Source organism: Brevundimonas sp. GW821-FHT12C05 (assembly GCF_058807475.1).
Window position 1 is genome coordinate 1 of sequence record NZ_JBXAQS010000005.1, and the last position, 195,386, is coordinate 195,386.

The window sequence follows — 195,386 nt, forward strand, 5'->3', positions numbered from 1 at the left end:
CCCCCCGCCCCCCCCCACGACATGATCTCCATCCTGTGCCGTAACGAGCGGCGCGACGTGGCTGCGCCGATCCCGACGCCGCTGGCACCATACGGATCCCATTCGTTTCGCGAGTTGAACCTTGACCGAATCCAACAACACCGCCGCCGTCCGAGAACTGATCGCGTTCCGCATCGGCGAGCAGGAGTTCTGCGTCGACATCATGTCCGTGCGCGAGATCCGCGGATGGACGGCCGCGACGCCGGTGCCCCGTTCCCCGAGCTATATGAGAGGGGTCGTCAACCTGCGCGGCGCGGTGCTTCCGATCATTGATCTGGGCGCGCGGCTCGGGTTGCGGAGCTCCGAACCCACGGCCCGTCACGCGATCATGGTCGCCTACGTCGGAGGGCGGGTCATGGGTCTGTTGGTCGATGCCGTCTCCGACATCCTCCAGCTGACGGACAGCGCCATTCAACCGACGCCCGATGTCGGCGGTGGCGACGGCCGGGGTTTCGTGAGCGGCATCTTTGCTTTGGACGGTCGCATGCTCAGCTTGATCGAACTCGACATGGTCCTGCCCAGCGTGGAAGCCGAAGCCGCTTAACGCCGATCCGGATGCTGTCCCACCGATGGCGCACGCTTGGTGGCGAACGACAGATTAAGAGCGATCGTGTCGAGCCTGTCTATGAACCGCAGGACTCTCGAACGATCAGCTCGGTGGGCAGTACGCCTCGGCCTCTGAACAGCTTGGGATCCAGGAGGCTGGCGACCAGCAGTCTGCCGGCCTCGGCCGTATCCTGTCGGATCGTGGTCAGGGTGGGGGTGCTCAACCGCGCCAGCAGCATGTCGTCATAACCGACGACCGACACATCCTCGGGCACGGAAAGCCCGGCCCGCCTGATGGCCTTGATCGCTCCGAGCGCCATCAGATCGCTCGCGGCGAAGACCCCGTCGAACGTCACGCCGCGTTCAATCAGCTGCGCGACGGCCGTCTCGGCCGACTCGAGTTCAAACTCGACCTGCACCATCAGCCGGTCGTCGACGCTAAGGTCGGACGCCGCGAGCGCTTCGAGATATCCGCGACGACGCTGGGCGGCCTCCGGATCGGAACCGCCGAGGAAGAGGATGCGCTTCCGGCCGCCTCGCGCGATGTGCAGGGTCGCGCGCCGTCCGCCCAGGACGTTGTCGGACCCCACCGAGCGGTACCGTTGTCCCGGCAGGTGGGCGCCCCAGACGACAAACCGGGCCTTGGTGTCGACCAGTTCGTTGAACGCGTTGTGCAGGGCCGCCTGGCCCAGGAAGATCACGCCGCTCGCCGTGCCGGTGTTGGTCGCGTGCTTGAGGTCTTCCAGGGTCGCCGCGGCGATGTGGCTGACGGTGAAGTCGCAGTCGCGCGCCCGCGCGGCCTCGCCGATGCTGGCGAGCAGCTCCAGAAAGAAAGGGTGCGAGAGCGGCAGGGGGCGGCCGCGGTTGTAGGGCGTGACGATCGAAATCGAACCCCCGGACCCGATCGGGGACCGCGGCATCGTCGATTTGAAGGGATAGTTGTGTTCGCGAGCCAGCGCCCAGACGCGCTGCTTGGTCTCGATGCTGATGAGCTTGTGGTCGTTCAGCGCCCGGGACACGGTGGAGGCGGAAACCCCTGCAAGGCGTGCGAGATCGTCTAGGGTTGTTTTGCCGTTGCCACCGCTTGCCATCGCACCCAACCTACACGGCCCGGCCGGATGAGGACAGCCCGCCCGGAGAGGGGTCGGGGGATTCGGACGAGGTGGAGGCGCTGGAAAAAGACCGATCCGGACCCGGTTCCCTCGCCCTGGCGCGCATGGTGAACGCCAGCGCGGGGCTGTTCGGGGTGCAAATCGTTTGGGGTCTTCAGAGCGTCGCGACGAGCCGGGTGTTTCAATCCCTGGGCGCCGAGATGGCGGATCTGCCGTTGCTCTGGATCGCGGCGCCGGTGACGGGGCTTTTGGTGCACCCGCTCATCGGCTGGCTGAGCGACAGGACGCGGAGCCCTTTCGGACGTCGCCGCCCCTATATCGCCGCCGGCGCCGTTCTGACGGCGGCGGCGATGGTCCTGATGGGCTGTGCGAACAGCCTGTCCACCGCGGTGGTCGCGCTGTGGCTGCTGACGTTGTCGGTCAATGTCGCGATGCAGCCGATGCGATCCCTCGTCGCCGATATCCTTCCCAAGGAAGAGTTGACCCGGGCCTATGCGGTGCAGGTGGTTTTCATCGGAGCGGGAGCCATCTTCGCCTCCTGCTTGCCTTGGCTGCTCGCCCACCTGCCGGCCGCCGACATCCGCCCGTCCGGCGGGATACAGAGTTGGAGGCTGGCCTTCTTTGTCGGGGCCGCGGCCTTCCTCGTCACTGTTGGCTGGACCCTGATCAGGACGAAGGAGTCCGGGACCACCGATGTCCATTCGGTCGGGGCGGCGCCGATCGCCGCCCATCCGCTGCGGCCCGCGCTGTGGCTGGCGATCGGCGTCGCGGTCGCAATCGGCGCGGCCGCCCTGGATGTTCGACGCGAGGTCTACCTCCTGGCGGCCGTCCTCATCCTGTACGGCGTGCTGGAGATCATCGTCCTGGTCCTGAGGCTCCGCAGTCCTTCGCGTCCGATGAGGGGCGTCCTCGAGATCGTCCTGTGCATCGCCGCCATGCCGCCCGTCATGCGTCGTCTGGCGGTGGTTCAGTTCTTCACCTGGTTCGCCCTTTTCACCCTCTGGGTCTATGCGGTCCCGACCGTCGCCGCGCTCCAGTATGGAAACCCGGCGCCCGGATCGCCGGCCTATGAGGCCGCGGCGAACTGGGTCGGCGTCCTGTTCGGCGTCCAGGATGCGGTCGCGGTGATGGCGGCCCTGTTCCTGCCGCGCATCGCACGGGCGGTCGGCGTCGCGCGAAGCCATGCGGTCTGCCTGGCGATCGGCGCCGCCAGCTTCATCTCTATGGGCCTGGCGCCGGGGTGGGGTTTGTCGGCGCTGCCCTGGGCGGGCGTCGGAATCGCCTGGGCGTCCATTCTTTCGGCTCCCTACACGATCGTCGCGACCGCGGGACCCTGCGACCGGATCGGCATCAACCTGGGCGTTCACAACATCTTTCTCGTCCTGCCGCAGCTCGTCGGCGCCAGCGTCCTGGGTCTGGTCGTTCAACGTTTGTTTCAAGGTCAGCTGACCTTGATCCTGCCGCTCGCGGCCCTGTCGTTCCTCATCGCGGCGGTATTGTCCCTGCGGCTGCAGGGTCCGGAGCGTTCCGAGTCGGATCAATGCAAGATTTTGCATAACGGCTGACCGGCCGGAAGGCCCGTTCTGAGGGGGTTTGCCGGGAAATCGCCGCAAAATGGTCTCGCTCCGCTTGCATTCTGCATCACAGTTACGCAAGACTATGCAAGAACCGCGCAATAAAGCGTGGGCAGGGAGGGTGAACACATGTCTTGCATCGCGATTCGACGCGCCTTGTTCGTGGGGGCTTCGGGAGCCGCCCTGCTTGTGAGTCTTGCCGCTACGCCGGCGGCCGCTCAGTCGGGGCCCGGCTCCGCCTCCGATCCGGCGCTGATCCTGGCGGCTCCGCAGGACGCGACCGCCGCGGGCCAGGAGCCGACCGTCATCGACGACGTCATCGTCACCGGCGTGCGCCAGGCGCTCGCGACGTCGCAGGAGATCAAGAAGAACGCCGACACCTTCGTCGATTCCATCACCGCCACGGATATCGGGGCGTTCCCGGACAAGTCAGCGGCGGAGGCGCTGGCGCGCGTTCCCGGCATCACGGTGAACCGTCTTCAGTCGGCCGACGACTCCACCCACCCGTCCGGGGAGCCCACCGGCGTCCTGATCCGGGGACTGACGCAGGTCAGAACCGAGTTCAACGGCCGCGACACCTTCTCCGCCGATTCCGCGCGCGGACTGCAGTTCAACGACGTTTCGCCCGAGTTGCTGGCCGGCGTCGATTCCTACAAGAACCAGACGGCCGAGATGATCGAAGGCGGCCTGGCGGGAACGGTGAACCTGAGAACGCGGGTTCCGTTCGACCAGCGCGGACTGCTCGTCACGGGCAACTTCAGACAGAACTACGGCGATCGCTCCAGCGAATGGACGCCTGAATACTCCGCCCTGATCAGCAATACCTGGGATACCGAGCACGGACGATTCGGCGCGCTGGCGAGCTTCGCCCGCAGTGACGTGATCACGCGCACCGAGAGCGTGATCATGGACAAGATCGACACCTACTGTTCCGCGGGCTTCGGAACCGCGGATCGCGCCACCCTCGATGCGAACGGCGCGGTGACCTGCTCCGCCAACCCGTTCGGCGGCTCCGGCTTCGTCTATGCGCCGGATGGCGTCCGCTTCTCCCAGGTCGACTACGACCGGCAGCGGCGCGGCGTGGCCGGGGCGCTTCAGTACGAGAACAACGCGGGCAATCTGCGGGCCACGGTTCAGTACATCGAGTCCAGCTACACCAACGCCTGGCTGGAGCGCGCGAGCCACGTGAAGCTGGACGGCAACTACTATGGGACCCGCGCCTTCAATCCGCGGAGCGGATCGTCCTTCGTCCGCAGTTCGGGCCTGACCTTCGGCCCGGACGGAATGCTTCAGTCCGGACTGCTGACGCAAACGCACGGAAGCTTCAGCGGCACCTGGGAGAGCGTCCAGGCCGCGATCAACGCCGGGTCGGCGGTTCCCGGCCTGCCGTTCGTCAACTACTGCGGCGCCGGCGTTTGCGGACCCGATCCGCGCAACGGCATGTATTTCGAGAACGAGGCCCGCAACTTCGATCACTCTGAGAAGACGCGCGACCTGTCCGGAAACGTCGTCTGGGATCCGACCGACAGGCTGCACCTGAGCGCCGACATCCAGTACGTCGATGCGTCAGTGAGCAACAACGACATCCTGGTGGCCGCCGGTTCGATGGCGAACGTCCAGTACAGCGTCAACGGCGACGGCACGCCCCAGGTCCAGCTGCTGCCGGGCACGAACGTCAACTATGCGGCCGGCGGACTCGCCAACGCCCACAACTACTGGATCCCGTTCATCCAGGGGCACATGGAGGATAACGACGGAAACGAGCTGGCCCTGCGCGCCGACGCCACCTACGCGTTCGACGAGGACAGCTGGCTTGATAGATTGTCCGTCGGCGTCAGATACGCCGACCGCGAGCAGACCGTGCGGTACTCGACGTTCAACTGGACGCCGATCGCGCAGCCCTGGTTCTGCAACGGGCCGGGCTTCAACGCCGACAACACCACGCCGGGCGCCTATCCCAGCGGCACCGGAAACTGCGGCGGCAACGCCGGACGCCCGGCGTTCCAGGGCTATGGTGCGGGCATCTGGGAAGCGACGACGCTCGGGGATTTCTACAACGGAAGCGTCTACGACAACGGCCCGCTGGTCTATCTGAGCCGCGACACCCTGCGGGACTTCCCGCGCCTGGTCGACGCGCTCGGGCCGCGCACCAACTCGCCCGTGAGCAGCTACACGCCGATCTGTGACCGCGCCGACGCGACGGTCGACGGCTGCTTCACGCCGGGCGAGTTGCTCCAGGTCAATGAGAAGACCACCGCAGTGTATGGGATGCTCCGCTTCGGCGGGGACGACCATACGATCTTCGGCGGCGTCTCCGTCGTCGGCAACGTGGGCCTCCGCGTCGTGCTGACGGAAGAGAACAGCGACGGCAGCGTGGCCTTCCCGGCCACCAACGTCTTCGACAACCTCGTGCCGTGCGGCACGCCGCTGTCGGGGAACAACATCGTCAATCCGTCCTGCTACCTGACGCCGGCGATCCGCGCCTTCGCGAACGGCGCCGTCGCCACGAACAGCTTCAGCACGGACTCGGTCAACTGGCTGCCGAGCCTGAACGTGCGGTTCGGCCTCGACGACGAGAACTTCATCCGCTTCGCCTATTCGCGCGCCATGTCGCGTCCGGACATCGGCCTGTTGCGCAACACCCTTGCGATCAACGCTCCGGTCTTCGGGACGACCGCGGACTCGCCGTACATCGTCTACAACTCCCCGACCGCCGCCCACACGGCGGCCAATGTGGTCGGCTACAATTTCGTGTTCCTGGCCAACTCCGGGAACGCCGCACTCAAGCCGTTGACCTCGGATCAGTTCGATCTGTCCTACGAACACTATGCTGGCCGCAACACGTCCTTCGGCGTGGGCCTGTTCTACAAGCGGCTGTACGACGCGATCTCCTTCGGCCAGTTCACCCGCGAGATTCCCAACGGGTCGTCGACCCAGACGGTCCAGATCAACGGCCCGAGCAACATCGACGGCGACAGCGGCGAACTGACGGGCGCCGAGCTGTCCTACCAGAGCTTCTTCGACTTCCTGCCGGGCTGGTGGAGCGGTCTCGGGGCCCAGGTGAACTACACCTACGTCCACCAGTCGGGGATCAATAACTCCAACCTGTTCACGGCGTCGTCGAGCGGGGACGTGGGGGCCTTCGGCGCCGGCCAGCAGTCGCTCGGCGGCACGGGCAACGTGATCGATTCTCACCGGCTCGCGGGGGTGTCGACGCATACGTTCAACGTCGTGGGCCTCTATGAAAAGGGACCCCTGGGCTTCCGGCTCGCCTACAACTGGCGCTCGCGGTACCTGACCCAGAACCTGGACTGCTGCATCGGGTTGCCGGTGTTCCAGAAGGCGGCCGGCTTCCTGGACGCCTCCGTGCGGTTCTCGATCAATGACAATATCGAACTGTCATTCGACGCGACGAACCTGCTCGATACGACGACCCGGTACGAGCAGCAGATCTTCGGCGACTCGCCGCAGACGCCGGGCGCCGCCCCGATGTTCCGCGACTCGGCGTGGAGCAGGGTCGATCGACGCTACCAGATCGGCATTCGCGCCAAATTCTAGGATACCGGCCCCATCGTCGCGACACGTCGCGGCGATGGGGCGGCTTAGCGGACTCCCGGGTTCGTTCGTCGCGCCCGACCGAAATCGCTCGCGTTCACAAGTGATTGTAAACAGGACTTCTCAGGCATGTTTGTACGCGCCCTCATCCTCGCCGCCCTCGTCCTGTCGGCCACCGCACAGGGCGCTGCCGCGCAGGAAGCCGCACGGGAGTGCTCGCTGTCGCCCGGCCGGGTGATTGAACTGTGCATCTCGGTCGATGGAGGCCGAGCCACCTATGAGGTTTCGCGCCACGGCAGACCGGTCATCGCGCCTTCGGCGGTGGGCCTGTCCTTCGCCGGAGAGCCCGCCGTGCGTTGGACGACCCTGACCGATGCACGGCGATCGGCAACCGACACGACCTGGGAGCAGCCCTGGGGCGAGCAGCGCGTCATCGCGGACAAACACACCGAAATGACGGTCACGCTCGGCGGAAATACGCCGCTCAACCGCCAGGTCGTCATGACCGCCCGGCTCTTCGACGACGGCGTCGGCTTTCGATACGCCTATGCGGGGATCCCCGCGGGCCAGGTGGTCGAGGTCGTCGCGGACAACACCCAGTTTCGCACCCTCGGCGCCAACCGGGCGTGGTGGTACCCGGCCTGGGGTCAGGAGCGCGACGAGTATCTCTATTCGGAAACGGACGCGCGCCGGATCACGACGGCCGAAACGCCACTCACGCTGAAACGCGACGACGGCCTGTATCTGTCCTTCCATGAGGCCGCGCTCATCGATTTCCCCAGCATGCTTCTGGCGGGAGACGGCGCCGGAACCCTGAGCGCCCGGCTGATGCCCTGGCAGGACGGCGTGTTGGCCAAGAAGACCGGTCCCTTCACCACCCCCTGGCGAACGATCCTGATCGGGGAGACGCCCGGGGCTTTGGCCGACAGCCGGATCGAGTTGAATCTGAACGCGCCGAACCGGCTGGGCGACGTGTCGTGGTTCAAGCCCGGGAAATACGTCGGCGTCTGGTGGGAGATGCACCTGAACCGGACCACCTGGGGGAGCGGCGAGCGTCATGGCGCGACCACCGCCAATGTGCGGCGCTACATCGACTTCGCCGCGGCGAACGGCTTCGACAGCGTGCTGGTGGAGGGGTGGAACCAGGGCTGGGACGGCGACTGGATCGCGCACGGCGAGGACTTCCAGTTCACGACGCCTTATCCCGACTTCGATATCGCGGCGATCACCGAATACGGCCGGCGGCGCGGCGTCAGCCTGATCGGGCACAACGAAACGGCGGGCGCGGTTCCCAACTACGAGGCCCAGCTCGAGGACGCGATGGCCTTCTACGAGCGCCATGGCGTCGGCGTCGTGAAGACGGGCTACGTCCGCCATAGCGGCGACATCCGGGACGAGGACGGCGGACTGCAGTGGTTCGCCGGCCAATACATGGTCCGTCACCATCTCAGGGTCGCCGAGGTCGCCGCCCGCCATCGGATCGCCATCGACGCGCACGAGCCGGTGAAGGACACTGGGCTGCGGCGGACCTGGCCCAACATGGTCAGCCGGGAAGGCGCGCGGGGGCAGGAGTTCAACGCCTGGGGCAATCCCACGAACCCGCCCGAGCACATGACGATCCTGCCGTTCACCCGGATGCTCGCCGGCCCGATGGACTTCACGCCGGGCATCTTCGACATCCCCCGCGGCGGGATCGAGCTGACCCGCAGGGTTCAGTCGACGCTGGCGACCCAGCTGGCCGAATATGTCGTCATCTACAGCCCGGTGCAGATGGCGGCCGACCTACCCGAGAACTATCTGGCGCATCCCGACGCCTTCCAGTTCATCAAGGACGTTCCGACCGACTGGGAAACGACCCGGACGCTGCGATCGGAAATCGGCGACTACGTTGTCGTCGCGCGGCAGGAACGCGGAACGGAGGACTGGTATCTGGGCGCGATCTCGGACGAGGAGGGGCGCACCTTGAGCCAGCCGCTCAGCTTCCTGGCGCCCGGCAAGCGATATGAGGCGCAGATCTACGCGGACGGCCCCGACGCCGACTATCGCACCAACCCGGTGAGTTACGTCATATCCAGCCGGGTTGTGACGAGCGCCGATACGCTTCCAATCGTCATGGCGCCCGGCGGAGGGTTGGCGGTGCGGTTCAGGGCGCTTCCGTGACGGGCAGGACCTGGCGGCGCGCAGGCTTTCTGGGCTCCGTCGCGCCCCGGCCGGCTAGAACCGGGCGGCCAGGGTCACCCGGAAGCTCTGGAACGCGAGCTCGTCCGACATGCGTCTCTGGTCGGTCCCCTGTGGATTGACGATCAGGAACGGATTGGTCGCGGGCGCCGTGCCGGGGCCGGTCCGGACCGTCAGGCCGTCGCCGGCGTCCAGGTTGGTGTAGAGGTACTCGACGCCAAGGGTGAGCCGGTCCGTCAGCCAGGTCTCGACGCCGGCGCCGAGCTGATAACCGGTGGCGTCGTCCTCCGACGTCAGGGGCGTGAAGCTGTTGGCGGTGTTGGTGGTGAAGTAGCTGTCGGTCACCTTGGCCGTCGCGACGCCGCCGGTGGCGTAGATCAGCGCCCGACCCCAGGTGCGACCGCCGCGAAGCCGGGCGGCGTAAAGCGCGTCGCCGAGTTCACGTTTGAACTGATAGGCCGCGGGGGTGATGGAGAAGGCGGTCGCGAAGTCCTCGACGTTCACCGAAGCGGCCTCGACGACGACGCCATAGACCCAGGGGCCGGTCTGGAAGTCCCACCCGGCGCGCAGGGCGAAATCACCGACCACATCATCGTCGTCGAGGCAGCCGCTCGCGAAATTATTGCCGCGCGCCTTGCCGCCGCAGAACCCGCCCGGATTGGCCGTCGTGGGGCCGAAGGCGTCAACCATGGCGGCGTTGCGAACCGTGTCGTTGAAGCCTCCGTCCAGGTTGGTGTCGAAGACGACCCGTTCGTCCTTGTCGTCGTCGGCCACGGCGCCGCCGACCGAGAGGCCGATGTAGGGACCGCGCCAGTCCTGGGCGGCGGCGGGGGTGGCGATGACCAGGATCGTTCCGACCACGGCGGCGATGTCAAAGGTTCGCATGGCTGTCCTCCGTCAGCCCCCGGCGGGCTGCTCCGAAGGGAGGTACGGAGCGAACTCGATCCCGGATGCAGACCCTTGTGCGGCGTCGTTCGTCAGCGTTCGGAAGGCGTGAGCGCGGCGGTCGGCAGACCCAAGGCCTGCATCCTGCCTTTCAACCTTCCAATCTCGCCGGCCGGCATCGTGGGACTTCGGGACAACAGCGCCGGAAACTCCCCGTCCGCCGTGGTGGCGATCATCCAGCTGTAGTCGTCGGCATGGTCGATCACCCAATAGCGCTGGCGGATCAGGCCGCCGAAGAAGCTGGCTTCGAACTTGGTGTTCTGGGGCGCGTTCAGCACCCGGGCCGTGGTGTCGAAGGTCTGGAGCCGCCCGGTGCGGGACCCGCGATGGCAGGTCTGGCGGATGGTGAAGCGGCCGTCGTCGCGACGGGACCAGACCTGGCTGGCCGCCCAGCAGTCGCGTTGATGATTGTTGGGCGTGCGCAGGATTTCGTACCAGCGTCCCATGAAGCGCTCGAGGTCGACCGGACGCACGGGTTCGGGCGCCGCCCATGCCGAGGTCGGGAGCAGGATGAGGGCGGCGGCGATGAAGGCGAGGACTCTAGGCGACACGGGCGGGATCTCCATGAACGGGGCAGCCAGTCGAACGGCGCGCGACGGTGACGGCTTGATCGGGCGGCGGCGGCCGTGACCGAAGGCGCATGCCCTTCAGGAACAGCTTCAGCGCCTCCCAATGGATGCCGGCGACCACCTTCACGGTGAGCAGGGGGTGTGAGGCCCAGGCGGCGAAAAGACGGGCGTCGGTCAGCGGCGCCCAGCGCCCGACGAAGACCGCCGTCAGCATCGATCCTTCGTTGTCGTCGACATCGATCACCAACCGCGTCGTTTCACCCGGAGGCTGGACCCGGAAGCGATAGGTCAGGTCCATGTCCATGAAGGGCGACACGTAGAACCGCTTGTCGATCGTCTGGCGCACGAGGGCGTTGTCCGGATCGTCGACGGGGATCAGATAGCCGTGCCTTTCGCCGAAGGTGTTCGAGACCTCATACAGGGTGGCGGCCAGGCCGCCGTCCGCGCGATGGCAGAAGTAGACACTGATTGGATTGAAGGCGTGGCCCAGCACGCGCGGCATGGTCAGCAGGCGGATCGGCCCGTCGGCGGGCAGGCCGGCGTCTCGCAGACGTTCCCGAACCTGCACCTGCAGGGGACGACCGCTCCCGTCGCCGTGGTCCGCCTCCCGGAAACCCGCCAACCCGAACCGGCCGCCGGATAGCCAGCGCCGCGTGGCCAGGAGCGCCGGCGCCTGGTCCAGGTCGATCAGCAGCATGAAGATGCGGTAGCGCAGGGCATGCCGAACCGGTCGATGGCGGGCATGGGTGACCACGCCGCTGTACAGGCCGAAAGCGGGATATTCGGCCGCGCCTTCCATCAGGCCGCTTCCGCCAGGTTGGGGCGCGGATGCAGGACGATGCGGCCGCTTTCGTCGGCGACCGTCCAGGGCCGCCGCACGCCGCCCAACTGCTCGGCGACGGCCAGACCGGCCTGAAGGCCGTCTTCATGGAAGCCGGAGCCGAACCAGGCGCCGCAGAACCAGACGTTCCCGCCGCCCTGCAGCGACCAGAGCTCCTGTTGCGCCGTCAGGCCCGCGGCGTTGAACACGGGATGCTCATAGTCGAACTCGGCCAGGGTCAGATCCGACCGGGGCTCATGCATCGGGTTCAGCGTCACCATCAACGGCGCGCCCGGCAACGACTGCAACTGGTTCATCCAGTAGGTGACGCCGCCCGCCGAGCGGTCGTCGCCCCGACGGCTGACATGGTTCCAGGCCGCCCAGGCGGCGCGGCGCTTGGGCATCTGACGGACATCCCGGTGCAGGACCGCGCGGTTGCGCTGATAGGGGAGGGCGCCCAGCAGCCGACGTTCGTCGGCCGAGGGCTGGGCGAGGAGGCGCAAGGCCTGATCGGCATGGACCGCCAGGATCACGGCGTCGAAACGGTCGGGGCCGTCCGCGGTGAAGACGGTTGCGCCCGTCGCGTCGCGGAGCACGCCCTGCACGGGACGGTTCGCACGGACCTGTCCGCGGAACGCCTGCCTCAGGCGGGAAACGTAGGCCCGGCTGCCGCCGTCGACGGTGCGCCAGTTGGGCCGCATGTCCACCTCCAGAAGCCTGTGGTTGCGGTAGAACCGGACGAAGGCCGCCGCCGGATAGTCCGCCATCTGCCCGGACGAGGCCGACCAGATCGCCGCCGCCTGGGGCAGGAGGTGGTGGTCCATGAACATCCGGCCGTAGCCGCCCTGGTTCAGGTACTCGCCCAGGGAGATGCCCGACGTCTCCATCACCGGCAGGTCCAGGGGCGCGCGCCGATGGAAGCGCTTCAGATCGGCCAGCATCGACCAGAACCGGGGGCTGGTCAGGTTGCTCTTCTGCGCGAACAGGCCCGCCGCGCCGTGGCTGGAGTATTCGAAGGCGCCGTCGTCGACCGAGACGGCGAACGACATATGCGCCGGCTTGGTGGGCGCCTCGAGGTGCGCGAGCAGGGCGGTCAGGTTGGGATAGTTGGGCTCATTGTAGACGATGAAGCCCGTGTCGACGGCGATCTCGCCGGCCTCACCGGGCACGAGCACGGTGTTGGAATGGCCGCCCAGCCGCCCATCGGCTTCATAGAGCGTGACGTCGTGGGCCTGGGACAACAGCCAGGCGCAGGACAGGCCGGATATCCCCGCGCCGACGACGGCGATCCGGCGCGGCGGCTGTTGTCTGGACGGCATGGAGGCGGCTCCGCTGGAGGTCATCGCCGGGAGTTACGGACCTCCTGAGGATCTGGATGCGCATCCGTGATTGCAGGTCGCGCGTAGCTGCCTGCGAACAGCCGTCGGAGAGCCGAGTTCATGATCTTGCTGGCCATCGCCGCCGCCGCCGGGCTGATGACCCTGGCTTGGGCCGTGGTGCGCGCGACCGGAAACGGCGGATGGACGGATGTCTTCTGGGCGGGGTCGGTCGGGCTGTTGGCGGCCTGGGCGGCGCTGCAGCCGTCGGAGAGCGCCTCGTTGGCGAGACAGGCGCTCGTCGCCGCCCTGGTTGCGATCTGGGCGGTTCGTCTCGGGGGCTACATCCTGGCGCGGACCTGGCGAAGCGGGCACGTCGATCCGCGCTATGAGACGCTGAAGCGCGCGTGGGGCGGCTGGGGGGTGAAGGCCTGGGGCTTCCTGATGATTCAGGCCGCCGTGATCGTCGTTCTCGTGATCGCCGTTCGCGCCGCCGCCGCGCGCCCGGACCCGGCCATCGGTTGGCGCGAGGGGCTGGCGGTCGCCGTCCTTCTGGTCGCGGTGGCCGGGGAGGGGATCGCCGATCGACAGATGGCCGCGTTCCGCCGGAATCCGGCCAATGCGAACAAGGTGGCCGACGTCGGCCTGTGGGCCTGGTCGCGCCATCCGAACTACTTCTTCGAATGGCTGGCCTGGCTGGCCTATCCCGTCATGGCCCTGCAGCCCGGCTACCAGGCCGGTTGGCTGTCGCTGCTGGCTCCTGTGCTGATGTGGTGGCTGCTCAACCACGTCAGCGGCGTGCCGCCGCTGGAAGCGCAAATGCTCAAGACCCGTCCCGACGCCTACCGCGCCTACCAGGCCCGGGTGTCGCGGTTCTTCCCCCGTCCCCCGCGTCCCATCGCCTGAAAGCGAGACCGCCATGTCCCTGTCCGCCCTGATCCGCTCGCTCCAGGACGCTCCGGCGCCGGACTTCGTCACCCGCCCCGCCATAGCGGGCATGGTCGCCGGCGCACGTCGACGCCTGGCGACGGATACGACCTCTGACCAGGGTTTCGCCCGCGAGATGGCGGCGCGGGCGATCGCCGAGCACACGGACGCCGCCAACAGCCAGCACTACGAGCTGCCGCCGGAGTTCTTCCGCATCTGCCTGGGCCCGCGCCTGAAATACTCCTGCTGCCTGTATCCCACGGGCGACGAGACCCTGGCCGAGGCCGAGGACGCCGCCCTGGCCGAAACCTGCGCCCATGCCGACCTCAGTGACGGCCAGTCGATCCTGGAGCTGGGCTGCGGCTGGGGCTCGCTGTCGCTCTGGATGGCCGAGCGCTATCCAGGGTCGTCGATCACCGCCGTTTCGAACTCCAACGGCCAGCGCCTGTTCATCGAAGAGCAGGCCCGGGCGCGCGGCTTGAAGAACCTGGTCGTGCTGACCCAGGACATGAACGCCTTCGAGATCGCCGAACGGTTCGACCGCATCGTTTCGGTCGAGATGTTCGAACACATGGCCAACTGGCGCGCCTTGCTGACTCGGGCTCGAACCTGGCTGAAGCCGGACGGCGAGTTGTTCGTCCATGTCTTCAGCCATCGGGCCACGCCCTATCGGTTCGAGGTGGAAGACGCCTCGGACTTCATCGCCCAGCATTTCTTCACCGGCGGCGTCATGCCCAGCCACGGCCTCATGCGGCAGTTCACCGACCTGTTCGAGATCCGGCAGGAATGGCGCTGGAACGGCCTGCACTATCGCCGGACCGCGCTTGACTGGCTGGCCAACATGGACGCCGAGCCGCAGGCGGTGGATCGCATCATGCGCGCCACCTACGGCCGGGACGCGCGGTTGTGGACCCGGCGCTGGCGTCGCTTCTACCTCGCGACGGCCGGGCTGTTCGGAGACAACGGCGGCGAGGAATGGGGCGTCAGTCACTACCGGTTGAAGCCGGTCCAGGGAGACTGAGATGCGCTATGTGATGGCTTACCTCGGGGCCGGCCTGACGATGGGCGTGCTCGATGGTCTCTGGCTGACGATCATGGGCGGCCGCCTGTATCGTCCGGTGATCGGCTCGATCATGGCGGACAAGCCTGATCCGGTCGCGGCCGGCGCCTTCTATCTGCTCTATGTCTTCGGGGTCGTCTTCCTGGCGGTGCTCCCGGGCCTGCGGGAGAACTCGCTCGGCCGGACCCTGACGGCGGGCGCCGTTCTGGGCCTGGTCGCCTATGCGACCTACGACCTGACCAATCAGGCGACGCTCAGGGTCTGGGCCACCCATCTGACCCTGATCGACCTGGCGTGGGGAACCTTTGTGACGACGGCGGCGGCGTTGGGCGGTCATCTGCTGGCCCGCCGGTTCGGCTGACGTCATCGATCAGCGCGTTGCGCCGGTGGAGGACCTATGCCAGCGTCGCGGCGTGCCCGCATCCGCCCCGCCTTCGATCGCCGACCAGAGGCGCGCAGAACTGGCGTCCGCCCTCAAGCGGACGGCGTCCGGCGACCGCGCGGCGCTGGAGGAGATCTACCGGTCGACCTCCGGGAAACTATTGGGCGTGGTGCTCCGTATCTTGCCCGACCGGCAAGAGGCCGAGGACGTACTGCAGGACGTGTATCTCACCGTGTGGCGCAAGGCCGACATGTTCGACGCCGAGCGAGCCAGCCCGATCACCTGGCTGGCGGCTCTGGCGCGCAACCGCGCCATCGACCGCATCCGGTCGCGCGGCGGGCGCAGCTTCGTGTCGGACGAGGTCGTGGCGAAGCAGCCTGACACCTCGCCTTCGGCCAGCGAACAGCTCGAAGCGGGGGAAGAGGCCGCGCAGCTGAGAGCCTGTCTCGAACAGCTGGAGAAGGATCGGGCCGAGGTCGTCCGCCAGGCGTTCTTCGGCGGGCTGACCTATGAAGCGCTCGCCCAGCGCGCCGGCGTGCCCCTGGGGACGATGAAGAGCTGGATGCGCCGGTCGCTGTTGCGCCTGCGCGCCTGCCTGGGTGACGCCCATGTCTGACCTGCCGCTGGATCTCACGCCGGGCGACGAAGCGGACCTGGTGGCCGCCGAGTTCGTCATCGGCCTGCTGGACGGCGATGCTCATGCGGTCGCCGCGGCCCGCGTCGATGGCGATCCGTCGTTCGCGGCCGCCGTCGTCGCGTGGGAGAACAGGCTGACCCCTCTGATCGATAGCGTCGCGCCCGTCACGCCGTCCCCGGCGGTCTGGACCGGCATAGCGCGACGGTTGCCGCGCAATCGCGCCGAACAGGGGCCGTGGTGGGACAGCCTTGTCCTTTGGCGCGCCGCCACCGCCGTAGCCGCCGCGATGGCGGCCGCCCTCGCCGTGGTGGTGTTGACGCCGGATCGCTCTGTCCCGCCGCCGTCCCAGCAGCCGGACGCGCTCCGGCCCATCCTGGCCAGTACGCGAATGCAGAGCGAGACCGGCCGGGTCCTGTTCGTGATCACCCTGGACCAGGAGCGCAACCGCGTGATCGTCACGCCGGTCGATCCGGACGGCCAGCCCGGCCATTCGCACGAGCTGTGGGTGCTGCCCAAGGAGGGCGCGCCGGTTTCGCTGGGCGTGATGCCTGACGACGCGAGCGCGGCCATGTCGGTCACCCTGCCTCTGAGCGCCGATGCGTCTCTGGCGATTTCGGTGGAGCCGGAGGGCGGGTCGCCGACCGGACTTCCGACGGGTCCGGTCGTTGCGCAAGGACGTCTGACCCCGCTCTGACGGCGCAATGCCCTCTAGCCAGGCCCATGTCCGTCGAGGGCGGCGCGGCCGTGGGCGCTCGTGAAGTCGGGGTCTGCCTAGAGGCAGTCTTCGTTGAACCGGCTGACACCGGCCCACGCGCAGGCGCCGTCGATGCAATCGATGAGATTGCTGGAGAAGGCCTCGGTGTCGTGGTCGTAGACCTGAAACCAGCCGCCGTCGTCCCAGACGGCGGTGGGCATGCCCGCGGCCTTGGCGTGAACCGCGTCGAAGCGGGCGTACCAAAGCCGGATGTTGTTGCAGTTCATGGTCGGGAGCCGGGTTTTCCAGCCGACGCCCCATTCGCCGATGAAGACCGGCATGCCGCCGCCGGTCGTTGAGGCCCAGTCCGCCATCACCCGCATCGGGCCGGCCATGTCCTCCTCGGTCCAGGGGTCGGCGTAGTCGCCCTGATTGTCGCCGGCGAAGGTCCAGGGATTGTAATGGTGGAAGGTCGCCATGACGTAGGGGTCGCGGCCGCCGCCCACGGCGTCCAGGTTCGGCCAGGTCGCGGCCATTTCCCGCGCCCCGAACCACTGGTTGCCGCCGATGACCACGATGCGCCGGGGATCGATCCGACGAATGCGCTCATAGGCCTGTCCGGTCATGGCCCGCAGGGTTTCGGGCGGCATGGGGTCGTGATTGCTCAGGTGGGGCTCGTTGAGGATCTCGAAGATCAGTCGTCCGTCCCGGTCCCGGAAGGTCGTGCCGATGTCGGTCCACAACTGCGCCAGAACATCCGCGCGCCCGTGATCCTTCAGCTCGCTTTCGTGGTGGGCGTTGATCACCACATAGAGGCCCGGCTGGGCGAGGGCGTAGTCGATCACCGCTTCCAGCTGCGCGAGGCGGGGCGACGCGCGGTTCAGTCGGCCAGTCGCGGGATCGGCCAGGGTCGCGCCGTCGATCGCCTCGGTCCAGGTGACCGGGATACGGACCACGCGAAAGCCGCGCGCGTAATAGGCGTCGATCTTGGGGCGCGCGGCCTCCAGCGTGGCCGGATGCTGGCTGTTGTCAAACATCTGGCCCAGGTTGAAACCCTTGCCCATGGCCTCCGCCGCCTGGCGCGCGGTGGGTCGATCGGCGGCGGTCGCCGGGCGCGGCGCGGCGGCGCACAGCAGAAGGACCGCCGACAGGAGCAGCAGGGCGCGCGGCCGGACAGAACGGTGAAACATCGCAGCCCCTTAGAGATGACGGGGGAGGGCAACAGCGCGATCCCGCCGTCGTCAAGGCTGCTCGGCCCGGTCGGCGGACAACTCTCGTATCAGCGCACCCGCCGCACCCCCAACACGGCGGCGCCGCCGAGAAGGGCGATCAGGGCGACGAGGCTCATCAGTTGCGGCCACGACTGACGGTCCGCGCCGAGGGCGACGAGGACCAGCCCGGGCGCCAGAACGGTGGGGAGGGTGTTGGTCAGGTTCATGATGCCGAGGTCGCGGGCCGCGTCCCGGCGGGACGGCAGGACTTGCGCCACCAGGGCGGCGTCGACCGTCGTATAGAGGCCGAACCCGACGCCGTAGAGGCTGTAGCCGATGAGCGGGCCGGGCCATGTGGGCCAGCCGGCGAACACGGCCAGGCCCGCGGCCATCAGACCGGCGGCGAGCAGAATGAAGCCCTTGCGCTGGTTGCACCGGTCTGACGCCAGGCCGCCCAGGAAGCCGGACACCACCACCAGGACCGTCGACAGGGCGATCAGTCTGGCCAGACCGCTCTCGACGGTCGATCCCGGAAACTGTTCGGCGTAGCGGGCGTGGTCGGCGAGATAGAACAGCATGTAGGCGTTCACGACACTGGCGGCGATCTGCAGGCAGAAGCGCGAGGTCCAGGCGAAGCCGAAATCACGCGAAAGCCTGGGGAAAGACCAGGGCCGCCGCTCCGGAACCGCGGCCGCCGGGCCTTCGCGATAGGTCAGCAGGAAGGGCAGGAGGCAGGCCGTCACCAGCAGGCCGAGCAGGGCCACCCGCGCTCCGACGTCGGCCAAGAACGGCGCGGTGATCAGCACGCCGCTGGCTGCCCCCAATGGCGCGCCAAGGCCCAGGAAGGCGGCGACGCGACCCTTCTGCCGGTCCGGCACGCGGTCCGCCAGGACAGCGGTCAACGGCGCGAACAACATGTTGAAGGCCAGTTGGAACAGCATGACGCCGGAGAGCAGCACGAACGGGCTCCGCGCCGCGGCGATGAGCCCATAGGCGAGGAGCACGCCCGCCAGCCCGGCCATGATCCACGGACGGCGTTTTCCGAAACGGTGCCGGGTTCGATCGCTGGCCCAGCCCACGGTCATGTTGGCGACGCTGGCGACGAGCGCGCCCCAAAGGGTGACGAGACTGAGCAGGCCGATCTTGTCGGTCGGAGCCAGGCTCTGGGCCTGCAGCGGCACCAGAAGGGACAGCAGGGGGACAAAGGCGATGAAGGCGCCGACATAGGCCAGCGTCAGGACGGCGATGAAGCCGGCTCCGACGGGGGCTGCGGGACCGCCCTCAAGGTCTTGGACGGCCTTCATGGTGCGCGGACAGTGGCCAATGTCGATTTGTGGAGCGAGCGAAATCTTGCGTGATACGCGGCGAAGATCGCATATCAGTCTCGCTGACGGACCACTGGACCCCGTCACCGGGGAGACTGCCGCCACGATGACCGCGACGATCTACGATGTCGCCGCCCTTGCGGGCGTCTCCATAAAATCGGTGTCTCGCGTCCTGAACCGTGGACCGAACGTCAGCGCCAAGCTGGAGGCCAAGGTGCTCGCCGCCGTCGAGACCCTCGACTACCGGCCCAATCTGTCGGCTCGCGCTTTGGCGGGCGCGTCCTCCTATCTGATCGCCGCCTTCGTGGACGCGGAACTGACCCTGGAGCACTGGCGCAGCGGGCGCGGCAACGACTACCTCAGCCGGCTGGAGTACGGCGCGCTCGTCGAATGCCGCAAGGCCGGCTACCACCTGATGGTCGAGCTGGTGGACTATGGATCGCCGAGCTTGGAGTCCTGGCTTCTGGCCCTGTTGCGCTCGTTGAAGCCGGACGGCGTGCTGCTGACGCCGCCGAACTCGGACGATCCCCGGGTGCTCGAGATTCTCGAACGAAACGGCACGCCCTTCGTGCGGCTGGGCGCCGAGGTCGACCTGGACCGCGGCATGCGGGTGTTCATGGACGACCGGCAGGCGGCTGAGGATATGACCGCCCATCTGATCGCGCTGGGGCACCGCCGGATCGGCTTCATCACCGGACCGGGCAGCTACGCCGCGAGCCGCAAGCGCCGGGAAGGCTTCGAGGCGGCGATGGAACGGCATGGTCTGAAGATCGACCCCGGCCTCATCGTCGAAGGCGACTTCACCTTCGATTCGGGGCGCCGGGCGGGAACCGCCATTCTCAGCCAGACGGAGCGCCCGACCGCCATCTTCGCCAGCAATGACGACATGGCCCTCGGGGTGCTCAACGCCGCGGCCGCGCTCGGCGTCGCGACGCCCGCCGCCCTGGCGGTTTGCGGGTTCGACGACACCCCCAGCGCCATGCTGAGCACGCCGCCCCTGACCACCATCCGTCAGCCCGTGGCCGAGATGGCCGCCGCCGCCACCCGGCTGCTGCTTCCGTCGTCGGCCGGGCGGCCGGGGCATGCGGAACGGGTGGACTATACCCTTGTCGACCGGTTCTCGACGCATCCGGCTGTCTGATGGACGGTTCTGTGACAGCGCTGTCAAATTAGATTGACAGCGCTGTCAAATCTGAACAGTTTGACGTGAGGAAACGGGCGGGCCTGTGAGCGCGTCGGTATGATGGAATCCTGGTGAACAGGGTCCACGGGGAGGGAAGACCATGACTACGTTCAAACGTTCGCTTCTGCTCGGCTGCGCGTCTCTGGCCGTCACCGCCGGCGCGGCCCAGGCGCAGACCGCTCCCGCGCCCGCCGAAAGACAGGACGAGGCCACCGAAATCGGGGAAGTCGTGGTCACCGCTGAACGGCGCGAGCAAACCCTGCAGAACTACGCCGGGGTCGCCCAGGTCATCACCGGCGAGGACCTGCGCGCGGTCGGCATCGACCAGATCGAGGACCTTCAGTCCGCCATTCCCGGCCTGTCCATCTCCAACCAGGAAGGCAACGTCCAGATCTACATCCGGGGCGTGGGGACGGCCAACAACACCGAACTGGGCGATCCCTCGGCGGCGACCCATCTGAACGGCGTCTATCTTCCGCGTCCTCGGGGTCTCGGCGGGCTGTTCTTCGATCTCGCGCGGGTGGAGGTGGCCAAGGGGCCGCAAGGTACGCTGCGCGGTCGCAACGCCGTCGCCGGCACGCTGAACATCATTCCGAACATGCCCCGACTGGGCGTCTTCGAAGGCTTCGCCCAAGGTGAAGTCGGTACGCTGGAAACGACCGGATACGAAGCCGCCGTCAACATGCCGATCGGCGAGGATCAGGCCCTGCGTCTGGCGGTGTACGGCGTGGATCGCGGCACGGCCTATGAAAACGTGGGCAACGACCAGAACCTGGACCCGACCGGTGAACAGCAGCTGTTTTCGGCGCGCGCCACCTACCTCTATCAGCCCACGGACCGCTTCCGCCTGACCTTCATGGGCGACTTCGAATCCGAGCGCGGCACGGGCTATCCCGCGACCAACATCCGCAATGGCCTGGTCAACGGCGGCACGCCCGATCAGCTGGAACTGCGCGAGGTCCTCTATCGCGGCCCGCAAGGCCTGGTCGAGAATGACAACTGGGGCCTGGCGCTGAACGCGTCCTACGACTTCGGTCCCGCGGTGCTGGAATACACCGGCAGCCGCCGCAGCGTGGACTACTACCAGGTCAACGCATCCAACGAGGGCGTGGTGCGTCCGGGCTATGGGGCGGCCAACGTCGACTACGACAATTTCGGCACGCAGTACTGGCTGACCCTGTCGGAATCCGACGTCCACGAACTGCGCCTGTCGTCCGCGCCCGGCGCCGAGACGGTCTGGTCGACCGGGCTGTTTTACTTCAAGGAAAGCCAGCAGGTCGGCTTCCTGTCCCTGGTCGACAAGGGCCAGTTCTATTCGGGCACGGAGTTCACCTTCCCGGACGTTCAGTCCGACTCCTTCGCGGCCTATGTCGACATCACCTATCCGGTCACCGATCAGCTGCGATTGAAGGCCGGCTATCGCTACACCGAGGAGAACAAGTCCCGGCGCGGCGTCGGGGGCAACTGGGTGCTCGGTCTCGGATCGGACGGCTTCGGCTGCTGTTTCACGACGCGTATCGGCACCGAGGGCTTCCGTCCCAACTTCACCGGCCGATCGACCTATGCGCCGCCGACGCCGGGCGACAACCAGGCCGCGGCCCGGTATTTCCTGGAGGCGTTCACCCCCGGCGCGCGCGACACCTTCCTGGACCAGATCGCCGGCGTGGCCGACGGCTCCCGGCCGAATGGAACCTGCGTCAATCGTCCGGACACCCAGCCGTCCTACGGCGGCCAGGTTTGCCCGCCCAATGGCCAGCATAGCTTCTTCCAGATTTCGGCGCCGGGCGAGCAGGTCGGTTCGTACGAGGACTCGTTCAGCGACTATCGCGTCGGCTTCGAATACGACCTGACGAACGACAATCTGTTCTACGGAGCCATTTCGACGGGCCACAAGTCCGGCGGCTTCAACGACACCATCGTCATCAACGGCGTGTCGACGGCGCCGACGTTCGCCCCGGAATCGGTGACGCTCTTCGAACTGGGAACCAAGAACACCTTCCGCCCCGCGAGCGGCCGGATCGACGTCAACGCCAACATCTTCCTCTACGACTACGCCGACCAGGTGTTCCAGACGCTGGTGTCCCTCGGCACCGGCCCCGGCGGCGCCAGCGCCGGCTTCTCGCAGCAGAATATCAACGTCGCCCAATCGACGATCCAGGGCTTCGAGATCGAAACCCGGTTCGACCTGCCGTTCGGCATGCGTCTGGACCTCATCGGCGCCTACATCGACGCCAAGGCGGACGAGGGCGCGCTGACAGACACCCGGGGCACCGACTACGGCGACGGCACGCCGAACTTCAACGTCGATATCGGCGGCAATGAGCTGCCGAACGTGTCCAAGGTGAACCTGAACGCCCACCTGCAGCAGACGGTCGATCTGTTCGGAGGGCGGGCGGACTTCCACCTGCTGGCCAACTATCGCTCGTCCTACTACCTCAACATCTACAACGAGCTGCCGGTGATCCAGTTCACCGCGCGGCCGACGGATGCGGCGGGGCAGGCGGCCTACGACGCCTTCAAGGCATCTGTCGCGGGAACCACCATCAACCCGACCGCGCCCCTGGCGAGCCCGTATCTGCGTAGCACCGACGCCCGCACGGGCGGCTTCTGGGCGCGTCAGGAGGGCTATGTCACAGTCAACATCGGCGCCGGTTGGGAACCTTCCAGCGGCCGCTATCGGATCGAGGGCTATGTGAACAACCTGTTCGATGAGACCGTCGTCGAAAAGCAACTGGTGTCCGATCAGGTCGTCAACGTCCTGTTCCTGAACCAGCCGCGGACCGCCGGCCTGCGCCTGCGCGCCAACTTCTGATCTCCTGAACTGGGGCGGCGCGTCCATCGGGGCGCGTCGTCGCTTTTTTCAGTATCGCGTCGTCTTGAGGTTCCGCATGTCCGTCTCCCGCCGAACGCTTCTGTGCGCCGCCGCCCTGGCGGCCGTTCTTTCGGGTTGTGCGCCTGTGGCGGCCCGAGCCCAGGATGTCCGGAGCGCCGTGGCCGATCCCGCTGTATGGCCCGTGGCGGCCAGCCCGGCGGCGATCACGGACGCGCGCACGGAGGCCATGATCGACGGCCTGCTGGCCCGCATGACGATCGAGGAGAAAGTCGGCCAGCTGATCCAGGCCGACATCGGCTCCATCACGCCGGCCGACCTTGCGACCTATCCAATCGGATCGATCCTGGCGGGCGGAAACTCGGCTCCGGGGGCCAACGAACGGGCGCCCCTGGCGGCCTGGGTGGCCCTGTCCCGAGCCTTCCGCCAAGCCGCGGCGAACCGTTCGGGCGCGGCCATTCCGTTGATGTTCGGGATCGACGCTGTTCACGGCCACAACAACATCGTCGGCGCGACCCTGTTTCCCCACAATATCGGCCTGGGGGCCACGCGCGATCCGGACCTGATCGAACGGATCGGCGCCGCCACCGCCCAGGAGGTCGCCGCCTCGGGCGCGGACTGGACGTTCGGCCCGACACTGGCCGTGCCGCGCAATGATCGCTGGGGCAGGGCGTACGAAGGCTACGGCGAGAACCCGGAGATCGTCTCCAGCTACGCGGGACCCATGACGCGCGGTCTGCAGGGCGAGCTGGCGGCGGGCCGTCCTCTCGCGCCAGATCACATCGCGGGATCGGCCAAGCATTTCCTCGCGGACGGGGGCACGACGGACGGCGTCGACCAGGGCGACGCAGCGATCCCGGAATCCGAACTCGTCGCCATCCACGCCCAAGGCTATGTGCCGGCCATCGACGCCGGCGTCCTGACGGTCATGGCGTCCTTCTCAAGCTGGAACGGCGTGAAGATCACGGGCAATCGCTCGCTGCTGACGGATGTCCTGAAGGGGCGGATGGGTTTCGAGGGCTTCGTCGTCGGGGACTGGAACGCCCACGGCCAGATCCCGGGCTGCAGCAACGAAAGCTGCCCCGAAGCCATCAACGCCGGGCTGGACATGTTCATGGCGCCGGACAGTTGGCGGAACCTCTACGTCAACACCCTGGCGCAGGCGCGGGCGGGGGAGATCCCGACCGCCCGTATCGATGACGCCGTGCGGCGCATCCTGAGGGTCAAGATCAAGCTCGGGGTCTTCGATCGGGATCGGTCGCTCGAGGGACGCGCCGATATCTTCGGTTCGGCCGAGCATCGCGCCCTGGCGCGCGAGGCGGTCCGGAAGTCCCTCGTTCTGCTCAAGAATGAGGGCGTGTTGCCGATCCGGCCGGGCGCGCGGGTCCTCGTCGCGGGCGACGCCGCCGATTCCATCGGCCAGGCGTCCGGCGGCTGGACGGTGACCTGGCAGGGCGCCGACACGACCAACGCCGACTTCCCTGGCGGCGTCTCGATCTGGGCGGGGCTCGAGGCCGCGGTGAAGGCGAGCGGCGGCGTCGCCGAACTGAGCGCGGACGGATCGTGGGACGCCCGGCCGGATGTCGCCATCGTCGTGTTCGGCGAAACGCCCTACGCCGAATTCCAGGGCGATATCGAAACCCTGGACTTCGAACCCGAGGGGCCGCTGGCCTTGCTGCGCCGCTACAAGGCGGCGGGCATTCCGACGGTCTCGATCTTCCTGAGTGGGCGCCCGCTGTGGACCAACCCGGAGATCAACGCTTCGGACGCCTTCGTCGCGGCCTGGCTGCCCGGCACGGAAGGGGCCGGCGTGGCCGATGTCCTGGTTGCGGGCCCCGACGGTCGCGCGCCGTTCGACTTCAAGGGCCGCCTGTCCTTCTCCTGGCCGCGCGATGCGGGTCAGGACGTCCTGAACGTGGGCGAGCCGGGCTATGCGCCGCAGTTCGTCTATGGCTACGGCCTCGGCTATGCGGCGCCGGTCCACACCGGCGCGCTTTCCGAGGACCCTGGCGTGACCGTCAGCCGGAACAATGTCGATCGCTACTTCACCGACGGCCGCGTCCAGTCGCCCTGGTCGTTGATGCTGCGGGACGAGGGCGGCGACAGCCGGGTGGGCGCCATTCTGGCGGCGACCAGCCCCCGGGGCGCCGTGCAGGTCCGGCCGACGGACGGCGCGGCGCAGGAAAGCGCGATCAGCCTGACGTTCAGCGGACCGGCGGAAGCTCTGATCACGGGCCCGCCCGTCGATCTGTCGCGCCAGCGTAACGGCGACATGGTTCTGGCGTTCTCGATCCGTCTTGATGCGCCGCTCTCCGGACCGTTGGAGCTCGGTTTCGGCGGGCAGCGCGCCAGCATCGCGCCGCTTCTGAACGATGCGCGGCCGGGCGTCTGGCGCTCGATCCGGATTCCGCTGTCCTGTTTCGACGGGGACGGTTCGGGTGTCGCGGCTTTGGAAACCCCGTTCTCGCTTCGATCGGCGGGGCCCCAGCGGGTGTCGGTCGCGGAAGTCGGCTTGATCAGCAACGAGGGCGGCCTGGGTTGCCCGGCGACCGTCAATGTCGGGAGCGCGGGGCCGCGTTAGCGGCCGGCCCAGCCGACCGGGGCGTCGGGTCCGAGTTGAACAGGGTAGGCAGCATGAGAGGCCCGAAGAACTGTGCTCGGGCTTGGTAGGGACCCGCGTGGGGTGGGGGCCAGTTAAACCGGCTTTATGACCTTGGGTGGCTCCGGACCGTGTCGCAGGCCGGTGTCCGTCGTCGAGCGCGATGATGTCTCTGGCGTCCGAGCAAGAAAAAGGGGCGGCGGGAAGAAATACCCGCCGCCCTGTCTCAGTCGCGCTTCTCTAGTTCACCCGGCCATGGCCCCGTATCTCAGCTGCAGGTTGGAGTCCTGCCGGGGTCGCCAGGGTTTCGGCCTGCCATGATCGCAGCGCTCAGGCGGTGTGATCAGGTTGGGCCAGTCTTTCCAGGAGCCGAATGACAGATGACGGTCCATCTATCTGGCCGAGAGGGATGACCGCCCATTTCTTTCCATTTGAAAAGACGGACACTCGTTCGGGGTTCTGTTTCACTTGGTAGTCAAACGGGGTGGCGGCTTCAATTCGCAGAGAATGGGTGTCCCACCCCCTTACCAGGAGCCTTTGGCCGTCAAACTCCACTGCCGGTATTCTCAATACTGCCCGTACTAAAGTGGGGGTTTTCTGAATTAGTGCAACCACGAGGGCTGCCCCAATGATGTAGACCAAAACCAAACCTGGCGGAGTTTTCAGGGCGTTGAAATAGGTCGTTGGCAGTGATTTGTATGAAAATAGAACATACATCATTGCCAATAATATTGCGTAATTTTTCGCAATAACAGTTCGCCTGTAGTAAAAAGATTCAGATTCAATCACTGCATTGTTGTCCTCTGAATGCTTCAAATCTATCGGCTCCCTTTGTGCCTGCATATTCTCCGGCAAATCCTCCTGCGAGCGCTCCGAGAGGAGTGCCAAAGATGGTTTCGGCCGTTGCCGCGCCTCCGATCGCTCCACCCAATGCAGATCCCAGTACTGGGAGTCCGGCGTTCACAAGCGATACATCCATGCTTTGTCCTCGCTCTCGGCTCGTCTGATAGGTTGCGATAGTATTTACGCCAGTAAATAGCAGAGATAGAGGAACAAAGGCGCTGCTAGGATAGTCTGCTGTTTCGATAAATGCGATAGCCGTGCTTTGAGCCCAGCCGCCGACTTGTGTTGCAGTTGCGATTTTTCCAGCGCGATTTCCGGCCGAGCAATCGACGGATGACGCATCTCCGCCCCCAGACGGATCAAGAAACATGTTGGAAAATATGCTGCTCCAGCTACCAAAGTAACCGGAAGAATAACTGCCCATTCTCTCGCAAATCTCCAAGTTTGACGCCTTGTCGAAGTTGCCTAGCAGCCATCCCCCCCTTCTAAAGCATTCACCCTGGGAAATTATTTCGCCGGCCGCCTTGTCTTGTAACCCCATCGGATCGATGCGATTCACCGGATCCCCGCCCACGTAGGCATACAGGTTGGCCCCGGCCTCATACCCGATCGGATCCGTCTGCAGGAACCGCCCGACCTGCGGCAGGTAGGCTCGCGCGCGATAGTGATAAACGCCTGCCTCCGGCAGCCATTGCTGGCCGGTATACTGGAAACGGCCCGTGTTGCCCGAAGCCGGGACTCCGTATTCGTCGTAGGTGTTGATCGCCGACACGGCGCCGGTCGCGCCCGACTGGGCGATCACCGAGCCCCGCTCATCGGCCAGCTGCCAGCTGCGGTTCGACACGCCCGACCCGTCATAGGCCGCCGCCACGTCGTCCAGACCGAGACCCGGAATGTAGCGCCGCGTCAGGGCGCCCGTGCCGACATTGTACTCGGCCGCAAGCTGATCGCCGGCATACTGCCGCCGGGTCGAGGCGCCGCCGACCGTCGAGGTCGCCAGACGGTTCATCGGATCGAAGGTGAAGGTCGCCGCGCCCGCGCCCGCGCTGGCCGAGGTCAGGCGGTTGACGTCGTCATAGCCCCAGGTCTTCCCTAGGGCGCCGGTGACATTGCCCCGGCTGTCGTGGGTGACCGCGGTGCCGTCGATAGTGTCCAGCTGGTTCTGGCCGTCGACGGTGTAGGCGGTCGTGCCGGTCGCCGAGGCACCATAGATGTAGGCGTCGTTCGACACGGTCCGGCCGACGATCTGACCCGCCGGATTATAGCTGAAGCCGAAGGTCACATCGTTGGACGAGCCGGTGGCGTCGTGGGCCAGGCTGGTCATCCGGCCCCAGGCGTCATAGCTGCGGGTCGTGGCCGCGCCCGCGCCGCCCGCCCGGCTGACGCCGGTCGGCTGGCCCAGATCGTTCCAGGTGTAAGCCGCGATCTGGCTGGCGCTGCCGCCCGCCGGTTGCTGCTCGATCGCCGTGGTCGCGCCGTAGACGTCGTGGCTGTAGTTCGCCGCGAAACCGTCAGGCCATTCGATCCGCGTCAGCCGGTCCGCGGCGTCATACTGGTACGCCATGGCGCCGATGACGCTGGAGGCCTCGCTGACGGGGCGGGACAGGGCGTCCCAGGTCGTGTTGACCGTGATCGCGGCGTCGCCCGTGCTGATCACCCGGCCCAGGTTGTCGTAGCCGGAGGTGACGTCCGGCGTGCCGGACGGCAGGTTCAGGGTGACCAACCGGTTCAGGGCGTCATAACCGAAATAGGTCACGTCGCCCGCCCGGTTCCGGGCGCTGTAAGGACGGCCCGTCGCGTCGTAGACCGTCTGCTCATAGTCGGTCGTCGAGGTCCCGCCGCCGACGGCGTTGGGGTAGCGAAGCTTCGCCATGCGGTCGAAGCCGTCGTACTCCATGACCGAGACATTGCCCTGGCCGTCGGTCAGGGAGGCGGTCTGGCCGTTGGCGGTATAGGTGACGCTCTCGGTTGCGGCCTCGCTCGTGCCGTAGGCCGAGGTGGCCGTGATAGGTCGGCCCGCCGCATCGTACGTCGTCCGCACGATGCGATCGGAGCCATACGCGCCGTCCGCCGCGGCGGTGCACGCCGACGAGGGCAGGTCGCCGTAGGTCGCCGGGTTCATCCGGATCGCCACGCACGACGGTCGCCCGGCGGCGTCATAGGTGGTCTGCTGCACGCCGGAGACCACGTTCGCATCCGACATCTGGCGCACCTCCACCGGACGCTCGAAGGCGTCATAGGCGGCGGTGGTCTTCAGGGTCGGATCGAAATTGGCCCAATCCGTATCACTGTAGCCTGCGGTCGTGCCGACCTCGGTCGACAGGATCTGGCCATGCTCGCCGTAGGTGATGCGCTGAGCCCGGTTCAGACCGGCGCCGCCGCCGTCCGGATCGGGGCCGACCATGCCGACCCTCCGCCGCTGGTCGTCATAGCGGTAACGGGTGGTGTCGGCGGTTCCGGACAGGGGACCGTCGACCGTCTGAACGTCGCCGTCAGCCGTGTAGGTCATCGCCGTGACGGCCATCGCCGGATTGGTCCCCGAACCCCGACTGATCGACGAGACCTGCAGGTTGTTGGCCACGCCGGCGGAGCCGTAGGCGAGGGTGGTCAGCACCTCATTGGCCGCGCCATCACAGCTGGTCCCCGTCGCGCAGGCCGAGATCTCGACCGGCAGGGTGACCGAGGTCGGCGCCGCCACGATGACGCCGGCGTTGTTCTTGTACTGGGCCGTCTGCGCCGCATAGGCGATGCGGGTCTGCGGACGGGCCGCGCCGGTCGAGGGCGCGGGCGCCGTCACCGACAGCAGGCCGCCGTGGGTGCCGTCCCAGCTGTAGTCCGTCACCCCGCCGTTGGCGTCGGTGCTCGAGGTCGGTCGGTTGCAAGTCACCGGGTTGGCGCAAGTCGAGGGGTAGGCCGTGCTGGTCACGATGTCGGCCAGGCCCGAGCCGGGCTTGGCGTTGCGGGTCACCTGGGTGACGTTGCCGCGACCGTCGTAGGCGAGGTCGACGGAATCGCCCTCGGGATTGGTCATCGATTGCAGACGCAGGCCGGCGTTGTAGGCATAGGTCCAGGCGCGGTTCGTCGAAGGACCGGTGGCCTGGGTGACCGAAGTCGCCCGGCCGATGGTCAGGTCGGACACGACGGTCGTTTTCTGATCCAGAGGGCCTTCCACGATGGTGGTGCGGATCGCGCCCGCGGTGGAGAAGCCGTAGTCCCAGGTCCCGCTGGCGTCAGTGACGGAGGTCACCAGGCCGTCGAGATTTTCGTTGACCGAAATCAGCGGATCCGGGTCGGAACCGTACAGCAACTCAAACAGGGAGCCGTCTTCCTTGCCGGTCTTGCGGTAGCGCGTCTGCACGCCGTTTTGATCGGTGAAGACCTGGTCTGTGACGCCGGGCGCGGGATTGGCCGTCGAAAAGGCCACGCTGGGCCAGGGTCGGGTCAGTCCGGAACAGGTGTCCGCGGTGGGCGCGCAATAGTCGACGGCCAGATTGATGGCGGTGACCTTCTGGACGGTGCTCCATTCGGGAAGGCTGGCGTCGGCGTTTTCAGCGTAGTCGTAGTGAATCTGATATCCGGTATTGGTCTCGTAAGATTGGAGACGCTGAACATCGAGAGTGAGTGAGCACTGCTCGTATACGTTCCACTCGGCGCAGTAGTACTGGGTCTTGTAGTTATAGGTCGTCACCATCCCGTTCGGAGCGATCCGTCGCTTGACCACGCCTTCGAATTCGGCGTTCGGGATCCGGGTCAGCCCCATCTCATAGACCGTGCCGTCACTGCGCGTGTAGGTGTAGGCGCCGGCCGTGCCATGGTAGACGAGGGTCGAACCGGTGTTCTCCTTCGGCGCGAACTGCATGACGCCGACCGACGTGAAGACTTCGCTGACGCCCTCCACGGTGACGATTGGGTCGACGCCAATCCCGCTGTTGCGGACGCCCCCGTAGCTCCGGTCCCACCAGCCGCCATTCTCCAGCCGCACATGGCCCGAGCTCAGACCCGTATCCGCCGGGCCGATGGACAAGGGGGCGGCGCCGGGATGCCATTCCCCGCTGACCAGATCCACGCCGCGGGGATCGAGGGTATAGTGCTCAGGAGGGAGCGGTCCCGATTGCGCATTCACCGCTCCAGCCGCGGCCAGGGCGAGCGCCGATGTGGCTGCGAACAGCCATGTCTTGTGTCTCATTTTCATGGGTTTGCGCCTTTCAGTGGCAGCAGGTGTTGGATTGCCAGACGACCGACCCGCCGCTGGTCTTGAGGACCAGGTTGCCGTCGTTCTGGAGGGTGAGGGTGGCGTTGGCGCCGGCCGCTGGCGTGGCCCAGAGCCCGGCGTCCGCGAAATCCCGCAGAGTGGCCACGCCGTTGGATTCCAGCCTGAAGTACAGGGACCTGCCGGTCGCCGTTCCGTTGGACCAGAGCAGGGTCGAACCGAACCAGAGGGCGAGGTCGCCGGTCTGCTGGACCTTCAGGGCGAAGCGGCCATCCGCCGAGATCAGTTGCTGACCGGGAAGCAGGAACTCGCCGCTGGATAGACGGTAGGCCGTCACCGGCGCTGTGATGGTGTAGTTGGCGCGCGAGTTCCGGTTGTCTGCGTCATCGAGGGCGTAGTTCGAGAACGACGACGTCGGTCCGGCGTTGATCGCCGCGGTCAGCCGCCCGTTGGCGTCATACCGATAGGTCTGTGTGGTCTGGGCCGCCGCCGCCGATCCCGTGAGCAGGATCGCCGCACAGGCGAGGATGTGAATGGGTGTTCGCAAGTGTCCCTCCGTCGATAGACCTGCCCAGAACGGACAGGAAATAAATCCTATCATGGGGGTGCGTCAGAAACGGACGTATGCAGGAATATATTCTTGTGCAGCGCTCAAACTGATCTATCGGGCGGATGGGTGCGCTCAACCTGTGATTGACAGGGCGTCCGGCCGATGAGGGGCTGCACCGCTTCTGCACGCCGTTTGCGCCGAAGCTCCCCGGGCCGCCCCGCACGGCTGAACCGCGCCGCGCGACAAAGGCCGCCTCATCGAGGGGAGGCCCATGCTCAGCATTCATCCATTCACGCGGTCGTCGTTCTGGCTGAAGGTCGGGGTCGCCGCCGGCCTGGCCGTTCTGGCGGACGCCCTGTTCTTCCAGTCCTTTCCGTGGGGCGCGGTCGTCGGCGGGTTCGCGGCGGCGTGGATCGGCGGCGTTCTGCTGGTCCGGAAGGGGATGATGCGGGACCGCCGGGCTCTGTCCGCCGTGGTCGCGGCGGGAATCATGGCGGCGGTGATGATCGAGCGGCCAGATGCCCTGTCATGGCTGCTGTTCGGCCTGATGCTGACCATCGCGGTCCTGTCGGCGCGGGTGCGTGAGGGCGAAACCGTCTGGCAGTGGGCCCAGCGTCTGTTCATTCACGGCGTCGTGTCGCTGGTCGGGCCGGTCCTTGATCTGGTCCGGCTGGGGCGGTTGCGGCGGCGCAGGCCCGCCCGGGTGTCGCCGGCGGCCGTGCTGAAGGTGCTGGCTCTACCGCTGGCCGGGGGAGTGATCTTTCTGCTGCTGTTCGCGCGCGCCAATCCCCTGATCGCGGACGTTCTGGACACGGTGCGGGTTCCGGCGCCGTCAGGGTCGACGGTGCTGCGCCTGATCGGCTGCGGGATCGTGGCGGTGATGGTCGGCACGACCCTGCGGCCGCGCTGGTATCGCAAGCTGGTCGCCCTGCCGTCCCTGGGCGAGCGCCGGATCCCGGGCGTGAACCTGGCCTCGGTGACTCTGTCCCTGCTGGTCTTCAACGTCCTGTTCGCGCTTCAGAACGGACTGGACATCGCCTTCCTATGGAGCGGCGCGCCGCTGCCGGGGGAGATGACCCTGGCGGACTACGCCCATCGCGGCGCCTATCCGCTGATCGCGACGGCGCTGCTGGCCGGCCTGTTCGTGCTGGTGGCCCTGCGGCCCGGATCGGAGACGGCGCGGCGCCCGCTGGTGCGCGGACTGGTGGTCCTGTGGGTCGCGCAGAACATGGTGCTGGTCGCCTCGTCCCTGCTGCGCACCGCGGACTATATCGAGGGTTACGCCCTGACCCGTTTCCGCCTCGTGGCCATGATCTGGATGGTCATGGTCGGCCTCGGCCTGCTGCTGATCTGCTGGCGGTTGCTGAGGAACAAGGACGGGGACTGGCTCATCGGCGCCAATGTGAAGCTGGCTCTGGTGGTTCTGGCCGTCGTCAGCACGGTCGACCTGGGCGCCGTCGCCGCGGCCTGGAACGTCAGGCATGCCCGCGAGATCGACGGGACCGGCGCCCAGCTGGACCTCGGCTACCTGCGGGAGCTCGGCGCCCCGGCGCTGGTGTCGCTGGTCGAGCTGGAACAGACGACCGACGATCCGGAGCTGCGCGACCGCGCCGCCTCGGTGCGTCGTGACCTGATTGAGCGCCTGCGGGAGGATCAGTCGGGATGGCGCGGCTGGACCTGGCGCAACGCGCGGCGGCTGCAGCGCATCGACGCCCTGACCGCCCATCGGCCTCTGCTGGTTCCCAAGCCTGGCGAACGCGAGTGGGACGGGCGGCTGAGCCCGCCGCCGCCGCCCGCATCCGCGTCCGATGCGGCGCCTCCCCCGACCGTGGCCGTTTCGGCCCCGTTGACCTCAGCCCCTGGAGTCTGAACATGGCGATCATGCAGCGCACCGTCCTGGTGGTCGATGACGACCCCCACATCCGCGATCTCCTGACCTTCGCCCTGCGCAAGGCCGGCCTCGCCACGCGCGAGGCGGCGGACGGGGAGGCGGCCCTGAGCGATCTCGAGGCCCATCCGTCCGATCTGGTGGTGCTGGACATCAACATGCCCCGCATGGACGGGATCGAGACCTGCCGCCGTCTGCGCGCCAAGGGCGATGTGCCGGTGCTGTTCCTGTCCTCGCGCGACGATGAGTTCGACCGCGTGCTGGGGATTGAGCTGGGCGCGGACGACTATGTCACCAAGCCCTTCAGCCCGCGCGAGGTGGTGGCCCGCGTCGCCGCTATCCTGCGGCGCACGGCCCGCACCCCGGCCCCCCTGCCGTCGGGCGCGGTGAGCCACGGCCGGCTCACGCTGGACGCTGAGGGCTGGCGCGCGGCGTGGGGCGCGTCCGAAGTGCCCCTGACGGTGACCGAGTTCGCCATCGTGCGGGTGCTGGCGGCTCAGCCGCGCATGGTCTTCACCCGTGACGCCATCATCGACCGGGTGCACGGCCCCGGCTTCGCGATGACCGACCGGACCATCGACAGCCATGTCCGCAACCTGCGCGGCAAGTTCGCGGCGGTGGGCGGCGGCGACGTGGTCGAGACCCGGCCGGGCCTCGGCTACCAGCTCGGGCCCTGCCTCGGCGCGGCGGCGTGAGTGACAAGCCGCCCGGGCGCTTCCGGCTGTTCGTGCGGCGGCACTGGCCGGCCCTGAGGCTGCGGACCATCCTGCTGTCGGTGCTGCTGTTCGCGGCCCTTCTGCCCGGCTTTACGGCAATCTTCCTGCGGGTCTACGAGAACACCCTGGTGCGCCAGACCGAGGCGGAACTGGTGGCGCAGACCGCCGCCCTGTCGGCCACGGCGGAGGCTCTGTGGCCAGGCTCGCGGCTGACCGCGCCGACCGAGGCGCAGCGGCTGACCCCCGGCTGGTATCAACCCGAGGCGGCGACCATCGACCTGGGCTCGACCCCGATACTGCCTGCCCGTCCGCCCGTTCGCCCTTCCGGCCCGCCGGTCCCGGACGCCGTCGTCGTCGGCCGCCGTCTGGACGCGGTGATGCAGGAAACCAGTCGCACCACCCTGGCCTCGATCATCTTCCTGGACCGCAACGGGGTGGTGGTCCGCGGCTTCGGCGAAGGTGGAAGCTGGAAGGATATCCCGGAGGTCCGCGCGGCCCTGTCCGGGCGCCCCGCGACGGTGCTGCGCCGGAACGCCGCCTATCATCCGCGCTATTCGTGGGAGTGGCTCAGCCGCGCCTCGGCCCTGCGCATCCACCACGCCCGCCCGGTGGTGGTGAACGGCCAGGTCGAAGGCGCCATCCTGGTCTCGCGGTCGCCGCGCGCCTTGTTCCGGGGCATCTATCAGGACCGCATCAAGATCGCGCTCGGCATCGTCGGGGTGCTGGGCTTCATCGCCTTCCTGGCGGTGCTGGTGTCGCGGGGCATCGCCCGGCCGATCGAGGTGCTCAGCCGGGTCACGCGAGAGGTCGCCAGCGGGGGCGGAACGGTGCCGCCGCCGCCCAGCACCGCCGCGATCGAGATCCGCACCCTGTACGAGGATTTCGGCATCATGGCCGAGGCCGTGGAGCGCCGCTCCCGCTATCTGCGCGACTTCGCCGCCGCCGTCAGCCACGAGTTCAAGACGCCCCTGGCCGGCATTCAGGGCGCGGTCGAGCTGTTGCAGGATCACGAGGACATGGAGCCTGCGCGACGGCGCAAATTCCTGGACAACATCGCCGCGGACGGGCGTCGGCTGTCGGGACTGGTGACCCGGCTGATGGATCTGGCCCGCGCCGACATGGCCCGGCCCGAGGCGGGGCTGTCGGTCGACCTGAGGCCGCCCCTGCTGAAGACTATCGACGCCTGCTCGCCGGGGCTGAGCATCACCCTCGATCTGCCGGAGGACCTGCCGCCAGTGGCCGCGCCCGCCGCGACGCTGGAGGTGGTGGTCTCGACCATGCTGGAGAACAGCCGTCAGGCGGGCGCGCTCGCCGTGCGGATCGCGGCGCGGGTCGCGGGCGATGCGGTCATCCTGTCGGTGTCGGACGATGGTCCCGGCGTGGCGCCCGCGGATGAGCGACGCATCTTCGAGCCCTTCTTCACCACCCGGCGCAGCGAGGGCGGGGCCGGGCTGGGCCTGTCGATCGCGCGCGCTCTTCTGGCCGCCAATCAGGCGACGCTGGACCTCGTGCCGTCAGAGGGCGGGGCGGTGTTCGAGATCGGATTGCCGGTGGCGGAGCGTTAGGGCCTCAGCGCCACTTCGACCCGTCGCCGTGCTTGCCGATGCTCTCCCACTCGGGCGGGGCCGCCTTGTGGATGTACTGTTCCGACACCAGCCAGCCCTTGAGCGGACGCAGGACGGCGAGGCAAGCGAGGACCAGCAGCGGCATGGTGACCGCGAAATGCACCCACACCGGCGGGTGGACGGTGAACTCGAACCACATGAACAGCGCCATGCCGATGACGCCGACCAGGCTCATGCCGAAGAAGGCCGGGCCATCGGCGGGATCGGCGAAGCTGTAGTCGAGGCCGCAGTTCGGGCAGTTGTCGCGGATCTTGAGGAAACCGCGCAGCAGGGGGCCCTCGCCGCAGCGCGGGCAGCGGCAACGCAGGCCGGTCTTCAGGGTGCTCAGCGGTGGATAGACAGGGTCGCTCATGGCGTTCCGGTTCCTCGATGGCCTGCATGTCGGCCTGTTGAAGGACGGGTGCAACCGGGGCCGTTTGTCGCGGCGTGGAAACCGGTGGCGCGGCGGGTTCCGGTCACCATCCGTTAACCGCGTTTAAAGAGCCGTCGCGCGAGGGTGCGCGCGCATGTCCGGGGCCCATTCCAGCAAGCGCATCCTGAAGTCGACCGTGGCGGCCGCCGCGGCCGGCGCGGTCGTGCTCGCTCCGCTGGCGCCGCTCTACGCCCAGGAAGCCGGCGCGGCCCTGGATCCGGTCACCATCCGCATCGGCGCCAACGAGGCCTTCACCCGGGTAGAGTTCGCAGGCGTCATCGGCGCCCGATCGCAGATCCGGCGCGAGGGGCGAACGGTCATCGTGCGCATCGGCGCCACCGCCGCTCCTGACGTTTCACGCCTGCGGGTCGATCCGCCGCGCGGGGTGGAGAAGGTCGAGACCCGCGCCGTGCGCGGCGGCACCGAACTGATCCTGACCCTGGCCGAAGGCGCTGATGTGCGCACCGGATCGGCCGATGGCGCGGTCTTCGTCAACCTGTACGCCACGGCTCCCGAAGCGCCGGCCGCGCCGGTGGCGTCCGCCCAGGCCGCCGTCGTGCCGGTGGTCTCGCACGTCAGCCCCGAGAAGGTCAGCCTCGACTTCAAGTGGGAACAGCCGGTCGGCGCCGCGGTCTTCCGCCGGGGCGACGCGGTGTGGGTGGTGTTCGACACCCCCGCCCGTCTCGACATGGGTGGAGCCAAGGCGCTGGGCCCCGCCACCGGCGCCCACTGGACCGCCGGTCCCGACCACGTCGCCGTCCGCATCGCCGCGCCGCGCGCCCTGCGGGTGTCGGCGACCTCGAACGGTTCGACCTGGACGGTCAGCATCGGCGGTCCCGCGGCGTCCGCCGGCGGCGTCACCGTCGATCGCGACGACACGGGCGAGCCCGCGCTCGTCGCGCGCATGGCCGGGGCGACCAAGGCCATCTGGCTGACCGATCCGATGGCCGGCGATCGCTTCGCCGCCGTCACGGCGCTGGCGCCCGGCAAGGGCTTCGCCGACAGCCGGCAAAGCCTCGACATGACTCTGCTGCCGACCGCGCACGGTCTGGCGGTCGAGACCCTGGTGTCCGACCTGGCCATCCGCGCGGACGGCGACCTGGTCACCCTGAGCCGGCCGGGCGGCCTCACCCTGTCGGCGCCCTCGGCCGCGTTGGAGGCCGCCGAGGACGAGCCCGGCGCGCCGCGCAAGGCCAAGTATCCCGGCCTCATCGTCGAGGGCTGGGAGAGCACCGGCCACGCCACCTTCTCCGCTCGCTATCGCGAACTTCAGGACGCGGCGGGCGCCGAGTCCGCCGTCGCCGGAGAGAATCCCCGCGCCCCGATCGAGGCGCGCATGGCCTTCGCCCGCTTTCTGGTCGGTTCTGGCCTCTCCTATGAGGGCATCGGCGTGCTGAACGCCATCGTGGCCCAGGCGCCGAACATGGCCGGCGAGCCCGAGGTGCGCGGTCTGCGCGGCGCGGCCCGCGCCTCCATCGGCCGTCTGGAAGAGGCCCAGGGCGATTTCGCCTCGGCCGCCGTCGCCGGTGACCCGGCCTCGGCCGTCTGGCGTGGCTATATCGCTTCGAAGCAGGGCGACTGGGCGGCCGCGCGTCAGGCCTTCAGCGCCGGCGCTGGAGCCGTCGACGATTTCCCGCCGATCTGGCGCGCCCGCTTCGGTGCAGCCCATGCCGAGGCCGCGCTGGAAAGCGGCGACCCGGAAGCCGCGCGCGCGCTGCTGAACTACGCCTTCAGCCAGAACGCGCCCGCCGCCGATCAGTTGGCCGCCCGCAATGTGCAGGCCCGGCTGTTCGAGCAGGACGGCATGGGCGACCGCGCGCTGGCCGTCTATCGCGCCGTCGGCCGCGCGCCGTTGGATAATGTCGCCGTTCCCGCCAAGCTGGGCCTGATCCGCCTGTCGCTCGAGCGCGGAACGATGAAGCCGGACGAGGCGGCCAAGGAGCTGGAGGCCCTGCGCTGGCGCTGGCGCGGCGACGCCACCGAGCTGGCCGTCATCCGCCAGCTGGGCAAGCTGTACCTGTCGCAGGGGCTGTATCGCGAGGCGCTGACGGCCCTGAAGGGCGCCGGCGGCCGCATGAACCGCCTGCCGGGCGCGGCGGACCTGTCGACCGACCTGAACAACGCCTTCCGCATGCTGTTCCTCGAAGGCGGCGCCGACGGCCTGCAGCCGGTGCAGGCGCTGGGCCTGTTCTACGACTTCCGCGAACTGACCCCCATCGGCGCCGACGGCGACGAGATGGTTCGCCGCCTGGCTCGCCGCCTGATCGACGTGGACCTGCTGGATCAGGCCGCCGAACTGCTGAAGCACCAGGTCGACAGCCGTCTGGAAGGTGTCGCCAAGGCTCAGGTCGCAACCGATCTGGCCACCGTCTATCTGATGGATCGCCAGCCCGAGCAGGCGCTGCAGGCGATCTGGAGCTCGCGCTCGACCCTGCTGCCGACGCCCTTGAACGCTGAGCGCCGGGCGCTGGAGGCGCGGGCCCTGATGAGCCTGGGTCGTTACGATCATGCGCTGGAAGTGCTGGGCGCGGACGCCTCGTCCGACGCCAAGGCCGTGAAGGCCGAGATTTTCTGGAAGCAGGAGAACTGGGGCGGCGCGGCGGCCCTGTACGAGGCGGCGATGGGGGAGCGGTATCGCAACCCGGCGGCCCTGACCCAGGACGAGGAAGCCCGGCTGATCCGGGCCGGGGTCGGTTATTCGCTGGCTCATGACACGGCCGCGTTGGGCCGGCTGTCGCGCAACTATCGCCCGTACGTGGCCGGAGCCCGGTCCAAGGTCGCCCTGTCGATCGCGCTGGACGGCCCGGACGGCATGGCCTCGGTGGGCGACTTCGCCGCGCTCAGCGCCTCGGCCGACACCTTCGCCGGCTGGGTCAATGAGATGAAGGCCGAGCTCAGACAGAAAACGGGCGGGAATCGCCCTGCGACACCCGCCCGTCCCTGAATAGCCCTGGCGACGGAGCCGTCAGGCTCCATCACCGAATGGCTTAGCCGTTGACGGCGTCCTTCAGCGGCTTCGAGACGCGGAAGCGGACGGCCTTCGAGGCGGCGATCTTGATGGTCGCGCCGGTGGCGGGGTTGCGGCCTTCGCGCGCGGCGCGGGCAGCGGTGTCGAACACGCCGAGGTTCGAGATGCGGACGTCGCCGCCCGAGGTCAGCGACTTGTGAATGTTCTTCACGATCGCTTCCAGGACGCGGCCGGCGTCGGCTTGGCTGACGCCCGCGTCTTTGGCGACGGCGGCGATGAGTTCGGCTTGAGTGGTCATTGTGGGTCGTTTCCCGATTGAAGCTCGCCCCCCAATTCAAGGGCGATGACGGACGGATCAACGCCGCTTTTTCTCGGGATGGCAAGCGGGATCGCCGCTGTAACCCCCACGGGCTGGGGATTTACCCTGTGCCGGATCCCCGTTGGAAGCTCTCCACGAGGCTGCCGGCGACCAGTCTCCAGCCGTCCACGAGCACGAAAAAGATCAGCTTGAAGGGCAGCGAAATCACCACCGGCGGGAGCATCATCATACCCATGGACATGAGCACGCTGGCGACTACCAAATCGATCACAAGGAACGGAACGAAAAGGAGAAATCCGATTTCGAAGGCCCGCTTCAACTCGCTGATCATGAAGGCCGGAGTGACCACCCGGAGAGGCAGGTCCACGGCCTGCGCCGGGGCCTCGATGTTGGACAGTCGGGTGAACAGGGCGAGGTCGTCCTGATCGACCTGTCCGAGCATGAAAGTCTTCACAGGTTCTGACGCCGCATCGAAGGCCTGAGGCAGCTCCATCTGCTGATCCAGCAGGGGGCGGATGCCCGAATCATAGGCGTCCTGCCACGTCGGAGCCATGACGATGGCGCTCAGAAACAGGGCCAGAGAGACCAGCACGGCGTTCGGCGGCGACTGCTGCATGCCCAGCGCGGTCCGCAGCAGGGACAGCACCACGACGATTCGCACGAAGCTGGTGGTCATGATCACGATCGACGGCGCCAGCGACAGGACGGTCATCAGACCGACCAGTTGCACGACCCGTTCGGTCAGGCCGGCGCCGGTGCCCAGGTCGACGTTGATCGCCGCGCCGGCGCCGCCGGCGGCCCCGGCGGCGAGGTCCTGCGCCAGGGCCGCGAGCGGCCAGCACAGGCAGAGCAGGGTGGTCAGCAGGGACAGCAGGGCCGCGCGCTTCAGCTCGTCGCGCGTCGGCATGACGAAGACGGACTTCAGGCTCGCCGGCCGTCTCACTGGGCCGACTCCGGACCGCGCGGCTCGATCAGTTCACGGCCTTCGCCGAGCAGCAGCAGCCGTTCCTCGTTGTCGACCTTGACCAGCACCAGGCGGCGAGCAGGGTCCAGCACCAGGGTTTCCATGACCTGCATGCGGCGTTCGCCACGCTCGGCGCTGAGTTTGGCCAGCAGCTGGGGCGCGTACCGCCGGGCCGCCCAGGCCGCCAGGCCGATGATGCCGAGGGTGAAAGCCAGGGCGAACACGGCCCTGAGCAGATCGAGGAAGTTCATGCGACGGGCCCCGCCGGAGACTGATTCCGGCGCGTCAGACTTCTGCGATCATGGTTAACGTCTCGTTGAGATAACGTCTCATTAACCATGGAGGCGGCATTTTCTGCCCATCGAACCGTGGGCGATCCGCGCCCGGAGACTTTGACGCCCGTGGGCTTCACCGACCTTCCGCTGCTGGGCCAGATCAAGGGCCGCCTCTCGTGGCTGGACCAGCGCCAGCGCGTCATCGCCGAAAACGTGGCCAATGCGGACACGCCCGGCTACGTCGGCCGCGATCTCAACGCGCCGAAGGACTTCGCCGCCGCTCTGCGCAACGGCGGCGGTCTGCAGATGACCCGAACCAGCGCCATGCATATCGCCCCGGCGGGACAGCGGGCGCGCTTCGACGCTGTCGCCGCGCCGGACTCCGAGACCACGCTCGACGGCAACGCCGTCGTGGTCGAGGAGCAGATGCTGAAGATGGCCGAGAGCCGCATGTCCTACGACGCCGCCATCGGCTTCTATCAGAAGTCGATGCAGATGCTCCGCATGGCCGCCCGCGCGCCCGGCCGTTGATAGACAGGGAATAGCCGATGCCCGATCCCGTCCCCCCCAGAAACAGCGCCATGGCCGTCGCGGCCAGCGCGCTGAAGGCGCAGCAGTCGCGCATGCGCATCATCGCCGAGAACATCGCCAACGCGCAGTCGACGGCCCAGACCGCCGGCGGCGAGCCCTACCGCCGCCAGATTCCCGTCTTTCAGGCGCGCGAGATCGACGGCGCGACCGGCGTGACCCTGGCCGAGGTCCGGCCCGACCAGGGCGATTTCCGCTCCGAGTACGACCCTTCGCACCCGGCGGCCAACGCCGAGGGCTATGTCCTGCGGCCCAACGTCGACACCTTGGTCGAGGCCATGGACATGCGCGAGGCCCAGCGGGCCTACGAGGCCAACCTGAACGTCATCGAGACGGCGCGGTCGATGGATGCGCGCACCCTCGACATCATCAAGAAGTAGGGCTGACCCATGAATCCCATGATGGCGGCCAAGGCCTATTCCGCGATCCAGGGCGGGGCGATGCCGACCGCGCCGGCCGCCGCGCCGCAGGACTCCGGCTTCGCCGAGATGCTGACCAACGTCATGGGCGACATGACCCAGACCTCGCGCGCCGCCGAGGGCCAGATGGCCTCCGCCGTGCAAGGGCAGGGCAGCCTGATCGACGTGGTCACCGCCGTCAGCTCGGCTGAGGCCTCGCTGGAAACGGTCATGGCCGTCCGCGATCAGGTGATCGCCGCCTATCAGGAAATCATGCGGATGCCGATCTGACGGCGGCGGCCTGTTCGAGCTGATCCGGGAACCGTACCCGCGGCCCGGACGCTGCCTCTCCCATATCGAAAGGGAGATCGTCATGCTGAAGGATCGCAACGCGTCCGCCATCGTCGCCGTCAGCGACCTCGCCCGCGCCCGGGCGTTCTACGAGGACATCCTGGGCCTGACCCGCGACAGCGGGAGCGAGGACCAGGGCGTGCTGGGGTTTCGCACCGGGACGACGCATCTGACCGTCTACAGGTCCGACTTCGCCGGGACGAACAAGGCCAACGCCGTCACCTGGGACATGAAGGGCGACCTCCTCGCGGTGGTGGATGACCTGAAGGCGAAGGGTGTGACCTTTGAGCGCTATCCCGACATGGGCTTGACCCTGAACGGAGACATCCACGAGGCTGGCCCCATGAAGCTGGTCTGGTTCAAGGATCCGGACGGCAACATTCTCCATCTGATCGAGGGCATGGAATGATCCAGACGCGGCGCGGCAGCTGCCATTGCGGAGCGGTGAAGTTCGAATGCGAGATCGACCTGGCTCCCGAGGGTCAGCGTTCGCCGCAGGTTCGGCCTGGTCCCTGGTACGCGACCACGCTGCGCTGCAACTGCTCGATCTGCCGCAAGACACGGATGTGGAAGAACCACGTGCCGTCCGAGGCCTTCCGGCTGCTGCAGGGGGCGGACAACCTGACCCACTACCGGTTCGGCGAGGGCGGGATTGATCACACCTTCTGCAAGACGTGCGGGATCTACGCCTTCGTCTTCGCCAGCGAGCCGGTCATGGGCGGGGACTTCGTCTGCGTGAACGTCGCCGCGCTGGATGACGTCAGCCCGGGGGAACTGACCGAGGCGCCGATCCGCTATGAGGACGGCGCCGACGACGAATGGGGCGGGGCACCGGCGATCACGAGCTACATGTAGCCGGGGCTCAGCCCTCCAGCGACACCACCGGTTGCCCGACGACCGGCGCCGACCGGCGGCGGGACTTCAGCCAACCGCGGATGCGGTCCTGGATTGGAGTGTCGATGATCTGGTGGAACAGGAAGGCGAAGACGAAGGCCGCCGCCACGCCCGCGAACCACAGCGCCCACTGCACCGGCGAGGACAGGGCGAATTTGGCGATCAGGACATTGGCGACCCCGAACCAGGCGATGCGCACCACCTCATTGGTGATGAACATCGAGAACGAGACCTGGGCGGCCTTCTCGACGAACTTTGAGGGGCGCGGCGTCGGCGTGGCGCCGGCGGCTAGGATGATGGTCGAGATGCAGGTCAGCGAGATCAGGGCGTGCTTGTCGAAATACTGGACGAAGGCCAGCAACAGGGCGGCGCCGATCCCGGCCCAACCCGCCAGCTTGGGCGCGATCCAGACCTTCTGGGCGAACCAGGCCAGCGACATGCCCAGCACGAACAGCGGCAGGGCGCGGAAGAAGCCGAAGCCCATGGGCATCTGGTAGACGGGGTAGCCGAGCAGCGTCCAGGTGATCTGGTTGGCCAGCAGATAGAGGCCGACGCCCAGGCCCAGCACGCTCCACGGCCCCAGCTTGATCAGCTGGCGCAGGATCCATGGGAAGGCCAGGTAGCAGCCGACCAGGGCCGAGATCGACCAACTGGGCGCATTCCAGCCGTAGCCGCCGGGAACGCCGTAGGCCTGGGTCAGCGTCAGCTGGGCCCACAGCTGGTCCCAACGGAACCACTCAGGGGCCCGGGGCGCGAAGCCCAGGGCGCCGCCGACCACGACCAGCGCCACCAGAGACAGGCCCATGATCAGGTGGGCGGGCAGGACGCGCAGATAGCGCTTCAGGAAGAAGTCGCCCGCGGACATCGAGCCCTTGGCGACCGAGGCGCCGTAGACCCGCATCAGCACATAGCCGCTGTCGATCAGGAAGAAGTTGGTCAGCAGGAAACCGCCCCGCTCGAACACCGGATGCAGGCCCTCGGCCAGCGGCACGGGGGCCGACATCTGGAAGTGGTGCAGGATGATCAGGCTGGCCACAATGAAACGCAACGCGTCGAGCCAGCCGCCCCGAACGATGGGGGGTGTTTCATTTCGGGTCGAAATCGCGGTCCAGGCCATGGGAAGGGCCTCCTTCGAGGCGAATTCCGCAAGGACCGGGCCGCGTCGGCCTCTTAGAGTTTGCCGAAGGCGACGCCGCGCCAGCCCCAGCCGGCTTCAAGGACGGCGTCCCGCACCGGGTCTTTGATTTCGGTGGTGTCGAACACGTAGTCGTAGACCTCGCCGAACGATCCGTCCTCGCGGAAGGCGTAGACGGTCTCGAAGCTCTTCTCGAATGTCTGGCCGCGCGAGGCGCTGCCTTTGGCGCTCAGCGTCGGCACGCCGGCCCGCCATTCGACTTCCCACAGCTCATCGACGGACCGGACCTCGCCCTTGGCCTCATCGAACCTCATCAGGACCTTGAACACCTTCTTGATGCCGGCCTTGGCGAAGAACTCGTACCATTTGGCGTCGACGATCCGCCACTCGGCGACCATGTCGACGCCTTCCTTCTCGCCGTCACGGATGACGAAGGGCGCCGTCGCGCGGTTGACGGCCATCAGGCGCTTGCGCAGTGCGGCCGTGGATTGACGCTTCGCGCCGGCCGGCGGCGCGCGGGTGCCCGTCAAAAAGTCGAAAAGTCCCATCCTCAGCCCCCTGTGATGTCGCAGGACAGTGGTCGATGAGCGGATCGAAAGCCAGCGCCGTCAGCCGTCCGTCGTCTCCGGAGCCCTAACGCGGTCGATCACAACCGGGGGAGCGAGTTCCCATTCACGTTACCTTGGGTTGAGTGTCCGCGCGCGTGCTCGCACTCTCTTCAACTCAAAGGGAGGAACAACCTATGCTGAGACAAGTCATGATCGCGGGTGCGGCCCTTCTCGGCGCCGCCGTCCTCGGCGCCGCCAGCTCGACGCCGAGCCAGGCGTGCGCCGGCGGAGAATGCAGCCCGACCTACTGCGAGTGCGAGCGGGAATGCAGCCTTCAGTACGACCGGTTCAGCCCGGAATGGCAGGCGTGCGCCTCGAGCTGTCCGGACCAACCGCCTGTGGCCTGCCTCTGCCCCGAGGGCTGAGGGCGGCCTGCGTCACCCGCGGACGAGCCTGAGGAATTCCTCGCGCGTCCGCGGGTCGTCGCGCATCACACCGCTGAGGTGGCTGGTGGTCAGGCTGGCGCCGGGGGCGTTGACGCCGCGCAGGGTCATGCAGCTGTGCTCGGCCTCGATAACCACGCCGACGCCCTGCGGGCGCAGCACCTCCTCGATGGCCAGGGCGATCTCGGAGGTCATCTTCTCCTGGATCTGCAGTCGCCGCGCATAGCCGCGAACGACACGCGCCAGCTTGGAGATGCCGACGACGCGATCGGTCGGCAGGTAGCCGACGTGGGCCACGCCGACGACCGGCAGCATGTGGTGCTCGCAGAAGCTGACGAAGCGAATGTCCTTGAGCACCACCATCTGATTGTAGCCGCCGACCTCCTCGAAGGTCCGCTCCAGATAGGCGCGCGGTTCGATCTCATAACCCTCGAACAGCTCCTTGTAGCTGCGGGCCACCCGCGCCGGGGTGTCCAGCAAGCCCTCGCGGTCGGGATTGTCTCCGGCCCACTCGATCAGGGTGCGGACGGCGGCTTCGGCTTCGGACTGGGTGATGGTCGGCTTGGTCATAGCCTCCCTTAGCCCGCGCATCCGAAAAGGGGGAGAGGACTTGCAGGAGTTGCAATCAATCGTGGCGCTAAGCACAATCCAGAGATGAAGTCAGATTGCGAACTATGGGCCAACAAACAGTGGCATCCGATCACCATTGAGGACGCCATCGGCATGTATGCCGAGCGCGATCTGCGTTGCCCGGAGTGCCTTGGAGCCGTAAGGCCGCATCGCGCCAGTGCTGATGGAAAAAGCCCCGCGCATTTTGAGCACCGCATTCGGCATGACGGCTGCTCGTGGGGCCACAAATTTTCCGGTGTTCAATCACCCCATCCGACGCCGCTGCTCCGCCGTTAGGTTTGTTTCACTAACGCCCTGTTAACCACACTCCCGGCATTTCTTGCCCAGTTCGGCCGCGCGTCTCGCGGCCTGTGGAGCGTGGAATGAACGGCGCGGAAGTTCTGGATGTGGGCCGCGACGCCTTGTGGCTGACGATCCAGCTGTGCGCGCCGATCCTGCTGGTGGGTCTGGTCGTCGGCGTGGTCATCGGCCTGTTCCAGGCCCTGACGCAGATCCAGGAGCAGACCCTGATCTATGCGCCCAAGATCATCGCCATCTTCATCTCCCTGCTGCTGTTTCTGCCGCTGATGGGCGCCCTGCTGGGCGGTTTCATGCGCACGATCGCCGCCCGCATCGCCGGCATGTGATCGACCGGTGGAGCCCTGGGCCACTTCTGATCAGGTCTGGCAAGGCGCGCTGATCTTCGCCCGGATCGGCGCGGTGCTGCTGATGCTGCCCGGCGTCGGCGAAAGCTATGTGCCGCCCCGCATCCGCCTGGCCTTCGCCCTCGTCGTGACCCTGGCGCTGTGGCCGGTGGTGGCGGGCGCGCTTCCAGCCCTGCCGCAGACCCTGGGCGGCATGGCCGGCTGGATCATCCGCGAGGTCATCGTGGGCCTGATGATCGGCGCCCTGCTGCGCAGCTTCCTGACCGCTCTGGCGACGGCGGGCGAGATCGTCTCGCTGCAGACCACCCTCAGCTTCGCCCAGACGGCCAACCCGCTGCAGGCTCAGCCGGGCTCGACCATCTCGGCCTTCCTGATGCTGCTGGGCACGACGCTGATCTTCGCGACCAACACCCATCACCTGTTCATCGCCGGCCTGGTCGGCTCCTACGAGTTGATCGCGCCGGCCAAGCCATTGGTCACCGGTGACTTCGCCACCCTGGCGATCCGCACGCTGGGCGACAGCTTCGCGCTGGGCGTCCAGCTGTCCGCGCCGCTGCTGGTCTTCGCCCTGATCTTCAACCTCGCTTCGGGACTGGTTGGGCGGGTCATGCCCCAGTTCCAGGTCTTCTTCGCCGCGGCTCCGCTCAGCGTCATCCTGGGCCTGTCGATCTTCGCCCTAAGCCTCGGCGTGCTCGGCACGGTCTTCATCGACCGCTACCGGGCGCTGGCCCAGATCTTCGCGGGAGGCGCCGGTGGCTGAAGGCGCCGATCCCGACTCGAAGACAGAAGAGGCGACACCGCGAAAGCTAGCGGACGCGCGAAAGAAGGGTGATGTCGCCAAGTCCATGGACGTGGGCTCGGCCGCGTCCCTGCTCGGCGCCTCGGCGGTCCTGTTGGGGATGGGCGGCTATTTCGCCACCTCGATGGCCGAACAGCTGCTGCCCTTCATCGCCTCGCCCCACACGATGCTGGGTGGGCTGGAGACCGGGGCGGGCCTCGAGATCGGCGGCCAGGCCCTGTGGGCCATCGCGCCCTTCCTCGGCGCGGTCATGCTGGCGACCATCATCGGCGGGGCGGGCGGCAACCTGGCGCAATCGGGCATCATGTTCACCGCCGATAAATTGAAGCCGCAGTGGGAGCGCGTCAGCCCCATGGCGGGCTTCAAGCGCATCTTCGGCCCGGACGGCCTGGTGCAGTTCATCAAGACCTTCCTCAAGCTGCTGGCCGTCAGCGCCATCTGCTGGATGGTGATGAAGCCGCACATCCGCGAGTTCGAGAATCTGGCGGCCATGCCGCCCGCCGCCATCCTGCCGCTGGCTCGCGATCTGGCCATCGCCTTGATGAGCGCGGCCCTGATCTTCCTCAGCTTCACCGCCGGCGCCGACTATTTGTGGCAGCGCTACCGCTTCAACGAGCGGATGAAGATGTCCAAGGAAGAGCTGAAGGAGGACTACAAGCAGTCCGAGGGCGATCCGCACGTCAAGGCCAAGCTGAAACAGATCCGCGCCCAGCGCAGCCGCCAGCGGATGATGCAGAACGTGCCCAAGGCCACGGTCATCGTCACCAACCCGACCCACTATTCGGTCGCCCTGCGCTACGAGCCCAGTGAGGGCGACGCCGCGCCGGTCTGCGTGGCCAAGGGTGTCGACGCCCTGGCCATGCGCATCCGGGAGATGGCGCGCGAGCACAATGTGCCGATCATCGAGAACGTGCCGCTGGCTCGCGCCCTCTATGCGGCGGTCGATGTGGACGAGACCATCCCGCGCGAACATTTCGAAGCCGCCGCAAAGATCATCGGTTTCGTCATGGGGCAGCGCAAGAAACGCTGATTGGTCAACGTCCTTAACGCGGCGTTTACCACGCGCCCGGCATTTTCTGCCCAGCGGGTCGTTCGAGAGTCGCGTGAGTATCGGGGCTAGAGCGCGTGGGCGGCTTCACGGCGGCGTTGCAGAGATTCGGGATCGGTCGATTGACCGTGGTGCTGGGCGTCGCCGCCGGCGTCGCGGCCATGCTGGTCTTCGTCATGCTGCGGATCGGCCAGGCGCCGGATGCGCTGCTGTATTCCAACCTCGATCTGCGCGAAGCCTCGGAAGTCACCACCGCGCTGGACGGCGCCGGCATCAAATACAGCTCCAAGGGCGACGGCTCGACCATCTTCGTCAGCCGTGACCAGGTGGGCGAGGCCCGCATGCTGGTGGCGGGCAAGGGGCTCGTGACCTCCGGCAGCGTCGGCTACGAAATCTTCGACAACCAGTCGGTGCTGGGCCAGACCGAGTTCCAGCAGAACCTCAACGAAAAGCGCGCCCTTGAGGGCGAACTGGCCCGCACGATCCAGACCATGCGCGGCATCCAGTCGGCGCGGGTCATGATCGCCCTGCCGCGCCGTGAACTGTTCCAATCCCAGGCCGCCGAGCCCACCGCCGCGGTGGTCGTCGGCGTGACGGGCGGCCAGCTGACCGGCGCCCAGGTTCAGGCCATTCGCAATGTCGTCGCCTCCTCGGTGCCGAACATGAAGCCCGAGAAGGTCACCCTGACCGACACCTCGAACCGCACCCTCGCGGCCGGGAACGCCGGCGAGGGCTTCAGCTCCGCCTCGGCGGAAGAGGCGCGCGGCCAGACCGAGGCTCAGCTGCAGTCCCGGATCAAGGACATCGTCGAGGGCGTCGTCGGCGTCGGCGGCGCGCGGGTGCAGGTCACCGCCGAGATCGATCACGCCCGCTCGACCACCCAGGAACAGCGCTACGATCCGGACGGCCAGGTCGTCCGCTCGACCTCGACCAACGGCTCGGAGAGCCAGGACACGACCGGCGCGACCGACGGCGGCGCGACGGCGACCAACAACATTCCGGGCGGCCAGGCTCCGGGCCTGACGCCGCAGGGCTCGCGCGACACCCAGAACACCGAGACCACCAACTACGAGATCTCCAACACCACCACGACCACGGTGAAGGAGCCGGGCGAGGTGAAGAAGCTGGCCGTGTCGGTCGCGGTGGACGGCAAGTGGACCCCGGCCGCCGACGGCAAGGGTGAGCCGACCTATGCGCCGCGCACCGCCGAGGAGATCGCCCAGATCAAGTCGCTGGTCGCCGCCGCCGTCGGCATTGACGAGACCCGGGGCGACAAGATCGAGGTGCTGAACGTCCGCTTCAACCGCGATGTCGCGGCTGCGGGCGGCGAGGAGGGCGGTTCGCCCCTGCTCAACTTCACCAAGAACGATCTGATGCGCGGCGTGGAGCTGCTGGTGCTGCTGATCACCGGCCTGCTGCTGATCTTCTTCGTCCTGCGTCCGCTGCTGAAGACCGCCACGGGCGGCGCCGGCGCCGGCGCGGGCGGCCAGCCGCAACTGGCCGGACCGGGCGGCCAGCCGGTCACCTCGCTGCAGACCACGATCGTGGGCGGCGCGGGCTCCGCCCTGCCTCAGCTGGGCGGTCCGTCCGATATGGACCAGCGGCTCGACATCGCGCGTATCGAGGGTCAGGTGAAGGCGTCCTCGGTCAAGAAGGTCGCCGACTTCGTCGATCAGCACCCGGAGGAATCGACCTCGATCCTCCGCAGCTGGGTGCATGAAGGCTGATGTCCGGCGCCCGCATGGTCACCAAGAAGCCTGCTGTCGATGACATCAGGAAGCTGACCGGCCCCGAAAAGGCGGCCGTCATCCTGCTGTCGCTGGGCGAGGACCATACCAAGCTGTGGCAGGGGCTGGACGAGGAGGAGATCAAGGAGATCTCCCAGGCCATGGCCTCGCTGGGCACGGTCAGCGCGAGCGTCGTCGAGGAACTGCTGGTCGAGTTCGTCTCGGGCATGAGCGGCTCGGGCGCGGTCATGGGCAGCTATGAGCAGACCCAGAAACTGCTGGCTTCCTTTATGCCGGGCGACCGCGTCGACGCCCTGATGGAGGAGATCCGCGGGCCCGCCGGCCGGACAATGTGGGACAAGCTCGGCAATGTGAACGAGGCCGTCCTCGCCAACTATCTGAAGAACGAATACCCGCAGACGGTCGCGGTGATCCTGTCCAAGATCAAACCGGACCACGCCGCGCGCGTGCTGACCAGCCTGCCCGAGGACTTCGCCCTGGAATGCGTGCAGCGGATGCTGCGCATGGAGCCGGTGCAGCGCGACATCCTGGACAAGATCGAACAGACCCTGCGCACCGAGTTCATGTCGAACCTGGCCCGCACCTCCAAGCGCGACAGCCACGAACTGATGGCTGACATCTTCAACAGCTTCGACCGTCAGACCGAGGCCCGCTTCATCGGGGCCCTGGAAGAACGCAACCGCGAGGCGGCCGAGCGTATCCGCGCCCTGATGTTCGTGTTCGAGGACCTGGCCAAGCTGGACCCGGGCGGCATCCAGACCTTGCTGCGCGCGGTCGAGAAGGACTCGCTGGGGCTGGCCCTGAAGGGCGCCTCCGAGACCCTGCGCGAACTGTTCTTCTCCAACATGTCCGAGCGCGCGGCCAAGATCATGCGCGAAGACATGGAGTCGATGGGCCCGGTCCGTCTGAAGGACGTCGATCAAGCCCAGATGGCCATGGTTCAGGTCGCCAAGGATCTCGCCGCCAAGGGCGAGATCATGCTGGTCGGCCAGGGCGGCGACGACGAGTTGATTTACTGACATGAGCGCGCAACCCGAAACCAAAGCCTTCTTCTTCGACACCGAGTTCGACGCCGGCGGCGAGGTCGTGCGCGGCTCGAGCTGGCGTCCGGTCAAGCGCGCCTGGACCCAGGGCGAGGTCGAGGCGCTGGTGGCGCAGGCGTCGCTGGAGGCGCGCGAAGCGGCGCTGGCCGAGGTCGCCAGCATCCAGGCCATGGCCCTGTCGAGCATCGGCCAGGCGCTGGAAGCCGCGGCGCCGGCGCTGACCCAGATCGCCCAGGCCCACCGCGAGCAGTCGGCTGAACTGGCCATGGCCGCGGCCCGGGTCGTCGCCGCCGCCGCCCTGGACCGGTTTCCCGAGGCGCCGCTGCAGGCCGCGCTGGAAGCCCTGGGGCAGGAGATCGACGCCTCGCCGCGCCTGGTCATCCGCACCGGCGACCTGAACGACGAGACCCGCGCCCGCCTGCAGCAGTTGGGCGCCGACGCGGGCTTCTCGGGCATCGTCGCCTTCCGTGACGAGCCGGGCCTGCCCCCCGCGGCCTTCCGCCTGGAATGGGCCGACGGGCGCGCCGACTTCGATCCCGCCGACGCCTTCGCCCGTATGGCCGAGGCCCTGAATTCCGCCCTGGCCGCCGAAGCCGGGCACGCTGAAACCCTGAACGGGAGGTCCTGATGGCGACCGACACCATGGCGTTGGAAGAGTTCCCCGACTCGACCAGCCTCGCGCCGCACGAAGAACACACCGACAAGACCGCGCACGATCTCGCGCCGGTCTTCGATGTGCCCGTCAACATCTCCGCCGTGCTGGGCAAGGCCCACATGTCCGTGGCCCAGCTGCTGAAGCTGCAGAGCGGCAGCGTGCTGGAACTGGACCGCAAGGTGGGCGAGGCGATCGACATCTTCGTCAACAACCGCCTCGTCGCCCGGGGCGAGGTGGTGGTCGTGGAGGACCGTCTGGGCGTGACCATGACGGAAATCATCAAGATCGAGGACAGCAACGCCTGACGGCGTTGCACCCGGGCCCGCGGAGCGGACCGGTGCGTAGGATTTGAAGGAGAAGACCCATGCGGCTTCTGGTGGTTGGCAGGCTCAGCGGACAGCTGGCGACGGCGGTGAAGATGGCCATGGCGCACGGCGCCAAGGTCCAGCACGTCGAGCGCGGCGATCAGGCGACGGAGCAACTGCGTCGTGGGCAGGGGGCCGACCTGCTGATGGTCGACTACCGCGTCGACATCGCCGCCCTGATCGCGGCCAACGAGAACGAGCGGATCCATGTGCCGGTGGTGGCCTGCGGCGTCGACGCCGACGCCACGGACGCGGCCAACGCCATCCGCGCCGGAGCCAAGGAGTTCATCCCGCTGCCGCCGGAAGCCGACCTGATCGCGGCGGTGCTGTCGGCGGTGGCCGATGACGACCGCCCGATGATTTCGGCCGATCCGTCGATGAAGCACGTGATCCAGTTGGCCGACCAGGTCGCGCGCTCGGAAGCCTCGATCCTGATCACCGGCGAAAGCGGCGTCGGCAAGGAAGTCATGGCCCGCTACCTCCACTCGGGGTCCAAGCGCGCCGACAGGCCCTTCATCAGCGTCAACTGCGCCGCCATTCCGGACAACCTGCTGGAATCCGAGCTGTTCGGACACGAGAAGGGCGCTTTCACCGGCGCCCTGGCCCGTCGCATCGGCAAGTTCGAGGAGGCCGACGGCGGCACCCTGCTGCTGGACGAAATCTCCGAGATGGACGTGCGCCTGCAGGCCAAGCTGCTGCGCGCCATCCAGGAGCGGATCATCGACCGTGTCGGCGGCACCAAGCCCGTGCCGGTCAACATCCGCATCATCGCCACGTCCAACCGCGATCTGGCCAAGTCGGTGGCCGAGGGCAGCTTCCGCGAGGACCTGCTGTACCGCCTGAACGTCGTGAACCTGCGCCTGCCGGCGCTGCGTGAGCGTCCGGGCGATATCGCGGCCCTGGCCGACCACTTCGTCAAGAAATACGCCGCCGCCAACGGCGTGCCGGTGCGCCCCATCTCGGCTGAAGCGAAGCGCGCCCTGACGACCCACCGCTGGAACGGCAACGTCCGCGAGCTGGAAAACGCCATGCACCGCGCGGTGCTGCTGGCGGTCGGGCCCGAGATCGACGTCGAGGCCATCCGCCTGCCGGACGGCCAGCCGTTGACCGCCGGAGCCTATGGCGCGGCGGCTGCCGACGCCGGCCCCGCCGCCCGCGCGGCCCACGCCGCCGACGTCGTCACCCGCTCGCATGTCGGCCAGACCGTCGCGCAGATGGAAAAGACCCTGATCCTCGACACCCTGTCGCACTGCCTGGGCAACCGCACGCACGCGGCCAACATCCTGGGCATCTCGATCCGGACCCTGCGCAACAAGCTGAACGAGTACGCCGACGAGGGCACGTCGATCCCGGCGCCCCAATCGGGCGTCGCCTCCAGCGGCTACGCGGCCGCCTGATCCATGACCACAGGAACGGACCGCAGAAGCGTCCTGACCGGCCTTGGCGCGCTGGGTGTCATGGGCTGTTCGCAAGCCGCGCCTGAAGCGGCGCAGTCCGGCCAACCGGAGCGGCCCGCGGTCGCCATGCAGGCCATCGATCTTTCGGCGCTGGAGGCCCGTAACGGTGGTCGCCTCGGCCTTGTGGCCCTGGAGACGGGCACGGGACACAGCGTCGGCGCCCGGGCCGGCGAGCGCTTCGTCTACTGCTCGACCTTCAAGATGTACCTGGCGGCGGCGACCCTGCTGCGGGTGCAGGCGGGGCAGGAGCGGCTGGACCGGGCGATCCCGATCACCCGCGCCGACATGCTCAACCATGCTCCGACGACGCAGCCTGCGGTCGGTTCGACCCTAACCGTGCAACAACTCATGCAGGGCACGGTCGAACTCAGCGACAACCCCGCCGCCAATATTCTGATCCGCGAGATGGGCGGGTTGGACGCCTTGCGCGCCTTCTACCGGGGCATCGGCGACGACGACACCCGCGTCGATCGGCTCGAGCCGGAAATGAACCGTCTCGACGGCGACAAGGACACGATCACGCCGGCCCAGTCCGTGCGCAACATCCAGCGCCTGCTGGTTTCGGCCGAGACCCCGTTGAGCCCGGCCTCGAAGGCGCTTCTGACTCGCTGGATGCTCGACACCCCGACCGGTCCAGGCCGGATCAAGGCCGGCGTGCCGACCGGCTGGCGCGTGGCGCACAAGACCGGCACCGGCGGTTACGGCCCGACCAATGACATCGGCGTGCTCACGCCCCCGTCCGGCGCGCCGATCGTGCTGGCGATCTATTATCACGCCGACCGTTCTTCATCGTCGGACCAGAACGAAGCGGTCATCGCAGAGGCGACCCGTATCGCCCTGAAGGCGCTCGGCCATGACTGACGCGCCGATCATGATGAAGGACGGCTACGCCCGTCCGACGGCGATGGACATGCGCAGCTGGTTCATGCGCGGCGAAGTGCTGATGGCGGTCGGCGTGATCGGTGTGATCATGCTGCTGATCCTGCCGGTCCCGAAATTCCTGCTGGACCTTCTGCTGGCCTTCTCGCTGGTGTCATCGGTGCTGATCCTGATGACGGCCGTGATGATGAAGCGGCCGCTCGACTTCGCCATCTTCCCGACGGTGCTGCTGGTCTCGACCCTGTTCCGCCTGGGCCTCAACCTGGCCTCGACCCGCCTGATCCTGACCCACGGTCAGGAAGGTCACGAGTCCGCCGGTCAGGTCATCGCGGCCTTCGGCGAACTGATGATGGGCGGCAATTTCATCATCGGGGTGATCATCTTCGCGATCATCCTGGTCGTGAACTTCGTCGTCATCACCAAGGGTTCGACCCGGATCGCGGAAGTGTCCGCCCGCTTCACCCTGGACTCCATGCCGGGCAAGCAGATGGCCATCGACGCCGATCTGTCGTCCGGCCTGATCACCGAGGACCAGGCCAAGCTGCGCCGCAAGGAACTGGAGCAGGAATCGACCTTCTTCGGTGCGATGGACGGTGCGTCCAAGTTTGTGCGCGGCGACGCCGTGGCCGGCCTGATCATCACCTTCATCAACGCCATCGGCGGCATCCTGATCGGTGTCATCTCGCACGGCATGCCGATCGGCGATGCGGCCAACACCTATGTCCAACTGACCATTGGCGACGGCCTGGTGACCCAGGTCCCGGCCATTATCATCTCGATCGCCGCCGGCTTCCTGGTGTCGAAGGCGGGCGTTGAGGGCACGGCGGACAAAGCCTTCGTCGCCCAGTTGGCCACCAACCCCGTCAGCCTGGGCGTTGTCGCGGCCGCCTCGGCCCTGATCGGCGTTATCCCGGGCATGCCGATCATTCCCTTCATGGCCCTGGCGGCCGGGGCTGGCTTCATGTCCTGGAAGCTGGGTCGCGAGCGGCTCAAGCCTCAGCCGACAGAGGCCGAGATCGCCCAGGCCGCGGCCGGCCCCAAGGAGGATGTCGAGGAGCCGATCGGCACCGCTCTGACCATCGACGAGGTCAAGATCGAGCTGGGTTACTCCCTGCTGTCGCTGATCAACGATCTGGAGGGCCGCCGCCTGACCGATCAGGTTCGCGCCCTGCGTCGTTCGCTGGCCCAGGAGTACGGCTTCGTCATGCCGTCGGTGCGCATCCTCGACAACATGCGGCTGGGCACCCAGGGCTATGCGATCCGCATCAAGGAGATGGAGGCCGGGACCGGAGAGGTGCGCCTCGGCTCCCTGATGGCCATGGATCCCGCCGGCCGCCAGGTCGAACTGCCGGGCGAGCATACGCGCGAGCCCGCCTTCGGCCTGCCCGCGACCTGGATCGACGAAAGCCTGCGCGAGGAAGCGACCTTCCGCGGCTACACCATCGTCGACCCGTCGACGGTGCTGACCACTCACCTGACCGAGATCCTCAAGGAGAACATGGCCGACCTGCTCTCCTATGCCGAGGTGCAGAAGCTGCTGAAGGAACTGGGGACCGAAGAGAAGAAGCTGGTCGACGAACTGATCCCCACCGTCGTCACCGTCACCACGCTGCAGCGCGTCCTCCAGTCCCTGCTGCGTGAGAAGGTCTCGATCCGCGACCTGGCCGCCATTCTGGAAGGCTTGGCCGAGGCCGCGCCGCACACCAGTTCGGTCACCACCCTGGTGGAGCACGTGCGCGCCCGTTTGGCCCGTCAGCTGTGCTGGCAGCACAAGGGCGACGACGGCGCCTTGCCGATCGTCACCCTGTCGCCCGAGTGGGAACAGGCCTTCGCGGAAAGCCTGATCGGCCCCGGCGAGGACAAGCAGCTGGCCATGGCGCCTTCGCGTCTGCAGGACTTCATCCGCGCCGTCCGCGACGTGTTCGAGCGCGCGGCCATGGCGGGCGAGACGGCGGTGCTGCTGACCGGGCCGCAGGTGCGCCCCTATGTCCGCTCCATCATCGAACGCTTCCGCGGCCAGACCGTGGTCATGAGCCAGAACGAGGTGCATCCTAAGGCGCGCCTGCGGACGATCGGCTCGGTCTGAGCGAGATCCCCATGACGCGTGACCTGCTCTTCATCGGTCTGCGATAAGCGAGGGGGCGGATGACGTATCGGATGCGCGGAGCCGAGATCAGCAGGCCGTTCAGGGCGGTTTTCGCCGCCAGCGCCGTCGCCTATTTCAGCTATGGGGCCTGCCTCGGCGTCGTCCTTCAGACGCCCATGAGCCGCGATATCGGCGACATCATCCTGATGCGCGTGAGCGGTTTGGCGAGCGGCCTGGCGATGGCGTTGCTCGGGCTGGTTCTCGTCGTGGGAGTGTTCTTGTGGGCGGTCACGGCGGTCGTCGCCGGGTTGGCGCTGTTCGGGCTCCTCGCGATCGGGGTTCACCAGCGACGCACGTTCGTGCTCGTCGGCGGATGTATCGGCCTGCTCGTCGGCGTTCTGTTCGCCGTCGGATTTGCGGATGAAAGGCAGATCACCAGTGTCGCGGCGCAGGCCTGGATAGCCTCGGCCGGCCTTCCGCCGGGCGTCCTGGCGGGATTGATGCTGCATTGGGCGGGCGGTGTCCGTCCTCGTTCGGAAGAGCCGCTCAGCGAACGCTGACCCAGCCTCCGGCCGAGGCGTTGCGGGCGATGTCGTTGGCGGGCCGGGCGACCAGGCCCGACTGGGTGATCCACACCTCATAGCGCGCGCCGTCGGCCATCGGCATATAGGCCGCTCCGCCGTACAGGGTGTCCACGGCGTCGACGTACTTGCGATACTTCCGCGCCGCGTCCCAGGCGCTGATCCGCCATGGCAGGCCGCTGTCCTCGGCCGGAATGGTCAACGGATGCACGCTGCGCTCGGCGTTGATCTCCTGCTGGATGGACTGATAGCGGCCGGACAACCGGTCAAGGCGGTACTGGGTGTTCAGGCCCAGCACATTGGCCCAGGGCTTCCATTTCAGCACCTGCGCCTCGATCCGCCATTCATCGCCATGCAAGGGATAGAGATTGGTCGCCGTGGGCATGTCGTCGGCGTCGTTATCGGGCGCCTGGATCACCGTGGCCTCGAAATACTGGGGACCCAGCTGGCGGGTGGTGATGGTCGCCACCGGCTGCTCATAGGTCAGACGTGAATAGGTCTGGACGTCCAACGCCAGTAGCGCGGCGACGGCCGCCAGGGCCATGAAGCCGGCCCCGCCGACGCCGCCCACCAGGCCGGAGACGAATTTGCCTCGGAACAGGGCCCCCAGGCCCTTGAACAGAAGCACCAGGCCGACCAGTCCCACGACCGCCGGCACGATCCACCACCACCAGACCATTTACGTCCCTTCCCCCGAACAAGACCGGATGATCTTTACCCTAAATCCTCAGCACCGCGAGGGTTTCTCCCTGAAGGCGACTGGACAGGGCAGGGCGTGGCGCTAATGCTCGTTTCCGATGAGTTCGGCGTTGCGCGACACGCTTGAGGCCTTGGGCCAATTTCTGCGGACGCCGACCCTGGGTCGCCGGGTCGCGGGTCTGCTCGCGCTCGCCATTGTTCTGCTGCTGGCCAGCAACGTCGCCACCTTCGTGATGATCCGGCGCACGGCGGCCTTCAACGACGAGGTCGAGAACGCGCAACTGCTTCGCCGCCAGACCCGGACGGTGCTGATCCGGCTGATCGACGCCGAGACCGGGCAACGCGGCTTCCTGCTGACAGGGAACACCGAATACCTCGAGATCAATGACGAGGCCTCCCGGGACTTGCCCAATATACTGGCCGAGCTGACCGAGCTGTCGCGAGGCGATTTGGACATCGAGCCGCGCGTCGACCATCTGCGCCAACTGGCGGAGACCAAGGACGCCGAGCTGGAGCGGACCATCGTCATGGCGCGCACCGGGCGTCTGGGGCAGGCCCTCGGGGTGGTGCGCAGCAATGAGGGCAAGGCGACGATGGACGCCTTCCGCAGCGAGGCGTCCAGCATCGACGAGATTCTGGAGACCCGGATGCAGTTCCGAACCCGCCAGTCGGAGTGGGCCGGCGGCATCACGGTCCTGGTCAACGCCATCGGCGGCCTGCTGATCATTATCCTCGCCGGCGTCAGCGCCTGGTTGATCCGCCGCTATGTGGCCGAAATCCAGGAGGCCCGGGACGCGGTGCATCGCATGAACACCGGCCTGGAGACCAAGGTCCGCGAACGGACCGCGGACCTGACCCGCGCCAATGAGGAAATCCAGCGCTTCGCCTATATCGTCAGCCATGACCTGCGCGCGCCGCTGGTCAACGTCATGGGCTACACCTCCGAGCTGGAGCAGGCCGGCAAGGTTATCGACAAGGCGATCGTCGAAGCCGAGAGCCGCCGGAAAGTGGACCCCGAGGTCGTCACGGCTGTTCGCGAGGATATGCCCGAGGCCATCGGTTTCATCCGCGCCTCGACTGAGAAGATGGACCGGCTGATCAACGCCATTCTGAAGCTGTCGCGCGAAGGCCGCCGGACTCTGGTGCCCGAACTGCTGGACATGACGAAGATGGTGCAGGGCATCGCCGACAGCGTTCGCCACCAGACCGAGTCCGCGCACGCCGAGGTCGTCGTGGAGCCCTTGCCCCGGCTGGACAGCGACCGCCTGTCGGTTGAGCAGGTGTTCGGCAACCTGATCGACAACGCCGTCAAATACCTCGACCAGGGCCGTCCGGGCCGCATCGTGGTGTCCGGGGAGATGCAGGGCGACCGGATTGTCTACCGTATCGAGGACAACGGCCGGGGCATCGCGCCCAAGGATCATGAGCGCATCTTCGAGCTGTTCCGCCGGTCAGGCCGCCAGGATCGGGCCGGCGAAGGCTTGGGACTGGCGTTCGTGCGCAACAGTGTTCGCCGCCTCGGCGGCGATATCACGGTGGATTCAGAGCTCGGAAAGGGCTCGACATTCATCCTCAAATTCCCCACACGCCTGACCCCTGTCGGCGCCGGAGAGTATTGATGAGCAGTTCCGTCAAGATCGTCATGATCGAGGATGATCTCGGTCACGCCAAACTGATCGAAAAGAACATCCGGCGCGCCAATATCGCCAACGATATCGCGCACTTCGCTGACGGCAGCTCCGCGCTGGACTATCTGTTCAGCGATCCGGTCAAGGCCAATGGGCCGCTGCTGATCCTGCTGGACCTGAATCTGCCGGATATGTCGGGGACGGACATTCTGGAGCGGGTCAAGGGCGACGAGCGCCTGCGCCGCGCGCCGGTGGTCGTCCTGACCACCACGGACGACAAGGTCGAAATCCAGCGCTGTTACGATCTGGGCTGCAACGTCTACATCACCAAGCCGGTCGATTACGAAAGCTTTGCGGGAGCGATCCGCCAACTCGGGCTTTTCCTGTCCGTCATGCAGGCGCCGGAGATCGAGTGAAGACCAACGGGGAGGTCATCCGCCTGCTCTATATCGACGATGACCGCGGCCTGTCGCGGTTGGTCGAGAAGGAGCTCGGGCGTCACGGCTACGCCGTTTCCTGCGCCCCCGACGGGGATGCGGGGCTGAATCTTCTCATCACACGTCCGGGCGATTTCGACGCCGTCGCCCTGGACCACTACATGCCGGGCCGCGACGGGCTGGATGTGCTGCCGGACATCGTCGCCCTGATCGACCCACCGCCTGTGGTCTATGTGACCGGGGCCCAGGAGGGCCGCATCGCCGTCGCCGCCCTGCGCGCCGGCGCCGCCGACTACGTCATCAAGGACGTTTCCGAGGATTTCACCGCCCTGTTGCGCAACGCCGTCGAAGAGGCGGTGCAGCGCCGTCGTCTGCAGCGCGAGCATGACGAGGCGCAGGAGGAGATCCGCATCGCCCGTGACCGCGCGGAGGCCATGCTGCGCGAGGTCAACCATCGCGTCGGCAATTCATTGCAGCTGGTGTCCAGCTTCATGTCGCTGCAACTGCGCCATCTCGCCGACGAGGGCGCTCGGGCGGCGCTCAAGGAATCCCAGGCCCGCATCGAGGCCGTCGCGCACGTCCACCGCCGTCTCTACACCTCGGGCGACATGACCTCGGTGGACATGGACGAATACCTGAAGGGACTGATCGACGAGCTGGGCAAGTCGGTGGGACCCGGCGCGGGTTCGCCGGCGATCAAGCTGGAGGTCGATGCCCTGCGCGTCTCGACCGATCAGGCAGTCTCGCTGGGCGTGGTGGTCACCGAACTGGTCACCAATGCGGTCAAATACGCCTACGCGCCCGGCCAGGGCGGGGAAATCCGCGTCATCCTGCGCAACGGCGTCGATGGCCGCGCCCTGCTGACCGTCGAGGATGACGGCCCCGGCATGGGCGACGGCGCGCCCAAGGGCACGGGTCTGGGCGGCAAGATCATCTCGGCCATGGCCTCGGGCCTGCGATCGACGGTCGAGTTCGACCGGGCGCACAAGGGCGTCCGCGCCCGCCTGGCCTTCGATCTCTGATATGACGGCCGTCCTGCAATTCGGCGTCGCGGAGCCGCGACTGGACTACGTCCTGCGCCCCACCGCCTTCGGCCTGGTCTTCCATGACGGCAAGCTGGCCTGCGTTCGCGTCGATCGCGGCGAGGGCAGCTATTACGATCTGCCCGGCGGCGCGGTGGATGGGGACGAGACCGAGGAACAGGCGCTGGTCCGTGAGTTCGTGGAGGAGACGGGCATGACCGTCCGCCCCTTCGCCCGCATCGCCGAGGCCTCGCAATTCTTCCGCAAATCGACCGGCGAGCCCTTCAACAACACCGGTGGTTACTGGATCGCCGAACAGATCTCGCTGGATCCTTCGACCAAGGTCGAGGCGGATCACGAGCTGGTCTGGCTGCATCCTCACACCGCTCTGAACGAACTGCGCCATGACGCCCATGCCTGGGCGGTGGCGGCGTGGCTGAGGCGCAAGGGCTGATCCCGGTACGTTAGCGAACACATCGACGGGGCATGGAACATCGCGCCCTCGCCGCCCGTTCTCCCATTGGAAGCGCCGTCCTCCCCGCGGCGCTCTTCGAAGGAGACTCCCATGCCCGATCACGACCGTATTGAAGGCGCCGCCAAGAACATCGGCGGCAAGGCCAAGGAACTCGCCGGCAAGATCACCGGCGATGAAAAGCTGAAAGCCGAAGGCAAGGCCGATCAGGTATCAGGCAAGATCCAGAACGCCGTCGGCGGCCTCAAGGACAGCCTGCGCGATGACAGGCGCAGTTAGGCTCGCCCGACCATAGACTTCGAAGCGCCGCGTTCCCTCTGGGAGCGCGGCGTTCGCGTATCCGCCTCAGTCGCGGCGGCCCAGGTTGATCTTCAGGCCCTCTTCGCGAACCTCCCGGCCGCCGAGCGTGCATTCCTCGCGGAAGGCGACCGCGCCCTGACCCGTGACGCTGGGCCGGGTGGTGCAGTTGCGGTCTTGAAGGTCTGGACCCGCGGGCACGCTGCGGCTCGGCGCGTCGCACTGCATGGCGTAGCGGTCGCCGGTCGCTTCCTGTCGGCAGTTGTCCGGTGATCCGGTCGGACGCAGGCCTGCGGGCAGGGAGTCGCCGAGATTGGCGGCCAGGGCGATGCGCACCCGGCTCTGGCACGCCTCCATCGGCTCGGTGGCCGCGCGGATCAGGGGGCTGCATTCCGAACGCTCATAGCCGAACGGATCGGCGCGGGCCCAATCGGGGATCGGCGGGGCCGCGACGGCCGCAGCGGCGGCGGGGGCGGGCTCCGCGGGCGCGGTCCAGGTGACCGGACCGGGCGCGGCCTGTTGCAGCATGAGGGCGGAAAGCACGGCGGCGGTCAGCATGGGGGGAAGCCTCCGGAATGTACCAACCGACGCTAACCTATTTGGCGAGCGCCCGCATCGCCTTCTCCAGCCCGTCCAGCGTCAGCGGATACATGCGTTCGTCGATGACATCTCGGATCAGGCCCACGGACGCCGAATAGTTCCAGTAGCGCTCGGGCGAGGGATTCAGCCACGCCACCTTGTCCCACTGCTGCGTGGCGCGCTTCAGCCAGACCGCGCCGGCCTCCTCGTTCCAGTGCTCGACCGAACCGCCGGGCATGGTCACCTCATAGGGGCTCATGGTGGCGTCGCCGACGAAGATGGCGCGCCAGTCGCCGGGATATTTGTTCAGCACCTCCCACGTCGGGATCTTCTCGTTGTGCCGACGCCGGTTGTCCTTCCAGACGCCTTCGTAGAGGCAGTTGTGGAAGTAGAAGAATTCCAGGTGCTTGAACTCGGTCTTCGCGGCCGAGAACAGCTCCTCGCACATCTTCACATGGGCATCCATCGAGCCGCCGATGTCGAGGAACAGCAGGACCTTGATGGTGTTGCGCCGCTCGGGTCGCATGTGGATGTCCAGCCAGCCCTGGCGCGCCGTGCCGTCGATGGTGGCGTCCATGTCCAGTTCGTCCGCCGCGCCCTGCCGCGCGAAGCGGCGCAGGCGGCGCAGGGCCACCTTGATGTTGCGGGTGCCCAGTTCGACCTGGTCGTCCAGATTCTTGTACTCGCGCTTCTCCCAGACCTTTACGGCCCGGCCCTGCTTGCCGGGGCCGCCGATGCGTACCCCCTCGGGATTGTAGCCGCCGTGGCCGAACGGGCTGGTCCCGCCGGTGCCCACCCATTTGCTGCCGCCCTCGTGCCGGCCCTTCTGCTCTTCCAGACGCTCTTTCAGCGTTTCCATCAGCTTGTCGAAGCCGCCCATGGCCTCGATCTGGGCCTTCTCCTCGTCGGAGAGGAATTTCTCGTTCAACAGCCGCAGCCAGTCCTCGGGCAGGTCGGTGGTCAGGTCCTCGCCCGCGCCGACGGTCTCGATCCCCGCGAACACCTTGCCGAACACCTGGTCGAAGCGGTCGTAGTGCTTCTCGTCCTTGACCAGCACGGCGCGCGACAGGTGGTAGAAGTCGTCCACCTTTCCGCCGGCCACGCCCTTGTCCATGGCCTCCATCAGATGGAGCCATTCCTTCATCGACACGGGCACTTTCGCGTCGCGCAGGGCGGTGAAGAAGGGCAGGAGCATGGGGAGAGACTAGCAGGCTCGGGGGGTGGACCCAATCACCCCGCCGACTTAAGGGGGACGATCCCCATTTCGCCATGCGTCGGCGGGATGGGCGACGTAAATCCGGAAGCGCCGCCATGTCCGATTCCCCCGTCTCCGCCCTCGATCCAGCCCTCGGTCGGGCCGCCTTCGGGCGGGGTGACTGGCGCGTGGCGCGCGATGTCGTGGAGCCCTCGGCGCAGGCGGGAACGGCCGACGCCGCCTCCCTCGCCATGCTGGCCTGGAGCTGTCACCAGCTCGGCGACGCGACGGCCGCGGAGGCCTACAGCGAGCAGGCCCTCAAGCGCGACGGCGCCGACCTGCGCGCGCTGCTCGTCCGGGCCGACCTCCTGATCGCTCGCGACGCCAAGCGCGAGGCCAACATCTACTACCGCGCCGTTGTCGCGCGGGGCGCTTCGCCCGACCTGCCGCCCGACCTCGCCGAAGGCGTCGCGCGAGCCCAGGCCATCCAGTCCCGTCTGGCCGCAGGCATGCTCGACCACTTGCGCGAAGAACTGCGGCAGGCGGGTTATGTCGAGGGTCGCTCGAGCGCCCGCTTCACTCACGCCCTCGACCTCGCGACCGGACGGCGTCAGCCGTACTTCCAGCAGCCGCAGGCCTTCTTCTTCCCCGAGCTGCCCCATACCCAATTCTATCCGCGAGAGATGTTCCCTTGGCTGGACCGGGTCGAGGCCGCCACCGACGACATGACCGCCGAGCTGGAGGCGGTGCTGCACCAGGACGCGGGCTTCGCGCCCTATCTTCAGACCGTCTCCAATCTGCAGACCCGCACCGACTATCCGCTGGTCGATAGCATGGACTGGAGCGCCTGCTTCCTGTGGAAGGACGGCGAGGCGACGGCGAACGCCGAGCGCTGCCCGCGCACCATGGCGGCCCTGTCTGACGCCCCCATCTGCCGCACCGCGGGCCGGTCGCCGCAGATCATGTTCTCCCAGCTGAAGGCGGGCGCGCACATCCTGCCGCACACCGGCTTCGTGAATACGCGCCTGATCTGCCACGTGCCGCTGATCGTGCCCGAGGGCTGCAAATTCCGTGTCGGCAACGAGGTCCGTCAGTGGGAGCGGGGCAAGGCCTGGGTCTTCGACGACACCATCGAACACGAGGCGATGAACAGCGGCGACCGCACCCGGGTGGTCCTGATCTTCGACATCTGGCGGCCCGAGCTGACCGAGGAGGAGCGTGCCCTGGTCACTACCCTGCTTGAAGCCATGGACGCCTATTCTCCGACGGTCCGGACCTGGGAATAGGGCCCGTCAATCGTCCTTCAGACTATCCGCGCCGCAGGATGAACTCGTCGTCCAGCCATGATCCGACCGGATAGCGGTACTCGCCGGCCTTCTCGAAGCCGTAGGCGGCGTACAGCTTTTGCGCCTTCAGATTGCCGCTCCAGACGCCGATCCACATGGGGCCGTCGGTGTTCGCTTCCATCCACTCCAGCGAGACGGCCAGCAACCTGGTGCCCAGCCCCAGGCCTTGCGCCGCCGTCGACACATAGAGTCGGCGCAACTCGGCGTGGCTGGCCGCGCCGTCGGGGTGGGGCAGGGTATTCGGCCCGGTATTGGCGAAGGCCAGCAGGGCGCCGTCGCGTTCGGCCACCCACCATGCCGCGCCCGGTTCGGCCAGTTTGGCGCGGATGGTCTCGGCGTTGAAACTGGCGTCGAGGAAGGCGGTCAGGTCGGCTTCCGGATAGGGAATGCCGAACCCGGTCACGAAGGTGTCGACGAAGGTCTCCTGGCCGAGATCGGCCAGGGCTTGGGCGTCTTCGGTTCGGGCGGGGCGGATCAGGGCGTCGGTCATACCCCGCCTTAGCGGGGGAAGCCGTTCAGCGCGAGCTTGCCGATGGTCGAACCGCTCTCCAGCCGGCGATGCCCCTCCAGAAGCGTCTCCACCGACAGCGACCCCAGGGTCTCCGTCAGGGTCGTGCGGATCTTTCCGGCGTCGACCAGGGTGGAGACCTCGGCCAGCAGGTCGTGCTGGGCCTGCATGTCCGGCGTCTGGTGCATCGGGCGGGCGAACATGAACTCCCAGACGAAGCCCGCGCTCTTGCCCTTCAGCAGCTCGATCGGCAGGCCTTTCAGATCGTCGATGCAGCCGATCATCCCCTGTGGGGCGATGGCCCGGGCCAGGGCTTCGAAATGGCGCGGCGTCTGGGTCAGGGCGGCGATGTACTTCGGCGCGCGCTCGCCCGCCGCCGTCAGCGCCTCGTCGATGGCGGCGGTGTGGTCGATGACGGCGTCGGCGCCGAGGTCCAGGCACCATTGGCGCGTTTCAGGGCGCGAGGCGGTGGCCACCACCCGCAGCCTGGTGACCGCCTTGGCGATCTGGATCAGGGCCGAGCCGACCCCGCCGGCGCCGCCCACGATCAGCAGGGTCTCGTCCTCGTTCCGCCCGGCCTTCATGCGATCGAACAGCAGCTCCCAGGCGGTGATCATGGTCAGGGGCAGGGCGGCCGCTTCGGCGAAGCCCAGCGACCGGGGCTTCGGCCCCGTGATCCGCTCATCGACCGCCTGCCGTTCGGCGTTCGAGCCGGGACGTTCGATCTGCCCGGCGTAGAAGACCTCGTCGCCGACCTTGAACAGGCTGACGTCCGATCCGATCGCCATCACCACGCCCGCGGCGTCATATCCGAGGATCGAGGGCTGGCCGTCCTGCGGCGTCCGGCTGGCGCGCACCTTGGCGTCCACGGGATTCAGGGCGACGGCGCGGACGTCGACCAGCAGGTCATGGGGGCGAAGGAGGGGCTCAGGCGCCCCGAAAGCGATCAGGGCGGCAGGGTCGTCGGCGGGGCGCGGGCCGGTGGTTCCGATGGCTTTCATGGTCTGGTCTCCGTTGCAGCAGGCCCCCCACCTGATGCACCCTGCCACCATCGACAAGTACGGTCATTTTCTGGATGTAGTACCCGAATGGATACCGCCTCTCACCTCTATCACCGCCCCGTCGAGCGTCGCGTGCGCGATGGGGAATGCGTCGTGGACGCCTCGCTCGACCTGATCGGCGGCAAGTGGAAGGGCATGATCGTCTACCAGTTGCTGGCGCAGGAGAGCTTGCGGTTCAACGCCCTGCGGCGGGTGGTCGGCGACGTCACCCAGCGCATGTTGACCAAGCAGCTTCGCGAGATGGAGGAGGACGGCCTGATCTCCCGCACCGTCTACGCCGAGGTTCCGCCGCGTGTGGAGTATCGGTTGACCGAGGCCGGGCGGGACCTGACGCCGGTGGTCCTCGCACTGAAAACCTGGGGCGAAAGCCACCTGCGCGTCACCGGCCAGGGCTGCGCCGCGTGAGCGCGGTTCTCTTCACCCATCCGGACATGTTGGCCCATCAGCCGGGGCTGGGGCATCCGGAAAGCCCGGAGCGGTTGAAGGCGGTGCTGGACGCGCTGGACGACGCCGGTCAGGGCCGTGACCGCCGCGTCGCCGTCGAGGCCTCGGTCGCCGATCTCGAGCGGCTGCACCCGGCGGCCTATGTCGCCCGCCTGCTGGACGCCTCGCCCGCAGAGGGCCTGAGCCAGCTCGACGCCGACACCGTCCTGTCGCCCGGCAGCGTCCGCGCCGCCCGCCTGGCCGCCGGGGCGGTGGTCGACGCGGTGCGCGCCGTGGCCCGGGGCGAGCTGACCCGCGCCTTCGCCGCCGTCCGCCCGCCCGGTCACCACGCCGAGCCTGATCGCGCCATGGGCTTCTGCCTGTTCTCCAATGTCGCTGTCGCCGCTCGGGTGGCCCAGGCGGAGGGCATGGCCCGGGTCGCCGTGATCGATTTCGACGTCCACCACGGCAACGGCACCCAGGCGGCGTTCGAGGTCGACGACAGCCTGTTCCTCGGCTCCATCCACCAGATGCCGCTGTATCCGGGCACCGGCGCCGCGTCCGAGACCGGGGTCGGCAACATCGTCAATGCGCCCGTCGCGCCCCACGCGGCGCGCGAGGCCTGGCGCGCCACCTTCTCCGGCGGGCTGATGCCCGCCCTGCAGGACTTCCGGCCCGACCTGATTCTGATCTCCTCCGGATTCGACGCCCACCGCCGCGATCCGCTGGCCCACCAGAGCCTGGAAGCCGAGGATTTCGCCTGGGCCACCCGCGCCGTTATCGAGGTCGCGCGTTCGTGCTGTGGCGGGAAGGTTGTCTCATCGCTCGAGGGCGGTTACGACCTAGAAGGGCTGGGCCGTTCGTCGGTCGCCCATGTACAGGCCTTGGGGGAGGAATAAGGACGGTCTGCCAAAGGTTTGGCCCTCCAACGTTATGCCCCTCGCCGCTAGAGACTCATCCTTGGTCGACACCCCCGCGTCCGCGCCGTCAGAGCCTGTTCCGCCCCAAGATCGCGTCAGGGCGGCGCTGGTCGCGGTGCGTCCGGGCGCCATTATCCTGGCCCGTCACGGCGAACCGGCCCTGTCGCGCAAATGCATGCTGACCTCGGACCAGTACCGCGACTGGTGGGCGAAGTATGAGATCGGCGGCCTGCGCGCCGGCCAGACCCCTCCGCCTGAACTGGTCGCCGCCGCCGAGGGCGCGGGCGCCATCTACGCCTCGACCCGCCCCCGCGCGCAGGAGACGGCCGCCGCCGCCGCCGCGGGCAAGGAGGTTATGACCGACGCCCTGTTCATCGAGGCGCCGCTGCCGCCGCCGCACTTCCCCGCCTGGTTCAAGCTGCCGCCGAAATACTGGGGCGCCGTCGCCCGCTTCTGGTGGCACGCCTTCAATCATCACGAGGGTCAGGAGACCCGGCACGAGGCCGAGGCCCGCGCCGGACAGGCCGCCCAGGTCCTCATCGGCCGCGCCGAAAGCGGTCAGGACGTGCTGGTGCTGGCGCACGGCTACTTCAATCACATGGTCGGCCGTCGCCTGAAGGCCGATGGCTGGAAGCTGGTTCACAACCAGGGCTTCCGCTACTGGTCCCAGCGCCGCTACGAGAAGCGCTGAAGCGAAACGGAGGCGTCATGATCCGGCGATCCCTGCTCTCCGGCCTCCTCGGCCTCATTCTCCTGCTCGGCGCTGGTCCGGCCTTGGCCCAAGAGGCTGCAACGCCTCCGCCCGCCGGAGTTCGCGTGGCTCTGGTCACCGATCTGGGAACCATCCTGGTCGAGACCGATCCGCGCGCGCCGCTGACCTCGGCCAACTTCCTCCGCTACGTGGATCAGCGTCGTTTCGACGGCCTGACCTTCTATCGCGGCATGCAACTGGGACCCGACGCGGGCCTGATCCAGGGCGGCGCGAGCGGCGCCCGGGACCGCATCCTGCCCCCCGTCGCCCATGAGCCCACCAGCCAGACGGGGCTCAGCCACACCGACGGCGCATTGTCGATGGCGCAGAACGCGCCGGGCACGGCGACCGCCGATTTTTTCATCATCGTGGGCAGCCTGACCTCGTTGGACGCCGGCAAGACCACGCCGGACGATCCGGGCTACGCGGTCTTCGGCCATGTGGTCGAGGGGATGGACGTGGTCCGCACGATCCTGGCGGCGCCCAAGTCCCCGACGGAAGGCGAAGGCATCATGCGTGGCCAGATGCTGGAGCCGCGCGTTCGCATCATCTCCGCCCGTCGGGTCGAGACACCGACGCCCTGATCTAACGGATCAGGCGTCCTCCGGCGCCTTCTTCGCCTTGTCGACCAGCGCCTTGATGTTGTCCGACAAGTCCGCGAAGGCGGTCAGTCGGGCGACGATCTCGACGTCATTCTCCCGCGCATCGTCCACCGCCCTCTTGGCCGCCGTCGCCGCGTCAAAGGCGTCTTCCACCGCTGCGCCGGTCGCGCCCAGCCAGGCGTTGGCGGCGCGCAGCATCTCGGTATGCAAGGCCCTGAGGTTGGCGTTCACCTTCCTCATGTTGGCGCCGCTGCCCGCGCAGGCGTCCAGGTCCGCATCCCAGCTGTTGAACGCGTTCTCATAGGCCTGCCGCGTGAGCGCGAACCGGTCTTCATGGGTGCTCATCGGGCGGCCTCCTGCGGCGCGGGGATCAGGGCGGTGACCTCGTCGATGGCGCGGGTCAGGTCCGCGATGTCGGGGCTGTCGGCCAGCTCGAAGTCCTTGTGGGCCTGTTCCAGCTTGTTCAGGGCGTTGTTGATCGCGAGATAACGGGCCTCCTGGAGATACTGCCGGTCGTCCGCCTGCCCCCGCATATAGGCCAGGGTGGCGGTGCGAACGCTGACGTCGCCGGCCAGCAGCTGTTCGGCGTCGGGAACCAGGGTGACGCCCAGGTCGGCCGCCATTGGGGCCAGCATCGGAGCCCGCGCGATCAGACCCGCCGTGTACAGGTTCTCGACCGCCTTGTTCTCCTGCAGCGCTAGTGTGCCAGCCAGTCCGATGTAGAGGTCTTTCTCCAGCGCCAAGGCCTCGCGCATCTTCACCACGGCCAACCGGATGTGGGCGCTGCCGGATTGCAGCCGCGCCCGTTGGCGGTCCCGCGCCAGAAGCCCGGCGCCGTGGGTGATGATCGCGCCGACGGGTTCGCTGATCAGTGAACCGGCGCCCAACAGGGTGGCGTAGGCGTTCACGCTGCTCGTCAGCCGTCCGACCACCGTCTCCATCGCGCCCTCGGCGTCGTACTCCGCCTCCACCCCCAGCGCGCGATAGGCGTCGCCCAGCGCCGTCAGGGCCTGGGCGCGAAGATTGATCGCCCGGATCAGCTTGCGCGCCTCTCCGGTGTTGTCGCGATCGACCTGTTCGGCCTTGCAGTCGTCGGGCGCCCGGACGCAGGCCATATAGGTGCCGTTGAAGGCCATCAGCTCGGCCTGTTGATCCACCCGGGTCGACAACTCGCGCACGTCGAGGGCCGCCGCGTCCGACGCCTCGGCCCCGCTTTTGGCCAGCTGCGCCGCCTGCTCCTTCGGCACGGAGGCGCAGGCGGTCAGGCCCACGCACAGTCCGACAATCAGAACCGCCGATCTCATGAGTGTTTCCCCGATTTCCCTCTAACCACAGCGTGTACGCCGTAACGACGGTATGTGGAACGCCCTTTCAACGCATTGCCGCCACGGGGTCCACTGACTAAGGAAGGTGTTCGTCCGTGGAAGCCCGATGACCGACACTCCCATCCCCGCCGAACTGAGTTTTGAAGACGCGCTGCAGCGTCTGGAGCAGATCGTCCAGAAGCTGGAATCCGGCCAGGCGCCGCTCGAGGAATCGATCGCCCTGTACGAGGAGGGCGCGCGTCTGAAGGCGCATTGCGAGGCGCGGCTGAAGGCCGCCCAATTGCGGGTCGAGAAGATCGTCGTCGGTCCTGACGGCCAGCCGCGCGGCGCCGAGCCGGCGGCGTTCGACTGATGTCCGCACCGGCCGAAACCATCGGCTTCGACGACTTCATGAAGGTCGATGTTCGCGTCGGCCGTGTGCTGAAGGCCGAGCCGTTCCCGGAGGCCCGCAAGCCCGCCTACAAGCTGACCATCGACTTCGGCCCGGATATCGGGATCAAGAAGTCCTCGGCCCAGATCACCGTCCACTACACGCTCGAGGAGCTGGAGGGTCGCAAGGTCGCCGCCGTGGTCAACTTCCCGCCGCGCCAGATCGGCCCGGTCCGATCCGAGGTCCTGACCCTGGGTTTCCCCGATGAAAACGGCGCCGTGGTGCTGGTCGGGGTCGATCGCGACGTTCCCGTGGGCGGGAGGCTGTTCTGAACAAGCCTCACGCCGCCAACTCGCCGGAGCAGGGCGTCATCGACCGGGTGGCCGAGGTCGCCGACCTGGTCACCGTGGCGCTGGATGAACTGCTGCCGCGCGCCGAGGGACCGGAATCGCGCCTGACCGAGGCCATGCGCTACGCCGCGCTCGGTCCTGGCAAGCGGCTGCGGCCCTTCTTCGCCCTCGAGGCGGCCCAGCTGTTCGATATCGAGGAACGCCCGGTCTTGCGCGCGGCCTGCGCCCTGGAATGCGTCCACGCCTACAGCCTGGTCCATGACGACCTGCCCTGCATGGACGACGACGACGTCCGGCGCGGCCGTCCGACCGTGCACATCGCGTATGACGAAGCGACCGCGGTCCTCGCCGGCGACGCGCTGCAGACCGCCGCCTTCGACATCATCCTGCACGAGGACACCCACGAGGATCCCGGCATCCGCTGCGAACTGGCGGCCCGGCTGTCGATGGCGTCCGGCGCGCGGGGCATGGCCGGCGGCCAGATGATCGACCTGCTGGGCGTCCGCGACGACCTGGGCGGCGTGGCACGCATGCAGCGGCTCAAGACCGGCGCCCTGTTCACCTTCGCCTTCGAGATCCCGCTGATCATCGCCCAGGCCCGCGAGGTGCACCGCCAGGCGCTGACCAGCTTCGCCCACGACATCGGCCTCGCCTACCAGATCGTCGACGACCTGCTGGACGTCGAGGGCGACGAGGACATTCTCGGCAAGGCGGCCCGCAAGGACCACGCCCAGGGCAAGACCAATTTCGTCACCCTGCTGGGCGTCGATCAGGCGCGGCACAGGGTCGCGCACTTGGCCGACCAGGCCCGCGCCCATCTGGATGTGTTCGGCCCGGACGCGGATATCCTTAAGGCCAGCGTGGACTTTGTGCTTCAGCGCAGGTCCTGATACGGAGCGGATCCCTGCATTGGTCCTGCACGGATTTTTCAGATCGCATCGACCTCGACCGCAGCGAAATGCTCTACTGCGTGTTGGAAGACCAAAGGCCTAGGTACGAACCGCCCGCATGCCCGATACCCCGATCCTCGACCAGGTGAAGTTCCCCGCCGACATGCGGGACTTCGACATCGCCCAGCTGAAGCAGTTGGCTGACGACGTGCGGACCGAGACCATCGACGCCGTATCGGTGACCGGCGGCCACCTCGGCGCGGGTCTGGGCGTGGTCGAACTGACGGTCGCCCTGCACCATGTGTTCGAGACGCCCAAGGACATCCTGATCTGGGACGTCGGTCACCAGTGCTATCCGCACAAGATCCTGACCGGACGCCGCGACCGCATCCGCACCCTGCGTCAGGGCGGCGGCCTGTCGGGTTTCACCAAGCGGTCCGAGAGCGAATACGACCCCTTCGGCGCGGCCCACGCCTCGACCTCGATCAGCGCCGCCCTCGGTTTCGCCGCCGCCCGCGACCAGAAGGGCGAGAGCAACCGCGTCGTGGCGGTCATCGGCGACGGTTCGATCTCCGCCGGCATGGCCTATGAGGCCATGAACAACGCCGCCGAGGCGACCAATGGCCAGCTCATGGTCATCCTCAACGACAACGACATGTCGATCGCCCCGCCGGTCGGCGGCATGAGCGCCTATCTGGCCCGTCAGGTCTCGGGCGGCGCCTATCGCCAGGTCCGCAACATCGGCAAGAAGTTCGTCGAGCACCTGCCGCGCCCGTTCAAGAACGCCGCCCGCAAGGCCGAGGAATACGCCCGCGGCATGATCGTCGGCGGCACCTTCTTCGAGGAGCTGGGCTTCTACTATGTCGGTCCCATCGACGGGCACGACATGGACAACCTGGTCCCCATCCTGAAGAACGCCGCCGCCATCACCGACCGCCCGGTGCTGGTCCATGTCGTGACGCAGAAGGGCAAGGGCTACGCCCCGGCCGAAAGCAGCGCCGACAAGCTGCACGCGGTGGTCAAGTTCGACGTCGTCTCGGGCAAGCAGTCCAAGCCCGTCTCCAACGCCCCCAGCTACACCAAGGTGTTCGGGACCGAGCTGATCAAGCGGGCCCAGATCGACCCCACGGTGGTCGCCATCACCGCCGCCATGCCCTCGGGCACGGGCCTGGACCTGTTCGGCGCCGCCTTCCCGGACCGGACCTATGACGTCGGCATCGCCGAACAGCACGCCGTCACCTTCGCCGCCGGCCTGGCCGCCGACGGGATGAAGCCGGTCTGCGCCATCTATTCGACCTTCCTTCAGCGCGGCTACGACCAGGTCGTCCACGACGTGGCGATCCAGTCCCTGCCGGTGCGCTTCGCCATGGATCGCGCCGGCCTGGTCGGCGCCGACGGCTCGACCCACGCGGGCAGTTTCGACATCGGCTACATGGGCGCCCTTCCGGGCATGGTCCTGATGGCCGCCTCGGATGAGGCAGAGCTGGCGGCCATGATCGCCACCAGCCTGGAGATCGACGACCGTCCTTCGGCCTTCCGCTATCCGCGCGGCGACGGCGTCGGGGTCGAGATCCCGGAACTGGCCGCCCCCCTGCCGATCGGCAAGGGCCGTATCGTCCGCGAGGGCACGACCGTCGCCATCCTGTCGCTGGGCACCCGCCTGCAGGAAGCGCTCAAGGCCGCCGACGCCCTGGCCGCGCGCGGCGTCTCGGCCACCGTCGCAGACGCCCGTTTCGCCAAACCGCTGGATGAGGACCTGATCTTGCGCCTCGCCCGCGAGCATGAATGCCTGATCACGGTGGAGGAGGGCGCCATGGGCGGCTTCGGCGCCTTCGTGCTCCAGATGCTGGCCGAGAAGGGCGCGCTGGACGGCGGTCTGAAGATCCGCACCCTGCATCTGCCCGATATCTTCCAGGACCAGGACAGCCCGGCGATCCAGTACGCCCAGGCCGGCCTGAACGCCGAGCAGATCGCCGCCACCGCGCTTCAGGCCCTGGGCGTCGAGGCGACCCGCGCCGTCCGCGCCTGAGGCAACCTCAAGGCCGACATGTCGTTTCGAACCGGGGCGGTTCGGAGCGTCGTCATGAAGACCATCATCGTGTCCCTCGCCCTGGCGCTCGCCGCCGGGCCCGTGATCGCACAGGAGGCGCCGGCGGAAGCGCCGCCGCCCGAGCAGCTGCAGATCTTCCGCACCGGCGACGCGGCCCTGACCTGCCGGCAGATTTCCGACGAGGCCGCTGACCTCAGCGCGCAGATGGGGGGCGGGCAGGGCGGCGGGGTATTCAGCTCCGTGGTCGGCGTCGGCCGCGCGGGCGCCTCCATGCTGATCCCCGGCGCGGGCCTGGCCCTGGCCGGCGCGGACGCCCTGACCCGACCCGAGCGCGAGCGCCGCGAGGCCCGGGCGCGGTCCATCGAACAGCGCTGGTACTACCTCAACGGCCTCTACACCGGCCTGCGCTGCGGCGAGGAGCCGGCGATCACGGTGCAGACGCCCGGCGGATAGACCCGGTCGCGCCGTTGGCGCCGCAAGTTTTCCGGCCCGGCTCGACGGCCCGTGCGCGAATCCTCGCGTGGTACAGCGACCGTTCGCCACGCCCGCTCAAACGGCGAAATAATCGTGCGCGTTTTCAATGATCTAAAGCAACCTCACGCCGCCTTGACCTGCGGGGGTCTCGCCTATAGGTTCCGCGCCGAATTCAGACCCCCTCGGACCCGCGCCTCCCGGCGTATGCGTCGAGGCGCTGAGGGTGCCATGCCCCCGATCGAGGAAACCCGCGCAGAGACGATCAAACGTCTCAACGCCCAGGCCGACTCGCTCAAGGCGCGGGCGACGCCCGAGCCGCCACCCTATGGCGGTACGGCTGTCGGCTACGGCTACCGCATCATGGCCGAGATGATCGGCGGGGTGTTCGTGGGTCTGGGACTGGGGTGGGGCTTCGATCTTCTGGTCGGGACCATGCCCTGGGGAATCATCGTCGGAACCCTGGTGGGTTTCGCCGTATCGATCTGGTTGGCGGTGCATTCCGCCAAAAAGCTGAGCGCCCGCGCGCTGAAGGAATACGGTCCCGCACAGGACCTTCCGGACGACGCGGACGAGGACGAACAGGACCGTTGATCGGGTCGCCTTACGGCGATCCGGTGTTTTGACTTTGGGAGACCCGGCGGCATGGCCGATCCGATGCATCAGTTCGAGGTCCAGCCGGTGCTGGCGATCCCGCCCATCTCGGTGCCGGGCCTTGGGCTGATCGACCTTTCGATCACCAACTCGACCGTGGCCATGTTCGTGGCCGCGACCCTGGTGGTGTTGTTCTTCGCCGTCGTGACGGCCAAGCCGAAGGTCGTTCCCGGTCGCCTGCAGGTCGTCGGCGAGGGCATGTTCAGCTTCATCGACGATCTGGCGGTGGGCATCATCGGTCCGCAGGGCCGCGCCTTCTTCCCGTTCGTCTTCACCCTCTTCATCTTCATCTTGGCGATGAACATGCTGGGCATGTTCACGGTCTTCACCGCCACGGCCCAACTGGCCGTCGGCCTGACCTTCGCCCTGATGAGCTTCCTGCTCGTGATCGTGGTGGGTCTGGCCAAGAACGGCCTGGGCTTCTTCAAGCTGTTCCTGCCGTCGGGCGTGCCGTGGTATCTCTGGTGGCTGGTCGTGCCGATCGAGGTGATCTCGTTCCTGCTGCGCCCGGTGACCCTGTCGCTTCGTCTCTTCGGCAACATGCTGGGCGGCCACGTCGCCATGAAGGTGTTCGCCGGCTTCATCGTTTCGCTGAGCGCGCTCGCCGCCAGCGGCGGCGTCGCCTACCTGGCCTATGTGGCCGCGGGTCTGGCGTTCGGCGGTGTTCTGGCCCTGACGGCGCTGGAGTTCCTGGTGGCCTTCCTGCAGGCCTTCGTGTTCGCGGTGCTGACTTGCGTGTATCTGAACGACGCGGTTCACGCCGGGGATCACTGATCGTTTTCCACCTCTACCTTCAACCCAAGACTACTCTCTAAGGACGACTAAAATGGACGCTGAAGCAGCAAAATACATCGGTGCTGGCCTCGCCACCCTGGGCATGATCGGCGCCGGCATCGGCGTGGGCACGATCTTCTCGGGCTTCCTGCAAGGCGCGCTGCGCAACCCCTCGGCCGCCGGCGGCCAGTTCACCAACCTGGTTCTGGGCTTCGCCCTGACCGAAGCGCTGGGCATTCTGGCCTTCGTGCTCGGCCTGCTGATCCTCTTCAGCTAAACCTGAACGACCCATGCGGGCGGCGTCGGTCCCTTGCGGGCCGGGCGCCGCCCGTCGCCTTTTCTGACGAACCGGACAGACCATGGCCGCGCACCCCAGCGACGCTCCCCCCATTCAGGACATCTCGAACGCCGCTCACGGCGCAGAGACGGTCGCCGCCGGACATGGCGAGGCCCACACGACCGGAACCGAAGCCGAGCACGGCTCGGGCGGCGGGCTGCCCCAGTTTGAATTCCAGTGGTGGGCCGGCCAGATCTTCTGGCTGCTGATCACCTTCGCCGTTCTCTATCTCCTGCTGTCCAAGGTCTTCCTGCCGCGCCTGCGCGGTGTGAAGGACGAGCGCGCCGCCACCATCGCCTCGGCTGTCGAAGCCGCCCGGCAGGTTCAGGCCGAAGCCGCCACGCAGGCCCAGATCGCCCAGGCCGAAGTGGCCCAGGCCCGCGCCTCCTCGCGCGCCACCGCCGCCGCGGCCAAGGCTCGGGTGACCGAGGAAGCCGGCAAGCGCGCCGCCGCCGAGGAAGCCGTCGTCAACGCCCGGATCGCCGAGGCTGAAGCCGCCATCGGCAAGACCCGCGACGCCGCCATGACCAATGTTTCCGCCATCGCCTCCGACACGGCTCGCGCCATCGTCGAGAAGCTGACCGGCAAGGCGGCGACCGCCGCCGAGGCCGACGCCGCCGTCAAGGGAGCCGCCTGATGCCCGCCTTCTTCCATGGCGAATTCTGGGATCTCGCCAACGCCGAGTTCTGGGTCGGCGCCGGCCTGGTCGTCTTCTTCGCCATCCTGGTCTACGTGAAGGTCCCCAAGGCCATCGCCGCCCAGCTGGACGGGGCCGCCGCCAAGATTCAGGCTGAACTCGACGAGGCCGCCCGTCTGCGCGCCGAAGCCGAGGCCCTGCTGACCCAGATTCGCGCCGAGAAGGCCGAGGCTGAAGCCCAGGCCGCCGAAATGCTGAAGGCCGCCGAAAGCGACGCCCGCCGCATGGAAGACGAAGCGAAGATCAAGCTGGAAGAGACCCTGGCGCGTCGTCAGGCTCTGGCCGAGCGTCGCATCGCCCAGGCCGAGGCTCAGGCCGCCGCTGAAGTGAAAGCCGCCGCCGCCGATCTGGCCGCCAAGGCCGCCGAACAGATCCTGACCGCCCGCGTGGCCGGCCAGAAGAGCGATCCGCTCCTCGACGCCGCTATCGCGCAACTGGGCACGCGGCTGAACTGATCAGGCCGTCAGGTCAGAACAATCAGGCCCCGCCGGTTCGTCGGCGGGGCCTTTTTCTTGCTCAGTGGGCCGGAGCCGCATGGATCGGCGGATGCAGCTTTTCGCGCCGCACCAGCCGTCCGTAGACGTTGCCCAGGACGATCCCGAAGATCGCGTGGCTCACGATCATCCAGGCCAGGGTGCCGAAGCCGCCGCGCATGAAGAACATGCCCATGCCGGCGATCGGCGCCACCGTCAGGCCCATCAGGATGAAAGCCCCCACGGCGAACAGGATGCCCTTGGATTCAGGCGTGTCCGTCGGCAGCCGGGGACAGAGAATGGCGAACAGCGGTCCCAGCACCAGGGTGCCGACCACGATGTGCGCGATCCACCCGACGGCCGGAATATCCGGTGTCCTCAGCATGACGGAGAGCAGTTGCGGGAAGCTGACCGCCCAATGCCCGACCGTCATGTTCACGGCCTCGATGATCGAGACCGCCACGGTGGCCGCAAAACCCGCGACCAGACCCTTTTGTACGCGTGACATCATGACCTGCAGCGCCTCCAACGCCTGTTTCCGGTTCTGATAACGCACGCCAAGCATACGCCTCTGACGGGAGAGGACGTTCACTTTGGCGTGCTTCGCAGGTGCGGGAGGAAGCGGGCGCGCGCGTCAGGGGAAGGCGACGCCGGTCAGTTGCTCCGATGCGGCCCAGAGTTTCGCCGCGACGGCTGCGTCCAGCGCCTGGGATTCGATCTTGCCGCGCCCGGGCGGGCCCTTCATCTCTTGCCAGCCTTGGGGTCCGAAATACTGGCCTCCGGCGACGCCGGGCGCCGTGGCGGCCATCAGGGTCGGCAGGGCGCCCTGCGCCGCCGAATGGCTAAGGAACGGCGTGATCAGGCTCGTAGCCCATGCGAACAGGCCGCTGCCGTCCACCGACGGTCCGTTGGTGATCAGGTCTGTTCGCGCGAAGCCGGGATGGGCGGCGACGCTGGTTAGGCCCCAGCCGTTCGCCCGGTTGCGACGATCCAGCTCGAGGGCGAACATCAGCATGGCCAACTTGGACTGCTGGTAGACCGGCCAGGGTCGATAACCCTGTTCGTAGTTGAGGTCGTCCAGTCGGATCCGGCCTCCGCGGTGCGCCATGCTGGACAATTGCACCACCCGGGCTTTCGCCGCCATCAGCAGGGGCAGCAGGCGCGCCGTCAGGGCGAAATGGGAGAGGTAGTTCGTGCCGAACTGCATCTCGAACCCGTCGGCCGTGCTCTGCCGCTTCGGCAGGGCCATGACACCCGCATTGTTGATCAGAATGTCGATCGGCCGGCCGGCGGCCAGGTAGCGGTCGGCGAAGGCCGTGACCGAGGCCAGATCGCCCAGGTCCAACAGGTCGAAGCGCACATTCGCCGAGGGATGGCGCGCGCGGATCAGCTGTTCGGCCTCGGCGCCCTTCCGGGGGTTTCGGGCCGCCAGCACCACCTCGGCGCCCGCGCCCGCAAGAGCGATAGCCGTTTCCAGCCCCAGCCCGCCGGTCGCGCCGGTCACCACGGCCAGCCTGCCGCTCTGATCGGGAATATCCTTTGTAGTCCACGTCGCCATCGGCTTTATCCTGTCGCTGAAACCAGTCGCCTTGAAGGGCGCCGGCTTGCATATCTGCATCCGGTGCAAATATGCAAGAAGTGCAAGATAACAATTCCTCCAATGAACCCGGCCTGCGCGAGCGCAAGCGCGCGGAGACGCACGCCCGCATTCAGACGGAAGGCGTCCGGCTGTTTCTCGACAAGGGGTTCGAGGCCACGACCCTGGACGAGGTGGCGGCGGCGGCCGACGTCTCGCGGCGGACCCTGCTGAACTATTTCGGCAGCAAGGAGGAGATCATCCTCTCGACCAAGGCGGAATTCCCGCAAGTGATCGCCGACGCGGTGGCTGCGCGGCCGGCGGACGAGCCGTTGCTGGACATGGTGGAGAACGCCTTCGTCGATCTGTCGCAGCGTTATCGGTCCGAGGAAATGCGCGCCGTGGCCGCCCTGATCGGTTGCACGCCGTCCCTGCAGCCCGGGGACCAGGCCAAGTACGAGCGGATCGAGCGGCTGCTGGCGCAGACCCTGGCGGCGCGCAAGGGACTGCCTGAGGACGACATCGACTGCCGAGTCGTCGCGGGCGCCGCCGTCAGCATCCTGAAGCTGTCCTCCGACGCCTGGCTGAAAGACCCGTCAGGGGATCCGGAGGTCTTTGGTCGTGCGGCCTTCGCGGCGCTCAGGCGCATCGGGGCATGACGGCCTCCCCCCGCGCGGCGGGGGAGGCTATCGGGGATCAGGCCGCCTGGTTGGAGCCTTCCGGAGCGGTCCAGCGCAGCACCGGCGAGCGGGCGGCGCGGGTCTCGTCCAGGCGCCGCAGGGGGGCGTGGAACGGCGCGCCCTTGAAGCGATCGACGTCGCCGGCCTTGGCGGCTTCCGCCAGCAGGCGCATGGCGTGGATGAAGCGGTCCAGCTCGGCCTTCGATTCCGTCTCGGTCGGCTCGATCAGCATGGCCCCGTGGACGACCAGCGGGAAATACATGGTCATCGGGTGGAAGCCCTCGTCGATCATCGCCTTGGCGAAGTCGAGCGTGGTGATGTCCGTGCCCTTCAGCCACTCGTCGTCGAACAGGGCCTCGTGCATGCACGGACCCTCCGGGAACGCCGGGCTCATCAGGTCCTGCAGGCGGGCCTTGATGTAGTTGGCGTTCAGGACGGCGTCCTCAGCCACTTGGCGCAGGCCGTCCGAACCGTGGCTCAGCATGTAGCTGAGGGCGCGGACGTACATGCCCATCTGGCCCTGGAAGGCGCACAGGCGGCCGAAGGCCTGGGCGGCCTCGTCTTCCTCGCGCTCGACCAGGCGGTAGCCGTCGGCGTCGTGGACGACCCAGGGGGCCGGGGCGAAGGGGGCCAGGGCCTCGGACAGCACCACCGGACCCGCGCCCGGACCGCCGCCGCCGTGCGGCGTCGAGAAGGTCTTGTGCAGGTTGATGTGCATGGCGTCGACGCCCAGGTCGCCCGGGCGCACCCGACCGACGATGGCGTTGAAGTTGGCCCCGTCGCAGTAGAAGTAGGCGCCCGCTTCGTGGGTCAGGCGGCTGATCTCCAGGATGTCGCGCTCGAACAGGCCGCAGGTGTTGGGGTTGGTCACCATGATGGCGGCGACGTCGTCACCCAGCTTGGCGGCCAGGTCGGCCACATCGACGCGGCCGTCGTCGGTCTGGGCCACTTCGACCACAGAATAGCCGACGAAGGCGGCCGTGGCCGGGTTGGTGCCGTGGGCCGAGGTCGGCACCAGCACCTTGCGGCGCTTCTCATGCTGGCCGGAGGCCTCGTGGGCGGCGCGAATGGCCATCAGGCCGCACAGTTCGCCGTGAGCGCCGGCCTTGGGCGACAGGGCGACGGCGGGCATGCCGGTCAGCGTCTTCAGCCAGTGGGCCAGGGTGTCCATCAGCTCCAGAGCGCCCTGCACCGTCGAGATCGGCTGCAGCGGGTGGATGTCCGAGAAGCCGGGCAGGCGGGCCATCTTCTCGTTGAGGCGCGGGTTGTGCTTCATCGTGCACGAGCCCAGCGGATAGATGGCCAGGTCGATGGCGTGGTTCTTCTGGCTCAGGCGCACATAGTGACGCATGGCCTCGGGCTCGGACAGGCCCGGCAGGCCGATCGGATCCTTGCGGACCAGGTCGCCGAGGTCCGAACCTGTGGTCTTGGGTTCCGGCAGGTCGACGCCGGTCTTGCCCCAGCCTTCGCCCTCGAAGATCAGGGCTTCATTCTGCAGCAGGCCGCGGCCGCCGGTCAGGGTGGCGGGCTTGGACTGGACTTGATTGGGGGCGGTCGGGCGGCCGACGGTGTTCATGGTGCTCATTGTTCCGTCTCCGCTCAGGCCGCCAGAACCGTGGCGAGAGCTTTCGCCAGGAATCTGATGTCGTGATCCAGGGTGGTTTCGGTCGCCGCGACCAGCAGGACGTCGTCCATGCCGGCGTCTGGCGCCAGGCGGCTGTAGGGCACGCCCGCCAGCACATGGTGCCCGGCGAGGGTGTCCACCACCTCGGCGGCGTTCTTGGGCAGGCGAACCGCGAACTCGTTGAAGAAGCGCGGGGTCAGGATCTCGACGCCCGGGATCGCCGCCAGGGCGTCGCGGGTGGCGACGGCCTTCTCGTGGTTCAGCAGGGCCAGTTTGCGCAGCCCCGTCTCGCCCAGCAGGCTCATGTGGATGGTGAAGGCCAGGGTGCACAGGCCCGAGTTGGTGCAGATGTTCGACGTGGCCTTGTCGCGCCGGATGTGCTGCTCGCGCGTCGACAGGGTCAGGACGAAGCCGCGCTCGCCGTCGGCGTCGACGGTCTCGCCGGTCAGGCGACCGGGCATCTGGCGGATCAGCTTCTCGCGCGTGGCGAACAGGCCGACGTAGGGGCCGCCGAAGTTCAGGGCGTTGCCGATCGACTGGCCCTCGGCCGCGACGATGTCGGCGCCCATTTCGCCGGGCGACTTCAGAAGGCCCATCGACACGGCCTCGGTAACCACGACGATCAGCAGGGCGCCGGCGGCGTGGGCGGCTTCGGCGATCTTCGTCACGTCAGTGGCGGTGCCGAAGACGTTCGGGGTCTGGACGACCACGCAGGCGGTGTCGGGGCCGATCTGGGCGATGACGTCGGCCTCGGCGTCCACGGCGGCCGGCAGGGCCAGGGTCTCGACACCGACGGCGTGGACCACGGTCTCGGTGGCCCGGATGTAGTGCGGGTGCACCCCGCCCGAGATGACCGCCTTGTTGCGGCGGGTCACGCGGGTGGCCATCAGCACGCCCTCGGCCATGGCGGTCGAGCCGTCATAGAGGCTGGCGTTGGCCACCGGCATGCCGGTCAGGTTCGCGACCTGGGTCTGGAATTCGTACAGATACTGCAGCGTGCCCTGCGCGATTTCCGGCTGGTAGGGCGTGTAGCTGGTCAGGAATTCGGACCGCTGGATCACGTGATCCACGGTCGCCGGGACGTGGTGTTTGTAGGCGCCCGCGCCGCAGAAGAAGGGCACCGAGCCCGCCGAGGCGTTCTTGTTGGCCATGGCCGAAAGCGTGCGCTCGACCTCCAGCTCGCCGGCCACGCGCGGCAGGTCGACGAAGCCCTCGCGGCGCGCCGCCTGCGGCACGTCCACGAACAGGTCGTCGATGGATTTCGCGCCGATCGCGGCCAACATGGCCTCACGGTCGTCGGGCGTCAGGGGGAGGTAACGCATCTAGACAGCTTTCCCGAAAAGGAAGTCGAGGATTGAGAAGCCTCGGTCGGGCTTCGAAGGGCGTCGCGCTGCGTGAGCAGGCGTCGGACGGGGCGTGGGCTCGGAGTCCGCGTTGTCCTCGTGAATCTGCTTCAACAGGTCCAGAAGGATGTCGGCTGACTCGATCTCGGTGATCTCCGGGGCGAAGAACAGGGGAGCGCGGGGCTCCCCCACGACGCCTGAGACGCGCACGAGGGCGGCTCCCCGGGGATCGCCGAGCAAAAAACTGTTGGTCCGCGAAAGGATCGTCAGCAAGGCCTCGGCGATCGTCGGGGTGAGGACGGGATACTCGGCGAGCATCCCGTCGTCCTCGTCTTCCCCGAACAGGTACAGAAGCGTTCCGTCGCTCAGTCGGACTTCAGCCTCCAGACCGGTCCGCTCCGCGCCGCAATCGACGAGCGCCGCCTCGACCAGCTGGCGCAGGCCTGGCTGGGACGGCGTCGTCGTCGCGTGGCTGAAGTAGACCGTGAACACGGCGTCAGAGAGTGGCCAGGAAGGCGTCGTAGGCGGCGCGGTCCATCAGGGCGTCGACCTGCGAAGCGTCCGAGATGCGGATCTTGGCGAACCAGCCTTCGCCTTCCGGGTCGGCGTTGACGGTTTCCGGGGCCGAGGCGAGGACGGCATTGCCCTCGACGACTTCACCCGACACCGGGGCGTAGACGTCCGAGGCGGCCTTGACGCTTTCGACGACGGCGAAGCTGTCGCCCTTCGAGACGGCCTTGCCGGCGTCAGGGGTCTCGACGAACACCACGTCGCCCAGGGCGTCGGCGGCGTGCTTGCTGATGCCGACGGTGGCGATGTCGCCGTCGACTTTGACCCACTCGTGATCCTGGGTGAAGCGCATGGGAGTGATCCTTAGACCTTGGGTTTGCGGTAGTAGCGTTGGGCGACGAAGGGCATGGCGACGACCTCGGCGGCGGCGGGCTTGCCGCGCACCAGGACCTTCAGGTCCGTGCCCAGTTCGGCGAAGGCGGGGGGCACATAGCCCATGGCGATGTTGCGGCCCAAGGTCGGCGACGGGCCGCCCGAAGTGACCGTGCCGATGATGTTTCCGTCCATGTCGGCGATCTCGGCGCCTTCGCGGGCCGGGGCGCCTTCCTTGACGCTCAGGCCGACGCGGACGCGGCTCGGGCCGTCGGCCAGTTCCTTCAGGATGCGGTCGGCGCCGTTGAAGTTCGCAGCTTCCTTGCGCGACTTGGACAGGGCGAACGTCAGCGCGCCTTCGACCGGGCTGGTCGTGGCGTCGATGTCGTGGCCGTGCAGCGGCAGGCCGGCTTCCAGACGCAGGCTGTCGCGAGCGCCCAGGCCGATCGGCTTGACGCGGGCGTCCTGCAGGATGGTGTTCCAGATGCGCTCGGCGTCGGCGGCCGGGACCGAGATCTCGTAGCCGTCCTCGCCGGTGTAGCCCGAGCGCGAGACGTAGCAGTCCACCCCGAACAGCATCAGGCGGGCGCTGTCCATGAAGCCGAAGTCGCCGAAGACCGGGTCATGGGCGGCCATGACCTCGGCGGCCTCGGGCCCCTGGATGGCGATCAGGGCGCGGTCCAGCACGGTCAGCTTGGCGTCGCCCTGCAGGTTGGCTTCCCAGAAGGCGAAGTCCTCGTCCTTGTTGCCGGCGTTGACGACGACGAACAGGCCGTCGTGGTCGGGCTTGCCGGCCATCAGGTCGTCGATGATGCCGCCGCTCTCGTTGAGCAGCAGCGAATACTTCTGCCGGCCGGACTTCAGAACCTGATAGTCGCCGGGCACGAAGCGTTCGAACTGGGCGACGGCGTCCGCGCCGGTGATCTTGCACTGGCCCATGTGCGAAACGTCGAACAGGCCGGCGTGCTCGCGGGTCCAGCGGTGTTCGGCCAGAACACCCTCGTACTGCACCGGCATGTCATAGCCGCCGAAGCCGACCATGCGGGCGCCCAGCGCGCGGTGGGCGGCGTTCAGGGGAGTGGTCTTCAAGGCTTGGTCGGTCATCAGACTCTCACGGTCGCGGGTTTTGGCGGAAGCTCCGCCGTCTACGCGCCCCCGCTGTCCTGAAGCCTGAGAGATTCCGCCCCGGACGTGATCCGGGACTTGCTCCGTCGGCGCGCCATTCGGCGGCTTTCCAGCGTCCGTGCGCTTTCGCGGTCCTTTTGCCTGAGCGTTTCCGGGGCGGTTGCGCCTTCGGCTCCGGGCCTGCCGAAGCAGTCCCGATCTCTCCCGCGAGAGCGAGCGGACCTAGGCCCCGACTCCGGCGTGAAGTCAAGCGGGACGGGCGGATCGGGCCGCCAATGACGTGGCCGTGGCGGCGGGTTTCCATGCCATGCGGGCGCGCCGCCATCCGTGCGGCGGCGCCGTTCATTTCGCGTTCAGCTAAAACGCCATCCTGTAGCTGTGCTGTATCAGGGAGGTTGGGGATGTGGCGGATCGTGTGGATCATCGCGGGTGTCGCGATGCTGGGGACTGCCATGCCGAGTTCGGCCTCCGCCCAGACCATGCCGCTGAACGAATTCATCGCGACGGCTGATCGCATTCCGCGCAATCCGCTCGCTCTTTTGCGATCCGACTATCGTCGCCTCAAGCGCGAGGTCGAAGCCGGCCTGATACTCATCGCCACGGCGCAGTATCGGGCGCGGGAAGCGAACCAGCCGCCTCAGACGTGTCTACCCGACACCTTCACGTTCAATACCGAGGCCACCCTGGGTCAACTCAAGGCGATCCCCGAATCCCGCCGTCGACGCATGACGATCACCGATGGCCTGCGCGAGGTTATCCGGCGGCAGTATCCGTGCCCGTAGACCGACCGGCCTCGGAGATGAGGTTCAGACGCTCGAGTACGTCTTCACTTCCGCGATCCGCGCCGCCTTGTCCGCTTCGCTCAGAAAGCTGCCCTCGAAGCTGTTGATCGCGATCTGCGTCACCTGCTCGCGGGTCAGGCCCACGGCCTGCGCCAGCCGGGCGTAGTTGGCGTTCACATAGCCGCCGAAATAGGCGGGATCGTCCGAGTTCAGGGTGACGTGCAGGCCCCGGCGCAACATCTCCGGGACCGGGTGATCCTTCAGGTCGTTGACCACGCAGAGCTTCAGGTTCGACAGAGGACAGACGGTCAGGGTCATCTGCTCGGCGGCGAGGCGTTCGATCAGGCTTTCGTCCTCCATCGAGCGGTTGCCGTGGTCCATGCGGTCGATGTGCAGCAGGTCCAGCGCCTCGTGCACATAGGCGGGCGGGCCTTCTTCCCCGGCGTGGGCGCACAGCTTCAGGCCCAGTTCGCGGGAGGCGGCGAAGACGCGCACGAACTTCGAAGGCGGGTGCCCGACCTCGGACGAATCCAGGCCCACGCCGATGAAGTGATGCAGGTAGGGCTTGGCCATCTCCAGCGTGGCGAAGGCCTCTTCCTCGGTCAGATGGCGCAGGAAGCTGAGGATCAGACCGCTGGTGACGCCCAACTCGCTCTTCGCCCGATCCATGCCCGCGATCAGGCCCTCGACCACCACGCCGAATTCGACGCCACGGTCCGTGTGGGTCTGGGGATCGAAGAAGATTTCGGCATGCCGGACGTTGTCGGCGGCGGCGCGCTGGAAATAGGCGAAGGCCAGGTCCTCGAAATCCTTGCGCGTCAGCAGGACGTTGGCCCCGGCGTAATAGATGTCCAGGAAGTCCTGCAGGTTCGAGAAGTCATAGGCCGCGCGCACGGCTTCGACGCTGTCGAACGGGATGGCCACGCCGTTGCGCTGCGCCAGCTCGAACATCAGCTCGGGCTCCAGGCTGCCCTCGATGTGCAGATGAAGCTCGGCCTTGGGCAGGCCGGCGATATAGGCGTCGAGCGACATGAGGGGGCTCCTGAAAGGCCCCGTCAGTCTAGCCTACATCCGCTCCGGCGTGTCGATTCCCAGCAGGCTCAGCGTCAGGACCAACTGATCCAACGTGGCCTTCGACAAGGCCAGCCGCGACGCCTTGGTCGCCTCGTCCGGCGCCACCAGCACGGGGCAGGCGGCGTAGAATTTCGAGAACGACTGGGCCAGCCGGTAGGCGTGCTCGGCGATCACGTGCGGCATGCGCTTGTCATAGGCTTCGGCCGCCGCCTGCGAGAACGCGTCCAGCGTCAGGGCCAGGTCGCGCTCCGCCGGTTCCGCGATGACGATGGCTCCGGCCTTGGCGCCCTGTTCCTCGCCCCGGCGCAGCAGGGATTTGATCCGTACCGCCTGGTACAGCAGGTAGGGGCCGGTCTTGCCCTCGAAGCTCATGAAACGGTCGAGGTCGAAGACGTAGCTGGTGGTCCGGGCGTTCGACAGGTCGGCGAACTTGAGCGCGGCGATGGCCACCTTGTGCGCGATGGCCTCGAACTCGTCGGTGGGCAGGTCGTCGCCCAGCTTGGCCTCGTGCAGCCGCTCACGGGCCTTTTCGGTCGCCTGATCGATCAGGTCGCGCAGCTTCAGAACACCGCCCGCGCGGGTCTTGAAGGGCTTGCCGTCCTGGCCGTTCATGGTTCCGAAGCCGAGGTGCTCCAAAGCGCCTTCGGCCGCGTAGCCCGCCAAATAGGCGGCGCGGAACACCTGTTCGAAATGCTCGGCCTGGCGCTCGTCGACGACGTACAGGGCCAGGTCCGGCGCCAGCGCCTTCTTCCGATCCAGGATCGTGGCCAGGTCGGTCGTGCCGTACATGGCAGAGCCTTCCGAGCTGATCACCAGCAGGGGCGGCGGAGACGGGGCCTCGATCACCGAACCGTCGGCCAGCTTCTTCTTGCGGGTCTCGCCGGGCCGGGCGACATGCACCACCTGGGCCCCATCGTCGGGAACCAGCAGGCCGGTCGCCTTCAGATGCTCCAGCATCTCGGGCATCTGCGGATCGGCGTCGCTCTCGCCGTTCCACAGGTCGAAATCGACCGACAGGTCGCCGTACTCGCGCTTCAGCGCCTCGCGGCTGACCGCCACGAAATGCGTCCACAGCGCGCGGTAGCCGGGGCGGCCGCCCTGCAGCTCCGCCGTCGCCTTGCGGGCGCGGTCGCGGAAAGCGGGGTCTTCCTTGGCCTTGCCGGCGGCCAGCGGATACAGCCGGTCAAGATCGGCCAGGGTCACCGGGCTTTCGGTCGGGAAGGGGCCATCGCCCTCGACCATGAAGGCGTCGGCCAGCCCCTCGTCGCCGCAGGCGACGATCAGCAGACCCATCTGGAAGCCCCAGTCGCCGAAGTGGGCGTCACCGGTCACATCGTCGCCGCGGAAGCGGAACAGCCGCTTCAGGCTTTCGCCGATGATGGCGCTGCGCAGGTGGCCGACGTGCATCGGCTTGGCCACGTTCGGGCCGCCATAGTCGATGACCACCTTGCGGGCCTCGGCGACGACCGCGGCTCCGGCGTGTTCGGCGTCCGTGGCCACTTCGGTCGCGCGTTGGGCGAGGGCGGCGTCGGCGATTTTCAGGTTGATGAAGCCCGGGCCCGCGATCTCGACCGAGGCCAGGCGCGGGTCGCCTTCCAGACGCGCCGCGATCTTGCCGGCCAGCTCACGCGGATTGGCTTTCAACGCCTTGGCCGCGGCCAGGGCGCCGTTGGACTGGAAGTCGGCCAGGTCGGGCCGGTCCGAGGGGGTGACGCGCGCCAGCGCGGGATCCACGCCTTCGGCGGCGAAGGCGGCCCCGACCGCTTCGCCCAGTTCCGTTCTGAGATCGGTCATTTACTGGGCCGGGGGCTGGGTCGCGGGAGCGGCGGCGCCCGCGTTGACGCGGAAACGGCTGCCCGATCGGTTGAACTCGGCCATCTGCGGCGTGATGTCGAAACCGACCAGGATCTCGAAGTGATCGCCGGGGGTCGTGGCCGAGGCGCGCGGGATAATGATCGTGTTGTCCTGGGTGACCGTCGTCGTCGTGGCGCCGTTCTCGAACGTCACCGGCAGGTCGAAATACGTCTTCTCCAGCACGGCGCTGTTCCGCTCGGTGACGGCGATCCAGTAGCGGTAGGTGCGGCCGTTGCCCTGCGCCTGCGGTCCGCGGCCCAGGTTGAACAGCACCCGCGTCTCGACCTGGATCGGCTCATCACCCTGATAGGCGCAGTCAGACACCAGGCCTTCCATTTCGCCGGTGTAGCCGACGTTGGCGGCCGCGACCCGGTCGCCGGTCAGCTCGACGTAGCGGGCGGCGTCATAGAGGATCTTCACATAGGGGCAGGGACCGGCGGCGGAACGGCGCTGCAGCGGGGCGATGCGCACCCGACGGGCTTGGCTGCCGGCCTGGTCGCCCGTCGAGGAGCTGTCGGGGCGGCCCGACGGATCCTGTCCGCCCGGGCGGCTCTGCGCGACGGCGACGGGCGCGACGGCCGCGAGGGTGGCGGCGACAAGAGCCGAGGCCAGGGAAACCTTCAGGACGCGACGCATCAATGCTCTTCCAGATCACGAGGAGGCGGCGACAGCCCGACGCCGTCCGCACGCTTGCCGCTGATAGCGGCTAAACCGAGGCGCGGCAAACCCGCCGGACGCGGAAACGGCGGTGGCGGCGAACGGTCCGAACGACTAGGTTCCGGCCCATGACCGTTCATCAGCCGATCCGACCGGCGGACAAGCGTCCCCTGACCGTGCGTCTCGCCACGCCGCGCGGGTTCTGCGCCGGCGTGGACCGGGCCATCCAGATCGTCGAACGGGCCATCGAGAAGTACGGCGCCCCGGTCTATGTGCGGCATGAGATCGTGCACAATCGTCACGTCGTCGAGCGGCTGCGCGCCATGGGGGCCGTCTTCGTCAAGGAACTGGACGACTGCCCCGACGACCGTCCGGTGGTCTTCTCCGCCCACGGCGTGCCCAAGTCCGTGCCCGCCACCGCCCGCTCGCGCGAGATGCTGTTCCTCGACGCCACCTGCCCGCTGGTCTCCAAGGTCCACGTCGAGGCCGAGCGGCACCACGCGGCGGGAAAGCACATCATCCTGATCGGCCATGCCGGACACCCGGAGGTGGTCGGCACCATGGGCCAGCTTCCGGCCGGGGCCATCAGCCTGGTCGAGACGGTCGAAGACGCCGAGGCGTTCCAGCGCCCGGGCGACGCCCCCCTGGCCTATGCGACCCAGACCACCCTGTCGGTGGACGACACCGCCGAGATCCTGGCGGCCCTGAAGCGGCGCTTCCCGGAGCTGCCCGACCCGCACAAGGAAGACATCTGCTACGCCACCACCAACCGTCAGGAGGCCGTGAAGCGGCTGGGCGACGGATGCGATCTGGTGCTGGTGGTGGGGTCCAAGAATTCGTCCAACTCGGTCCGCCTCGTCGAGGTGGCGATCAAGGCCGGCGCCCGCGACGCCCGGTTGGTGGATGACGCCAGCCACGTCGACTGGGCCTGGCTGGACGGGGTGTCGACCCTGGGCATCACCGCCGGGGCCTCGGCGCCCGAGCGGTTGATCGAAGATCTGGTGCAGGCCGTCCGCGACCGCTTTGACGCCGATGTGGTCGAGGACGCCGGCGAGCGCGAGACCGTCACCTTCAAGCTGCCGCGCGTCCTGACGGCCTGACGCGAGCCGTCATCCCGGGTTCGCACGGCTGTGCTTCGGTGCGGAATCAGCCCGGAGCCGACCATGGACGTTGACCGCCGCCGCCTTCTGCTCGCCGCCGGCGGCGGGGCCTTGATGCTTCCTGCCATCGCGAAAGCCATGGGCATCGATGCCGACGTCCGCGCCGGCGACATCACCGACATCGACCATGTCGTCATCCTGATGCAGGAAAATCGCTCGTTCGATCACTACTTCGGCGCCCTGCGCGGCGTCCGCGGCTTCGGGGACCGCTTCCCCATTCCGCTGCCGGACACCGCCGACCGCAAGGGCGGGACCTGCTGGGTTCAGGCCAATCCGGGCAAGCCCGGGCGGCCGTCCCTGGTCTCGCCCTTCGCGCTGAACACCGCCGAGGATTTCCGGCTCATGCGCGTGGAGGGCACGCCCCACAGCTGGCCCGACGCCCAGGCCGCCTGGGATCAGGGCCGGATGGCCGCCTGGCCGGTCGCCAAGACCGAACATTCCATGGGCTATTTCCGCCAGGAGGACATTCCCTACCAGTACGCCCTGGCCGAGGCCTTCACCCTCTGTGACGCCTATCATTGCTCGATACAGACCGGCACCAACTCCAACCGGCTGTTCCTCTGGACCGGGACCAACGATCCGACCGGGATGCGGGGCGGGCCGTCCATCTCCAACTCGCATGACGCCCTGGCGGCGGACGGCGGTCATGCCGACGGCTACCGCTGGACCACCTATCCCGAGCGGTTGCTGGCCGCGGGCGTCAGCTGGCGCATCTATCAGGACATGGCGGACAACTTCACCGACAATCCCACCGCCGGGTTCCAGTCCTTCCGCGACAGCCACGCGGGCGCGCCGGGCGCAGACCCACGCCTCGCCGCGCTGGCCCTCAGCACCCGGCATCTGGACGGCCTGCGTGAAGATGTCCTCGCCGGCGCGCTGCCGCGGGTGTCATGGATCGTCGCCCCGGCCGCGGATTCCGAACACCCCGGCCCCTCCAGTCCGGCCCAGGGCGCCGACTACACCGCGCGGGTCATCGAGGCCCTGACCGCCGATCCGAAGGTCTGGGCCCGCACCGCCCTGTTCGTCACCTTCGACGAGAACGACGGCTTCTTCGACCACGTCCCCCCGCCGGCTCCCCCGGCGCTGGCCGACGGCGCGGCCTCGCCCGCCATGGGCGGCTCCACGGTCGATACGACCGGTGAATACCATCTGGCGACCACGCCGAGCGAAGCCCGCGCCGAACGCCCCGAGTTCGTCGGTCGGCCCTACGGCCTGGGCCCCCGCGTGCCGATGTACGTCATCTCGCCCTGGAGTCGGGGCGGCTGGGTCAATTCCCAGGTCTTCGACCACACCTCGGTGATCCGCTTCCTCGAGACCCGCTTCGGCGTGATGGAGCCCAACATCTCCGCCTGGCGGCGCGCGGTCTGCGGCGACCTGACCGGCGCCTTCGATTTCCGCACGCCCAACGCTGCCCCCTTCACGGCCCTGCCGTCGACCGGCGAAGCGGCGGCCCGCGCGGCGGCCCTGCCCGGGCGGACCACGCCGGAGACTCCGGCGACGGCGGGCGCGCCCGTTCAGGCCCCAGGCTTCCGGCCTTCCCGCGCCCTGCCATACGCCCTCGGTGTCGATGAAGCCCAGGAGAGCAGCGCGGTCGCCCTGACCTTCCGCAATCACGGCGCAGCCGGCGCGGTCTTCCATGTCTACGACCGCCTGCGCCTCGACCGCACGCCCCGCCGCTACACCGTCGGGCCTGGCGGCGTCCTACGAGGAGTCTGGGAGCCGGGCCCCTACGACCTGTGGATTCTCGGGCCCAACGGCTTCCACCGTCATTTGATCGGTGACGCCAGCGGCGACGAGCCCAGCCTCGCTCTGGCCCAGCATCCGGACCGCTGCGAACTGGTCCTGACCGTCGCCAATCCCGGCGCCGCCGTCCGGATGATCGAGATCGCCGACGCCTATTCGCCTGACGGGGCGCCCTGGACCGTCGAGATCGCGCCGGGCTCGACCGTCACCCGCCGCTGGCCGGTCGCCGCGAGCCAGGGCTGGTACGACCTCTCCTTGAGCCGCTCCGGCGCGGGCGGCTATCTCCGACGGTTGGCGGGGCGGCTCGAAACGGGCGCGGATTCGATCAGCGACCCCATCATGGGCGGCCCGGCGGTCATGGATCAGGCCTGATCTCGGGCTTGCGCAAGCGGAGCCTTTGCCGTTCGGTGGCGTTAACGCTGCGACCGGGAAAGGGATCTTCTCCATGCGCCTGACAGCCGCCTGCACCACCGCCGTTTCCATTCTGGCCCTGGCCGTCGCGGCCTGTTCGCCTGAATCCGAGCAGCCGCCGGCTCCTGTCCCGCCGTCGCCCGCGCCGACGACCCCGGCCGCGCCGCCGGTCAGCTACGCCTGCGAAAGCGGCCAGTCGATCACCGTCGCCTATCCGGACGATTCGACCGCCCAGCTGGCCTACAAGGGCCAGACCTATGCTCTGCGCATCTCCCAGTCGGCCTCGGGCGCACGCTACATCGGCGCGGGCGTCGAATGGTGGACCGCCACCCGCGACGGCGCCGAGAGCGCCACCCTCAGCCGTCTGGGGCCCAATGAGGAAGTCGGCACGGCGGTGCTGGAACGCTGCAGCCGCCCGTCCCCCGGCCCCGTCGTCGCGCCCGGTCCCGTCCCGACGCCCCAGCCGGCCCCGGGCGGCGTCCTGCCCGCCGCCGCGCCCTGCCGGGGTCCGCAGCTGAAGCTGTCCAACGAGGGCGGCGACGCCGGGGCGGGCAACCGGGTTTCCAACATCGGCGTCCAGAACATCGGCGCGACGGCCTGCAGCCTGACGGGCTATCCCGGCGTGGTCCTGCAGGATCGCCAGGGCCGCAACCTGACCGCCATCCGCAGCGAGCAAAGCCCCGGAAGCTACTTCACCCAGGGCCAGGCGCCGTCGCCGGTGCTGCTGGCCCCGCAGGCCAAGGCCGCCTTCGAGATCGCCTGGAACGTCGTGCCCAACGAGGCGCAGGGCCAGACCACCTGCCCCAATGTGACGCGCCTGCGCGTGACTGCGCCGGGCGACACCGCGGCGGTTTCGATGGACATGGCGTTCAGCCCCTGCAGCAACCGCGTGCGGGTCAGCCCGATCCGCCCGCTGACGCCCACGGGAACGCCGGCGCCCGAGCCCACGGTTTAGGGGGTTCAAACCGTCACGGATTCGGCGTAGCGGAGCGCGCATGACAGCGACCTTCTACGACCGCGTCTCCGCGGAACTCGCCGACATCGACGCCCAGGGGCTGACCAAGCCCGAACGCGTGATCGCCTCCCGCCAGGGCCCGGTCATCAAGGTGGGCGGGCGCGATGTTCTGAACTTCTGCGCCAACAACTACCTCGGCCTCGCCGGCGACGAGCGGGTGACCCAGGCGGGCATCAAGGCGCAGGAGCGCTGGGGCGCGGGCACCGCCTCGGTCCGCTTCATCTGCGGCACGCTGGAGATCCACAAGGAGCTGGAGCGGGCGATCGCCGACTACCTCGGCTTTGAGGACACCATCCTGTTCGCCGCCGCCTTCGACGCCAATGGAGGCATCTTCGAGCCGCTGTTCGGGGCGGACGACGCCATCATCTCCGACAGCCTGAACCACGCTTCGATCATCGACGGCGTCCGTCTGTGCAAGGCCAAGCGGTATCGCTTCGCCACTTCGGACATGGCCGACCTTGAGGCCCAGCTGAAGCAGGCCCGGGCCGACGGCGCCAAGGAAATCATCATCGCCACCGACGGCGCCTTCTCGATGGACGGCTATATCGCCAAGCTGAAGGACATCCGGGCGCTGGCCGACCGGTACAACGCCCTGATCATGGTCGACGACTGCCACGCCACCGGCTTCCTGGGCCCGCAGGGGCGGGGGTCCTATGCCTGGAACGAGGTTGAGGTCGACTTCGTCACGGGCACCTTCGGCAAGGCGCTGGGCGGGGCGATGGGCGGCTTCATCTGCGCGAAGTCGAACGTCGTCGCCCTGCTGAAGCAGCGCGCCCGGCCGTACCTGTTCTCCAACGCGCTCAGCCCCGCCGTCTGCGGCTCGTCGCTGGAAGCCATCCGCATTGCCGCGGGCGAGGAGGGCGACAGGCTGCGCGAGCAGCTGTTCGCCAACGCCGCCCGCTATCGCAAGGCCATGACCGAGGCGGGCTTCACCCTGCAGCCGGGCGAGCATCCGATCATTCCTGTCATGCTGGGCGACGCCAAGCTGGCGCAGGACATGGCCGCCCGCCTGCTGGAGCTGGGCGTCTACGTCATCGGCTTCAGCTTCCCGGTGGTGCCGCGCGGCCAGGCCCGCATCCGCACCCAGATGTCGGCGGCGCACACCTTCGAACAGATCGACCAGGTGGTCGCGGCGTTCACGACGGCCGGGAGAGAGTTGGGCGTTATCTGATGCAGGGCATAGAGGTCGAGTTCGACGGGCGCAGGCTTCTGTCGAAGGACGATTTCTACGCCGCCATCGAGGCGATCCCGGAAACGCCGGATTGGTTCGGACGCAATCTGGACGCCTTGTTCGATCTGGTGCTGGCGGCGATCGAGGCTCCACTCACCATTCACTGGACCCATGCCGAAGTCTCGGCCAAGAGCATGGGCCCTGACTTTGACATCCTCGTCGGCGTCCTCAGGGATGCCGAGCGCGAACCGAGATCACGTTTCACGCTGCACCTCACGCAAGGCGCGGCGGAAGCCGAACGATAGGGAAAGACGCATGACCGACACCATGAAGGCCCTGGCCAAGACCCGCCCCGAAGTCGGCCTTGAGCTGATCGACGCCCCGATCCCGGTCGCCGGCGACGAGGATGTGCTGATCAAGGTCAAGCGCACCGCCGTCTGCGGCACCGACATCCACATCTGGAACTGGGATGAGTGGTCCCAGAAGAATGTCCCGGTCCCGATGATCACCGGCCACGAGTTCGCTGGCGAGATCGTCGCCATCGGCAAGGACGTGGATCGCCGCCTCAAGATCGGCCAGCGCGTCTCGGCCGAGGGCCACGTCATCGACCTGAACTCCGAAGCCGCCCGCGCCGGCCACTTCCACCTCGACCCGGCGACCAAGGGCATCGGCGTCAACCGTCAGGGCGCCTTCGCCGAATACGTCGTGGCCCCGGCCTTCAACGTCATCGAGCTGCCGGACGACGTGCCGTACGAAATCGGCTCGATCCTGGATCCGTTCGGCAACGCGGTGCACACCGCGCAGCAGTTCGACCTGCTGGGCGAGGACGTGCTGGTCACCGGCGCCGGTCCCATCGGCATGATGGCCGCCGCCGTCGCGCGCCACGCCGGCGCCCGCACCGTGGTCCTGACCGACATCAACGACTTCCGCCTGGACCTGGCCCAGAAGGTCGCCCCGGGCGTCCGCACGGTGAACACCACCAAGGAAGACCTCAAGGACGTCATGCACGAGCTGGGCCTGAAGGTCGGCTTCGACGTGGCGCTGGAGATGTCGGGCTCGCCCATCGCCTTCAAGCAGTGCGTCGACACCCTGATCATGGGCGGCGGCATGGCCCTGCTGGGCATTCCGGCCAAACCGATGGAGACCGACTGGGGCCAGATCATCCTCAAGGCCCTGACCATCAAGGGCGTCTACGGCCGCGAGATGTTCACCACCTGGCGCAAGATGCTGGGCCTGCTCAAGGCCGGGCTCGACCTGCAGCCCCTGATCACCCACCAGATGTCCTACGAAAACTACCGCGAGGGGTTCGAGGCCATGCGCTCCGGCCAGTCCGGCAAGGTGGTTCTGAACTGGGACAAGGTCGCCTGAGGATCCGGTTCTGACCGCATCGACGCCCTCCGTCCTCGCCTTCCTTGAGGGCGAAGGGACCGATGCGCGCGGGCGCACGATTTTTGACGTCCTGGCGTTCGACGACGCGGCGCTAGAGAGCACCCACGACTTCATCCAGTGGCTGTTCCCGCTGACCGAGCCCTCGTCCGCCGTGCCGGAATCGCCCGTGCTGACGGAGGACGAGGCCACGGCCATCTGCGACTCGGTCATGGCCCAGTGCACCTTGGCTGCGGCCACGGACCGTATCGCGGCCTTCTACCGGAACAACGACCACTGGCTGAAGGCGGCGGATCACAACCACCTGCGCATCACCCGCATCATCCGCGCCCTGCGCCGCCTGCGCGGCGACGAAGAGGCGGAGACGTTCCGCGCGGCCATCCTGGCGAAGGTGGAGACGACCGGGGCGCCGATCAGCGTCCGCAGCCGCGGCTACTGGGCCACGGCCTGACCGCTTACTTCAGGGCCCGGATCAGGGCGGCCTCGAACCCCTTGGCGTCCGGGCCGGGCAGGGCGGCCAGATCGCCGGCCTCGAACATCTCGAACAGCTTGGGATGCACATAGGACGAGCGGCAGACGGTGGGCGTGTTGCCCAGCACGCCCGCCACGGCCTTCACGCAGACGGTGATCTTGTGCTTGGCGTCGGTCGCCGAGGTCGGGGCGTCCATGTCCCTGAGCGCCCGCGCCGCCGACACCGTCCCGGCCCAGGTGCGGAAATCCTTGGCCGAGAAGGCCTCGCCCATCGCGTCGCGAAGATAGGCGTTCACGTCGTCCGAGGTGATCGCGCATGGATGGCCGTCGGCGTCGCGGTATTTGAATAGTTGCTGTCCCGGCAGTTCGCGCAGGGACCGCACCACGGCCGCCAGCCGGCGGTCGCGCACCCTCACCTCGTGTTCGACCCCGCTCTTGCCTCTGAAGGCGAAGGTCAGGGCGGCCCCGTCGACCTCGATATGCCGCTTGTGCAGGGTGGTCAGGCCGTAGGAGCGGTTCTGCCTGGCGTACTGGGCGTTGCCCACCCGGATCAGGGTGATCTCCAGCAGCCGCACGGCGGTGGCCAGCACCTTGTCCCGGGTTACGCCGCGCTTCGCCAGATCGGCCTCGACCCGCGCGCGCAGCCTCGGCAGGGCCTTTGCGAAGGCGGGCAGGCGGTCGAACTTGCTCTCCGAGGCGTGGCGGCTCCAGTCGGGGTGGTAGCGGTACTGCTTGCGGCCCTTCACGTCCCGCCCGGTCGCCTGGATGTGGCCGGTGGCCCGCGGGCAGATCCAGACGTCGGTCCAGGCCGGCGGGATGGCCAACGCCCGGATGCGGTCCAGCGTCCGGGCGTCCCGGATCGCCGCGCCGTCCTTGTCCAGATAGCGGAAGCCCGTCCCCGATCTGCGGCGCGACAGGCCGGCGCTCTCGTCGCCGCACCAGGTCAGGCCCTCGGGAATGTCCGCGTCGGTCACACTCCGACCTCGCACAGGGCCGTCCGCAGGTCGTGGATCCAGTCGCGCGCGGCGTCTCCGCCCCACAGCTGCCAGGCGATGTAGCCCGCCGAGGGCTTGTCGGGATTGCTCCAGTCGCGGCCGAACTTGTCGACCGCGTGGCGGGCGAAATAGCTGTACATCGACTTGATGTCCCGGTCGCTCAGGACCTCCCGGCTCATCAGCTGCTCGGCCCGGCGGACCCCGACCTCGGTGCCGCCACGCCCGTGCTCGCGCCGCAGCTCCAAACCGCGCTCCGCCGCATCCGCCACGGCCGTGGGCGGGGTGCGCTGTTCATCGGACAGGACTGGATGGTCGATCATGGCGAACTCCAACGACGGCGCGGACCGCCGGTTCCTCTTGACCGCGAGGGCGCGGAAGCGGAGGGCAGGGGCATGAACTACCGCCACAGCTTCCACGCAGGAAATTTCGCCGATCTGGTCAAGCACGCCCTCGTGCTCTGGCTGCTCGACCGCCGCCGCGCCACCGGTCCGGTGACCGTGATCGACACCCATGCGGGGGCCGGCGTCTATGACCTCAGCGGCGACGGGGCGCGGTCCAAGGAGGCCGAGGCCGGCATCGCGCGCCTGATGGCCGCTGATCATCGCCCGCCCCTGATCGAGGCGCTGGCCAAGGCGGTCGGCGAACTGAACCCGCACGGCGGCGCGCGCCTCTATCCCGGCTCACCCCTGCTGATCGCCCGCCGGCTGGGCCGCGACGACCGCTACCTGGGCTTCGAGCTGAACCCGCCGGTGCTGGAGTTGCTGACCGCGGCGCTGGAGCCCTTCCCCCAGGCGACCGCGCGGGGCGGCGACGGCTATGACCAGGCGCGGGCCGAGGCGGCGCATGCGCCCGGCGCCCTGGTCCTGATCGACCCGCCGTTCGAGCGGCCCGACGACTATCAGCGCGCCGCCGACACCGCCGCCGCCATCGTCCGCGCCGATCCCCGCGCCATGGTCGCGGTCTGGACCCCACTGAAGGATCTTGAGACCTTCGACGGCTTCCTGCGTCGGCTGGACGAGGCGGGCGCCAAACGGGTGCTGATCGCCGAGGCGCGCCTGCGGCCGCTAACCAACCCGATGAAGATGAACGGCTGCGCCATGGTGGTGCTCAACGCTCCCGCCGGGGCGGAGGACGCCGCGCGCCAGATCTGCGACTGGGTCGCCGGCACGCTGGGGGAGGCCGGGGCGAAGGCGGAAGTCTGGACCGCCTAGTCTATCACTTCGCCGGGTTCGTACAGGTGCGGCTCGAAGGTGGCGATGGCCATGATCGGTTCCATCGCCTTGGCCACCCCGGCGGTCCGGGCCATGGCCTTCCAGTCCTCGCGCGAGCGCCAGACCGCATAGACCGCCGCCACCTTGCCGTTCAGGCCCCGGTGCAGAGTCGCCGAGATGAAGCCCGGGGCTCCGCGCTGGGCGGCGACCATCACCGCCAGATGTTCCATCAGCAACGGCTGCTTTTCAGGATCGCAGCGATAGACATTGATGAGGACTACGGGATCAGCATCGGACATGGCGCGTCCTCTAGACCAGTTTTGCTTCAGGTTTGTACGGTGCGAACCTAAATATTCCTCTCCCGTCCAACGGGAGGGACGGCGTCTTGTCTGTCCGGCTCGCGAGGCCATATCGGGTGGCCCGTGGAGAGCCGAATGACCCGTATCGCCATCCTGAAGACCGGCGCGCCGCCGCCGGCCCTGGCCGAAACCCACGGCGACTATCCGGCCATGTTTCAGACCCTGCTGGGCGACGGCTTCCAGACCACCGTGTTCGACGTGCAGCAGGGCGAATGGCCCGATCCCGTCGGCTTCGACGGCGCCGTGATCACCGGCTCGGCGGCCGGAGTCTATGAGAGCGACGCCTGGATCGGCGCCCTGCTGGACTGGATCCGTCTGGCGCGGGGCGAGACAAAGCTGGTCGGCGTCTGCTTCGGCCACCAGGCCATGGCCCAGGCCCTGGGCGGTCGGGTCGAGAAGTCGGACAAGGGCTGGGGCGTCGGCCTGCACCGCTATGACGTGGCCGCGCCGGCGCCGTGGATGGCTCCCGCCGCCGCCACGGTCGCCATCCCCGTCTCGCACCAGGATCAGGTGGTCGCCATTCCGGATGAGGCCCGCGTCACCCTGAGCAGCGCCTTCACCCCCTATGCCGGCCTGGCGTGGGGCGAGGACGCCATCAGCTTCCAGGGCCACCCCGAGTTCACCCCCGCCTATGCCTCGGACCTGACCGCCGGGCGACGCGGCCGGATCGATCCGGCGGTGGTCGACCGGGCGCTGGAGACCCTGGCCCAGCCGAACGACCGAGCCCTGGTCGCGGACTGGATTCGCGGCTTTCTCGCGCCGTAAATCTTACTCAAGGAATGCGTGCGAAGACGGAAGGACATGTGGCTTTCCCGGTTCGCGCTTACGATTGCAGCAGTGTTCGCCGTCTTCGGCGCCGCTCCCGCCTTCGCACAGCCCGACGCCCGGGAGGCGGACGATGGGATGCAGCTGGCGGCCTTCGTGGAAGCGCGGGCGTCCTCGACCACCTTCGCGGCGCTGGAGGCCTTCGGCCATGACGCCATGCGTCGGACCGACCGCGAGGGGTTGAACCGGCTCTACCACGTCACCTGGACCATCCTGAACCAGGGCGAGTTGGAGCGCGCGGCGATATGGAACGGCCGGCTCGAGGCCGCCGCCCGCCGCCGCCGCGACGCCCGTTACATCGATATCGCCCGCCTGAACGCCCTGACCATCCGCTATGACCAGGGCGAGGGCGCCGTGGCCGCGGAGATGGGCCGCATGGCCGCGTCTGGCCGCGATTGGTTCGTGCGCGCCCACGCCGCCCGCCTGACCGCCCTCTGGATGATCGACAACGGTCGCGTCGGGGAGGGGCTGCAACTGCTGAGCCGCGCGGAAGCCGACATTCCCGACCACGACCCCTTCGCCGCCATCGCTCGCGCGGGCATCTGGGAGGTGACGGGCATGGGGTTGAAGGCGCTCAACGACGTCAAGGGCGCCGCCGACGCGTTCCGTAAGTTCGAGATCGACTATTCCACCCCCGCCTATCCGCGCCCGGATTTCGACAGCCTCTATAACCTTGCCATGATGGCGGTGAAGGTGGGCGAGATCGACCGCGCCGCCCGCTTCTACGCCGCCCACAACCGGTTGGCCCTGCGCTCCGACCTGCCCACGCTGAAGATTTACGACGCCAGCCTGTGCGCCACGGTCGCCGACGCCCGCCAGGCGCCGCGCGGGGTGCTGGCCTGTCTGGCGCCCTATGGCGAGGACCTCGGCGAAGCCGCCTTCCTGGCCCGCGACGCTCTGCCGTTGCGCGCCGTCGCCCGCGCCCGCACCGGCCAGACCGCCGCCGCCCGCCGGGATCTGGAGACGCTGCGGCGACTCGAGAGTGGTGTTGGCGACCAGTCCGCTGTCGATCACGTCGAGGCCGAGGTGTTGTTCGCCGAGGGGCGTCCCGAAGAGGCCTTCCGCATCCTGCGCGCCCACATGGCGGCCGATGAGACCGCGGCCGCCCGCAGCTTCAGCGCCGGCATCCATCAGGTCACCGGCAATATGCAGGAGCAGCTGGCCGAGCGCCGCCGCCAGCTGGAGATGGCCCGGGCCAACACCCGGCTGCAGGTGACCGTCACCGTCATCGTCATCCTGTTCCTGCTGTGCGCCGCGGCGGCCATCGCCTGGCTGTGGCGCCAGGCCGGCCGGCTGCGCGACGCCCGCCGCCGGGCCGAGGAGGCCAACCGCGCCAAGAGCGAGTTCCTGGCCAATATGAGCCACGAGATCCGCACGCCGCTGAACGGCGTGGTCTCCATGGCCGACTCGCTGGCGCGTCGCGACCTCGACGCCCAGGAGCGGGAGATGGTCGAGCTGATCCGCTCGTCCGGCGCCACCCTCGAACGCCTGCTGTCCGACATCCTAGACAGCGCCAAGATCGAGTCCGGCCAGGTCACCCTCGAACCGGTCGCCTTCGATCTGGAGCAGACCGTCGGCGACGTGGCGGCCCTGTGGCGGGTCAAGGCCGAGGACAAGGGCGTGGCGCTGAACGTCGACTTCGATCCGGCTCTGTCCGGCTTCGTCGAGGGCGACGCGGTCCGCCTGCGCCAGGTCCTCAACAACCTCGTTTCCAACGCCTTGAAATTCACCGCCGAGGGCGAGGTCCGGATCGCCGTGCAGGCGGTCGAGGGCGGTCGCGCCGTCTTCCGGGTCAGCGACACCGGCGTCGGCTTCGACGCCGAGCAGAAGAGCCGCATCTTCACCCGCTTCCAGCAGGCCGACGGCTCGATCACCCGGCGCTACGGCGGCACCGGCCTGGGCCTGGCCATCTCCACCGCCCTGGTCGATCTGATGGGCGGCGCGCTGGATTGCGAGAGCACGCCGGGCGAGGGCGCGGCCTTCTGGTTCGAGATCGCCCTGCCGCCGGCCGAGCCGGTCGTCGCCGAGGCCGCGGCCCCCGCCGACACGATCGACGTGGCCTCCATGCCCCTGCGCATTCTGCTGGCTGACGACCATCCGGCCAACCGCAAGGTGGTCGAGATCATGCTGGCCGCCACGGCCATGGAGATGGTCGCCGTCGAGGACGGTCGTCAGGCGCTGGACGCCTTCGCGGAAGGCGGCTTCGACCTGGTGCTGATGGACATGCAGATGCCGGTCATGGACGGCCTGAGCGCCACCCGCGCCATCCGCGAAATGGAGGCCGATCGGGGCCTGCCGCGCACGCCGGTGATCATGCTGACCGCCAATGCGATGGCCGAGCATGTCGCGGCGGGCCGCGCCGCCGGCGCCGACGCCCATCTGACCAAGCCGGTCACCCTGGCCGGTCTGTTCGAAGCGATCCGCGGCGCCCTGGACCCCGAGGGGCCGAGCGGTCAGGTCAGGGCCACTTCACCACGGGCGGCATCGAGCTGAGGATCGAATCGACGTTGCCGCCGGTCTTCAGGCCGAAGGTGGTGCCCCGGTCGTACAGCAGGTTGAACTCGACGTAGCGGCCGCGCCGGACCAGCTGTTCCTCGCGCTCCTGTGCCGTCCACGGCTCGCCCATCCGGCCCGCCACGATCCGCGAATAGACGTCCAGGAAGGCCTCGCCGACGTCGCGGGTGAAGGCGAAGTCGCGGTCCCAGTCGCCGCTGTCGTGGTGGTCGTAGAAGATGCCGCCGGTGCCGCGCGGCTCGTTGCGGTGGGGCAGGAAGAAATACTCGTCGCACCACGCCTTGAACTTCGGATGCCAGCTCGGATCGTGGGCGTCGCAGGCGGTCTTCATGGCGGCGTGGAAGGCGACCGTGTCGGACGCGTCCTCGCGTCGGTCCACGTCCAGCACGGGCGTCAGGTCCGCCCCGCCGCCGAACCAGCTCTTCGTCGTGGCGATGAAGCGGGTGTTCATATGCACCGCCGGCACGCGCGGGCTGACCGGGTGGCAGATCAGGCTGACACCGGTGGCGAAGAAGTGCGGATCTTCCGCCGCGCCCGGCACTGTCTTCGCATAGTCCGCCGGGAAGGTTCCGTGCACGGTCGAGACGTGGACGCCGACCTTCTCGAACAGGCGGCCGTGCATCATGCCCATGACGCCGCCGCCGCCTTCCTTGCGGTCCCAGGGCGTGCGCACGAAGCGACCTGGCTCGCCGGGGAACAGGTCGGCGGGCGCCTGGTCCTCCAGGGCCTCGAACCCGGCGTGGATCCGGTCGCGCAGGGTCTCGAACCAGGCCCGGGCTTCGGTCTTCTTCTGGGCGAGGGGATCGGCGGCGTCGGTCATGGCGGCTTCCTAGGCTCCTGTGCCGCCGGACGAAAGTGCGGCCGTTGACCGCCCCCGCAACTCTGCCACTGTCGCCGCTTCCTTCTGGGGGAAACTGTCCATGATCCGCACCGCCCTTCTGGCCGCCGTGGCCCTGTCCGCCGTCGCTCTTCCGGCGCTGGCCCAGTCGGGCGCACAGGCCGATCCAGGCGAGGCCCGCGCTCGGCGCATCCTCGACGGCACGCCGCTGATCGACGGCCACAACGATCTGCCCTGGGCCCTGCGCGAGAACCACGGCAACGATCCCTACGCCGTCGACCTGACCCACGACCTCCACGCGACGACCAAGCTGCACACCGACATTCCCCGGCTGCGCGCCGGCGGCGTGGGCGGCCAGTTCTGGTCGGTCTATGTCCCGGCCACACTCACCCCCGTCGAGGCGGCGCGCGAGACATGGGAGCAGATCGACACCGTCCGCCGCATCGTCGCCGCCCACCCGGACGTGTTCGAGCTGGCGACCACGGCCGACGATATCGTCCGCATCCACGGCCAGGGCCGCATCGCCAGCCTGATCGGCATTGAGGGCGGTTATTCGATCGACGATTCGCTGGGCCTGCTGCGCGAGTTCCAGGAGGCCGGGGTCCGCTACATGACCCTGACTCACTCCAAGACCACCACCTGGGCCGACAGCGCCACGGACGCGCCGAAATGGGGCGGCCTGTCGCCCTTCGGCGAGCAGGTGGTCAAGGAGATGAACCGGATCGGCATGATGGTCGATCTCAGCCACGTCTCCGAGGACACGATGCTGGACGCCATGCGGGTCTCGGAGGCGCCGGTGATCTTCTCCCACTCCTCGGCCCGGGCCGTGACCAACCGGACCCGCAACGTGCCGGACAACGTCCTGCGCCTGATGCCCGAGGACGGCGGGGTGGTGATGGTCACCTTCGTGCCCGGCTTCGTCAGCGCCGCCCAGATGGCGTGGAACCAGGAGTTCGCGGTCGAGGCCGACCGCCTGGGCGTCGATCCGGGCGCCGAGACGCCGGACCCGCGCCTGCTCGCCTGGGCCGAGGCCCATCCCCGGCCCCGCGCCACGATCGCCGACGTGGTCGCTCATATCCAGCACGTCCGCGACGTGGCGGGCGTCGACCATGTCGGCCTGGGCGGCGACTTCGACGGCGTGGACAGCCTGCCGGACGGCATCACGGGGGTGGACGCCTATCCGCGCATCCTCGCCGCCCTGCTGGCCAACGGCTGGACCGAGGCCGACATCCGCAAGCTGGCGGGCGAGAACGTCCTGCGCACCATGCGCGCCGTCGAGGCCGTGGCCGCGAGCAAGCGCGCTGAACGCCCCAGCCTGGCCGCACCACTGTCTGGCGCGGCGCCGGAGTAGGGGCGCCGATCCGTTAGGGCAGGCCGTTGGTCTGGCGCAGGGCTTCGAACAGGGCGATTCCCGCCGACACCGACAGATTCAGGGACCGCGCGCCCGGCTTTAGTGGAATCACGACCCGCTCATCGGCGGCGGCGTGGACGTAGTCCGGCGCCCCCGTCGGTTCGCTGCCGAACAGCAACACATCGTCGGGTCTGAACGCGAAGCCGGGCAGGGGTGTCGCGCCCTTCGTCGTAAACAGCACCAGCCGCCCGACGCCCCGATCCCGCTGGAATTCGTCCCAGCCGGCGTGCCGGGTCATATGCCCAAGGGGGCCGTAATCCAGCGCAGCACGCTTCATCGCCCGGTCGTCCAGACGGAAGCCGGTGGGTTCGATCACGTGCAGTTCGACGCCGAAACAGGCGCTCAGCCTGATGCAGGCGCCCACGTTCTGCGGAATGGCCGGTTGAAAAAGGGCGAGACGCATTCTAAGGCCCTCATACGCGCGGCCCGGGGGCTTGTCGCGGTCTGAATTGCGACCGTTTCGCAAGAAGCGTCAGCTACTTGCGGCGAACCGCCGCAAACTCGGGCCGGGCGAGATTTTCGGGTTTCCGCTAATGCATCCATGCCGTGACCGCCGCGCTCCGTATCGGGCGTGGAATGCGGCGTACGAGGAGTGAGACGTGGCCGAATCGGTCGTTGAAGGCGAAGGCGGCGACGCCACCCGCCGGGACTTCATCCATATCGCCGCCGGCGCGGCCGCGGTCGGCGCGACCGCCATGGTCGTCTGGCCGTTGATCAATTCGATGAACCCCGCGGCCGATACCCTGGCCCTGGCGTCGATCGAGTTCGACATGACCAAGGTCCAGGAAGGCCAGCAGGTCGTGATCAAGTGGCAGGGCAAGCCGGTGTTCGTGCGCTATCGCAGCCCGGCCGAACTGCAGCGCGTGATCGCCGACGACCACGCCAGCGACCTGAAAGAGCCGCAGACGGACGCCGAGCGCACCAAGCCGGGCCACGAGAAGTATCTCGTCGTGCTGGGCAACTGCACCCACCTGGGCTGCGTCCCGACCTTCGGCACCGGCGATTTCGGCGGCTGGTTCTGCCCCTGCCACGGTTCGCACTACGACGCCTCGGGCCGTATTCGTAAGGGCCCGGCGCCGAAGAACCTGATCGTGCCGGACTACGAGTTCCTGTCCGACACGCGCGTGAAGATCGGCTGAGGACGGATCAGAGAACGATGAGCGATCACGAATCCACCTACGTCCCCAAGACCGGCGTCGAGAAGTGGCTCGACAGCCGCCTTCCGATCGTCCGCTTCGGCGCGGACTACATGTCCCTGCCCACCCCGAAGAACCTCAACTACTGGTGGACCTTCGGCGGCATCCTGGCCCTCTGCCTGGTCACGCAAATCGCGACCGGCATCATTCTGGCCATGCACTATGTGCCGAACACCGAACTGGCCTTCGCCTCGGTCGAGCGCATCATGCGTGACGTCAACGGCGGCGACCTGATCCGCTACACCCACGCCAACGGCGCCTCGATGTTCTTCATCGCGGTCTACCTGCACATGCTGCGGGGCCTCTACTACGGCTCCTACAAGGCGCCGCGGGAGATGATCTGGATCGTCGGCTGCGTGATCTTCTTCCTGATGATCGCCACCGCCTTCCTCGGCTACGTCCTGCCGTGGGGCCAGATGTCCTACTGGGGCGCGGAGGTCATCACCAACCTGATCGGGGCCATCCCGGTCGTCGGCGAGCCGATCCTGATCTGGCTGCGCGGCGGCCCGGCCATCGACAACGCCACCCTGAACCGCTTCTTCTCGCTGCACTACCTGCTGCCGTTTGTCATCGCCGGCTGCGTGGTCCTGCACCTGTGGGCCCTGCACCACGCGGGCCAGAACAACCCGGTCGGCATCCTGATCCCGAAGGATCGGGAGAAGAAGGACATGGTCCCGTTCCACCCGTACTTCACGGTCAAGGACGGCTTCGCCATCATCCTGTTTCTGATCCTGTTCGCGATCTTCGTCTTCTTCATGCCGAACGCCCTGGGTCACGCCGACAACTACATCCCGGCCAACCCGCTGCAGACCCCGGCGCACATCGTGCCCGAGTGGTACATGCTGCCCTTCTACGCGATCCTGCGGGCGGTCCCGGACAAGTTCGGCGGCGTGCTGGCCATGTTCGGCGCCATCGGCGTGCTGTTCATCCTGCCGTGGCTCGACACCTCCAAGGTGCGCTCGATGCGCTACCGCCCGACCATGAAGATCTTCTTCGTGATCTTCGTCGTCGTCGGCGTGATCCTGGGCTGGTGCGGCGGTCAGCTGCCGGACGCCGCAGTCGTCCCCGGCATGCCCAGCTTCACCCTGATCGACGGCAAGCTGAACAGCTACCTGTGGCTGACCCGCCTGGCGACGCTCTACTACTTCGCCTTCTTCTTCGTGATCCTCCCCTGGGTGGGTCTGAAGGAGAAGCCGCTCCCGATCCCGGCGACCATTTCGGAACCCGTTCTGTCGGGCAGTGACGAGCACAAGGGCTGATCGCGACCATGATGACCCTCAAGACTCCGATGCGCTCCATGAAGAAGACCCTGGTCCTGATCGCCGCGGCGGCCGGCCTGACCCTCGCCGCCGGCCCCGCGCTGGCGGAAGGCGGCGGCCACCACCTGCGTGACGGCGGCTTCGCCTTCGACGGCCCCTTCGGGACCTTCGACCAGGGCCAGCTGCAGCGCGGCTACAAGGTCTACCGCGAGGTCTGCGCGGCCTGCCACAGCATGAACCTCATGCACTTCCGCACGCTCGCGGAACCGGGCGGTCCCTTCTTCGACGCGCATCAGGCCAACCCGGCCGAGAACCGCTTCGTGAAGGCGCTGGCCAAGGAAGTTCAGATCGCGGACATCGACACGGAAACCGGCGAGCCGGTGATGCGTGACGGCACCGCCGCCGATCGTTTCCCCAGCCCGTATCCGAACGCCACGGCCGCCGCGGCGGCCAACGGCGGCGCGGCTCCGCCCGACCTGTCGGTGATGGCCAAGGCCCGTCACGGCGGCGCCAACTACATCTACTCGCTGCTGACCGGCTACCACGCCGTGCCGGAGGGTCTCACGATCCGTCCGGGCCAGAACTACAACGCCTATATGGCCGGCGACCTGACCCCGTTCTGGACGGGCGATGCGAAGCACGTGCCGGCCGGCGGCTTCATCGCCATGCCCGCGCCGCTGCGCGCCGGCCAGGTGACCTATGACGACGGCACGGCCCAGACGGTCGACAACTACGCCAAGGACGTCGCCGCCTACATCGCCTGGGCCTCGGATCCCAAGCAGGTGGCGCGCAAGCGCGCCGGCGTCGGCACGCTGATCTTCCTGCTGCTGTTCGCGGGCGTGACCTATCTGTCCTACCGCCGCATCTGGAAGGGCGTCGCCCACTAGGGCTTCCGTTTCCAAGGCTGAACGATCGACCCGCCGGAGCCCGCGCTCCGGCGGGTTTTTCGTTTCTGCCTCCGGCATGTTGCCAAGATTGTAAAAGAACTTTAGAACGCAAAGTGAAATTAAGGGAGATCTCCATGATCCGCCGTCTTCGCTCTGTGTCCGCCGTCGCTCTGGGGGTGTTCGCCCTTTCCATGGCAGTCCCCGCCGCCGCCCAGGTCCCGGCCAGCCCGACGGGCAGCGAGGCCCAGCGGACCGCCGTCGGCGCGCTCGACTTCCTGGACGGTGAATGGCGCGGCGAGGCGGTGATCACCATGCCCGGCGGTCGCATGGTCCTGACCCAGACCGAACGTGTCGGCCCCTTGCTCGGCGGTTCGGTCAAGGTGATCGAGGGGCGGGGCTACGCCGCCGACGGCACGACCCATTTCAACGCCTTCGCGATCGTCTCGTGGGACGAGCGGGCCGGACGTTACGGCTTCCGCAGCTACGCCAACGGCTACACCGGCGACTATCCGTTCGAGCGCACCGAGGACGGGTTCCGCTGGGAAACGCCCGCCGGACCGAACGCGAAGATCCAGTACGTCGCCACCATCCGCGACGGCGTCTGGCATGAGGTCGGCGACTATGTCGCGGAGGGCCAGCCGCCCCGCCGCTTCATCGAGATGCGGCTGACCCGCGTCGGCGACTCGACCTGGCCCGCGGGCGGAGCCGTGTCGCCGCAGTGACCGGCGCCTGATCGACAGCCCCCGAAGGGCGCCCTACGGTCCGCCCCCTGTTCAAAAGGCTGAGGGTGTCCCGAGCATGCGTTTGTCCGTCTCCGTCGCCGCGCTGGTCGCCGGCGCGCTCCTGTCCGTCGCGGGCGCCGCGAGCGCCCAGACCCCGACCTTCGACACCGGCCGGCTGTCCGAGCATGTCCGCGTGCTGTCCGACGACAGTTTCGAGGGCCGGGGCATCGCCACGCCCGCCGAACAGAAGGTCATCGACTATCTGAGCGCCCAGTACGCCGCCGCCGGCTTCCAGCCGGGCGGGCCGAACGGCCAGTGGACGCAGGACGTGACGCTGAACCGCTTCACCGCCTCCAACATCCGCGCCGGGTTCAAGGTGGGCGACACCGCCATCCCGCTGACCCAGGGCCAGCAGATCGTCATCTCCACGCGCCTGCCGAGCCAGCACACCATGCTGACGGACAAGCCGCTGGTCTTCGTCGGCTACGGCATCGATGCGCCTGAGCGGCAGTGGAACGACTTCAAGGACGTCGATGTCCGCGGCAAGATCATCGTCGTCCTGGTCAATGACGCCGACTTCGAGCAGCCCGAGCTGAACACCTTCGGCGGCCGCGCCATGACCTACTACGGCCGCTGGACCTACAAATACGAGGAGGCGGCCCGCAAGGGCGCCGCCGGCGTCATCATCGTCCACGAAAGCGCGCCGGCCTCCTACGGCTGGGCCACCGTGACCAATAGCTGGTCGGGGCCGCAGTTCGACATCGTCCGCGCCAACGCCGCCGCCGAGCGCGTGCCCATGGAGGCCTGGCTGCAGCGTGACGTCGCGGTCGAGCTGTTCCGCGCCGCCGGCCAGGATTTCGAGGCCCTGAAGGTCGCCGCCCGCAGCCGCGACTTCCGCCCGGTCGAACTGACCGGCGCCACCTTCAGCGGCATGTTCGACGTCGCCTCGACCCAGGTCACGACCCACAACGTCATCGCCCGCCTGCCGGGCACGACTCATCCGGACGAGACCGTCCTCTTCACCGCCCACTGGGACCATATCGGCGTCGGCGCGCCGGACGCCGAAGGCGACACCATCTTCAACGGCGCGGTCGACAACGCAACCGGCACCGCCGGCCTGCTGGAGCTGGCCCGCGCCTTCGGCGCCGGTCCGCGGCCCCAGCGCTCGATCGTCATGATCAGCTTCACCGCCGAGGAAAGCGGCCTGCTGGGTTCGGAATACTATGCGTCCAACCCGGTCTATCCGCTGGCCACGACGGTCGGCGGCTTCAACGTCGATTCGATGAACGTCTATGGGCGGGTGAACCGCTACGGCATCACCGGCTACGGCCAGTCGGACCTGGATGAGCGCATCGCCGCCGTGGTCGAGAGCCAGGGCCGGACGATCCAGCCGGACGCCAATCCCGCCTCGGGCGGCTACTTCCGCTCGGACCACTTCCCGCTGGCCAAACGCGGCGTGCCGATGACCTACGGCGGCTCGACCGGCGACTTCCGCGACGAACCGATCGCCCAACGCCAGGAGTCTCGCTCGGAGTACGGCCGTAGCCGCTACCACCAGGCCGCCGACGAATGGTCGCCCGACTGGGATCTGCGCGGCCAGGTCGAGGATCTGCAGGTCCTCTATTCGGTCGGCCGCGACCTGGCCAACAGCCGCGTCTGGCCGCAGTGGAAGGACGGCTCCGAGTTCGGACCGGCCCGCGCCGCGACAGCGGCCCAGCGCCGCTAGACGCCGGGACATGACGAAAACTTAATGGGCGGTCCCTCGGGGCCGCCCTAGAGTGCGCGCCATCAAATCGGGGGATGGAGCCTACTCAATGTTTCGCAAACTGACGGGCGGGATCGCCCTGGCCGCCATGCTTCTGGCGGCCGGCGCCGCCGGGGCCCAGAGCTTCTCGGCCGAGCGCATCAGCAACGACATCCGCACCATCAGCGCGGACGAATACCAGGGCCGCTATCCCGGCACCGAAGGCGAGCGCATGGTGCTGGCCTGGCTGCAGGCGCAGTACGAGGCCATGGGCCTTCAGCCCGGCGGCCCGAACGGTCAGTGGCTGCAGCCGGTCGAACTGAAGCGCTACACCCCGGTCGCCGGCGGCACGGCCAGCTGGTCCGGTCCGGACGGCCAGTCGCACCCGCTGACGGTCGGCACCGACATCGTCCTGCGCGCCGTCACCAACGACGGCCGCGCCTCCATCCAGAACGCGGGCGTGGTCTTCGCCGGCTACGGGATCACCGCGCCCGAGCGGAATTGGGACGACTACGGCGACGTGGACGTGCGCGGCAAGATCGTGGTGGTCATCGTCGGCGAGCCGGACGGCGAGCGGTTCAACGGCGAATACGCCACCAACTACCAGTCCGGCGCCTACAAGGCCGACGAGGCCTTCCGCCGCGGCGCGGTGGGCGTCATCACCCTGGTCCCCATGGGGGCGGATTCGCCCCAGTGGCAGGGCGCCATGCGCGGCGCAGGCCGTACCCGGACCCTCGTGCCCGGCGCCGCGGACCTGGAGTTCTCGGGCGCCATGAACCACGACGTCGCCTTCGCCCTGGCCGCGGCGGCCGGGCTGGGCATGGACAGCTTCGCCAACACCGCGAGCGGATCGTTCAAGGCCGTGCCGCTGAACGGCGTCACCCTGTCGCTGGACATCTCCGAGACCATCGACACCCTGGTCACGCACAACCTGCTGGCTCGCATTCCCGGGACCGAGCATCCGGAAGAGACCATCATCTATTCGGCCCACTGGGACCACGTCGGCGGCGCCGCCCAGCATCCCAATGTGACCGGCGACCAGATCTGGAACGGCGCCTGGGACAACGCCTCGGGCACCATCGGCGTGCTGGAGATGGCGCGCCAGCTCAGCGCCGCCCCGCGTCCGAAACGTTCCATCGTCTTCGCCCACATGGCAGCCGAGGAGATGGGTCTGATGGGCGCCTACGGCTACGCCGCCGATCCAGTCTATCCGCTGGAGACGACGGTCGCCGACATCAACATCGACATGCTGCCGCTGTCGGGGTCGACGCGCGACATTCCGATCTTCGGCAAGGGTCAGAACGATCTGGAAGACCGGCTCGAGGCCCTGGCCGCGCCGCTGGGCCGCTATGTCTCGGACGACCACATGCCCGAGGAAGGCTTCTACTACCGGTCGGACCACTTCCCCTTCGCCCGCATGGGCGTGCCGGCGATCATGCCGTGGCACGGCTGGGATTGGGTCGAGGGCGGCCGTGAGGCCGGCGAGGCCGCCTGGCGGGCCAAGTTCGCGGCCGACTATCACAAGCCGTCGGACGAATGGTCGGCGGACTGGAACCTGACCTCGGCGGTCGAGAACCTGACCCTGCTCTACCACCTGGGTCTGGACCTCGCGAACAGCAACGACTGGCCCGGCTGGAAGCCGACCTCGGAGTTCGCCCAGGTGCGCGCCCGATCGGCCGCCGCCCGCCAGTGACTCTCAGCATCCGCCCCCTGACCGGCGACGGCTCGCCGCCGGCGGAGGGCGAATACGCCCAGGCCTGTGAAGTCAGCGGGGCGACCCGCTGGCTCTACCTGTCCGGCCAGATCCCAGTCGCGCCCGACGGGTCGCTGGCGCCCGACTTCACCGGCCAGTGCGAGCAGGTCTGGGACAATCTGGAGACCCAGCTGCGCGCCGCCGGCATGACGCTGGACAACCTGGTGAAGGTCACGACCTTCCTGTCCGACCGCGCCTACTCTCTGGAAAACCGAGAGGTCCGCATCCGCCGTCTCGGCGGCCGCCAGACCGCGCTGACGGTCATCGTCACCGGCATCTTCGACGAGGCCTGGCTGGTCGAGATCGAGGCGGTCGCGGCGGCGTAAGGTCGCCTTGTGAGGCTTGGCCAATCGCCCCACAGTTGGCCCCATGAGCCGCTGGTCGCCGCAGCCCGCACCGCAGGAACCCGACGGCCTGATCCTGTTCGACGGGGTCTGCGTCTTCTGCTCGCGCTGGGTGCGGTTCGTGATCGGCCATGATCCGGAGGGGCGGTTCCGCTTCCTGCCGATCCAGTCCGAAGGCGGGCGGGCGCTGGCGGCGCGATACGGCATCGACCCGGAGGCGCCGCAGACCAACGCCGTGATCCTGGGCGGGCGCATCTTCTTCAAGTCGGACGCGGCGCTGACCGTGCTGGGCGCGTTGCGCCGGACCCGGCCGCTGGCGGCGCTGAGGGCCGCGCCGCGTTGGTTGCGGGACCCGGCCTATGACCTGATCGCGCGGAACCGCTATGCGATCTTCGGACGGACGGAGACCTGCATGGTCCCGTCGGCGGCCGACCGGGCGCGCTTCCTCGCATGACCACGGTGCTGGTGATCGGAGCAGGCGGGGTGTTCGGCTCGCGGCTGGCCGAGGGGCTGCTGCGGCACGGCTTCGGCTTGGTGGTGGCGGGACGGGATCGAGGGCGCGCCGAAGGCGTGGCCGCGCGGCTGCGGACGGCCTTCCCGACCGGGCGGGTCGAGGTCGCCGTCCTGGACACCGCGACCCTGACGCCGGAGACGCTGAAGGCCACGGGCGCATCCATCGTCGCCGACATGGCCGGCCCCTTTCAGGGCGCGGAGCCGACGACGGCGCGGGCCGCCATCGCGGCGGGCCTGTCCTATGTCGACCTCGCCGACGGACGGGACTTCGTGAAGGCCTTCCCGGCGCTGGACGACGCGGCGAAGGCGGCTGGCGTTGCCGCCCTGACCGGCTGCAGCTCGACGCCGGCCCTGTCCAACGCCGTGCTGGATCGCCTGACCGAAGGCTGGCGCGAGGTCGTTTCGGTCGAGGCCGCCATCTCGCCGGGCGCGCGGGCGCCCAAGGGGCTGTCGGTGATGCAGGCCATCCTGTCGTGGCTGGGCCGCCCGGTCATGGTCTTCGACGGCGGCGTCTGGACGATACGCCGGGGCTGGAGCGGGCTCTACAAACGGGATTTCGGACTGGCGGGGCGGCGGCGGGTCTCGCTGTGTGAGACGCCCGATCTGGATCTGTTCGCCGCCCGGTTTGAGCCGAGGGACAGCGCGCTCTTCCTGGCCGGGATGGAGCCCTGGCCCCTGCATCTGGAAGGCTGGCTTCTCGGCTGGTTGGTCAGCCTGTTTCGTTTCGATCCCGTCCCCTTGGCCAGGCCCTTGCTCGTATTGGCCGGGCTGCATTCCGTCACGGGTTCCGACCGCGGCGCGATGCGGGTGCAGGCCTATGGCGTGGACGGCGACGGCCGGGCGGCGCGCGCGGTCTGGCGGCTGGTCGCCGAACCGGGGGAGGGGCCGGTGACGCCCAGCCTGCCGGCGCTGGCCGTGATCCGCGCCATCGCGGCGGGGCAGGTCGCGCCGGGCGCGCGAGCCTGCGTCGGCGTGCTGCCGCTGGAGGCGATCGTGGACGAGATGGCGCCGCACGGACTGGCGACGGAGACGCTGGAGGAGCGGGGCGCGATCTACGCCCGCGCCATCGGCCCGGCGTTCGACAGCCTGCCCGCGCCGATCCGGGCGCTGCACGAAACGCCGGGGCGGTCGCTGTGGCGGGGACGGGCGATGACCGAGGGCGCGTCGAGTCCGCTGGCGGCGCTGGCCGCCCGCATCATCGGCTTCCCCAAGGCGCAGGACGACTGCGCGGCCGAGGTGGCCATCGACGCGGCCGGCGACCGGTCGATATGGCGTCGCCGGATCGGCGGTCACGCCTTCGCCAGCGTCCTGTCGCGGCCTCGTCCGGGCGGTCGGATCAATGAGCGCTTCGGGCCGCTGAGCATGGACCTGAGCCTGACGCCGCAGGACGGGCGGCTGGTCTATCGCGTCGAGGGCTGGCGGGCGGGGCCGATCCCGCTTCCGCGCGTCCTGTGCCCCGCCACCACGGCCTTCGAAGAGGTCGACGCGGAGGGCCGGTTCGTCTTCGACGTGACCATCACCGCACCGCTGATCGGCCGGCTGGTGCGGTATCGGGGATGGCTGGAGCGGGAGACCTGATCCTTCTCCCCCGGAGGGGAGAAGGCGTTAGCCTGCCGGAGCGATCGTCGCCCGGGCGATCAGGTCGCGCGCCTGGGCGATGCCGGCCTCGGTGGTCAGGGTTCCGGCCTGGATCTCTTCGGCCCAGTCCATCAGCGGCTTGCCGGTGACGGCGCCGCGGTTGGCTTCCTCTTCCAGGTAGATGCCGCCGTTGGCGGCGGCGACCGCGTCCCAGGCGGCGCGGACGCCGGCCCAGTAGTCCTTGGTGGCGGCCCAGTAGTCGTCACCCGGCTTGGCGTCATAGTTGTCGACGCGGCGGTAGGTGTTGATCACGTCCTCCTGGACGATGGCGACGGGATCGCCGGCGTCGCCCTCGGCCTGGCCCATCTTCATATTGTCCTGGATGTGGACCCAGCCCTGCGGCGTGAGGGCGTGGCGGTTGGTGCCCAGGTAGCGGTCGTAGATCGGGTTGCGGACCGCGTCGCGGCGGGCCAGCGGACGCCAGGTGGCGTTGCTGGTCCACTCGGCCAGGCCGTGGTCGTAGTCCCAGTGGCCGACGCCGCCGTAACGGGGGCTGTCGTCGGTCTGCCAGACGGTCTGCGACCAGGCGCCCCGGCGCTCGCCGGCCGTGACCGGGGTCACGGTCCAGCGGTTCGGACCGGCGTAGGTCAGGACCGTCTCGGGCTCATAGACCCAGTCCTGGCGCCAGTGCTTGATGACGAAGTGATTGCCCGCGTCGTCGCCCATGACGAGGATGTGCTGCAGGCTGATGCGCGTGCCGTCGTCGTAGACGACGCGCACGATCTCGTCGCCCGCCGACAGCTTCTCTTCCAGCGGCTCGTAGCCCTCGCGGAAGCTGACGTTCTCGCGCATGTCGAAACGGACCCGCCATTGCCCCGCCTGGGCGAGGATCGACTGGCGATCCCGCTCGAACTGGCCGGCCGCCGGCGCGTCGACCGAAGCCGCCGCGGGGGCGGTCTCGGCGAAGGCCGGGGCGGACGCCGCGAGGGCGGCCAGGACGGTGGTCAGCAGCAGGGCGCGGCGCATGGTTGGGTCCTTGGAATGCGAGTCAGTCGCGTTATCGTCTTCTCGCCTCAGTATCGCAAGGCCAGCGAGAGACCGAAGTTGCGCCCCGGCTGGGTGTAGGCGTCCAGGATCGTCGAGGATGCGCTCACGCCGCGCACGTCGCTCCACCAGCTGTACTTCTCGTCCAGGACGTTGAAGAGGCCGGCGCGGGCCGTGACCTGGTCGTTGACGTTCCAGTAGGCGGTCAGGTCCAGCAGGGCGAAGTCCTTGCCCACCGCGCAGCCGAGGGCCGGATTGGCGTTGAAGCAGGTCAGGTTGTTGGTGTCCGCCGCATCCTTGGCGTCCGACCAGGTGACGATGGCCTGCCCGCCGAAGCGGCCGGCCGGATCGTCGTAGCCCAGACCGAACACGACCTTGACCGGGTCGATGGTCTCCAGCGCGCGCGTGCCCAGCGCATCGGTGATCTCGCCGTCGGCATAGGCGGCGGCGAAGCGGGCGCTGACGCCGTTGTCCCAGAAGATGTCGGCCTTGGCCTCAGCGCCGTTGATCTCGACATCCGAGTAGTTGACGAACTGGAAGACGGCCGGGTTGGCGGGGTTGCCGAACTGGCCGCTCAGCTGGACGCGGCTGATGAAGTCCTCGTACTCGGACTTGAAGCCGACCAGCTGGCCGGACAGGCGGCCGCCGAGCAGGTTCACGTCGCGCACCCGCAGGCCCAGTTCGATGCTGCGGCTGGTCTCCGGGGCGAGGTTGGGGTTGGAGAGCGAGCGGTAGCCTTGGTTCACGTTGGTGAAGTAGTTGTTCACCTGGCTCGGGGTCGGGGCCTTGAAGCCTTCACCCCAGTTGGCGAACACGCCGAAGGTGGGCTGGGCCCACCAGACGACGCCCAGCTTGGGCGAGACGTGGTCGCCGTCCTGATCGGCGCGAGTCCCGGGGAATAGCGGGTCGTTGGCCGTCTTCAGCTCATAGGAATCCCAGCGCAGGGCGGGGATGATGCGCAGGGCGCCGTCCAGCAGGCGGATCTCGTCCTGCACGAACAGGCCGGCCAGGGTGTAGTCGGTCTTGGGGAAGGCGCTGACCGGGAAGGTTTCGGGCGGGGTCGGGACGGTGCCGCCGCGGACGCCTTCCTGGGTGGTTTCGGACCAGTCGCCGCCGATGGTGACGGTGTGGGCGCCGAAGGCCCGGCTGGCGTTGGCGAAGACGCCGAAGACCTCGTTGTCGAAGGTGTTGTCGCGGGTGCGGTCGACGCCGACGCGGTCCTCGAAGGTGAACTGCCGGGTGGTGGCGGTCTGCTGGTAGATCGAGACCTGACCGCGATTGAGGCCGAGCGCGTCGGTGAAGCGCCAGTCGAGGCCGAAGCGCTCGCGCTCAGTGGTGTCGGCGGAGGTCAGGTTGACCACGCCGGTGGCCGGCAGGGTCGCGGGCGGAGCCGGGACGGTGGTCCGGCCGCTCAGAACCTGGGCGTCGGCGTCCATCCGGTAGTTGTCATAGGTGAAGCGCAGGCTCTGACCGGGCGCGAAATCCCACACCAGCTTGGCCAGCCAGCTGTCCGAGGTGATCTCCTGCGGGTTGGCGATGGTGCGGTTGGAATAGATGATCCGGCCGTCGGGCTGGACGGCTTCGCCGGTGATGTGGCCCTGGGTCTCGGTTTCCGAGCTGTCGCGGCCGGTCCAGGACAGCATCGCCGACCAGGCGCCGGCGCGGCCGGCGATGGTGGCGGACTTGGTCAGGCCTTCGTCGGCGGAGTTGTAACCGACCCGGGCGCGGGCGCCGAAGTCCTCGCCGTTGCGCAACAGGTCGACGGGGTCGCGGGTGACGAAGCTGACCGCGCCGGCGACGCCGTCAGAACCGTACAGGGCCGAGGCGGGGCCGCGCAGGATCTCGACCGACTTCATCAGGTCGAGGTCGGAGTAGTCGCCGCGGCCGACGCTCTGGGCGCCGAAGACATAGCTGTCGGGCACCCGGACGCCGTCCAGGATCATCAGGACGCGGTCGCCGCCGACGCCACGGATGGTGAAGCCCTCGTTGCCGGCCCGGCCCGAGGTGCCCGAGGCGGCGCCGAAGCGGGCGGGGGTGGTGACGACGCTGACGCCCGGCTCGAAGCGGATCAGGTCCTTGATGTCGGTGGCCAGCATGGCCTCGATCTGCCGGTCGGTGATGACCGTGACGGTAGCGGGCACTTCGTCGGTCCGCGTCTCGGTGCGGGTGGCGATCACGGTGGCCGGCGCCAGCTGGGTCGCCTCCTGCGTCGTGGCGCTCTGGGCCATGGCGGCGGGAGCGGCGGCGACGGTCAGGGCGGCGAGCCCGGCGGAGAGGAGGAGAGTGCGCATAATGGTCCCGCTTGATGAGTTGGCGGGCAATTACTGCGAACGACTCTCACAATCAATCGCGAGAGAGACGAAGTCGGGGCGTGATGCGAATAAGTCGCAGTTGGCGGGTTGGGGCGGTCAGCGGCGGCATTGGCCGATGCCTAGGTATCGTCCCGACTACCAACGATAATCCGCGGATAGTCGGCTACCCCGAGAGTGTCATTGGTGCCGTAGACTTCAGATGTGATCCCGGCTTCCGCCAAGATTGTATGCAGTGTTTGGGTCACGGCTTTTGGCTCGGACTCCACAAGAGACAACCCCCATGCGCTAGGGAGAAACGGACCTATAGTATGAATCTGTGTCTCAATGTTCGCGGCGTCAAACGCGCGACCCAAATCTCGAGCGTAGGCCTCGGGTTCGCCGGTGCCGTGCCAAATGATCACCACTTTTCGCCAGCCAGTCGCGCGGAGTTGAGAGACAAGTTGATCGTGCTGATCGGCCGAGATCGTTCTTGGCGCAACCTTTGCCTCAAGCCGTAATCGCTCCGCTCGCTCTCGTTCGAGTTCCAGTTTGAGCTTCGTGTTGCTCTCATTTGCTCTGGCAGCTTCTGCGACAGCCGTTGCGGTGCTTGCTTCGAACTGTTTTGATTTTTGGTCGGCGTAGCGATCACGGACTGAGCCGGTCCAGAACAACCCGAGAGCACCAGCGAAGGCTAACAGTGCGCCAACAATGGTCAGCACATTTGCCACGCCAAAGAGGGTATTTGCCGCGGGCAAAGACAGATCAAGCATCTGTAGAAATCTCTGGGCTGAAGCTTTCACTGGCTCCGCATTTCTGGGGACGATTGAATCTTAACTCCGCTTGCGGACGAAGACCGTGCCCGCCGAATAGCCCGCGCCGAAGCTGCAGATCAGGCCGGTGTCGCCGGGCGTGAAACCATCCTGGTGCAGATGGAAGGCGATGATCGAACCGGCCGAGGAGGTGTTGGCGTATTCGTCCAGGATGATGACGTTCTCGTCCGCCTCGGGCTCGCGGCCCAGGACCTTGCGGCCGATGAACTGGTTCATGTTGATGTTGGCCTGGTGCAGCCACATCCGCTTCAGCCCCGTGGGGTCGACGCCCAGCTCGGCGGCGTGGTCGACGATCATGTCCGAGACCATGGGCACGACGTCCTTGAAGACTTTTCGTCCTTGCTGGACGAACAGCTTGTCCGGCGCGCCGATGCCTTCCGGAGCGGCGTTGTTCAGGAAGCCGAAATTGTTGCGGATGTTGTTCGAGAAGGTCGTCTTCAGGCGCGTGCCGAGGATCTCCCAGCCGCCCGGAGCCGCCTGATCCTCGGCCTCGATGATCACGGCGGTGGCGACGTCGCCGAAGATGAAGTGGCTGTCGCGGTCTTTGAAGTTCAGGTGGGCCGAGCAGACCTCGGGGTTGACCATCAGCACGGCCTTGACCGAGCCGGAGGCGATGAAGTCCGCGGCCGTTTTGATGCCGAAGGTGGCCGAGGAACAGGCGACGTTCATATCGAAGGCGAAGCCGTCGATGCCCAGGGCCTGCTGGACCTCGATGGCCATGGCCGGATAGGCGCGCTGCATGTTGGACGCGGCGCACAGGACGGCGCCGATCTCGGACACCGGCTTGCCCCAGGCGGCGATAGCTTCTTGAGCCGCCTTCACCGCCATCTCGGCCAGCACCGACAACTCCTCGTTGGAGCGTTCGGGGATGTTCGGAGCCATGCGCTCGGGGTCCAGCACCCCGGCCTTGTCCAGGACGAAGCGCGACTTGATGCCCGAGGCCTTTTCGATGAACTCGACCGACGACGGGGTCAGGGCCGCGACATCGCCCTCGGCGATCTCGGCGCTGTGGCGGGCGTTGAAGCGCTCGGCGTAGGCGTTGTAGGCGGCCACCAGTTCTTCGTTGGAGATGGACTGGTCGGGCGTGAACAGCCCGGTGGCGGCGATGACGGCTTGAGTCATGTTTCTCTCTAAAGCGTCCCTAACGCTCGGCGGGCGACGCCTCGCTACGTGAGGGGCGCGCCCGTTCTGTTTCTGGACTGACTAGATAGGCCTGTCAGGTTCGCCGGTCGAGGTGGGCGAGAACACGTTCGGCGACGGAAAGATGCAGCCGTTCGACCATCTGGCCATCGACCCGGATCGCCCCCTTGCCCCGTGAATCCGGCGAGGCGAAGGCGGCGGCGACGGCGCGGGCCCAGGCGATCTCGGTCTCGGATGGCGAGAAGGCGGCGTTGGCGGGGGCGATCTGCGAGGGGTGGATCAGGCTCTTGCCGTCAAAGCCGTACAGGCGGCCCTGCGCGCATTCGGCGGCGAAGCCTTCGGCGTCGGTGAAGGCGTTGTAGACGCCGTCGATGGCCAGCAGGCCATGGGCGCGGGCGGCGGCGACCGTGGCGGCCAGCCAGGGCTTGAGCGGTTCGCGGTCCGGGGACGGGCCGGTGCGCAGGCCCTTGGCCAGGTCATTGACGCCAAGCATCAAGGCCTCCAGCCGCTCGACCCCAGCGATGGCGTCCAGCTGCATCAGGGCGCGCGGGGTCTCGATCATGGCCCAGAGGACTGCGCCGGAAGGGAGGGCGGTGGTCAGGGCGCGGGCGCCGACGGCGTCTTCGACCTTGGGGGCGATGATCAGGCCGACGCCGGTCCCGGCCAGGGCCTTCAGGTCCCCGGCGCCCCATTCGGTGTCCAGGCCGTTGACGCGGACCCCGAGGCGAGGGCCGAAGCCGCCGGAGAGGACGGCCTCGACGGCGGCGGCGCGGGCCTCGACCTTGGCCTCCGGCGCGACGGCGTCCTCGAGGTCGAGGATGGCGACGTCGCAGTCCAGCGTGCGGGCCTTCTCGACCGCACGGGGATTGCTGGCGGGGAGGAAGAGGACGGAGCGGGTCATGGTCGATGACGGCCTAAAATCGTTGCCAAGAGGCACCGAAGTGCGGCTATCGAGCTTGCTCGTTCAGTAGGCGGTCTATCTCGGTAGCGTTCATTTTCAATCGCCTCGCGATCTCTTCAGAAAGAGATCGATGTGGCCGCTTCCAAGCCATATCGAAATCAAAGATGGCTACGCCAAAAACCGTGCCATGCAGATCGAAACGCCACACTAAGCCGTGCTCGTCCTCCTCATAGCGATTGGGCCGCGCTTGACCGATCGTGACATACATCACGTCAGCAATATCGTCGTAACTGGCATCAACGTGGCGCTCAGGCATCGCCGCGTTTCCAAATGACTGTCCCATGAGGCGCAGTGCCGTAATAGGCAGATGTGACCACATTGGTTCCATCAGCCCGTGGCTTCACCGGGACACGGAGTTGATCGCCATGAACGTTGGTCGCTCGAGTGTTGACCATCACAACGGTTCCGGAGGTGGTCTTGCTTGCGCAGATTTCACAAGGATCGGTGATAGTTGTGTGTATCTCGTGAAGGGGCACGTCGCTGTGGCGCGGTGCTATATGTTGAGACCATGTCTGCTCATAGAGCACAATCGCTCCCGGCAGGATGCTACCTGCAGGAGAGATTTCTACAAACCGAATGGGTCGTTTGGGAGCTGTCACGCTTTGCGTTCGTCAAGCCAGGGAGTGCGGAGTTCTCCGTGGGTTTTCTCAAGCAAGGTAACCTGATCGGACAACAGGGCGTTTAGCTCTTTAAGTGAGTGATGGCTTAAGCTGACCGCCGCCACAGGCATTGCTCCCGCGCCGAACTCGCCGTCGTTAACCCCAGGGACCAGCGACAATAGAGTCAGAATTGACTCCGTCCCGCTCGAGCTGACCTGAAATCCACTGCCACGAAAGACCGGCACATTAAGAGCGCCGGACTCCGCAGTCTCTTGAACAACAAAGTTGGTATTGTCAGCCATCTTTTCCCCCTGCCCGGTAGGCGTATTACACGGTAGGCGTGCTTTGATGCAAACGCCTCGTTAAGATTTAAACCCTGCCTGTGACCGGCACCAGCGCCCCCGTCACCGCGCGGCCCTCTGGGGAGGCGAGGAAGAGGATGACGCGGGCGAGGTCCGAGGGCTGGACCCATTTCGACGGATCGGCGTCGGGCATGTCCTTGCGGTTCTGCTCGGTGTCGAGGATCGACGGCAGGACGGCGTTGACCGTCACCGAGGTCGACTTGAGCTCCTCGGCTAGGCTTTCGGTCAGGCGGTGGACCCCGGACTTGGAGGCGGCGTAGGCGCCCATGCCGGCGGCGGCCTTGAGCGCGCCGTTGGCCCCGACGTTGACGATGCGGCCCTCGGGCGAGGCCTTCAGGTGGGGCAGGGCGGCGCGGCTGGCGTTCAGCGCGGTCGACAGGTTCAGGGCGAACATCTTGTCCCAGGCGGGAGCGGCGTCGTCGGTGGTCTGCCAGACGAAGCCGCCGGCGACGTTGAGCAGGGCGTCCAGCCGGCCGAAATGCGCGGCGGCCGCGTCGACGGCCGCCTTGGCGGACGCCGGATCGGTGAGGTCGACCCCGCCCAGCTCCAGCACGCCGTCTGGAACCGCGTGACCCGAGGCGTGGTCAATGACGGCGACCTTCAGGCCGTCGGCCAGGGCGGCCTCGACGACGGCGCGGCCGAGGACCCCGTGGCCTCCGGTGACGGCGATGACGCGATCAGACATGGGGAACTCCGGCGAGAAGAAAAACAGGGTGCGAACAGTGCGAACAGTGCGAAACGGGACTTGGAAAAACACCGTCCGAACCGTCCGATGCGTTCGGATGGAATGCGGAAAAACGCTACGAAAACAACGAAACCCGAAGTAATTATCCGGGTAGAAAGTCCGGACTGTTTGGACGCCCGTCCGACCTAGCCGAACACCTTGGCCATCAGTCCTTCAAGAGCATAGGCGTCCACTGCGTCAAAAGCGGACGTTTCGGTCGCGTCCACGTCGAAGACGGCGATCAGGGCGCCCGAGGCGTCGAAGACCGGGACGACGATCTCGCTGGCCGAACGGGCGTCGCAGGCGATGTGGCCGGGGAAGGCGTGGACATCCTCGACGATCTGGGTGGTCCCGGTCGCGGCGGCCGCGCCGCAGACGCCGCGGCCGAAGGCGATTCGCAGACAGCCGAGCGTGCCCTGGTAGGGGCCGACCACCAGCTCTTCGGTCTTCGCTTCGTCGACGACGTAGAAGCCGGTCCAGAAGAAGACGGGGAAGGCGTCGGCCAGCATGGACGAGACCGTGGCCATGCGCGCGGTCCGGTTCGGCTCTCCGTCCAGGACGGCGAGGATTTCGGCCTCGACCTCGGCATAGCGGGCGGCCTTGTCGGCGGGGCGATCGTCGCGGGCGACGTAGGACATGGGGGCAGGGCTCCGGCGGGCGTCGGTCGCATATAGGTCGACGGCGAACGGGAAGCGAGACCGGGGTTTTTCGCCTGACGGGCGAGTTCGCAAGCCGCTGATTCCCGTGGACAACTCCTGAAAGGACGCAAAATGGCCGTGATGCGGCAACGCTTTGTCGCGAAACGGCGTTAACCTTGACAGGTTGTTAACTGGATCGGACTGTCGAAGTCCCGCAATGGTTAACGACCCGGGGGCGGTGGCGCCGGTCATGGGTGTGCGAGGGGTTATGGCGGACGGCGAACGCGATCACGGAAGACGCTCGCGTTTCGGCGCCTCTCGCGGCCCGATCGCCGTGGTGGCCGTCGCGGGCCTGCTGGGGCTGACGGCCCTGGCCATGGCGTCGTGCGGCGACCGCGGAAACGGCGTCCGTTTCTGGCAGGGCGCCGACAACGCCGCATCCAACAGCTGCCCGCGTCCCGCCTCGATGACCGGGTCCGAATTCAACGCCCAGGAAACCGGCCTGCGCGCCCTGCGCCGCGCCGCCTTCCAGAACGACTTCTTCGCCCAGCTTGAGCTGGGCGCGCGCTATTCGGCCGTGCGCGCGACCGACAAGAACATCGAAGACCCGATCGAGAGCGCGACCTGGCTGGCGATGGCCCTGGCCAACGACGAGGGCTACGCCCCGATCAACCGGGTCAACCGCGGCGGCTGGGGCGGCTGGCGCCCGCTGTCGCGCTATGACGACTGCCGCGCCTTCGAGCGGCATGAGGCCTATCGCAAGCTGGACCGGCAGCTGGGGGCGATGACCCTGGACGAGCAGGGGGCGGTGCGCGATCGCGTCATCTACATCCTGTCGACCCAGGACGCCGAGGGCTTCCGCACCCTGGCCCGTCTGCACGACAGCCTGTACGGCCCGTTCGGCGAACCCGAGGACAACCGCGAGGCGCGCGAGGCCTGGGGTCGGGGGGCGCAGGATCGCGGCCGGGGCCGCGAGCGCGACCGCCGGGGCTATCCGGCGGCGGTCAGCCTGTTCCAGCGCAACGACGTGGACGCCTATCTGTACAATTATCTGGCGGTGCAGACCGGCGACGTGGGCGCCTATGTGCTGATGCGCGACTTCGAGCGCTCGGCGCCGAGCCGCGCCCAGTACCAGCGCTTCGTCGAGGTGAAGGCGCGCCAGTGGACGCCGCCATTCGAATTCTATCCCAACACCGCGCCGCAGTCGGGCGTGCCCTTCTCGGACGAAAGCCGTCCGCGCGGCGACGCCTATGAATATGCGCTGGGCCGGATGGCGGGCGAGCTGCCCTTCATCCACGTGGGCCGCGCCCTGCGCTACCTCGGCGTGACCGACACGGCCGCGCAGCGGCCCGAGGACCTGTCCAAGCGCCAGATCGAGACGCTGGAGGCCATGCTGGGCCACCCGATGGAGGGACGCCTGTCCTATCTGGAGCGCGTGCGCGCGATCCAGATGGCCGCGGTGAACGGCTCGTCCGAGGCGCAGCTGGTGCTGGCGGTGATGTACGCCGAGGGCATCGGCCTGCCGGCCGACTACGCTCGCGCTTTCAAATGGTTCGAGGAGGCGGCGCGCCAGGGCAGCCCCGAGGCCAAGTTCGCCATGTCCAGCTACTTCGCGCTCGGCGTCTCGGGCGTGGCCGACCAGGACAAGGCCCAGGCCGTGGCCTTCCGTATCGACTCGGCCCTGTCGGGCTTCGGCCCGTCGGCGGGCCGCCTGCAGGCCGTGCTGGCGCAGGTTTCCCGTTCGCAGCGCCGCTAAGGAGGGCGTGAACCCATGACGACCCGCACATCCTTGAGCCTTCTGGGCGGAGCGGCGGCGATCGCCGCCGCCGTCGCGGCCTTCGCCCTGGGCGCGCCGCCGACCCACGCCCAGGTGGCGGCCAAGGTCGAGAGCCAGACGCGTCCGAATTTCGGCGTCCTGCTGGACCCGCCGACCCGGTCATACAGCCAGCGGCGCGACCGCAACCGCTACGACTATCGCCGTCACCGGCCCGACTGGCGTCCCGGCCTGCCGCCGCTGCGGCCGGGCGGGGAGGAGATCGTGCTGGTCGACTGCGGCGGCAATCCGGGCACGGGCGCCGTCGAGGACGCGGTGCGCCGGGTTCGCCCCGGCGGGACGCTGGTGATCCGCGCCCGGGCCGGCGCCTGCGTCGGCTGGCTGAACATCGACAAGCCGATGACCATCATCGGCGAGGGCGGCTTCGATCCGCGCGACTGGGCCCGCCAGTCCGAGCCGACGCTGCAGGCGCCGGACGGCCTGCCCTGCATGACCGTCGCCCAGGGCGTGCGCGTCGAGATCCGCGACATGGTGTTCGCCTCGCCCCGCGCCGGCGACGCCGCCTGCATCGTCGGCTACGGCGCGGAGATCGTCATGAACCGCGTCGGCTTCCGCCACGCGGGCGACGAGGCGGCGATCTACGCCGACGGCGGCCTGCTGGACATCCGCAACGCCGTGATCGAGGCTCAGACCATCGCGCCGGCCATCGTCTCGGACGGCGCGGTGCTGAACACCTGGGAGACGGTGGTGTCGGGCGCCCAGTCGGGCATCGAGATCACCCCCGCCGCCGGACCGGCCTCGCGCCTGACCGCCACCACGCTGAAGGGGACCAACGCCCCCAACGCCTTCGGCCCGCGCTCGATCGGCGTGGTCGTGCGCGCCGGCCGCGACTACGGCCGGGTTGAGATCGACAACACCGCCGTCTGCGGCTTCGTCGAGGGCGTGGTGGTCGAGGGCGCCTCGGTCGACATCAAGAACAGCCGCGTCTGCCGCTCGGACAAGGGCGTGGTGCTGTACAGCGGCGAGCTGCGCCTGGCCGACAGCCGGGTGCGCGCCACCACGGTCGGCGTCGCCGCCGCGGCGGGCAATGCGGTGATCGTCAACAACGCCTTCGCCGGCATGCGCGAGGTCATCTATCGCGAGCCCCGCGCCAATGTGCAGGCCAGCGGCAACCGGGTGTGGTCGCAATACGCCTGCCGCCCGCAGTTCCGCGACCGCTATCGCGGCCGGTATGAGCCCTACTGGCGCCCGGGCGACGGTTGGGAGTGCGCGCGCGGCTCCTATCCGCGCGACTGGTGGAGCCAGGAAGACGGCCTGCTGGGCGTCGCCTACGCCGACGACGGCTACCAGCTGGACGGCTACGACGACTATCAGGACGGTGAAGGCTGGTACGACCGCGACGGCCGTTACGTGCAGGACAACCGCTACCGCGGCGAGGACCGCTGGAGCCGGGGCGGCGGCGGGTGGGGGCGCTAGGGAGGCTGGCGCTTCCCGGCCCAGGGGCTACCCTGTTCTGATCGGGTCGTGCTGCAGGGAAATCTGATGGACGCGGAAAAGGTTGAGGCCGATCGTGGTCGCCACGCTCTGCGTTTCGTCGGGAAAGGCGCCGGCGCCATACTGCTGTTGCTGGGGCTTATGGTGGTCGGCGCCCAGGTCGATATCCTGCCGTATGTGGGCTCTGGCCGGCTCGATGTCTTTCCCTTCGAGTTCCTGACGGCGCCGTTACCCGCCTATCTCTATATGTTGACGCCGCCCCTGCTGACCGGACTGGTCCTGTCGGTGTTGTCTGTCGCAGTGATCCGTGGGCGATTTCCGAGCCCTGATCCGGCGACCCTCCTGAAGTCATGGGTCGGGTGGTTTCTCGCGATGTTTTGCCTGACGTGCCTGGCGGAAGCGCCGTGGTGGTGGCCGCTAGACGCCGGTGAAGTCGGGCGGGTCATTCGCTACGCGGCGCGCTGCGCCGCCGTGGCGGCAACCGTGCTGACGCTCACTCAGGTACTGCTCCGGCTATACGCTGGCTGGTGGGCGCGGCCACAAACCAGATGGGGGGAGGCCGTATTGTGGTTCGCAACGGTTTTGGTCCTGACCGTCGGATTCAGTGTCGCCATCAGCCTTCTGGGCGGGCTTTCGGCCGAGCGGCTGTTCTCCCAGATTTTGCAGGGGACCCTGATCTGTGGCGGCCTTCTGGCGGTGGCTATCGCTCTCGCGCCCAGATCGGCGCCGAGCAGGCCCGGCAGGACTCGAACCTGCAACCAGACCGTTATGAGCGGTCGGCTCTAACCATTGAGCTACGGGGGCGCGGCCCGGCCGCGGGCGATCGTCCCCTAGTCCTTCGGCTCTTCCGGCGCCGGGGTGAAGGGCGGGACAGGCGCGTCGGGGCCGCGGGCGCCGATCCCGGGACCTATCGGGAGGGTGAGCGGATCGGTTCCGGGCGGGCCGGTGAAGTGGAACTGGCCCGTCGGACCCGGGCCGGCGGCTGGTCCGCCGGGGCTCGCGCCGAACCCGATCGACCTGATGAAATCGGCGGTGGCGTTGGCCAGCCGGACGTTGGCTTCGCACGCCGCGACCAGGGGGCCGCCGATGAGGTCGCCCATGGGCAGGCCGCTGAATTGAACTCTGTTGTCGGTCATTCGCCGGTCCTCCCCCTTCACTCGGTCAGCCAGACGGGCTTGCGCGGGAAGCCGATGTGATAGGCGACGGACTCATGGGCGACCGGCTGCTCGCCGACGGTCAGGACCTGCACCGACTTCTCGATGGCGATGATGACGCCGCGCGGGGCGTCGTTGAGACAGCGGTTGAGGAGGGCCATCGCCTCGGAGGTCCCGCCGTCGGAGGGCGTTCTGTCCGCGTCGCCCCCTGCGACCGTGATGCGTTTCACGTAGCGGACGTCGCCGAGATCGAGGGCCATGGGCTGATTCTCCGTGGATACAGCCCCCAGTAGGCCCGGCAGGACTCGAACCTGCAACCAGACCGTTATGAGCGGTCGGCTCTAACCATTGAGCTACGGGCCCCCGGAGCGGAGGAGCCACGGCCTAGCAGGTGGGGCGGCGCGTTGCCAAGAGACGGGACAGGGCGCCTCGCCGCCGCCTTCGACCTGACGGCGTTGTCACGCAGATGAACGGTTCCTGCCAGCGGAGCCAAGCGGCCCGTTCAGGCGTATACAGTCATGGTTGGAACACGGACGCCGACGACGGTGTTCGCAACGACAACATCGTCTCTCATGGAGTTTCCCCCGATGATCCGCCCCGCCTCCGCCGTGCTGCCCGCAGTCTCCAACCGCGCCCTGATGATCGGCGGCGCCCTGATGGCCGCGGTCGCCCTGACGGTCGCCGCCCCGTCCGCCCACGCCCAGTCCCAGCCGCAAGGAGGCGCCCCGTTGACCATCCAGGCCGTTACCGAGCGCCCGTCGCTGAATCTGTCGGCCTATGGCGAGGTCAAGGCCACGCCGGACGTGGCGAACATCAATTTCGCCGTGGTGACCGAGGCCGCGACCGCCGCCGAGGCCATGAGCCAGAACGCCACGCGGATGAACCAGGTGATGGCCGCCCTGCGCCGCGCCGGGATCGCCGAGCGTGACATCCAGACCTCGGGCCTGAACTTGTCGGCCCAGTACGACTACGTCCAGAACGAGCCGCCGAAGCTGCGCGGCTACCAGGCGTCGAACCAGGTGACCGTGGTCATCAACGACCTGACCAAGGTCGGCGCGACCGCCGACGCCGTGGTCGCGGCCGGCGTCAACCAGATCAACGGCATCAGCTTCGGCCTGAAGGATCCGTCGGCGGCCGAGAACCAGGCGCGCCAGATCGCGGTTCGCAACCTGCAGGCCAAGGCGGCCCTGTACTCGCAGGCGCTGAACACCCCGCTGGGCGGCATCCGCTCGCTGACCGAAGGCGGCGGCTACGGCGGTCCGCAACCGGCCCCGATGTACGCCCGCGCCATGGCCATGGATTCGGGCGGCTCCACCCCGGTCGCCGCCGGCGAGCTGACGATCCGGATCGACATCACCGGCGTCTACGACCTGAACCGCTGATTTCGGCGGACAGACTGAGATGAACGAGGCTCCGGCGTCCGCGCCGGAGCCTTTTTCAATCGACCGAGCGCACCAGCATCAGGCCGATCGAAACGCTCAGCAGATGGGCGACGAAGATGATCGCCAGCGAGGTGACGGAATCGAAGTTGAACAGGAATAGGGGCAGGGTCCACGGCAGGCCCGTGATCATGCCGGGCAGGAAGGTCACCCGCTCGGGCGGCAGGCCCAGCAGTTCCAGCCCCGGCGTCAGCGCCATCATGAGCGCCACGAGGGCGGCCAGCACCCAGGCGCCGTACAACACCCAGCGAACCCTGATGATCGTGCGCGTCATGACCGTTCCTCCGAAAGGAGAGGGAAGGCCTCGCGGCCGCTCAGGTCAAGCACCGGCTATTCGACCTCGAACTGGACCGACAGCCGGGACTGCACGCGGATCGGTTGCGGCGCGACGGTCAGGCTGACGGACGGGGTCTCCACAAGGTCTTCCCGGGACGCCGCCATCACCGGGGAGGCGGCGACGTAGTTCGCCTCAAGCTCGGACTGGGGCAGGTTGACGCTGGAGACCCGGACGATCCGCTGGCCCGAAGCGTCGGCGATGATCTCGGCCTGCCGACGGGCGTCGGCGAAGGCGGCGCGCGCCGCGTCCCGGCGCAGGCCGCTGTCGTCCGACCGGCTGTAGCCCGTCAGCCGGGTGTCGCGGGCGCCCCGTTCGGCGGCGATCGAGACGGCGTCGCCCGCGCGCTCGGCGGGCGCGCCCTGCAGGGACAGGGACAGGGTCGCGACATAGCCGGTGACCTCGCAGCCGTCCTGACGGCCGTAGCCGCGGCTCTGGCACTCGTCGGAATAGACGGGCTGGACCGCCGGGGAGCCGGTGGAGAACTGGCTCCATGTCAGGCCCCGCAGCCGGGTGACGGCGCCAGTGACCGTGGTCTGGGCCTCTGCCATCCCTCGCAGGGCCTCGACCTGGGTCGCGCCGCGTCCGCTGACCGAGGCGGTCATGGAGAAGCGGTCAGGGGCGGCCTCGGCCAGACCCTCGCCCGTGACGTTGATGGTGGCGGGCTGTTTCGGCCAGTCCTGCGCCATCGCCGGCGCGGCGAGCGCGCCGCAGGCGGCGATCATCAGCGGGAACTTCATGACTCTGTCTCCTCCTCGGATGAGGAGGAGGTCACCGCTCAAATACGGCGAAGCTTGGACCGCCGATTTGGGGTCAGGCCGCCGGCTTGATGTTGTTCTGGTCGTCCAGCAGGACCACGGTCGGGGACCACTGGCGCGCCTCTTCGGAGGGGAGCTGGCCGTAGGTGACGACGATGACCTTGTCGTTCTTCTGCACCAGACGGGCGGCGGCGCCGTTGACGCCGATGACCTTGGACCCGCGCGGGGCCTCGATGGCGTAGGTGGTGAAGCGCGCGCCGTTGGTGATGTTCAGCACATCGACCTGCTCGTGCGGGAAGATGCCCGCGGCGTCCAGCAGGTCCATGTCGATGGCGATGGAGCCTTCGTAGTCGAGGTCGGCCTGGGTCACCGTCGCGCGGTGCAGTTTGGCCTTCATCAAGGTGACCAGCATGGGGAGTGCGGTCCGAACATGACGCGGGGCGATAGGCCCCCGCTCGCAGACCGCCCATATAGGGATTTCGGAGCGGCGCATCAATCTCGCTTTCGGCAGCGCACCATGGCGATGCTGCGCCGCATTCTCCCATTGCGGGACATTCATTTGACCGCAAGCCCTGCCGCCCTATGGTCAAAATGTGGCCATCACCCGGCCCGCGCTCCGGACGACGTGTCGCCCCCATGAAGCAATTTTTCCTCACGATGGCGGGCGTTTTCGCCGGGCTGTTCCTGTTCTTCGTCATCATTCCCTTCATCTTCCTGGCGATCGCGATCAGTTCGCTGAGCGCCAAGGAACCGACGCCCGGCCATACGGTGCTGGAGCTGGACCTGCGCGAGGGGCTGACCGATCAGGCGCCGACCAATCCGTTCGCCGTGTTCGGCGGAGGCGGGCTGTCGACCATGCAGATCGTCGACACCCTGGCCCAGGCCGAGACCGACACGCGGGTGAAGGCCTTGCTGATCCGTCTGCCGGAAGGGGGCGTCACCCCGGCCGCCGCCGACGAGATCCGCCAGGCGATCCGCCGCTTCCGCCGTTCGGGCAAGGTGGTGATCGCCCACAGCCAGGGCTTCCAGCCGATCGGCACGACGGTCTCCAGCTATATGCTGGGCGCCTCGGCGTCCGAGCTGTGGATGCAGAACACGGCCAGCTTCCAGCTGGCGGGCTTCTCGGCCGAGAGCGTCTTCCTGGGCCGCGCCTTCGAGAAATACGGCGTCCAGGCCCAGTTCGAGCAGCGTTACGAGTACAAGAACGCGGTCAACGAATATACGCAGAGCGACTTCACCGCCGCCCACCGCGAGGCGATGACGGCGTGGATGACGTCCATCTATGACAGCGCCCTGAACAATGCGGCGCAGGACCGCCGCACGACCCTGCCGCAGCTGAAGGCGATCATCGAGGCCGGGCCGTATTCGGCCGCCGACGCCCTGCAACGGCGCCTGATCGACAAGATCGGCCAGGTCGAGGAGGCCGAGGCCGAGGTCAAGCGCCGCGCCGGCAAGGGCGCCGAGATCATGCAGTTCCACGACTATGCCGCCTCGATCGGCGAGCGCGCCGGCTCGGGCAGCGACGCCATCGCCATCGTCAGCGGCGAGGGGGCCATCGTGACCGGCCGCAGCGGCGGCGCCAGCCCGTTCGGCGAGGGCTCGTCCATCACCTCGGACGACACGGCCAAGGCCATCTATGACGCCATCGAGGACAAGGACGTGAAGGCCATCGTCTTCCGCGTCTCGTCGCCCGGCGGTTCGCCCGAGGCTTCGGAACAGATCCTGGCCGCCGTCCGCGCCGCCAAGGCGGCGGGCAAGCCGGTGGTCGTCTCCATGGGCGAGTACGCGGCCTCGGGCGGTTACTGGATCAGCAGCGAGGCCAGTTGGATCGTGGCCCAGCCGACGACCCTGACCGGCTCGATCGGGGTGTTCGGCGGCAAGTTCGTGCTGGCCGACGCGCTGGGCCGGTTCGGGGTCGACATGCGCCACCTGACCGTCGGCGGCGAATACGCCGACGCCTTCTCGCCCTCGCAGGAGTTCACTTCGGCCCAGCGCGCCGCCTTCGCGGCCCAGATCGACCGAACCTATGAGGAGTTCATCGCCCGCGTCTCGACCGGTCGCCGACTGCCGCCCGCCCGGGTGCGCGAGATCGCCCGCGGCCGGGTGTGGACCGGCGCCCAGGCGCATGGCCTGGGCCTGGTGGATCAGCTCGGCGGCATCGAGGAAGCCATCGCCAAGGCCAAGGAGTTGGCCCGCATTCCGGCCGGGACCGAAGTCCGCTTCAAGCGCTATCCGGAAGCCACCTCGACCTGGCAGGCCCTGTCCAAGGCCTTCGGCGTCTCGGGCGAGGCGGCGCAGGTGCTGGTCGGCATCGGCGGGGTCATGAACGACCCGCAGGCGGAGGCGACCGTTCGCCGCATCCAGACCGACCGCGCGCGGGCCTCGGGCGCGTCAGTGCTGGCCGAGCAGCCCTACTGAGCCGCCCGGACACTCGCCTGTGAAGCGGCCCATCATTGACCGTACGGCCCTATGGACCGACATTGGGGGTTCGGCGTTGTACGCAGCGCCCCTGAAGGTGAAGTCATGACCGAGTCCGAACGCCTGATCTTCGGCGCCGCCGCCCGGCGGCCCTCCAACGGCCTGCTTGCCCCCGTGGTGTGGCTGTTCGGCCTGATCGCCACCCTGGTCGCCATGGCCATCGGCGCCGTGCTGGCGGTGGTGACCGCCGCCGCCGTGGCCGTGATCGCCGTGATCGCCGCCGTGCTGGTGTTCGTGGCCGGCCTGGCCATGCGCGCCCGCCGCACCATGACCCGGCGCGACCGCCGCGCCGACGACGGCGTCATCGAGGCCCGCAAGGTCGGCGACGCCTGGGTCGCCTATGGCTGGGAGCGGACGGGCCGGTAAGGCTGCGCCGCCATGCTGGTCGTCAAGGACGCGCCATCCCCCAATTTCGACATGCGCCGGGCCCCGCCCGACATGTTGGTGCTGCACTATACCGGCATGCGGACCGGCGAGGCCGCGGTCGAACGGCTGCGTGATCCGGCGGCCCGGGTTTCGGCCCACTATGTCGTCGACGAGGACGGCTCGATCCTGAGGCTGGTCGACGAGGCGCGCCGGGCCTGGCACGCGGGCCGTGGCGGCTGGCAGGGCGAGACCGACTGCAACGCCGCCTCCATCGGGATCGAGATCGTCAATCCGGGCCATGAGTTCGGCTACCGCGACTTCCCCGAGGTCCAGGTCGACGCCGTGATCAGCCTGATCTCGGATATCCGGACGCGCTGGACCATTCCCGACGCCCGCATCATCGGCCATTCCGACATGGCGCCCGAGCGCAAGCAGGACCCGGGCGAGCGCTTTCCGTGGAAGCGTCTGGCCGGGGTCGGTCACGGCCTGTGGTTCGAGCCCGCGCACGAACGGATCGCGGCGCTGGGCGCCCCGCTGGGGCCGGGCGACGAAGGGCTGGGCGTCATCGTCCTGCGCGCGGGCCTGCACCGGCTGGGCTACACCCTGCCGCCGGGCGGCGACTACGACGAGGCGACCCGGCTGACCGTCGAGGCCTTCCAGCGCCACTGGCGGCCTGGCTTGGTGGACGGCGTCGCCGACGGCGAGACGCGCGCGACCCTGATGGGGGTGCTTCAGCTGGCGACGGCGGAGAGCACGACCGGGGTGCTGAACTAGACGCGTCCCGGTGCGTCAGGATTGCCGAAGTTTAACTGGCCGCCCGATGCGACTTCACCTTACCTCCTCGCCGCTTGGCGGTTGGAGGTGTCCCTTGCGTATTCCCGTGCTTCTGGCCGCCGGTCTTCTGGCGGTCCCCGGCCTCTGCGCCGCACAGACCGCGCCGGCGCCCGTCGCGTCCGGCCCCGCCCCGGCGCCGGCCGTCACCACGGTCGTCACCGCCGACATCGACCGGTTCTGGGCCGCCTATGACGCGATCCGTGCGACCGACGACATCGACGAGCAGGTCCGGATTCTGGTGCGCCAGTACATTCTGCCGGGCTCGCCGGGCCTGTACGCCTTCATGGAAGCGCGCGGCTACACCCCGCTGGGCTATGTGAACGCCATCCGACGCTATCCGAAATACTGGGACTCGATTCGTCCGCGCACGCAGGTGATCCAGGGCTTCCTGCCCGGGCTGGAGCCGGCGCTGGCGGGGCTGAGGCGCGTCTATCCGGGCATGCGTCCCTCGGCGGTCTATTTCACCGTGGGGGTCATGCGCTCCGGCGGCACGACCCAAGGCGACAAGGTGCTGATCGGCGCCGAGGTGGCCACCGGCGACCCGAGCGTGGACCTGTCCGAACTGCCCGCCTCCCGGCGTGCGGCGTGGACGCCCTATTTCGCCACCGATCCGGCCAAGGCGTTGGATCTGCTGGTCATCCACGAGGTGGTGCACACCCAGCAGCAAGGCGGGGCCCAGACCCTGCTGGCCCAGGCCGTCTTCGAGGGCGTGGCCGACTTCGTCGCCGAGCGGGCCACGGGACGCGTGCCCGAACTGGAATACATGCGCTACGGGGCGGCCAACGCGGCGGCGGTCCGCGAGGCGTTCAAAAAGGACATGGGCGGTTCGGAGTACGGCTACTGGCTGTACAGTGACGCGACGAACCCGTTCGGGGTCCGGGACCTGGGCTACTACGTCGGCTATGCGATCAGCGCGGCCTACTATGAGAAGGCCGCGGACAAGGCCGAGGCGATCCGCGCGATGATCGAACTGAACACGGGCGACGCGGCGGCGGTGCAGGCCTTCGTCGACGCCTCGGGCTGGCTGGCCGAGACCTGACGTCTCATTGACCCCGGCGCGGCGACGGCGCATCTAGCGCCCGTCAGACGGCCGGGCGGTCGCGGCGGGGGTTATGCTCCTGTCGAGGAAAGTCCGGGCTCCACGGTGAAAAGGCGGCGGGTAACGCCCGCCCGGGGTGACCCGAGGGATAGCGCCACAGAAAGCAAACCTCCGGACCTGCGGGGCCGGTAAGGGTGAAAGGGTGGGGTAAGAGCCCACCGCGGGACTGGCAACAGGACCGGCATGGCAAGCCCCGCCTGGAGCAAGACCGAATAGGGATGTCGCGTGGGTTTCGGCCTGCAGGGCTCACCGCCCGAGAGCATCCGGGTAGGTCGCGAGAACCGGTCAGCAATGGCCGGTCCAGAGGAATGATCGTCGCCGCTTTCGGGCGGAACAGAACCCGGCTTACAGGCCGTCTGACTATATTTCTCGCCCTAACGCTCGCGACGCGGTCGCTCGCTGCTTGAGGGCATTTTCTTGCCCTACCGCTCGCGCCGCGGGCGCTCGTTGCTTGAGGGCGCGCTAGTGTCCGCCCTCGAGCGTCTTCAGCTGTTCGACGGCGTTGGTGTTGGCGGGGTCGAGTTCGAGGGCGCGCCGGTAGTTCTCGATGGCGCGGGCCCGGTCGCCAGAGCGGGCGTAGACCTCGGCCAGGCTGTCGTAGGCGTTGCCGCTGTCCGGACGGAGTTTGACGATCAGCTTCATCAGCGTCAGGGCCTCGGCGACCTGCCCCCGGGACAGCAGGCGATAGCCCCAGTTGTTCAGATCGTATTCGGTCAGGGAGGCGGCGCCGTCGCGCGCGATGAGGTCCGCCGCGACTCGTTCGGCCTGGTCGAAGCCTTCCGCCTCCAGCCGCTCGCGCAGGGCGGTCACGCCGGTCAGGCTCATGCCGGGGATGAAGCGCGCGGCGACGGGGTCGGTCAGTTCCTCGGGGGAGGCGCCGGCGAGATTGGTGAGGATGATCACCGCCACCTTGTCGTCCGGATAGACCGAGAAGGCGGACCGGCCGCCGCCGCTCATGCCGACGGATCGGTGCTCGGGGCGGTCGACGACGACCCAGCCGTTGGCCCATTCGCCGGTCCGGCCGTCGTTGAAGCGGCCTTGGGTCCACAGCGCCTCGAGCGTCGCCGGTTTGAGGATCTGGCCCGCCTGGAGGGCGATCAGCCAACGCGCCAGGTCCTGACCCGAGCTGTTGATCCCCGCCGCGGCGCGGGTGAACGGCGGGAACAGCTCGTGCACGTTCTGGAGACGGGGCGGCTGGCCGTCGGCGGGGCGGTTGAAGCGGTAGCTGTCGGCCTTGCCCGGGACGAGGTCGAGGGAGTCGCCGAAGCCGGACCGGGTCATGCCGAGCGCGGCGAAGGCGTCCTGGTCCACGACGGTCTCGAAGGAGCGGCCGCGCGCCTGCTCGATGATCCATTGCAGCAGCAGATAGTTGGTCTGGTTGTAGGCGAACCGCTCGCCGGGCGCGGCGCGCAGGGGCTGGTCCGCCAGGGCGGCGACGGCCGCGGTCCGGTCCTGGCCGACATAGCCGCCGTCGCGCGTGATGATGTCCGGCAGGCCCGACATGTGGGTCAGCAACTGGCGCACGGTGATCGGCCGCCAGGCCGGGGGCAGGTCCGCCAGATAGGTCGAGACCGGGGCGTCCAGATCCACCTGGCCGCTCTCGACCAGCCGCAGGATCTCGACGCCGGTGAACGTCTTGGTCGCCGAGTTGATCGAGAACACCGTGTCCGGAGTGACCGGGACCGGGGTCTGCATATTGGCCAGGCCATAGGCGCCCGAGAAGACGACCTGCCCGTCCTTCACGACCACGACCTGCATCCCCGGGATCGAGCGCAGGCTCATTTGCCGGCCGACCCAGGCGTCGAGGTCGGCGCGGGTCGAGGTCCGGCTGGAGGGCGGGGGCGATGACTGGGCCGAGGCCGCGACCGGCGCGGCGGCCATGGCGACGGTGATCGCCAGGGCGAAGGTCAGGGGTCGAAACGTCATGGCGGCTCCAGTCGCGGGCCGGCAAGCGACCACTTCGGGTTCCGGTCCGCCAGTGAAGCTTTGGTAATAGGCGCGCCGGCGACGGCGGCCGTCCGCTCGCATTTCATCGCGAAATTTTCGGGCGCGGATGGGATCGGGGCGCCTTTGCCCGGCCGGGGTGTTTCGCCGCGCGTTAACCGCTTGGTTTGGAAGGCGGTGCAGCATCGATCCACCGTCCGTCCACATGTGTATAGTTCTCTGTATGTTCCGGTTTTCGTTCGATTTTGAGCCGGCCTGACGGTTAACGATCGTCAACTAATCCCATTGAGACCCAGTCAATCCCATGCTATCCCAGAACCTCAGTAAGGGTGTGGGTGCGCCGGCTGGCGTCAACGGATTTCAGGGGAGCGGGCTCGCGAGGGCTCGATTAGGCAGGGCGTGTTTCTCTCGACCTATGAGAAACAACTGGACGGCAAGCGCCGCCTGCTGATCCCGCAGGAGTTCCGCACCGCCGACAACGGCGCCGAGCACGGCGTGTTCTGCTTCTTCTCGATCGAGTCCGATTGCCTCGAGGCCGGCGGCGACAAGCTGATGGCCGAGTACGTGTCGATGATCGAGGAACTGCCCTTCGGCGACGACCTGCGCACCGCCCTGGAAGAGACCTTCTACGCCGGGCAGCGGCCGCTGGCCTATGACGGCGGCGGGCGGATCACCCTGCCGGAAAGCCTGTGCCAGGAGGCCGGGCTGGGCGAGGACGTGGTCATCGTCGGCCTGGGCTCGCGCTTCCAGGTTTGGGACCGCGCCCGCTGGACCGCGCGCCGTGACGAGCGCCGGGCGCTGGCGCGGCAGGCCGTGCGCGAGCGGGGCGAGGCGGGCCGCAAGGCTCTGCTGGCCGGGCGCCGTCCGGGCGGAGAGGGCGCATGACCTCTCCCCACGCTCCCGTCCTGATCGATGAAGTGATCCAGGCGCTGGCCCCGCAGAAGGGCGACGTCATCATCGACGCCACGTTCGGCGCCGGCGGCTATACGCGCGCCATCCTGAAGACCGGGGCGACGGTGATCGCCCTGGACCGCGACCCGACCGTGCAGCTCCACGCCGACGCGGTGGCCAACGACTATCCCGCGACCTTCCGCCTGATCCGCACGCCCTTCTCCGGGCTGGCCGAGGCCTTCGCCCAGACGGGCGAGGCGCGGCTGGACGGGGTGGTGTTCGACATCGGCGTGTCGTCGATGCAGCTGGACCAGGCCGAGCGCGGCTTCTCCTTCATGCGCGACGGGCCGCTGGACATGCGGATGAGTGACGAGGGCGAGACCGCCGCCGACATCGTCAACACCTGGGACCACGGTCCCATGGCCCATATCTTCAAACTGTATGGCGACGAGCGTCAGTCGGGGCGCGTCGCCACGGCCATCCTGCGCCGCCGGGTCGAGAAGCCGTTCGAGCGCACGCTGGACCTGGCCGAGGTGGTGGAAAAGGCGCTGGGCGGCCGCCGCGGCGCGCCGATCCATCCGGCCACCCGGGTGTTCCAGGCCCTGCGTATCGCGGTCAACGACGAGTTGGGCGAGCTGCGCGCCGGCCTGGAGGCCGCCGAGGCGACGCTGGCGCCGGGCGGGCGGCTGGTCGTGGTGACCTTCCACTCGCTGGAAGACCGCATCGTGAAGGCCTTCCTGACCGAGCGGACCGGCAATGCGCCCGGCGGCTCGCGTCACGCGCCGGTCGCCGTCGAGACGCGCAAGCCCAGCTTCACCCTGAGCTTCAAGGGCGCGGTCGAGGCCGGCGAGGCCGAGCTGGCCGTCAATCCGCGTTCCCGGTCGGCCAAGCTGCGCGCCGCCGTCCGCACCGACGCCGCCCCGTGGGGGAGGATCGCCGCATGAACGCCGCGGTCGTCACCCGGAGCGTCAACCGCCTGTTCGCCTGGAAGGTGCGCGGGATCCGCTGGATCGAGATCATCGGCGTGCTGATGGTCGCGGCCATGATCTTCTCGGTCTATCTGGCCAAGGCCGCCGCCGCGCGCGAGAGCGCCCAGATCGCCGACCTGGAACGCCAGATCGGCGTCAGCGGCCAACGCGTGCGCCTGCTGAAGGCCGAGGTGGCGCGGCTGGAGCAGCCGGGCCGGCTGGAGGCCCTGTCGCGCGGCGCGGGCCTGGGCCCGGTCGACATGAAGCGGCAGGCCAGCGAGGACAATCTGGCCCAACTTCAGCCCGTGCCCGAGCCGAAGCCGGTGGTCATCGTCGCCCCGACTCCGGCCCTGGTTCCAGCCGCCCAGTCCGTCGCCACGCCCGCCGCCCCGGCGGGGGAGGGCGCGCGATGAGCGTCCACGATCCCCACGCCTGGGACCGGGCCGCCCCGCGCGGGCCGCGCCCCGTCGTCTACGGCATCCGCCGCCTGCTGCCGTCGTGGCGTTGGCTGGCCGAGGCCATGTGGTGGGTCGAGCACTCGTTCGGCCGCGCCCGCGCCGACGCCCGGCCCGAGGAAGACACCCGCGTCCGCATCTTCGTGATCGCCTCGGCCTTCACGGTGGTGTTCTGCTGTCTCGCGCTCGGCGCGGCCCATGCGGCCCTGATGACGCCCAAGGGCGTGATCGGCTCGGCCGCCAATCCGAACGCCGTGGCCCGCGCCGACATCGTCGACCGCAATGGCGCGCTGATGGCGACCAACATCACCCACTACGGTCTCTACATCGACCCCCGCGAGGTCTGGGACCCGACCCTGGCGGCGCAACAGATCAAGCGCGCCCTGCCGCGCATCTCGACGACCAAGCTGCGGCGCATCCTGGCGGGCGACCGCCGCCTGATCGCCCTGCCGGGCCTGACCCCGCAGGAGAAGTCCGCCGTCCATGCGCTGGCGCTGGGCGGGGTGACGTTCGAGCCCGAGGATCGCCGGGTCTATCCGCTGGACAGCTCGGCGCGGCACGTGCTGGGCGTGGCCGACAGCGGCGGGCAGGGCCTGACCGGGGCGGAGCTGGCCTTCAACGCCGACATTCGCGCCGCCGGGGCCCGGGGCGAGAGCTTCCCGCTGTCGATCGATCTTCGAGTGCAGGGCATTCTGGAGAACGAACTGGGCGCCGCCGCCTCGGCGGTCGGAGCCAAGGGCGCCGTGGGCGTGGTCGTCGATGCGACCACCGGCGAGGTGCTGGGCATGTCCAGCTGGCCGACCACCGACGCCCTGAACCGCGTGACCTCGGCCCACTACGAGATGGGTTCGGTGTTCAAGACCTTCACCATCGCGGCGAGCATCGACACCGGCAAGGCGGACCTGAACACCATGTTCGACGCCTCGCAGCCCTATATGATCGGCAACCGCCGCATCACCGACTTCCACGCGACCAACAAGATCCTGAGCCTGGAAGAGGTCTACCTGCACTCGTCCAACATCGGCACCTCGCGGATGGCGGTGGAGCTGGGGCCGGACGTGATGCGCGACTATTTCGGCCGCTTCGGCCTGCTGGACGCCGCGCCGATCGAACTGCACGAGTCGGCCCGTCCGCGCCGGCCCCAGAACTGGGAAGACTCGACGCGGGCGTCGATGTCGTTCGGCTACGGCATCATGATCACCCCGCTGCAGATGGCGGCGGCGACGGTCTCGCTGGTCAACGGCGGCGTCTACCGTCCGCTGTCCCTGCGCCGCGGCGGCTCGGGCGCCGAGGGCCGCCAGGTCGTCAGCCCGGAGACCTCGCGCAGCATCCGCGAGCTCATGCGCGCCAACGTTCTGCGCGGCTCGGGCAAGTCGGCGAATGCGCAGGGGCTGCGCGTCGGCGGCAAGACCGGCTCGGCGAACAAGCTGGTCAACGGCCGCTATGACCCGCGTCACGGCGTGGGCTCCTTCGCCTCGGTCTTCCCGGCGGACGGTCCGGACACGACCCGCCGCTATGTGGTCTTCGTGCTGATCGACGAACCGGCGCAGGGCTCGCAGCTGGGCGGCGCGGTCGCGGCGCCGACCGTCGGACGCGTCATCGACCGGATCGCCGGCTTCCTGGGCGTCGACCGCGTGGCCGATCCCGTCATCGCTCCGGCGGTCGCCCCATGAGCGCCGTCCGCCTGTCCGATCTGCTGCGCCGCGACGTGTCGTCCGACCCGATGATCACCGGCGTCACCGCCGACAGCCGCAAGGTTGCGCCCGGCGCGCTGTTCGTGGCCCTGCCCGGGACCGCCGCAGACGGACGCGCCTTCATTCCACAAGCCCTGTCGCAGGGCGCGGCCGCCGTGCTGGCGCCGTCCGACACCGACGCGGGCCTAGCCCCGGTGCTGGTCACCTCGGGCGACGTGCGCCGGGCCTACGCCATCGCCGCGCGCGGCTTCTACGGCGCCCAGCCCGCGAACTGCGTCGCCGTCACCGGGACGAACGGCAAGACCTCTGTCGCCGCCTTCTGCCGCCAGATCTGGGCGGCGCTGGGCCTGACGTCCGCGAGCATGGGCACGCTTGGGGTTTTGAAACAGTCGGGTAACGTTAATCAGGCGTTGACCGGCCCCGGCCTGACCAGCCCCGACGCCGCCGATGCGGCGCGCCTGCTGGCCGAACTGGCGACCCAGGGCGTGACCCATCTGGCGCTGGAAGCCTCGTCGCACGGCATCGACCAGCGCCGTCTGGACGGGGTGACGCTGAAGGCGGCGGCCTTCACCAACCTGACCCAGGATCACCTGGACTACCACGGCGACATGGAGGCCTATCGCGCCGCCAAGCTGCGCCTGTTCGAGACCCTGCTGCCGCGCGGCCGCACCGCGGTGCTGAACGCCGACAGCGACGCCTATTCCAGCTTCGCCTCGGCCAGCATCATGTCCGGGCTGGGCGTGATGGGGGTGGGCCAGCGCGGGCGCGACCTGGCCCTGGTGGGTCGCCAGGCCGTGCCGGAGGGCCAGCGGCTGACCATCGACGTGCAGGGCGAACTGCACGAGATCCTGCTGCCGCTGGCCGGGGCCTTCCAGGCGTCGAACGCCCTGGTCGCCGCGGGCCTGTGCATCGCCGCCGGCGAGAGCGCCGGGCGCGTGCTGGCGGCGATGGAGAAGATCGAGGGCGCGCAGGGCCGGCTGGAACGCATTCCCGGCGGCGCGGGGCAGGGGGAGGTCTACGTCGACTACGCCCATACGCCCGACGGGCTGGAGACGGTGCTGAAGGCGCTGCGTCCGCACGCGACGGGCCGGTTGATCGTGGTCTTCGGCGCCGGCGGCGACCGCGACCGGGCCAAGCGGCCCCTGATGGGCGAGATCGCGGGCCGTCTGGCGGACATCGCCATCGTCACCGACGACAACCCCCGCTCGGAAGATCCGGCCTCGATCCGCAAGGCCGTGCGCGAGGGCTGTCCCGACGCGCAGGAGATCGGCGACCGCCGCAAGGCCATCCACCACGCGATCGCCCTGATGCGCGAAGGAGATGTGGTCGTGATCGCCGGAAAAGGGCATGAACAGGGCCAGATCGTCGGCGGGGTGACCCATCCCTTCGACGACGCCACCGAAGCCGCCGAAGCCCTGCGTATCCATGCCTGATTCCGAACCCCTCTGGACGTCCGCCGAGATCGAGGCCGCGACCGGAGGACGCCTGTCCGGCGCCCCCTTCGCGGCGACCGGGATCACCTACAACAGCCGCGAGATCGTCCCGGGCGACCTGTTCGTGGCGCTGAAGGGCGCGCGCGACGGGCACGACTTCGCCGACATGGCCTTCGCCAACGGCGCGGCGGGGGCGATCGTCGAGCGGGCGGTCAATGGTCCGGCCGTGATTACGGGCGACACCCTGCATGCGCTGGAGGCGCTGGGCGTCTTCTCGCGTGAGCGGGCGCCGCAGGTGAAGCGGGGCGCGGTCACCGGCTCGGTCGGCAAGACCAGCGTGACCCAGGCGATCAAGGCGGGCCTCGACCTAGCGGGTCCGGCCCACGCCTCGATCAAGAGCTACAACAACCATATCGGCGTGCCGCTGACCCTGGCCCGGATGCCGCGCACGGTGGAACGGGCGGTGTTCGAGATCGGCATGAACGCGCCGGGCGAGATCGCGCCCCTGTCGAAATTCGTCCGGCCGCACGCCGCCTGCGTGACCACGGTGGGGCCGGTGCATATCGAGGCCTTCGCCGACGGCGAGGCCGGGGTGGCGGCCGAGAAGGCCTCGATCTTCGAGGGGCTGGTTCCCGGCGGAACGGCGGTGGCCAACGGCGACGTGGCTCTGTCCGGCGTCGTGTGCGACCGCGCCCGGGCGCTGGGCGCGCGGCTGGTCACCTTCGGGACCGACATGGGCCATGACGCCCGCCTGCTGGACTTCCAGCCGTTCGAGGGCGGGGCGCGGGTCCGGGCCGAGCTGTACGGCAAGCCGCTGGACTTCGAACTGGCCCAGTCCGGCTTCCACTGGGGGCTGAACAGCCTGTGCGTCCTGCTGATGCTGGATGCGCTGGACGTGCCGCTGGAGACGGGGTTGCAGGCGCTGGCCGGGTTCCGGCCGCTGGCGGGGCGCGGCGAGACGATCACCGTGCGCGCGCCCGGCGGGGCTTTCACCCTGATCGACGAGAGCTACAACGCCAATCCGCTGTCGATGGCCGCGGGCTTCCGCAGCCTGGGGGCCAAGCCCGTGGCGCAAGGCGGCCGCCGCATCGTGGTGCTGACCGACATGCTGGAACTGGGCGAGCAGTCGCACGCCCTGCACGAGGGGCTGGCCGAACCGATCGCCGCCGCCGGGCTGGATCTGGTCCACGCCGCGGGGCCGGAGATGAAGCGGCTGTATGACGTCCTGCCCGCCGCCCGACGGGGCGAGTGGCGCGAGACCGCCGCCGAGCTGGCCGCCGATGCGGCCACGCTTGCAGGTCCGGGCGACATCGTCATGGTCAAGGGATCGAACGGATCGAAGGCTTCGCTGATCGCGAAGGCTCTCGCCGCGCTGGGGGAATAAGAGCGTGTTCTATCTGCTGTATCTCTACTTCCAGGACGTGGCGAAGGACTATCCGCTGCTGCACCTGATCCAGTACCAGACGGTGCGGGTGGCGTTGGCCATGGCCACGGCCATGATCGTCGCGGTGGCCATGGGCAGCCGCTTCATCGCCTGGATGCGGGTCAAGCAGGGCAAGGGCCAGCCGATCCGATCGGACGGCCCCGTGACCCACCTGTCTAAGGTCGGCACCCCGACCATGGGCGGGCTGATGATCCTGGCGGGCATCGCCGTAGCGGTGCTGCTGTGGGGCGACCTGACCAACCCCTACATCTGGATCGTCTCGTTCGTGACCGCCGCCTTCGGCGTGCTGGGCTTCATCGACGACTACGCCAAGGTGACCAAGCAGACCTCGGCGGGGCTGACCTCGAAACAGAAGCTGGTGGCGCAGGTGATCGTTTCGGTGATCGCCGGCGTGATGACCGTGTTGTGGATGACGGTGTCGCCGACCTCGCCGGGCTTGGAGACCTCCATCGCCTTCCCGTTCTTCAAGGCGGTGCTGCTGAACATCGGCTGGTTCTATGTGGCGTTCGCGGCCTTCACGATCGTGGGCTTCTCCAACGCGGTGAACCTGACCGACGGCCTGGACGGCCTGGCCATCGTGCCCGTGATGATGGCGGCCGCCGCGTTCGGCATCATCTCCTACCTGGTCGGCAACTTCATCTTCTCCCAGTATCTGGGCGTGCACCACGTGCCGGGCTCGGGCGAGTTGGCCATCTTCTGCGCGGCCATGATCGGCGGGGGCGTCGGCTTCCTCTGGTACAACGCCCCGCCGGCCAAGATCTTCATGGGCGACACCGGTTCGCTGGCCCTGGGCGGCGCCCTGGGCGCGATCGCCGTGGCCACCAAGCATGAGCTGGTGCTGGGCATCGTCGGCGGCCTGTTCGTCGTCGAGGCCGCCTCGGTCATGATCCAGGTCGCCTACTTCAAGGCCACCGGGAAGCGCATCTTCCTGATGGCGCCGATCCACCACCATTTCGAGAAGATGGGCTGGCCGGAATCGACCGTGGTGATCCGCTTCTGGATCGTCGCGGGCATGCTGGCCCTGGCCGGCCTCGCCACGCTGAAACTGCGCTGACGCCATGATCCCGGTTCCCGGCTTCGAAGGGCGGAGGATCGCGGTCTTCGGCCTCGGACGGTCGGGGCTGACGGCCGCGCGCGCCCTGAAGGCGGGCGGCGCCCTGCCGGTGCTGTGGGACGACAGCGTTTCCAGCCGGATGCAGGCGGAGGCCGAAGGGTTCGCCGTCGAGGACCTTACGGTCGCCGACTGGACGGGCTTCGCGGCGCTGGTGCTGTCGCCGGGCGCGCCGCTGACCCATCCCAAGCCGCACTGGACCGTCGAGAAGGCCAAGGCCGCGGGCGTCGAGGTGATCGGCGACATCGAGCTGTTCGCCCGCGCGCTGGCGGCGCTGCCGGAGGGCGATCGGCCCCGCGTCGTGGCCATCACCGGCACCAACGGCAAGTCGACGACGACGGCCTTGATCGGCTGGGTGCTGAAGCAGGCCGGACTGACGGTGCACGTCGGCGGCAACATCGGCATCGGCGTGCTGGCGCTTCCGGTCCCGACGAAGGACGCCGTGTATGTGATCGAGGTGTCGAGCTATCAGCTGGACCTGACGACCTCCTTCGCGCCGGACGTGGCGATCCTGACCAACATCAGCCCGGACCATCTGGATCGGCATGGCGGGATGGAGGGGTATGTGAAGGCGAAGCGGCGGATCTTCGCCCATGCCGCACTGTCGCTGGTCGGGGTGGACGAATCTGCCGGAGCGACCATCGAGCAGGAACTGGCCTCGGCTGGACGGAAAGTTCTGATGGTCAGCTCGACGGCGTTCAGCGTCCCGCTGGATCATGTGTTGTTTGGCGACGGCTTTGTTCAGACGCCGTTGGTGTCGATCGATCTGTCCGCCGCACGCTCCCTACCCGGACGCCATAATGCGCAGAACGCAGCCTTCGCATATCTGACCGCCAACGCGTTCGGCGCCGGAGGTAAGGCCGTCACCGGCCTGCTGTCCTTCCCCGGCCTCGCGCACCGGATGGAGACCGTGGGCCAGCTGGGCAAGGTGCGGTTCGTCAACGATTCCAAGGCCACCAACGCCGACGCGGCGCGGCAGGCGCTGGCCAGCTATGAGCGCAGCTTCTGGATCGCGGGCGGGCGGGCCAAGGCCGGTGGGATCGACGATCTGGAGGACCTGTTCCCGCGCGTGGTCGAGGCCTTCCTGATCGGCGAGGCGGCCGGGCCGTTCGCGGCGCGGCTGGGCGAGACCCCGCACCGGATCAGCGGCGATATGGCCAGCGCGGTGAACGCCGCCTACGAAGCCGCCGCCGCGACAGGCCGGGACGAGGTGGTGCTGCTGAGCCCCGCCGCCGCCAGCTTCGACCAGTATCCCGACTTCGAGGCGAGGGGAGAGGCGTTCCGCGCCGCCGTCCTCGCCCTCGGCGCCCAGCCTGCGAGCGCCTCATGAGTCACCAGGGCTACAATCCCGCCTTCTCGCGCAACGACCAAAGCCTGCTGGCGCAGTGGTTCTGGACGGTGGACCGGGGTCTGCTGGCCGCCGCCCTGACGCTGATGGGGCTGGGAGTGGCGCTGAGCTTCGCCTCGTCGCCCGCGGCCATCCTGGCCGACCAGTCGATCTCGGACCCGTTCCATTACTCGTGGCGGATGATCGTGTTCGCGAGCGCCGGACTGGCGGCGATGTTGATCATGTCCCTGCTGTCGCCGCGCGGCGTGCGGCGGATCGCGGTGCTGGTCCTGCTGGGGGCCATCGGCATCATGGCCCTGCTGCCCTTCATCGGCGACACGGTGAAAGGCGCGGCGCGCTGGATCAACCTGGGGCCGTTCAGCCTGCAGCCGTCCGAGTTCGCCAAGCCCAGCCTGATCGTCTTCGCCGCCTGGATGTTCGCCGAGGCGCAGAAGGGGCAGGGCGTGCCCGGCGTCAGCATCGCCTTCGGGGCCTGGGTGACGACGGTCTTCCTGCTGCTGATCCAGCCGGACATCGGCCAGACCCTGCTGATCACCACCACCTTCATGGCCGTCTTCTTCATGGCCGGGGTGCCGCTGAAGTGGGTGATGGCGCTGGCCGCCGCCGGGGGCGCGGGCGTCGTGGGCCTGTTCTTCACCTTCAGCCACATGCGCGACCGCCTGAGCCGCTTCGGCTCGGACGACGCCGCGGCCACCTACCAGATCGACCGCGCGTCAGAGGCCATCCGGGCGGGCGGGCTGGTCGGCCGGGGCGTAGGCGAGGGCGTGATGAAGCGCTCGGTGCCCGACCTGCACACCGACTTCATCTATTCCGTCGGCGCCGAGGAGTTCGGCCTGGTGCTGAGCCTGGCCATGATCGGCCTGTACGCCTTCATCGTGATCCGCGGGATGCGACTGGCGATGAAGCTGAACGATCCCTTCGAGCAGGTGGCGGCCGCCGGCCTGTTCATGCTGATCGGGCTGCAGGCCTGCATCAACATCGCGGTGAACCTGAACCTGATCCCGACCAAGGGCATGACCCTGCCCTTCATCAGCTACGGCGGCTCGTCCATGCTGGCCATGGGCCTGACCATGGGCTTCGCCCTCAGCCTGACCCGACGCCGCCCCGGCGCCTATGAGCCCGGAACCACCCTCGGCGCCCGCCGCCGCATCCTGCCGTAAGAGCGCCATGTCCTCCAAAGTCTGCGTCGTCGCCGCCGGGGGCACCGGCGGGCACATGTTCCCCGCCGAGGCCCTGTCGCGTGAGCTGGCCGGGCGCGGCTGGCGCATCGTGCTGGCCACCGACCATCGCGGCGAACAGTACGCCCACGGCTTTCCCGCCGAGGAGCGGCTGGCGCTGGACGCCGCCACCGGGCGCGGGCCCATCGGCATGGCCAAGGCGGGTGTGGCGATCCTGAAGGGCGTGATGCAGGCGCGCGCGGCCCTGACCCGGCTGGACGCCGCGGTCGTGGTCGGCTTCGGCGGCTATCCGTCGGCGCCCGCACTGCTGGCGGCGCTGAGCCAGAAGCGCCCGACCCTGCTGCACGAACAGAACGCGGTGCTGGGCCGCACCAACCGCTGGCTGTCGCCCTACGTCGGGGCCATCGCCTCGTCCTTCCCCAATCTGCAGAAGGTGCCGCAGGCGGTGGGCGCGCGGGTGACCCTGATCGGCAATCCGGTGCGGCCGGACATCCGCGCCCTGTTCGACCGGCCCTTCCTGGCTCCGGCCGGCGACGGTCCGATCCATGTGCTGGTCACCGGCGGCAGCCAGGGCGCGCGCATCCTGTCCGAGACCGCCCCACGCGCGCTGGCGGCCCTGCCCGAGGCCCTGCGCCGCCGTTCGAAGGTGCAGCAGCAGTCGCGGCCCGAGACGCTGGAGGCCGCGCGCCAGATCTATCTGGAGGCCGGGATCGAGGCTGAGGTCGCCCCCTTCTTCCGCGACATGGCCGCTCGCCTGTCAGCGGCGCATCTGGTCGTCGGCCGGGCCGGGGCCTCGACCTGCTCCGAGCTGGCGGTGGCGGCGGTTCCCTCACTGCTGATCCCGCTGAAGATCGCCATGGACGACCACCAGCGCTTCAACGCCGCCAGCCTGGCCGACGCCGGCGGCGCCGAGGTGATGCTGGAGGATGCGGTGACGGTCGAGGCGATGACCGCCGCGCTGGACGCCATCCTGTCCGATCCCGCCCGCCTGACCGCCATGAGCGCCGGGGCCCGCTCCGCCGCCCTGCCGGATGCGACGGCGGATCTGGCGGACATGGTGGAAGCGGCCGCGACAGCCTGACCCGGCCCTGATCGGCGGTCTCGCGCGTTAGCGTGACCATGCCGAGCTTTCTGACCGACCTGTCCCGCCAGATCTTCGCCCTGTGGCGTCAGTTCCACTGGCTGCCCGAATGGGCGGTCGTCAGTGTGATCGTCGTCGCCTTCGTCTTCATCGGCTGGGCGGCGAACCAGCTGGTGTTCTGGCTGCTGCAACTGGCGGTGAGGAAGCGCGACCTGTTCTGGCGGGGCGTGGTCGGCCGGGCGCGGCTGAAGGTGCGGATCATGGTGATGATCGTCGCCCTGGCCCTGGCCGTGACCGTCTCGCCGCTGGATCCCGGCCCGTCGATGGCCATCCGGCAGGCGCTGGGCTTCGCCTTCGTCCTGACGCTGGGCTGGATGGCGATCGGGGCCACGGACATGTGGGCCGTGGTCTATATGCGCCGTTTCAACATGGCCGAGGAAGACAACCTCGTGGCCCGCAAGCACGTGACCCAGACCCGCATCCTGCAGCGGGTCGCGGCCTTGCTGATCGCCCTGGTCACCCTGGGGCTGGCGCTGATGACCATCGGCGCGGTGCGACAGTGGGGCATGAGCCTGCTGGCCTCGGCGGGCGTGGTGGGGATCATCGCCGGCCTGGCGCTGCAACCCCTGCTGACCAATCTGATCGCGGGCGTGCAGATCGCCACGGCACAGCCGATCCGCCTGGACGACGCCGTCATCGTCGAGGGCGAATGGGGGCAGGTGGAGGAGATCACCTCGACCTATGTGGTGGTCAAGCTGTGGGACTGGCGGCGGATGATCCTGCCGCTCAGCTACTTCATCTCCACGCCGTTCCAGAACTGGACGCGCGAGACGGCGCGGTTGATCGGCTCGGCCTTCCTGTACGTGGACTATGAGGCGCCGATCGACCGGCTGCGGGCCGAGCTGGAGCGCATCTGCCGCGAGAGCCCGCACTGGGACCGCGACGTGGTCAATCTGCAGGTCACCGACATCACCGACCGGGTGGCGCAGATCCGCTGCCTGGCCAGCGCCCGCAATGCGCCGACGGCCTTCGACCTGCGCTGCGAGATCCGCGAGAAGATGCTGGCCTTCATGCGCGACCAGTGTCCGGAGGCCTTGCCGAGGCAGAGGCAGCTGAATGCGGGGTTGGCCCATGATCCTTCTCCCTCAAGGGGAGAAGGATCAGCTCCCTAGTGCATCCCGGCCGATGCTGACGGCGTCCTCCAGCGTCCTGACGCCGTAGGGGCCGACGGAGTCGGGATCGCAGGCGGCGGCCAAAAGCTCTGCGGCGTCCCCGCCCGGAACGGCGTCATAGGGCGGGGCGGGGTCGGGCGTCGCGGGGCCTTCCGCGCCGCCGGCCTTCACCGCGGCGAAGTCCAGCCGGTCCGCCGTGCGGGCGGCGCAGTCGAACCGCCACCACGACCAGCCGCCCCAATAGGCCTGATCGCCGACATGGAAATCCTCTTCCGTCACCTGGAAGGCGCGCAGACGCACCGCTTCGCCATCACGCGCCAGACTGACCATGTCCGCCAGCACCGCGAACCGGCCCACGCTGATCAGGACGAAGCGGTGCTCGCCGTCATAGTCATCCTGCGCCTGACCGGGCAGGGCCGATGTCGCGAGGAGGGCGGCGGTCAGGGCGGCCTTCAGCAGAGGCTGTTTCATTCCGCCATCGTAACCGGACGTTGACCGCGCCGCGAGTACAAGGCGGGCATGACGCGCTTCATGACGCTGGATTTCGCCGACGGGGACCGGGCCGAACTGCTGGGGCAGGTCGCCGCGATGGCGCGCGGCGCTTACGGCTACGTCGTCACCCCCAATGTCGACCATGTGATCAAGCTGATGGACGGACGGGTGGACGCCGACGTCTATCGCGGCGCGGCGCTGATGACCTGCGACAGCCGCATCCTGGCCCATCTGGCGCGACTGCGGGGCAAGCGACTGTCGGTCTATCCGGGTTCGGACATTACCGCGGACCTGCTGGCCTCGGACCACGACCTGACCTTCGGCGTGTTCGGTCCGGACCGCGCGGCGTTCAACGACCTGGCGGCCCTGTATCCGCGCCGCCGCTTCACCTTCATCGCGGCGCCGATGCTGACGCCGGGCACGCCCGAATGGGATGCGGCGGTTCAGACCGCCTGCGCCGCCGAGTGGGACGTGTTGCTGGCCTGCGTCTCCTTCCCCAAGCAGGAGCGGTTCGCCCATGCCCTGCGCGCCGCCGGACGCCCGTTCGGCGTGACCCTGTGCGTGGGGGCGTCGGTCGACTTCCTGACCGGCCGCCAGCAGCGGGCGCCGAAGGTGTTCCAGCAGCTGTCGCTGGAGTGGCTGCACCGCCTGCTGAGCCAGCCGCGCCGGATGTTCAGACGCTATGTGATCGAGGGGCCGGCGATCTTCGGATGGTTCGTGCGGACGGAGTTGCTGGGCAGCAGTTCCTCCCCCCGAGCGTAGCGACAGGGGGAGGGGGACCGCGAAGCGGTGGAGGGGGCTCAGCGGCCTGCAGACCGCCTGATGAAATCGAGCGCGCCTTCCATGTCGTCCAGCACCCGTCTCGCCGCGAGCCGGATCACCCGAATGCCTTGCGTGGAAAGCCAGGCCGTTCGGCGCTGGTCATGGGCGATGCGGTCCGGCGGAGCGTGGCTCTGTCCATCGACTTCGACGGCCAGTCGTAGTTCGTCGCAGTAGAAATCCAGGATGTACGGACCGATCGGGTGCTGGCGGTGGAAGCGAAGCCCTGCAAGCCGGCGACCGCGCAGTCGGGCCCACAACAGGCCTTCCGGCAAGGAAAGCTTGCGACGCAGTTCGCGGGCGCGCTCGATGGTTTGCCGAGGGGCTTCCATCCATACAACTTAACATGGAAGCTGGTAGGCTGCAGGCCCCCCTCCACCGCTTCGCGGTCCCCCTCCCCCAAAGGGGGAGGAACTACGCCGCCACGATCTCTTCCGCCTGGGTCAGGTCGACGCTGACCAGCTGGGACACCCCGCGCTCGGGCATGGTTACGCCGTAGAGGCGGTCCATGCGGCTCATGGTCACCGGGTTGTGGGTGATGACGATGAAGCGGGTGTCGGTGCGGTTGCGCATCTCGTTGAGCATGCGGCAGAAGCGGTCGACGTTGGCGTCGTCCAGCGGGGCGTCGACCTCGTCCAGCACGCAGACGGGGGCCGGGTTGGCCAGGAAGACGGCGAAGATCAGGGCCGCGGCGGTCAGCGCCTGCTCGCCGCCGGACATCAGGCTCATGACCGCCAGACGCTTGCCGGGCGGGCAGGCGAAGATCTCCAGGCCGGCCTCCAGCGGATCGTCGCTCTCGACCAGCTTCAGTTCGGCCTGACCGCCGCCGAACAGGGCCTCGAACAGGGCCTTGAAGTTGTCGTTGATGACGTCGAAGGCGGCGACCAGACGCTCACGGCCCTCGGCGTTCAGCTCGTCGATGCCGTCGCGCAGCTTGGCGATGGCGCTGGTCAGGTCCGAGCGCTCGACCTTCATGGTCTGCAGGCGGTCGCCGTATTCGTTGGCCTCTTCCTCGGCCAGCAGATTGACCGCGCCCAGCTGCTCGCGCTCGCGCTCCAGCCCGAACAGCAGGCTTTCGGCGCCGGCGGCGTCGGGCGGGCGGGCGATGGCGTCGTCGGTCAGCTTCTGGCCGAGCTCTTCCGGCGACATCTGCGCGGTTTCGCGGACGTTGGCGGTGGCGTCGGCCAGCTTTTCGGCGGCGGCCTCTGCGCGGGCGGCCAGGCCGGCGCGGGCCTCGCGGGCCTGGGACGCCAGGCTGTCGGCGGCGCGGGAGGCGCGGTCGGCCTCGCCCGCCTGCCCCTCGGCCACGGCCAGGGCGTCGGCGGCGGCCTTGCGGCGGGTCTCGGCCACAGTCAGGGCGTCCAGCAGGGTCGAGCGCTGGGCGGCCAACTGCTCGGGCGCGTCGGAGGCTTGCTTGAGCTTGGCGGCGGTGGTGGCGGCGTCCTTGTCCAGCGCGACGATGCGGGCCTTGGCGTCCTTCGCCCGACCGGCCCAGCCGTCGCGTTCGCGCTTCAGGCCTTCGATACGTGATTGGCGGCCCGCGACCTCGCGCGCCTCGGCGTCGCGCTCGACGCGGGCGGTGGCTGAGGCCGTGCGGGCGGTGTCGGCGGCGGCGCGGGCGGCGGTCAGGTCGTCGCGCAGGGCGGCCAGGGTCTCGGACGGAGCCTCGGTCCCTTGCGCCTCGGCCAGGGCGGTCGCGGCGGCCTCGACTTCCGCGGTCAGGCGCACCAGGGTTTCGTCCAGAGCCTGGGCCCGGGCTTCCTTGCGCGCCTGTTCGCGGCCCAGCGCCTCGACGCGGTCGCGGGCGGCGGTCACGGCCTTGTCGAGCGGGAAGGGCGCGGCGCGGGCGGTCTTCACCGTATCCTCGGCGGCGCGGAAGGCGTCGCCGGCGGACTTCAGGGCGGTCTGGGCGGCTTCCAACGCGGGCTTGCCCTGGTCGATCTCGGCTTCCAGCTCCGACAGGCGGGTGCGCTGGGCCAGGCGGACGGCGGCGGGGCGCGGGGCCTCGGCGCGCTGGACGAAGCCGTCCCAGCGCCACAGGTCGCCGTCGGTGGTGACCAGGCGCGCGCCGACAGGCAGCGCCTTGGCCAGAGCCGCGACCTCGCCCTTGGCCGCGACGCCGCAGAGGGCGAGGCGCGCCTTCAACTGATCGGGCGCCGAGACATGATCAGCCAGCGGCGTCACGCCCTTGGGCCACGAGGGGGCCGGGACCTCGGCGCCGGCCCAGTGGGCGGCGGCGCGGGCGTCCAGCGCCGCGTCCAGATCGTCGCCGAGCGCGGCGGCGAGGGCGGCCTCATATCCTTTGTCGGCCTGAACCTTGTCCAGTGCGGGCGGATGCTCGCGCTTGCCCTGGACCAGCAGCTGGGCGAGGCCGCGAGCTTCGGTCTGCAGGCGCCCCAGACGGTCCTCGGCGGCGCGGGAGGCCTGACGCGCCTCTTGCTCGACGCGGGCCTTGTCGCCCCGGTCGGCCTCGGCGGTTTCGACGGCGGCGCGGGCGGCGGCCAGGGCGGCCTGGGCTTGCTCCAGCGCGGCCTTGGCGGCCTCGATCTCGGGCGTCTCCAGCGGGCCGAGCGCCTCGCGCTCGCGCTGGGCCGAGGCCAGCTGGGCCTTGGCGCGCTCGACCCGGGCTTCGGCGTCGCGTTTGCGGGCGGTCTCGGCGGAGACGCGGGCCTCGACGGCGGCGACGGCGCCGGCGACGCGCTCGACCTCGGCGTCGGCGGCCTTGCGGGCGTCCTCGGCGGCGGCCAGGGCGGCCTCGAGCTGGGGGCCGCGCGCCGGGGCGGCGGCGATCTCGGCGGTCAGAGTCTCGAAGGCCTCGGTCAGGCGGGCCAGTTCGCTTTCGGCGTCGCCCGCCATGCCGGTCTCGCGCTCGACGTCGGCGGCGATGCGGACGCCTTCGGCCTTGAGGCGGTCGACCTCGGCGCGGGCGGCCTGTTCGGCCATGTCCAGCCGGTCGCGTTCAAGGCTGGCGCGGTGCAGCAGGGCGCCGGCGACGGCGTCCTCCTCGCGGGCCGGTTTGAGCGCTTCCTGGGCGTTGAGCGAAGCGGTCTGGGCTCGACCCGAGGCGGTCGTCGCCTCCAGCACGGCGCGGTCGGCCTCGGCCAGCTCCTGGGCGGCGCTCTCGGCGGCGACGCGGGCGTCGTTCCAGCGGACGAACAGCAGCGAGGCCTGCAGGGCGCGGATCTCGGCGGAGATCTTCTTGTACTTCTCGGCCTGCCGCGCCTCGCGCTTCAGCCGGGTCAGGGTGGTCTCCAGCTCGCGGCCGATGTCGTCCAGCCGTTCGAGATTGGTCTCGGCGGCCCGCAGGCGCAGTTCGGCCTCATGGCGGCGGGTGTGCAGGCCGGCGACGCCGCCCGCCTCTTCCAGGATGCGGCGGCGGTTCTGCGGCTTGGCGGCGATCAGCTCGCTGATCTGGCCCTGACGGACCAGGGCCGGGGAGTTGGCGCCGGTCGAGGCGTCGGCGAACAGCAGCTGGACGTCGCGGGCGCGGACCTCCTTGCCGTTGATGCGATAGGTTGAGCCCTGGCCGCGGTCGATGCGGCGCGAGACCTCGAGGATCGGGCTGTCGGTGAAGGGCTGGGGCGCCCGGCGCTGGGCATTGTCGATGGTCAGCTGGACTTCGGCATGGCTGCGCGGCGGGCGGTTGGCGGCGCCGGCGAAGATGACGTCGTCCATGCCCTGGCCGCGCATGGCCTTGGCCGAGTTGGCGCCCATGACCCAGCGCAGGCTTTCCAGCACATTGGACTTGCCGCAGCCGTTCGGCCCGACGATGCCGGTCAGGCCGGGCTCGATATGGAACTCCGACGCGTCGACGAAGGATTTGAAGCCGACGAGCCTGAGGCGCTGGAATTGCACCGGCGGCGGGGCCTCAGCGGGCCGCGGCGGCCGCGCTGACAGCGACCTCCAGGCCGCCCAGGGAGCGGTCGGTCACACGGCGGCCGTTGACGAAGAAGGCCGGGGTCGAGTTGGCGTCGGCGGCGATGGCGCTGTCGATGTCGCGCTGGATCGCCGTTCGGGTGGCGGGCAGGTTCATGCAGGCGTCGATCTGGGCCCGGGTGCGGCCGCTGGCGGCGATGGCCGGGTTGTACCAGTCTTCCTGGTTTCCGCCCCGCAGGACGGCCGCCTGGCCGCGCATCAGGACGGCCGCGACATCGAAGAACTTATCCGGCGCCGCGCACCGGGCCAGGGCGGCGGCGGGCATGGAGAGCTGTCCCGGATCGGTGGGCAAGTTGCGGAAGACGAAGCGCACCTGGCCGGTGTCGATCAGCCGTTGCTTGAACAGCGGAAAGACGAACTGGTGCCAGTCGGCGCAGTGGTGGCAGGAGAACGAGGCGTACTCGATCACCGTCACCGGCGCGTCGGCCCGGCCCAGCACGCGGTCGTCCGCCGTGACGGGCGCCACCGTTTCGGTCGCCACCGCCCGCGACGGCGCGGAGGCCGTCGCGATGGGCGCCAGCAGAGCCAGCGCCGCAAGCAGCAGAGATCGTCGGAGCGCCGTCACGGACTGTCCTTACTTGGCCAGGGCGGCGTCGATCGCCGTCGAGAGGTCCGCCAGCGAAGCGCCGCTGTTCGAGCCCGGGGTGACGACGGTCACGCCGTTGACGATGAAGGTCGGGGTGCCGGTCACGCCGTTGCGCTGGGCGGCGCGGTCGCGATCGTCGCCGGCCTTCAGGTTGGCCGGATCCTTGATGCAGGCTTCGATCTGCTGGTTCGACAGGCCGGCGCCGTTGCCGATCCGGTACAGGGCGCCGCGGGGGTCGGGCCCCTGCAGGTCAGCAAGGTTGGCCATCAGCTCGTGGACCACGTCGAAATACTTGTCCTCGCCGGCGCAGCGCGCGACCGAGAAGCCGGCGCCGGCGACGTTGGCCGGCGGGGTGCGCAGTTCGCGGAAGACGTAGCGGACCTTGTTGGTGTCGACGTATTTGGCCTTGAAGCCGGGCCAGGTCTCCGCCTGCCAGGCGGCGCAGTGCGGGCAGGTGACCGAGGCGTATTCGATGACGGTGACCTTGGCGCCTTCGGCGGCACCCAGGGCCATGTCGCCCTCAGCCGGGGCGCCGGCGTTGCCGCCGCAGCCAGCCAGGGTCGCCATGGCGGCGAGGGCCGCGGCGGTCATCGCCGCGCGGCGGCTCATGTCGGCGTAACGGAGCTTCATGGGATCTTCCTCACCTCGACGGGATTTCGGAGCATCGCGCGATTCCCCGCAAAGTCGCGCTGCCGTGGTTTTCGAGAACAGGTGCGGCGAAGTTTTGTCAACGCCGCCCTTCGCCGCGATCCCCAAGAATGACGCGGCCCAGCTTTTCCAGCGCGCCCTTCAGGGCGTCGGGGGCGTCGGCGACGGAGGCCTTGAGCTCGGCCTCCTGGTGGGCGGGCAGGGGGGCGGCGGCGGCCGCCTTGCGGGCGGGGAGGACCGGGCTGTCAGGCAGGGGCTTCACCGGCCCCTGGGCGATGCGCAGCTTCTCGACCGTGCCCGGACCGAGGAACAGGTTGACCCGCTGCAGGATCTCCTCGGACTGGTGCTGGACCAGCAGGGCCGCCGGGCCGGCGACGCGGAGTTCCAGGGTTCCGCCGTTCTCGCCGCGGCCCTTGGTCAGCTTCTGCGGGCGGGTGACGCGGGCCAATCGCTCGCCGACGATCTCGCGCCAGCGGGGCTCCAGCGCGCCGGCGCCGCGCCCCAGCTTGCCGTCCAGCTCCTTGATCAGCCCCTGCAGCGCGCGGCCCGCCTTGGGCGCCGGGCGCGGGGCCGGGCGGGTGCGGCGCCGGGACAGGATTTCCCGGGCTTCGGCTTCGGTGGGCAGCGGACGGCGCATTTCCGGGTTATAGCGCGGGAGATGCCTTCCGTCCCCGCAGACGTTCCCGCGATCCGCAGCGCCCTGCTGGATTGGTACGATGTCCACGCGCGCGCGCTCGTCTGGCGGTCGCCGCCGGGGGTGAAGGCGCGGCCAGATCCCTATCGAGTGTGGCTGTCCGAGGTGATGCTGCAGCAGACCACGACGCCGCACGCCACGCCCTATTTCCTGAGTTTCACGGCGCGCTGGCCGACCGTCTCCGATCTGGCCGCGGCGGAGGACGGCGAGGTCATGGCCGCCTGGGCGGGGCTGGGCTACTACGCCCGCGCCCGCAATCTGCTGGCCTGCGCCCGGGCCGTGGCGCGAGAGCATGGCGGGCGGTTCCCGGATACGGAGGCGGGGCTGCTGGCCCTGTCGGGGGTGGGCGCCTATACCGCCGCCGCCGTGGCCGCCATCGCCTTCGGGGAGGCCGCCAATGTCGTGGACGGCAATGTCGAGCGGGTGATGTCGCGCCTGTTCGCGGTCGAGACCCCGCTGCCCGCCGCCCGCTCCGAACTGCGGAGACTGGCCGGGTCGCTGGTGCGCGATGAGCGACCCGGCGACTGGGCGCAGGCCCTGATGGATTTGGGCGCGACCGTCTGCCGTCCGAAATCGCCCCTGTGCGGGGACTGTCCGGTGACGGCGTGGTGCGCCGGCTATGCGTCGGGTGAGCCCGAGCGCCATCCGTTGAAGCTGAAGAAGGCCGAGCGGCCGCACCGGTCGGGCGTCGCCTGGGTGCTGCGCGACGGGCAGGGGCGTGTCGGACTGGTGCGTCGGCCGGACAAGGGGCTGCTGGGCGGAATGCTGGGCCTGCCCACCTCGGACTGGAGCGCGGCGCCGGACCTTGCGCCGCCGGTGTCGGCGGATTGGCGCGAGGCGGGGTTCGTCGAGCACGTCTTCACCCATTTCAGCCTGACGCTGGAGGTGCGGGTGGCGGAAGGGCGCGGCGACTTCGTCTGGACGCCGGTGGAGGATGCGCTGGGCGCCTTGCCGACGGTGTTCAGGAAGGCGTTGGAGCGAGGATTGAGCACAGCATGACCGACACCGTTCATGCCCTGATCGTCATCGACGTCCAGCGGGCCTTCGTGGCCGGACTCGACGCCGTTCCGGAGCACCAGACGCTCATGGAGGCCGTCGGCCTGCTGCTGGACCGGGCCCGCGCGGCGGGCGCGGCGGTGATCTTCCTGCAGAACGACGGCCCCGAGGGGGCGCCGGACCAGCCCGGGACCGACGGCTGGGCGCTGGCCCTCGATGTCCGGCCCGGCGAGCTCGTGCTGCGCAAGACCGAGGACGACGGCTTCGAGGGGACCGCGCTGGAGGTCTTATTGCGGGCGGGGGAAGTTCGGACCGTGGCGCTGTGCGGCGTGCTGTCCGAGATGTGCGTGGCCGCCACCGCGCGGGCCGCGATGCGGCGCGGCTTCCGGGTGCTGCTGCCCCATGACGCCCACGCCACCTACGACGTGCCGCCCGGTCCCGGCGGGTCGCCCGGCGTGCCCGCGGCCCTAGCCGCCCGCGCGGCCGAATGGTCGCTGGGTGATGAGGTCGTGATCCCGGATACGGCGGATCAGGTGGTCTTCGGCGCGCCCGGCTAGCCCAGCGTCCGGACCTTCACCGCGCCCTCGCGGCGCCGGGGCATGGCCACGGTGCGGTTGCCCAACTGCTGGAACATCAGGTCCACGAGACCGTCGCCGACCTGCAGGCCCGTGACGTTCAGCCGGTCGATGCCGGCGGGCAGGACCGGATCGTCGATCTCGACCACGCCCGCGACGGCGTCGATGTTCACCCCCAGCGCCGCCTGCAGCATCAGGAAGACCGAGCCGGCCGCCCAGGCCTGGGGCAGGCAGGCGACCGGATAGGCGATGGGGGGCTCTCCCGTCGCGCGCTCGAAACCGCAGAACAGCTCGGGCAGGCGCATGTGAAAGTGTGACGCGGTCGCGTAGATCTCACCGAGCAGAAGCGCCACGGCGCGGCGCTCGCCGTAACGGGCCATGCCCGCCGCCGCCATGGCGGTGTCGTGGGGCCAGATCGAGCCGTTGTGGTAGCTCATCGGGTTGAAGCGGGCCTGACCCGTAGCCAGGGTCCGCACGCCCCAGCCCGAGCGGAACTCGGCGGACAGCAGTCGGCGGGTCACCTTCAGCGCCCTTTCCCGGGATGGGAGGCCGGTGAACAGCAGGTGCCCCGCGTTCGAGCCGATGGCTCGGCACTGGGCGCCGTCGCCGTCCAGGGCGATGGCGTAGAAGCCCTCGTCCTCCATCCAGAAGCGGTCCTCGACCAGCGCGCGCACAGCCTCAGCGCGGGCGGCCCATTCGGCCTGCCGGTCATCGCCCAGCGTTCCGGCCAAGTCGGCCATGGCCTGCCAGGCGGCGTAGGCGTAGCCCTGAACCTCCAGCAGGGCGATCGGCCCCTTGGGGAAGCGGCCGTCGGCGTGGAAGATGGAGTCCTCGCTGTCCTTCCAGCCCTGGTTGGACAGGCCGGTTTCGGCGCCGCGCTGATAGCTGACCAGGCCGTTCTGCTGGATGTCGCCATACTCTTTCATCCAGCCGATGGCGGCGATCAGATTGGGCCATAGCTCGCGGATCAGTTCGAAATCGCCGGTGCGCCGGGCGTAGGCGCCGGCCAGGGCGACGAACAGGCAGGTGGTGTCGACCCCGCCGTAGTAGAGGCCGAACGGCACCTCGCCGAGGCCGCTCATCTCACCGCCGCGCGTCTCGTGCATGATCTTGCCGGGGGCCGAGTCCTGGAAGGCCGAGACCTCGGTCGCCTGGCGTTTGGCCAGATAGGTCAGCACGCCCTTGGCCAGCGACGGGTCCAGCCACAGCATCTGCCAGGCGGTGATGATCCCGTCGCGACCGAACGGGGTCGAGAACCACGGCACCCCCGCATAGGGATAGGGGCCGGTCGGCAGGTCGGTGGTCAGCAGGGCCACGTCGGCGCGGCTCTGGTCCAGCCAGTCGTTGAAGCGCGGGCTGCGCGGGCCCCGCAGCGAGGCGCCCCGGCGGCGGCGGCGGCGCATCGACAGCCGCGCCTCGATGGCGTTGAGGCGGAATCGCGTTTCGTCCGGCTGGTCGCAGCTGTCGAGGCCGCACTCGATGTAGAGGTCGACCCGCTTGCCCATGGGCAGGCTGAACATGAAGTCCGCACGGGCGCCGGTCAGCCGGGCGGGCGGCTCGGAGAAGGCCAGGCAACTGAGGCGCGCGACCCCGTCCAGACCGGTGTAGGCGAAGCTGACCCGGCGGCCGTCGTTGGTCGGAGGGGCGGTGGTCCCACGCTTCAGCCGGGGCGTGCCCCGCACCTGAAAGATGTCGGCGAAGTCGGCGCCGAACTCGAAGCCCAGCGGCAGCAGCACATCCTCGACGCCGTGGTTGACCATCCGCACCCGCTCGAACAGCCGACGGTCCCAGATGAAACGCCGCCGCTCGATGTGCAGCACCCCCGCCGGCGCCGAACGTCCGCCCATGGGGGGCAGGGGGCGGTTGGTCGTGTGGCAGATGAAGAAGACGTTGTCCTGGCTGACGCCCGAGCTGAGCCGCGAGGGCCGGACCCCGCCCACGGTCATGACGAAGCGCGACAGCAGCCGGGTGTCATGATCGAACAGACCGTCGGCGCCGCCCTTCAGGTCGCCCCAATGGTCGGCGACGCAGAAGGTGTCGGCGTCCTTGAGCGCCATCAGCTGCTCGAGGCCGTCGGCTTCCCCGCTGTCGGCGGCGGTCGTCTGGACCGAATAGGCGTCGTCCATGGAACTCCTCGACGGCGGTTCAGGTCAGTCCCGAGCCTCCCATCCGAATGCGGACGCTTGATGGCCGCTTGACTGGAGTAATGGACGAACCCGTGTCGGGGTTCAGGCGGAGGCCGCGAAAGTGCGGTCCTCGGTCGGGCGCAACGGCCGGACCACGCCATCCAGCGGCGGCTCCGCGAAGGGGCGGCGGGCCAGCAGGTCGCCGTAGACGTCCAGATAGCGACGGGCCATGGCGGTCGAGGAAAAGCGCAGCTCGAACCGCGCCCGGATCGCCTCCCGGTCCAGCAGGTGCGCCCGGCCGGCGGCGGCCACCGCCTGCTCCAGCGTGTCGACCAGGAAGCCGGTCTCGCCGTCCTCGATGATCTCGGGCGTGGAGCCGCAGCGGAAGGCGACCACCGGGGCGCCGCAGGCCATGGCCTCGATCATCACCAGGCCGAAGGGCTCGGGCCAGTCGATCGGGAACAGCAGGGCCTCGGCTCCACCCAGGAAGGCCGACTTCTGGTGGTCGCCGATCTCGCCGACGAACTCGACCAGCGGGTTGGCTTCGACCATCGGCCTGATGACCGTCTCCCAATAAGCCTTGTCCGCCGCATCGATCTTGGCCGCCATCTTCAGCGGCTTGCCCAGCCGCGTGGCGATCTCGATGGCCCGGTCCGGGCGCTTTTCAGGCGAGATGCGGCCCAGGAAGGCGAGGTAGCCCTCGGGTCTGTCGTTGAAAACGTAGAGGTCCGCCGGCATGCCGTGGTGCACCGTGGCCTTCCAGCCGGCGAAGGGCAGGGGGCGGCGCTGGTCGTCGGAGATCGACACTAGGCCGAACTGCGGCCAGCGCTGGTAGACGCCGGCCAGGTCCTTCAGGTCCAGCCGTCCGTGCAGGGTGGTGATGGTCTTGTCCGCCAGCCGTTCGAAGAACGGGAAGTGGATCATGTCGGTGTGGAAGTGGATGATGTCGAAGTCGTCGGCGCGCTTCAGCACCTCGGACAGCATGGTCATGTGGGCGGCGAGGTCGGATTTCAGCGGCGCCGGGTCCAGCCGGATCGCCTGATCGCGCACCGGGATCAGGCGGGCCCGGGTCTCGGCCTCGGCGGAAGCGAACAGGGTGACGTCGTGCCCCAGATCGACCAGGGCGTCGGTCAGGTGGGCGACGACCCGCTCGGTGCCCCCATACAGCTTCGGCGGCACGGCTTCGTACAGCGGCGTGACTTGCGCGATCTTCATGGCTCAGGTTCCCGACACCCGATGGGGCGCCGGACTGTCCAACTGTCTCGCAAGTGCGAAGTTCCCCGAACGCGGATTTTTCCTGTGCAAACTGTGCAGGTTACGGCGCGCTCAATGTCGGATACCGCACATTTCCCCGATGGTTAGATCGCCAGTCCGGGGTCGCCTTCCAGGACTTCCTGCCTCAGCTCGGGGCGTTGCCCCGGCTCCCACAGCGAGACCCGGTGCGCCACGCGGTAGAGCAGCGGTCCGCCGTCGTCCGTCTCGGCGCGCTCCAGCGGTACGGGAATGCAGACGAATTCGGTTTCGAGTTCATCCGGCGACGCCCGCACCGTGACGTAGCCGTGGCCAGCGTAGTCGAGGAATTTGAGGTGCGGCGCCAGCTCGGGATTGCTGGCCGCGCGCGCCTGAGCGGGATCTCCCGTTTCCTTCAGCACCAGCGACGACCGCACCCCGTGCATCAGGGTCATGTTCCAGCTGCACTCCATCGCGCCGTCGGGCCTGTCATGGATATTGAGCGCCCGCAGGGGGCGGTCCTTCGGCATGGTGAGCCGCTGCACCTCGCCCAGGGTCTGGGCCGAGATCGAGCCGGTGACGAACTCCACGCCGACCGGATCGAAGGCGCGGGGCGGCAGGGTCCTGGAGGGATAGCCGGCCCAGAACGCGTGCCGGTCGCCCGCGACGATCGTGAAACCGGTGATCCCTTCCGCGCGGACCATGTCGAAGATCTCGCCGTGCTCGAGACCGTAGGCGCCGGTCGTCACGCCATACCCCGCGCCCTTCGGCCACTGGTCCGCGAAGGCTTCGGGCAGGTTCTGCGGATCGGTGCGGCCCGTCAGGGTGCCGAAGGAATGACCCCAGATCTTCCATGGGGCCTTGGCTGAGCGAAGCCGGTCCTTGAACCAGGCCATCTGTTCGAGGCCGAGATAGGCCTCGGGCGGCGCGTCCACGTGCGGATTGGGGAATTCGATGTCATCGCCGACGCGAATGACGGCCGGCGGATGGCCGCCCGCGTAGTCCCGGGCCTGATCCAGGGGTTCGAGCATCTGCTCGGGCATCGCCGGGAATTTGATCTCCGGCAGACCCTCATAGCTGCCGCCCGGCGATATGAAGGACCGGTTGTCCGTCAGGATCATGTCGACGTTCTTGCCGTACCGGAACGCCCGCTGGATCTGCAGCGCCTTGATCGCCGCCAGATTGTTGGGCTCCAGCCCGGTCCCTCGCGCATCGAACTCGGTGATCGGCTGGTTCTCGACCACCGGCGCCTCGAACGGGTCTCCGGCGCCGGGCTTGCGGATCCGGGCGGGCTGGTACTCGTACCAGGCCTGGCTGGCAGCGACCTTCAGCGTTTGGGCCGGCCGGATCTCGCCGTTGATGATCTGCTGGCTCTGGTACGAACGCCAGTTGAACTCGTGATTGTCCCAGACGGGAACGAACGGCCAGCGGGCCCGCGCATCCTGCAGATCGGGATCGAGCAGGTAGCCGCGATAGGCGGTGCGGTAGTCGTCCAGGTCCGCCGGGATGTGGAAGGTGCTGACCTTCTCACCGTGCGGATAGCGCACGATGTCACGCAGCCGCCGGCCCCGCTCGACCCCATTCGGTCGTTCCTCGGGATACCAGACCAGTTCATAGATGAAGTCGCCCAGATGCAGGACGAAGCCCAGCTGCTCGTCGCGCGGCCGGCGCGTATCCTCATGGATCATGCGGCGATAGGCGTTCAGGGCGCCCTGGGTCACGTCCTGGCAACTGACGAAGGCGAACGTCACCGCGCGGTCGTCATCGTCGGCCGGCGCCGTCAGGGTGCGGCCGAGGCGGCTGGCGTTTCCCGCCTCGTCGATGAAGCGGTACCAGTACTCCCGCGCCGGCCTTAAGCCCGCGGCCAGGAAGCGGCAGGTCCAGTCGGTCGCCGGGGTGACGGCGACATCGCCGCGCGCGACCACCTGTGTGAATGCGGGATCGTCGGCGACCTCGACCGTCAGTCGGTGGGACGTGGCGCCGTCGTCCGGCGCGCGTCGGGTCCACAGGATCACGCTGTCCGCACGGGGATCGCCCGACGCGACGCCCTGTGGAAACAAATCCCGGCGCTCGCCTCCGGCGACCGTCCTGGCCCGCGCGGAGGTCGGTCGGAACGCGAGCGCCGCGCCCAGCGCCGCGGCCTGGGCGGCGAACGCGCGCCGTGACAGTGCGAAATCGTCCATGTCAGTCCTCCCGCGGGGAGGAGGCGCTGGCCGAGACGGCCGGTCAACTTACGGTCTCGTAACGCGGGTCGCCCGCCTATTGCATCCCAGCGCGGATCTCGGCGCGCAGGGCGTCGATCGAGCGCAGGCCCTGGTCCGACTTGAAGCGCCAGTAGGTCCAGCCGTTGCAGGCCGGGGCGTTCTCGAACAGGGCGCCCATCTTGTGGATCGAGCCGCTCAGTTCACCGGAGACCAGCGAGCCGTCGGCGCGGACGCGAGCCTCGCGCTCGCCCTTGGGGCAATACAGGCGGTCGCCCGGGCGCAGCAGGCCGGCCTCGACCAGGGCGCCGAACGGCACCTTGGGCTCGTTGCGCTTGGAGCCCATGACGGCCAAGTCTTCCGGCGCGGCCGGGATGACGGCCTTGATGCGCTTCTCGGCGACATCGGCATAGGCGTTGTCGCGCTCGATCCCGACGAAGTGGCGGCCCAGACGCTTGGCGGCGGCGCCGGTGGTGCCGGTGCCGAAGAAGGGATCCAGCACCACGTCGCCGGGCTTGGTCGCCGCCAGTAGGACGCGGTGCAGCAGGGCCTCGGGCTTCTGGGTCGGATGGGCCTTCTTGCCGTCGGCGTCCTTGATCCGCTCTTCACCGGTGCACAGCGCCAGGGTCCAGTCGGACCGCATCTGGGTGTCTTCGTTGAAGGCCTTCAGGGCGTCGTAGTTGAAGGTGTAGCGCTTCTGTTCGCGGCTGCGGGCGGCCCAGATCAGGGTCTCGTGGGCGTTGGTGAACCGGGTGCCCTTGAAGTTCGGCATCGGGTTCGACTTGCGCCAGATGATGTCGTTCAGCACCCAGAAGCCCAGGTCCTGGATCGCCGAGCCGAGGCGGAAGACGTTGTGATAGCTGCCGATCACCCAGATCGAGCCTTCGGGCTTCAGCACCCGGCGGCATTCCGTCAGCCAGGCGCGGGTGAAGGCGTCGTATTCGGCGAAGCTGGCGAACTTGTCCCAGTCGTCGTCCACCGCATCGACCTTGGAGTTGTCGGGCCGCAGCAGGTCGCCGCCCAGCTGGAGGTTATAGGGCGGGTCGGCGAAGACCATGTCGACGGACGCGTCCGGCAGCGAACGCAGCACCTCGATGCAGTCGCCCCGGTGGATGACATCCGTAGCGAGGATGGGGGTCTTGAGTTCGGACATGGAAACGCGGCCCCGGCACAATGAGAACCGACAGGGTGAATCCTTACGGTTAAGGCGGCGTAACCGGCGGGCGTCTCATCAGTCGATCAGGCGCGCGACCTCGTCATAGGACCAGGCGATGGCGTGGGCTCCGGCGGCGGACAGCTGCTCGGCATGGCCGTCGCGAACGTGACCGCCGGCGCACAGGCCGACGACCCGCATCCCCGCCGCGACCCCGGCCAGAACCCCGGTCGGGCTATCCTCGATCACCACGGTCCGGTCGGGCGCGACCTGCATGGCGGCGGCGGCGTGCAGGAACAGGTCGGGGTGCGGCTTGCCGCGCGTCACATGCACGGCGGCGCTGAAGACCGGGCCCATCCGACCAGTCAGACCAAAGCGGGCCAGGCCCAGTTCGATCCAGTCCGGCGGGCTGGAGGAGGCGATGCAGCGCGCCTGCTCACGCCCCTCGACGAAGGCCAGCAGCCCGTCGACCGGGGCCAGGACAGTCGCGGCGCGTTCGTGGCACAGACGGGTCCACTCAACGATCACCTCGTCCGGGCAGGCGCGGCCCAGCCGGGCCTCGATGATCGGGCGGCAGTCCAGCCAGCGCTTGCCCATGTAGGTCGCGATCGCGTCGTCCGTCGTCGTCGGCAGGCCGATCGCGGTCAGGACCTCGGCCATGGCCGCGTTGTTCAGCAACTCGCTGTCGGCGACCACGCCGTCGTAGTCGAAGATGACGAGATCGGGCCTGCGCACGGTTCAGCGGGCCTTGATCGGCAACCATATCTCCGTGTCCGCGCCCGTGGCCGCATCGAACGCGGGGCCGTAGCGTTCGAAATTCGGCGTCTGCCCGTCCTCCCATTCGCCATTGGCGGCCAGCCAGCCATGGGCCGCCTGGATGGTATTGCGGATCCCCGTCAACGGTCCTTCATGGGCAAAGACGGCGTAGGTCGCCTCGGGCACACGCATCCTGCCCAGGGTTTCGTCCAGCCCCTCGAAGGTCTCGACCTCGACCGACGGCATGTATTCAAACGTTCCGGCCGCCATGTCCGCTCCGCACATCGCGCCGTAGGTGACGTATCCGACCTGGCCGAGCAGCGGCAGCAGGGCGTTGAATGTCGGCCAGAGCTTGGGGATTTCCACCGGCCCCTCCGCGAAGCCATAGGTCCGGCGAAGGCCTGCCAGCAGCATGGAGCCATGAGTCTGGAAACGATCAGGTGCGCGCATGTTCCTTCATACGGAATTCCGGCGCCGACGTCTGCACACGACCGGATGTGACGCACGGACAGCGAGGGAATGCGCACCATGCGCACTCTGCTTTTCTGAATGACGAATCCCATACCGTCCCGATCACGGATCATTACAGGTTCGGCCTCGCCTTCGCGGGCGCGGCGCGGTAAGCGGAGCCAAAGGCCCTGGCGGTTGCGAATCCCCCGCCGGGAAGACAGCTCAGAGGCTCGGCATGACACAGTGGGTGTATGGTTTCGGCGGCGGGTCTGCTGACGGCGATGCGTCGATGAAGAACCTGCTGGGGGGCAAGGGCGCCAACCTGGCCGAGATGTCGGCCCTGGGCCTGCCCGTGCCGCCGGGCTTCACCATCACCACAGAAGCCTGTGTCCACTACTACTCCAATGGCCAGGCCTATCCGGACGCTCTGGCGGCCCAGGTGGCGGCGGGGCTGAAGCAGGTCGAGACGGTGGTCGGCAAGACCTTCGGCGACGCGAAGAACCCGTTGCTGGTCTCGGTCCGCTCGGGCGCCCGCGCCTCGATGCCGGGGATGATGGACACGGTCCTGAACCTGGGCCTCAACGACGAGACGGTCGAGGGTCTGGCCGCGCTCAGCGGCGACCGCCGCTTCGCCTTCGACAGCTACCGCCGCTTCATCACCATGTACTCCAACGTGGTGCTGGGCCTCGGCCATGACGACTTCGAAGGCGTGCTGGACGACCACAAGGACCGTCTGGGCGTCACCGTCGACACCGACCTGACCGCCAAGGACTGGGAGAAGGTCGTCGCCGACTACAAGGCGGTGGTCGAGCGCGAGCTGGGGCAACCCTTCCCGCAGAACCCGCACGACCAGCTGTGGGGCGCCGTCGGCGCCGTCTTCGCCAGCTGGATGAACGACCGGGCCAAATTCTATCGCCGCATGCACGACATCCCCGAAAGCTGGGGCACGGCCGTGAACATCCAGTCGATGGTGTTCGGCAACATGGGCGAAACCAGCGCCACCGGCGTGGCCTTCACCCGCAACCCGTCGACCGGCGAGGCGCGCCTGTACGGCGAGTTCCTGATCAACGCCCAGGGCGAGGACGTCGTCGCGGGCATCCGCACGCCGCAGTCGCTGACCAAGGCGGGGCGCGAGGAGATGGGCGAGACGGCGCTGTCGATGGAAGAGGCCATGCCCACCGTCTTTGGCCAGTTCGTCGAGGTGGTGAACCGCCTCGAAAGCCACTACCGCGACATGCAGGACATCGAGTTCACGGTCGAGCAGGGCCGGCTGTGGATGCTGCAGACCCGCAACGGCAAGCGCACCGCCAAGTCGGCGCTGAAGATCGCCGTCGACCTGGCCAGCGAGGGCGTGATCTCGCAGGAAGAGGCCGTCAGCCGTGTCGAGCCCGCCGCGCTGGACCAACTGCTGCATCCGACCCTGGACCCGAACGCCGAGCGCAAGGTGGTCGCCGCCGGGCTGCCCGCCTCGCCGGGCGCGGCCACGGGCAAGATCGTCTTCGACGCCGACGAGGCCGAACGCCTGGCCCAGCTGGGCGACGCGGTCATCCTGGTGCGCGAGGAAACCAGCCCTGAGGACATCCACGGCATGCACGCCGCCCGGGGCATCGTCACGGCGCGCGGCGGCATGACCAGCCACGCGGCGGTGGTCGCGCGCGGCATGGGCCGTCCCTGCGTCTGCGGCATCAATGAGCTGTCGATCAACGACAAGGCCGGGACCTTCACGGCCCGGGGCCGCACCTTCAAGGCCGGCGACATCATCACCATCGACGGCTCCAAGGGCGAGGTGCTCGAGGGCGCTGTGGCCATGATCGAGCCGGAGCTGACCGGCGACTTCCAGACCCTGATGGCCTGGGCCGACAAGGTTCGCCGCCTGCGGGTCCGCGCCAACGCCGAGACCCCGCTGGACGCGCGCACCGCGCGCGGCTTCGGCGCCGAGGGCATCGGCCTGTGCCGGACCGAGCACATGTTCTTCGACGACACCCGGATCGCCGCCGTGCGCGAGATGATCCTGGCGGACGACGAGGCCGGACGCCGTCTGGCGCTGGCCAAGATCGCGCCGTTCCAGAAGGCCGACTTCGTCGAACTGTTCGAGATCATGTCGGGTCTCCCCGTCACCGTGCGCCTTCTGGATCCGCCGCTGCACGAGTTCATCCCGCACACCGACGAGGACATCGACGCCCTCGCCGCCGCTTCGGGCCTGGACGCCGCCAAGCTGAAACGCCGGGCCAAGGAACTGCACGAGACCAATCCGATGCTGGGCCACCGCGGCTGCCGCCTGGGCGTCGCCTATCCCGAGATCTACGAAATGCAGGTCCGGGCGGTCATCGAGGCCGCGCTGGAGGTCAAGCAGGCCTCGGGCCTGGCCCCGATCCCGGAGATCATGCACCCGCTGGTCGCTCTCGGGCTGGAGATGAAATACCTGCGCGAGCTGACCGACCGGACGGCGCAGGCCGTCTTCGCCGAGGCCGGCGACACGGTCGAATACCTGGTCGGCACCATGATCGAGCTGCCGCGCGCCGCACTGCGCGCCGGCGACCTGGCCGAGCACGCCCAGTTCTTCAGCTTCGGCACCAATGATCTGACCCAGACGACGTTCGGCATCAGCCGCGACGACTCCGGCCGCTTCCTGCAGGCCTATATGGACAAGGGCATCTTCGAGACCGATCCCTTCGTCCGTCTGGACCGCGAGGGCGTCGGCGACCTGATCCGCATCGCCGCCGAGCGGGGCGGAGCGGTCCGGCCTGACATCAAGATGGGCATCTGCGGGGAACACGGCGGCGACCCGTCCTCGATCGCCTTCTGCGAAGAGGTCGGCCTGAACTACGTCAGCTGTTCGCCCTATCGCGTGCCGATCGCCCGGCTGGCCGCGGCGCAGGCCGCCCTGCACGCCCGGGCGGGAACCGAGCGCGAAAAAGACCGGTAGTTCGGGTTCGATCGACCGCTTCCGGTCGTCGCTGCGTCTTCGGCCATCCTCGGGCTCGTCCCGGGACCCTTTCGGTCGCCGCACGGCGGCCGGACGCCCCTGGCCGCCCGGGGATCAGGGTCGCCCAACCATGAGCCTTGAAGCGAACCGCGAAAGACGGGGCGAACGCGCGGCTTTCGTTCCGTCAAAATAAGAACACGATAGGGTCAAGGTTAGCGTATCGCTGTCTGTGTCGCCCATCCCACAGTCGCGGTGAAGTCGCTACGCGTCTCTGGAACGCCAAGTTTGAATGACCATTTGTACCTCGCTGGATGGGGCCGGTGACCACAGAAGTCACCGCATCTAGAGGATACAAAAACTATGCGTAACGTTCTTCTCGCTACCGCTGCTCTTACTCTGATTTCGGCGCCTGCCATGGCGCAAAGCATCTCGAATCCTCAATATCAAGGTTCGATCGGTTACACGGGCATCGACGCCGACGGCGCGACCCTGGGTGCGATCACCGCGCGCGGCGGCGCCAAGCTGAGCCGCTATTTCGGAGCCGAGGCCGAGCTGTCGGTCGGCGTCAAGGATGACGACGTCAACTTCGGCGCCATTCCGGGCAAGGTTGAGCACCGCTACGACGCCGCCGCCTATGGCGTGGCGACCCTGCCGGTGACCGAGAATTTCGAGCTCTTCGGCCGTCTCGGCTACGGCACCACCGAACTGAAGGCGTCGGTCCCCGGCTCCTCGGCGTCGAACAGCACCGAGAGCGTCAACTACGGCGCCGGCGCCAACTACTTCTTCGACGGCCAGAACGGCGTCCGCGCCGACTGGACCCGTCGGGACTTCCGCGGCCGTGACGGCATTGAAGCCGACACCTGGGGCCTCGGCTACGTTCGCCGCTTCTAAGGCGATCAGGTCCTGAAAAGACGAAAGGCCCGCCGGGAGACCGGCGGGCCTTTTTCGTGGTCCCGGGTCAGGCGACGCCGGGCTGCAGGGCCCAGCGCATCGAGCCTTCGCCGAAGGGGCGGAAGAACAGGTCGCGGTAGCGTTCGAACGCCTCGACGATCTTGGAGGCCAGGTCCTGGGCGACGGTCTCGCCGCGCTGTCGCTTCATGGCGGCCACGCACTGGACCACGTCCTGCTGGTGAGCCGAGCCGCCCATGCGTTTGAGCACCGCGGCGATATCCAGGGCCAACGGATCGACGGCCTTGCCCCAGGGATTGGTGTTCTGAGCCATGCGGGACACCCCTTGTTCTCAACACTGGCGAACCGGTCGCAAAAACCTGCGGGGGATGCAAGCGTGACCGCGAATTCGTGATCAAGGCGAGTGAGGAGCCCCTGCGGTCGCACGGCGTTCTCCCATCATGACCCGAGCTCTGATCCCGGCTTTCGCCGCTGTCCTGCTGATCGCCGCCTGCGATCGCCAGACCGTCAATCCGCCCACCGAACCGGCCGCGCCGATCGCCACGGCCGAGATCGCGCCGCCCGCTCCGACGCCGCCCGGGATCGGCACGGTCATGCCCGGCGCCGGGCCGGCCAGCTTCGTCGGCCGCTGGGCCGCGAACGCCGCCTGGTGCGCCAACGTCAGCGGCGCCCAGCAGGCCGTCACCCTCACGCCGCTGCGGTTCGAAGGCTATGAAAACAGCTGCGCCATCACCTCGCTGGAGCAGGTGGTCGACGGCTATGAGGTGACCCTGGCCTGCCAGGGCGAGATCCCGCGCGAGCGCGTCCGCCTGTCGGCGCAGGACGACGTGCTGCGCCTGACCTGGCTGAACCGCAACGAGGCGGTGCTGTTGCTCAGGCGCTGCCCGGCGGCCCCCGGCGCCGGCGAAAGCCGGCCGGCCGGCTGATCAGTTGAACAGGAAGTTCATCACGTCGCCGTCCTTGACGACATAGGCCTTGCCCTCGGCGCGCAGTTTGCCGGCCTCGCGGGCCTTGGCTTCGCCCCTCAGCGCCACGAAGTCCTCGTAGGCGATGGTTTCGGCGCGGATGAAGCCCTTCTCGAAGTCGGTGTGGATCACGCCCGCCGCCTGGGGGGCGGTGTCGCCGACGTGGATCGTCCAGGCGCGCGCTTCCTTGGGGCCGACCGTGAAATAGGACTGCAGGCCCAGCAGGCTGTAGGCCTCGCGGATCAGGCGGTTCAGGCCCGGCTCGGCCAGACCCAGGCTTTCCAGGAACTCGGCCTGTTCCTCGGGGTCGAGGACGGCCAGTTCGGAATCGATCTTGGCCGAGATGACGACGGCGTTGGCGTTGTCCTCGGCGGCGCGCTTGGCGACCAGGTCGGACAGCTCATTGCCCTTGTCGGCCGAGCCCTCATCGACGTTGGAGACGTAGAGCGCAGGCAGGGAGGTCAGCAGCTGCAGCATGTGCCACGCCTTTTCGTCCTCCTTGTCGACCTTGACCACGCGGGCGGGCTTGCCGGCGCGCAGAGGCTCCAGCGCCATGTTGATCAGGCGCAGGGTCTGCTGGGCGTCCTTGTCGCCGCCCTTGGCCTTCTTCTCGACGTTGACGACGCGCTTCTCGAGGCTTTCGAGGTCGGCCAGCATCAGTTCGGTCTCGATGATGTCCAGATCCGAGATCGGGTCGATGCGGTTTTCGACATGGGTGATGTCGTCGTCGATGAAGCAGCGGGCCACGAAGGCCACGGCGTCACAGTCGCGGATGTTGGCCAGGAACTGATTGCCCAGGCCCTCGCCCTTGGACGCGCCGCGCACCAGGCCGGCGATGTCCACGAAGGTGATCCGCGAGGGGATGATCTCCTTGGAGCCCGCGATCTCGGCCAGCACGTCCAGGCGCGGCTCGGGCACGGCCACGTCGCCGGTGTTCGGCTCGATGGTGCAGAACGGATAGTTGGCCGCCTGGGCCGCCGCCGTCTTGGTCAGGGCGTTGAACAGGGTGGACTTGCCGACGTTGGGCAGGCCGACGATCGCGACTTTAAGGGCCATGGGTCTCAGGAGCTTTCAATGAGCGCGAGCCTTTAGCGGGTCCGGACCCGTTTGTCAGGCTCGCGCGCGCCGAACCGCTCTAGTGGGCGGCGTAGACGTCGTCTTCGGTGGTCTTGGGCTGGCCCACGGCGGCCTGCACCACGACCGGCGGGGCCGAGGCGAAGGTCAGGGTCAGGGGCACGGTCTGGCCCGCGACAATGGGGTTCTCGACGGCCAGCAGCATGATGTGGTTCCCGCCGGGCTTCAGCTCGACCACCTGGCGGGCCGGAAGGGGCAGGCCCTCCTTCAGCTCGCGCATCATCATCATATTGCTCTCGATCTTGCTCTCGTGGATCTCCACGCGCCCGGCGACGGGGGTGGTGATGCTGAGCAGACGGTCGTCAGCCCCGGCCGTGAGGGTCAGATAGCAGCCGGTCATCTTGCGGCCGGGGGGCGTCGGGCGGCAGACGGCGTCGGTGACGGCGACGGCGCTCTGTTCGCCCGCCGGGACGGGCTTGGGCTCGTTCGAACAGGCGGCCAGCAGGGCGAAGGCGGCGAGGGGGATCAGGGTGCGGGTCATGAGTCGGATGTCTTTCAGGCAGCGGAAGGTCTGGAACGGAAAAAGGTGCGGATCAACCGGTCGGCCGCCAACGCGGCGATCAGGCTGGCTCCGGTGAGGGGATAGAGAAGGCAAAGCGGAAGAACGATGGCGAGAACCGCGACGCGCAGGCGGGGGCCGTCGGGCACCGGGGGCGCGCCGATCCGGCCGTGCGACAGGCGTGGCGGCCGGCGCTTCCACCACATCAGCAGGCCGCTGACGGCCAGCAGCCAGACGCCGATGCAGCCCGCCAGCATGATCCAGCGGTTGATCTGGCCGAACTGGGTGCCCTGGTGGGTGTAGATGCCCCATTCGATCGCCTTCGCGCCGGGACCGAACTGCTGGAAGCCGATGTCGCCCAGCACCCTGCCGTCGGCGGGATCGATGTAGAGCGCCCGGCTGTCCTGCACGCGGCGCGCCTGGGCGGTGGCGGTCCAGGCGGTGTCGGCGGCGCGCGGGATGGAGACGGCATAGGGCCGCGCCAGACCCTCGGCCTCGGCCCGGGCGATGACGCCGGACAGGGGACCGGCCGGGTGGTGCGAGGGCCTGCGAAGCACGACGCCATCCATGGTCCAGCCGGCGCCGGCGGGATGGTCATGGTGCTCGGCCTTCTGCCAGGCGCTCGCGACCGGCGCGGGCGGCCGCCCCCAACCGCTCGCCTTGACCGCGCCCATGACCTGATCGCCCCAGACCGCCGACCACGGCATGCCGGTCACGGCGAGGAACAGCACCACGCCGCCGACGTAGATCCCGGTCAGGGCGTGCAGGTCCCGCCAGAAGGGTCGGCGACGCACATCCGTGGCGGTCAGGGTCAGGACGCCCGCAACGCGTTTGCGCGGCCACCACAGATAGAGGCCGGTGGCGAACAGGACGATCGTCCAGCCCGCCACGACCTCCACGAGGAGGTTCATCGCCGGTCCGAAGAAGGTCAGCGAATGCAGGGCCTTGATGGTCTCCATGACGCCGCCGTAGCCCGTCACGCCGGTGACCCGGGCGGTGTGGGGATCGACGAAGACGGTCCGTTGCGAGCCGTCCACCCGATCCACCCTGACGCGGACGGCCTGATCGGTCCTCTCCGGCATCAGAACGCTGGCGGGGCGACCGTCGCCGGCCCGCGCCGCCGCCGCGACCCAGGCGTCGGGCGAGGCCTGCTGCGCGACGGGCGGAACCTCGGCCATCCGCCGATAGACGGCCTGGTCGATCTCGTCCTTGAACAGGTAGAGACCGCCGGTCAGCGCCAGCAGCATGAGGAAGGGCATGACCAGCACGCCCGCGTAGAAATGCCAGCGCCAGACGGCGCGGTAGGCGCCGGACAGGGGCGTGGCGGCCGAAGTCTGAATCTCGGTCATCGGACTCACAGGGCCACACGCAGGCCGACGAAGAGAGCGCGCCCCTCGCCCGGATTGAAGACGACGGTCGAGACCGGCGTCTGAGGGGGCGGAGGATTGGGACGGGCGTCGGTGATGGCCGAGAACTCGTTCACGTGCCGCTCGTCCGTCAGGTTGCGGGCGTCCGCGAACAGGGTCAGCCCGTCCTTGACTTCCCAGCTCGCATTCAGCCCCAGCAACGTGTAGCCGGGCGCCTTCATCGTATTCTGGTAGTCGACCCAGGCGTCGCTGATCCGCCATTCGACCGACGGCGTCAGCGACAGACCCGACGGATGCCGCCAGGCCAGTTCGGCGCGATAGGCGTGCTCCGGCGCGACCGGCAGGCGGTTGTCGCCCCAGCGCGGATCATTGACGAAGCGGAAGTCGTTCCAGGCATAGGTCTGGCGCAGCAGCAGCGAGCCTTGCGCCAGCTCAGCCGGCAGGCGCCAGTCCAGCCCGGCCTCGATCCCCTGGTGTACGGTCTCGCCGGCGTTGAAGGTCGCGGCCGGGATGTCCGGGCCGGTGATGAAGTTCAGCAGTTCGCCGTCGATCTCGCTGCGGTAGGCGGTCACATCCCAGGCCAGGTCGCCCCGGCGGCCGCGGGCGCCGATCTCGGCGGTCCAGGCGTCCTGCACCTTCACCGGGGTGAAGCCGACCAGCGGAGCCTGAACCAGGGCGCCATAGGTCGGAGGCTCGACCGACCGGGTCACATTGGCGAACACCTGGGCGCCGTCCTCGGCCTCCCACAGCAGGCCCAGCCGGGGCGAGAACCATTCGTAGTCGATGTCGTCATTGTTGGCGGCGTTGACGTGGTCGGCATAGTCGCGCGTGGCCCGGCCGAACGAACCGCCCGCCACCACGGCCAGCCGGTCGGTCACGAACAGCCGGCCTTCGGCGAAGACGTCCAGCCCGGTCGCCTTCTGAACATTGTCGGCGGTCAGGGCGCCCGCCTGGCCGCCGATATTGACGTAGCGCCGACCGTCGACCTGACCGTCGCGATAGCTCAGGCCATAGAACAGGTCGGCCCGCAGGCCGCCCACCTGACCGGTCCAGTCGAAGCGGCCGAACAGGCCGGTCGTCTCGCTGTTGGTGTGGAGCACCTGGAAGATCGGGTGCCACAGCTCCTTTTCCCAGCCCCAGACGGCGCCTTCGAACACGGTCGAATCGTTCAGTCGCCAGCGGGTCTGCAGCGTCAGCCGCTTCAGCGTCAGGTCGCGGGCCTGGTCGCCGCTGATCGCGCCGGGATTGGCCATCTCGGGTCGGGTCAGGGCGTCGGTGAGCGACAGCGACCCCGGGATATCCTGCTTGATGTCGGCCGCCTGGTAGATCAGCCGCACCTCCCGGTCCTCGCCGAACCTCCGGCCCACGTTCAGGGTCAGGCGCGCCTGGCTCTGTTCGCTGTGGTCGCGGTATCCGTCCGATTCCATCGCCGAAACGGCCGCGAATACGTCCCAGTCGCCGGACGCGCGCGCCAGCTGCACGCTGCCCCTCAGGCTGCCGAACGACCCGCCTTCCAGCTGCAGCACCGTATCATCGACAGCGGTGCGGCCCGTAGGCGTGATCTGGTTGATGGCGCCGCCCAGCTGGGCTCCGCCGAAGCGCAGGGTGTTGGCCCCCTTGTAGATCTCGATGTATCGGGCGCTCAGCGGATCCACGCCCTGGAAGTCGGAGAAGCCGTCGGCGTCCGCGAAGGGCACGCCGTCTTGGGCGAACAGCACCCCGCGCTGGTGGAAGCCCTGGGCGAGGCCCGAGCCCCGGATCGACAGTCGGGCTTCCTCGCCATAGCGCTTCTGCGCCAGCACGCCGGGCACGTTGCGCAGGGTGTCTGCGAAGGTCTGGGCGAAGCGGTTGGCGTAGCTTTCCGCCGAGACCACGGCCACGGCGCCCGGCGTGCGCGACAGGCGGTCGCGAGCCTCGGCGACCACGGCCGGGTCTTCCGGATTGCGCCGGGCGGTGACGATGACGGTGTCGAGAGTGGTGGGGTCTTCCGGCCCGGCGGCGGGCTCGGAGGCATGGGCGAAGGCGGGCGCGGCGAGGGCCGCGAGCAGCAGGGCGCAGGGCGCCGCGGTGGTCCGAAGGGACATGGAATCGATCCTGAAACAGAGAAAGGCCCGCGCCGCCGGACGGCGTGCGGGGTCAGGCGCGGGTCAGCGCCGGGTCTGCTTCAGGCGTGGGGAGGGGCGGTCGAGGGCGGTCGCGGCGGCGCGCGCGCGGGCGGCGGCGGGCTGGCGATCAGGGCGGTGAAGGTCGACGCCGGGGTGACGGCGGGCGTGGCGCAGGGCTGGGGCGCCGGCGGGGTCGGCAGGACAGCGGCGACAGCCATGACGCAGGCGGCGCATTTCGGCGGCGGGACCGAACGGTCCGGCTTGCCGTCGGCGTCGACGCGGATGGTCTGCGGCCCGTCGCTGGAGCAGAGCACCAGGGTCTCGCCCGGGCGGGCGGCGGCCATGGCGGCGTAAGGCAGCAGGGAGCCGAGCACGATCGCGAACGTCGCGGCCATCAGGGCCAGCGAACGCCAGATCGACCAGGATTCGGTCTGCGGACGGGTCACGGGCGGTCCATAGCCGTGATCGGGGCGGACAGGAAGCGCGGCTATTCGCCCTTCTGCGCCGTCTGGCGCGGGCTGAATTTGGGCGCGGGGGCCAGGCGCATGACCTCGCCCTGATAACGCTCGTCCTCGCCGGCCAGAGCGAAGGGCAGGGCGTCGGCGCAGGCGTTCAGCATCGCCTCCAGCCACGGCTGGTCGGCCTTGGCGAAGTCGCCCAGCACGTGCGGCATGACCAGATGGCTCTCGCCCGGGTGGCCCACGCCCATGCGGCCGCGGCGGAATTCGGCGCCCAGATGGCTGATCAGGCTGCGCACGCCGTTCTGGCCCGCCGCCCCGCCGCCGGTCTTCATGCGGAAGCGGCCGGGGGCCAGGTCGATCTCGTCATGGAAGACGATCACCTCGGACGGCTTGATCTTGTAGAAGCGCGCCGCCTCGCCGACGGCCCGGCCGCTCTCGTTCATATAGGTCTGGGGCTTCATCAGAAGCACCTTCACCGGTCCGGCGGCGGTGGGGACCTCGCCCTCGCGGATCACCGACTGGAATTTGGCCCGCTCGGGGCCGAACGACCAGCGGCGCGCAATCTCGTCGGCGACCATGAAGCCGATGTTGTGGCGGTTCTTCTCGTATTTCGGGCCCGGGTTGCCCAGGCCGGCGACGATGATCATGGCTGAGGTCCAGACAAGGAAACGGCCCCATCCGTAACCGGAAGGGGCCGCTCCAGAAACAGGTGATCGAAGGGGGCTTAGCCTTCGGTCGTTTCGCCTTCGGCGGCGTCTTGCTCGGTCGCCGGAACCTCGGCGGCGGCTTCGGCCTCGGCGGCGACTTCGGCGTCGTGCGCCTCGTCGGCGGCTTCGGACAGGGCGGCCGAAGAGGTCTTGATCGAAGCGATCACGAAGTCACGGTCGGCGATGGTCGGCTCGACGTCCGAGGGGACCTTCAGGTCCGACCAGCGGATGGTGTCGCCCAGCTTGTGGCCGGCCAGATCGACGATCAGGTCTTCTGGGATGTGGTTCGCCGGAACCTTCACCTCGACCGAGTGACGGACGATTTCCAGCGAGCCGCCCTGACGGAAGGCCTTGCACTGGTCTTCGTTGATGAAGCGGACCTGGATCTCGATCTTGATGGTCTGGTTTTCATCGACGCGCATCAGGTCGAAGTGCAGCGGGCGGTCCGACACCGGGTCGAACTGCACGTCACGGGCGATGACCGGCTGGGTTTCCTTGCCGTACTTCAGGGTCACCAGGTGGCCCAGCAGCTTGCCGGTGTAGAGGGACTTGCGGAAGTCCTTCTCGTTCACCGAGATGGCGACGGGGGCCTTGTCGCCACCGTACAGGATACCGGGCACCATGCCGGCGCGACGGGCGGCGCGGGCGCCGCCGGTGCCGACGCCGTCGCGGACGTCCACGTTCAGAATGATCTCGGCCATCTGGCTCGCCTCAACAGAAACAGAAACGCCGCGCCAACCGGGGCCCGCGCGGCGGGGGTCATGAACCCTCGAATTCAAGAGCGCGGGCTATTACACGCTAGCGCCGGAGGACGCAACCGCTGTCGCGCCCTGTTTGACTCAACGACCGCTGTTCAGCGCCGCCGTGGCCGAGGTGGAGGCCGCCGCGGCCTCCGCGGCGATCGGCGACTGGACCGGTCCTTCGGCCCCGGCAACGGCGGTCGGGGTCAGCTCAGCCGGGACCGGCGTGATGTTCTGGGCGGTGCAGGTCGACAGGTCGCGGGCGATGTGGCGGCCGACGCAGAACATGTCCTCATAGCTCGGGCGCGAGGCCGCAAGGCACTGGAACAGCATCAGTTTGGACATGTTGAGGCAGAACTCGCTGTTCTGGTCGACGGTCATGGCCTCGGTGTTGGCGCGCGACTCCTCGCCGCCGGCGCCCAAGGCGGCCAGGGCGGCCAGGGCCAGTGAACGGACCACCGCCGGGGTGTAGGGCGGGCCCGAGCGGTTGGTGGTCACGCCCAGGCCGCTGCCCGAGTTGGCGGCGGCGAACAGGCGGGCCGATTCTTCGGACGACGGCAGCATCTGGGCCGCCGACAGGGTCTTGGCGCTCTGCAGGCGGACTTCGCGGTTCGGAATATGGGTGGTGGCCCAGCGGCGGCGCGGATCGCGGCGCTCCTGAATGGTGTAGGCGTCGCCCTCGACGCCGTCGGCGATGACCAGCATGGCGGCGACGTCGCGGCTCAGGGTGCTGACGATCAGGCCGGCGGCGGCGTCGGCGCCCGGCAGGGTCGCGGCGGTGGCCGGATCGGCGATGATGCGGGCGATCATCTCCTGGCGGATGGCGGGATCGACGGCGTAGGTGCGCACGCCCTGCACGAACTCGGGCGACTGCAGCGCCAGGATCGAGCCGTAGGCGATCATGCCGCGCGACAGCTGGGCGGGCTCATAGGCGGCGCCTTTGCGGATGGCGGCCTGGATGGCTTCCGCGTCCGTGAAGCCGCCGGGCGGGATGGTGCCGACATCGCGCATGAAGGCGACGTAGATCGAGGCGGCCTGGGCCACGCCCTCGTTCATCGACAGGGCCGGCGGCGGGGGCGGCGGAGGGGGCGGAGGCGGCGGAGCGACCGGTTCGTCGGTGGCGCAAGCCGCGAGCACGGCGGCGGCGGCGATTGCGGCGAGCGCGAGCCCGCGGCGCATTTGACCCTTGAACATGAAAAACCCCGACCCACGGCGCCCATCCGGCAGGGCGCAGACGACTGACTGGCACATATATCGCGGCGAAAAGGGTTCGCCGAGCGTTAATCCCAGCGTTGCAGGAAGTCCGCCATCACAAGGAGATGATTCTCCTCGCTCGGGAGTTTATCCCGGCCCGGTATTGAGACGCTCGGTGGCCGTTTGCGCCGGAGCCGGCGAAGCGGGGGTGCGGACCGGGGGCGCGGGCGGAGAATCGGCCAGCGGCGACACGGCGATGCGCGGCGGTTCGGGATCTGCGACGGTCAGGGGCGATACGATGACACTGCCGGCGGGCATGGCCGCGCCACGCGTGCAGGAGGCGATGTCCCGCACGATGTGCCGCCCCAGGCAGAAGACGTCCTCATAGCTGGGGCGAGAGGCCGCCAGGCACTGGAACAGGTTCAGCTTGGACTCCGTCAGACAGGTCTGGCTGACCGGATCGTTCTGCAGCGGTTCCGTCCGCGCGGCGTCCGACGCCTCGCCCAGGGCCGCGAGCGCGGCGATGGCCAGGGCCCGCTCCACGACCGGCGGATAGGGCGGCTCGCGCCGCCGGTCGCCGGAGAGGCCCAGTCCCGACCCGCTGTGCGCGGCGGCCAGCAGGCGGGCCGCCTCGGGCGCCGAGGGCAGTCTCGCCTGGGTCGAGCGCGTCTTGGCGTCCGCCAGCCGGCTTTCACGGCCCACGACCTGGGCGACGGCCCATGAGCGGCGGCCGTCCGCCTGGATGGCGTAGGCGTCGTTCTCGATCGAATCCGCGGCCCGGTTCAGGCTGGTGATGTCGGTGCGCAGCGTGGTCACGATCAGGCCCGCGGCGGCGTCCGCGCCCGGCAGGCTCGAGGCCCAGCGCGGGTCGGCGACGATGTTGGCGGCCAGTTGCTCACGGGTGGCGCGGTCGACGGCGTACTGGCGCACGCCCTGCACGAACTCGGGCGACTGCAGCGCGATGATCGAGGCATAGGCCACCAGCCCGCGCGACAGCTGGGCGGGATCATAGGCCGATCCGCGGCGGATCGCGGCCTGGATCGCCTCGGGGTCCTGGAAGCCGCCCTCGATGGCGGCCATCTCGCGGCTGAAGGCGACATAGACGGACGCGGCCTCGGCGACGCTCTGGTTCAGGCTGATCGGCGGCGGCGTACGCGCGGCCAGTTCGGCCGCCTGCCGCGCGGCTTCGATCTCGGCGGCCTTCTCGGCGGCGTTCTGGGATGCGCAGCCGGCCAGCAGGGCGGCGACGGCGAGTACGGCCACGGCGAGGCCGCGGCGCTGGACGAGCGAACCCATCAAGTCTCCTTCGAAAACGACGCCCCGCGTCGAAGTCTCAGGCGCTAATGGGGCGAGACCGTGGACGTTCCCTCGATCAGTCGAAGAGTTTCGACACCGATTCCTCGTTGGCGATGCGCCGGATGGCCTCGCCGATCAGCGGAGCGACCGACACGCGGCGGATCTTGGAGCAGTTCAGGACCTCGTCCGGCTGCTCGATCGAATCGGTGATCACCAGTTCCTTCAGCGGGCCGTCGGCCACGCGCTGGACCGCCGGACCCGACAGCACGCCATGGCTGATGTAGGCCGAGACCTCGGTGGCGCCCTTCTCGATCAGCGCCTTGGCCGCGTTGACCAGGGTGCCGCCCGAATCGACGATGTCGTCGAACAGGATGCATTCGCGCCCCATGACGTCGCCGATGATGTTCATGACTTCGCTCTCGCCCGCCTTGGGACGGCGCTTGTCGACGATGGCCAGGTCGACGTTCAGGCGCTCGGCCAGCGAACGGGCGCGCACCACGCCGCCGACGTCGGGCGAGACGATCATCAGATTGCCGCGCGTGTAGCGATCCTTGATGTCCTGGGCGAGGACGGGGGTGGCGACCAGATTGTCGGTCGGGATGTCGAAGAAGCCCTGAATCTGGCCGGCATGCAGGTCCATGGTCAGGACCCGGTCGGCGCCCGCGCGGGTGATCATATTGGCCACCAGCTTGGCCGAGATCGGCGTGCGGCCGCCGGTCTTCCGGTCCTGCCGGGCGTAGCCGAAGTAGGGGACGACCGCCGTGATCCGCTTGGCCGAGGCCCGCACCAGGGCGTCGGTGAGGATCAGCAGCTCCATCAGGTTGTCGTTGGCGGGATAGCTGGTCGACTGGATGATGAAGACGTCCTCGCCGCGGACGTTCTCTTCAATTACGGCGAAAACCTCGTTGTCGGCGAACCGCTTCACCTGGGCCTTGGTCAAAGGCATGTCGAGGTGGGTCGCTATCGCCTGGGACAGGGTCCGGTTGGAGTTGCCAGAGAGCAGCTTCATGTCCGGTCATCCTTTCGCCGTCATCGCCCGGCTGACAATGCCGCCGTTGCGCTGGCGCGCTACATATCAGGGGACGGCTCAGCCACAAGGCGCGCGGACGAATTTCTCGCCCGTTAGCGTCGCATTGGCGCGCATCGATCCGCTGGTGTAGAGATCGCGTCTGAATTCCGGGGGCGCCGACGGGTGAGCGCCCGCCGGCCTGTCATGTTGAGGTCGTCCTTGCCTGCTTCGAAGATTCGCACCGGCCTTGTCCTGTCGGCCGTTGCCTTGTCGGTCCTGGCCGTTTCGGCGTGTAACCGCGGCGGAAGCCGCCCGCGCCTGGCCTATGAGGAGCGCCCGGTCGAGGCGCTCTACAACACCGGCTATACGCGCCTGCAGTCCAAGCGTTGGGCCGATGCGATCGACTACTTCCAGGAAGTGGAGCGTCAGCACCCGTATTCGGAATGGTCGCGTCGCGCGATCCTGATGCAGATCTACGCGTATTATCAGGACGATCACTATCAGGAGGCGATTGCCGCCGCCGACCGCTTCATCGCCCTGTTCCCGGGCAATCCGAGCGCGCCCTACGCCTTCTACATGAAGGCCATCTGCAACTTCGAGCAGATCACCGACGTGGGCCGCGACCAGGGCTACGCCCAGGCGGCGCTGGACGGCCTGCGCGATGTCGCCCGCCGCTATCCCGGCACGTCCTACGCCATCGACGCCACGGTCAAGATGGACATGGTCAACGACCAGCTGGCCGGCAAGGAAATGGCCATCGGCCGCTACTACCAGCGCGCCAACCAGCCGCTGGCGGCCATCAACCGCTACAAGACGGTCATCGACAACCAGTCCTTCCAGCGCACCTCGCATACGCCGGAAGCCCTCTATCGCCTGGTCGAGGTCAATCTGCAGCTCGGCCTGAAGGATGAGGCCATGCGCAACGGCTCGGTGCTGGGCTTCAACTATCCGGGCAGCCCCTGGTACGCCGAAGCCTATGCCCTGCTGTCCGAGGAAGGCGTCCGTCCGGACACCGCCCCGACCGGTAAGCGCGAAAGCTGGCTGCGTCGCCTGATCCCGGGCTGACGTTTTCGCTTTGTTCCGCTATTCCCGGGGTTGTCCCGGGAGGCGGTTGCTCCGCATTCTCCGGCGTCGCCTGAGAAAACGATTCGCCTTGCTCCAGCTTCCTGACCGCGTTTCCGGCCGTTCGCTTCTTTCGGGGAGCCTGCCGTGCTGACCGCGCTTTCGATCCGCGACATCGTGCTGGTGGACGTGCTGGACCTGGATGTTCGGGACGGGCTGACCGTGCTGACCGGCGAGACCGGGGCGGGCAAGTCGATCATCCTGGACGCCTTGGGGCTGGCGCTGGGCGCGCGCGGCGACGCCGGCCTGGTGCGTAACGGCGCCAAACAGGCCAGCGCCACCGCCGTCTTCACCGCCCCCGACGACCCCGTCCTGCTCGCCCTGATCGCCGACAGGGGCTTCGACGTGACGCCGGGCGAGGAGCTGATCCTGCGCCGCATCGTCGCCGCCGACGGCCGCAGCCGCGCCTTCGTCAACGATCAGCCCGCGGGCGTCGCCGCCCTGCGCGAGATCGGCCAGGCCCTGGTCGAGGTGCACGGCCAGCACGAGACCGTCGGCCTTCTGGACTGGAAGACCCACCGCGCCCTGCTGGACAACTACGGCGGCCTGTCGCCACAGCTGGAGGCCGTGGCCGCCGCCGCCGAGGCCCTGAAGACCGCCGAGCGCAAGGTCGCGGACCTGAAGGCCGCCGCCGCCGACGCCGCCGCCCATGCGGAAGAGCTGACCCTCAACCTCGCCGACCTTGACGCCCTGGATCCCCGCGCGGATGAGGAGACCGAACTGGCCGGAGAGCGCGCCCTGCTGGGCGCCGCCGAAAAGGCCATGGCCGACCTGACCGACGCCCGAGCCTCGCTGGGCGGGGACAAGCTGTCGCGCAACCTGTCGGCGGCCCTGCGCGCGGTCGAACACGCTCGCACCCGCGCGACCCAGTCGGGCGCGGAGGGCGACCACCCGTTGCTGGTCAAGCTGACCGCCGCCGCCGAAGCCATCGACCGGACCCTGGTGGAGGCGGAGGAGGCGCTGGCCTGCGTCGACGCCGCCGCCAACGCCTTCGATGTCGAGCCCGGGCGGCTGGACAAGACGGAAGAGCGGCTGTTCGCCCTGCGCGCCGCCGCCCGCAAGCTGAACACCTCGGTCGAAATGCTGCCGGTGCTGCGCGAGCGCTTCCGCGAGCAACTGCGCCTCATCGAGGACGGCGCGGACGCCATCACCGCCGCCGAACGCGAGGCCTCGGCGGCGCGCGAGGCCTATGATCTGGCCGCGACCTTCCTGACCTCGGCCCGGGAAGCCGCCGCTGAGCGTCTCACCGCCGCCGTCATGGGGGAGCTGGGGCCGCTGAAGCTGGAGCGCGCCCGCTTCCGTGTCGCCTTCGAGCCGGTGGCGGACGGCCGTCGCGGCCCGCTGGGCGTCGAGACCGTCCGCTTCGAGATCGCCACCAACGCCGGGACCGCTTTCGGTCCGCTGGACGCCATCGCGTCGGGCGGCGAGTTGGCCCGCTTCGCCCTGGCCATGAAGGCGGCGCTGGCCGGGCGCGAGGACCAGCGCCAGCCGGTGATGATCTTCGACGAGGTCGACCAGGGCGTCGGCGGCGCCGTGGCCTCGGCCGTGGGCGCGCGCCTGCAGCGGCTGGCGCAGGGCGCGCAGGTGCTGGTCGTGACCCACAGCCCGCAGGTCGCCGCGCGCGGCCACGCCCACTGGAAGGTGCGCAAGTCGGACCACGGCGGGATGACGGCCACCACGGTCGATACGCTGGACGAGGATCAGCGGCTGGAGGAGATCGCGCGGATGCTGTCCGGGGCGACCATCACCGACGAAGCGCGCGGCGCCGCGCGGGCGCTGATCGGCTAGTTCGCCGGCGTCGAACAGACCACCTGGCCGCTGGGCACGGTTGCGGTCCACATCAGACGCAGACGTCGGATCGAGTGCAGCCAGCGGCGCTCGAGTTCGGCTTGAAACGGCTCGATCTCCACGCCCGGAAGGCAGGATCGCAGCATCGGCTCCTCGACCAGGATAAGCCCACCCTTGCCCGGCCATCCGCTCAGGCCCCTGACCTCGTCCGATCCCGGGGTGCGATAAAGCAGCCACCCGGGCGCGATGCCGTTGCGTTCCGCGAAAACGGCCTGCCGTTCGACCAAGGCTGCCAACTTGATCCGAGCCTGCTCAATCCGGGCCACGATGTCGGCTTGGGCGACGCCTTGCGTCCGCATCTCCGCTTCATCGCTCGTCAGAAACCGGTCGACGGTCCAGGGATCGGCGCTGCCATGTATCTCTATCAGTGCGCCGGGTTCGACCACGATCCGGCCGGCGAGAGGCAGGAAGTAGTTGGCGCAAGCGGATGAGCATCGCCCCCGCACATGCATGGTCATCCGCCGCCCTTCGAACCGCTGCGCGATGTCCAGAGCCGAGAAGACATCGCCGCCGGGCGATTGCAGGATCAGTTCGCGAGTGGTCGGCTGGAACGTGGCCGCGACACAGGCCGCCATCTCGGCGGTGACGGGGCCGGTCAGTAAAAACCGTTCAGCGGTTTCCTGACGGCAGGCGGGAGCGGTGGTGGTGAGAGCCCGAGGGTCTTCAACAGAGGTGTGAGCGCAGCCGCTGACGATCAAGGCGGCGACGACCGCCGCCCATGGCCGGATTCTCGAGACAACCGACGCCATCAAACTTCTCCCCCGCCTTCGAGGAGCTTCGCCAAGATGTCCCGTTGCGGCAAGTCCGCCGGTTAGATCAACTGCCCTGCAGGACCTTGCGCAGCCCGCCGTGGATGTCGGTGTTGCCGGCCAGGACCTGCTTGCCGTTCTTGGGATCGCCATCGATGTCGATCGAGGTGACGATGCCGCCGGCCTCGGTGACGAACAGGATGCCCGCCGCCACGTCCCACGGGTTCAGGTTGCGCTCGTAATAGGCGTCGTACCGGCCGGCGGCGACCCAGGCGAAGTCCAGGGCGGCCGAGCCGAGGCGGCGGATGCCCGCGACGCGCTGGCCGACGGCGTGGATGTCCTTGATGGCCTGGGCGTGGCCGGTCTTGCCGATGAAGGGCAGGCCGGTGGCGATCAGGCTCTCCGACAGGTCGCGGCGGCCCGCGACGCGGATGCGCCCGTCGTTCAGGTAGCAGCCCTTGCCCTTTTCGGCCCAGAACATCTCGTTCATGACCGGATTGTAGGTCACGCCCGCCACGATCTCGGACGAGCCGTCGGGAGCGTAGCGCTCCAGCCCGACCGTGATGGCGAAGTGGGGCATGGCGTGCAGGAAGTTGGTGGTGCCGTCGATCGGATCGACGATCCAGCGGTGCGACTTGTCCGAGCCCTCGATCATGCCGCGTTCCTCGCCGAGGAAGCCGTAGCCCGGTCGGGCCTTGGTCAGCAGTTCGAAGAGGGTCTCTTCCGCCTTGATGTCGGCGGCGCTGACGAAGTCGCCCGGGCCCTTGCGGGACACCTGCAGCTGGCTGACTTCACCGAAGTCGCGCAGCATCGGGCGGGCGGTCTTACGGACCGCGTCCATCATGACGGTGAGCAGGGCGGAGGCGAGGGCCATCGGGAATCTCCTGGTCCGCATGTCCTGAAAAGGCGCTCTGGCCCGGACATGCGGAGAAGTTCAAACGCTGATCGGCCCCGGATGGAGCCGATGAAAACTCAGTCCGCGCGACGGACGTATTCGCCGGTCGTGGTGTCGACGACGATCTTCTCGCCGACGCCCATATAGGGCGGGATCATGATGCGCACGCCGTTGTTGGCGATGGCGGGCTTGTAGGAGGACGAGGCGGTCTGGCCTTTCACGGTGGGCTCGGTCTCGACGACTTCCAGATTGACCTGGTCGGGCAGCGACAGGCCGATCGGACGCTCTTCGTGCAGTTCGATGACGACCTTCATGCCTTCCTGCAGGTAGGGGATCCGCTCGTCGCCGACCCAGTCCTTCTGCAGTTCGATCTGCTCGTAGTTCTCGTCGTTCATGAACACGAGGGAGTCGCCGTTGTCGAACAGGTACGAGAAGTCGCGCTGTTCCAGCGTGACGCGCTCGACCTTGTCTTCCGAGCGGAAGCGTTCGTTGAGCTTGTTGCCGGTTTCGAGGTTCTTGGCCTCGACGTTGGCGAAGGCGCCGCCCTTGCCCGGCTTGACGTGGCTGGCCTTGGTGACGACCCACAGGCCGCCGTTCACTTGCAGGACCATGCCGGGCTTGATGGTGTTGCCGTTAATCTTGGCCATGGATGTCTCGGAAGGTTGAGGCGCAGCCCTTGCGGCGCGCGCGAGCGGGCGCAGTCCGTAAAGGAAGCCGCGTCATCCGGCAAGCTGGGGGCGTCAGTGCAGCGTCGCCCCGCCCTCGGCCTTCTTCTGCACCATGTTGGCCAGCGCCACCTGTCCGCCGACCGGGGCGGCCAGCTTGCCGGCGCGGGCGTCCAGCTTGCGCGCTTCGTGGGCGAAGGCGGCGGCCATGCCGGCGGACGACATCGCGGCGGCGATCTGCAGGCCCCGGCTGGCGGGCCGCATGGCGATCCAGACGGCGTTCAGCGCCTGGGCCGCCGCCCACAGGCCCATGGCCAGGTTGCGCTCGGGCGCCCGAGGAGCGTTCCACACCCGCACCGCCGACAGAGTGGTGGCCGAGAAGACGGCGGGCAGGATCAGGCTCAGGGATCCGCGCGGACGCTCGGTGATCGGCGCGTCGGACTCGGTCAGGTGTTCGGGCCGCGGCCGGATGGTCCGTTTGGCGAAGGCGGTCGCGGCCAGGGCGAAGCCGACGGTGAGCGCGACGCCCAGCACGACGTGAGCGACGTTGCGGCCCTCGGCGTTCAGGAAATCGGTCGCGGCGTCCTGAACGTCGTCGAATACGTCATCGATATCGGTCATCCGGGCCTCCAGCTTGAGAGGGGAATGAGCCGGATGGGGGAGGGGTTCCGCCGGGCCGTCTCCCTCCCCCGAAGCGGGGCGGGAGACGCTTCGACTCAGTTCCCCGTCGCGCTCTTGTCCGGGGCGATCTCGGTCATGGCCGACTGCAGGTAGTTCTGCTCGCCCAGCTGTTCGATCAGCTTGTGCTGGGCCTCGAGGAAGTCGATGTGCTCCTCGGTGTCGGCCAGGATGCGCATGACCAGGTCACGGCTGACGTAGTCCTTGGCGGCCTCGAACTGCGTCACCGCGGCGACCACGACGTCGCGCGAGCCCAGCTCCAGCTGCAGGTCGGCGCCCAGGCATTCGATCGCGCTCTCGCCGATCTTCAGCTTGTGCAGGTCCTGCAGGTTGGGCAGGCCGTCCAGGAACAGCACCCGCTTGATCAGCATGTCGGCGTGTTTCATCTCGCCGATGCTCTCGTCGTAGATGATCTGGCCCAGGTGCTTCAGACCCCAGCTCTCGAACATGCGGGCGTGCAGGAAATACTGGTTCACCGCCGTCAGTTCGTTGGTCAGGATCGCATTCAGCGTCCGGATGATCGCGGGGTCGCCCTTCATGGCCGTCGTCCTTGCGGTAGCGGCGGCTCCAAATCCGGAGTCGCCTGATTTCCCGCCGTTCATAACACGAACAAACGCCCTGTGTTCACTTGCGAACACTTATCACGACATTGAAATTGCGAGTAAAAATCGCCTGCAGCTGGGCTGAGAATGCTACTCAGCAGCGAGGGCGAAGGCCTGCTGCGTTTCCTGAATCATCTGGCGCATTTCGCAGACGCATTTGGCGCACTGGGCCTGGCACTGATGCTTGATGAAGACGTCGCGCGGACGCGTCGCGCCCGCCTCGATGGCCGAGGCGACGTCACGTTTGCGAAGACCGTTGCAGTTGCAGACGTACAAGGAGGCGAACCCACTCAATGCGAATGGTTCGCTATAGCAACGCGAATGCGGCGAATGCAAGTCGTTCGCACGCCGGACGCGCCGTCCGTCAGATTTCGATGGTTGTTCACGGCTCAGCTGTCTGGTCCCCTGTGTCCGGGACGGAGACGGAGCGGGACGATGCGGAACAGGGCGACGCGACTGGCGGCTTTGGGACTGGCGGGTCTGGTTCTTCTGGGGGCGAACGCGGCGACGGCGCAGGCAGGCGGGGACGGGCTAGCCTCGTTCCGCTCGGAGGCTCAATTGCGCGCCTTCCTGCTGGAGCGCGTCGCGCCGCCCGCGCCGCCGCCTCCGCCTCCTGCGCCTCCGCCGGCGCCCGGCGCGGACTATGTCGCGACCCTGCCTTCCAGCGAAGCGCAGGCCGGCCCGTTCGAAGAGATCGTGGTCACCGGCAATCGGATTTCGGCGGATCCCTCCATCACCAACACCCAGGAAGCGGATGTCGACGAGGGCGGCATCGTCAAGGTGCGGGGCGACTATCTGGTCATCCTGCGCCGGGGGCGGCTGTTCACCGTCTCGACGGCGGGAGGCGGGCTGCGCCCGGTCGATTCGATCGACGCCTATCCGCCGGGGGTCGATGCGGGCGGCGACTGGTACGACGAGATGCTGGTGTCCGGCGATCAGGTGGTCGTCGTCGGCTACAGCTACGAACGCGGCGGGACCGAGATCAATCGCTTCCGCCTGTCGCCGGATGGGCGGCTGAGCTTCCGAGACGCCTATCACATGCGGTCCGACGACTATTATTCGTCGCGTAACTACGCCTCGCGCCTGGTCGGAAATGAGCTGATCTTCTACGCGCCGCTGGATCTGGGGTGGCGGACTGATGTGCTGGACGTCCTGCCGGGCGTGCGGCGCTGGACTGGGGACAAGGACGCGCCGTTCCGCCGCATCGCCGGGCCGCGCCAGGTCTTCATCTCGCCCCAGCTGCGCCGCGCCGAAGACGGGGAGATCGACACCCTGCACGCCGTCAGCCGCTGCGACCTGGCGGCGCCCGAGCTGACCTGCGACGCGACCGTGGTGCTGGGCCCGGAGGGGCGCAGCTTCTACGTCTCGTCCGAGGCGGTCTATCTGTGGACCTCGGATACCTGGCGGAGCTGGCAGGAGAACGCCCGCGAAGACGGCGCCCAGTCCTCGCTGTACCGCATCCCGCTGGACGGATCCCGGCCTCAGGCGGTGTTGACCCGGGGCGCGCCGCTGGACCAGTTCTCGTTCCGCGAGGATCGCCGCAGGGGCGTGCTGGAGGTCTTCGTCCTGTCCGAGGGCGGCGGTGACGAAATGTGGCGGCCCGAGTTCGCCGAAGGCGCGCCGGCTCTGCTGCGCCTGCCGCTGGATCGCTTCGGCGACGGATCGCGCGAGGCGCCCGCGGGCGCTTACCGCTTCCTGCCGCGCCTGCCCGGCGACAATGAGATGCACAACCGCTTCGCCGGCGATCACCTGCTGTACAGCGGCAATGTCTGGGACGCCTCGTCACGGCGCGAGAGCGGCGCCCTGAAGGTCGTGCCGGTCCGGTCCGGCGTGGTGCAGAACCTGGTCTTCGCGGAACCCATCACGCGGCTGGAGGTGCTGGGGCGCGACGCCCTGATCGTCTCCGGCAACGACGAGGTGGCCTTCAGCACCATTGACCTGTCCGGCGCGCCTCGCGTGATCGACCGCTACGTCGCGCAGGCCGACGGCGAGGCCGAGAGCCGCAGCCACGGCTTCTTTTTCCAGCCCGACGCCGCCGACGGCGCATCGGGCCTTCTGGGGTTGCCCGTCCGGCGCGCGCTGAACGCGCCGCGCCGCGACTATCTGTTCAACAGCAGCACCGACATGCTGTTCCTGCGCCGGGACAGCCGGCGACTGTCCGAACTGGGGCGGCTGACGTCGGAGGCCGACCGGGCGGTCGATGACGACTGCGTCGCCTCGTGCACCGACTGGTACGGCAATGCGCGGCCCATTTTCTTGCGCGGCCGGGTCTTCGCCCTGCTGGGCTATGAACTGGTCGAAGGCCGAGTAGAGCAGGGCGGGGTCCGCGAGATCGCACGCATCGACTACGCTCCGACCCGGCCGGTGAAGCCGCAGAAAGGGGCGGTGAAGGGGACGGAAGGGGCAGGCCTCGATTGACCTTCGGCCCGGTTCGTCGCACTCCCCGGACATGGCCAGAGAACCCGTCGTCCCGCCGCGTCCGCCGTGTGCGCTGTACCTGATCACGCCGCCGGCGATCCCCGATCTGCCCGCCTTCGCCAAGACGTTGGGCGAGGCGCTGGACGCGGGCGCCGTCGCGGCCCTGCAGATCCGTCTCAAGGATGTCGATGACGCCGCCGTCCTGGCCGCCGTCGCCGCGCTGAAGCCGGTGGCCGCTGCGCGCGGCGTGGCGGTGATCCTGAATGACCGCCCCGACCTCGCCGCCCGCTCGGGCTGCGACGGCGTGCATGTGGGGCAGGGCGACGCCTCCTACGCCGAGGCGCGCCGGACCCTGGGGGCGGACGCCATGATCGGCGTGACCTGCCACGACAGCCGCGAGCTGGCCATGGAGGCCGCTGAGGCGGGGGCCGACTACGTCGCCTTCGGGGCCTTCTTCCCGACCACGACCAAGGAAACGATGCACCGGCCCGAGCCGGAGATCCTGACCATCTGGCAGGAGACGGTGGAGACCCCCTGCGTCGCCATCGGCGGGATCACCGCCGCCAACGCCGCCGACCTGGCCCGCGCCGGGGCCGACTTCGTGGCCGTCAGCGGGGCCGTGTGGGGCCATCCTCAAGGTCCAGCGGCGGCGGTTCGTGAGCTTGATCAGGTGCTTGCGGCGGCCTTCTGACCTTCAGGGGATGTTAGGAAGCGCCCGGTTAGGTAGCGGTGAGAGTTTTCGCCTGCCGGACCAGATTATGACGATGAGCCGCGTGCTCGATCCCCAGCCCGTTCCTGTGGTGGAGGCAGCGGCCCGTTCGCGCCCGGCCCCCGCGGACGCGTCTGCGACGAGCGGCATCGGTCAGCCCCTGGCGCCGATCTTCACCGCCATGGCGGTGATGGTCCTTACGATCATGGCCCTGACCTTCGCCCGCACCGCCGACATGGTCGCGGCCCTCTGGGGCGCCGGCGGCCTGGCGGTCGCGGTCTGGCTGCGCACCTCGCGCGGTCCGCTGTACGACGCCTGCTTCGCCGGCCTGCTGGCCTGCGGTCTGGCGGCGGGCAACCTGCTGGGGGGCAATTCGACCAAGACCACCCTCATGTTCACCGTCGCGAACATGATGGACATCTACTGCGCCGTCCTGATGGCCCGCCGATTCGCCCCGACGCTGAATCTGGCCTCGGTCGAGGGCGCCAGCCGCTTCCTGATCAGCGCCGCGGTGCTGGCCCCCCTGCCGGCCGCGGCCCTCGTCGGCGGCATGCTGTGGTGGCTTAACGGCGCCGATTTCATGGAGACGGCCCAGACTTGGTGGTTCGGGCATGCGCTCAGCATCGCCGTGGTCGGCAGCTTCGGCCTGGCCCTGACCAAGCGCGAGGTCATGCGTTTGCGGTCTCCGGCGCGGGCGACGGAGGCGGTGGTCCTGCTCGGCCTGCTGACGGTCGTGAACCTGCTGATCTTCGGCATGCAGTCGCTGCCGATCAGCTTCGTCACCCTGCCGCTGCTGCTGCTCATCGCCGTGCGCCTGCGCCTGCTCGGCGTGACGGCGGCGCTGCTGATCATCAGCGTGCTGGCCATCGGCGGCAGCATGCTGGGGCACGGTCCTTATGCGAGCGCCTTCAACGGCGCCGACCGCGCCATGATGGCCCAGCTGCTGGTCCTGTTCGGCTACCTGCCCATCCTGCTGGTGGCGGCCCTGCTGGAGGAGCGCGATCGCCTCGCCGACCGCGCCAAGGCCGGTCAGGTCCGCGCCGAGCGCGCCTCCGAGGCCAAGTCCCGCCTGCTGGCCAATGTGGCGCATGAGATCAAGAGCCCGGTCGGCGGCATCATCGGCATCGGCGAGTTGTGGCGCGCCGGCCAGCTGGGCCCGGTCACCCCGACCCAGAGCGAGATGGCCGAGATGCTGGTCAAGACCGCCCGTCAGGTCGAGGCGCTCTCCCACGACCTGCTCGACGTGGCCCGCGCCGAGTCCGGCGCCGTGAAGGTCGAGCTGCGGCCCACCGACGTGCCCGGCGTCCTGGACGACGTCCGCCGCGCCACGGCCCTGCGTCCGGAAGCCCAGGGCATCCGCATCGATCTGGTCAGCGAAGGCGACGGCCTGGTGGCCCTGGCCGACTCCCAGCGCCTGGTCCAGGTGATCGGCAACCTGACCTCCAACGCGGTCAAGTACGGCGGGTCCGGCGGGGTGGTCATCCTGCGCGCCAGCCGCATCCATGACGGCGTCCGCATCGAGGTCATCGACCACGGTCCGGGCCTGACGGCCGAGAAGCAGACCCAGCTGTTCGAGCCCTTCAACCGGCTGGGCCTGGAACGCTCGACGGTCGAGGGGCACGGCATCGGCCTGGCCCTGGCGAAGCGTCTTGTCGAACTGCAGGGCGGCTCCATCGGCGTGACGTCGACGCCGGGCGAGGGCGCCTGCTTCTGGGTCGAACTGCCCGCGGCCTGAATCGCTCCGAAGCCGATCTCCTACCGACAAACTGGGTCTTTGCGACGTTCCGACGCGCGGCCGAACGCGCATCGACTTTGCCTCAGCTTGGGCGTAAGACCACAAACAAGGTAGGGCTATTCGGAAGGATCCGGCCGTGGAACTTGATGCGCTGCTGCTGTCACGCCTGCAGTTCGCTTTCACCGTCTCGTATCACATCCTCTTTCCGGCCTTCACGATCGGCCTGGCGGCCTTTCTGGCCGTGCTGGAGGGGTTGTGGCTCTGGACCAAGAGGGACGCCTTCAAGACCCTCTATCTGTTCTGGGTGAAGATCTTCGCCCTCAGCTTCGGCATGGGCGTCGTCTCGGGCATCGTGCTCAGCTACCAGTTCGGCACCAACTGGTCCGAGTTCATCCGCATCACCGGCGGCGTCATCGGACCGCTGCTGGCCTATGAGGTCCTGACCGCCTTCTTCCTGGAGGCCTCCTTCCTGGGGGTCATGCTGTTCGGGTGGAAGAAGGTGGGGCCCAAGCTGCACTTCCTGGCCACCGTCCTGGTCGCCGTCGGCACCTCGATCTCGGCCTTCTGGATCCTGTCGGCCAACAGCTGGATGCAGACGCCGCAGGGCTTCGAAATCCTCGCCGACGGCACCATGCGGGCGACCGACTTCGCCGCCGTGATCTTCAACCCCAGCTTCCCCTCGCGCCTGGCGCACATGTTGCTGGCCGCCTTCCTGACCACCGGCCTAGTGGTCGGCGCGGCCTCGGCCTACCGCGTGCTCAAGGAGCGGGCGAAGGGGGCGGTCCAGGGCTGGACTGAAAGCCGCATCTCTCTGGTCATGGCCATCGGCCTTGTCGCCGTCGTCGCGCCGCTGCAACTGGTGGCGGGCCACTGGTCGGGCGAGGTGGCGCATGAGCACCAGCCGCTGAAGACCGCTGCGATCGAGGGGTATTGGGAAACCCGCTCGGACCAGCCGCTGCACCTGTTCGGCATTCCCGACCGCGCGGCCCAGAAGAACCATCTGGAGGTCTCGATCCCCGGCATCGGCAACATGATCCAGAACGTGCCCAAGGACGAGGTCATCAAGGGTCTGGACCAGTGGGCGCCTGATGATCAGCCGCCGGTCGCCATTCCCTTCTTCGCCTTCCGGGTCATGGTCGGCCTGGGCCTGCTGATGATCGCTCTGGGCCTGGGCGGCGTGTGGCTCTACTGGCGCAAGCGGCTGTTCGACAGCAAATGGTTCCTGCGCTTCTGCGTGGCCATGGGGCCGTCGGGCTTCATCGCCGTGCTGGCCGGCTGGATGGTGACCGAGGTCGGACGCCAGCCGTGGGTGGTCTATGGCGTGCTGCGCACCCGCGACGTGGTCTCGCCGGTCACGGCCGCCGAGGTGGCGACCAGCCTGATTGCCTACATCAGCGTCTATGCGGTGGTCTTCACCGCCGGCGCCCTCTTCATCCTGCGCCTGATGGCCGAAGGGCCCGTGGCCGCCGCGGCCGAGCCTGACGTGCGTCAGGACCGCGCCCCCGGCTCGGCCCTGGCCAAGGCGCCGGCGGACACCACTCCCGGAGACGATGCGTGATGCTGGACCTGCCGCTGATCTGGGCCGGGCTGATCGCCACGGCCGTCCTCCTCTACGTCGTCCTCGACGGCTTCGACCTTGGGGTCGGCATCCTGTTCCCCTTCGCCAAGCGCAAGGAAGAACGGGACGTGATGATGAACACCGTCGCCCCCGTGTGGGACGGCAACGAGACCTGGCTGGTGCTGGGCGGCGGCGGCCTGCTGGCGGCCTTCCCGGGCGCCTTCTCGGTGTTGATGCCGGCCCTCTACCTGCCGGTGCTGCTGATGCTGGCGGGCCTGATTCTGCGGGGGGTGGCGTTCGAGTTCCGCTTCCGCGCCCGCAACCGGGGCCGGAAATTCTGGACCCAGATGTTCGCCGGCGGCTCGATCCTGACCGCGGTGGCGCAGGGCCTGATCCTGGGCGGCTTCATCCAGGGCGTGACCGTGGTCGACGGCCGCTTCGCCGGCGGGCCCTTCGACTGGCTGACGCCCTACACCCTGCTGGTCGCGGCCGGCCTGGTGGCGGGCTACGCCCTGCTTGGCGGGGCCTGGCTGATGCTGAAGACCACGGACAACCTGCACGGCGACGCCAAGCGCTGGACCCTGCTGTCCAGTCTCGCCGTCGGCGCGCTGCTGGCGGCGGTCAGCGTCGCCACCCTGTACACGCATCATCGCATCGGCATGCGCTGGGGCATCGATACGGCCGAGATCCAGATCGCCTGGAATGTTCTGGCGCCCCGACTGGCCATCCCGGCGCTGGGGCTGGCGGGTCTGGCGACGATCGTGATCACGGCGCGCAAGGGCTCGCATCACTGGCCCTTCGTCGGCGCGCTGCTGGTCTTCCTGTCCGGCTATCTGGGGCTGGCCGTCAGCTTCGCCCCCTATGTCGCGCCCTATGCGATGGACTTCCGTCAGGCGGCCGCACCCGACAACGCCCTGGCCCTGATGCTGTGGGGCACGGCGTTCATCCTGCCGCTGATCCTGATCTACACGGCCTGGGTCTACTGGGTCTTCCGCGGCAAGATCGATGAGGAGTCCGGCTATCATCATTGAACCCGTTCCCCCGCCCGGTCCCGGCGAGACCGGCGGCCCGTTGTGGAAGAAGCTGGCCTGGTTCGTGGCCCTGGCGATCGCGGCCTCGGCGGTCACCGCCGTCGTCGCCTATGGTCTCAGGGCCTTGCCGTTCATGGGCTGAGGGGCGAAGGTCGCGGTCATGAAAGCCTCTGTCGCGTCCGCCGCCGCCGTCCTTCTCCTCGCCGGAGCCGCCCAGGCCCAGACGGCGCCACCGAGCGGGGCGCAGCCCCAGACGCCGCCGCCCGCGCCCGCGGCCGCGCCCGGCGCGGACTTCACCCGCGACCTGAACGCCGGCCCGCCGCGCCCGGCGACCTACCTAGCCCCCGCGCCCGCGCCGGTTACGAC

Annotated in this window: 192 protein-coding genes, 1 tRNA gene, 1 other RNA gene, 1 pseudogene and 1 riboswitch; of the genes and pseudogenes, 111 read left to right on the forward strand and 84 right to left on the reverse strand. The window is 68.6% G+C overall.

The genetic code is table 11. From position 1 onward, the window contains the following. Positions 1–121: 121 nt before the first annotated feature. Positions 122–583 (forward strand): chemotaxis protein CheW, encoded by a 462-nt coding sequence (locus AC1RRF_RS14935; protein WP_492835921.1) that lies wholly within the window; start codon positions 122–124, stop codon positions 581–583. A gap of 79 nt (positions 584–662) precedes the next feature. On the opposite strand, the gene AC1RRF_RS14940 is transcribed toward AC1RRF_RS14935, so the two are convergent. Next, complete coding sequence (locus AC1RRF_RS14940) at positions 663–1,676, reverse strand: LacI family DNA-binding transcriptional regulator (RefSeq protein WP_492836261.1); 1,014 nt, start codon at positions 1,674–1,676, stop codon at positions 663–665. A gap of 71 nt (positions 1,677–1,747) precedes the next feature. On the opposite strand from AC1RRF_RS14940, the gene AC1RRF_RS14945 reads away from it, so the two are divergent. The 3 genes from AC1RRF_RS14945 (at position 1,748) to AC1RRF_RS14955 (ending at position 8,986) form a co-directional block, all read left to right on the forward strand. After that, positions 1,748–3,262: an MFS transporter gene (locus AC1RRF_RS14945; protein ID WP_492835923.1), complete on the forward strand. Its 1,515-nt coding sequence runs from the start codon at positions 1,748–1,750 to the stop codon at positions 3,260–3,262. Between the two features lie 198 nt (positions 3,263–3,460). Beyond that, a complete protein-coding gene (locus tag AC1RRF_RS14950) occupies positions 3,461–6,829 on the forward strand; it encodes a TonB-dependent receptor (protein WP_492835925.1) in 3,369 nt (1,122 codons plus the stop codon). A 126-nt stretch (positions 6,830–6,955) separates the two neighbouring features. Further along, positions 6,956–8,986, forward strand: a complete 2,031-nt coding sequence (locus tag AC1RRF_RS14955) for a glycoside hydrolase family 97 protein (RefSeq protein ID WP_492835927.1) — start codon at positions 6,956–6,958, stop codon at positions 8,984–8,986. A gap of 54 nt (positions 8,987–9,040) precedes the next feature. Here the strand turns inward: AC1RRF_RS14955 and AC1RRF_RS14960 are convergent, their stop codons facing one another. The 4 genes from AC1RRF_RS14960 to AC1RRF_RS14975 all read right to left on the reverse strand — a co-directional run bounded on the left by AC1RRF_RS14960 (position 9,041) and on the right by AC1RRF_RS14975 (position 12,657). Further along, positions 9,041–9,889 (reverse strand): outer membrane protein, encoded by an 849-nt coding sequence (locus tag AC1RRF_RS14960; RefSeq protein ID WP_492835929.1) that lies wholly within the window; start codon positions 9,887–9,889, stop codon positions 9,041–9,043. Between the two features lie 92 nt (positions 9,890–9,981). Next, positions 9,982–10,500, reverse strand: coding sequence for a lipocalin family protein (locus tag AC1RRF_RS14965; RefSeq protein WP_492835931.1), 519 nt, complete (start codon positions 10,498–10,500; stop codon positions 9,982–9,984). Then, positions 10,490–11,317, reverse strand: coding sequence for a DUF1365 domain-containing protein (locus AC1RRF_RS14970; protein WP_492835933.1), 828 nt, complete (start codon positions 11,315–11,317; stop codon positions 10,490–10,492). Before AC1RRF_RS14970 ends, AC1RRF_RS14965 begins: the two co-directional genes overlap by 11 nt. Next, positions 11,317–12,657: an NAD(P)/FAD-dependent oxidoreductase gene (locus AC1RRF_RS14975; RefSeq protein ID WP_492835935.1), complete on the reverse strand. Its 1,341-nt coding sequence runs from the start codon at positions 12,655–12,657 to the stop codon at positions 11,317–11,319. Before AC1RRF_RS14975 ends, AC1RRF_RS14970 begins: the two co-directional genes overlap by 1 nt. 120 nt (positions 12,658–12,777) lie before the next feature. On the opposite strand from AC1RRF_RS14975, the gene AC1RRF_RS14980 reads away from it, so the two are divergent. The 5 genes from AC1RRF_RS14980 to AC1RRF_RS15000 are packed head-to-tail and all read left to right on the forward strand — an operon-like array spanning position 12,778 to position 16,354. After that, positions 12,778–13,560 carry a DUF1295 domain-containing protein gene (locus AC1RRF_RS14980; protein ID WP_492835937.1) on the forward strand — a complete coding sequence of 261 codons (783 nt, stop codon included), beginning with the start codon at positions 12,778–12,780 and terminating at the stop codon, positions 13,558–13,560. Between the two features lie 13 nt (positions 13,561–13,573). After that, positions 13,574–14,602: an SAM-dependent methyltransferase gene (locus AC1RRF_RS14985; RefSeq protein WP_492835939.1), complete on the forward strand. Its 1,029-nt coding sequence runs from the start codon at positions 13,574–13,576 to the stop codon at positions 14,600–14,602. A gap of 1 nt (position 14,603) precedes the next feature. Then, complete coding sequence (locus AC1RRF_RS14990) at positions 14,604–15,002, forward strand: DUF2177 family protein (RefSeq protein ID WP_492835941.1); 399 nt, start codon at positions 14,604–14,606, stop codon at positions 15,000–15,002. A gap of 52 nt (positions 15,003–15,054) precedes the next feature. Beyond that, complete coding sequence (locus tag AC1RRF_RS14995) at positions 15,055–15,639, forward strand: sigma-70 family RNA polymerase sigma factor (protein WP_492835943.1); 585 nt, start codon at positions 15,055–15,057, stop codon at positions 15,637–15,639. Then, positions 15,632–16,354, forward strand: coding sequence for an anti-sigma factor (locus tag AC1RRF_RS15000; protein ID WP_492835945.1), 723 nt, complete (start codon positions 15,632–15,634; stop codon positions 16,352–16,354). Before AC1RRF_RS14995 ends, AC1RRF_RS15000 begins: the two co-directional genes overlap by 8 nt. Before the next feature lie 77 nt (positions 16,355–16,431). Here AC1RRF_RS15000 and AC1RRF_RS15005 read toward each other — a convergent pair whose 3' ends face one another. Both AC1RRF_RS15005 and AC1RRF_RS15010 read right to left on the reverse strand, forming a co-directional pair. Next, on the reverse strand, positions 16,432–17,544 hold the full coding sequence (locus AC1RRF_RS15005; RefSeq protein ID WP_492835947.1) for a glycoside hydrolase family 5 protein: 1,113 nt from the start codon (positions 17,542–17,544) through the stop codon (positions 16,432–16,434). A gap of 89 nt (positions 17,545–17,633) precedes the next feature. Further along, positions 17,634–18,869: an MFS transporter gene (locus tag AC1RRF_RS15010; protein WP_492835949.1), complete on the reverse strand. Its 1,236-nt coding sequence runs from the start codon at positions 18,867–18,869 to the stop codon at positions 17,634–17,636. A gap of 127 nt (positions 18,870–18,996) precedes the next feature. Here AC1RRF_RS15010 and AC1RRF_RS15015 point away from each other — a divergent pair, with 127 nt between their 5' ends. The 3 genes from AC1RRF_RS15015 to AC1RRF_RS15025 all read left to right on the forward strand — a co-directional run bounded on the left by AC1RRF_RS15015 (position 18,997) and on the right by AC1RRF_RS15025 (position 25,484). Beyond that, a complete protein-coding gene (locus AC1RRF_RS15015) occupies positions 18,997–20,031 on the forward strand; it encodes a LacI family DNA-binding transcriptional regulator (protein WP_492835951.1) in 1,035 nt (344 codons plus the stop codon). Positions 20,032–20,173: 142 nt separating this feature from the next. Beyond that, the gene (locus tag AC1RRF_RS15020) at positions 20,174–22,885 is read left to right on the forward strand and encodes a TonB-dependent receptor (RefSeq protein WP_492835953.1); all 2,712 of its coding nucleotides are present in this window, start codon (positions 20,174–20,176) and stop codon (positions 22,883–22,885) included. 76 nt (positions 22,886–22,961) lie between these two features. Next, positions 22,962–25,484: a glycoside hydrolase family 3 protein gene (locus AC1RRF_RS15025; protein WP_492835955.1), complete on the forward strand. Its 2,523-nt coding sequence runs from the start codon at positions 22,962–22,964 to the stop codon at positions 25,482–25,484. Positions 25,485–25,832: 348 nt separating this feature from the next. Here AC1RRF_RS15025 and AC1RRF_RS15030 read toward each other — a convergent pair whose 3' ends face one another. From AC1RRF_RS15030 to AC1RRF_RS15040, 3 genes are read right to left on the reverse strand one after another with little or no spacing between them, the layout of a single operon-like run. After that, complete coding sequence (locus AC1RRF_RS15030) at positions 25,833–26,291, reverse strand: hypothetical protein (RefSeq protein WP_492835957.1); 459 nt, start codon at positions 26,289–26,291, stop codon at positions 25,833–25,835. Continuing rightward, on the reverse strand, positions 26,284–30,537 hold the full coding sequence (locus AC1RRF_RS15035; RefSeq protein ID WP_492835959.1) for an RHS repeat domain-containing protein: 4,254 nt from the start codon (positions 30,535–30,537) through the stop codon (positions 26,284–26,286). Before AC1RRF_RS15035 ends, AC1RRF_RS15030 begins: the two co-directional genes overlap by 8 nt. Before the next feature lie 13 nt (positions 30,538–30,550). Continuing rightward, positions 30,551–31,102, reverse strand: coding sequence for a hypothetical protein (locus AC1RRF_RS15040; protein ID WP_492835961.1), 552 nt, complete (start codon positions 31,100–31,102; stop codon positions 30,551–30,553). A 274-nt stretch (positions 31,103–31,376) separates the two neighbouring features. On the opposite strand from AC1RRF_RS15040, the gene AC1RRF_RS15045 reads away from it, so the two are divergent. From AC1RRF_RS15045 to AC1RRF_RS15055, 3 genes are read left to right on the forward strand one after another with little or no spacing between them, the layout of a single operon-like run. Beyond that, a complete protein-coding gene (locus tag AC1RRF_RS15045) occupies positions 31,377–32,975 on the forward strand; it encodes a DUF4153 domain-containing protein (protein WP_492835963.1) in 1,599 nt (532 codons plus the stop codon). 2 nt (positions 32,976–32,977) lie between these two features. Then, positions 32,978–33,688 (forward strand): response regulator, encoded by a 711-nt coding sequence (locus AC1RRF_RS15050; RefSeq protein ID WP_492835965.1) that lies wholly within the window; start codon positions 32,978–32,980, stop codon positions 33,686–33,688. After that, positions 33,685–35,274 (forward strand): sensor histidine kinase, encoded by a 1,590-nt coding sequence (locus AC1RRF_RS15055; protein WP_492835967.1) that lies wholly within the window; start codon positions 33,685–33,687, stop codon positions 35,272–35,274. Before AC1RRF_RS15050 ends, AC1RRF_RS15055 begins: the two co-directional genes overlap by 4 nt. Before the next feature lie 4 nt (positions 35,275–35,278). Here AC1RRF_RS15055 and AC1RRF_RS15060 read toward each other — a convergent pair whose 3' ends face one another. Further along, positions 35,279–35,686: a DUF983 domain-containing protein gene (locus AC1RRF_RS15060; RefSeq protein WP_492835969.1), complete on the reverse strand. Its 408-nt coding sequence runs from the start codon at positions 35,684–35,686 to the stop codon at positions 35,279–35,281. 154 nt (positions 35,687–35,840) lie between these two features. Here AC1RRF_RS15060 and AC1RRF_RS15065 point away from each other — a divergent pair, with 154 nt between their 5' ends. Beyond that, positions 35,841–38,690: a tetratricopeptide repeat protein gene (locus AC1RRF_RS15065; RefSeq protein WP_492835971.1), complete on the forward strand. Its 2,850-nt coding sequence runs from the start codon at positions 35,841–35,843 to the stop codon at positions 38,688–38,690. Between the two features lie 43 nt (positions 38,691–38,733). Here the strand turns inward: AC1RRF_RS15065 and AC1RRF_RS15070 are convergent, their stop codons facing one another. The 3 genes from AC1RRF_RS15070 to AC1RRF_RS15080 all read right to left on the reverse strand — a co-directional run bounded on the left by AC1RRF_RS15070 (position 38,734) and on the right by AC1RRF_RS15080 (position 40,248). Then, complete coding sequence (locus tag AC1RRF_RS15070) at positions 38,734–39,012, reverse strand: HU family DNA-binding protein (RefSeq protein WP_492313850.1); 279 nt, start codon at positions 39,010–39,012, stop codon at positions 38,734–38,736. 121 nt (positions 39,013–39,133) lie between these two features. After that, entirely contained in the window at positions 39,134–39,940 is an 807-nt protein-coding gene (gene fliP, locus AC1RRF_RS15075; RefSeq protein ID WP_492836263.1) for a flagellar type III secretion system pore protein FliP, read from the reverse strand. A 32-nt stretch (positions 39,941–39,972) separates the two neighbouring features. Further along, positions 39,973–40,248, reverse strand: coding sequence for a flagellar biosynthetic protein FliO (locus tag AC1RRF_RS15080; protein WP_492835973.1), 276 nt, complete (start codon positions 40,246–40,248; stop codon positions 39,973–39,975). A gap of 150 nt (positions 40,249–40,398) precedes the next feature. On the opposite strand from AC1RRF_RS15080, the gene flgB reads away from it, so the two are divergent. The 5 genes from flgB (at position 40,399) to AC1RRF_RS15105 (ending at position 42,464) form a co-directional block, all read left to right on the forward strand. Further along, the gene (gene flgB, locus AC1RRF_RS15085) at positions 40,399–40,803 is read left to right on the forward strand and encodes a flagellar basal body rod protein FlgB (protein ID WP_492835975.1); all 405 of its coding nucleotides are present in this window, start codon (positions 40,399–40,401) and stop codon (positions 40,801–40,803) included. A 17-nt stretch (positions 40,804–40,820) separates the two neighbouring features. Continuing rightward, positions 40,821–41,240 carry a flagellar basal body rod protein FlgC gene (flgC, locus tag AC1RRF_RS15090; protein ID WP_492340552.1) on the forward strand — a complete coding sequence of 140 codons (420 nt, stop codon included), beginning with the start codon at positions 40,821–40,823 and terminating at the stop codon, positions 41,238–41,240. 9 nt (positions 41,241–41,249) lie between these two features. Next, a complete protein-coding gene (gene fliE / locus AC1RRF_RS15095; protein WP_492835977.1) occupies positions 41,250–41,549 on the forward strand; it encodes a flagellar hook-basal body complex protein FliE in 300 nt (99 codons plus the stop codon). Between the two features lie 82 nt (positions 41,550–41,631). Further along, positions 41,632–42,018 carry a VOC family protein gene (locus tag AC1RRF_RS15100; RefSeq protein ID WP_492835979.1) on the forward strand — a complete coding sequence of 129 codons (387 nt, stop codon included), beginning with the start codon at positions 41,632–41,634 and terminating at the stop codon, positions 42,016–42,018. Then, positions 42,015–42,464, forward strand: a complete 450-nt coding sequence (locus AC1RRF_RS15105; protein WP_492835981.1) for a GFA family protein — start codon at positions 42,015–42,017, stop codon at positions 42,462–42,464. Before AC1RRF_RS15100 ends, AC1RRF_RS15105 begins: the two co-directional genes overlap by 4 nt. 7 nt (positions 42,465–42,471) lie before the next feature. Here the strand turns inward: AC1RRF_RS15105 and AC1RRF_RS15110 are convergent, their stop codons facing one another. Both AC1RRF_RS15110 and AC1RRF_RS15115 read right to left on the reverse strand, forming a co-directional pair. Further along, complete coding sequence (locus AC1RRF_RS15110; protein ID WP_492835983.1) at positions 42,472–43,620, reverse strand: acyltransferase family protein; 1,149 nt, start codon at positions 43,618–43,620, stop codon at positions 42,472–42,474. 53 nt (positions 43,621–43,673) lie between these two features. Next, a complete protein-coding gene (locus AC1RRF_RS15115; RefSeq protein ID WP_492835985.1) occupies positions 43,674–44,099 on the reverse strand; it encodes a hypothetical protein in 426 nt (141 codons plus the stop codon). 281 nt (positions 44,100–44,380) lie between these two features. Here AC1RRF_RS15115 and AC1RRF_RS15120 point away from each other — a divergent pair, with 281 nt between their 5' ends. Beyond that, complete coding sequence (locus tag AC1RRF_RS15120) at positions 44,381–44,611, forward strand: hypothetical protein (RefSeq protein ID WP_492835987.1); 231 nt, start codon at positions 44,381–44,383, stop codon at positions 44,609–44,611. A gap of 12 nt (positions 44,612–44,623) precedes the next feature. On the opposite strand, the gene folE is transcribed toward AC1RRF_RS15120, so the two are convergent. Beyond that, complete coding sequence (gene folE / locus AC1RRF_RS15125; RefSeq protein WP_492835989.1) at positions 44,624–45,199, reverse strand: GTP cyclohydrolase I FolE; 576 nt, start codon at positions 45,197–45,199, stop codon at positions 44,624–44,626. A gap of 84 nt (positions 45,200–45,283) precedes the next feature. Here folE and AC1RRF_RS15130 point away from each other — a divergent pair, with 84 nt between their 5' ends. The 12 genes from AC1RRF_RS15130 (at position 45,284) to AC1RRF_RS15185 (ending at position 56,543) form a co-directional block, all read left to right on the forward strand. Continuing rightward, the gene (locus tag AC1RRF_RS15130) at positions 45,284–45,535 is read left to right on the forward strand and encodes a hypothetical protein (protein WP_492835991.1); all 252 of its coding nucleotides are present in this window, start codon (positions 45,284–45,286) and stop codon (positions 45,533–45,535) included. A gap of 86 nt (positions 45,536–45,621) precedes the next feature. Continuing rightward, entirely contained in the window at positions 45,622–45,885 is a 264-nt protein-coding gene (gene fliQ / locus AC1RRF_RS15135) for a flagellar biosynthesis protein FliQ (protein WP_492835993.1), read from the forward strand. Between the two features lie 7 nt (positions 45,886–45,892). Continuing rightward, the gene (gene fliR, locus AC1RRF_RS15140; protein WP_492835995.1) at positions 45,893–46,663 is read left to right on the forward strand and encodes a flagellar biosynthetic protein FliR; all 771 of its coding nucleotides are present in this window, start codon (positions 45,893–45,895) and stop codon (positions 46,661–46,663) included. Continuing rightward, positions 46,656–47,732 (forward strand): flagellar biosynthesis protein FlhB, encoded by a 1,077-nt coding sequence (gene flhB, locus AC1RRF_RS15145; RefSeq protein WP_492835997.1) that lies wholly within the window; start codon positions 46,656–46,658, stop codon positions 47,730–47,732. The genes fliR and flhB overlap by 8 nt, the downstream gene beginning before the upstream one ends. Before the next feature lie 95 nt (positions 47,733–47,827). After that, a complete protein-coding gene (gene fliF / locus AC1RRF_RS15150) occupies positions 47,828–49,477 on the forward strand; it encodes a flagellar basal-body MS-ring/collar protein FliF (RefSeq protein WP_492835998.1) in 1,650 nt (549 codons plus the stop codon). Positions 49,478–49,491: 14 nt separating this feature from the next. Then, complete coding sequence (gene fliG, locus AC1RRF_RS15155; RefSeq protein WP_492314088.1) at positions 49,492–50,517, forward strand: flagellar motor switch protein FliG; 1,026 nt, start codon at positions 49,492–49,494, stop codon at positions 50,515–50,517. Position 50,518: 1 nt separating this feature from the next. Further along, entirely contained in the window at positions 50,519–51,169 is a 651-nt protein-coding gene (locus AC1RRF_RS15160) for a FliH/SctL family protein (protein ID WP_492836000.1), read from the forward strand. After that, entirely contained in the window at positions 51,169–51,501 is a 333-nt protein-coding gene (fliN, locus tag AC1RRF_RS15165; RefSeq protein WP_492836002.1) for a flagellar motor switch protein FliN, read from the forward strand. Before AC1RRF_RS15160 ends, fliN begins: the two co-directional genes overlap by 1 nt. A 59-nt stretch (positions 51,502–51,560) precedes the next feature. Then, a complete protein-coding gene (gene flbD / locus AC1RRF_RS15170) occupies positions 51,561–52,958 on the forward strand; it encodes a sigma-54-dependent transcriptional regulator FlbD (RefSeq protein WP_492836004.1) in 1,398 nt (465 codons plus the stop codon). A 3-nt stretch (positions 52,959–52,961) separates the two neighbouring features. Next, the gene (bla, locus tag AC1RRF_RS15175) at positions 52,962–53,879 is read left to right on the forward strand and encodes a class A beta-lactamase (RefSeq protein ID WP_492836006.1); all 918 of its coding nucleotides are present in this window, start codon (positions 52,962–52,964) and stop codon (positions 53,877–53,879) included. Between the two features lie 10 nt (positions 53,880–53,889). Next, positions 53,890–55,983 carry a flagellar biosynthesis protein FlhA gene (gene flhA / locus AC1RRF_RS15180; protein ID WP_492836266.1) on the forward strand — a complete coding sequence of 698 codons (2,094 nt, stop codon included), beginning with the start codon at positions 53,890–53,892 and terminating at the stop codon, positions 55,981–55,983. A 59-nt stretch (positions 55,984–56,042) separates the two neighbouring features. Next, complete coding sequence (locus AC1RRF_RS15185; protein ID WP_492836008.1) at positions 56,043–56,543, forward strand: hypothetical protein; 501 nt, start codon at positions 56,043–56,045, stop codon at positions 56,541–56,543. Here the strand turns inward: AC1RRF_RS15185 and AC1RRF_RS15190 are convergent. After that, positions 56,530–57,243, reverse strand: coding sequence for a hypothetical protein (locus tag AC1RRF_RS15190; RefSeq protein WP_492836010.1), 714 nt, complete (start codon positions 57,241–57,243; stop codon positions 56,530–56,532). The two genes, AC1RRF_RS15185 and AC1RRF_RS15190, sit on opposite strands and share 14 nt — an antisense overlap. Positions 57,244–57,373: 130 nt before the next feature. On the opposite strand from AC1RRF_RS15190, the gene AC1RRF_RS15195 reads away from it, so the two are divergent. The 5 genes from AC1RRF_RS15195 (at position 57,374) to AC1RRF_RS15215 (ending at position 61,101) form a co-directional block, all read left to right on the forward strand. Further along, the gene (locus AC1RRF_RS15195) at positions 57,374–58,882 is read left to right on the forward strand and encodes a sensor histidine kinase (RefSeq protein ID WP_492836012.1); all 1,509 of its coding nucleotides are present in this window, start codon (positions 57,374–57,376) and stop codon (positions 58,880–58,882) included. Continuing rightward, positions 58,882–59,307: a response regulator gene (locus AC1RRF_RS15200; RefSeq protein WP_492836014.1), complete on the forward strand. Its 426-nt coding sequence runs from the start codon at positions 58,882–58,884 to the stop codon at positions 59,305–59,307. Before AC1RRF_RS15195 ends, AC1RRF_RS15200 begins: the two co-directional genes overlap by 1 nt. Beyond that, positions 59,304–60,350, forward strand: a complete 1,047-nt coding sequence (locus tag AC1RRF_RS15205; protein ID WP_492836016.1) for a sensor histidine kinase — start codon at positions 59,304–59,306, stop codon at positions 60,348–60,350. The genes AC1RRF_RS15200 and AC1RRF_RS15205 overlap by 4 nt, the downstream gene beginning before the upstream one ends. A 1-nt stretch (position 60,351) precedes the next feature. Further along, positions 60,352–60,804: an NUDIX domain-containing protein gene (locus tag AC1RRF_RS15210; RefSeq protein WP_492836018.1), complete on the forward strand. Its 453-nt coding sequence runs from the start codon at positions 60,352–60,354 to the stop codon at positions 60,802–60,804. 111 nt (positions 60,805–60,915) lie between these two features. Further along, positions 60,916–61,101: a CsbD family protein gene (locus AC1RRF_RS15215; RefSeq protein WP_492836020.1), complete on the forward strand. Its 186-nt coding sequence runs from the start codon at positions 60,916–60,918 to the stop codon at positions 61,099–61,101. A 66-nt stretch (positions 61,102–61,167) separates the two neighbouring features. Here AC1RRF_RS15215 and AC1RRF_RS15220 read toward each other — a convergent pair whose 3' ends face one another. Both AC1RRF_RS15220 and AC1RRF_RS15225 read right to left on the reverse strand, forming a co-directional pair. Beyond that, a complete protein-coding gene (locus tag AC1RRF_RS15220) occupies positions 61,168–61,677 on the reverse strand; it encodes a hypothetical protein (RefSeq protein WP_492836022.1) in 510 nt (169 codons plus the stop codon). A 37-nt stretch (positions 61,678–61,714) separates the two neighbouring features. Next, positions 61,715–62,893, reverse strand: a complete 1,179-nt coding sequence (locus tag AC1RRF_RS15225) for a vWA domain-containing protein (RefSeq protein ID WP_492836024.1) — start codon at positions 62,891–62,893, stop codon at positions 61,715–61,717. A gap of 116 nt (positions 62,894–63,009) precedes the next feature. Between AC1RRF_RS15225 and AC1RRF_RS15230 the strand changes: the two genes are divergently transcribed. After that, a complete protein-coding gene (locus AC1RRF_RS15230; protein ID WP_492836026.1) occupies positions 63,010–64,179 on the forward strand; it encodes an aspartyl/asparaginyl beta-hydroxylase domain-containing protein in 1,170 nt (389 codons plus the stop codon). Between the two features lie 22 nt (positions 64,180–64,201). Here AC1RRF_RS15230 and AC1RRF_RS15235 read toward each other — a convergent pair whose 3' ends face one another. Continuing rightward, positions 64,202–64,729, reverse strand: coding sequence for a GNAT family N-acetyltransferase (locus AC1RRF_RS15235; RefSeq protein WP_492836028.1), 528 nt, complete (start codon positions 64,727–64,729; stop codon positions 64,202–64,204). Positions 64,730–64,737: 8 nt separating this feature from the next. Beyond that, positions 64,738–65,748, reverse strand: a complete 1,011-nt coding sequence (locus AC1RRF_RS15240) for a zinc-binding alcohol dehydrogenase family protein (RefSeq protein WP_492836030.1) — start codon at positions 65,746–65,748, stop codon at positions 64,738–64,740. 87 nt (positions 65,749–65,835) lie between these two features. Between AC1RRF_RS15240 and AC1RRF_RS15245 the strand changes: the two genes are divergently transcribed. The 4 genes from AC1RRF_RS15245 to AC1RRF_RS15260 all read left to right on the forward strand — a co-directional run bounded on the left by AC1RRF_RS15245 (position 65,836) and on the right by AC1RRF_RS15260 (position 68,486). Continuing rightward, positions 65,836–66,213, forward strand: a complete 378-nt coding sequence (locus tag AC1RRF_RS15245; RefSeq protein ID WP_492836032.1) for a winged helix-turn-helix transcriptional regulator — start codon at positions 65,836–65,838, stop codon at positions 66,211–66,213. Then, on the forward strand, positions 66,210–67,130 hold the full coding sequence (locus tag AC1RRF_RS15250) for a histone deacetylase family protein (protein ID WP_492836034.1): 921 nt from the start codon (positions 66,210–66,212) through the stop codon (positions 67,128–67,130). Before AC1RRF_RS15245 ends, AC1RRF_RS15250 begins: the two co-directional genes overlap by 4 nt. Positions 67,131–67,257: 127 nt before the next feature. Then, complete coding sequence (locus AC1RRF_RS15255; RefSeq protein ID WP_492836268.1) at positions 67,258–67,842, forward strand: histidine phosphatase family protein; 585 nt, start codon at positions 67,258–67,260, stop codon at positions 67,840–67,842. Between the two features lie 125 nt (positions 67,843–67,967). Next, the gene (locus AC1RRF_RS15260) at positions 67,968–68,486 is read left to right on the forward strand and encodes a peptidylprolyl isomerase (protein ID WP_492836035.1); all 519 of its coding nucleotides are present in this window, start codon (positions 67,968–67,970) and stop codon (positions 68,484–68,486) included. Positions 68,487–68,495: 9 nt separating this feature from the next. Here AC1RRF_RS15260 and AC1RRF_RS15265 read toward each other — a convergent pair whose 3' ends face one another. Together AC1RRF_RS15265 and AC1RRF_RS15270 are read right to left on the reverse strand one after the other, a co-directional pair. Then, positions 68,496–68,849, reverse strand: a complete 354-nt coding sequence (locus AC1RRF_RS15265) for a hypothetical protein (RefSeq protein WP_492836037.1) — start codon at positions 68,847–68,849, stop codon at positions 68,496–68,498. Further along, the gene (locus AC1RRF_RS15270) at positions 68,846–69,808 is read right to left on the reverse strand and encodes a hypothetical protein (protein WP_492836039.1); all 963 of its coding nucleotides are present in this window, start codon (positions 69,806–69,808) and stop codon (positions 68,846–68,848) included. The genes AC1RRF_RS15265 and AC1RRF_RS15270 overlap by 4 nt, the downstream gene beginning before the upstream one ends. 127 nt (positions 69,809–69,935) lie before the next feature. Between AC1RRF_RS15270 and AC1RRF_RS15275 the strand changes: the two genes are divergently transcribed. From AC1RRF_RS15275 to AC1RRF_RS15320, 10 genes are all read left to right on the forward strand, one after another. Then, entirely contained in the window at positions 69,936–70,181 is a 246-nt protein-coding gene (locus AC1RRF_RS15275; protein ID WP_291835012.1) for an exodeoxyribonuclease VII small subunit, read from the forward strand. Then, entirely contained in the window at positions 70,181–70,531 is a 351-nt protein-coding gene (locus tag AC1RRF_RS15280; RefSeq protein WP_492836041.1) for a tRNA-binding protein, read from the forward strand. The genes AC1RRF_RS15275 and AC1RRF_RS15280 overlap by 1 nt, the downstream gene beginning before the upstream one ends. A 38-nt stretch (positions 70,532–70,569) precedes the next feature. Continuing rightward, positions 70,570–71,439 carry a polyprenyl synthetase family protein gene (locus AC1RRF_RS15285; protein WP_492836270.1) on the forward strand — a complete coding sequence of 290 codons (870 nt, stop codon included), beginning with the start codon at positions 70,570–70,572 and terminating at the stop codon, positions 71,437–71,439. 118 nt (positions 71,440–71,557) lie between these two features. Next, positions 71,558–73,468: a 1-deoxy-D-xylulose-5-phosphate synthase gene (gene dxs / locus AC1RRF_RS15290; protein ID WP_492836043.1), complete on the forward strand. Its 1,911-nt coding sequence runs from the start codon at positions 71,558–71,560 to the stop codon at positions 73,466–73,468. Between the two features lie 54 nt (positions 73,469–73,522). After that, positions 73,523–73,942 (forward strand): hypothetical protein, encoded by a 420-nt coding sequence (locus AC1RRF_RS15295; RefSeq protein WP_492836045.1) that lies wholly within the window; start codon positions 73,523–73,525, stop codon positions 73,940–73,942. Positions 73,943–74,191: 249 nt separating this feature from the next. Beyond that, a complete protein-coding gene (locus AC1RRF_RS15300) occupies positions 74,192–74,554 on the forward strand; it encodes an AtpZ/AtpI family protein (RefSeq protein WP_492836047.1) in 363 nt (120 codons plus the stop codon). A gap of 51 nt (positions 74,555–74,605) precedes the next feature. Further along, positions 74,606–75,388, forward strand: coding sequence for a F0F1 ATP synthase subunit A (locus AC1RRF_RS15305; RefSeq protein ID WP_492836049.1), 783 nt, complete (start codon positions 74,606–74,608; stop codon positions 75,386–75,388). A gap of 52 nt (positions 75,389–75,440) precedes the next feature. Continuing rightward, entirely contained in the window at positions 75,441–75,665 is a 225-nt protein-coding gene (locus tag AC1RRF_RS15310; RefSeq protein WP_209321170.1) for a F0F1 ATP synthase subunit C, read from the forward strand. An 82-nt stretch (positions 75,666–75,747) separates the two neighbouring features. Next, positions 75,748–76,362: a F0F1 ATP synthase subunit B family protein gene (locus AC1RRF_RS15315; RefSeq protein ID WP_492836051.1), complete on the forward strand. Its 615-nt coding sequence runs from the start codon at positions 75,748–75,750 to the stop codon at positions 76,360–76,362. Beyond that, a complete protein-coding gene (locus AC1RRF_RS15320; RefSeq protein WP_492836053.1) occupies positions 76,362–76,877 on the forward strand; it encodes a F0F1 ATP synthase subunit B in 516 nt (171 codons plus the stop codon). Before AC1RRF_RS15315 ends, AC1RRF_RS15320 begins: the two co-directional genes overlap by 1 nt. Positions 76,878–76,938: 61 nt before the next feature. Here the strand turns inward: AC1RRF_RS15320 and AC1RRF_RS15325 are convergent, their stop codons facing one another. Next, a complete protein-coding gene (locus AC1RRF_RS15325; protein ID WP_492836055.1) occupies positions 76,939–77,451 on the reverse strand; it encodes a DUF6789 family protein in 513 nt (170 codons plus the stop codon). Between the two features lie 78 nt (positions 77,452–77,529). Further along, positions 77,530–78,453 carry an SDR family oxidoreductase gene (locus tag AC1RRF_RS15330; protein WP_492836057.1) on the reverse strand — a complete coding sequence of 308 codons (924 nt, stop codon included), beginning with the start codon at positions 78,451–78,453 and terminating at the stop codon, positions 77,530–77,532. Between the two features lie 71 nt (positions 78,454–78,524). On the opposite strand from AC1RRF_RS15330, the gene AC1RRF_RS15335 reads away from it, so the two are divergent. Further along, the gene (locus AC1RRF_RS15335) at positions 78,525–79,130 is read left to right on the forward strand and encodes a TetR/AcrR family transcriptional regulator (RefSeq protein ID WP_492836058.1); all 606 of its coding nucleotides are present in this window, start codon (positions 78,525–78,527) and stop codon (positions 79,128–79,130) included. 37 nt (positions 79,131–79,167) lie between these two features. On the opposite strand, the gene gcvPB is transcribed toward AC1RRF_RS15335, so the two are convergent. From gcvPB to gcvT, 5 genes are read right to left on the reverse strand one after another with little or no spacing between them, the layout of a single operon-like run. Next, positions 79,168–80,736: an aminomethyl-transferring glycine dehydrogenase subunit GcvPB gene (gene gcvPB / locus AC1RRF_RS15340; RefSeq protein ID WP_492836060.1), complete on the reverse strand. Its 1,569-nt coding sequence runs from the start codon at positions 80,734–80,736 to the stop codon at positions 79,168–79,170. A gap of 14 nt (positions 80,737–80,750) precedes the next feature. Then, on the reverse strand, positions 80,751–82,097 hold the full coding sequence (gcvPA, locus tag AC1RRF_RS15345) for an aminomethyl-transferring glycine dehydrogenase subunit GcvPA (RefSeq protein ID WP_492836062.1): 1,347 nt from the start codon (positions 82,095–82,097) through the stop codon (positions 80,751–80,753). Then, positions 82,098–82,610 carry a hypothetical protein gene (locus AC1RRF_RS15350; RefSeq protein ID WP_492836064.1) on the reverse strand — a complete coding sequence of 171 codons (513 nt, stop codon included), beginning with the start codon at positions 82,608–82,610 and terminating at the stop codon, positions 82,098–82,100. It lies immediately after the preceding gene. Between the two features lie 4 nt (positions 82,611–82,614). Beyond that, on the reverse strand, positions 82,615–82,980 hold the full coding sequence (gene gcvH, locus AC1RRF_RS15355; protein ID WP_492836066.1) for a glycine cleavage system protein GcvH: 366 nt from the start codon (positions 82,978–82,980) through the stop codon (positions 82,615–82,617). An 11-nt stretch (positions 82,981–82,991) separates the two neighbouring features. Then, positions 82,992–84,104 carry a glycine cleavage system aminomethyltransferase GcvT gene (gene gcvT, locus AC1RRF_RS15360; protein ID WP_492836068.1) on the reverse strand — a complete coding sequence of 371 codons (1,113 nt, stop codon included), beginning with the start codon at positions 84,102–84,104 and terminating at the stop codon, positions 82,992–82,994. 140 nt (positions 84,105–84,244) lie between these two features. Beyond that, a riboswitch (glycine riboswitch) is annotated at positions 84,245–84,342 on the reverse strand. A 184-nt stretch (positions 84,343–84,526) separates the two neighbouring features. On the opposite strand from gcvT, the gene AC1RRF_RS15365 reads away from it, so the two are divergent. After that, positions 84,527–84,907, forward strand: coding sequence for a hypothetical protein (locus AC1RRF_RS15365; protein WP_492836070.1), 381 nt, complete (start codon positions 84,527–84,529; stop codon positions 84,905–84,907). A 24-nt stretch (positions 84,908–84,931) separates the two neighbouring features. Here the strand turns inward: AC1RRF_RS15365 and AC1RRF_RS15370 are convergent, their stop codons facing one another. From AC1RRF_RS15370 to AC1RRF_RS15380, 3 genes are read right to left on the reverse strand one after another with little or no spacing between them, the layout of a single operon-like run. Continuing rightward, a complete protein-coding gene (locus AC1RRF_RS15370) occupies positions 84,932–85,966 on the reverse strand; it encodes an adenosine deaminase (RefSeq protein ID WP_492836272.1) in 1,035 nt (344 codons plus the stop codon). A gap of 6 nt (positions 85,967–85,972) precedes the next feature. Then, positions 85,973–87,775, reverse strand: coding sequence for an arginine--tRNA ligase (gene argS, locus AC1RRF_RS15375; protein WP_492836072.1), 1,803 nt, complete (start codon positions 87,773–87,775; stop codon positions 85,973–85,975). Continuing rightward, positions 87,776–88,471, reverse strand: coding sequence for a Tat pathway signal sequence domain protein (locus AC1RRF_RS15380; protein ID WP_492836074.1), 696 nt, complete (start codon positions 88,469–88,471; stop codon positions 87,776–87,778). Between the two features lie 149 nt (positions 88,472–88,620). Here AC1RRF_RS15380 and ispH point away from each other — a divergent pair, with 149 nt between their 5' ends. The 7 genes from ispH to AC1RRF_RS15415 all read left to right on the forward strand — a co-directional run bounded on the left by ispH (position 88,621) and on the right by AC1RRF_RS15415 (position 95,829). Further along, positions 88,621–89,592, forward strand: a complete 972-nt coding sequence (gene ispH, locus AC1RRF_RS15385; RefSeq protein WP_492836076.1) for a 4-hydroxy-3-methylbut-2-enyl diphosphate reductase — start codon at positions 88,621–88,623, stop codon at positions 89,590–89,592. Positions 89,593–89,655: 63 nt separating this feature from the next. Then, on the forward strand, positions 89,656–91,767 hold the full coding sequence (locus AC1RRF_RS15390) for a phosphocholine-specific phospholipase C (RefSeq protein WP_492836078.1): 2,112 nt from the start codon (positions 89,656–89,658) through the stop codon (positions 91,765–91,767). Positions 91,768–91,840: 73 nt separating this feature from the next. After that, positions 91,841–92,761, forward strand: coding sequence for a DUF4232 domain-containing protein (locus tag AC1RRF_RS15395; protein ID WP_492836080.1), 921 nt, complete (start codon positions 91,841–91,843; stop codon positions 92,759–92,761). A 40-nt stretch (positions 92,762–92,801) separates the two neighbouring features. After that, positions 92,802–93,992, forward strand: coding sequence for a glycine C-acetyltransferase (locus tag AC1RRF_RS15400; protein ID WP_492836082.1), 1,191 nt, complete (start codon positions 92,802–92,804; stop codon positions 93,990–93,992). Continuing rightward, on the forward strand, positions 93,992–94,297 hold the full coding sequence (locus AC1RRF_RS15405; protein WP_492836084.1) for a barstar family protein: 306 nt from the start codon (positions 93,992–93,994) through the stop codon (positions 94,295–94,297). Before AC1RRF_RS15400 ends, AC1RRF_RS15405 begins: the two co-directional genes overlap by 1 nt. Positions 94,298–94,307: 10 nt before the next feature. Next, complete coding sequence (tdh, locus tag AC1RRF_RS15410) at positions 94,308–95,360, forward strand: L-threonine 3-dehydrogenase (RefSeq protein WP_492836086.1); 1,053 nt, start codon at positions 94,308–94,310, stop codon at positions 95,358–95,360. Positions 95,361–95,451: 91 nt separating this feature from the next. Beyond that, complete coding sequence (locus AC1RRF_RS15415; protein ID WP_492836274.1) at positions 95,452–95,829, forward strand: opioid growth factor receptor-related protein; 378 nt, start codon at positions 95,452–95,454, stop codon at positions 95,827–95,829. Positions 95,830–95,833: 4 nt separating this feature from the next. On the opposite strand, the gene AC1RRF_RS15420 is transcribed toward AC1RRF_RS15415, so the two are convergent. Together AC1RRF_RS15420 and AC1RRF_RS15425 are read right to left on the reverse strand one after the other, a co-directional pair. Next, positions 95,834–96,823 (reverse strand): DNA topoisomerase IB, encoded by a 990-nt coding sequence (locus tag AC1RRF_RS15420; RefSeq protein ID WP_492836088.1) that lies wholly within the window; start codon positions 96,821–96,823, stop codon positions 95,834–95,836. After that, complete coding sequence (locus AC1RRF_RS15425; protein WP_492836090.1) at positions 96,820–97,164, reverse strand: hypothetical protein; 345 nt, start codon at positions 97,162–97,164, stop codon at positions 96,820–96,822. The genes AC1RRF_RS15420 and AC1RRF_RS15425 overlap by 4 nt, the downstream gene beginning before the upstream one ends. A 72-nt stretch (positions 97,165–97,236) precedes the next feature. Here AC1RRF_RS15425 and rlmJ point away from each other — a divergent pair, with 72 nt between their 5' ends. Further along, positions 97,237–98,055, forward strand: coding sequence for a 23S rRNA (adenine(2030)-N(6))-methyltransferase RlmJ (gene rlmJ / locus AC1RRF_RS15430; RefSeq protein ID WP_492836092.1), 819 nt, complete (start codon positions 97,237–97,239; stop codon positions 98,053–98,055). Here the strand turns inward: rlmJ and AC1RRF_RS15435 are convergent. After that, positions 98,052–98,354: an antibiotic biosynthesis monooxygenase family protein gene (locus AC1RRF_RS15435; RefSeq protein WP_492836094.1), complete on the reverse strand. Its 303-nt coding sequence runs from the start codon at positions 98,352–98,354 to the stop codon at positions 98,052–98,054. The genes rlmJ and AC1RRF_RS15435 overlap by 4 nt on opposite strands. A gap of 135 nt (positions 98,355–98,489) precedes the next feature. Between AC1RRF_RS15435 and AC1RRF_RS15440 the strand changes: the two genes are divergently transcribed. Both AC1RRF_RS15440 and AC1RRF_RS15445 read left to right on the forward strand, forming a co-directional pair. Further along, the gene (locus AC1RRF_RS15440; protein WP_492836096.1) at positions 98,490–99,179 is read left to right on the forward strand and encodes a glutamine amidotransferase-related protein; all 690 of its coding nucleotides are present in this window, start codon (positions 98,490–98,492) and stop codon (positions 99,177–99,179) included. Positions 99,180–99,215: 36 nt separating this feature from the next. Continuing rightward, complete coding sequence (locus AC1RRF_RS15445; protein WP_492836098.1) at positions 99,216–101,732, forward strand: tetratricopeptide repeat-containing hybrid sensor histidine kinase/response regulator; 2,517 nt, start codon at positions 99,216–99,218, stop codon at positions 101,730–101,732. Here AC1RRF_RS15445 and hemF read toward each other — a convergent pair. Further along, positions 101,698–102,573, reverse strand: coding sequence for an oxygen-dependent coproporphyrinogen oxidase (gene hemF / locus AC1RRF_RS15450; RefSeq protein ID WP_492836100.1), 876 nt, complete (start codon positions 102,571–102,573; stop codon positions 101,698–101,700). The two genes, AC1RRF_RS15445 and hemF, sit on opposite strands and share 35 nt — an antisense overlap. Before the next feature lie 100 nt (positions 102,574–102,673). Here hemF and AC1RRF_RS15455 point away from each other — a divergent pair, with 100 nt between their 5' ends. Beyond that, entirely contained in the window at positions 102,674–103,942 is a 1,269-nt protein-coding gene (locus AC1RRF_RS15455; RefSeq protein WP_492836102.1) for a dipeptidase, read from the forward strand. Positions 103,943–103,955: 13 nt separating this feature from the next. Here AC1RRF_RS15455 and AC1RRF_RS15460 read toward each other — a convergent pair whose 3' ends face one another. Then, on the reverse strand, positions 103,956–104,405 hold the full coding sequence (locus tag AC1RRF_RS15460; RefSeq protein ID WP_492836104.1) for a tRNA (cytidine(34)-2'-O)-methyltransferase: 450 nt from the start codon (positions 104,403–104,405) through the stop codon (positions 103,956–103,958). A 196-nt stretch (positions 104,406–104,601) separates the two neighbouring features. Here AC1RRF_RS15460 and petA point away from each other — a divergent pair, with 196 nt between their 5' ends. The 9 genes from petA (at position 104,602) to AC1RRF_RS15505 (ending at position 113,998) form a co-directional block, all read left to right on the forward strand. Beyond that, positions 104,602–105,141, forward strand: a complete 540-nt coding sequence (gene petA / locus AC1RRF_RS15465; protein WP_492836106.1) for a ubiquinol-cytochrome c reductase iron-sulfur subunit — start codon at positions 104,602–104,604, stop codon at positions 105,139–105,141. A 17-nt stretch (positions 105,142–105,158) separates the two neighbouring features. Next, positions 105,159–106,457: a cytochrome b gene (locus tag AC1RRF_RS15470; RefSeq protein WP_492836108.1), complete on the forward strand. Its 1,299-nt coding sequence runs from the start codon at positions 105,159–105,161 to the stop codon at positions 106,455–106,457. Between the two features lie 8 nt (positions 106,458–106,465). Continuing rightward, positions 106,466–107,344 (forward strand): cytochrome c1, encoded by an 879-nt coding sequence (locus AC1RRF_RS15475; RefSeq protein ID WP_492836110.1) that lies wholly within the window; start codon positions 106,466–106,468, stop codon positions 107,342–107,344. A gap of 134 nt (positions 107,345–107,478) precedes the next feature. Continuing rightward, complete coding sequence (locus AC1RRF_RS15480; RefSeq protein ID WP_492836112.1) at positions 107,479–108,066, forward strand: DUF1579 domain-containing protein; 588 nt, start codon at positions 107,479–107,481, stop codon at positions 108,064–108,066. A gap of 76 nt (positions 108,067–108,142) precedes the next feature. After that, positions 108,143–109,792: a M28 family metallopeptidase gene (locus AC1RRF_RS15485; RefSeq protein ID WP_492836114.1), complete on the forward strand. Its 1,650-nt coding sequence runs from the start codon at positions 108,143–108,145 to the stop codon at positions 109,790–109,792. A gap of 88 nt (positions 109,793–109,880) precedes the next feature. After that, positions 109,881–111,503, forward strand: coding sequence for a M28 family peptidase (locus AC1RRF_RS15490; RefSeq protein ID WP_492836116.1), 1,623 nt, complete (start codon positions 109,881–109,883; stop codon positions 111,501–111,503). After that, positions 111,500–111,889, forward strand: coding sequence for a RidA family protein (locus AC1RRF_RS15495; RefSeq protein ID WP_492836118.1), 390 nt, complete (start codon positions 111,500–111,502; stop codon positions 111,887–111,889). Before AC1RRF_RS15490 ends, AC1RRF_RS15495 begins: the two co-directional genes overlap by 4 nt. 43 nt (positions 111,890–111,932) lie before the next feature. Further along, entirely contained in the window at positions 111,933–112,361 is a 429-nt protein-coding gene (locus AC1RRF_RS15500) for a thiol-disulfide oxidoreductase DCC family protein (RefSeq protein WP_492836119.1), read from the forward strand. Further along, complete coding sequence (locus AC1RRF_RS15505; RefSeq protein WP_492836120.1) at positions 112,358–113,998, forward strand: saccharopine dehydrogenase family protein; 1,641 nt, start codon at positions 112,358–112,360, stop codon at positions 113,996–113,998. Before AC1RRF_RS15500 ends, AC1RRF_RS15505 begins: the two co-directional genes overlap by 4 nt. 27 nt (positions 113,999–114,025) lie before the next feature. On the opposite strand, the gene AC1RRF_RS15510 is transcribed toward AC1RRF_RS15505, so the two are convergent. The 9 genes from AC1RRF_RS15510 to AC1RRF_RS15550 all read right to left on the reverse strand — a co-directional run bounded on the left by AC1RRF_RS15510 (position 114,026) and on the right by AC1RRF_RS15550 (position 122,587). Further along, positions 114,026–115,024, reverse strand: coding sequence for a DUF6607 family protein (locus AC1RRF_RS15510; RefSeq protein WP_492836121.1), 999 nt, complete (start codon positions 115,022–115,024; stop codon positions 114,026–114,028). Positions 115,025–115,071: 47 nt separating this feature from the next. Continuing rightward, the gene (locus AC1RRF_RS15515) at positions 115,072–117,333 is read right to left on the reverse strand and encodes a TonB-dependent hemoglobin/transferrin/lactoferrin family receptor (RefSeq protein ID WP_492836122.1); all 2,262 of its coding nucleotides are present in this window, start codon (positions 117,331–117,333) and stop codon (positions 115,072–115,074) included. 140 nt (positions 117,334–117,473) lie between these two features. Next, positions 117,474–118,103, reverse strand: a complete 630-nt coding sequence (locus AC1RRF_RS15520) for a hypothetical protein (protein WP_492836123.1) — start codon at positions 118,101–118,103, stop codon at positions 117,474–117,476. A 60-nt stretch (positions 118,104–118,163) separates the two neighbouring features. Beyond that, positions 118,164–119,285 carry a beta-ketoacyl-ACP synthase III gene (locus AC1RRF_RS15525; protein ID WP_492836124.1) on the reverse strand — a complete coding sequence of 374 codons (1,122 nt, stop codon included), beginning with the start codon at positions 119,283–119,285 and terminating at the stop codon, positions 118,164–118,166. 94 nt (positions 119,286–119,379) lie between these two features. After that, a complete protein-coding gene (locus tag AC1RRF_RS15530) occupies positions 119,380–120,204 on the reverse strand; it encodes an HpcH/HpaI aldolase/citrate lyase family protein (protein ID WP_492836125.1) in 825 nt (274 codons plus the stop codon). Between the two features lie 46 nt (positions 120,205–120,250). Next, the gene (locus AC1RRF_RS15535) at positions 120,251–120,520 is read right to left on the reverse strand and encodes a hypothetical protein (RefSeq protein ID WP_492836126.1); all 270 of its coding nucleotides are present in this window, start codon (positions 120,518–120,520) and stop codon (positions 120,251–120,253) included. Between the two features lie 339 nt (positions 120,521–120,859). After that, positions 120,860–121,165 (reverse strand): hypothetical protein, encoded by a 306-nt coding sequence (locus AC1RRF_RS15540; RefSeq protein ID WP_492836127.1) that lies wholly within the window; start codon positions 121,163–121,165, stop codon positions 120,860–120,862. Between the two features lie 67 nt (positions 121,166–121,232). Further along, on the reverse strand, positions 121,233–121,910 hold the full coding sequence (locus tag AC1RRF_RS15545) for an SDR family NAD(P)-dependent oxidoreductase (RefSeq protein ID WP_492836128.1): 678 nt from the start codon (positions 121,908–121,910) through the stop codon (positions 121,233–121,235). A gap of 185 nt (positions 121,911–122,095) precedes the next feature. Next, on the reverse strand, positions 122,096–122,587 hold the full coding sequence (locus AC1RRF_RS15550; protein WP_492836129.1) for a GAF domain-containing protein: 492 nt from the start codon (positions 122,585–122,587) through the stop codon (positions 122,096–122,098). 268 nt (positions 122,588–122,855) lie between these two features. Here AC1RRF_RS15550 and AC1RRF_RS15555 point away from each other — a divergent pair, with 268 nt between their 5' ends. From AC1RRF_RS15555 to AC1RRF_RS15565, 3 genes are all read left to right on the forward strand, one after another. Next, on the forward strand, positions 122,856–124,343 hold the full coding sequence (locus AC1RRF_RS15555; protein WP_492836131.1) for a tetratricopeptide repeat protein: 1,488 nt from the start codon (positions 122,856–122,858) through the stop codon (positions 124,341–124,343). 15 nt (positions 124,344–124,358) lie between these two features. After that, the gene (locus tag AC1RRF_RS15560; RefSeq protein WP_492836133.1) at positions 124,359–125,837 is read left to right on the forward strand and encodes a hypothetical protein; all 1,479 of its coding nucleotides are present in this window, start codon (positions 124,359–124,361) and stop codon (positions 125,835–125,837) included. A gap of 66 nt (positions 125,838–125,903) precedes the next feature. Further along, positions 125,904–126,641 (forward strand): hypothetical protein, encoded by a 738-nt coding sequence (locus tag AC1RRF_RS15565; RefSeq protein ID WP_492836135.1) that lies wholly within the window; start codon positions 125,904–125,906, stop codon positions 126,639–126,641. Between the two features lie 44 nt (positions 126,642–126,685). On the opposite strand, the gene AC1RRF_RS15570 is transcribed toward AC1RRF_RS15565, so the two are convergent. From AC1RRF_RS15570 to AC1RRF_RS15580, 3 genes are all read right to left on the reverse strand, one after another. Beyond that, positions 126,686–126,991, reverse strand: a complete 306-nt coding sequence (locus AC1RRF_RS15570; protein WP_492836137.1) for a DUF2589 domain-containing protein — start codon at positions 126,989–126,991, stop codon at positions 126,686–126,688. Positions 126,992–127,008: 17 nt separating this feature from the next. Continuing rightward, positions 127,009–127,269 (reverse strand): hypothetical protein, encoded by a 261-nt coding sequence (locus AC1RRF_RS15575; RefSeq protein ID WP_492836139.1) that lies wholly within the window; start codon positions 127,267–127,269, stop codon positions 127,009–127,011. Between the two features lie 30 nt (positions 127,270–127,299). Then, positions 127,300–127,372 (reverse strand) — tRNA-Ile (locus AC1RRF_RS15580). Positions 127,373–127,596: 224 nt separating this feature from the next. Between AC1RRF_RS15580 and AC1RRF_RS15585 the strand changes: the two genes are divergently transcribed. Beyond that, positions 127,597–128,391, forward strand: coding sequence for an SIMPL domain-containing protein (locus AC1RRF_RS15585; protein ID WP_492836141.1), 795 nt, complete (start codon positions 127,597–127,599; stop codon positions 128,389–128,391). 55 nt (positions 128,392–128,446) lie between these two features. On the opposite strand, the gene AC1RRF_RS15590 is transcribed toward AC1RRF_RS15585, so the two are convergent. The 3 genes from AC1RRF_RS15590 to panD form a co-directional block, all read right to left on the reverse strand. Next, on the reverse strand, positions 128,447–128,722 hold the full coding sequence (locus AC1RRF_RS15590) for a hypothetical protein (protein WP_492836143.1): 276 nt from the start codon (positions 128,720–128,722) through the stop codon (positions 128,447–128,449). Positions 128,723–128,778: 56 nt separating this feature from the next. Then, positions 128,779–129,522: an SIMPL domain-containing protein gene (locus AC1RRF_RS15595; RefSeq protein WP_492836145.1), complete on the reverse strand. Its 744-nt coding sequence runs from the start codon at positions 129,520–129,522 to the stop codon at positions 128,779–128,781. A gap of 73 nt (positions 129,523–129,595) precedes the next feature. Continuing rightward, positions 129,596–129,952: an aspartate 1-decarboxylase gene (gene panD / locus AC1RRF_RS15600; RefSeq protein WP_492313784.1), complete on the reverse strand. Its 357-nt coding sequence runs from the start codon at positions 129,950–129,952 to the stop codon at positions 129,596–129,598. Between the two features lie 224 nt (positions 129,953–130,176). Here panD and sppA point away from each other — a divergent pair, with 224 nt between their 5' ends. The 5 genes from sppA (at position 130,177) to rnpB (ending at position 134,681) form a co-directional block, all read left to right on the forward strand. Then, a complete protein-coding gene (gene sppA, locus AC1RRF_RS15605; protein ID WP_492836147.1) occupies positions 130,177–131,958 on the forward strand; it encodes a signal peptide peptidase SppA in 1,782 nt (593 codons plus the stop codon). A gap of 105 nt (positions 131,959–132,063) precedes the next feature. Continuing rightward, positions 132,064–132,384, forward strand: a complete 321-nt coding sequence (locus tag AC1RRF_RS15610; protein ID WP_492836149.1) for a hypothetical protein — start codon at positions 132,064–132,066, stop codon at positions 132,382–132,384. A 12-nt stretch (positions 132,385–132,396) separates the two neighbouring features. Continuing rightward, the gene (locus tag AC1RRF_RS15615; protein ID WP_492836151.1) at positions 132,397–133,158 is read left to right on the forward strand and encodes a peptidoglycan recognition protein family protein; all 762 of its coding nucleotides are present in this window, start codon (positions 132,397–132,399) and stop codon (positions 133,156–133,158) included. Between the two features lie 94 nt (positions 133,159–133,252). Continuing rightward, complete coding sequence (locus AC1RRF_RS15620) at positions 133,253–134,257, forward strand: DUF2268 domain-containing putative Zn-dependent protease (RefSeq protein ID WP_492836153.1); 1,005 nt, start codon at positions 133,253–133,255, stop codon at positions 134,255–134,257. A 43-nt stretch (positions 134,258–134,300) separates the two neighbouring features. Further along, an RNA gene (gene rnpB, locus AC1RRF_RS15625) (RNase P RNA component class A) lies at positions 134,301–134,681 on the forward strand. Between the two features lie 98 nt (positions 134,682–134,779). Here rnpB and AC1RRF_RS15630 read toward each other — a convergent pair. After that, a complete protein-coding gene (locus AC1RRF_RS15630) occupies positions 134,780–136,243 on the reverse strand; it encodes a serine hydrolase (RefSeq protein ID WP_492836155.1) in 1,464 nt (487 codons plus the stop codon). Positions 136,244–136,660: 417 nt separating this feature from the next. Here AC1RRF_RS15630 and AC1RRF_RS15635 point away from each other — a divergent pair, with 417 nt between their 5' ends. The 11 genes from AC1RRF_RS15635 to AC1RRF_RS15685 are packed head-to-tail and all read left to right on the forward strand — an operon-like array spanning position 136,661 to position 149,036. Continuing rightward, positions 136,661–137,146, forward strand: a complete 486-nt coding sequence (locus AC1RRF_RS15635; protein WP_492836157.1) for a division/cell wall cluster transcriptional repressor MraZ — start codon at positions 136,661–136,663, stop codon at positions 137,144–137,146. Next, positions 137,143–138,096, forward strand: coding sequence for a 16S rRNA (cytosine(1402)-N(4))-methyltransferase RsmH (rsmH, locus tag AC1RRF_RS15640; RefSeq protein ID WP_492836159.1), 954 nt, complete (start codon positions 137,143–137,145; stop codon positions 138,094–138,096). The genes AC1RRF_RS15635 and rsmH overlap by 4 nt, the downstream gene beginning before the upstream one ends. Beyond that, a complete protein-coding gene (ftsL, locus tag AC1RRF_RS15645) occupies positions 138,093–138,533 on the forward strand; it encodes a cell division protein FtsL (protein WP_492836161.1) in 441 nt (146 codons plus the stop codon). Before rsmH ends, ftsL begins: the two co-directional genes overlap by 4 nt. Continuing rightward, entirely contained in the window at positions 138,530–140,248 is a 1,719-nt protein-coding gene (locus AC1RRF_RS15650) for a peptidoglycan D,D-transpeptidase FtsI family protein (protein WP_492836163.1), read from the forward strand. Before ftsL ends, AC1RRF_RS15650 begins: the two co-directional genes overlap by 4 nt. Further along, entirely contained in the window at positions 140,245–141,702 is a 1,458-nt protein-coding gene (locus AC1RRF_RS15655; protein WP_492836165.1) for a UDP-N-acetylmuramoyl-L-alanyl-D-glutamate--2,6-diaminopimelate ligase, read from the forward strand. Before AC1RRF_RS15650 ends, AC1RRF_RS15655 begins: the two co-directional genes overlap by 4 nt. Beyond that, positions 141,695–143,086, forward strand: a complete 1,392-nt coding sequence (locus AC1RRF_RS15660) for a UDP-N-acetylmuramoyl-tripeptide--D-alanyl-D-alanine ligase (RefSeq protein ID WP_492836167.1) — start codon at positions 141,695–141,697, stop codon at positions 143,084–143,086. The genes AC1RRF_RS15655 and AC1RRF_RS15660 overlap by 8 nt, the downstream gene beginning before the upstream one ends. Before the next feature lie 4 nt (positions 143,087–143,090). Then, complete coding sequence (gene mraY, locus AC1RRF_RS15665; RefSeq protein WP_492836169.1) at positions 143,091–144,200, forward strand: phospho-N-acetylmuramoyl-pentapeptide-transferase; 1,110 nt, start codon at positions 143,091–143,093, stop codon at positions 144,198–144,200. 4 nt (positions 144,201–144,204) lie between these two features. Beyond that, positions 144,205–145,587 (forward strand): UDP-N-acetylmuramoyl-L-alanine--D-glutamate ligase, encoded by a 1,383-nt coding sequence (murD, locus tag AC1RRF_RS15670; protein ID WP_492836171.1) that lies wholly within the window; start codon positions 144,205–144,207, stop codon positions 145,585–145,587. Beyond that, complete coding sequence (locus AC1RRF_RS15675) at positions 145,584–146,765, forward strand: FtsW/RodA/SpoVE family cell cycle protein (RefSeq protein WP_492836173.1); 1,182 nt, start codon at positions 145,584–145,586, stop codon at positions 146,763–146,765. Before murD ends, AC1RRF_RS15675 begins: the two co-directional genes overlap by 4 nt. Positions 146,766–146,772: 7 nt before the next feature. Continuing rightward, on the forward strand, positions 146,773–147,864 hold the full coding sequence (murG, locus tag AC1RRF_RS15680; protein WP_492836175.1) for an undecaprenyldiphospho-muramoylpentapeptide beta-N-acetylglucosaminyltransferase: 1,092 nt from the start codon (positions 146,773–146,775) through the stop codon (positions 147,862–147,864). A gap of 38 nt (positions 147,865–147,902) precedes the next feature. Then, entirely contained in the window at positions 147,903–149,036 is a 1,134-nt protein-coding gene (locus AC1RRF_RS15685; protein ID WP_492836177.1) for a mechanosensitive ion channel family protein, read from the forward strand. Here AC1RRF_RS15685 and AC1RRF_RS15690 read toward each other — a convergent pair. Then, positions 149,025–149,507, reverse strand: coding sequence for a hypothetical protein (locus tag AC1RRF_RS15690; protein WP_492836179.1), 483 nt, complete (start codon positions 149,505–149,507; stop codon positions 149,025–149,027). The genes AC1RRF_RS15685 and AC1RRF_RS15690 overlap by 12 nt on opposite strands. 48 nt (positions 149,508–149,555) lie before the next feature. Here AC1RRF_RS15690 and AC1RRF_RS15695 point away from each other — a divergent pair, with 48 nt between their 5' ends. After that, a complete protein-coding gene (locus tag AC1RRF_RS15695) occupies positions 149,556–150,290 on the forward strand; it encodes a WecB/TagA/CpsF family glycosyltransferase (RefSeq protein ID WP_492836181.1) in 735 nt (244 codons plus the stop codon). 38 nt (positions 150,291–150,328) lie between these two features. Here the strand turns inward: AC1RRF_RS15695 and AC1RRF_RS15700 are convergent, their stop codons facing one another. The 5 genes from AC1RRF_RS15700 to AC1RRF_RS15720 all read right to left on the reverse strand — a co-directional run bounded on the left by AC1RRF_RS15700 (position 150,329) and on the right by AC1RRF_RS15720 (position 156,154). Then, on the reverse strand, positions 150,329–150,679 hold the full coding sequence (locus AC1RRF_RS15700) for an endonuclease domain-containing protein (RefSeq protein WP_492836183.1): 351 nt from the start codon (positions 150,677–150,679) through the stop codon (positions 150,329–150,331). Positions 150,680–150,761: 82 nt separating this feature from the next. Next, entirely contained in the window at positions 150,762–154,202 is a 3,441-nt protein-coding gene (smc, locus tag AC1RRF_RS15705; RefSeq protein ID WP_492836185.1) for a chromosome segregation protein SMC, read from the reverse strand. Between the two features lie 13 nt (positions 154,203–154,215). Then, entirely contained in the window at positions 154,216–154,848 is a 633-nt protein-coding gene (locus AC1RRF_RS15710) for a thioredoxin domain-containing protein (protein WP_492836187.1), read from the reverse strand. A gap of 9 nt (positions 154,849–154,857) precedes the next feature. Beyond that, positions 154,858–155,499: a thioredoxin domain-containing protein gene (locus AC1RRF_RS15715; protein ID WP_492836189.1), complete on the reverse strand. Its 642-nt coding sequence runs from the start codon at positions 155,497–155,499 to the stop codon at positions 154,858–154,860. A gap of 97 nt (positions 155,500–155,596) precedes the next feature. After that, positions 155,597–156,154, reverse strand: a complete 558-nt coding sequence (locus tag AC1RRF_RS15720; protein ID WP_492836191.1) for a DUF721 domain-containing protein — start codon at positions 156,152–156,154, stop codon at positions 155,597–155,599. 21 nt (positions 156,155–156,175) lie between these two features. On the opposite strand from AC1RRF_RS15720, the gene mutY reads away from it, so the two are divergent. After that, positions 156,176–157,210: an A/G-specific adenine glycosylase gene (mutY, locus tag AC1RRF_RS15725; protein ID WP_492836193.1), complete on the forward strand. Its 1,035-nt coding sequence runs from the start codon at positions 156,176–156,178 to the stop codon at positions 157,208–157,210. Then, the gene (locus tag AC1RRF_RS15730) at positions 157,207–157,764 is read left to right on the forward strand and encodes an isochorismatase family protein (RefSeq protein ID WP_492836195.1); all 558 of its coding nucleotides are present in this window, start codon (positions 157,207–157,209) and stop codon (positions 157,762–157,764) included. Before mutY ends, AC1RRF_RS15730 begins: the two co-directional genes overlap by 4 nt. On the opposite strand, the gene AC1RRF_RS15735 is transcribed toward AC1RRF_RS15730, so the two are convergent. From AC1RRF_RS15735 to AC1RRF_RS15760, 6 genes are all read right to left on the reverse strand, one after another. Further along, on the reverse strand, positions 157,761–159,908 hold the full coding sequence (locus AC1RRF_RS15735) for an amylo-alpha-1,6-glucosidase (RefSeq protein WP_492836197.1): 2,148 nt from the start codon (positions 159,906–159,908) through the stop codon (positions 157,761–157,763). The genes AC1RRF_RS15730 and AC1RRF_RS15735 overlap by 4 nt on opposite strands. A 102-nt stretch (positions 159,909–160,010) precedes the next feature. Next, positions 160,011–161,123, reverse strand: coding sequence for a glycosyltransferase family 4 protein (locus AC1RRF_RS15740; protein WP_492836199.1), 1,113 nt, complete (start codon positions 161,121–161,123; stop codon positions 160,011–160,013). Between the two features lie 143 nt (positions 161,124–161,266). Next, positions 161,267–163,321, reverse strand: coding sequence for an alkaline phosphatase D family protein (locus AC1RRF_RS15745; protein WP_492836201.1), 2,055 nt, complete (start codon positions 163,319–163,321; stop codon positions 161,267–161,269). A gap of 76 nt (positions 163,322–163,397) precedes the next feature. After that, positions 163,398–164,492: a site-specific DNA-methyltransferase gene (locus AC1RRF_RS15750; RefSeq protein ID WP_492836203.1), complete on the reverse strand. Its 1,095-nt coding sequence runs from the start codon at positions 164,490–164,492 to the stop codon at positions 163,398–163,400. 78 nt (positions 164,493–164,570) lie between these two features. Beyond that, the gene (locus AC1RRF_RS15755) at positions 164,571–165,227 is read right to left on the reverse strand and encodes an HAD family hydrolase (protein ID WP_492836205.1); all 657 of its coding nucleotides are present in this window, start codon (positions 165,225–165,227) and stop codon (positions 164,571–164,573) included. 3 nt (positions 165,228–165,230) lie between these two features. Continuing rightward, complete coding sequence (locus AC1RRF_RS15760) at positions 165,231–165,698, reverse strand: GyrI-like domain-containing protein (RefSeq protein ID WP_492836207.1); 468 nt, start codon at positions 165,696–165,698, stop codon at positions 165,231–165,233. Positions 165,699–165,933: 235 nt separating this feature from the next. On the opposite strand from AC1RRF_RS15760, the gene ppdK reads away from it, so the two are divergent. After that, positions 165,934–168,624 carry a pyruvate, phosphate dikinase gene (gene ppdK / locus AC1RRF_RS15765; RefSeq protein WP_492836209.1) on the forward strand — a complete coding sequence of 897 codons (2,691 nt, stop codon included), beginning with the start codon at positions 165,934–165,936 and terminating at the stop codon, positions 168,622–168,624. Positions 168,625–169,038: 414 nt separating this feature from the next. Further along, entirely contained in the window at positions 169,039–169,515 is a 477-nt protein-coding gene (locus AC1RRF_RS15770) for a porin family protein (RefSeq protein WP_492836211.1), read from the forward strand. Positions 169,516–169,582: 67 nt separating this feature from the next. Here AC1RRF_RS15770 and AC1RRF_RS15775 read toward each other — a convergent pair whose 3' ends face one another. After that, a complete protein-coding gene (locus tag AC1RRF_RS15775) occupies positions 169,583–169,846 on the reverse strand; it encodes a hypothetical protein (protein ID WP_492836213.1) in 264 nt (87 codons plus the stop codon). A 127-nt stretch (positions 169,847–169,973) separates the two neighbouring features. Here AC1RRF_RS15775 and AC1RRF_RS15780 point away from each other — a divergent pair, with 127 nt between their 5' ends. Beyond that, entirely contained in the window at positions 169,974–170,459 is a 486-nt protein-coding gene (locus AC1RRF_RS15780) for a hypothetical protein (protein ID WP_492836215.1), read from the forward strand. Here the strand turns inward: AC1RRF_RS15780 and ychF are convergent, their stop codons facing one another. The 10 genes from ychF to AC1RRF_RS15830 form a co-directional block, all read right to left on the reverse strand. Continuing rightward, on the reverse strand, positions 170,460–171,554 hold the full coding sequence (gene ychF, locus AC1RRF_RS15785) for a redox-regulated ATPase YchF (RefSeq protein ID WP_492836217.1): 1,095 nt from the start codon (positions 171,552–171,554) through the stop codon (positions 170,460–170,462). Between the two features lie 79 nt (positions 171,555–171,633). Then, on the reverse strand, positions 171,634–172,113 hold the full coding sequence (locus AC1RRF_RS15790; RefSeq protein WP_492836219.1) for a copper chaperone PCu(A)C: 480 nt from the start codon (positions 172,111–172,113) through the stop codon (positions 171,634–171,636). A 14-nt stretch (positions 172,114–172,127) separates the two neighbouring features. Further along, on the reverse strand, positions 172,128–173,480 hold the full coding sequence (locus AC1RRF_RS15795; RefSeq protein WP_492836221.1) for a PepSY-associated TM helix domain-containing protein: 1,353 nt from the start codon (positions 173,478–173,480) through the stop codon (positions 172,128–172,130). Positions 173,481–173,485: 5 nt separating this feature from the next. Further along, positions 173,486–175,582 (reverse strand): TonB-dependent receptor family protein, encoded by a 2,097-nt coding sequence (locus tag AC1RRF_RS15800; protein ID WP_492836223.1) that lies wholly within the window; start codon positions 175,580–175,582, stop codon positions 173,486–173,488. An 80-nt stretch (positions 175,583–175,662) separates the two neighbouring features. Further along, a complete protein-coding gene (locus tag AC1RRF_RS15805) occupies positions 175,663–176,049 on the reverse strand; it encodes a hypothetical protein (protein ID WP_492836225.1) in 387 nt (128 codons plus the stop codon). Positions 176,050–176,090: 41 nt separating this feature from the next. Then, positions 176,091–176,711 (reverse strand): aminoacyl-tRNA hydrolase, encoded by a 621-nt coding sequence (gene pth / locus AC1RRF_RS15810; protein WP_492836227.1) that lies wholly within the window; start codon positions 176,709–176,711, stop codon positions 176,091–176,093. Between the two features lie 77 nt (positions 176,712–176,788). Next, on the reverse strand, positions 176,789–177,472 hold the full coding sequence (locus AC1RRF_RS15815) for a 50S ribosomal protein L25/general stress protein Ctc (RefSeq protein WP_492836229.1): 684 nt from the start codon (positions 177,470–177,472) through the stop codon (positions 176,789–176,791). A 138-nt stretch (positions 177,473–177,610) separates the two neighbouring features. Then, entirely contained in the window at positions 177,611–178,690 is a 1,080-nt protein-coding gene (locus AC1RRF_RS15820) for a hypothetical protein (RefSeq protein WP_492836231.1), read from the reverse strand. 162 nt (positions 178,691–178,852) lie between these two features. Next, complete coding sequence (locus AC1RRF_RS15825) at positions 178,853–180,001, reverse strand: hypothetical protein (RefSeq protein ID WP_492836233.1); 1,149 nt, start codon at positions 179,999–180,001, stop codon at positions 178,853–178,855. A gap of 76 nt (positions 180,002–180,077) precedes the next feature. Then, on the reverse strand, positions 180,078–181,010 hold the full coding sequence (locus AC1RRF_RS15830; RefSeq protein WP_492836235.1) for a ribose-phosphate pyrophosphokinase: 933 nt from the start codon (positions 181,008–181,010) through the stop codon (positions 180,078–180,080). 207 nt (positions 181,011–181,217) lie between these two features. On the opposite strand from AC1RRF_RS15830, the gene AC1RRF_RS15835 reads away from it, so the two are divergent. Next, a complete protein-coding gene (locus AC1RRF_RS15835; RefSeq protein WP_492836276.1) occupies positions 181,218–182,075 on the forward strand; it encodes an outer membrane protein assembly factor BamD in 858 nt (285 codons plus the stop codon). A 144-nt stretch (positions 182,076–182,219) separates the two neighbouring features. Then, a complete protein-coding gene (gene recN, locus AC1RRF_RS15840) occupies positions 182,220–183,920 on the forward strand; it encodes a DNA repair protein RecN (protein WP_492836237.1) in 1,701 nt (566 codons plus the stop codon). On the opposite strand, the gene AC1RRF_RS15845 is transcribed toward recN, so the two are convergent. The 6 genes from AC1RRF_RS15845 to AC1RRF_RS15870 all read right to left on the reverse strand — a co-directional run bounded on the left by AC1RRF_RS15845 (position 183,917) and on the right by AC1RRF_RS15870 (position 187,845). Continuing rightward, a complete protein-coding gene (locus AC1RRF_RS15845) occupies positions 183,917–184,729 on the reverse strand; it encodes a hypothetical protein (protein ID WP_492836239.1) in 813 nt (270 codons plus the stop codon). The genes recN and AC1RRF_RS15845 overlap by 4 nt on opposite strands. Positions 184,730–184,796: 67 nt before the next feature. Then, a complete protein-coding gene (locus AC1RRF_RS15850) occupies positions 184,797–185,603 on the reverse strand; it encodes an inositol monophosphatase family protein (RefSeq protein WP_492836241.1) in 807 nt (268 codons plus the stop codon). Positions 185,604–185,701: 98 nt separating this feature from the next. Beyond that, positions 185,702–186,271, reverse strand: coding sequence for an elongation factor P (gene efp / locus AC1RRF_RS15855; protein WP_492836243.1), 570 nt, complete (start codon positions 186,269–186,271; stop codon positions 185,702–185,704). A 93-nt stretch (positions 186,272–186,364) separates the two neighbouring features. Then, on the reverse strand, positions 186,365–186,910 hold the full coding sequence (locus AC1RRF_RS15860) for a tryptophan-rich sensory protein (protein ID WP_492836245.1): 546 nt from the start codon (positions 186,908–186,910) through the stop codon (positions 186,365–186,367). Between the two features lie 95 nt (positions 186,911–187,005). Beyond that, positions 187,006–187,506 (reverse strand): bacterioferritin, encoded by a 501-nt coding sequence (bfr, locus tag AC1RRF_RS15865; protein ID WP_291836522.1) that lies wholly within the window; start codon positions 187,504–187,506, stop codon positions 187,006–187,008. Positions 187,507–187,659: 153 nt separating this feature from the next. Continuing rightward, on the reverse strand, positions 187,660–187,845 hold the full coding sequence (locus tag AC1RRF_RS15870; RefSeq protein ID WP_492836247.1) for a (2Fe-2S)-binding protein: 186 nt from the start codon (positions 187,843–187,845) through the stop codon (positions 187,660–187,662). 159 nt (positions 187,846–188,004) lie between these two features. On the opposite strand from AC1RRF_RS15870, the gene AC1RRF_RS15875 reads away from it, so the two are divergent. From AC1RRF_RS15875 to AC1RRF_RS15905, 7 genes and pseudogenes are all read left to right on the forward strand, one after another. Next, positions 188,005–189,987, forward strand: coding sequence for a beta-propeller domain-containing protein (locus tag AC1RRF_RS15875; protein ID WP_492836249.1), 1,983 nt, complete (start codon positions 188,005–188,007; stop codon positions 189,985–189,987). A 31-nt stretch (positions 189,988–190,018) separates the two neighbouring features. After that, positions 190,019–190,678 (forward strand): thiamine phosphate synthase, encoded by a 660-nt coding sequence (thiE, locus tag AC1RRF_RS15880; RefSeq protein ID WP_492836251.1) that lies wholly within the window; start codon positions 190,019–190,021, stop codon positions 190,676–190,678. 73 nt (positions 190,679–190,751) lie between these two features. After that, positions 190,752–192,431 (forward strand): sensor histidine kinase, encoded by a 1,680-nt coding sequence (locus AC1RRF_RS15885; protein WP_492836253.1) that lies wholly within the window; start codon positions 190,752–190,754, stop codon positions 192,429–192,431. A gap of 136 nt (positions 192,432–192,567) precedes the next feature. Beyond that, on the forward strand, positions 192,568–193,989 hold the full coding sequence (locus AC1RRF_RS15890) for a cytochrome ubiquinol oxidase subunit I (RefSeq protein ID WP_492836255.1): 1,422 nt from the start codon (positions 192,568–192,570) through the stop codon (positions 193,987–193,989). Beyond that, a complete protein-coding gene (cydB, locus tag AC1RRF_RS15895; protein WP_492836257.1) occupies positions 193,989–195,020 on the forward strand; it encodes a cytochrome d ubiquinol oxidase subunit II in 1,032 nt (343 codons plus the stop codon). The genes AC1RRF_RS15890 and cydB overlap by 1 nt, the downstream gene beginning before the upstream one ends. Beyond that, entirely contained in the window at positions 194,995–195,162 is a 168-nt protein-coding gene (locus AC1RRF_RS15900; protein WP_492836259.1) for a hypothetical protein, read from the forward strand. The genes cydB and AC1RRF_RS15900 overlap by 26 nt, the downstream gene beginning before the upstream one ends. Before the next feature lie 18 nt (positions 195,163–195,180). Further along, positions 195,181–195,386: pseudogene (locus tag AC1RRF_RS15905) on the forward strand (hypothetical protein); the annotation flags it as partial.

Excerpts from the sequence above, each read along its gene's own strand:
- thiE (WP_492836251.1), top strand. The coding sequence starts at position 190,019 with ATGGCCAGAGAACCCGTCGTCCCGCCGCGTCCGCCGTGTGCGCTGTAC.
- AC1RRF_RS14980 (WP_492835937.1), top strand. The coding sequence starts at position 12,778 with ATGATCTTGCTGGCCATCGCCGCCGCCGCCGGGCTGATGACCCTGGCT.
- ftsL (WP_492836161.1), top strand. The coding sequence starts at position 138,093 with ATGAACGCCGCGGTCGTCACCCGGAGCGTCAACCGCCTGTTCGCCTGG.
- AC1RRF_RS15830 (WP_492836235.1), bottom strand. The coding sequence starts at position 181,010 with ATGAAGCTGCTCTCTGGCAACTCCAACCGGACCCTGTCCCAGGCGATA.
- AC1RRF_RS15740 (WP_492836199.1), bottom strand. The coding sequence starts at position 161,123 with ATGAAGATCGCGCAAGTCACGCCGCTGTACGAAGCCGTGCCGCCGAAG.
- gcvPB (WP_492836060.1), bottom strand. The coding sequence starts at position 80,736 with ATGAGCACCATGAACACCGTCGGCCGCCCGACCGCCCCCAATCAAGTC.
- flbD (WP_492836004.1), top strand. The coding sequence starts at position 51,561 with ATGCGGCTTCTGGTGGTTGGCAGGCTCAGCGGACAGCTGGCGACGGCG.
- gcvT (WP_492836068.1), bottom strand. The coding sequence starts at position 84,104 with ATGACCGACCAAGCCTTGAAGACCACTCCCCTGAACGCCGCCCACCGC.
- AC1RRF_RS15380 (WP_492836074.1), bottom strand. The coding sequence starts at position 88,471 with ATGCGTCGCGTCCTGAAGGTTTCCCTGGCCTCGGCTCTTGTCGCCGCC.
- AC1RRF_RS15060 (WP_492835969.1), bottom strand. The coding sequence starts at position 35,686 with ATGAGCGACCCTGTCTATCCACCGCTGAGCACCCTGAAGACCGGCCTG.
- AC1RRF_RS15390 (WP_492836078.1), top strand. The coding sequence starts at position 89,656 with ATGGACGTTGACCGCCGCCGCCTTCTGCTCGCCGCCGGCGGCGGGGCC.
- fliP (WP_492836263.1), bottom strand. The coding sequence starts at position 39,940 with ATGCCGACGCGCGACGAGCTGAAGCGCGCGGCCCTGCTGTCCCTGCTG.
- AC1RRF_RS15295 (WP_492836045.1), top strand. The coding sequence starts at position 73,523 with ATGAAGACCATCATCGTGTCCCTCGCCCTGGCGCTCGCCGCCGGGCCC.
- ychF (WP_492836217.1), bottom strand. The coding sequence starts at position 171,554 with ATGGCCCTTAAAGTCGCGATCGTCGGCCTGCCCAACGTCGGCAAGTCC.
- AC1RRF_RS15330 (WP_492836057.1), bottom strand. The coding sequence starts at position 78,453 with ATGGCGACGTGGACTACAAAGGATATTCCCGATCAGAGCGGCAGGCTG.
- AC1RRF_RS15280 (WP_492836041.1), top strand. The coding sequence starts at position 70,181 with ATGTCCGCACCGGCCGAAACCATCGGCTTCGACGACTTCATGAAGGTC.
- AC1RRF_RS15535 (WP_492836126.1), bottom strand. The coding sequence starts at position 120,520 with ATGCCTGAGCGCCACGTTGATGCCAGTTACGACGATATTGCTGACGTG.
- AC1RRF_RS15115 (WP_492835985.1), bottom strand. The coding sequence starts at position 44,099 with ATGGCCGTCAACCGCGCGACGGCGCCCTTCGTCATCCGTGACGGCGAG.
- pth (WP_492836227.1), bottom strand. The coding sequence starts at position 176,711 with ATGATCATCGTCGCCGGCCTGGGCAACCCGGGCCCGAAATACGAGAAG.
- rlmJ (WP_492836092.1), top strand. The coding sequence starts at position 97,237 with ATGAACTACCGCCACAGCTTCCACGCAGGAAATTTCGCCGATCTGGTC.
- AC1RRF_RS15305 (WP_492836049.1), top strand. The coding sequence starts at position 74,606 with ATGGCCGATCCGATGCATCAGTTCGAGGTCCAGCCGGTGCTGGCGATC.
- panD (WP_492313784.1), bottom strand. The coding sequence starts at position 129,952 with ATGCTGGTCACCTTGATGAAGGCCAAACTGCACCGCGCGACGGTGACC.
- AC1RRF_RS15825 (WP_492836233.1), bottom strand. The coding sequence starts at position 180,001 with ATGGGTTCGCTCGTCCAGCGCCGCGGCCTCGCCGTGGCCGTACTCGCC.
- AC1RRF_RS15405 (WP_492836084.1), top strand. The coding sequence starts at position 93,992 with ATGCAGGGCATAGAGGTCGAGTTCGACGGGCGCAGGCTTCTGTCGAAG.
- AC1RRF_RS15080 (WP_492835973.1), bottom strand. The coding sequence starts at position 40,248 with ATGAACTTCCTCGATCTGCTCAGGGCCGTGTTCGCCCTGGCTTTCACC.
- AC1RRF_RS15490 (WP_492836116.1), top strand. The coding sequence starts at position 109,881 with ATGTTTCGCAAACTGACGGGCGGGATCGCCCTGGCCGCCATGCTTCTG.
- AC1RRF_RS15660 (WP_492836167.1), top strand. The coding sequence starts at position 141,695 with ATGCCTGATTCCGAACCCCTCTGGACGTCCGCCGAGATCGAGGCCGCG.
- AC1RRF_RS15435 (WP_492836094.1), bottom strand. The coding sequence starts at position 98,354 with ATGTCCGATGCTGATCCCGTAGTCCTCATCAATGTCTATCGCTGCGAT.
- AC1RRF_RS15230 (WP_492836026.1), top strand. The coding sequence starts at position 63,010 with ATGTCCGATTCCCCCGTCTCCGCCCTCGATCCAGCCCTCGGTCGGGCC.
- AC1RRF_RS15105 (WP_492835981.1), top strand. The coding sequence starts at position 42,015 with ATGATCCAGACGCGGCGCGGCAGCTGCCATTGCGGAGCGGTGAAGTTC.
- AC1RRF_RS15275 (WP_291835012.1), top strand. The coding sequence starts at position 69,936 with ATGACCGACACTCCCATCCCCGCCGAACTGAGTTTTGAAGACGCGCTG.
- AC1RRF_RS15615 (WP_492836151.1), top strand. The coding sequence starts at position 132,397 with ATGCTGGTCGTCAAGGACGCGCCATCCCCCAATTTCGACATGCGCCGG.
- mutY (WP_492836193.1), top strand. The coding sequence starts at position 156,176 with ATGCCTTCCGTCCCCGCAGACGTTCCCGCGATCCGCAGCGCCCTGCTG.
- AC1RRF_RS15220 (WP_492836022.1), bottom strand. The coding sequence starts at position 61,677 with ATGCTGACCGCCGCCGTGCTTTCCGCCCTCATGCTGCAACAGGCCGCG.
- AC1RRF_RS15185 (WP_492836008.1), top strand. The coding sequence starts at position 56,043 with ATGACGTATCGGATGCGCGGAGCCGAGATCAGCAGGCCGTTCAGGGCG.
- AC1RRF_RS15555 (WP_492836131.1), top strand. The coding sequence starts at position 122,856 with ATGGCGGACGGCGAACGCGATCACGGAAGACGCTCGCGTTTCGGCGCC.
- AC1RRF_RS15235 (WP_492836028.1), bottom strand. The coding sequence starts at position 64,729 with ATGACCGACGCCCTGATCCGCCCCGCCCGAACCGAAGACGCCCAAGCC.
- AC1RRF_RS15440 (WP_492836096.1), top strand. The coding sequence starts at position 98,490 with ATGACCCGTATCGCCATCCTGAAGACCGGCGCGCCGCCGCCGGCCCTG.
- AC1RRF_RS15815 (WP_492836229.1), bottom strand. The coding sequence starts at position 177,472 with ATGGCCGAGATCATTCTGAACGTGGACGTCCGCGACGGCGTCGGCACC.
- AC1RRF_RS15720 (WP_492836191.1), bottom strand. The coding sequence starts at position 156,154 with ATGCGCCGTCCGCTGCCCACCGAAGCCGAAGCCCGGGAAATCCTGTCC.
- rsmH (WP_492836159.1), top strand. The coding sequence starts at position 137,143 with ATGACCTCTCCCCACGCTCCCGTCCTGATCGATGAAGTGATCCAGGCG.
- AC1RRF_RS15900 (WP_492836259.1), top strand. The coding sequence starts at position 194,995 with ATGAGGAGTCCGGCTATCATCATTGAACCCGTTCCCCCGCCCGGTCCC.
- AC1RRF_RS15210 (WP_492836018.1), top strand. The coding sequence starts at position 60,352 with ATGACGGCCGTCCTGCAATTCGGCGTCGCGGAGCCGCGACTGGACTAC.
- AC1RRF_RS15455 (WP_492836102.1), top strand. The coding sequence starts at position 102,674 with ATGATCCGCACCGCCCTTCTGGCCGCCGTGGCCCTGTCCGCCGTCGCT.
- AC1RRF_RS15630 (WP_492836155.1), bottom strand. The coding sequence starts at position 136,243 with ATGACGTTTCGACCCCTGACCTTCGCCCTGGCGATCACCGTCGCCATG.
- fliG (WP_492314088.1), top strand. The coding sequence starts at position 49,492 with ATGGTCACCAAGAAGCCTGCTGTCGATGACATCAGGAAGCTGACCGGC.
- AC1RRF_RS15525 (WP_492836124.1), bottom strand. The coding sequence starts at position 119,285 with ATGACTCAAGCCGTCATCGCCGCCACCGGGCTGTTCACGCCCGACCAG.
- AC1RRF_RS15850 (WP_492836241.1), bottom strand. The coding sequence starts at position 185,603 with ATGGCCCTCGCCTCCGCCCTGCTCACCGTCATGATGGACGCGGTCCGT.
- AC1RRF_RS15000 (WP_492835945.1), top strand. The coding sequence starts at position 15,632 with ATGTCTGACCTGCCGCTGGATCTCACGCCGGGCGACGAAGCGGACCTG.
- AC1RRF_RS15335 (WP_492836058.1), top strand. The coding sequence starts at position 78,525 with ATGCAAGAAGTGCAAGATAACAATTCCTCCAATGAACCCGGCCTGCGC.
- flhA (WP_492836266.1), top strand. The coding sequence starts at position 53,890 with ATGATGAAGGACGGCTACGCCCGTCCGACGGCGATGGACATGCGCAGC.
- gcvPA (WP_492836062.1), bottom strand. The coding sequence starts at position 82,097 with ATGCGTTACCTCCCCCTGACGCCCGACGACCGTGAGGCCATGTTGGCC.
- AC1RRF_RS15655 (WP_492836165.1), top strand. The coding sequence starts at position 140,245 with ATGAGCGCCGTCCGCCTGTCCGATCTGCTGCGCCGCGACGTGTCGTCC.
- argS (WP_492836072.1), bottom strand. The coding sequence starts at position 87,775 with ATGACCGATCTCAGAACGGAACTGGGCGAAGCGGTCGGGGCCGCCTTC.
- sppA (WP_492836147.1), top strand. The coding sequence starts at position 130,177 with ATGAAGCAATTTTTCCTCACGATGGCGGGCGTTTTCGCCGGGCTGTTC.
- AC1RRF_RS15065 (WP_492835971.1), top strand. The coding sequence starts at position 35,841 with ATGTCCGGGGCCCATTCCAGCAAGCGCATCCTGAAGTCGACCGTGGCG.
- AC1RRF_RS15005 (WP_492835947.1), bottom strand. The coding sequence starts at position 17,544 with ATGTTTCACCGTTCTGTCCGGCCGCGCGCCCTGCTGCTCCTGTCGGCG.
- AC1RRF_RS14985 (WP_492835939.1), top strand. The coding sequence starts at position 13,574 with ATGTCCCTGTCCGCCCTGATCCGCTCGCTCCAGGACGCTCCGGCGCCG.
- AC1RRF_RS15270 (WP_492836039.1), bottom strand. The coding sequence starts at position 69,808 with ATGAGATCGGCGGTTCTGATTGTCGGACTGTGCGTGGGCCTGACCGCC.
- AC1RRF_RS15715 (WP_492836189.1), bottom strand. The coding sequence starts at position 155,499 with ATGAAGCTCCGTTACGCCGACATGAGCCGCCGCGCGGCGATGACCGCC.
- AC1RRF_RS15540 (WP_492836127.1), bottom strand. The coding sequence starts at position 121,165 with ATGGCTGACAATACCAACTTTGTTGTTCAAGAGACTGCGGAGTCCGGC.
- AC1RRF_RS15475 (WP_492836110.1), top strand. The coding sequence starts at position 106,466 with ATGATGACCCTCAAGACTCCGATGCGCTCCATGAAGAAGACCCTGGTC.
- AC1RRF_RS15240 (WP_492836030.1), bottom strand. The coding sequence starts at position 65,748 with ATGAAAGCCATCGGAACCACCGGCCCGCGCCCCGCCGACGACCCTGCC.
- AC1RRF_RS15025 (WP_492835955.1), top strand. The coding sequence starts at position 22,962 with ATGTCCGTCTCCCGCCGAACGCTTCTGTGCGCCGCCGCCCTGGCGGCC.
- AC1RRF_RS15530 (WP_492836125.1), bottom strand. The coding sequence starts at position 120,204 with ATGACCCGCTCCGTCCTCTTCCTCCCCGCCAGCAATCCCCGTGCGGTC.
- AC1RRF_RS15245 (WP_492836032.1), top strand. The coding sequence starts at position 65,836 with ATGGATACCGCCTCTCACCTCTATCACCGCCCCGTCGAGCGTCGCGTG.
- AC1RRF_RS15320 (WP_492836053.1), top strand. The coding sequence starts at position 76,362 with ATGCCCGCCTTCTTCCATGGCGAATTCTGGGATCTCGCCAACGCCGAG.
- AC1RRF_RS15070 (WP_492313850.1), bottom strand. The coding sequence starts at position 39,012 with ATGACCACTCAAGCCGAACTCATCGCCGCCGTCGCCAAAGACGCGGGC.
- AC1RRF_RS15510 (WP_492836121.1), bottom strand. The coding sequence starts at position 115,024 with ATGCGCCGCGCCCTGCTGCTGACCACCGTCCTGGCCGCCCTCGCGGCG.
- AC1RRF_RS15800 (WP_492836223.1), bottom strand. The coding sequence starts at position 175,582 with ATGTCCCTTCGGACCACCGCGGCGCCCTGCGCCCTGCTGCTCGCGGCC.
- bfr (WP_291836522.1), bottom strand. The coding sequence starts at position 187,506 with ATGAAGGGCGACCCCGCGATCATCCGGACGCTGAATGCGATCCTGACC.
- AC1RRF_RS15795 (WP_492836221.1), bottom strand. The coding sequence starts at position 173,480 with ATGACCGAGATTCAGACTTCGGCCGCCACGCCCCTGTCCGGCGCCTAC.
- AC1RRF_RS15035 (WP_492835959.1), bottom strand. The coding sequence starts at position 30,537 with ATGAAAATGAGACACAAGACATGGCTGTTCGCAGCCACATCGGCGCTC.
- AC1RRF_RS15100 (WP_492835979.1), top strand. The coding sequence starts at position 41,632 with ATGCTGAAGGATCGCAACGCGTCCGCCATCGTCGCCGTCAGCGACCTC.
- AC1RRF_RS15480 (WP_492836112.1), top strand. The coding sequence starts at position 107,479 with ATGATCCGCCGTCTTCGCTCTGTGTCCGCCGTCGCTCTGGGGGTGTTC.
- AC1RRF_RS15775 (WP_492836213.1), bottom strand. The coding sequence starts at position 169,846 with ATGGCTCAGAACACCAATCCCTGGGGCAAGGCCGTCGATCCGTTGGCC.
- AC1RRF_RS15545 (WP_492836128.1), bottom strand. The coding sequence starts at position 121,910 with ATGTCTGATCGCGTCATCGCCGTCACCGGAGGCCACGGGGTCCTCGGC.
- AC1RRF_RS15200 (WP_492836014.1), top strand. The coding sequence starts at position 58,882 with ATGAGCAGTTCCGTCAAGATCGTCATGATCGAGGATGATCTCGGTCAC.
- AC1RRF_RS15460 (WP_492836104.1), bottom strand. The coding sequence starts at position 104,405 with ATGCGTCTCGCCCTTTTTCAACCGGCCATTCCGCAGAACGTGGGCGCC.
- AC1RRF_RS15875 (WP_492836249.1), top strand. The coding sequence starts at position 188,005 with ATGCGGAACAGGGCGACGCGACTGGCGGCTTTGGGACTGGCGGGTCTG.
- AC1RRF_RS15310 (WP_209321170.1), top strand. The coding sequence starts at position 75,441 with ATGGACGCTGAAGCAGCAAAATACATCGGTGCTGGCCTCGCCACCCTG.
- AC1RRF_RS15560 (WP_492836133.1), top strand. The coding sequence starts at position 124,359 with ATGACGACCCGCACATCCTTGAGCCTTCTGGGCGGAGCGGCGGCGATC.
- gcvH (WP_492836066.1), bottom strand. The coding sequence starts at position 82,980 with ATGCGCTTCACCCAGGATCACGAGTGGGTCAAAGTCGACGGCGACATC.
- AC1RRF_RS15885 (WP_492836253.1), top strand. The coding sequence starts at position 190,752 with ATGAGCCGCGTGCTCGATCCCCAGCCCGTTCCTGTGGTGGAGGCAGCG.
- murD (WP_492836171.1), top strand. The coding sequence starts at position 144,205 with ATGATCCCGGTTCCCGGCTTCGAAGGGCGGAGGATCGCGGTCTTCGGC.
- AC1RRF_RS15020 (WP_492835953.1), top strand. The coding sequence starts at position 20,174 with ATGACTACGTTCAAACGTTCGCTTCTGCTCGGCTGCGCGTCTCTGGCC.
- tdh (WP_492836086.1), top strand. The coding sequence starts at position 94,308 with ATGACCGACACCATGAAGGCCCTGGCCAAGACCCGCCCCGAAGTCGGC.
- fliQ (WP_492835993.1), top strand. The coding sequence starts at position 45,622 with ATGAACGGCGCGGAAGTTCTGGATGTGGGCCGCGACGCCTTGTGGCTG.
- AC1RRF_RS15515 (WP_492836122.1), bottom strand. The coding sequence starts at position 117,333 with ATGCGCACTCTCCTCCTCTCCGCCGGGCTCGCCGCCCTGACCGTCGCC.
- AC1RRF_RS15610 (WP_492836149.1), top strand. The coding sequence starts at position 132,064 with ATGACCGAGTCCGAACGCCTGATCTTCGGCGCCGCCGCCCGGCGGCCC.
- ppdK (WP_492836209.1), top strand. The coding sequence starts at position 165,934 with ATGACACAGTGGGTGTATGGTTTCGGCGGCGGGTCTGCTGACGGCGAT.
- AC1RRF_RS15685 (WP_492836177.1), top strand. The coding sequence starts at position 147,903 with ATGCCGAGCTTTCTGACCGACCTGTCCCGCCAGATCTTCGCCCTGTGG.
- dxs (WP_492836043.1), top strand. The coding sequence starts at position 71,558 with ATGCCCGATACCCCGATCCTCGACCAGGTGAAGTTCCCCGCCGACATG.
- AC1RRF_RS15225 (WP_492836024.1), bottom strand. The coding sequence starts at position 62,893 with ATGCTCCTGCCCTTCTTCACCGCCCTGCGCGACGCGAAAGTGCCCGTG.
- fliE (WP_492835977.1), top strand. The coding sequence starts at position 41,250 with ATGAATCCCATGATGGCGGCCAAGGCCTATTCCGCGATCCAGGGCGGG.
- AC1RRF_RS15400 (WP_492836082.1), top strand. The coding sequence starts at position 92,802 with ATGACAGCGACCTTCTACGACCGCGTCTCCGCGGAACTCGCCGACATC.
- AC1RRF_RS15315 (WP_492836051.1), top strand. The coding sequence starts at position 75,748 with ATGGCCGCGCACCCCAGCGACGCTCCCCCCATTCAGGACATCTCGAAC.
- efp (WP_492836243.1), bottom strand. The coding sequence starts at position 186,271 with ATGGCCAAGATTAACGGCAACACCATCAAGCCCGGCATGGTCCTGCAA.
- AC1RRF_RS15675 (WP_492836173.1), top strand. The coding sequence starts at position 145,584 with ATGAGTCACCAGGGCTACAATCCCGCCTTCTCGCGCAACGACCAAAGC.
- AC1RRF_RS15520 (WP_492836123.1), bottom strand. The coding sequence starts at position 118,103 with ATGCTTGATCTGTCTTTGCCCGCGGCAAATACCCTCTTTGGCGTGGCA.
- AC1RRF_RS15565 (WP_492836135.1), top strand. The coding sequence starts at position 125,904 with ATGGACGCGGAAAAGGTTGAGGCCGATCGTGGTCGCCACGCTCTGCGT.
- AC1RRF_RS14955 (WP_492835927.1), top strand. The coding sequence starts at position 6,956 with ATGTTTGTACGCGCCCTCATCCTCGCCGCCCTCGTCCTGTCGGCCACC.
- AC1RRF_RS15770 (WP_492836211.1), top strand. The coding sequence starts at position 169,039 with ATGGCGCAAAGCATCTCGAATCCTCAATATCAAGGTTCGATCGGTTAC.
- AC1RRF_RS15505 (WP_492836120.1), top strand. The coding sequence starts at position 112,358 with ATGACCACGGTGCTGGTGATCGGAGCAGGCGGGGTGTTCGGCTCGCGG.
- AC1RRF_RS15120 (WP_492835987.1), top strand. The coding sequence starts at position 44,381 with ATGCTGAGACAAGTCATGATCGCGGGTGCGGCCCTTCTCGGCGCCGCC.
- AC1RRF_RS15500 (WP_492836119.1), top strand. The coding sequence starts at position 111,933 with ATGAGCCGCTGGTCGCCGCAGCCCGCACCGCAGGAACCCGACGGCCTG.
- AC1RRF_RS15445 (WP_492836098.1), top strand. The coding sequence starts at position 99,216 with ATGTGGCTTTCCCGGTTCGCGCTTACGATTGCAGCAGTGTTCGCCGTC.
- bla (WP_492836006.1), top strand. The coding sequence starts at position 52,962 with ATGACCACAGGAACGGACCGCAGAAGCGTCCTGACCGGCCTTGGCGCG.
- AC1RRF_RS15590 (WP_492836143.1), bottom strand. The coding sequence starts at position 128,722 with ATGACGCGCACGATCATCAGGGTTCGCTGGGTGTTGTACGGCGCCTGG.
- AC1RRF_RS15045 (WP_492835963.1), top strand. The coding sequence starts at position 31,377 with ATGCTCAGCATTCATCCATTCACGCGGTCGTCGTTCTGGCTGAAGGTC.
- AC1RRF_RS15300 (WP_492836047.1), top strand. The coding sequence starts at position 74,192 with ATGCCCCCGATCGAGGAAACCCGCGCAGAGACGATCAAACGTCTCAAC.
- AC1RRF_RS14960 (WP_492835929.1), bottom strand. The coding sequence starts at position 9,889 with ATGCGAACCTTTGACATCGCCGCCGTGGTCGGAACGATCCTGGTCATC.
- AC1RRF_RS14990 (WP_492835941.1), top strand. The coding sequence starts at position 14,604 with ATGCGCTATGTGATGGCTTACCTCGGGGCCGGCCTGACGATGGGCGTG.
- AC1RRF_RS15595 (WP_492836145.1), bottom strand. The coding sequence starts at position 129,522 with ATGAAGTTCCCGCTGATGATCGCCGCCTGCGGCGCGCTCGCCGCGCCG.
- hemF (WP_492836100.1), bottom strand. The coding sequence starts at position 102,573 with ATGACCGACGCCGCCGATCCCCTCGCCCAGAAGAAGACCGAAGCCCGG.
- AC1RRF_RS15110 (WP_492835983.1), bottom strand. The coding sequence starts at position 43,620 with ATGGCCTGGACCGCGATTTCGACCCGAAATGAAACACCCCCCATCGTT.
- AC1RRF_RS15750 (WP_492836203.1), bottom strand. The coding sequence starts at position 164,492 with ATGTCCGAACTCAAGACCCCCATCCTCGCTACGGATGTCATCCACCGG.
- AC1RRF_RS15485 (WP_492836114.1), top strand. The coding sequence starts at position 108,143 with ATGCGTTTGTCCGTCTCCGTCGCCGCGCTGGTCGCCGGCGCGCTCCTG.
- AC1RRF_RS15550 (WP_492836129.1), bottom strand. The coding sequence starts at position 122,587 with ATGTCCTACGTCGCCCGCGACGATCGCCCCGCCGACAAGGCCGCCCGC.
- folE (WP_492835989.1), bottom strand. The coding sequence starts at position 45,199 with ATGACCAAGCCGACCATCACCCAGTCCGAAGCCGAAGCCGCCGTCCGC.
- AC1RRF_RS15215 (WP_492836020.1), top strand. The coding sequence starts at position 60,916 with ATGCCCGATCACGACCGTATTGAAGGCGCCGCCAAGAACATCGGCGGC.
- AC1RRF_RS15265 (WP_492836037.1), bottom strand. The coding sequence starts at position 68,849 with ATGAGCACCCATGAAGACCGGTTCGCGCTCACGCGGCAGGCCTATGAG.
- AC1RRF_RS15050 (WP_492835965.1), top strand. The coding sequence starts at position 32,978 with ATGGCGATCATGCAGCGCACCGTCCTGGTGGTCGATGACGACCCCCAC.
- AC1RRF_RS15570 (WP_492836137.1), bottom strand. The coding sequence starts at position 126,991 with ATGACCGACAACAGAGTTCAATTCAGCGGCCTGCCCATGGGCGACCTC.
- AC1RRF_RS15365 (WP_492836070.1), top strand. The coding sequence starts at position 84,527 with ATGTGGCGGATCGTGTGGATCATCGCGGGTGTCGCGATGCTGGGGACT.
- AC1RRF_RS15690 (WP_492836179.1), bottom strand. The coding sequence starts at position 149,507 with ATGAAACAGCCTCTGCTGAAGGCCGCCCTGACCGCCGCCCTCCTCGCG.
- fliN (WP_492836002.1), top strand. The coding sequence starts at position 51,169 with ATGGCGACCGACACCATGGCGTTGGAAGAGTTCCCCGACTCGACCAGC.
- AC1RRF_RS15790 (WP_492836219.1), bottom strand. The coding sequence starts at position 172,113 with ATGACCCGCACCCTGATCCCCCTCGCCGCCTTCGCCCTGCTGGCCGCC.
- AC1RRF_RS15845 (WP_492836239.1), bottom strand. The coding sequence starts at position 184,729 with ATGGCGTCGGTTGTCTCGAGAATCCGGCCATGGGCGGCGGTCGTCGCC.
- AC1RRF_RS15470 (WP_492836108.1), top strand. The coding sequence starts at position 105,159 with ATGAGCGATCACGAATCCACCTACGTCCCCAAGACCGGCGTCGAGAAG.
- AC1RRF_RS15780 (WP_492836215.1), top strand. The coding sequence starts at position 169,974 with ATGACCCGAGCTCTGATCCCGGCTTTCGCCGCTGTCCTGCTGATCGCC.
- cydB (WP_492836257.1), top strand. The coding sequence starts at position 193,989 with ATGCTGGACCTGCCGCTGATCTGGGCCGGGCTGATCGCCACGGCCGTC.
- AC1RRF_RS15735 (WP_492836197.1), bottom strand. The coding sequence starts at position 159,908 with ATGGACGACGCCTATTCGGTCCAGACGACCGCCGCCGACAGCGGGGAA.
- AC1RRF_RS15650 (WP_492836163.1), top strand. The coding sequence starts at position 138,530 with ATGAGCGTCCACGATCCCCACGCCTGGGACCGGGCCGCCCCGCGCGGG.
- AC1RRF_RS15190 (WP_492836010.1), bottom strand. The coding sequence starts at position 57,243 with ATGGTCTGGTGGTGGTGGATCGTGCCGGCGGTCGTGGGACTGGTCGGC.
- AC1RRF_RS15860 (WP_492836245.1), bottom strand. The coding sequence starts at position 186,910 with ATGACCGATATCGATGACGTATTCGACGACGTTCAGGACGCCGCGACC.
- AC1RRF_RS15575 (WP_492836139.1), bottom strand. The coding sequence starts at position 127,269 with ATGGCCCTCGATCTCGGCGACGTCCGCTACGTGAAACGCATCACGGTC.
- AC1RRF_RS15015 (WP_492835951.1), top strand. The coding sequence starts at position 18,997 with ATGACCGCGACGATCTACGATGTCGCCGCCCTTGCGGGCGTCTCCATA.
- AC1RRF_RS15745 (WP_492836201.1), bottom strand. The coding sequence starts at position 163,321 with ATGGACGATTTCGCACTGTCACGGCGCGCGTTCGCCGCCCAGGCCGCG.
- AC1RRF_RS15425 (WP_492836090.1), bottom strand. The coding sequence starts at position 97,164 with ATGATCGACCATCCAGTCCTGTCCGATGAACAGCGCACCCCGCCCACG.
- AC1RRF_RS15130 (WP_492835991.1), top strand. The coding sequence starts at position 45,284 with ATGAAGTCAGATTGCGAACTATGGGCCAACAAACAGTGGCATCCGATC.
- AC1RRF_RS14975 (WP_492835935.1), bottom strand. The coding sequence starts at position 12,657 with ATGCCGTCCAGACAACAGCCGCCGCGCCGGATCGCCGTCGTCGGCGCG.
- murG (WP_492836175.1), top strand. The coding sequence starts at position 146,773 with ATGTCCTCCAAAGTCTGCGTCGTCGCCGCCGGGGGCACCGGCGGGCAC.
- AC1RRF_RS15010 (WP_492835949.1), bottom strand. The coding sequence starts at position 18,869 with ATGAAGGCCGTCCAAGACCTTGAGGGCGGTCCCGCAGCCCCCGTCGGA.
- AC1RRF_RS15730 (WP_492836195.1), top strand. The coding sequence starts at position 157,207 with ATGACCGACACCGTTCATGCCCTGATCGTCATCGACGTCCAGCGGGCC.
- AC1RRF_RS15820 (WP_492836231.1), bottom strand. The coding sequence starts at position 178,690 with ATGCGCCGCGGGCTCGCGCTCGCCGCAATCGCCGCCGCCGCCGTGCTC.
- AC1RRF_RS15695 (WP_492836181.1), top strand. The coding sequence starts at position 149,556 with ATGACGCGCTTCATGACGCTGGATTTCGCCGACGGGGACCGGGCCGAA.
- AC1RRF_RS15395 (WP_492836080.1), top strand. The coding sequence starts at position 91,841 with ATGCGCCTGACAGCCGCCTGCACCACCGCCGTTTCCATTCTGGCCCTG.
- AC1RRF_RS14970 (WP_492835933.1), bottom strand. The coding sequence starts at position 11,317 with ATGGAAGGCGCGGCCGAATATCCCGCTTTCGGCCTGTACAGCGGCGTG.
- ispH (WP_492836076.1), top strand. The coding sequence starts at position 88,621 with ATGACCGTTCATCAGCCGATCCGACCGGCGGACAAGCGTCCCCTGACC.
- AC1RRF_RS15760 (WP_492836207.1), bottom strand. The coding sequence starts at position 165,698 with ATGCGCGCACCTGATCGTTTCCAGACTCATGGCTCCATGCTGCTGGCA.
- flgC (WP_492340552.1), top strand. The coding sequence starts at position 40,821 with ATGCCCGATCCCGTCCCCCCCAGAAACAGCGCCATGGCCGTCGCGGCC.
- AC1RRF_RS15700 (WP_492836183.1), bottom strand. The coding sequence starts at position 150,679 with ATGGAAGCCCCTCGGCAAACCATCGAGCGCGCCCGCGAACTGCGTCGC.
- AC1RRF_RS14940 (WP_492836261.1), bottom strand. The coding sequence starts at position 1,676 with ATGGCAAGCGGTGGCAACGGCAAAACAACCCTAGACGATCTCGCACGC.
- AC1RRF_RS15585 (WP_492836141.1), top strand. The coding sequence starts at position 127,597 with ATGATCCGCCCCGCCTCCGCCGTGCTGCCCGCAGTCTCCAACCGCGCC.
- AC1RRF_RS15160 (WP_492836000.1), top strand. The coding sequence starts at position 50,519 with ATGAGCGCGCAACCCGAAACCAAAGCCTTCTTCTTCGACACCGAGTTC.